This window comes from Arthrobacter sp. SIMBA_036 (assembly GCF_046535135.1).
GTDB lineage: Bacteria > Actinomycetota > Actinomycetes > Actinomycetales > Micrococcaceae > Arthrobacter.
The window spans coordinates 1-177,342 of record NZ_JAWRXG010000011.1; the positions used below are offsets into that span (position 1 = coordinate 1).

Consider the following 177,342-nt stretch of genomic DNA (forward strand, 5'->3'; position numbering starts at 1 on the left):
ACTTGAACCCCCACCCCCTTTCGAGGACTAGCACCTCAAGCTAGCGCGTCTGCCATTCCGCCACCCGCGCAGGTGGTCAGGAGAAGCGTGTTTCATTTTCTCCTCGACAGCAGCAAAGACACTAACACGAAGAGCGGCAATCCACAGATTCGGGAGTTCGGTACCCTGGGACGGGCATGGTGCGGGCAGCGCGGGGCGCGCGTATCTACCACCCCGAAATGGTTAGGGTGAATAAATGAACAACGTCAGAGAGAGACGCAGCCGGTTGCGGTTGGTCATTATGTTGGTGGCCGGAGCGGCAGCCTTCGTTGCCGCCGGAGTGTTGTGGGGCTGGGTGGACGCCCCCGCGGTGGGTTGGGCGGTGGCCGCGCTGATCTACGTAGTGTGGGTGTGGCTCGTCATCGCGCGCATGGACCCTGACGAAACCCGCCTCCACGCGACCTCCGAGGATCCGTCCCGCGCAGCTACGGACCTCCTGATACTGATAGCTAACCTTGCCAGCATTGCCGCGGCCGCCGCCGTGATCGTCAACTCACATATCGACGGCTCGAACAGCCGCGTGTACGCGGCCGTTCTGGCTTTGGTGTGTGTAGCCCTTTCCTGGATGCTCGTCCAGACGCTTTTCACCCTCCGGTACGCCGAGCTTTACTACAGTTCGAATAAAAGCGCCGGCGGGAAGCCAGGCGGCATCAGCTTCAACCAGGACAGGCCACCGCAGTACACCGATTTCGCCTACTTGGCCACCAGCCTTGGCATGACTTACCAGGTGTCGGACACCAACTTGGAAAATCATCGGATCCGAGCCGAAGCCATGAAGCATGGCTTGCTGTCCTACCTCTTCGGCACGGTAATCCTCGCCGTCACCATCAACTTGGTCATCGGACTGGCCCAGTAGCCGTCCGGCAAGTCCGCTGACAACCAAAAACCCGGCAGCCGCCGTCGAACGTTCGACGGCGGCTGCTGGGTTAGGCGGTTGGTGCCAGGGATTACGACGTCGGCCCTGCGCCGACCCCTGCGCGCTCGGTTTCGGTGCTGCCCGCACCGGTGTCCAAGCGGCTGTTCCGGCGGCGGTACCGCACGACGCCGATGACGACCACCACGGCAGCCAGCGCCAGCGAGAGGAACAGGGATTCCCGCGTGGATTCAATAATGATCATCCCGATGATGAGCGCCACGATGCTGCCGATGGAGATCCAGGTGAGGTACGGGAAGAGCCACATCTTGAGTTCAAGTTGCTCGGCAGCGGCTCCCATGCGCCTGCGGAGGATGAGCTGGGAGACGGCGATGACGAGCCACACGAACAGCGCAATGGCACCGGAGGTGTTCACCAGGAACAAGAACACTGTGTCCGGCGCAATGTAGTTCAGGCCCACCGTGATGAACCCAACCACGGTGGAAGCCAACACCGCTGCAGCCGGAACGCCGCGCTTGGAGATCTTCATCCACGACTTGGGCGCGTCACCGCGCTGGGAGAGGGAGAACAGCATGCGGCTGGCAGTGTAGAGACCCGAGTTCAGGCAGGAGAGCACCGAGGTCAGGACAACGATGTCCATGATGGTGCCGGCTCCCGGGATTCCGTAGAGCTCAATGACGGCCACATAGGGGCTCTTGGCCACGGAAGCGCTGTTCCACGGCAGTAGCGTCACCACAATGGCGATCGAACCGATGTAGAAGATCAGGATGCGCCAAACAGTGGACTTCACGGCCTTTTTGACGGCGTCCACGGGGTTCTCGGATTCACCGGCCGCGATGGTGGCGATTTCCGCGCCGAAGAAGGAGAAAACCACCACGAGGATGCCGGCGAGCACCGCTCCCGGACCGCTGGGCATGAAGCCGCCCTTATCCAGGAGGTTGCTGACGCCGGGCGCCGGAACGCCTGGGATGAGGCCGAGGATGGCCGCGATCCCGGCGAGGAGGAAGATGACGATTGCCGTGACCTTGATGGAGGCGAACCAGAACTCGAACTCGCCGTAGGATTTCACGGATCCAAGGTTGGTCAGTGTCAGGAGGACCATCAGCAGCAGCGCCCAAACCCACTGATCCACGCCGGGAACCCAGCGGTGCATGATGGCCGCACCCGCAGTGGCCTCGATGCCAAGAACAATGATCCAGAACCAGGCATAGAGCCAGCCGATACTAAAACCTGCCCAGCCGCCCAAGGCTTTGTCTGCGTAGGTGGAGAATGAGCCGGTTTCCGGGTTGGCTGCAGCCATCTCGCCCAGCATGCGCATCACGAGGATGACAACCAGGCCGGCAGCGAGGTAGGCAACGAGGATCCCCGGGCCGGCTTGCTGGATGGCAGCGCCGGAGCCGACGAAAAGCCCTGCACCGATCACGCCGGCGATGGCGATCATGGAGAGGTGCCGCGGCTTCAGGGACTTGGAAAGCTGTTGGTCAGCGTGCATGGATTGGCGCCGTCCTTTAGGTTTGAGGTAGGCCACAGTGGTGTGCCACGGGCCACATGACTAGATCACGCTAACGTGCCGGGACCGAGCGGGTACTGTGCGACCAAACATTTTGCCTGTGCTCGAATTGGCACGCCCGCACAAAAAGTATGATTTTAGGAAACAGGTGTTTCATCAGGGGAATCGACATCCCCGCCCTGAAGCGAGTGCTTGATGCTTTGCCTCAGGCGCCTGCGCGGAAGAACACCTCAAGGACGTCGGTCAGGAACCGTGGATCCCGAACTCCGCAAAGTTCGCGCGCCGAATGCATCGACAGGAGCGGAACGCCGACGTCGACTGTTCGAATACCCAAACGGGTGGCGGTCAGCGGCCCGATCGTAGAGCCGCAGGGCAGATCGTTATTGGAGACGAACTCTTGGTACGGCACGCCGGCCGCTTCGCAAAGCTTGGCCCAGACAGCCGCGCCCGGGGCATCAGTGGCGTAGCGCTGGTTGGCGTTGATCTTCAGCAACGGCCCGCCGTTGAGAACCGGGCGGTTCACGGGATCGTGCCTCTCGGGATAGTTCGGATGGACAGCATGACCGGCATCCGCTGACACGCAGAACGACGCCGCAAGGGCCCGCCGCCGCTCGCTCACGGATGCACCAAGGCCGTCCGAGACGCGCGTCAAAATGTCCTCGAGAATAGGCCCGCAGGCGCCGGAGCGGGAATTCGAGCCGAGCTCCTCGTGGTCGAAAGCTGCCAGTACTGCGATGGGCCCGCTGGTTGGTTCGGTTGCGGCATGCGCGATCAAGGCGACCAGCCCGGCATGGGTCGAGGAGAGGTTGTCCAGGCGCCCGGACGCAAAGAACTCGCTGTTGGCCCCGAAAACCGCGGGGGCCTGCGTGTCTGCCACTACGACGTCGTACCCGGCGATCCGGGCCGGATCCACAGTGGCGCCTTGAACGCGATCGGCGAGCACCGCCAGCAGATCCGCCCCATCGGCACCTTCATCCCCGGCCTGGCCGAAGATGGGGTTCATGTGTTGCTGCTTTGACAGCAGCAATCCGTTGTCATTGACTCCCCGGTCCAAGTGGATGGCCAGTTGCGGGAAGCGGAGGAGCGGTCCAGTGGCGGTGAGGTGCTCGGTGCCGTCAAGTAGGACCAGGCGGCCGGCAAGCTGGAGCTCCCGGTCCAGCCACGAGTTCAGGAGTGGGCCGCCATAGACGTCGACGCCGGCCTGAAGCCAGCCGAACTTGGCAGTGGTGGGTTTGGGCTTGAGTTTGAAGGAGGGCGAATCGGTGTGGGCACCCAAAATGTTGAAACCGGTGGTTGGTCCTGCGCCTTCGGGGGTCAGCCACGCTACCAGCGCACCGTCCCGGACAATGTAGAACTTGCCGGCCCCGCCGGCCCACGGTTCCAACTCGTCCAAGCGTGTGAATCCGGCGGCATCCAGCCTGCGGGCAGCTTCGTGGACAGCGTGGAAGCTCGACGGCGACGCCGCCACATACGCGCCGAGGTCCTGGATGTGGGCATCTGCTGCGGAGGCATTCGAAGACATTCACCGAGTCTAGCCGCGCATGGTCTAAGGCACCTCAATCGTCACGTATGTGCAGTATGAACATTTCCATATGCTTGTAATGCCCATCACAATGTGCCACGATAGCGCCAGCAGCTCATCTCGGAAGGCTCCTCATGAACATTGAACTAAAACAAGTCCGCAAGCTCCGCATCCATTGGCCCATCGAGGTTGGAACGATGACGCAGCTGGCCGGTGGCAACCTCACGGCGTTGGAAGCCGACGCCGGGATTGCTTTGCTGCTGCAAACTCTCGCGGACATCCCTGAGTTGGGCGGTTTCGGCAACTACCACCATGTTTTTGAGTCCTCCGCCGGGTTCGAAGGCTTCACCGTTGCCGAAGGCGCCAACCCCACCTTGGGGTTGGTGGGGCAACGAACCATTTCCCCAACGTTCGTTTTCACAACGTACTTTGACTACGCCATGAGCGAGGCAGAGGTCCAGGACATGATCCAACAGATTGTCCGCATTCATCCATGGGAAGTTCCGGTTATCGAAATTTCCGGACCCATCAGCGTCTCCACCGGCGTTGAGGCACCGGCTGTCGACATGCCGGCTGTCGAAAGCCGGGTGGCCTGATGCAGGGCACGTCTCCCCGGTTGTGGGCTGACTTGGCGGCGCTATTGAAGGGCCGGACGTACACAGACCTCACCCATGCGTTCCACCCGGGCCAGCCACGGTTCGCGGCATTCCCCGACGAAACCCGAGAAGCCCTCTTCGACATGGAGAAGGGTGACGGCTTCACAGCCCATCGGTACTCGATCGTGGGGCAGTGGGGCACCCACGTCGATCCGCCGTCGCACTTCATCCGGGGCGGCTTGACCCTGGACAACATTCCGGTCGAACAGATGCTGCTGCCCTTGGTAGTCATCGATATCAGCCAACGCGTGGACGCTGATCCTGATGCGACGCCCACCCTTGCGGACGTGCAGGGTTGGGAAGCCCGGAACGGGGACATCCCCGAGGGTTCGTTCGTGGCACTTCGCACAGGATGGAGCCGGCGGTGGCCGGACCCCGAGGCGATGGCAAACAAGGATGCAGCGGGTATCAGCCATACTCCTGGCTGGTCGCACGAGGTTCTCAAGTACTTGATCGAAACCCGGCACGTGTCCGCCGTGGGTCATGAGCAGACCGATACCGATCCCGGCATCGCGACCTCCCGGCAGGACTTCAGCCTGGAAACCTACGTGCTCGCCCAAGGAAAGTGGCAGATCGAACTCCTGGCTAATCTGGACGGTGTTCCAGAGGCAGGCGCGATCATCATCGCCACGTGGGCCAAACCGTTGGGAGGCAGCGGCTTTCCGGCCAGGGTCTTCGCGATCCACTGACGCGGGATGGGTGTGGCTAGAATCGAGCCATGTCAAAGACCTCCAGCATGGGCCGCGGGATGATGGCCATCCTCGCCCTCGGGGCCCGTCATGCCCAAGGGTACGACGGCGGTTCGGTCGCCGACATCGCGGCCCAGCTGGATAAAGACCGCAGCCAAGTGTCAAGGAGCCTCAAGGGTGCCCAGCTGGAGGGCTTCCTGGCCCGTAATGACCAGCGGAACTACAGCTTGGATTGGTCCATCCTGACGGACGCCCAGCTCGTTACGGAGCAACGGCTCCGGACCGACGGCCTCACCGCGCTGGAGGGCTTGGCCACCGAAACCAACGAGGCCTGCTTTTTGGGAGTGCTCAGCGGAAACAGCACCGTGACCATCGCCGAGCATGTTCCCGCGAGTGCCAACCTCGTGGGTTCCTGGCTGGGACGCCCCTACCCTGCCTACTGCAGCGACGCCGGCCAGGCCCTGCTATGGGATACGCCCGACCACGAGGTCCGCAAAGTCTTCGAATCCGTGGAGTTCCTGAAGCATGGACCCAACACCCCCCGCTCCGTGGATGACTTCCTGGACCGCCTCAGGACCTCCCGCGCCCGTGGCTACTCCATAGTTGACGAGGAAGCCGAACCCGGCCTGTATTCCCTCGCCGCTCCCATCCGGGATTTCAAGGGCGAGGTTGCCGCCGCGATACAGATCGTCGGCCCTAAGTCCCGCATGGAGCCACTTAGGGAGAGCCACGCCGTCGTACTGAACTCCTGGCGGGATTGGCTCGAATCAACTGTTGGGGGACCAGCAGATACCAGTCCGGTTATTTTCGGGAGTTGAGCAGCGCTAGGAAGCCGGGTGCGTGAACGGAACGCGATCGAACGAAATGACGTTTGATGAGTCACCGGGATTCACGGTGACTTTCAGCCAGTCCTTGGCATTGTTGGAGCCGTCCACCGTGACCCGGGTCAGGTTCTTCGCTGCCGTGGCTTGGCCATAAAAGGACAACCACGACGAGCCGGCCGCCAAAGGGTGGTCCTGGTTATAGACGTGGCTGTCTCCATTGATTAGGTAGACCGGCCCTCCGAAGGAGTTCGATTCCTCGATCAGGGTCTGCACCAGGGGCTTGAAAGCGCCAAAGTCCGCCTGGCTCGGGGCAGCGACCGTAGGGTCGAACATATCCGCCTGAGTCATCACGACGACGGCACGGTCACCGTTGTTTCGTGCGGTGCGGAAGGTGTCCCTCAACTCCTCGATGTCGGCCCGGGTCCGCGTCTGAACCTCACTCACTTGGGCGGCGGTGGGCTGGGTTTGACCAAGGCCCGTCCAAGGCAACATCGAGTTGTCGCTGCCGGGGATATTGACGGCTGTGAAGGCAACCTCGTGCTTGCGGAAGCTGACGTTCTCGGGGAAGCCCTCCTTGGCTTGCGACTTCACCTGCATCGGTGCGCCAAGCGTGACGCCGGGCTTGGGAAAGAAGGTTTCCCGGACCTTGGCCAGCCTTTCTAGGGGGTTGTAGGCTCCGTTGTTCGGGCGATGGCAATCTGTCCATTCGTTGTCCCCCGGAGTGTAGACAAGCGGGGCCGTGAAGCTGTCAAAGTTGCTTTTGATGGCGTCGAAGTACTGGTCTGTGCACTGGGAAGACCCGTTCTTGATGTCACCTACGTGGGCGACGAAGCTCAGTTCCTTGTGCGCGTTGAGATCCTGGATGTAGGAAGGGAACGCTTGGATTTCGGCGGCACCATACGGCACGTCCCCGATCACTCCGAAGCTGAACCCATCCGTGTTGCCTTGGTGTCCGTTCCCGTTCGGCTGTCCCGACGGGCCGCCGTCGTTGGCTGCAAGGGCGGGCGGGGCCAGCAGCGTCGCGGACAGTAGCGCGGCCCCGACCGTTGCTATGGCGACTCTAGTCATTGAACGCATGAAACTCTCCTCATCGTTGTCCGATACCGGGACGAGACTATTGGGATGAGCTGAATGACAGGAGTCGCCCACGTGAATCTTTGCCCTTTGCCATGAAGCAAGATGTCATAACCTACGGTAGGGAAAGAGGGATTTGTGGTGATGACTGACGGAAAGGGTGCCACCTTGGAGAGCAACCGCTTGTTGCGTCGCGGGTTGGCCCTTGAATATGCCACCCTTGGCTGGAACGTGATCGGGTTGGGCATCCTGGCCGTGGCCGCCGTCGGTGCCTCCTCGCCGGCCCTCGCCGGATTCGGCCTGGATTCCCTGATTGAGGTCTTCGCCTCCGTAGTAGTGGTGTGGCAGCTTAACGGTGTCCATGCTGACCGTGAGGCGCGGGCGATGCGCTTGATCGGAGTAGCGTTCGCGGTGCTTGCCGCATACTTAGTGGTCCAGTTGGTCATTGTGATCGCCAGTGGTGTCCGGCCTTCCGGCTCGGCCTTGGGCATTGGATGGACGGCACTGACACTCGTAGTGATGCTGGGCTTGGCTTGGGGAAAGATCCGCACGGGCCGTGTCATGGGCAACCCGGTGCTGAGAGCGGAAGGCAAGATCACCCTGATCGATGCCTGCCTATCCGGCGCGGTCCTCATCGGGTTGGTCCTCAACGCATGGTTCGGGTGGTGGTGGGCGGACCCGCTGGCTGGGTTGGTCATCGTGTACTACGCCGTTCGCGAGGCTATGCACGCTTTGAAGCCCGAACCCGGGGCGCCCGGGGAAGCGACGGCATGAACTGGTGGGAACCGGTGATCGCTATCATCGGTGGCGTTGCGCTGATCTACGCCGTCCTACTGGTCCTGCTGGCCATTTACGCCCGGCGGCACCCGGAGACAGTAGGCATGAGGGAAGCACTCCGGTTGCTTCCCGACCTCCTCATCCTGTTGCGCCGGTTGACTGCTGATAGGACACTGCCACACGGCATCCGCATCCGCCTGATCCTCCTGCTGGTCTATCTCGCCTCACCGATTGACCTGGTTCCGGATTTCCTGCCCGTACTCGGATACGCCGACGACGTCGTCATCGTGGCCCTCGTGCTGCGCTCGGTCATCCGCAAAGCGGGTGCCGGACCATTGGAGAAGCACTGGCCCGGCACCCCGGCGGGTCTCGCAATGATCGAACGCGTGGCCGGAATGTCGGCGACGCCTTCTGCTGGGCCCGGGACGGATGATTCCGGGAGGCAGTAGGTTCCCGAACGCTACCCAGCACCCAGCCGTAGGGCAGCGGCGTGCAGGGCACCGGCGATGTCCACTTCGGCTTTCTCAATACTGGTCCGCCCACCCAAAACGCTGATGGCAGCCACGACGCTGCCGGCGGGATTCCGAATCGGGACGGCGGCTTCCCATACGTCATGCTCGAATTCTTCCGCCGCCAGAACGAGTCCCCTCGGCCGATCCCGGTCCATAAGGTCACTGACCTCAGTGACTGAGTGGGCCGCCGCAGGGCCGCCGACGCCGATGAAGTTGACGTCCCTGAGGAGGGAGTCGAGCTGGGCCCGGGAGTGGTCCCACAAGAGCGCACGCCCCGAGCCGGTGCACCAAACCGGCGTGACCATGCCCGGTTTGGCGAACCCGCCCAGTACTGAATTGTTGGTGGAAGAGCGCAGCAGGAGGACCCGGACACCCTCGCGAACAGAGAGCCGGGATCTCAGGCCAAAGGTAGATACCAGCGCCTCCATCTCAGCCGCTGATTCCCGGACCCAGCCGACATTGAGCGAGGCGGCCAAACTGAAGAACCGGGGGCCTGTCCGGAAAGGACCTCGCTCCACCCGTTCCAGCAGTCCCAGATCGCAAAGCTCCTGTGCCAACCGCGAAACGCGGCTCTGCTCCATGTCCAGCTCCGCCGCCAGCTGGGAAACACCTAAAAGCTGGCGTCCCTGCTTTTCGCGGTCCGTTACCATCCGAACGAGGCGAAGGCCCTGAGCCAACGAGGACGCCTCGGGTGATCCCTCCAAGAAACGGCTCCTTCCGAAAAGCGCTTCGGCCATTCTGACATGCCGCCAAACCTACGGGTGCCCAGCCAACCTACGAATGTTCAGCCAACCTGCGCCCTGCGGCCATAGCGGAAGTGGAAGAACGCATAGCACGCGCCAACGAACGGTACCCCAAAGTACAAAGCAGCTACCTGGTTTGGGTCCATGGCAATGCCTATGAGGGAGATGAAGCACAAGGCGAATGCAAGAATCGGTACCAGCGGAAAGAGTGGGGCCTTGTAGGCAAGGTCGCTGACTCGACCGCCGTTGCGGACGAACTGACGGCGATGGAAGAAGTGCGATGCGGTGATCGACATCCAAACCCCCACCACTGCGAAACCTGCAACGGAGACGAGGGCGAGGTACACGGTTTCCGGGGCAACAATGCTGCTGATCAAGGAAGCCAACCCGCCGAGCATGCTCACGGAGAGCGCAGCCAGGGGTATTCCGCGGCGTGTCAGCTTTTTGAGGGCTTTGGGCGCTTGGCCCTCATCCGCCAAGGAGTAGAGCATGCGCGCACAGGAGAACAGCCCGCTATTGCCGGCGGACAGAAGCGCGGTGATGATGACGAAGTTCATGATGTCCCCTGCGAAAGGTATCCCCACCGAGGAGAAGACCGTCACGAAGGGACTCTCGTCCAGACCCACCTGGTCGAAAGGCACCGTAGCTGCGATCACTGCAATTGCGCCGACGAAGAAGATGAGAAGCCGAACAACGGTGCTGCGCATGGCTTTGGGAATGTTCCGTGCAGGGTCTGCCGTTTCGCCGGCCGCGACACCGATGAGTTCTGATCCGGAGAAGGCATAGAAGACAGCGAGGGTTGTTACAAGGACGCCGCCAAGGCCGTTGGGGAACAAACCGCCCGACGTGTTGAAGTTTTCGAAAAGGAACGGGTGATGGGCCGATTCCGAGAGCGGGTGGAAGCCCAGGACAGCCGCTCCGCCGAACACGATGAGGGCAATAATTGCACCGACCTTGACAATCGAGAACCAGAACTCCGACTCACCGAAAAACCGTGACGACACCGCGTTGAGGCCGAAGAGAACCACGGCAAACACGGCACACCAAACCCAGACGTCCACGCCCGGAAACCAGCGTTGCATGAGCAATCCGGAGGCTGTGAATTCGGAGCCGATTGCAACGGCCCAGCACAGCCAGTAGAGCCATGCAGTGGCGAAACCGGTTGCGGGTCCAATGGAACGTGACGCGTAGATATGGAATGCTCCGGACACTGGGTAGGCAATGGCCAGCTCCCCAAGGCATGCCATCACCAGATAGACCACGAACGCCCCGATAAGGTAGGCGATGACCGCACCCAGGGGGCCGGCCTGGGAAATGGTGTATCCGGAGCTCAGGAACAATCCGGAGCCGATCACCCCGCCCATCGCGATCATCACGAGGTGGCGGGCACCCATTGACCGGCGAAGGCCGGTTTCGGGCGCCGGCGCCGCGTTGGTCGCTAGGGTGTCAGGTTCATGTTGCAGTTCCAAAGGGGCTGAAGAGGTTGAAGAATCCATGTGATGTCTCCGTTGTGTGACAGATGCTGACGGTACGCCTGGGACATCCGGGGTGTGGCTGCCTAAAAGGGCGTCTGTAGTGACGAAGGTAACACAAAGTTCTCAGCCGTGGTCATTAAAGACATTTATTAATGCATATGTTGCACACGATTACACCGAGTACGTATCCGAGCCGGATCTATCGTCAGTAGTCCGGATTGCTGGGCACCACAAGGCCTGTTTCGTAGGCGTACACCACGACCTGGACCCTATCGCGCAGTTGCAATTTGCTCAGAATCCGGCGGACATGGGTCTTCACAGTCGCCTCGGAGAGGAAGAACTTGTGCGCGATTTCCGCATTGGACAGGCCTTCAGCGATGGTCGTAAGGATCTCCGTTTCCCTCGGCGTCAGGCCATCAAGAAGGGGATCCCTGGGCGGCGTCTGCGGGTTACCCGGCACCGAACCTCCCCGGACATACGTCTCCAAGAGCCGTTGGGTCACGCGAGGGGCCACGACGGCGTCGCCACTGGCCACCACCCGCACCGCCTGCACGAGTTCGGCGGGCGCGACGTCCTTGAGCAGGAAGGCGGACGCGCCAGCCTGCAGGCCGCTGAACGCGTATTCGTCAAGGTCGAACGTGGTGAGGATGATGACCCGTGCTTCCGAGGATAAATCCGCAATTCGGCGCGTGGCCTCAATGCCGTCCATCGTTGGCATCCGGACGTCCATCAGTACGACGTCGGGCTGAAGCGACTCTACTTGGCGGACAGCTTCGGCTCCATCCGAGGCTTCCCCGACCACGGTGAGGTCTTCCTCGCCCTCAAGAATGAGGCGAAACCCCATGCGTAGCAGCGGTTGGTCATCCACCAACAACACCTTGATCCTGCTTTCGATCACGATTCCCCCTTTTCACCATTCCAGAGCAGCTCAGCGTGGACCGCCCAGCCTCCCCGTTTGCCCGGCCCGGCAGTAACCGTTCCGGCATAGATTCCAGCGCGTTCCCGCATCCCCGCGATCCCCTGCCCCGAGCCCAGGCCGCCGAGGCTAGCCATCCCGCCTGCGGGATCGGCGGACGCATCCCGGGTGCCGCGGCCGTCGTCGAGCACGTCTATGGTGACCAAATCGCCGTCGCGGGTAACGTGTACATCCACTCGGCCCAGGGACCGGCCGTACCGCAGCACGTTGGTCAGGGACTCCTGCACGATCCTGTAAACGGTCAGCTCCAATGCGGGATCCGCTGGGAGGGCCGGGCCCATGTGTGCGTAGTGCAGCGGAAGGCCTGCAGTACGGAATCCCTCCAGGAGCTTGGCCAGGTCCAGCCCCGAAGCGAGCGGGGTCAGGGGCGCGGGCTTGCCGGTATCGTCGCGCAACACCCCGAGGACCCGGCGCATGTCCGCCAAGGCTGCCCTGCCTGTCCGGGACAACTCGCCCAGAACCAGTCCGGCACGGTCCGGGTCTTTCTTGACCACAACCGCGGCGCCGTCGGAAAGACTGATCATCACGGTGAGCGAGTGGGCCACGACGTCGTGCATTTCCCGCGCTATCCGGTTCCGTTCGGTGACCTTGCCGAGTTGCGTGGTCCTGGCGGCCCAGGCGGCGATTTCGGCTTCATGCTCCCTGCGCTGCCGGACAGAGATCCCGATGCCCGTTGCCAGTAGGTTCGAGAGCATGATGGTCACCGCGGTGGCGATGTTGTTGATCAGGTGAAAATTTTCCGGGACGTCCTGGAGTGTCCCGGCGTTGGACGGACTCGTCCACATGAACAGGTAAAGAAGGCTTAGCGGCAAGCTCGCACCGACAAAAATTGCCAATGCCGAGGCCCTTGGCTTCGTGGCCGCCATCGCATAAAGCGCGAACCACAGTCCTGCCGAAACGTTGGAGCCCCACGGGTTGAGGATCGTCGCGGCCACTTCCAAAAGCGCGACGGCCAGCACCACCTGGACGGGGAGCTCGCGCCGGAAGACCAACGCTGTAGCAATCAGCAGGAGCAACGCAACCACCAACCACTTGCCTTCGCCAATCGAAGCGATGATGGTGGGCAAGGCCAAAAGCAGGTAGCAAAGGACCACGACGGCGTTCATGGCGCGGGGGTGCTGGTAGAAGTACCGCCGGATCCGGCCCCTGCGGCGTTGGGTAATTTCAGCGAAGGACGCGTCGACCGTCATGGCCGCCGCGTCCTTCTGCAGTGGAGCTTCACTCATGGAACGAGCCTAGACGGGCTGCCCTGCCTAGACGTCCCGCTTCTTGATAACCAGCAGAGCCGGAATCAGGAACAGGAGGACGTAGCCGAGGAAGATGAGGCCTCCCTGCCAGGGGTCAATGACGCCGTCCACGTGTCCAATGGCCAGGAACCGGCCGCCGGCCTCGCTGGGGATGTACTGGGGAACGTACTTCCAGAAATCCCCCGGGACCAATGAAAGGAATCCGGAAGCGATCGAGAGAACAAAGAACAGCGCGACCAGCACTGTGACCCCACCCGCGCTGTTGCGCAGCAAAGCCCCGAGCGAGAGCCCGATCAGGGCAACTCCGGCAACGTAGAGGCCACCGGTGAAAATGCTGTACATCACGCCGTCGGTGGACCATGTCAGGTCCAGGTTGTAGCCACGGAAGACCGGCATGGCAATGAGGAAAGTCAGGAATGCCGCAATGGTGGTGATAACGTAGGAAACCACCACCAGGAGGAGTGCCTTCGCCAAAAATGCGGGAATTCTTTTGGGAACCGCATTCATGGTGGAACGGATCATGCCGGTGGCGTACTCCGAGGAGATAAACAGCACGGCGAGGGATCCCAACACCAAGGTGCCGATCTGCAGGCCCGCGTTAGGCAGGTTGTAGAGCTCAAACCCCGAGCCCTTGGGGAATGCACTCGTCAACAGCTCCGGAGTGACGGTCTGGCCCGCCTCCTTGGCACGTTGCGCTATCTGGTTGATGAAGGAGTAACGGATCAGGACGGCCAGCGCCCCGATTCCCACGGTGGCCACGAGCGTCAGAATAAGGAGGATCTGCGTCGATGTCAGCGAGCGGAGCTTGATCCACTCGGACTTTACGACGCCGCCAAAGGTCACCCCGCCGGTGCCTGCGGAGGAGCGTGTTGGCACGCCTGCACGGTTCTCAGTAGTGGTGCTCATGGTGCTTACTTTCCTTCCGGTGCAGCGGCGAGTGCGGGTTCACCGGACACATGCGAGTGGTACTCGACTTCGTCCTTGGTGAGATTGAAGTAGGCGTCCTCAAGGGACGACACCTGAGGCGTCAGTTCATAGACCAGGACCTGGTTGTCGAGCGCAATCTGCGCAATCTGGCGCGCCTGCAACCCGGTAACCTCGAGGGTTTCAGTCTCGCTTTGGTCCACCCGGACGCCGTCGCCTACCAGCAGCGACGACAGGTGGCTCGTCGCGGACGTCCGCACCAGGACCTTCGCCTGCTGCGCACCGGCGATGATGTCCTTGACCGGCGCGTCCGCGATGATTTTGCCACGACCGATGACAATCAGGTGATCCGCGGTTTGCGACATTTCACTCATCAGGTGCGACGACAGGAAAACGGTCTTACCTTGGCTGGCGAGGTAGCGGACCAAGTTGCGGACCCAGAGGACGCCTTCGGGATCCAGCCCGTTGACAGGCTCATCCAGGATCAACGTCTGGGGGTCGCCCAGCAACGCTGCTGCGATGCCGAGCCGTTGTCCCATACCGAGTGAAAACCCGCCGGCTTTCTTCTTTGCGACGGCGCCGAGGCCGGTCATTTCGATGACCTCATGCACCCGTGAGGTAGGTATGTTGTGCGTCGCAGCCATGGCGAGCAGGTGGTTGTAGGCACTGCGGCCCGTGTGAACTGCCTTGGCATCGAGCAGGGCACCTACCTGGTGCAGGGGATCCCTGTGCTCGGAATAGTGCCGACCGTTGACCTTCACATCCCCCGAGGTGGGCCGGTCCAAGCCCATGATCATGCGCATCGTAGTGGATTTACCTGCGCCGTTCGGGCCAAGGAAGCCTGTCACCCGGCCGGCTTGGACGGTGAAACTGACACCGTCGACGGCGGTCTTCGCGCCATAGACCTTTGATAGGCCTCTTGCTTCGATCATGGAAGCGTTCCCTCCTCGGAGCACAGTGCGTGCAGATGAGTTTTTACTGTACTCACCACGCTAGTCACGAGGAGCCCGGAAATCGCCTGTCCCAGGGATGATTCATGGGCCACCCAGGGTAGTCCTCATGGATGACCCTGAGTGGCGGTTCTACTCCGTGACAGGAAGGGGCGAGTACACCGTGAGCTGCCGTGGCCTGACGATGAACTCCGCGCTCCGCACGCCGGGCTTGGGTTCGCCGTCGACCGCCAAGACCAGTGGTTCGCCGATCGCTTCCACAACCACCCTGGTTGCTTCGGTGAGGTGCGTGACCTTCGACGAGGCGACGGTGCCCGTCAGTACGGACCACAGGAGCCGTGCACGGGCAAACGGTTCATCCGCGTAATCATGCGCAGGTCAAAGACGCCGTCGTCGAGTACCGGACGCCGCAGGGGAGCGTGGTCGCTGGGGTAGAACCGGCCACGGCCCATGTAAAGAATCCAGAGCGTGTGCTTCACACCGTCAACCAGGAGGGTCGTGGGCGAACTCGTGGCGAAGGTCCGCAGTGACGCAAGGACTCCGGCGAGCGGTTTACCCAGGGCCAGTTCAAGCTTCTCCCGACGGCGCACAAGGTTGGGATACAAACCGATGCTGGCCGTGTTCAGCATGGCCAACTCAAGCGTCTCGGGCGAATCGGGGAGCCCGCGTTGCACCACTACATGTCCCAGGTCGACGGACGCGGCATGGCCATTGGTGACGGCCTCGATAGCGTCATCGATGGAACTGGTGCCAAGGTCGCGGGCGAAATGGTTGAGGGTTCCCCCCGGGAGGACAAGGAGCGGGAGTGAATGCTCGACGGCGGCAGCGGCGGCAGCGCCCACCGTTCCGTCACCGCCCCACACGCCAAGCGCCACAATCCCGGTCCGGGTAGCCGCGGCATCTATTTCCGCAGCGACATCCTTATCTTCACCGATCTCATGAATATACGCCTTGGGGAATACTTTGAGGAGCAGCTCACTGGTTTCGGGCGTGTAGGAGCCGCCAAGCACGTTGACGGCGATGGCCAGCCCCTCGCCGTCGGCAATGGCTGGTGCTTCGGCAGGAGTACGCCGCGGACTGGGTTCAGCAGGCCGGGCCGGCCACCAGTTGCGTGTTAGGAGCGCCGCGCCCACCCCGATCGCCGACCCCAGGACAACGTCAGTGGGCCAGTGCGCGCCAGTATGCACTCGCGAGTACGCAACTCCCGCGGCCACGGGCACTAGGGCCGCTCCTAACGCTGGAGAGACCATGCCAGCACCAACGGCGAACGCCACAGCTGATGCCGAGTGGCCGGAGGGCATGGAGGAGCTCGAGGGCTGTGGATTGACGAAACGAAAGGTCGGAAGAATGTCCGGATGGGGACGCCGACGGGGCAACAGCGTCTTGAACACGAGGTTGGTCACCCCGGAAGCAACAGCCAAGGAAAGCAGGCCATGCACGGCAGCCCTCCTCGGCGTGCCAGGGATGGTTGCCATGGCGCCTGCTATGCCGAACCACAGCTTGCTCTTGGTCGCGGACGAGGAAAGCCTGCGGAAGAAAACATCGTGGCTGCCCTGGGGCTGGCGGGACACCGCCCGGACCAGGAACCGGTCAAAAGCTGAAACCTGTTGTGGGCCCATGCCCAAGAAGCCTCGCATGCCCTTACCCTAACGCTTGGACATCACCCGCAACGGTTTGGCAGCACCGGCCAATGCGAGGGCAACCAGCATGGGTGCCACGATCACGATCAGTGCCAAGTGGATTCCGGTGTGGTCGCCGAGGTAGCCCAGCAACGGCGGACCCGCCAGGAAGGCGACGTAGCCGATAGTGGACACTACTGAAACGCGTGCAGCAGCATGGTCGGGATCATCCGCGGCAGCTGACATCCCCACCGGAAAGGCCAATGCCGCGCCGATACCCCACAGCGCCGCGCCTGCACTGCCCAACACCACGTTGTCGGCAAATACAAACAAGGACAGACCCAAAGCGGCCGCGGCCATACTGGCACGAAGGACAGCCACCCGGCCAAACCTATCGATTGCCCTACCGCCAAAGAACCTCATTCCCGTCATCGCGGCGACAAAGAGCGCAAACATCAGCGCGCCCGTGGATTCCGAGACGTTCAGGCCATCCACAGCGGCCTTGGCGATCCAGTCGTTGCCTGCACCTTCGGTGAGTGTCGCACCGAGGACCACGACGCCGATAAGCAGCGTTCTGGAGTCCCGCCAAGCAGAAGGTCCCCGCCTTACGGGGGCACCGGCGTCGTGCGTTTCCACGGGGGTAGGCAGCCACGGGAGGAAGTACTTCGGTGCTGTCAGGGCCAGGACAACTGCGACTGCCGCAATAACGATCAGGTGCTCGGGCAGGCCGATGCCTGCCTGCGAGAGGCCGGCTCCGATCAGGGCGCCAAGAAAGGCGCCTCCGCTGAACGCGGCATGGAACTGCGGCATGACGGTGCGCTTCAGGCCGTGCTCAACATCGGTGCCTTCGATATTCTGGGCCACGTCCCAGAGGCCTATGCCAATGCCGAAGAAAAACAGGGCCACTGCCGTGCCGGGAATCGATACCGTCATCAGTGAGACGGCGATGGACGCCCCGGCGACGCCGGCCACAACCCCAGCCAAGCGAACGGTGTTGGCAGGGCCCAGCTTGCCCACCACCCATCCGGCGGAAGGCAACGCCACGAGCGAACCAACAGCGGTACAGAGCAGCAAGGTTCCCATCTGTCCGGACGTGAGGCTGAGCGCGTCCGCGACAGCGGGAATCCGGGCAGCCCAACTCGCGAAGACGAGGCCGTTGAGGCCAAAGATCAGGAATGTCGCTACCGCAGCGGCGTTCAGGCTGGCGGTGCTTCTTGAACTGATGGTCATCAGCGGGCACGCTCCACGCGCTTCTCGTCCCACACTGGTTCTTCGGACTCGTAGACCTTGCCATCGGAACCGAAGATCAGGAAGCGGTCAAAGGACCTCGCAAACCAGCGGTCGTGGGTCACTGCGAGGACCGTCCCCTCGAAAGCGTCGATCGCCCGCTCCAAGGCTTCGCCGGAGTGCAGGTCCAGGTTGTCAGTGGGTTCGTCCAGCAGCAGGAGAGTGGCACCGGAGAGCTGGAGCAAAAGGATCTGGAAACGTGCCTGCTGGCCACCGGACAGGGAGTCGTACTTCTGCTCGGACTGCCCGGCGAGGCCGTAGGAGTCAAGGGCGCCGGCAGCAGACTCGCGGGGGAGGCCGGAACGGTGCTCGTCGCCCCGGTGCAGGATTTCCAACAAGGTACGTCCCAACAAGTCCGGCCGGACATGTGTCTGGGCAAAGAAACCTGGCCGGATGCGGGCGCCGAGCTTAACGGTGCCTTCGTGCGGCACCTCAGCGATGACGACGTCGGATACCGGTAGGTGCTCGCGCTCCGGATCGGTGCCTCCGGTGGCCAGCAGCCGGAGGAAGTGGCTCTTCCCGGAACCGTTGGAGCCCAGTACCCCTACACGGTCTCCGAACCAAATCTCCGTGGAGAACGGCTTCATCAGGCCGGTCAGTTCCAGTTTCTCCGCCACGACAGCACGCTTTGCCGTTCTGCCGCCCTTGAGGCGCATCTTGACGTTTTGTTCTATGGGTAAGGCCTCTGGCGGCCCCGCTTCGAGGAACTTGGCCAGGCGCGTCTGCGCCGCCTGGTACCTGTTGGCCATGTCCGAGCGGAACGCAGCCTTGTTCTTGTACATGTTGACGAGTTCCTTGAGCTTGACATGTTCCTCGTCCCAACGCTTCCGGAGTTCCTCGAAGCGCGCGTTGCGATCCGCCCGGGCCTCGACATAGGAACCAAACCCGCCGCCGTGGATCCACGCGCCGGCGCCATTGATGCCCGGCTCAAGGGTCACGATGCGACCGGCAGCATTGTTGAGCAGCTCCCGGTCGTGGCTAATGAACAACACGGTCTTTTTTGACTCATTAAGCTTGGACTCGAGCCAGCGCTTGCCGGGAACGTCCAGGTAGTTGTCCGGCTCGTCAAGGAGCAGAAGCTCATCGGGGCCGGCGAACAGGGCTTCGAGAACCAGCCTCTTTTGCTCTCCGCCCGACAACGTCGAGGCACGCCGGAACTGGGCTTTATCGAATGGGATGCCGAGTGCGGCCATGCAGACCTCGTCCCACACCGTCTCGACGTCGTACCCCCCAGCGTCTCCCCAGTCCACGATCGCTTGGGCGTATTTCATCTGGGTGGGTTCGTCGTCGTGCTCCATCATGGCCAGCTCAGCGTCCTCCACCGCCTTGGCAGCGGCCGCCAGCCCCGCTTGGGCAGTAGAGACCAGAAGGTCACGCACCGTCGATTCGTCGCGAACCTGACCAACGAACTGCCTCATGATGCCCATGTTGCCTGACCTGCCCACGGCCCCCTCGTCGGGAGTGAGGTCACCGGAAATGATTTTGAACAGCGTGGTCTTCCCTGTTCCGTTGGGCCCGATCAGCGCGGTTTTAGTACCGTCGGGGACCTTGAATGTCACACCGTTGAGCAGCTGGGTGCCGTCGGAGAGGAAGTAGTCGATGCCGGAAACGTCTATATGGGCCACTGCCCCATCCTCCCACGGCGACGTATTTGGTACCCGCTTTGATACCCGCCGAACAGCTGAATCAGCCAGCGGCAGTTAGGAACGACTTCAGCAACGGGCCGCTGGTGGTGGCACCCAAGCCACCGTCTTCCACAAAGACCGCAACCGCCAAGTCACCATGCGTGGCAACAATCCAAGCATGTGTCTTGGGTGGGTTGTCATTGCCGAATTCCGCAGTTCCGGTCTTCGCACCTACTGGCAGGCCCGGCACCTTGGCTAGGAACCCTGCATGGCCGGAGGTAACAACCGCCCGCATCATGTCAGCCAAGCCGGCGGCCTCCGCCTTGGTGATCGGTTGGGTGGATGCTGGCGAGGGTGTTGCAGTGGGCGGGGCTGTTGCAGTGGGCGAAGCCGTGGAAGAGGCGGAGGCACCGGGGCTTTGTGTATTTTGCGCCTGGGTGGCCAAAGCGTCGGCATTCACCACGAGTTGCGGCGAGACGGGAGCGCCGTTGGCCACGGAGGCAGCCATGACAGCACCGGCGAGCGGGGACAAGAGCACCTTGCCCTGCCCGATCATCGATGCCGCGTGTTCCGTGCCTTCGGCGGCCGCCGGTACCGATCCCAAGAATGCATCGGCGCCCAGCTTTGGAGCGTCCACGGCCACGCCCAAAGCCTGTGCCGCAGACGCCAACTGCTCCTGGCTCACGGTGTCGCGTTCACTGATGAAAGCCGTGTTGCACGAGTGTGCGAAGGCATCGCGAAGCTCTATGGATCCAAGGGAGGTTTCGGGGTACCCCTCGGAGTTCTTGAATGTACGGCCATCCACCGTCAGTGTCGGAGTGCACTGCACCTTGGTGTCCGGGGTGGCCCCTTTACGGAACAACGCGAGGGAGTCGACAATCTTGAAAGTGGATCCGGGAGCGTACTGGCCCAACATTGCCGTGTTGTAGCCGTTACTGCCCGGACCGGAAGCTGCCGCCAGGACTGCGCCCGTGGACGGCCTTATGGCAACAATGGCCGACGCCGGCCCGACCCCTGCCAAAGTGTCCTCCGCCAGCTGCTGCAGCTTAAGATCCAGGGTGGTCTTGACGGCGGTTCCGGCAGTGGGAGGTACCGAGAAGAACACCTTGGCCGCCGGAGCCTGCCCCGCGGTCGTAGTCGCGGGCTTGCCCACCACCTCCACGCCGTCCTTCCCGCGCAGGGCGGAATCGTACTTCTGCTCCAGCCCGCCGGTGCCCGTGGTCTCCCCGGCGCGGAGGGCACCGTTTGACTTCTGGATTTGCTCGGCGCTGGCCTGGCCCACACTACCCAGAACAGCACGCGCGAAAGTGCGTGTCGGCGCCAAGGACAAGGAATCGAGGATGCTCACGCCACCCGGTATTGCAACGATCTTGGCTTCGTTGATGTCGGCGGTGTAGGCACGGAGAACCAAGCCCTCAACGAAGGCCTGGGGACCGGCCGCTGCCACTTGTTTGGCGTATTCTTCAACGTCGAGTCCCAGAAGTGCAGCCATGGCACGCGCCGAGGAATCGACTTGGTCTGCGCCCACCTTGGTCTTGTCGATCCCTACCCGGAAAACCGGGCGGTCCTGCACGATTGGAGCGTCACCGGCACCCAGGATCTGGCCGCGCGGTGCGGGCACCGTGGTGACAGACAACGTCTCCCCATCGGCCAATTGCGGCGCCAGCATGGCCGGGTTCCACTGCACAGCCCACTTGCCGCCCGATTTCTTGAGGCTGGCCTGGGAACTGTACTCCCATGCGGCTGAGCCGATGGTCCACGTGTACTTCAGCGGGAAGGTGGCGTTGTCGCCGTCGAGCTTTACATCACCGGACGTCACGGACGGCTTGGTTCCCAAACCTTGGAACACGGCCTTAAGTTGATCATTGGCGGCGGACGCTTCCTTGCCATCCACAGCCAACTGCCCGACGTCGAGCGCTGCCAAAGAGGAAGCGAGCTGTTTGGCCGCCGCGTCCGCGCCAGCACGCGCGTCATCGCAAGCGGAGAGCGACCCTGCCACCACAAGGGCTACAAAGCCAAGGACCAGCTTCTTCTGCATTTTGCCGATATGCGACGTTTTCCCCATTTGCGACATTATGCCCCGTTACCACGACAGCTTTATGCCAAATACGCCTTCAACCATGAAGATGACCAGACTTGCGAGCTAGCTGGGGGAACCGATGAGGGATTGGTCCTGCGCGTCGTCATAAGCGTCGCGGGCCTCCAAAATGGCAGGGACGTGGCTTTCCGCCCATTCGCGCAGCATGGACAAGGGCTCCAGAAGGGACTTACCTACGGCCGTCAGCTCGTAATCCACCCGCGGCGGCACTTGGGCATGGACGGTACGCGTGATCAGCCCGTCCCGCTCCAACGTCCGCAACGTTTGAGTCAAGACCTTCGGTGTCACTACGTTGACCATCTTGCGGAGTTCGGAGAACCGCACCGGCCCGTCGCCGAGAACTTGGATCACCAAGGACGCCCACTTATCGCCAATGCGCTGGAAGATCACGCGCGACGGGCAGTTCGGGTCCATCACGTTGGCAGGAAGGGTGCTGGTATCCATAAGGTAACTCAGTTTCTTTGAAGCTATCAGTATCTCTTCGATACCTTTGTCTTATGGAAAGCATACCAACCGCTAGGAGAGCAATGAAAATCGCAGTTTATGGCGCAACGGGCATGGTCGGCAGCCAGATCGTCAACGAGTCCATCACTCGCGGCCACGAGGTCACCGCCATCTCCCGCAAAGGTTCGGAGGTTCCTGGCGCTACAGCGCAGGCCGCGGACCAAGCCAACGGGGAGGTCTTCGCCTCCATAGCAAAGGACCACGACGTCGTCGTGCTTGCCACGGGCCCCAGCCGCACCGGCGGGGACCATGGAGAATGGCTCGACGCGATGGCTACTGCCTTCAGCAATGCTGAAGGCACCCGCCTCGTGATCGTCGGCGGTGCTGGCACGCTGGAAATCGACGGCGTCCGCTTGCTCGACTCTCCCGATTTCCCGGAGGCTTACAAAGCAGAGGCCACAACCGCCGCCAAGGCCCTTGAAGCAGTGAAGCAGAGCCCCGAGACGCTCGATTGGACTGTCCTTGCTCCGGCGCCGGTCATCCAGCCCGGTGAGCGCACCGGCTCCTACAACATCGACAAAGACTCTCCAGCGGGGAGCAGCATCTCCACTCAGGACTACGCCGTAGCCATGCTTGATGAGATCGAGAGCCCCGCGCACCGGCGTGCCCGCTTCACCGCGGCAAACTAGAGCCTGAGGCCTAGCCCGGGTACTTGCTTCTGGAATATGTCTTTGAGGGCATGTTTCGCGGCATGGTACCCGGGCATCCCCGTGACGCCGGGGCCGGGTGGCGTCGACGACGAACACAAGTACACGCCCTTGACCGGAGTGCGCCAGGGAACGGTGGACACAACTGGCCGCTTGAGCAAACCGCGCACGTCGACCAGCCCGGCACTGAAGTCTCCACCCACGTAGTTCTCGTTGTACGCGGACAGGTCCGCCGCCGTCGTGGTTTTCGATGCAACAACAACGTCGCGGAAGCCGGGAGCGTAGTTCTCTATGCGGGCGGTGACTGCCTCAGCCATGTCGACGTCGGACCCCGCCGGTACGTGGCAATAGGTCCAGAGAATCTGGTGTCCCGCAGGGGCGCGGGTCGGATCAACCACGGACGGCTGGGAGACCAAGACGTAAGGATTGGCAGGGTGCTTGCCAGAGGCCACCTGGTTTTCCGCCTCGGCGATGGAAGCGCGGGAACCCCCCACGTGCACGGTGCCCGCCTTGGCAAGCCCGGCTGCTTTCCAGGGAACCGGTCCGGACAGGATGAAGTCCACCTTGCATGCTGCATTCCCGAAACGGAATGTTTCGAGTGCCTTCCTGTACCTGTCAGGGATTTCCGCTCCGCCCAAGCGGGCAAGCGTTGGCGGGGCCACGTCCAAGAGGATTGCCCGCGCCGGACGGACTTGGTCGAGGGAGTCCACGCGCTGGTCCGTGTGGATGGTGCCGCCGTGGGCCATGAGGTCCTCCGCCATCGCATTCGTGATGGACGCCGAGCCGCCAACAGGAACTGCCCAGCCACCTGAGTGCGCGAGGACTCCCAGTAGGAGACCTGCCCCGGTTGCGCTAAGGGAAGGCAGTGCTGAGACGGCGTGGGCCATGACTCCAGTGATCAGTGCAGGTGCTGCCTCTTCGCGAAAACGCCGGTTCCAGAGTGGTGTGCCTTGATCGAACGTGGCAAGCCCGAATCGGATAGCACCCAAGGGATCCCGAGGCACTCGGAGCAGTTGGTTGGACGTCAGGTCCACCACGCCCTCCACATGCTCCAGGATCGGGCCCATCAACCGCTTGTACGCCGGACCGTCTGCGCCAAGTTCCGCCGCCGTCCGCTCCAGCGATTGAAATGCCAGGGCCGCCCCACCCACATCCAAAGGCGCGCCGTGCTGAACCACGGGCACGCGCAGCTCGACGCGATCGACAAGGTCGAAAGAGCGGAAGAACGGCGATGCCAAGGCCATCGGGTGGACGGCCGAACAAATGTCATGGAGATGCCCGGGCTCGATCAATTCCGTGGTCCGGGTGCCTCCTCCGATGGTTGCTCCGGCCTCGTAGACATGCACGTCCAACCCTGCGCGTGCCATGACGAGCGCTGCGGCAAGCCCATTGGGACCGGAACCGACGACGGCGACATCAACCATTGCTGCTAACCTCCGTTGCTGGGGTGCTTGAGCGGCGGCCGCGGATCACGAACCGACCGATCACGAACCGGTCGTCAGCGCCGTCGAAAGGACCGCCGTGCGGGTCATCCTGGCCGCCGACCCTGATCGGGTCGTTGGATGGGTTCCAGATTTCCAACGCCACGCGCGCCATGAGATAAGCGGTGGCAACCATGTGCAGAACCACGGCCAACACGTAGTAGGACATGTCGATATTGTGCTGCGCCGCACCGCCGCTCGTGGCTTGGCCGAGATACATCCAGATGGCCGCCCAGTGGAGTCCCTCGGCCGCCTGCCAGATCAGGAAGTCACGCCAGCGCGGCCGGGCCAGAGCGAGAAGCGGAATCAGCCAGATAACGAACTGCGGCGAATAGACCTTATTGGTCAGGATCAAGGCGGCCACAATCAGGAAAGCCAGTTGGGCCAACCGGGGACGGCGCGGCGCGGCCAAGGCCAGGGCTCCAATGAAGGCGCACGCCAGCAGGAACAAGGACAGCGCCAACACGTTGATGGTCCCCGCATCGATCTGTCCGCCATGAAGCCGATCCGCAACGAGGTTGTAAGCGAACCACGGTGAGCTGTAACCGGCCGGGCGGTCGCGCGTAAACGCGAAGAAATAACCCCACCCGGAGGGATTTATGGCTGCAATGGGGAGGTTCACGGCCAGCCACGCGGCCAGCGTTGCACCGGCGGTGACCAGGAACGTCCGCAGCTTGCCGGTCCGCAGCGCTAGAACGAGAATGGCGCCAAGGATCAAGAGCGGGTACAGCTTGGTGGCAGCCCCAAGGCCAAAACAAACGCCGGCCAAAAGGACTTTGTCCCGTGCGAAAAAGTACATCCCCAGAGCCAGGAGCCCCACGGCCCACATGTCCCAGTTGATGAAACCAGCCAAGACTATTCCGGGTGCCAGAGCTACCATCGCAGCATCCCACGGGCGGTGCCTATTGATCCGGGCAGTGAGAAGTACCGTGACAATCCACACCGCGACGATCAGCGTTGCGTTGACATCGAAGTAGCCAAGGACTCGGTCATCGCCGGTACCGTGGCCGGGAACCAGGAGCGCCGTCACCCCGGCAACAATTCCCATCAGGACCGGGTATTCGAACTGACTACCCTGGGTGAAGAAGGGAAAAGCGCCGTCGCCGAGGCCACGGTTACGGAAGAGCTCAGGGAAGTCCGAATAGCAGGTGGCGTAGAACTGATCCGGGGTGTGCCAGCCGTTTACCCGGCAATAGTCCTTGGTCAATACCGCCACGAGGGCGGCGACCACCGTCAGGATAATAAGGACCAACTCGATGCGGAACAGGCCGGGGGAGATCCTGCCAGGCGACGCGTGCCTCCCCAGGGGACCACCCACAAGCTCCGTGAAATTACGGAGCAGGGGGTCGCTGCGACTGGGAACCACAAAGCGGGCACGTTGAGGTTGGCTGCGCGGCTTGGTCTCCTGCATGGGTCCGAGCTTACCGTCACGTAACCCGGCATCAGCGGATGAGTCCCAACTGGTGCAAGGCAACGTAGACGTCTTCACGGCGCTGGTCGAGTAATTTGTCATTGAATAGGGTGCGTTCCTTACGAGCTGTGACGGTCTTGAAGAAACGCATGTCTTCGGGGCGTTTTCGCATAGTTCACCTCCTTTTCGGGGGAATAGCCTGCATTTGGGCGCAATAATTTGAGGCATTGATCTGAAGAGAAAATGCCAAAAGGGAATAGTTCAGGACGATAATGACGGGTATTCCGCATGCCGAAATCGGCCAATATTGATCCGTGACGCAATCTGCGTGCGCTTACAACCCACTACTCAGGACGCCAGCCATTCAAGATGGCGAACACAAACACCAGGGGCAAGGGCCGGCTTAGCGGGCCAGGAGCCTTAGTGAACCAGGAGTGTGTCAGAGAGAAAAACGGCGCCGATCAGCAGCAGAGGCGGGAGCAGCATTGACGGTCAACTTCCGTCCGCTAGTCAAAGTAATCATTTTCCCAACCTCCTTCCGGCCGTAACAGCCTGCTGTGGCATTCAATCGATCGACGAATCCGAAGAATGCGCGCCTTGTTCCCGGCGAGTCGCTCTGGGAACAAGATATAAGCTACCTCATCCCAAAGGACTTTGACCAGCACAATTCGCTAATTTGCCACAAGTTTTTCTGAATTGTTTTCTAGAGGCCCCAACGGACAATCGCAGGTGTTCTCTTATCCCATCCCAAAGTGCACACCTTCGCGGTTCCCAGGACAAAGTGCCGCCCCTCGCGGGCGTCCATTTCGAGCCATCGGGCCGTCAGGATCCTGGAGAAATGCCCATGGGCAACCACCAGCACGTTATCCATTCCGGACTCCAGCACCCGTCCGATGATTTTGTCGGCCCGGGCAGCAACCTCGTCGAGCGTCTCACCATTGGGTACTCCATCAGTCCAGATGAGGTACTCGGGGTTGTCCTTGCGGATGAGGTCCGAGCTGATGCCTTCGTAGTCGCCATAGTTCCATTCCACCGCGAGCGGCTCGTGGACGGCGTCGGGATATCCGGCGAGCTCCGCGGTGCGGCGGGCGCGGCGCAGCGGTGAGGTCAGGACGAGATCGAAGTCAATGCCTTCCAGCACTTTCCGGGCCTCTACGGCCTGCTGCTCGCCCTCCACTGTGAGGGGAAGATCGGTCAGGCCCGTGTATTGGCCGCTCTTGGACCATTCCGTCTCACCGTGGCGGAGGATCCAGAGCTGGGGGCGTGGTGAGGTCGAAGGGTTCATGAGGGCTCCTCTGTTTCTTCGCGGTCCGCCACTGTGGATGCTGTGGACAGTTCAGTTTCGGCCAAAGGCTCGACGACGGCAGACTCGGGTTGCGCTTCCCACCAGGACATCAGCTTCCGCTCGGCTTCGTCCGGGGCGAGCGGACCGTGTTCCATGCGTTGCTCCAGGAGGAACTTGTAGGCCCGTCCCACCACCGGACCGGGTTTGAGTCCCAGAAGCGCCATGATCTGTGCGCCGTCGAGGTCGGGCCGAACGGCCGCCAATGATTCCTGCTCCAGAAGTGCCGTGATCCGGTGCTCCAAGTCGTCATAGGCGAACGACAATCGATCGGCCTTGCGCTGGTTCCGTGTGGTTACGTCCGATCGCGTGAGCCGGTGCAGGCGTTCCAGCAGGGGACCGGCGTCGGTAACGTATCGGCGCACGGCTGAATCCGTCCACCCGGCGTCGCCGTAGCCGTAAAACCTCATGTGCAATTCAACAAGGCGGGCAACAGCCTTGATGGATTCGTTGTCGAAGCGCAGTGCTTTCATCCGCTTGGCGGTCAGCTTCGCACCCACGGCGTCATGGTGCCGGAAGCTCACCGCACCGCCTGGTTCGAAGCGACGCGTGGCGGGCTTGCCGACGTCGTGCATGAGCGCGGCGAACCTCAGCACAAAGTCGGGCCCGGGAACCAGCCCATCCGGTCCCGTTTCCAGTGCTGCCGCCTGTTCGAGGACCTGGAGCGAGTGCTGGTAGACGTCCTTATGCCGGTGGTGCTCGTCGGCTTCCAAGCGCAGGGCTGAGACCTCAGGAAGAACGAAATCAGCCAAACCAGTGTCCACTAGGAGGTCAATGCCTTCCCTGGGGTGGGCTCCGTTGATGAGCTTGACCAGTTCTTCCCGAATACGTTCTGCCGAGATGATCTTGATCCGGTCCGCCATCTGGGACATGGCGAGGCGGACGTCGTCGTGAACTGAAACGCCAAGCTGTGACGCGAAACGTGCCGCGCGCATCATCCGGAGGGGATCATCGGAGAAGGAAGCCTCAGGTGCGCCGGGTGTGGCGAGCTCGGAAGAGTGAAGGTCGCGGACGCCACCAAAGGGATCAACCAGTTCCAGTCCGGGCAAGCGCAACGCCATGGCATTGATGGTGAAGTCCCGGCGCAGCAGGTCATCGGTCAGGGAGTCACCGAAGGCCACCACGGGCTTCCGGGAATCGGGATCGTATGCCTCAGCGCGGTACGTGGTGATTTCGATCTGGAAGCCGCTCTTCTTCATGCCGATCGTGCCGAAAGCGCGGCCGATCTCCCAGAAGTTGTCTGCCCATTTCCTGATGACTGCAATGGTCTGGTCCGGCGTCGCGTCCGTGGTGAAATCCAGGTCCGGGGACGTGCGCCCGAGGAAGAGGTCGCGCACTGGGCCGCCCACCAGTGACAGCTCGAATCCGGCGTCGACGAACCGCTGCCCGAGGTCGAGCACCACCGGGTCAATGGTGAAGTTAACAGAAGAGCTGTGCAGTACGTGCGCCATAGTTCCTTAAGCTTGGCAGATTTTTGCGCCGCGTTGGGCCACTGTTCAATGTGAAATCCGGATCCGGCGCGGCGGCGGTCTCCTGCAGTCCACCCCGTGGCCATGTCCCGGTCATCACAGGAGGGCAAGAGTCGTTAGAGTGGACTTCATGGCCAACCCGATTCCGAGCGCTCCCGGCAGGAGGACAAACGCACCGTTGCCGTCGGCAATTGGAGCGCATGTCGCCCCTGTCCCACAGCACCCGGCACAGGCCTCCCTCCCGACTGTCGAGGAGGTTTCGGCCGGTGGCGTTGTTGTTGACACGTCCGACGACGACCTCCGGGTTGCGATCATTGCCCGCGTTAATAGGGGTGGCCGGCTTGAGTGGTGCCTTCCCAAGGGCCACCCGGAAGGCCGCGAGAACAACGAGCAGGCCGCCGTCCGCGAGATCGCGGAGGAGACGGGCATTGAGGGCAACATCCTGGCACCGCTGGGCAGCATCGACTACTGGTTTACCGTCAGCGGCCACCGGGTCCACAAAACGGTCCACCATTTCCTGTTGCAGGCAACAGGCGGAGAGCTAACCATCGAGAACGATCCCGACCACGAAGCCGTGGACGCTGCCTGGGTTCCCCTTCAGGAATTGGCCCGAAAACTGTCCTTCCCGAACGAACGCCGCATCGCCGATTTGGCGCGGGAAGTGCTGCCAGAACACCTCTGAGCCGGACACATGGGACGATATAGACGATGTCTGTAGTCAAACAAACCCCCTCGGTTCAGTCCGGAGAAGCACGTTCCAGCGCCATCATGGCTGCAGGGACGCTCGTTTCCCGGTTCCTTGGCTTCGCCAAAACATGGATGCTCGGTGCAGCCTTGGGCTTGGGCTCAACGGTCAATGACACGTTCATTAATGCGAACAACCTGCCGAATCTGATCTTCCTCCTGGTGGCCGGTGGCGTCTTCAATGCCGTCCTCGTCCCGCAAATCATTAAGGCCAGCAACGCCCCGGACCGCGGCGCGGACTACATCAGCCGCCTGCTGACCCTGGCTGTTTTGGTACTTCTGGGGCTGACAACGCTGGTGACCATCGCCGCTCCCGGCGTCATCGACCTGACCACGCAGGGGTATTCAGAGCAGCAAAAGGCGTTGGCTGTCACGTTCGCTTTCTGGTGCCTGCCGCAAATCTTCTTCTACGGGCTGTACGCGCTGCTCACCCAGATCTTGAACGCACACGGAGCATTCGGACCCGCCATGTGGGCACCGATCCTCAATAACGTCGTGGCCATCGCCGGCCTCGGAATGTTCATTTGGATCTTGGGTGCCAACGTCACCAATCCGCACACACTGGATAACTGGGGGCCAACCCAAACCCTCCTGGTGGCCGGGTTCTCTACGTTCGGCGTCCTCGCCCAAACGGCTATCCTGCTGGTTCCTGTATTCCGGCTGCGGCTGGGTTTGCGTCCCCGGTTCGGTTGGCGCGGCGTGGGACTGGGCCAGGCGGCCAAGCTCAGCGCGTGGACGTTGGCGACTGCCGCCGTCGGGCAGTTGGCATTTCTGTACGTCATGAAAATCGCCACGATTCCTGGAGCTGAGCGGCTGCGCCTCAATGATGCGGGGGAGACCACCGCCGCATCGACGTTGCCCGGCAACGCGGTCCTGGAAGTTGCCAGCCAGCTGTACCTGCTGCCGCATTCGATTATTGCGTTGTCGCTGGCAACGGTCCTCTTTAACCGCATGACCAGGGCCTCGCAGGACGGAAACAAAGCCGAACTGCGTGACGCCTTGTCCCATGGTCTGCGCACCATGGCGGTAGCGACGGTTTTCGGGGCCTTGGCCCTCTTCGCGCTGGCCGGCCCGTTGGGCATGTTCTTCTCCGGCGGCAAACCGCAGGACGGCGTCATGCTGGCCCAGACCTTGACCATCCTGGCCTTGAGCACGCCGTTCATGAGCGCCAACTTCATGATGTCCCGTGTGTTCTACGCCAACGAGGACGCCCGGACACCCCTTTACGTCCAGCTGCTTCTCGCTGTGGTGTACGTAGTGGGCGCTTTCATCATTCAATTCCTGCCGGTGGGCCAGATCATCTACGCGATCGCCATCCTCTACACGCTCGGCAACATCCTTTCCGTGGTGATCAGCGTGGTGTTCCTGCGGCGGATGCTGGGCCACCTTGACGGTCCCCGGATCGCGAATGCGTACATCAGGATGGGCTATGCCGGCTTGGGATCGGCCGTCTCTGGTGCGCTGGCACTGTGGCTTTTGGGTAGTTACCGTGCCGACGGTTTCGCATGGAGCAGCCGCCCGGCCGCCCTGGTGACCGTGGTCGTCGTCGGGCCCGTCATGCTGCTTGCCTACCTCGCCTTGCTCCGGGTTTTCCACGTCACTGAACTCCGTGACCTCCTGCGGCCTTTGCTGGGACGTTTGGGCCGCGGCGTCCCGGTCCCCGCCGGGACCTCTGCTGAACCCACGACGGCGACACGCGCCACCGTCTCCGATGACACCGGGTTGATCCCGCGCATATCGGGCGAGTTCGACGCCGCCTCTTTCAGGGCAGGACCCGCAGTGCAGCCGCAACGCCCCGACCACCAACCGCGCACTTCCCCTCATGAAAGTGTCGAGGTTCCCACCGAGTACCTTCCCGAGGAGAACGAACCCAGCACGGCGCGGGCCAGTAGGTTCCGTCCCGAGGTTCCGCTCCCGGGCCGGCGCACGTACCAAGGTCATGCCGGACAGAATCCCTATTTTCCTTCGCGCAACGACTCCGGTGAATGAGCCGTGCCGCCAACATGGGCCGCGGGCCGCAATCGGCTAGGCTAGAAACGAATATAGGTAGTTGCAAAAACGGTTGAACCGGCCCGGCCGGCCCAGCCGTGTGCAGGACCCGCAGCTCCCGGACAGCCTAGGAGGAACACGTGTCCCACCCGATCGACGTCGGATCAGTACTTGGCGGCCGCTACAAGGTCACAGCCAATGTGTTGACCTCGCATGACCAAGATCAGGTGCTCGACGGCGTGGACCAGGTCCTCAACCGTCCCGTGAGCATCCTCGTAGCAGGCCCCGGAAATGCCGAGCAAGTTGCTCAGAGTGCCCGCGAGGTAGCCACGGGGGAGCGCCCGGGCCACGTCCAGATCCTGGACCTCGGTATCAGTGAGAACACCACATACCTGATCACAAACCACAGCAGCGCTCCTGACCTGTTGGACTTGGTGGTTGCCACCAACCCGCCGTACATCGAACCGTTCTTCACCGAGACACTCGGCAGCGAAATCTTCGGCGAGCCGCGCACGTATGAACCCGAGACGTACGACGGCCTCTACGAGGACGACGAGCACGAGGCCGAGTACATCCAGTACGACGAAAACGGTTACCCCATCCAGACGCAGCTTGATCGGCAGCCCACATCTGAAGGTGCACCGTCGGGTCCTTCGGGCAACGTGCCACCCATGCCCGCCGCCAACCCGGCCCCCAAGGGCGGGTTCGCCGGCAAGCTGGCCGCAGCCGCTGCCGGTGCCGGTGCTGCGGGTGCCGCTGCCGCCGCTGTACTGAAGAACGCCGGTTCCAAGAATCACGACGCCGGTACTGCCGCGGAAACTACGGCCGCGGCATCAAGTGCCAATGACCTTTCACCTGTGGCTGCCGCGCCGTCCGCCACCGCAGAACCTCAAGTCCAGAATCCGGCACCTCCGACGCCGGTACAGCCTCCCACCGAGGCGGCTCCGATTCAGGCGCCCGCTCAAGCAGCGCCCACCGAGGCTGTTGCCCCTGTGGCTCCGCCCACCGAGACCGCCCCTCCAGTGCGGCCCCAACCTGTCGCCAAGCCTGCCACGCAGCCCAAGGTCTCACTGTGGTCCGAGGAGGACTACGGTTTCGCTGGTGAGGACTCTGCTGCTGCGCCAGCAGGGGGTACCAGTGCCGCAGGTGTCGCCGGCGCCGCAGGTGCATCCGCCGCGCTTGGCTCCGCCCCGGGCAACGGCCCCGCAGATTCCGGGTACGACCGGAAAGCAAGCAACTTTCCGGCGTCGGCTGCGGTGCAGACCGACTACCAAGAAGACGAGACCTACGAGGATGACCGTCCGCAGAAGGAACCTCGTTCCATGCGCTGGTTGGTCGGGGGCCTCCTGGCGGCTGTTTTGATCGTTGGTCTCATTCTCGCGGTTACCAATCTTGGAAGCCTGATGCCCCACGCGGCTGCGCCGGCGGCGACGCAAACGGTGGCACCGCAACCCACAGGAGCAGGTACGGCGAGTCAACCGCCGTCACCGGCACCAACCGCTCCGCCAGCGCCGCCTGCGATAGACGGAATCACCCGGCTTGGCGATTTCCCCTTCGCAGCCACTTTCGACAAGGACCTTGTGAAGGCCTTTGACGGCAATGCCGCCAGCTACTGGTCGGACATGGAGTTCGCCACCGCTGACTGGGGTGGGCTTTCCGGAGAAATGCCGCTCGTTATCAAGCTCAAGGAACCTACTACCGTCAGCTCCGTGGTCTTGGACCAGCTGGGGGGTTCTGGTGGAAGCATCAGTGTCTTCACCAACGATCGCCCAGCGATGGATGGGGCGAAGCTCGTCGGTACCAATAGCTTCACGTCCCCGGAACTGACGATGCCTCTTCCGGCGCCGGTTCAAACCCAGTACGTGATCGTGGACATCAAGACCCTTCCCAAATTGGCTGTGCCCAAGACCCGTTACGGTTATGGCTTGCGCCTGGCTGAGGTACAAGTCCACTAACTGCTTTACTCGGCTCCACCTCGGTCATAGGGGGTCGCGCTGCGGGGCGGTCAGCCCGCAGACGGTACCCTGAATGGTGGTGGCTTTTTGGGTCCCCAAAGCAAATCGGAATATTTGGGGCCCATCAGGGGTTGAGTCAGGTGGCTGCCCCGAAAGCCGCAGCATCGACTAAGGAAGAGGTTCACGCCAAGTGAGCAGTGCAGAAAACAACGCCTCGCAGGTGCGCGACGTCATCATCGTAGGTTCAGGCCCTGCCGGTTACACAGCCGCCGTTTACACCGCCCGTGCCAACATGAAGCCTCTGCTCATTGCCGGTTCCGTCACTGCTGGTGGCGAATTGATGAATACCACCGACGTCGAAAATTACCCTGGTTTCCCTGAAGGAATCATGGGCCCGGACCTGATGGAGAACTTCGAGAAGCAGGCTGCCCGTTTCGGCACTGAGATCTTGTTCGAAGACGTCACCAACTTGGAGGTCGACGGCGACATCAAGACAGTCACCATCGGCACGGGGGAGACCTTCCAAGCTCGCGCAATTATTCTCTCCACGGGTTCTGCCTACCGTGAGCTTGGGCTGGCCAACGAAAAGCGCCTCTCTGGCCACGGTGTTAGTTGGTGCGCAACCTGCGACGGTTTCTTCTTCAAGGACCAGGACATCGCGGTGGTTGGTGGCGGTGACTCGGCCATGGAAGAAGCCCTCTTCCTGACCAAGTTTGCCAAGTCAGTCACGGTGGTCCACCGGCGCGACACCCTCAAGGCTTCCAAAATCATGGCCGACCGAGCCAAGGCGCACGAGAAGATCACGTTCGCTTGGAACTCCGCCGTCGAAGACGTTCTGGGTGGCGACAAGGTCACGGGCCTGAAATTGAAGAACCTCGTTGACGGCACCGAGACCGAGCTCCCGGTAACGGGTGTGTTTGTTGCTATCGGCAACGATCCCCGCACTGATCTGGTCCGGGGGAAGGTGGCGCTGACTCCTGAAGGAACCATCGCTGTTGACGGCCGAAGCTCACGAACAAACATCCCTGGTGTCTTCGCAGCGGGGGATGTCATTGACCCCACCTACCGGCAAGCGATCACAGCTTCGGGTTCTGGCTGCGTTGCCGCGCTCGACGTCGAACACTTCCTCGCCAACCTGAACTCCTAAGCTGCCCACACCACCGTTCGAAAGGAAAAGTTATGAGCAACGCAAAAGACGTAACTGACGCTAGCTTCAGCACCGATGTCCTGGCTTCTGAAAAGCCGGTGATCGTGGACTTCTGGGCAGAGTGGTGCGGGCCGTGCCGCAAACTCGGTCCCATCCTCGATGAGATTTCCGTTGAATACAGCGAGAAGATCGAAGTCGTCAAGGTCAATGTCGATGACAACCCGGCCATCGCAGCCGAATACGGCATCACGTCCATCCCGGCCGTGTACCTGTTCAGCGGTGGCGAAGTTAAGAACACCGTCATTGGAGCTCGGCCTAAGCAGTACTTCGAAAAGGAATTTGCGGACGTACTGTCGTAATAACGCATCTCGTTCTAACCGCAGGAATCCCTGCTAGGTAAGAGCCGATGGCTAGGGACCCCTGCGGATGTCTCCAGCCATCGGCTCTTCTACATTTCTACGTGAATGAAACCGATGGGGTGTTCTTTCCGGCTGCGGATGCTTCAGGAAGCGTTGGTTTACCCTCGTTCTGCTATATCCCGCTTTCCTTGGTGTGTGGGGTAGAGGAGCCTAGCGTCTGCTGCAGCGCAGCCGATCCTGCGTCAAGTCTTCCCCATTCGTGCGTCTTCCCCGTTCGTGCGGCGCGGGGCATGGGGCGGGGTCGTAGGAGGCGCCGACCCCGGGCCAGGTCGGGGAGGCCACCTCTTCCTTTGTCCGCTGAGCAGCCTGGGCGACCGCCCTCCGGTAATCCCTCGGCGCGTGGCGGGATCGTAGCCGGGCAGGAGGACAATTGCTCCGGCTGATGTACACCCGGAGCAGGGAAGTGGTTCATCTCCGGCGACCTTGTGTTTCACGTGAAACACAACCCGATCGCTTAATCGGGCCGCCACCGACTCGAACCCTATGCTTCACACTCTCTTCACGGCATTTCTGTGTCTTCAACACTTCTTCCTGAACTAGAGAGTCAGGCCCTAGCCGGGCCCTTGCCCACCGGCGGGGAGGGCTCCGCCTTGGCCCAATATGGATGCGCCGCCATGTCCAGGCAGGCGACCTGCTTGGTACGGCACATCTATTCAGTTAGCCGCCGCGTACACTGGGGCGACCTGGGACGAGGCAATCGCGACGCTTTACAGCTAGCACAACTTCGATACGTTACCCACGGCATTCCCGGGTTCTCGGTAAGAACAGGCGCCCGCAGTATGGCTGGTCCGCCCTGAGTGCCGCTAGTCGACACCATCCCTTAAGAACGTAATTGGCGGGACGGCAACGTCCGAGTCCTCGCTATTCACCCATCCAGCAACAGAATCACGGTGCACCGCGGCCGGTTCCTCCGTCGGTTCAGTGCTTTGGTGGGTTCAAACTGGCGCATTCTCCCAGGCAGCTCACATCGGCATCGGCTCCTATCTGGCGTTCTCCCGTGGGTGCGAACGCCTGATACGAACCGCTGAACGGGGTGCGTCGGGACTGTATGCCTGCGTAATTGTACCTCAATGCCCCATAATTGGGCTCGTCGCACGCTGCGAGGGACGTTCAGGCGCCAGCGGTGCAACGATGATCGCTGTATGGGGATGACCACACTGCCCCAGACACGAAACGACACCTGTTGCAACTGGCGCCGTCGCATGCTCAATGCGGATTTAGGCACACAAGCGCGGCGTTTCACGTGAAACATCTTGGGTGCACTCTCTGGCGCGGTGGCCCCCGGAGGTTAACGGCATCATGGGTTGACTCCAGGCTTAGACCATATCGCCCCGCCCGGTGCGTGGAGGTGTCCTCGATGCTCTGTCATTCCGATTCATTAGTCGGTCACGTAAAAGGCGCCGTCCCCGGTCCACAGAGTCGCACGACATGGCGTAGATGGAACCGCGGGAAGGCGCCATCGACCAGAGGCGACATTCGAATGCACTGTGCGCATGCGTTAGCCGCCAATGACGTTCGAAGCGGTGGAGGGGCCACCAAACATTCTTCCAGCTGCTCTTCACACGGAGTGGGCCTTCAGCCGGGGGTAGTCGTTAACCCGCCCCCACCGAGCACGTACGGTGAGTGAAGGGCAGCGTACTTCGCGGCTGAATGCAAGCACGGTCATGTTCTGTGGGATCACCTACCTACCGCTGTTTCACGTGAAACTGTGCCCAAATGTACGCCGGGTTAGGCGGAAGTAGGGAACCACCAACGGGACCGCTACCGTGGCCTGCCTCGGACACAAACCACTGTGCTCGCAAAAGAGCATTCAAATCAAAGTCTCCAGCCACACGAACGGCTAGGCCCTCCGTGCCCCGGCATTCGTTACGGAACGGCACCGAGGCTGAGAGCCGGTGCCGTGTCTGAGTGGTCGAAGACAACTTGCCCTCCGGTAGAACCTGCCCCGGCTGGCCACATGTATGTTTCACGTGAAACATACTCAAACCTGAACACCGGTCCAACCGTTTCACGTGAAACATACGCAGGCCCGGAGGTAGCGACCCGCACGAGGACACTCTGCCCAACCCAGCCGTGGGAGAGAGCCCGTGGGAACCTGGTCCTATGGGGCAGCGTCCGGGTGACCAATGGATGTAGACCTGAGAGAGTCGTGCCTGACCACCGACCGGTGGTCGTGCCGCGCACTCAACCTCAAGATGAGCTGTCTCTACTCCACGGACACTCGCCGTCCGACCGGTCGGGCCAAACAACGAAGAATGAGTCACTCCCACCGAACACGGCGCGAGCCGGCCCCTCCGACGGTCTGAAGCGACCACATGAACTCCAGAGACCGCGTACCTAAATCCTGGCTTAGGTACGGATGCATAGTCCCGGTTCTTGGCAAACTCACGAAGCCCACAATGTCCCACCAACCCCCCGCATCCCAGGCATCCTCCGGCCGGAGGTGATGACCGGGCTGCACGGCCACAATGGTCCACAGCCGCCAACCGCGACATCCCCAACGCGGGGCCAGCTCCGACGGGCCAGAAACTTGCTGCAGAAGTGGCTTCGGATTGCGACGATCATCTCCCACGAAACAGACCAGTCTGTTCAGCGGTGCGGGTACGAAACAATCTGTGCCGCCTCAAGACATCCGATCAATGCGCGCGGACGGACGTAGTTTGTACTGATCCTTTTCAGGGGAACAGTCGACTAGGGAGTTCCGGGGGGTTCCATTCACAAGGCGCCTTGGTCGCCGCCGCCGTCCAAAGCTTTGGGCTCACGACGAGATACAACATCCGAGACGAAACCGGGTACCGCCAAACGCGCCTACTAGATACAGATCAGTGTGCGAATCAGATGGCAGTCTCACCGCAACCATGAAATTGTGCACAGACTTATCCACAAGCGTTTCCACAGCCTTCGTGAGGGCATAGTGAATACCGGCTTGTCCGGTCCTTCAGCCCCGCGCGGCAACGCCACTGGAGCGCCGGTCAGAGCGTCAATCCTCATCCTCAAGGGCGGCGGCGGCGCTGCGTTTTGGATGCAAAAGTACGGAAACCTGCGTCTAAATGGCGCAAACTGAGCTATTTTGACCGAAACTCGGCGCGCTTGTCGGGAGACGCCAGCATGGCTAGTCGGAGGCGCGTGAAGAACACGGCGATCTCGTCGACGGCTGGTATAGCGGCTCTCCGTTGGCAACGGACGGGGCAGTTCGTCACCAATGGACCAGTCAGTATGCACAGGGTTTTCCCCAAAGTTATCCACAGGGTTGTCCACAGGGCCCGAGGTGGACAACAAGGCTCTTGACCGGCCTACCCTAGAGCTATTCGGAGGCACCACGTGCATCGTTTCACGTGAAACACTCAACCCTGTCGAGGGCTCCCGAATCCGGCGAGTTCCCGTGGCATGTGCTTCCGGGCTGCTGACCGTCTTTTGCCATTGGCTGGACTGCACCAAGGGTACACAGTCCATGCCGGACAACATCAGATGATTCATGCGACCCTACGCCTTGTACGTGCTTTCAGGTTCACTCCAGGATGCGGCTAGTTAGGCCTGCGCGAACGGGGCGCAGGACAGACGAACCCGACGACCACGGATCCGTAAGCCACCGCATATGGAGCTCCAAAGAACCCTAAGTCTGAGCTTGGGCTGAGACCAACACTCATCCGGCACAAATTGCGGAGTAGCAGCGCACGGTCTAGTGGGACATCGAGAGCCCTTTCCATGGCTCAGAGAGAGGGTGCTGCTGCTCGTAGCTGCAGAACGCGCAGTCTCTGAGTCCACGAATCTGCCCTTGCTGAAGTGTGCCCTGGCAGATCTCATCCACGCGCTCGACCGCATCACCCGACGAGCCTGCCATGGGGGCGGCCAGCCGTGTTCCACCACAAGCTCGCTGTGGGCGTCGGTAGATAGATCTGACAGCGGCTGCGAGGTAGTCCGGCCATATCCGCACACCAGTACCTCCGGATTTGATCCCACATACGAGGGAGCCGGGAAACCGGGGAGTGATGGGTAATCCAGGGGGTACACGGCGACCATCGCGGCAACTCGTTGCTGGCGCCGATGGCCTCGCTTATGGCAAGACGGGCCGCCTCGACAGCAGCGTCCTGCTTCCCCATGGCGTTGGACGATTCCCCGTGTGCAGCGTTGAAGTGGCTGTCCACGGCTCATGATCCAGTGGGCCATGGCGAGGACACCTGGTGGGACCTCCACGGGCGCCTGCATAGCTCCTCTGCATGGGCGCGGCAGAGATCCTGCAGCCGCGACCAAGGGTTCAAGGTCATAGACGAACTCGGGGGAGCTGCGAGCTACAGGACCGTGCACGTACCAAGACCCAACGGTGCCGGCGCCGCTTCCTTTGAAAGCCGAGATTCAACTCAGACACCGTAGATCGGCTCTGAATAACCAGACGGGCTGCTCGTCCTCGTCATCTGCAAAGCCTCACCCGCACCGTTACTGATATTGAACTCTCAGTAAGACCATCGCCCGATGTTTCACGTGAAACGCCATTGATACCTTGGTCATCCCGGGAATAGCGGGCTTGCCTGAGGGCCAGCAAAACACCATCTTGGTGAACGCGGACGTCGAGGTGCCGATGACTCGTCCATCGTGTTGTCAGCTCAGACGCCGTCGCAGTCCCGCGACACCCCGTGTTGGCGTGGGTTGTCGCGCCCTGACGGACCCGAACCATCGAGAAAGTGCCCGGCAGTCGAGCATCACGGGGCTGTTAAGGGACCAACGACTGAGGGGCCAACGACAGGGCGCAGAAAATGCCCATCGTTCCAGCCCTGTTGCGGGCGGAGCGGCCCAGTGTTTCACGTGAAACATGCAGCCTCCCGATCCTTCTTTCACGTAATCAATCACCGCGTCCTGGAATGATCAACCTTCTGGTACCCGATACCAAGATCTGAGGCACCCCTGACACCTGGAGGCAGGGCTTAATCCACGCCGTTTCCATCAGGGGGAGCACGGGGCTAGCCGCAGAACACCGCCCGTCGCTTGTACAAGCTCTCACTGAAGCCGGCCAATTGAATAGCCCGCATTTGGCAAAACGGCCGCGCCGTCGATACGAATGCCGGGTAGTACCCCACTCCCGCAGCAACTCATCAATGTTTCGCGTGAAACGGCCACCGCTGCTACGAGACCTAGGGCGCGCAGCATGACCGCCCTTCCTGGCCAACACCCAAAGAAAAAGAAGGGCTGCCTGCAACAGACAGCCCCTCTCAAATCAAATAATCTTAGGCTTCGGCGCCAGGCCCGAGCACATCCATGATCCGGTTGAGATCTTCGACGCTGGCAAATTCGATACTAACCCTGCCCTTTCGAGCACCAAGGGTAATTTTTACGTTCGTGTCCAAGCGGTCAGACAACGATGAGGCCAGATAATCCAACCGCTCATGACGCGCGTTCGGCCTAGGAATCTTGCTCTTTTCAGGAGCTGTCGGATCTTGGTAGAGCGAGACGGCCTCTTCCGTTGCCCTAACGGACATACCCTCAGCAACGATCTTCTGAGCTAGGCGCTCCATGGCGGCCGCGTCGGGAAGTGCAAGCAGTGCCCGCGCATGGCCCGCCGAGATTACGTTCGCGGCGACCCTGCGCTGGACCAGCGGCGGCAGCTTCAGCAAACGGAGAGTGTTTGAAACTTGGGGTCTCGACCGACCAATGCGGTCAGCCAACTCCTCGTGAGTAGTTCCAAAGTCCTCTAACAATTGCTGATATGCCGCAGCCTCCTCCAATGGATTGAGCTGGCTCCGGTGGAGGTTCTCGAGAAGGGCATCACGAAGTAAGTCGTCATCTGTGGTATCCCGAACGATCGCGGGGATTGTTTCCAGGCCCGCGGCCTGAACCGCACGCCATCGACGCTCGCCCATGACTAGCTCGTACGGTTCTCCACCCTTTTCGGTTGAAGTACGCACAACAATTGGCTGGAGGACGCCTATTTCCTTGACCGAGTGAACAAGCTCAGCCATGTCGTCTTCATCGAAGACGGAGCGAGGCTGCTTTCGATTGGGGTGTATATCCCCAACCGGTATTTCCGCGAAGCGAGCTCCGGGGACTTCCACTAATTCCACGCCCGCGTCAGTGCTGGCAGAAGACCGTGGCTCGGCGTCCTTTACGGTTGCGGGGCGGCTTGAGTCCTTTGGGGCTCGTTTTGCCGGCGCGCCCTTAGCTGCAGACGGCACCTTAGCAGCTGTAGCGGCAAGGGGCCTCGTCACGGACTCAGCCTTGGAGTCGTCGGCGGCCGGCGAGCCAGGTGAAACTTCCTCAGGCGATTCAACACTCTTGCGGGCTTCAGGAAAAAATAGATCCACCGGTCGGGAGGTCGTGACACCGCCGCTTTGGGCACCGGCCGGCGAGCTAGGAATGAGAGCCCCAAGACCCCTGCCGAGGCCCCTTCGCTTTTCGCTCATGTAGTCATCCCTCCGATGGAAGCGTCGAGCACGGATCGGCCCAGACTGTTGCGGTGTTTCAAGAATTCTATCGTTCGGCGATTTCAGCGGCGGCTTCCATGTAGGAGAGGGCACCGCTGGATGATGGGTCATAGGTCATGACCGTCTGCTGGTAGCTTGGTGCCTCGGAGATTCGAACGGAGCGGGGCACCACCGCGCTCAATACCTGATCTGGGAAGTGCTGCCTGACCTCAGACGCCACCTGTGCTGCCAGATTGGTTCGGCCGTCATACATCGTCAAAAGAATCGTAGATACTTCGAGATCAGCGTTGAGATGCTTCTGAATCATCTCGATGTTCTTGAGAAGCTGGCTCAGGCCTTCCAGCGCGTAATACTCGCACTGTATAGGAATGAGGACTTCGCTGGCAGCGCAGAACGCGTTGACGGTGAGCAGACCCAGGCTCGGCGGGCAATCGATAAAGATGAAGTCCAACCGGTCCTCGCCGTTCTTCGCCCGTTCCTTGGCGTAGACGTCAATGGCCCGGCGGAGTCGCTGCTCACGAGCAACCAGCGAGACGAGTTCAATCTCGGCACCGGCCAAGTGGATCGTGGCCGGCGCACAGATCAGGTTAGGAATGTCGGGGCACTGAGCGACGACGTCCTTCAGTGGAAGATCATTAATGAGGACGTCGTAAATGCTGTCGACGTCGGCGTGGTGCTCGATGCCAAGAGCGGTCGATGCGTTGCCTTGGGGATCGATGTCGATAACAAGAACGTTAAGGCCGGCAGACGCCAAGGCCGCTGCGATGTTTACCGTTGTGGTGGTCTTACCCACCCCACCTTTTTGGTTGGAAACGGTGAAAATCCGCGTGCCATCGGGTTTGGGCAATTCCCGCCCGATCAGCCTCTCACGACGACGGGTCTCATTGGCCAACTGCCGCGCGATGGGGCTGGAGTCATCAATGGAATCCATGACGTTTTGCGCTCCGTTTGAGGCGGTTTCACGTGAAACGGCAGCGTTCTCAACTGACTTGGTTTGCACTATTGCGGACTGAAGGGACGAAGAGGGCGTAGCCATGGCGCGAGCCGACCCTAAAGACATAAAGGGGGGGATTCGCTGCGTGGAGGTTTCACTACTGCCCACTGGTCGCACTCTCACTCTCATTCGGCGCTTGCTGCCGATCTCTAGCCTAACCGCTCAATCGCCGACACGCGGGAACTCGAACGGGACCTACGGAGTCTTTCGGGGCTTGTTGACGATGATCCTCACCACGGTGGTGGGTTCCTCCAAAAGCTCCTGTCCGCAAACCACAACTGACGTCTGCACGCCCCCGAGTTTCCGGATGACCTTCTTGGCTTTCTCAATCTCTTCTGCGGCGCTCCGCCCCTTGATGGCCACCACTTCTCCATGGCCATCCAATAACGGAATAGTCAGGCCAGCCAGATTCGCCAAGGCGGAAACTGCCCGCGCGGTGACTACGTCCGCCGTCACCATTCCGACGGCGAGCTCAGCTCTGGTCCGCATGACGGTGACGTTATCCAGACCGAGGTCATCGACTACCTCCTGCAACCAGATGACGCGCCGCTCAAGCGGTTCGATCAGGGTCAGCTCCAAGTCGGGCCGGGCGATGGCAAGGCACAGCCCAGGCAGGCCAGCACCGGATCCGACGTCGGCAACGTGACTGCCCGAAGGTATGGCAGATTCAATAACCGCGCAATTCAAAACGTGGCGGCTCCACAATCTCGGCACCTCACGCGGACCTATAAGCCCACGCTCAGTACCGGAGGTGGCCAAGTGCTCCACATAGCGCTTGGCGAGATCCAAGCGTTCTCCGAAAATCTTCTGTGCTGCTTCCAGCTCAGCTGCGGTGATATCAACCATGGGCCGTCAGTCGGCCGAGACGACGATGTGGCGGCCTGCCCCTTCGCCCTCCGACTCGGAAACAAACCCAAGCTCGGCCACAGCGTCGTGAACGATCTTGCGCTCGTACGCGCTCATCGGTTCCAGGGCTACCGTCCCCCCGGCCTCCTTGACCTTGGCTACTGCGTCTTCGGCAATTTCCTGCAGAACGCCGGCGCGCTCCTTACGGTAACCGTTGATGTCCAACACCAAACGGGAACGATTCTCTGTTGCCGACAGAACAGCCAGGCGTGCCAGCTCTTGAAGCGCTTCGAGGACCTCCCCGTCGGGGCCCACGAGGCTATCCAGGGCATCGGACTCGTCGTCTGTGCCAATGGAGATGTATGTGCGCCCGTTGCGAACCTCGATGTCGATATCGCCGTCGATATCAGCGATATCAAGAAGTTCCTCGAGGTAGTCCGCTGCGATATCGCCTTCCTCTTCCAGTCGGCTTGCAGTCTTGGACTGGCTTTCCTCCTGCGAATCCTCGTCGGTCACAGCGGTAACAACTTCTTCAGTGCTCTCGGCAGACATTACTTCTTCTTCCTGTTCTTGCGTTGTGGCTGGACGCGCTGAGCTCGAATGTCAGCTGCGGCAGTCGCAGCAGCAGCAGCCGCCTCGGCCTCGTCGTCGCGCTTCTTCCCGCCCAGCAGCGGCGGCAGTCCCTTGGCAGCGCGGCGCTGTTCAAGAGCCTTAGCGGCCGGTGAACCGGGGGTCGGCATGCGTCGGATAACGAAGAATTGCTGGCCCATGGTCCACAGGTTGGTGGTGGTCCAGTAGATGAGCACGCCGATGGGGAAGTTGATGCCACCAATGCCGAAGACGAGCGGCAGGATGTAAAGCATCATCTTCTGCTGCCGCATGAAGGGGCTGGCCATGGCGTCCTCGGACATGTTCTTGGCCATGATCTGCTTCTGCGTGATGAACTGCGAAGCCGTCATGGCAACGATCATCACGAGGCTGAGGATCACAACGGAGACGTTGCCGCCATGCAACAACGCGGACGACAGCGGTGCTCCAAAGATGCTTGATTCGTCGAACTCAACTACCTGCTGGGCGCTCATCGCTCCAATGCCGGTACCTGCGTTCTTGGCGCTTGAGATCCCTGAAAGTACCTGGAACAAGGCGAAGAAGAACGGCATCTGGATGAGCATGGGCAAGCAGGCCGAGAACGGGTTGGTGCCGTGGTGCTTGTAAAGCGCCATCTGCTCCTGCGCCATGGCCTGGCGGGAGAGCTGGTCCGTTTTGCCCTTGTACTTCGCCTGGAGTTTCTTCAGGTCCGGCTGCAAAAGCTGCATGCCGCGCTGGGCCTTGATCTGCTTGACGAAGACAGGAATGAGGGCTGCTCGGATCACCAACACCAAGCCGATGATGGAAAGAGTCCACGTCCAGCCGTTACCTGACGGCAAGCCGATGGTGCTCAACCCCTCATGGAAACCCACCATGATGATCGACACCAGCCATTTGAACGGGAACAAGATTGTCCCAATGAAGTCCATACGATTTCCCTATTCCTCAGGCCGCCGAGCGGCCTTCTTCATCAGCCTGAGCAGCCAAGAACTGGTCCGGATTGTTCAGTACAACAATTGTGGGCGTCCGGCCTTCAGGCCAATGACGATGACCAGCGGGGACATGGTCCACTCCGCCGGCGTTCCAGGGGTGGCACTTGGCGAGCCGCTTGGCTGCGAGCCAACTGCCCTTCACAGCACCGTGCACGGTTACTGCCTCGAGCGCATAGGCCGAGCATGAAGGAAAGAAACGGCAAACCTGGCCGTACAGGGGCGAGATGACCTTGCGGTACGCCTTCAGTAAAAAAATGATGATGTTTCGGGGCAGGTTCCAGAAAAATCCGGCCACCGCTGGCCAGCGGCTTGGTCCCGAACGCTTGGCCGTGGGCACGCTTGAGGAAGGAACGACGGCGGTGCTGTTGTTACGCACGCGGTGTCCCTTCCGTTGTGGTGCCGTTGTGGTTCGACGAAGCATTAAGCGGAACCGATCCGCCCAAACGCTTCGTCGTCGCTGCCAATGCGGCGTTGTAGTCGGAGAGAAGCTGCTCCCAGCCGGCTGATGCTGCTGCTGGCAGTGCCCTCACGACCACCGCCAGGCCCGTTCCGTGCTGACACAGGGAAAGGGCAGCCGCTTCCCTTAGTCTCCTCTTAACGAGGTTTCTAGTCACGGCGTTCCCGACGGCTTTGGAGACAATGAAACCGATACGACTCGGCTCCCCGACCCCCAAGGGGGCCGCATATAACACTAAGTTCCGGCGTCCATTGCGGACGCCGGAACGTACAGTTGTTGAAAAATCGGCAGAAGTCCTGAGACGGTTAGGGGTGGCTAGCACCGGAGAACCTTCAAAAAGACTCTGACCGACAAGTCAGTTGTATTTATGCCGACAGTTCGACGCGGCCCTTGCCGCGACGGGCAGCCAGGATGGCGCGGCCTGCACGGGTACGCATACGAAGGCGGAAGCCGTGCTTCTTGGCCCGACGGCGGTTATTCGGCTGAAAAGTCCGCTTGCTCACGTTAGTTACTCCAGTGGATCAAAGGTGCGCCCACCCGATCAGAAAAGGGGAAGAACTGGCCGACGCTAAGTTTTGTATGTGCCTGCCGCCGTTGCCATCCATACGTTGAACGTACGGACCTGCAACTCATCTCAAAAGCGGACACAAAGGACTTCACAACGTTAGGGCAAAAAGACCGCCACAGTCAAACCGGGAGCCTGCCGCAGGACTATCCACAGCTGTGTCCGGTGGTAGCTCACAGCCTGTGGATGAAGTGGCTCACAGAGGCATATGGCGAACCACAGCCGTGTAATTATCCACAAGCAACTTCCCAGCTATCTTCTACGGTTTTCATCCCCTAGAGTGGCTCAGTAGCCCAATCTCCACCCGCTGTGTATAACTCTGTGGATTATCACTGGAACAGCGCAGGACGGAGACACTCTGGCTGCCAGCATCGCCGGCAAGCAAGTATTTAGGAACAGATTGATGACAGTAGACGAAGCCAACCACGCCAACACTGTCGGAAGTTCCTGGCGCAGGGTGCTGAACCTGTTGGAACAAGACGATAGGGTCACCCCCCGCCAGCGCGGTTTCGTCATCCTCGCCCAGGCGCAGGGCCTGATCGGATCCACCCTCCTGGTTGCCGTTCCCAATGAGCTCACCCGCGAGGTTCTGCAGACCCAAGTCAAGGACGCCCTGGACGAGGCTCTCCGCAATGTCTTTTCGGATGACATCCGCTGCGCGATCGACGTCGACACGGACTTGGTGCCGGTCCACGTGGAGCCGGAGCCCGTCGTCGAACTGTCCGCTGTGTCGGACTTTGCCGACCCGAAACCGCAGCCGACGCCGCCCAGCACCTCCCACGAGTTTGGTCGCCTGAACCCGAAATACATCTTCGACACTTTCGTTATCGGCTCCTCCAACCGCTTCGCGCACGCAGCCGCCGTCGCAGTGGCCGAGGCACCAGCCAAGGCGTACAACCCGTTGTTCATCTACGGTGACTCGGGTCTTGGCAAGACTCACCTGCTCCACGCAATCGGACATTATGCCCGGCGCCTCTACAGCGGGATCCGCGTCCGTTACGTGAACTCAGAAGAATTCACCAATGACTTCATCAACTCAATTCGTGATGACGAAGGCACCAGCTTCAAGACCACATACCGGAACGTCGACGTCCTGCTGATCGACGACATCCAGTTCCTGGCCGGCAAGGACCGGACGCAGGAAGAGTTCTTCCACACGTTCAACGCCCTGCACAATGCCAACAAGCAGGTTGTTATCACCTCCGACCAGCCACCGAAGATGCTCGCTGGATTCGAGGACCGCATGACGTCCCGCTTCGAATGGGGCCTGCTGACGGATATCCAGCCGCCCGAGCTGGAAACGCGCATCGCCATCCTCCGCAAGAAAGGCCTCAGCGAAGGCCTCTCGGCACCCGACGATGCTTTGGAATACATCGCTTCGAAGATCTCGAGCAACATCCGTGAACTTGAGGGCGCGCTGATCCGTGTCACAGCTTTTGCAAGCCTCAACCGCCAGCCCGTTGACGTAGCCCTGGCAGAAATGGTCCTCAAGGACCTGATCACCGATGATGGCGCCCAGGAAATCACAGCCAAGCAGATCCTCGACCAGACTGCGGACTACTTCAAACTCAGCATGGAAGAACTCTGCAGTAAGTCCCGTACCCGGACGCTGGTGACCGCGCGGCAGATCGCCATGTACCTCTGCCGTGAGCTCACGGATATGTCCCTCCCCAAGATTGGCCAGGAACTCGGTGGCCGGGACCACACCACCGTCATTCACGCCGACCGGAAAATTCGCGAGCTCATGGCTGAGCGCCGTGTGATTTACAACCAGGTTACGGAGCTCACCAACCGCATCAAGCAGCAACAGCGCGACTCCTAGCCTCACACCTTCCCCGCCTCCACATACCTTATTAACAGGCACATGTGGATAAGCCTGTGGATAGTTAAGGGGACAAGCGCGGTTAATGGGCTTAAAACCCTTAAGCCGTCTGTGGATCGTCAAAATAGGCGTTGGGAGTTGTCCCCATCCACACCCTGTTTAAAACCCAGTTAACGCACAGTTCGTGAACAGGGCTTAACCGCGGAGGGTCGCGGCCAGAGCGGGTTATCCACAGTTTCCACAGCAGTTATTAACACTACGAATCCCAAAAAATTGAAATCCCTCAAATAACAATCTCGTTCTGCCGACCCAACCCAGTCCCGGAAACATCCCAAGAACCAGGGTGACGTGAACCCGGACTGTCCCCATGGGGTGTCCCGTCACGGCTGGAGATGGGTTAATCCCGGATCTTCCGGCTAAGCTGTCAGCAGCGCTCCCATCCCTGGGTCTGTTTGTGATTCGCTGAGTGGGAACCATGCAGGTTCCAGCCCAGGCGAATGCAGATTTGGCGGGCTCGATCACGAGTTCCGCAGCGATGTTTTGGTACCAGCAATGAAAGGCGGCACCCCTCCGTGAAGTTCAGAGTCGACCGTGACGTCTTGGCAGAAGCCGTTACCTGGACCGCACGGTCACTGTCTCCGCGGCCGCCCGTACCCGTGCTTTCGGGTCTGCTCCTCAAGGCTGAGGCGGGAACGGTCAGCCTCTCAAGCTTTGACTACGAAACCTCGGCCCGCCTCGAGATTCCGGCGGACATCGCCACCGAGGGAACCATCTTGGCTTCCGGACGCCTGCTGGCTGACATTTGCCGCAGCCTTCCTTCAGCTCCCGTGGATGTGGAGACCGACGGCAACAAGGTCACGCTGACCTGCCGCCGGAGCAGCTTCCACCTGGCAACGATGCCCGAATCCGAGTATCCCGCCCTCCCGTCGCTGCCCGCGGTCAGTGGCACCTTGCCCGGAGACGCGTTCGCTCAAGCGGTGTCCCAAGTCATCATTGCCGCGAGCAAAGATGACACCCTTCCGATTTTGACCGGGGTCCGCATGGAGATCGAGGACGATCTCATCACCCTGTTGGCGACCGATCGGTACCGGCTGGCCATGCGGGAAGTTCCTTGGAAACCAGTAACACCGGGCATCTCCACAAGCGCGTTGGTGAAATCCAAAACGCTCAATGAGGTAGCCAAAACCTTGGGCGGTAGCGGGGACATCAACCTTGCACTTGCCGATGATGACAGCCGTCTTATCGGCTTTGAAAGCGGTGGAAGGACCACCACGTCGCTTCTTGTCGACGGTGATTACCCCAAGATCCGTTCGCTGTTTCCCGATTCGACTCCGATCCATGCCACGGTGGCAACACAGGACCTGGTTGAGGCCGTTCGCCGCGTCTCACTTGTGGCTGAGCGCAATACTCCGGTCCGCTTGGCCTTCACCCAGGGCCTACTGAACCTCGACGCCGGAACCGGAGAGGACGCCCAAGCGTCCGAAGAACTCGAAGCCCAACTTTCCGGTGAAGACATCACCGTAGCTTTCAACCCGCACTACCTCGTTGAAGGCCTGGGTGTCATCGAAACCAAGTACGTTCGGTTCTCATTCACCACGGCTCCCAAGCCGGCCATGATTACGGCGCAAGCCGAAGCCGACGGCGAGGACCAGGACGATTACCGTTACCTCGTGATGCCGGTCCGCCTGCCTAACTAACCTCTTCATAACGCGCGGCATCCATCAGTTTCCTCCGTCCCATCGCAGAAAAGAGTCACCCCCTATGCACATCGGACTTATCGGCCTTGGAAAAATGGGTTTCAACATGCGCGAGCGTTTGAGGCAAGGCGGTGTTGAAGTCACGGGCTTGGACCGCAACCCGGACGTGACAGACGTTGCCTCGGTGGACGAACTGATCGCAGCACTGCCCACCCCGCGCATCATTTGGGTCATGGTTCCCTCCGGCGATATCACGGATTCCGTCATTTCCGAGCTCGGCGAGAAGCTTAACCAGGGTGATTTTATTATCGACGGCGGCAACTCACGCTTCACCGAAGACCAAAAGCATGCAGCCGCCCTCGCCGAAAAAGGCATTCGGTTCGCTGACTGCGGCGTTTCCGGCGGCGTTTGGGGCCTCCAGAATGGCTACGGGCTCATGGCCGGTGGAGCTGCCGAGGACATCGAACTGGCCTTGCCGATTTTCGATGCCTTGCGTCCTGAAGGTGACCGGGCGGACAGCTTTGTCCACGTCGGTGGAGTCGGAGCGGGCCACTACGCGAAGATGGTCCACAACGGCATCGAGTACGGCCTCATGCAGGCCTACGCCGAAGGCTACGAGTTGCTCGCGGCCAAGGATATCGTGACAGACCTCCCGGGAACTTTCCGTGCGTGGCAAAAGGGGACCGTTGTCCGGTCTTGGCTCCTGGACCTCATGGTCAAGGCACTCGACGAGGATCCGGGCTTGGCCTCCATAGATGACTACGTGGAAGACTCGGGCGAGGGCCGCTGGACTGTTGAAGAGGCCATAGCGAATGCGGTTCCTGCGCCGGCCATCACGGCAGCACTCTTTGCGCGGTTCGCTTCCCGCGAAGACACATCGCCGGCCATGAAAATGGTTTCGGCCTTGCGTCACCAGTTCGGCGGACACGCCACGCGTCCGGCCAGCTAGGACGCGGGAGTCCAACAAACGGCGTGTACCTCGAACATCTATCGCTGACGGATTTCCGCAGCTACGCCCAGGTTGATCTCAAGCTGGGGCCCGGAGTGACAATACTGGTCGGCTCGAATGGGATTGGCAAAACCAATCTCATGGAAGCCATTGGATACCTGGCAACTTTGAGCTCACATCGAGTGAGCACGGATGGCCCTTTGGTCCGGTTTGGTGCCGACCGTGCCTTGATCCGGGCCCGGCTCGTCCGGGGCGAGCAATCGACAGTCATTGAGGTCGAGATCAACGCCGGCCGTGCAAATCGAGGGCGGATCAACCGAGGGAACCCGGTGCGCGCCAGGGATATCCTGGGGATTTGCCAGACCGTCCTTTTTGCACCGGAGGACCTGGCATTGGTCAAGGGTGACCCTTCGAACAGGCGGCGCTTCCTGGACGAGCTGTTGGTGAGCCTCGTACCGCGGCATGCTGCCACACGTACGGATTATGATCGGGTGCTCAAACAGCGGAACGCACTCCTCAAATCGGCTCGAGCCGGCAAGTTCACCGCTGGCCACGAAGCCACGCTCGATGTCTGGGATCAGCACATGGCACGCGCCGGTGCTGAGTTGCTGCATGCCCGCTTGGAACTCGTGGAGCGTCTGGGCCCGCACCTCAATAACGCTTATGCCCAACTCACTGATGGTTCCAAGCCCGCTGCCGCCGTCTACCGATCCACTATCCAGGACATCCTGGACGACGACGGCGGTTCGGCCACTTCCGGGACTGAAGAGTCGCCGTCGGGCGAAGACCTCCGGCAACTGTCCGTCGACGAACTCACGGACCGGTACGTGCAGGCGTTTACAGCATCGAGAAAAAAGGAACTTGAACGGGGCATATCCTTGGTTGGGCCCCACCGCGACGAATTGGAACTGGTGCTGGGGCAAGCCCCCGCCAAGGGGTATGCCTCCCACGGCGAAACGTGGTCGATGTGCCTGTCCCTGCGCCTGGCGTCCTACTACGTCATGCTGGATGATGCCCGGACGGGTGGTACGGCGCCGATCCTCATCTTGGATGATGTCTTTGCCGAACTTGATGTCCAGCGGCGACGTAAACTTGCTGCAATAGTTGCCGGTGCCGAGCAGGTGCTGGTGACAGCCGCCGTCGAGGCCGACATCCCAGAAGATTTGTCCGGACGGCGCGTAACCGTTGTTCCGGGAGGCATCGATGGCGAAGGATAGCCGCGAGGGACTTCAACCTGGTCGAGACCCTGACGAAATCGACGCAGCCCAGGCGGCGCTTAATCGCATGCGCGAAGCGGCGGCTGCGCGTGGAGAGGTCCGGCAGCGGGCGCCGCGGCCAGGTTCAGTTCCCAAACGAAAAGGCCTGCGCGACACCAAAGGATTTTCCCAGTTCCACGGGACGGGGCGTGACCCGTTGGGGCTGGGAAAAGTAGTGGGCCGACTGGTTGCAGAGCGTGGTTGGACCTCCCCGGTGGCTGTCGGTTCGGTCATGGCCGAGTGGGAAACACTGGTAGGAGCGGACATCTCCGCTCATTGCACGCCGGAGAGTTTTACCGATACCACGCTGCACGTACGCTGTGATTCCACGGCTTGGGCAACCCAGCTCCGCCTATTGAGTACGAGTCTTCTTGAGTTATTTCGCAACGAGCTGGGAGAAGGAGTCGTGACCAGCATCCAGGTGCTCGGTCCATCAGCTCCGAGCTGGCGAAAAGGTGGGCGCAGCGTCAACGGCCGCGGTCCGAGGGATACCTACGGCTGAGGGGCGTACAGGGAGTATCAACGGCCCGGAGCCGTATAGGCACCCATCGGGACCACCGCGCGGCCGCTGAAGATGGGGCCAGCGGCCTCTCGTGGCCATATTCAGCTGTGGGCTGCCCCTGTATTTGCAAAGATTCCCGCGTTTCCACGATAGAATTGGCGTAGATCACTGAGCGCCGGTGGAACGTCGCCGGGAACCTGAATCCATCCTGTGGCATGAGGGCAACCTGGCGGCTGAGTAGCCGGCGCAATCAGTCACGTGCCCGTTGACGGCCGCACTCGTTGCGAACGTTGCCGGGAGCGGCCGTCATCGAATACAGAGGAGTCGAAAGCGCCTGTGGCTAACGACAATGCAGAGACCTTGGCAGTAGAACCCGAAGAGGAGACTGCTCCCAAGCCTGATACGCCCGCAGCGACACCGAGGGAGTATGGCGCCAGCGACATCACGGTGCTGGAGGGTCTCGAAGCGGTACGCAAACGCCCTGGCATGTACATCGGCTCCACTGGTCCCCGCGGCTTGCACCACTTGGTTTATGAAGTGGTGGACAACTCAGTTGATGAGGCCCTCGCCGGGTACTGCACCCACATCGAAGTCACCCTCCGCGCCGATGGCGGCGTCCAAGTGGTGGACAATGGCCGTGGCATTCCGGTTGATATCCACCCCACCGAGGGTAAACCGACCGTTGAAGTGGTCATGACCATCCTGCACGCAGGTGGAAAGTTCGGCGGTGGCGGGTATGCCGTTTCAGGCGGCCTTCACGGCGTGGGCATCTCCGTGGTTAACGCGCTGTCACGCCGGGTTGAGACTGTAGTGCGTCGCCAGGGTCACGTGTGGAGCATGACATTCGCCGACGGCGGGAAGCCGCAAGGCGGCCTCGTGAAGGGCGAAGCCACGGATGAGACCGGAGTCTCCCAGACGTTCTACCCGGACGGGACCATCTTTGAAAGCACCGAGTTCGATTTCGAAACGCTGCGCGCGCGATTCCAACAGATGGCATTCCTTAACAAGGGCTTGCGAATCACCTTGACCGACGAGCGGCCTGCTGCTCGTGGCGGCGAACCGGATCTGGACCTTGACGCCGTCGCAACCGAGGGCGAAGTTGCAGCCGAGCACCGGACAGTGGTGTATCAGTACGACGACGGGCTCCTGGACTACGTCAAGCACCTGAACTCAAGCAAGAAGGTGGAGATCGTCCACGAAGACGTCATTGCTTTCGAAACTGAAGACACCGAACGGCACATGGCCCTTGAGGTGGCGATGCAGTGGACCACCGCATATTCGGAGAGCGTCCACACATACGCCAACACCATCAACACCCATGAAGGTGGAACCCACGAAGAAGGGTTCCGCGCGGCGATGACGTCACTCATCAACCGCTACGCCCGCGAGAAGAGCATCATCAAGGAAAAGGACGACAACCTTACCGGCGATGACATCCGGGAAGGGTTGACGGCCGTCATTTCGGTCAAGCTTTCCGAACCCCAGTTCGAGGGCCAGACCAAGACCAAGTTGGGAAATTCCGAGGTCAAGGGGTTCGTGCAGCGGGTCGTCACCGATCAACTTGGTGACTGGCTTGAACGAAACCCGGGCCCGGCCCGCGACGTGATCCGCAAGGCCATATCCGCGGCCCAGGCCCGCATGGCTGCCCGGAAGGCGCGCGACAATGCACGGCGGAAGAGTCCCCTCGAATCCTTCGGCATGCCAGGCAAGTTGTCTGACTGCTCCTCCAAGGATCCTTCGCGCTGTGAGGTCTACCTGGTGGAGGGTGACTCGGCCGGCGGCTCGGCCAAGCGCGGGCGGAACCCTGAAACACAAGCCATCCTTCCGCTGCGAGGCAAGATCCTGAACGTCGAACGCGCGCGCCTGGACAAAGCATTGGGTAACACGGAAGTCCAGTCCATGATCACGGCTTTCGGAACCGGTATCGGTGAGGACTTCGACATTTCGAAGCTGCGGTACCACAAGATCGTGCTGATGGCGGATGCCGACGTCGATGGCCAGCACATCACCACTCTGTTGATGACCTTGCTGTTCCGTTACATGCGCCCTCTCATCGAGAACGGCTACGTCTACTTGGCCCAGCCGCCGCTGTACAGGATCAAGTGGTCCAATGCTGCCCATGACTATGTCTACAGCGACCGCGAACGCGACGACACCATCCGTAAGGGTGCGGCCATGAACAAGCGCCTGCCCAAGGATAACGGCATCCAGCGTTACAAGGGCCTGGGCGAAATGGACTACACCGAACTGTGGGACACCACCATGGACCCGGATCGCAGGACGCTGTTGCAGGTCACCATGGACGACGCGCTGGCCGCCGATCAAACCTTCTCCGTGCTGATGGGTGAGGACGTGGAATCACGCCGCAACTTCATCCAACAAAACGCCAAGGACGTCAGGTTCCTCGATATCTAGGGCACAAAACGCCAGATATTCCTGAACCGACATATACCTGAAACGGAAACTTAAATTATGAGTGACGAAACTCCTGAAGTCCCGGCGGAACCCAACGCAGACGACGTCGTCATCGAGGGCGATCTCCTGACTGACCGCATCGAACAGGTGGACCTGCAGACGGAAATGCAGCGTTCCTACTTGGACTACGCCATGGCGGTGATCGTCGGTCGCGCCCTGCCGGACGTCCGTGATGGCCTCAAGCCGGTACACCGTCGCGTCTTGTATGCCATGTTCGACGGCGGCTACCGCCCCGATCGCTCCTTCAACAAGTGCGCCCGCGTGGTCGGTGACGTCATGGGTACGTACCACCCCCACGGCGACATGGCGATCTACGATGCCTTGGTGCGCTTGATCCAAGACTGGACCATGCGCTATCCGTTGGCGCTTGGCCAAGGCAACTTCGGTTCTCCGGGAAATGACGGCGCTGCGGCACCGCGTTATACGGAAACCAAGATGGCCCAGCTCGCCATGGAAATGGTCCGGGACATCGACGAGGAAACCGTCGATTTCCAAGACAACTACGATGGCAAAAACCAGGAACCCACCATTTTGCCGGCGCGGTTCCCCAACCTGCTGGTCAATGGTTCCTCAGGCATCGCCGTCGGTATGGCCACCAACATTCCTCCGCATAACCTTCGTGAAGTGGCCGAGGGCGTGCAGTGGGCGTTGGAGAACCCCACGGCCACCCGCGAGGAACTCCTCGAAGCCCTGTTGCTGCGCATCAAGGGCCCTGATTTCCCCACGGGTGCCACGATTTTGGGTCATAAGGGCATCGAAGACGCTTACCGGACGGGCCGCGGCTCCATCACCATGCGCGCAGTGGTCAACGTCGAGGAACTGCAGGGGCGCACCTGCCTTGTAGTCACCGAGCTTCCGTACCAGGCCAACCCGGACAACCTGGCCATCAAGATCGCTGAACTGGTCAAGGACGGCAAAATCCAGGGCATCGCAGATCTCCGCGATGAGACTTCGGGCCGTACCGGCCAGCGCTTGGTTATTGTCCTCAAGCGCGACGCAGTTGCCAAGGTTGTCCTCAACAACCTCTACAAGCACACGCAGCTGCAGGACAACTTCTCGGCGAACATGCTGGCAATCGTCGACGGCGTGCCACGCACCTTGAGCCTTGACGCGTTCATCAGGCACTGGGTGACGCACCAGATGGACGTCATCGCCCGTCGCACCCGGTACCGCCTCCGCAAGGCTGAAGAAGAAGCGCACATCCTGCGTGCTCTCCTCAAGGCGTTGGACATGCTGGATGAGGTCATTGCCCTCATCCGGGCGTCCAACACGACAGAAGCCGCCCGCGAGGGACTTATGGAGCTCCTTGAGATCGATGAGCTCCAGGCCCGCGCCATCCTGGATATGCAGCTACGCCGTTTGGCGGCCTTGGAACGCCAAAAGATTCAGGATCGCCATTCTGAACTCGAGGCGATGATCGAAGAATTCAACGCGATCCTTGCTTCAGAGGAACGCCAGCGCCAGATCATCAGCGAAGAACTCGCCGAGATTGTTGCCAAGCACGGTGACGATCGCCGCACGCACATCCTGATGGGTTTCGACGGCGACATGTCCATGGAGGACTTGATCCCGGAAGAGGAAATGGTGGTCACCATAACCCGCGGCGGTTATGTGAAGCGGACCCGCAGCGATAACTACCGTTCACAGCAGCGCGGCGGTAAGGGCATCAAGGGCGCCCAACTGCGCGGTGACGACGTCGTGGAGCACTTCTTCGTCACTACTACGCACCACTGGCTGCTTTTCTTCACCAACCTCGGCCGCGTGTACCGGGCCAAGGCTTATGAGTTGGCGGAGGCCGGCCGCGACGCAAAGGGCCAGCACGTTGCCAACTTGTTGGCCTTCCAGCCGGATGAGCATATTGCACAGGTCCTGGACCTTCGCGACTACCAGCAAGCTCCATACCTCGTGCTCGCCACGAAGAACGGCCTGGTGAAGAAAACCCGGCTGGAGGACTACGACACCAACCGCACCGCTGGCGTTATTGCCATCAACCTGCGCGATGAGGACGAGCTGGTCTCGGCCCAGTTGGTCAGTGAGACGGACGATCTCCTGTTGGTTTCCCGTAAGGGCCAGTCGATCCGCTTCACTGCAACCGACGACGCGCTCCGCCCGATGGGCCGGGCGACCTCCGGAGTAACAGGCATGAAATTCCGGGAAGACGACGAGCTCTTGGCCGCTGACGTGGTTCAGGACGGTTCATTTGTCTTCATCGTGACCGAAGGTGGTTACGCCAAGCGGACCGCCGTCGAGGAGTACCGCTTGCAAGGCCGCGGTGGTCTGGGGATCAAGGTCGCGAAGCTTGCTGAAGAGCGTGGCGACCTTGTAGGTGCTTTGATCGTTCAGGAAGAAGACGAAGTACTGGTTGTCATGGAAGGCGGAAAGGTTGTCCGCTCCGCTGTGACAGGTGTTCCTGCCAAGGGTCGGGACACCATGGGCGTTATCTTTGCCAAGCCTGACAAGAATGACCGCATTATCGAGGTGGCACGCAACGGCGAACGCGGACTGGAAACGGATGAATCCGATGACGGTGGCGCGGATGACGTAACGTTGGCTGCAGACGAAGTTGCCTCAGAGGTGACCAGCATGGCCGAAACGGATAACGACGCAGACCCGGACAACGGAACGGGCGCGGAGCTGAACGAAGAAAACACCGGAGGTAACGAGTGAGTAATTCCGACTCATATCCCAAGCCGAGCACAGGTGTCCCCGGCGGACTCCGGCAGCCCTCGGGCAACGCCCAGCCAGGAACACCGGCACGGCCGCAACAGAGTCCGGGAACCGGCACCTCCGGTGCGGGAGTCGCAGGCGCGCGCCCGGCTGGCGCACCCACCCAGCGTCCCACCGGCGCACCCGGCCAGCGTCCTGCTGGTGCGCCTGGTCAGCGACCTGTCCAAGGTGGTCAGCGTCCCGCTGGTGCGCCTGGCCAGCGCCCCGTTCAGGTTGGCCAGCGTCCTGCTGGTGCTCCGGCCCAGCAGCGCCCCGCTCAAGGGTCCCCCGGCTTGGTAAAGCCGGCTCCCAAGGCCAAGGTCCGGCGCGCACGGCTTCTGGTCAGCAAGGTCGACCCGTGGTCCGTGCTGAAAATGGCGTTCTTGCTGTCCGTCGCACTGGGCATCGTGACCGTTGTCGCTGCAGTTGTGCTCTGGACTGTGTTGGATCTCACTGGAATCTTCAACCAGGTGGACAGCCTGTTGGGTACCCTTGCCGGATCCGAAAGCGGCGGCTTTGAACTCAAGAAGGTGGCTTCACTCGGTCAGGTGGCGTCCTTCGCAACGATTATCGCCGTCGTGAATGTTGTTCTGCTCACGGCGCTGTCGATGCTCTCGGCCGTGCTTTATAACATTTCCGCAACGTTGGTTGGCGGCATTGGCGTCACTCTGACGGACGACTAGTAAAAAAATCGCGGAAATACGCCGAAATTGGTGGAATATCCGCGCGGATTTGCCTCGATTTGAGATCGGTCCGGGATGTGCTGTACAGTCATATCTCGGCCCGATGAGGCATCGGGGCGTATAGCTCAGGCGGTTAGAGCGCTTCGCTGATAACGAAGAGGTCCCAGGTTCAAGTCCTGGTACGCCCACGGAACCTAGCAGGTTCAGGTAACACTGAACCGGAATGAGGTACTTGTGAAGAAGTTGCTCGTAGTTGTAGCAGCAGCGATCGCAGGTGTCCTGGTTTATAAAAAGAACCAGGAATCCGAAGCCCGAAAAGAAGTATGGAGCAAGTCGACCGATACGGTGGATTAGCCCCTGGCCGCAGATTCGACCGGTAATTGCCAGGGTTGAATTGGGGTATGATTGACGGGTTGCTTCTTATGGGGGCATGGCGCAATTGGTAGCGCACCTGCTTTGCAAGCAGGGGGTTCGGGGTTCGAGTCCCCGTGCCTCCACCATAAGAAAAGTCCCGGCCAGTATTGGCCGGGACTTTTTGCTTTAACATCCGAGGCTAGCCGGCAGGGACCTTTTGGAGAGCTTGATCCAAGAAGGCTTTGAGTTCTCCCTTTCCCAACACCGGCGTAACGACGCCGAGGTCCAAGGTGGGCTGTGTGGCGGCAGCGGCTGCTGTCTCGGCGCTTTGAACGTCCTTGCGGGCTTGGGTAACTGCCTGGGCATCGCCCTTCTTGGCCGCGTCCAACATCGCGATGGCCTGCTGCACACCTCGGCCGTACTGTGCTGCTGCTGCGGTCCAATTCACGGCGTCATTGGCGAAGCCCGGCTCCGCCATTCGGGGCAGCAGGTCGGGGAGCCGCTGGAGCAGCTCCGCGCGCGCCAGCAATGCCCCGGACGGTGACTGGCCGGCGTCGTACGCTGACCAGAACTGGTTTATATCCGCCGTCAGCGCGGGTGCCGACGGCGTCAGCGCATCACCTTGCCAGTCCTGGTTCAGGTCCGCGAAAGCCCTGACTCCGGCTTGGACATCGGGGGCAGGACCTGCCACCGCGGTCAATGCCGCATCCATGGACTTGGCGGGATCGTAGGCGGGCCCGTTCCACGACAGGTCCGCGTAATTGAAGATGGCGGGCAGCGATAAATAGGCCTCGATCATCGGGTTGGTAACAATACCCCTGATCGCTTGGTTGAGATCGGAGTCGCGTCCCTTTACCGGTCCCAGGAAGATGTGGTCCTGCGAATAGTCATTGACGGGGTAGTTGTCCCAGATCACGATGTTCCGCTTCGTTCCGGGGCTTCCATAGCTCTGCTGGGCTGTCTCGGCAGAACCACGGGTGATCCGGTGGGACACCACGTCCTCGCCCGTCCACTGAACCACGATGTCGGGATTGAGGGCACGGCCCAGTGCCTTCTTGTAGGGGGTGCTGCCCGAACCGTTGTAGAAAGTGGGGACCATTTGAAGAGGCTGGATGTCCGGCTTCTTGGATATGAACCGAGCATTGACGTCGTTCAGGAACGAAGCTTCCGCTTTCCCGAGGCCAGCCTCGTTGGAACCAAATTCCTTCACGTCCTCATCGCACTGGACCTTGGTGTCTATGTCGTCAAGGGGAATCACAAATGAGCGCACGCCCAAGCTGTAGAGGGATTCAAGCTTGGCTACCGCGGCATTCAGGTCCGCGACACTTGAGTAGCAAATATCCAGGCCCGGGGACAGCGAATAGGTGAACCGGATGTGGTTCGCCGTTGCAGTGTCAATAAGCTCTTGCAGTTCCCTGAGTTGCTGATTCGAATACAGGGTCCGCCACTGATCCCGGAGAAGCGGATCGTTCTTCGGGGAGTAGATGAAGGTGTTCATCTTTTGTTGAGCGGCGAACTTGATGACGTCCAAACGGGCTTGATGGGACCAGGGGATTCCGTAGAAGCCTTCGATAACTCCACGGGTCTGCATCAACGGCCAGTCGCTGATGAGGGCGGCGGACACTGTTCCACCTGTGAGGAGTTGCCTGAGGGTTTGTATACCGTGAAAGATCCCATCGCCGTCGCGTCCCACCAAGACCGCGGTGGGTATCCCGGCCGATGTGCCAGTAGCGATTGCATAGCCCTCCGCGTGTCCAAGAGCTTCCTGGTTAGCGGCTGCGCTGTCCCGTCCAAGAGTCGCGAGAACTGTGGAAACTTGGGGGTCGCTGGCAGCGCCGAGGTACACGGCGGAGGAGCCCGACGTCGGATTGGCCAAGGAGGTTACGGTCTCCGCAGTCCCGCCGGCGCCCACCACAAGTGCTTGGACTGCCGAGACGGAGGCTGGGTCCGTTCCAGCCGTTGCCACTACATAGACATGCCCGTTCAGGGGAACGGGTTTCCCCGACGCCGCTGTGGCGTGCTGCGGCACAGGGTAGATGGCAGGCAAACCCGGTTCACCCGGACTCGTTGCGCTTCCAGGAGAGGAACCGGCGTTTGATTGGTTGTACCTCATCAGAACGAACCAACCCGCGAGCAGGAGGACCGCCGCCACGATACCGGCCGTGATGAGCATGAAAACCGACCGTCTGCGCTGCGGGCCCCGATCTCCCGGTGATGTGTCCACTAGATGCCCCCTGAGTGTGCGATCGGCAGCCCTGTGACCTGCGGCGACGGGATCCACCTGTAGTGATAAGACAACCACACAGACCCCGACGCAGATAGGGTGGTCGGCTTCGGGACACTAGGGTGGACCCGTGAACCTTCTTATCGCCACCCTCGGGGTCCTCGGCGTGGCTTCCTCCGGGCCGTTGATCGCAGGAACCCTCGGGGCTACCTCGGTGACGGCCTTGGCGATCGCATTCTGGCGTAATGCCATCGGCGCAGTTGTGATGGCAGCACCCGTCGCCCTACGCAGGCCGGCCGAATTCGCCAGGGTCACGCGGCGCGAATTTGGGTGGTCAGCTGTTGCGGCAGTTGCTTTGGCACTGCATTTTGCATGCTTTATCACAGCCCTGCAGCTCACCTCTGTAGCAGCTGCAACGGCCTTGGTCTGCCTGCAGTCCGGATGGATTGCCGTTTTCCAGTCGCTACGGGGCACAAGGCACCGCTGGCCCGTGCTTGTGGGTTTAGGGATAGCATTCGGGGGCGTTGTCGCGATCACGGGTTTCGACACCGGATCTTCTCCTACCGCACTTCCGGGCGACGTCCTGGCCTTGGCGGGGGGCGCACTGGCAGGGTTGTATACCTTGGCTGGCGGGAAAGCGCGCCAATCGATGGGAACAGGAACCTACACCACCCTTTGCTACGGGATGTGCGCGGCTATCGTGGCCGTGTTGGCCCTGGCGAGCCACCAGCCGCTTGCAGGGTTCGACGCCGAAGGCTGGCTCGGAATTATCGCCGTCACCGTCTGTGCGCAGCTGGTGGGCCACACGGCGTTCAACCATTTGTTGGCGACCATGAGTCCCCTTTTGGTGTCGATGATCATCTTGCTGGAAATTCCGGGAGCCGCGCTGCTGGCCGCTATCTTCTTGCATGAGACCTTGCCAGCCGGGACATATGCGGGCCTGGCCATGATTCTGGCCGGCCTGGTGGTGGTTGTCACCGGACAGCGCCACAACCGCGCGTCAGCGGAGCGGCGTGAGGCCGAACTGGGCACTGACTGAAGTCAGGGCCCGCGCCGTCCTGCGGGAACGGCGTTCATCGTGTGGATGGCGCGCAGCACCTTGGCAGGAAAATACACCGAGAAGAAAACGACCATGGGTGCCTTCAACGCGATTTTGTTGACGTTATGGGCCTTATACGTGCGATCAAACCGCGTGACGTAGTAGCGGTAATCCTTTGGCGAATCCTCCAGCCGCCGGGCGGACATGCCCGAGACCATGTGGGGTACGTATTGGATCTTGAGGTCGTGGTCGAAGAGGTGCAATGACAGGTCTATGTCCTCGTGCATCTCGTCTTTTTCGTCCAAGCAGGTTTCGTTGCGGATGATCTCCCAAGCTGTTCGACGAATGGCCATATTGGAGCCGAACAGGAAATGGTACTGATGCTTGGCTAAGCGCAGCATGAGCTGGCGCATCTTGTCGTCCGCTTTCAACCCAAAGCGCCGCATAGGCATGTCGTAATAGACCACGGGGCCCGTGATTGCTTGTACCGAACGGTCGGCGAAGGCCTTCTGGACTTGTTCGACCCAGTCGGGCTCCACCACCGAGTCGGCATCGATTCGTCCCAGGATGTCACCGCGGGCGCTATCCAGCCCAAAGTTCCGTGTGGGAATCAGACCCTGTGCCTTGTCCTGCTGGAGCAGGATGATGGGGCTTTCCGGATATTCGTCCTGCATTTGGCGCACGAAGGCCGCGGTGCGGTCTGTGGAACGGTTATCCACCACAATGATCTCGTCAGCCGGGACGGATTGGTAGACGGCCGCAAGGAGACACTGGCGTATAACACTTTCCTCGTTATACGCCGGGATGACAATGGAAACCCGAGGGGCGCCAAGGGCATCCGGGGGCGCGTCCGCGAAGGGACTATCAGCTGGCATCCCCATCAATCTAACACCCGGGCCGCGCGCTTGGTCGGTCGACTTGGTTAAGTGTGGACAAACACTGAAGGGGACCCTGGCTGTGCCAGGATCCCCTTCAAAGGACTGCTCGGTGCCTCTTCCCGCCGTCGACGGTTTGATTCACCGACTAGTTATCAATAACCAGTCGAGGCGCTTGATTAGCTGTGGGCGCCGTTGGATTCCGAGGTGGAGTCCTGGTTCTCATCGGACTCTTTGTTGAGGCTGGCCGCGATGTTCTTGACCGCAGTCTTCGCGTCCGTGGCTACCTTCGCCGAGTGCTCTCCCGAATCCTGCGTGGTGCCTTCACCTGCATCCTCCGCTGTGCCCTCCGACGTCTCATCCTCGGTGGCCACTGATGCGGGTTCAGCCTCAACATCGGTGGTTGTGGGCGCGACATCCGTTGCGGCAGGCTGGCTGGCTGCTGCTTCGGCAGCTTCGGCAACCGGCGCCGGCGTCGGCTTGGGAGAAACCGGAGAAGGCGTCTTCCACGGATCCTCCACGGGCTTGGAGGCCTTCCACGCGGCTACACCCGCGGCGGCAGCCGCAGCGATGACTGTCAGGATCAACCATCCGCGCTTCCTGGGCTGCTGTTCCTTGCCCAACTTAGCCGTCCTCCGCTGAGCCTTATCCAGCTGCGCGGTTGCGGCCTTGGCAGCCTCCTCGGCCGCGGCTTGCAGTTGCTTGCTGGTGGCCTGCGCTTGCTGCTGGACGCTGTGCACAACGCCGGAGTCCACCAGTTTCTGCGCTACGGCATCCACTTGCGCGGGAGCGTTTTCCAGGACCTGGTGCACCACCACGGAGGCCTGGCCCAGCTGTTCGGACAATTTCGGCAAGTATTCAACAACTACCTTGTCCCGGGCCTGGCCGAGCACCGGAGTGGCCTTGTTCAAAGCCTCTTGGATCTTGGGTGTCGCGTCTTCGACTGCATCATGGATCTTTGGCGCAAGCTGCGCCAGCCCGTCCTGGATCCGCGGCGTAACTACCGCCACGCCGTCGGCGAGGTTGTGCGCAGCGGACTTCAGCCCCTCTTGGATCTTGGGGGAAGCGCTGTCGATACCGTGCTGGATACGCGGAACAGCCCAATTCACGGCTGCTTCCACACGGGGCGCAGCCCAGTCGCGGGCGTTGTCAACGCTGGCCGCCACGGATTGTTCGAGGTCGCGGGCAATACGGTCTGATTTCTTCACAACTACCTCCCGATACACATGCTCGTTTGTTGCTAGCCTACGTCGCTTAGTGAACACGGGCTATTCATCTGCCCGTTTCGTCCCGGATTTCACCCAGCGCGGAACCGGCTTCACGGCAACCTTGGCGTTGACCCTGCATGGAAGAATGGATTCATGACCATCGCAACTGCAAAAGCAACGATCCACACGACCCTCGGCGATATCAAGGTTGACCTCTTCGGCAACCACGCGCCCAAGACGGTCGCCAACTTCATTGGCTTGGCCACCGGCGAAAAGGCTTGGAACCACCCCGAAACCGGTGAGGACAAGACGGGTACGCCGCTTTATGACGGCACCATCTTCCACCGCATCATCAAGGACTTCATGATCCAGGGCGGCGATCCCCTGGGCCGCGGCGTCGGCGGACCGGGCTACCAGTTCGACGACGAGATTCACCCGGAACTGACCTTCAACGCTCCCTACAAGCTGGCCATGGCCAACGCGGGTGTGCAGATGGGCAAGGGAACCAACGGTTCACAGTTCTTCATCACCACGGTCAACACCGACTGGCTGTTCGGCAAGCACAGCATCTTCGGCGAGGTTACCGACGAGGATTCCCGCAAGGTAGTAGACGCCATCGAGGGTGTCCGCACGGGCATGGGCGACCGTCCTGTGGAGGACGTCGTCATCAAGAGCATCGACATCGAGCAGCTCTAAGCCACGCGCTGAACCAGTCAGATGAGCTACGGAATTCCGTCGGCTGAGCCGTCCGCCGCCATCCCGGTGTGCCCACGGCACCCGGACCGGCCCTCCTACGTGAGGTGCCAGCGATGTGGGCGTCCAGCGTGCCCCGAATGCCAGCGGGCGGCCGCCGTCGGATTCCAATGCATTGACTGCGTCAACGAACAAAAACGTTCGACGCCGACATACCGTGCGCCCTATGGCGGTGCCCTGGCGGCGGGCAGGCCGCTGATGACGTATTTGATCATCGCCCTGTGCGTGGTGGTGTACATCCTCCAGTGGGTACTCCCCGGCGACCTCGTTTTCCAGGATTTCGCTTACGCGAACATCTTTGCCGGCAGTGAACCGTGGAGGATGCTTACCTCCGCGTTCCTGCATTCGCAGGGTTTCCTCCTGCACATTGTCCTCAACATGTACTCGCTATGGATATTCGGGCAAGTCCTTGAGCCGTTGCTCGGACGCCTTCGATTCCTGGCCGTGTACCTGCTGGCCGCGGTGGGTGGCTCGGTGGGCTTCCTGCTTCTGACCCCCACCGTTCCCCCTGTTGGACTGGTTGGCGCGTCCGGAGCGATCTTCGGTCTCTTTGGAGCCCTGCTGGTGGTGCAGCGCCAACGTGGTGGCCAAACGAGGCAGCTCTGGGTCCTGATCGTGCTTAACGGCGTCATTGGCTTCCTGGTGCCGGGCATTGCATGGCAAGCCCACCTTGGCGGCCTGATTACCGGTGCGATCGCTGCAGCCGCGATTACATACGCGCCCCGCGGTAAGAGCCAAGCCCTGATTCAGGCGGCCAGCCTGGTGCTGGTTCTCGGCGTCCTGGCTGCTATCACGTGGTTCCACGTCTCTGCTTCCTAGCTTGCTCGTGCCCAGCCGCTTATCCACAAGCGTTATCCACACTGTGAGTAACTTACATTCGTGTAGTTAGAACGGCTGTCCATGCTGTGACTGGCCGGGCCGGAAGATATCCCCCAAAAGGTATGAATTTTTCCACATCTGTGGATAACTTTGTCCCATCGTCCTTGCATTCTGTGGACAACTTCAGGGCTCACAGGGGCTTGTGGGGAAAAGTCATCCAAGCGGCCGCGGTACGGCTTTAATCAACAGGCTTATCAACAGTGTTAATAACTTACACACGTGTAGTTTCCTTGCCGCGTGGGCGCTCATGACGCCGTGATTGCCGGATATTGACCTAGAGCCGGGTGCGTTTTCCCCAGCTGTGGATAAGTTGTGGGAATGGGATTGTTGTTAAGTGGATAACCTCGGCGGCCGTGGCAAGCTCTGGGCGATAGTTTGGCGGCCAAGCACGGAAGCATTGCCTGGTCGCGGCAGCGCCACATCGCCTCCGGCCTGAACATCGAGTGAAGCTTAGTTCAATATCCACAGCCTGATGCACAGTGGGCATAATCCAACCAAGGCGCGGAGGACGTCGAATAGGCCTAACCGCACCGTTTCCGGCTTCGAATCCAAGGATGTCCACAGAAGTTATCCACGGCTGTGGATAAAGTTACACACTTCTGTGGACAGGTGCGGTGGGCTCGGTGGCGTGGGAAGGCAATGACCAAACCCCGGACGAACCGCGACGATGACTGTGTAGCAGGTGGGTATCCACGATTCCGACGGCTTCCATCAGCGCGTACATAGTTGTTGGACCGACGAAAGCGAAGCCCTTCTTGCGCAATGCCTTGGACAATGCGATGGATTCGACGGAGGTGGTGGGGATATCGGCTATCGTGCGCGGTTCTGGCGTTGAGGTCGGCTGGAACGACCAAACAAAGTCCACTAGACCGCCCTCTTCTCGCAGCGCAATGGTGGCCTTGGCATTGGTGATGGCCGCTTGGATCTTAAGGCGGTTGCGGACAATGCCGGCGTCCAACATCAGGCGCTGTACATCGGCGTCGGTAAACGCGGCGACGGATTCCGGGTGGAAGTCCAGGAACGCCTTCCGGAAAGCCTCCCGCTTGCGCAGGATGGTGACCCAGGAAAGGCCGGCTTGGAAGGCTTCCAAGCTGATGCGTTCATACAGGCCCTGTTCGTCCCGGACCGGCATTCCCCATTCGTGATCGTAGTACGCACGAAGGAGGGGGTCACTGGCCGCCCAAGCGGGGCGGGCCAGTCCGTCGTCGCCGATGACAGTGCCGTTTTCCAAGGGGCTCATACGCACTTCTCCAAGAGCGGCCGACCGCGGTTCGGTGGCCAGTAGTCGTTTCAGGGATAGTCTGCCCCATGGCTATGACAATCCGGTGACCCTCATGGTGATATTGATTCGACCATGCTCCAGCCCGCAATCCTGGGGGGCGGTCCCGGCGAAGACTTTGGGAATGCCATGAAACGCAAATCTGGAGGGGCCACCGAAGACAAACAGGTCTCCTGATCGCAGCAGGACGTCAGTGTATGGCTTGGTTCGTGTATTCGTGTTGCCGAATCGGAAGCGGCAGGTATCTCCGATACTCAGGGACACCACCGGCGCATGAGAAGCCTCGTCCTTGTCTTGATGCATGCCCATTGCCGCGCCGTCTTGGTACCAATTGACCAGCGCAGCGTCAGGTGTGTATTCGTCGGCCAGTGCGGCCAGCGAGGGGTCGGCCCCTACTTCAGCGGTGTACGCGGCAGTGAGGGCTTTCCGTCCCAGCCGGATCATCCAATCGGGCAGGTCGAGCACGGGCTGTCCGTTGACGTCGGAGGCAGTCCGCGTGTACTTGTACGGCTGCCAGTGCCACCCCAGGCAAACGGTGCGAACAGACATTTGGTGGCCGCCGGGAAGCGTGGCCGCCCGTAGGGGAACGGGTCCTCGCGTCCATTCACCGAAACGTTCCACGATCCATCTCTGCTGCACTGGCGTGAGCCAGCCGGGGACATGCACAGCCCCCGGCCCCACCAAGCGGGGACCGGCGTCGTCGGCTGCAGGCTGGACCAGCTCCAGCCCAAACAGCCCATCCTCGCTCATGCTGCCGCTTCAAGGGCCAGCAGGGTGTGCTTGGCTTCAGTACCGCCCAGGTAGCCCCCGTAGCTGCCGTCGGACTTGACCACTCGGTGGCATGGCACGATGACGGGTAACGGGTTGGTGGCACAGGCAGTTCCCACAGCGCGGACCGCGTTGGGGCTCCCCGCGGCCTGTGCCACCTGGGCGTAGCTCTCGGTATGTCCGTAAGCGATTTTGGGTAGGTGGCGAAGGACGCTGAGCCGGAAACCGCGCGTCAGCCGTAGGTCCAACGTGAGGTCGAATTCCTTCCGAGTGCCACTGAAGTACTCGTCCAACTCACGCGCGGCCACGTCCAAGCGCGCCGGGGCGTGCAGGATGCGCGGGCTCACGGAATCGGCCAACCCTTGCAGGACGTCCTGGTGGTTCTCACGTTCGAAGGCTACCCGCATGATTCCGCGATCAGTGGCGGCCAGAAGAAGGCTGCCGAGCGGAGAGTCCACCACCCGGTAGGCGATGTCCAACGTGTGCATCAGTTGGGCGTCCCGGGCCAACCTGGCTTGGAGGCTGGAGAGGGCAAGTTCAATGCCCACGTCCAACGGCTCCAACACGGAAGCAACCTGGGCGTCGTCCGGAAGGGACTCAGGGGTCTCGTCCACAAATTCAGAGGTCATGGCATGTCAACTTTCACGGAGGAGCGGGCCATTGCCGAAGCGGGTGCCAGGAGGGCGCGGAGGGATTTCACGCCGTCCGCGCCGGCCCGGCGCGCGGCCTCGGGGGTTCCGCCCACAAGTGCCGCGATATCGGTGTACGGAAAACCGGCCAGGTAATGGAAGGCGACGACTTGTCGCTGCTTGGGCGGAAGCTTTCCGACGGCGTCGAGCAGTTCTGCCTGTCGGTCACCGGGAATCCCAAGGAGTGAAACCTGCTCTGGTGGTTGGTCCACGGGCACTGCGCGCCGGCCTCGGGCGCGCAGGTGGTCGATGCATTTGCGGTGGGCGATGGTGACTAGCCACGCTTCCAGATTCGCTTCCGGCGCCAGGGCAGGGTAAGCCTGCAAGGCGGCCAGGAAGGTTTCAGACCAAGCGTCATCGGCGTCATGCAATCCGAGGATGGCCCGGCACACTCGAAGGACGGTTGCCCCTTGTGCCTGGACCACCGCCTCAAAGGGCTCTTTAGTCTCGCCTTGATGCCCGGAGCGCATCAGAAGAGCTTGCTCTCTTTGGCTGCGGCAGGTTCTTCCAACTCCAAGAGGAAGCGCTTGTTGGAAAGGCCACCTGCGTAGCCGGTGAGCTGGCCTTTTCGGCCGACAACACGGTGGCACGGGATGATGATGCTCAGTGGGTTGCGGCCCACCGCCGAGCCCACCGCCTGGGCGAGATGGGAATCGCCGAGTTCCAGGGCCAGCTCCCCGTAACTTATGGTTTGCCCAAAGGGGATGTGTTGCAGCCGCTCCCAGACTTTCTCTTGGAAGGTGTTTCCCCTTACGGAGAAGGGCACATTGAAGTCCACGCGGCCGCCGCTGAAGTACTCGCCGAGCTCATCGCGTGTTTGCGCGAAAACGGGGTCTTCGATGTGCACAGGCTGTCCGAAGTAGTCTGGCGCAGGCATGTGCCAGTGACCTTCATAGAAGATTCCCGTCAGATACTCTCCGCGGGCAGTTAGGGTTAACGTCCCGAGCGGCGAATCCAAGGTGGTGTGCCTGCTGTTCATATCCTGTAGACGCCCTAGGCCGTTCAGAAGTGAGGTGCGGATTCCTACGAACGCCACCGGGTGGTCATGAGGAACCCGACGATTGCGATTCCGAAGCCGGCGACGATGTTCCATGAGGACCAGTCCGGTACAGGAAGTCGGCCCTCGGAAATGTAAAAGGTGATGATCCAGAGCAGGCCGATGATCATCAGGCCAAACATCACAGGTTTGTACCAGACGGGATTCGGCTTGTACTGCTGGGCGGTGGAAGTCTGGGCCTGACGGGCAGGCCGCTTGCGGGGCTTGGACTCGGGCACGGATCCTCCTTGGCTGTTGGAAAAATACCCGTTGCGTCAAGCCTTGATATCCTGCAGGAAAGGAATTTCCAGCGGACATCGGGCATACGACGTTCCGGGTGGCTCTAGCTGTCAAGTCTAGCGCCAACCAGATACGCACCTGCGCCGACCGCGCCCGTTCTGAGGAGACCCCGTGGCGCATCAGCAGACGACGCCATCTGCTGCGCCTTACGAGGCAGCAGAGCCCCATGAACCACGGCAGATTTCACCGAAGCGGCGGGGTCCGGGCGACGTATTCCGGTTGATTTGCCGGATCCTGGGTGAGCTCCTGATCACCGCGGGGATTGTCCTGCTTCTTTTTGTGGCGTGGGAGCTATGGTGGACCAACGTTGAAGCGGACGCCAAACAGACCGAGGCCGTCCAAAGCTTCGCGCAGCACTTCACGGGTCCTACCGCGCCGGCAGCTACCGGCCACATCGACTACGGCACCCCTGTAGTCGGCAAGGCCCCAGCCCACGGCCAGACCATCGGCATCATGTACATCCCACGGTTCGGCGCCGACTACACTCGCCCGATCATCGAAGGAACCAGCGCCGACGTGCTGGACACCTTGGGCCTAGGGCACTACGGAAGCACCAGCATGCCAGGTGCCATTGGCAACTTTGCGGTGGCCGGACACCGGCAAACCCACGGCGCAGTCCTGGACAACATCCACACACTGGTTCCCGGGGACAAGATCTATGTGCAAACAGCCGACGGCTACTACACGTATGTTTTCCGCAACAACCAGATCGTCCTCCCGAACCGGACCGACGTCCTGATGCCCGTTCCTACGCAAGCAGGAGCTACAGCCAAGGAGAGCATCCTGACCATGACCAGTTGCAACCCGCGCTTTGGGTCCCAGGAACGCATTATTGCCTTCTCGGTGCTGGAAAGTTGGCAACCGGCCTCAGCCGGGCCGCCGTCGGCAATTGCAGCCCAAGTAGCCCAAGCCCGAGGAAAGGGATAAGGATGTACGCCTGGATTTTCCGGAACCTTCCGGGACCGCTATGGGTTCGGATTCTGACGTGCTTGGCGTTGGTCGCCGTAGCCTTGGTGCTCATGGCGCAGTACCTGTTCCCTTGGTTATCCCAATTCACTACCTTGACCGACTCAACGATTGGTTCAGCGCAACAGCCATGAGCACAACAAAAATTCTCGTAGTGGATAACTACGACAGCTTCGTTTACACCCTGGTGGGTTACTTGCAGGAGCTCGGGGCGGAGACCACCGTGGTCCGCAACGACGACGTCACGCTTGCCGAAGCCATCGAACTGGCAGCCGCCCGCGACGGTGTCCTCATCTCCCCGGGCCCTGGCACTCCTGCCGAGGCGGGGGTATGCATCGAGCTCATCAAATGGTGCGGTGAAAAGGGCAAACCGATGCTCGGCGTCTGCCTCGGCCACCAGGCACTAGCTGAGGCCTACGGCGGCGTGGTCACCCACGCACCGGAGCTGATGCACGGAAAGACGTCTCCGGTGCAGCATGCAGGCAACAGCGTGTTTGCCGGACTCCCGTCGCCGATCACCGCAACCCGGTACCACTCGCTCGCGGCCGTTCGTGACTCGATCCCCGATGTCCTTGAGGTCACCGCGGAGACTACCAATGGGGTGGTCATGGGTTTGCAGCACAAGACCGCCCCTTTGTGCGGTGTTCAGTTCCACCCGGAGTCCGTACTTACCGAGGGTGGATACCAGATGCTGGGCAACTGGCTTGAGTCACTCGGCATGGCCGGGGCGGCCAAGCGGGCATCCACGCTGAGCCCCCTCATAAAGCAGTGATGCCTGTAAAGCAGTAATGCCTGCATAAAGCATTGACGCCTGCCGCGGCTACTTCTTTGGTCCGGGCACCTTAGTAGGCGTGGGGGTGGGCGTATCCGTGGCCGTCTCCGTTGGGGTCGGCGTAGGAGTCGGCGTCGGGACCGGGGGCGGCGCAGGAGCCTTTGCCACGGTGACGGTCACAGCTTTGCCTTGATCAACCTTGGTGTTGAATGCATCGCTTTGGGCTGTCACCTTACCGGGGTCCACCTGCGAGTTCTCTTGTTCCACGGCCACCATGGCCAGGCCGTTGGACTTGAGCAACGCCTCGGCCTCCGCGACAGGCAGGCCAATCAGCTGCGGGACCACGACCTTGCCCGTGGAGACCTGGAGTTCCACCTTGCTTGAGGTCGCGATCGGCACACCCGGCGCCGGGCTGGTATTGATCACGACGCCTGCCGGGACAGTGGGGCTGTCAACCATGGTGGTGGTGACGTCCCCTGTCATACCCAGCCTGCGCAGGGCATCCCGAGCGTCCAGTTCGGTGCGGCCCACAATATCCGCGGGAATCGTCACGGCACTGGGGCCGCTGGAAATCGTGAGGACAATCTCCGCGTTCGGCTCCACCATGGTGCCCGCTGCCGGCGTCGTTCCTACTGCCTTGTCTTTGGGCACGGTATCGCTGGAAGCGCGCACTGATTTGGGTACCAGTTTGGCGGTATAGAGGTCTTGGATGGCTTGGGACTCGGTCAAGTTGGCCACGGTGGGCACCGCAACTTTCTGAGGCTTTTGCGGGGTGCTCATGATGCTAAAGAGCCAGAACCCCACGCCACCGAGGACGATCAGCGTGAAAATCACCAGGGTGGCCATCCAAGCCCGACGCCGGGACTTCTGGCCAGCGGGCAGCTCCCTTTCGGGAGGCAGGCCCAAGGGAAGTGGTTCTTCCACAGGCTCGTGGAGCGGCTCGGCGTAGGCGTCTTCCTTGAACTGGCCAACGTCCAGGAACCCTACGGCAGTGGTGCTAAGAAGGTGCGTTGCCGGATCTTCGGGTTCAACGAGATCGTTCGGATCGGTGGGAGCCTCGGAGGCTGGAAGTGTTGGGACTGCAATGCCGTTGCTTGCAGCCCGGAGGGCCCGGCGGAAGGCGGCGGCATCCTGGAAGCGGTCGGATCGGCTCTTCTGCAACGCTTTGACCAAAACCGAGTCCAGGGCCTCGGAAACGTCCGTGTTGTAGGAGCTGGCCAACTCCGGCGTCTCCCGAACGTGCTGATAAGCAACAGAGACCGGGCTGTCCCCGATGAAGGGAGGCCGGCTGGTCAAGAGTTCGTAGAGGAGGCAACCGGCTGAGTACAGGTCACTGCGTGCGTCCACGGTTTCACCGCGGGCTTGCTCGGGCGAAAGATACTGGGCGGTGCCAACAACCGCCTGGGTTTGCGTCATTGTCGCCGCCGAATCGGCCATGGCCCGGGCAATGCCGAAGTCCATGACTTTGACCTCACCGCTATCGGCGCACACCATCACGTTGGCGGGTTTGATATCCCGGTGGACGATGCCCGCCCTGTGGCTGTATTCCAAGGCCGAAAGAACACCCAGGGTGTATCCCACCGAGTCCGCAACACTCAACTCGCGAGCCTTGATCATGTCCCGCAAGGTCCGGCCGGAAACGTACTCCATGACGATGTAGGGGACGCGCACATCCTCCCCCGGACCGCCAGGAACCGAATATTCGCCGGTATCGAAGATGGCCACGATGGACGGGTGGTTCAGTGCGGCCACAGCCTGGGCTTCGCGCTTGAACCGGGCCTGGAATTGCGGATCGCGGGCCAAGTCAGCCCGGAGGACCTTGACGGCGATTGTCCGTCCCAGGAGCGTGTCCGTACCACGGTAAACGTCGGCCATCCCGCCACGACCGATCAGCTCGCCGAGCTCGTATCGCCCATTGAGGATGCGCTGGGGACTCACAGGGCTGCTCCCCTCTCTATGCGCTGGACCGGGACGTGGCGTGGACATGGACGTTACTTACTTGCCCGGGCTGGGAGAGCTTGAGGCCTTGGGGCCCGTCTTCGGAGCGCTCGAGGGAGCCGCTGCTTTGGACAGGTGGTAGGTCACCACAGAACCTGTTTGAACCTTGGTTCCTGCAGGTGGGTCGGAGCTGACAAAGGTACCTGCTGCTTGGCCGGGGTTTCCGTTGACCGGATCGCCGGCCACCCAACGCAAGTTCGCGCCGTCGATAAGGCCTTGAACCTGTGCCTCGGACAAGCCGACACCGATGCTCGGCACGGCAACCATCTCGGGACCCTTTGAGTACTGCACCGTGATCATCTGTCCGGGGTCCACCAATCCCGTGGGGTCAAGGTTCGTCACCGTTCCTACGGGCGCCGGGTTGAAGACCTCCACGCCTGTGACTCCCAAGCCCATGCCCCGCAGCGCCGCACTCACGGCCGGGAACTGCTGGCCCTCGAATTGCTCGGGGATGACGTTGATCTTCTGCGGGGTGGACTGTGAAGGTGTCGGTGAGGGCGCCTCCGATGTCTCACTTGGGGTAGCGGACGGGCTCGGGGCGGTTGAGCTTTGGCTGGGCGTTGATGCAGGGAGGGACGCGCTAGGCGCGCTGCTGGGTGAGAAGAAGCCCGACTGGGAAATCAGGAAACCAACCAAGGCAAACAGGACCAGGAGGATCAAAGCCACCAAAGGCCAGGTCCAAGGACTCCGCTTCCGCCGCTCCGGCTCCGGCTCGTCAAAGTTCTCCTCGGTGTAGAGGACTTCCTCATCGTTCAGCTGGCGTTCAGCCTCAAGGGCGTTGGCGCGGCCGAGCGGGTTATCGGCCGCAGCCGCTCCAAGTGCCGCACCGGCTGCGCCGGCGCCCAGTACTGGAAGCGCGGAGGTCGCCGTCGTCGAGTGTTCACGTCCGAAAGGGGAACTCACGACGCCGGTGGGGGCCGTGGCGGTGTCGATCGGGGCTGTGAGGTCCCCGGCGCCTTCGTACAGCAGCATTCCCGGAACTGCGGCATGGGCCGTTGCAATGTCGCCGTTCCGAATGGCTTCGGCGGCTTCGGCCAACTTGATGGCATTGGCCGGACGGTTCTTGGGGTCCTTGGCAAGCATCGACATCAACAGAGCCCTGACCGGCAGGGGCAACGTCTCCGGGAGCGGCGGCGGGGCATCGTTCACCTGGGCCAGCGCGATGGCGATTTGCGATTCACCCGAGAACGGCCGATGTCCCGAGAGGCATTCGTACCCGATGACGCCAAGTGAATAGATGTCCGAGGACCCCGTGGCGGTTTGGCCGGTGGCCTGCTCGGGAGCGAGATACTGTGCAGTGCCCATGACCTGGCCGGTCTGGGTCAAGGGAACCTGGTCCGCCAGGCGAGCAATACCGAAGTCCGTGACTTTGACGCGGTTGTCCGGAGTGATCAGGAGGTTGCCCGGCTTGATGTCCCGGTGGACGAGACCCTGTGCATGGGCCACGGCCAAAGCGCGGGCGGTCTGCCCAATGATCGAGAGCGTCATATCCGGAGAAAGGACTTGCTCGCGTTCGAGGATGGCGCTCAGCGGGTGGCCAGGCACGAGTTCCATGACCAAGTAGGCGGATCCTGCCTCTTCGCCATAGTCGAAGACGTTAGCGATGCCCACGTGGTTGAGCAGGGCGGTGTGGCGCGCCTCGGCCCGGAAGCGCTGCAGGAACCCGGGGTCTCCGGTGTATTCCTCCTTGAGTACCTTAATGGCCACGATCCGGCCAAGGATTTGGTCCTTGGCTTTCCAGACCTCCCCCATGCCGCCAATCGCAATACGACTGGTCAGCTGGAATCTGCCGCCGAGTGTGATTCCTGAAGTAGGCCTCACTTGTTCAACACCGCCTCAAAAATCTTCTTTGCGTTCGGACTGGTTAGCTTGGCGCCGGTGAGCACATCCACACCCTCCATGACGATGGTGACGGCCACTTGCGGGTCGTTTGCCGGGGCAAATCCGGTAAACCATGAGTTGTTCAAGCCGGAGGTACCCAACTCCGCCGTGCCGGTTTTGCCGGCCACTTTGATTCCTTGCACAGCCGCACCTTTGGCGATGCCGTTGTCCACATCGCCGGTCATCCATTCGGTGATCTGGCTCGCGATGGCCTGGGTGGTACTGGTCCGGAGGGACTCGGGCTTGAACTCGCTGATAACGCGGAGATCGGGTGCCCGGACGGTTTTGACCAGATTGGGCTTCATCTGGACCCCTCCGTTGGCGATTGCCGCCGTCATGAGGTTGATCTGCAGCGGGGTCGCCTTGACGTCACGCTGGCCCACGGCCGACTGCGCGAGTTGGGCCTGGTCCAAGCCCTTGGGGAACACGCTGACGGCCTGCTGTAGTTTCAGCTGGTCCCCGAATGTTTCTCCGAAGCCGTACTTGGTGGCCTGCTCCCGGATGGCGTCTTGGCCCAAATCAAGGGCAACGCTGGCAAACGGGGTGTTGCACGACTGTTCCAAGGCGAAGGCAAACGTTGCGGTCTCGCGCGTGTCGCAATTACCGCCGGCGTAGTTGGGCAGGCTGGCCGTCGATCCTGGCAGAGGCAGGCTGCTGGGGTTGGGAAGCACACTGTCCTTGTTGTACTTGCCCGAATTAAGTGCCGCCGTTGCATCCACGAGCTTGAACACCGAACCGGGGGACAAGAGGTTGCCGGTGGGACCGCTGACATTTTGGTTCAGGTTGATTCCGGGAACCTGGTTCAGCTTGCTGTAGTTGGCTTGGGCCGCGGCAGCGTCGTGCGTCGCGATCAGGTTCGGGTCATAGGAGGGCTTGGACACCATGGCCAGGATGGCACCCGTCCGGGGGTTGGTAACCACGATGGAGCCGCGCTGCCCGTCCGGGATGAGGTCATAGGCCAGCTGCTGGATCGCCGGATCCAGGGTCAGTTCCACGGAAGCGCCGTTGGGTTCATTGCCGAGGAACATCTGGCTGACACGATCCAGGAAAAGCTGATCCGAATTGCCGGCCAAGGTGTCTCCCATGGACTGCTCCAGGCCGGTTGACCCGAAACCCTTGGAGAAGTATCCGGTGACGCCGGCATACAGCTCAGGCTGGTTGTACTTGCGCTGGAAAGCGCAGGTCTCGGTCCCGGCTACGGATTCCGCAATGGGCTTTCCGCCAACGATGATCGCACCGCGATTGTTGCAAAACGATGCCAGGATGGCGCGTTGATTCCACGGATTGGCGTTGAGATCGTCTGCGCCGATCACCTGGACGTAGCTGATGGCACCGAAAATCAACGCGAACATTGCGACGGCGGCTATCCAGGAACTGCGAATCGCCTGGTTCATTGGTGCCTCACCGCCTCTGTTGGTGTGTTGGGTGTTTGTCCCGTGACCGGTTTACGCACAGTCGGGCTGCTGCTGGTCGCCGGTGGTTTGTTCACCATGGGGGTGGTGTCCACGGGACCGCGGGCAGTATGGGAAATCATGAGCAGCAAGCCGACGATGATCCAGTTGGCAAGCAGTGACGACCCGCCGGCCGCGAGGAACGGAGTGGTCAGGCCCGTCAAGGGAATCAGCCTGGTGACGCCGCCGATGACGACGAAGCACTGCAGGGCGATGGCGAAGGAGAGCCCACAGGCCAAGAGCTTCCCGAACGCATCCCGCGTTCCCAAGGCGGCGCGGAAGCCGCGGGTGAAGAGCAAGAGATAGAGCATGACGACGGCGAACAGCCCTATGAGGCCCAGTTCCTCGCCGATCAGGGCCACGATCATGTCGCTGTTGGCAAAAGGAACCAGGTCCGGCCTGCCTTGGCCGAGGCCGGTGCCGACCAGTCCGCCGTCGGCCATTCCGAAGAGGCCCTGCACGATCTGTCCGCTACCGCCCGGCGAACGGCCAAAGACCTCGGGAGTGAAGGCATTGATCCAGCTGTCGATTCGGTACGCCACGTGCGAGAAGATTTTCGCCGCGAGGAAGCCTCCGCCAACCAGCAAGGCCACACCGATCACAACCCAGGAGATACGGCTGGTGGCTACGTAGATCATGACGATGAAAAGCCCGAAAAAGAGGACCGAGGAGCCGAGGTCGCGCTGAAACACCAGAACACCGATGCTCACCAGCCACGCGGTGATCATGGGACCAAGATCCTTGAACCGAGGAAACTGCATGGGCCCGATCTTCCTGCCGGCAAGCAGGATGAGATCCCGGTTTGAAGAAAGATACCCGGCAAAGAATATAGCGAGAGTTATCTTGGCGACCTCACCGGGCTGGAAGGTCATCGGGCCAAGGCGGATCCACACGCTGGCACCCAGAACGTCTCCGGCAGAGATGCCGGGAACGAGGGGAAGAATCAGCAACAGGGCGCTGGCAGCCAAGGAAATATAGGTGAAACGCCTAAGTACGCGGTGGTCCTTGAGGAACCAGATGACGGCGACAGATACGGCCATGGCGAGCAGCGTCCACCGAAGCTGGTTATTGCCGGTGTCCTCTCCGGGAGCGTCCATGCGGTGGATAAGTGCGAGGCCAAGCCCGTTCAAGGCGATCACAATAGGAAGTATTACTGGATCGGCATATTTTGCCCGCAGGCGAAGCACCAAGTGGAAAGCGAACGCCGCCGCCGCCAGCAGGCTCGACTGGAACCAGAAGTCGCCGTTCAGGCCGTTGGTGGAGTTGATGCTGACCAAAGCGCTCGCTCCAATGCCAACCGATAGCGCAAGCACCAAAAGGGCCAGCTCCACGTTTCGCCGGGGCTTGGGAGCCGTCTCATCGTGGATCATTTTGACGCCTCACAGTGTGTCGGGACCGGCGAAGGTGTAGGGCTGGCCACGGCAGCGGTACTGGGTATGGCGGGGGCGGTTGAACGGGACGGCGTAGGCGAGGGGGTGGGCTTGGCGGAGATGCTGGGGCAATCCGCCGACGCGCTGCCTGTGTTCTTAAGGTTTTCCACGATGCGCTGAGCGTCGCGAAGGTCACCGGCCGGGACGGTTTGCTGGACGCTCTGCTGCCCGTATTCCGGCAAGGAATCCACTTTAACATCCGTCACTGACTCCAGCCGCGAGAGCTGAAGGGGACCCAAGCGTTGGGAAATGCCATTGAAAATGGCAACCCGCTGGTCGTATTCGCCCACGTAGTAACGGGTCTGCGTCCACGCGTAGCCAAGCCAAAGACCAACCACGACGCCGAGAACAACAACCGCCGCGACAGCTGGCATCAGCCAGCGAATCCGGCGGCGGGGCGGTTCTTCGACTTCCTCGCGGTCCTGTTCGGCTTTATGGGTGAGGACCATGGCGGCGCGACGCGCCACTGTGCGGCCAGCCACCGTGGGAATGGACCCGGTCTCGGCTGCGGTTGCAGCGGCACCTACAAGCTCGTGCGGGCGGCTTGCCAATTCCTCCCGGAGGACCTCGGCCGACAGATGTTCACCGAGGTGCGGATCTGTGGTGACAGGTGGTTCGGCGGATTCTTCCGGAGACTCGGAGTCCGAGTCCGTGTCCGAGTCCATGTCCGTGTCGGCATCCGCGTCTTCGTCCTGGGAAGAGTCGGACTTGGCCGTTTCGGCACTTGGTGACTGCTCAGCCTTCGCAGTCGTGGCGGGTCCGACGTCGGGTTTGGGCTCTGGTTTCAGGTCAGGTTTAGGTTCGATGACCGCGGCGACTGCCGGGGCCGGAACGACGTCGACGGCGGCCGTGTTGGCGTCGTCGTCGGTCTCCTCAACGATCTCCAGCATGACGACGGTGACGTTGTCCGGGGCGCCCGCCTCAAGGGTGAGGTTGACCAGGAGCTCAGCACATTCACGCAAGTCAGGCGTTTCCCGAACGGTTCGCTCAACAACATGGCCGGCCACGTAGTTGAGGCCGTCCGAGCAGAGCAACCAACGTTCTCCCGGCTCGACGTCCAGGACGTCCAGGTCCAATTCCGGGCTGGCGTCCACGTCGCCGAGGACGCGCATCAAAACGTTCTTGTGCGGGTGTGTCTCGGCTTCTTCCGGGCGGAGCCTGCCTTCGTCAATGAGGCGCTGCACAAACGTGTGATCCACGCTGACTTGCTCGAATGTCTTGTTGCGCAAGCGGTAGGCGCGGGAATCCCCAATATGGGCAAAGTGGAGCTTGCGGTCTTCAAGGAGCAGTGCCGTGACCGTGGTCCCCATCCCGGAAAGTTTCGGATTCTGGTGGACGAGCTCGGACAGGAGGGAATTGGCTGTCTGGATCTCGTCGGCGAGGACTGTGTCCGCGCCCTCGGGATAATCGTCATGATCGAGGTGGATCATGTCCAGAACGGTGGACGCGGAGGCTACGTCGCCACCGGCGTGACCGCCCATGCCGTCGGCGACCACGGCGAGGTGGCGTCCCACGTAGGCGGAGTCGTCATTCTTCGAGCGGATGCGTCCGACGTCGGAACGCGCCGCGTAGCGCATGATCAGCGGGCGCTCCGCGGGTGTGTCCTTGGCTCGGCTAGTCTCGGGCGAGGCCATGGATCACGGCCTCAATTCAATGACCGTCTTGCCGATTCTCACGGGGACACCGAGCTCAACGGGCAGGGCCCGGGTGAGCTGTTGATCGGCCAGATAGGTGCCGTTGGTAGAACCGAGGTCTTCGATGAACCAGCGGCTTCCTTGCGGGAAGAGTCGTGCATGGCGGCCTGATGCGTAGTCGTCCTCAAGGACGAGCGTCGCTTCCTGGGCGCGGCCCAACAGGATAGGACTCGCGGCCAGGGGCAGCGTGGTTCCCTTGAGCGGCCCTTCGGTTACTACCAGGTTGCGGGCATGTTGGATGGCCGGCTGCGCAGGAGCCGCAAGCTCGGGGTGCTTGCGCACCTCGCGGGCCGTGGGTGCGCCTGTAGCTGCCTTGCGTCCGATCTGGAAATCGCGCCGCATGGTGGAGACGATGCTGAAGATCAACACCCAGAGCAATAGGAGGAATCCGAAGCGGAGGGCAGTAATGGTCAGTTCGCTGATGCCGTTCACGCGTGGCCCCCCGGCGTTTGGGGAAGTAGGCGGAAGATGATCCTGGTCCGTCCCATGGTGATGGTGGATCCGTCGGTGAGCTCCACGCTGCCGTTTACCTTATGTCCGTTGACGTAGCTTCCGTTAGTGGAGCCAAGGTCAACAGCCCAGGTGCCGCCATTCTCGGCCCTGACTTCGAGGTGCTTCCGGGACACTCCCGTGTCGTCCACCAAAATGTCAGCCTCGGACGAGCGGCCAAGGACCACAGAGGGGGCGTTCAGGGAATAGCGTTGTCCGTTGATATCCAGGACGGGCTGCAGGCGCACTGGCTGCCGGGCAGGGGCTGCCGGAACGTGGGCGGCGTGGGGCTGTGCAGGGGCGGCCGCATCCGACGTCGACTTCTCAGTCTTGGACGTAATCTCAAAATGTCCGGCCCGTTCCTGCTCATTGCGCCGGAAGGAGATTCGGACAGGTCCCTGAAGAATGTAGCCCTGGCTGCGCACGTGTTCGATGACTACGTCGCACAGTTCCTCCGCAAGGGGCGTTCCCCATTCCTGGGCCCTGGTGAAGTCGTCGTCGCTGAGGAGTACATCAAAAACGTTGGGGGCAAGCGTGCGCCCTGCAGAAATAGTGAGGGCTTGGTTGTCCAATTCCCTACGTAAACGACTGGCAATCTCCACCGGCTCGACACGTGCCCGCGACCCCGTGGAGAAGACATTACGGACGGCCTTTTCAATACCGCGCTCGACTTTGTCCAGCAAACCCATGGTCGTTCTCCTTTCCTTGCCGCGGCACCCACCGTGCCTGGTCCGATAGTCCGTACGTGGCCCGTCGACGCACACAGCAAAGTACGCGCCCAACGGCCCTTCCACTCCCCGATACTACTGGGACTGACTGTGATTGGCCTTAATCCACAACGCCCTCGCGCCCGGAAAAGTTCGATTACGAGGCCAGCCCAGCCCGTGCCGCTCGCGGCAGACCGCGGCCGCATGGTGATGGGGAGGCGCAACGATTGGTGTTTTGCCGGAGGTGTCCGTTATGCTTGATCTCGCTGCTTTTGAAGGAATCGAAGCCGGGAAACCGCTGAAAGCCTACAAAAGAAGTTGCGCGCGAGTGGCGGAACGGCAGACGCGCTGGCTTCAGGTGCCAGTATCCGAAAGGGTGTGGGGGTTCAAATCCCCCCTCGCGCACGCAATGTTAAAGAGCCCCGGTCTTAGGATCGGGGCTCTTTTGTGTTCGAAGTGGACACCCACGCGCCTATCTGCTCCACCTTCGCCTGCATCTTCAGGATATCGGTGGGCGGGGGCCTTGCCGCAAGGGCGGGTGGACGCCATACGCTGCTCGGTGTGCTCATAAACGGAGCACATTACCGGTAGGGGGATGGCGTGACGGATGTAATCGTGGTGGGAAGTGGACCAGCCGGCATGATGTTGGCCGGTGAGTTGGCTCTGTGGGGCGTGGACGTCGCGATTTTGGAGCGGCGCGATGCCGGTCACTTACCGGAGTCCCGCGCAGGCGGTTTCCACTCACGCACCATCGAAGTGCTCGATCAGCGGGGTATCGCTGAGCCTTTCCTTGCCGCGGGTAAGACAGGACAAACGGCACGGTTCGGCAACTCCGTACTGGATATCAGCGACTTCCCCACCCGGCATCCTTACGGGCTTGGCCTGTGGCAAAGGCAAATGCAGCCAATCCTTGAGGGCTGGATCCATGACCTCGGAGTCCCGGCTCATCGCGGAACTGAGGTGGTTGGCTTCGTCCAGGACCAGGCCGGGGTCGACGTCGAACTCGCCGAGGGTGCCAGCCTTAGGGCCAGGTTCCTTATTGGCGCCGACGGCGGCAGGAGCGTGGTCCGGAAGGCTGCGGGCATTGATTTCCCGGGCTGGGAGGCCACGCGAAGCAACCTGATCGCCGAGGTGGAAGTGTCCGAAGAACCACCATCCGGCATGCGTCAAGATGAAACAGGGGTGCACGGCTTCGCCCTGCTGGAGGACGGGCACACTTACCGAGTGGTCACAACCGAGCGGCACTTGGGCTCGGGCGATGCGCCCTCGCTGCTTGATCTCAGCGATGCCCTCAAAGCTGTTTACGGTAGCGACTTCGGTGTGCATTCACCGACGTCGATTTCTCGCTTCACCGACGCGACCCGTCAGGCCGCCACTTACAGGAGCGGCAAAGTTTTGCTCGTCGGCGACGCCGCGCATATCCACTACCCGGCTGGGGGCCAGGGAATCGGATTAGGGCTCCAAGATGCGGTCAATCTTGGGTGGAAGCTCGCTCAAGTGGTCAAGGGCATGTCAGCCGATTCGCTCCTGGACACGTACCATGCAGAGCGGCATCCCGTGGCTGCACGTGCGCTGCAACACTCGATGGCCCAAACTGTGCTCCAGCGCCAGGACCCGCGGAGTGCAGCGCTCGGCCAAACCATCGCCGATTTGATGGTGATGGATGAGCCTCGCAAGCACGTCGCCGCGCTGATCCATGGTTTGGACATTACTTACGATCTTGGTGCTGGCCACCCTCTCCTGGGCCGCCGCATGCCAGATCTGGACCTCTCCATTGCAGGCGTTGAGGGCGTATCGAGGGTTTACGCGCATCTCCGTGATGCGAGGGCCGTGCTACTGAATCTCGCCGAACCCGGCAGGTTCGACGTCGGCCGTTCAGGGTTCGACGTCGGGGCTTGGGCCCAGCAGGTCCGGCTGGTTGATGCACGGTGCACCGCTACGTGGGAGCTACCCCTGATTGGGAAGGTTGAGCCCCCAACCGCCGTGCTGATCCGGCCTGACGGGTATGTGTGTTGGGTCGGCGAAGGAACTGACCAAGGGTTGGTGGAAGCGCTCACCCGATGGTTCGGCCGGCCCTAACCCCGGAGGCCGTATTCCGTCATGGCAGAGAAGCCGGCAATCAACGCCTCGAGCCCCAGGCTGAAGGCAACATCTGTGGGCCGGGGGTGGCGTTCCGCGGCAAGCCGATCCACGGCAGCCGTGAAATTGGGTACCTGCTCGGCGAGGTTGCCGGCGTCGAAAATGTCCTCCGGGGCGGTGACATCGTAAGCTGCGCCGAACACGAAGGCTTCCAAGGCGACGATGGCCGAAATGATCTTCTCTTCGGGAAACCCGGCCTCGCGGAAGCCCGCGGTGACCGCCTCATACATGGCAAGGGTTTTGGGTGCGTTCGCGACCGGGAGCACAGCGATCACCGGAATGAGGGGCGTGTGCGCAGAGAAGACGTCACGGTAGGACCAAGCCCACTGGCGCACAGCGGCAGCCCACGGTTCAACTCCAAACGCGGAAACATCCACCATGGCCGCCAGGTGGTCTTCCAGAAGCAGCAACACGTCGTCCTTTGACGCCACGTGGTTATAGAGGGCGGATGGCGCTACGCCCAGGGTTTTTGCCAGCGCGGCCATGGTGAGTCCGTTGTAACCTTTGGCGCTGATCAGCTGCAGTGCCGCCGTCGTAATCCCCGCTTGGTCCAGGACGCGCGCCATGGGTCGGCCGGCCCGGCGTCGGGACTTGCCGACGGCGGCGCCGGATGCGGGCTCGGGTGCGGGGGAGGGTGCGGGCATCGGAGGCCTTTCTGCTGCCGTGTCCCCAGCATTATTCCATCGGGTCTTCACAGAGGTGGAGTTGGACGCTATTATCGGTATAAATGAATGGCATTCATTTATTGGTCAGCCACCACGGACGGCCACTGAGAGGACATCATGCAGAATCTTGATCGCGACGTTGTGATCGTCGGTGCCGGACCGTCAGGGTTGACGGCGGCACGCGAATTGAAGAAGGCCGGACTCAGCGTCGCAGTGCTGGAAGCACGCGACCGCGTGGGTGGGCGCACCTGGACGGACACCATCGACGGTGCCATGCTCGAAATTGGCGGCCAGTGGGTCTCTCCTGACCAGACAGCACTCATTGCTTTGCTGGACGAGCTCGGCCTGGAGATGTACTCGCGCTACCGCGACGGCGAGTCGGTGTACATCGCCGCCGACGGAACGCGGACTAAGTACACGGGAGACACTTTCCCGGTCAACCCGACCACCAAGGCCGAGATGGACAAGCTGACGGCCATCCTGGATGGGCTTGCCGCAGAAATCGGCGCCACCGAACCGTGGGCACACCCCAAAGCCCGCGAGCTGGACACCATCTCTTTCCACCACTGGCTCCGCCAGAACTCCAGCGATGAGGAAGCCTGCAACAACATCGGCCTCTTCATTGCAGGTGGCATGCTCACCAAGCCCGCACACGCGTTTTCCGCGCTGCAGGCCGTGCTCATGGCTGCGTCAGCCGGTTCATTCACCCACCTGACCGATGAAGATTTCATCCTGGATAAGCGCGTCATCGGTGGCATGCAGCAGGTTTCGCTGCTCCAGGCAGCCGAGTTGGGTTCCGACGTCGTACTCAACAGCCCGGTTCGCAGCATCACGTGGGACGAGAACAGCGCAACGGTTGTATCTGAAGAAGCAATTGTCAACGCGCGCTACGTGATCATGGCCGTGCCCCCGAACCTGTACTCCCGCGTTTCGTTTGATCCGCCCCTTCCGCGTCGCCAGCACCAGATGCACCAGCACCAGTCGCTCGGCCTGGTCATCAAGGTCCACGCCGTGTACCGCACGCCGTTCTGGCGCGAAGACGGCCTGTCCGGGACCGGCTTCGGCGCAGGTGCTTTGGTCCAAGAGGTTTACGACAACACGAACCACGGCGACTCCCGCGGAACCTTGGTGGGCTTCATCTCCGACGAAAAGGCCGACGCCGTGTTCGAGCTCAGCGCCGAAGACCGCAAGAAGGCCGTCCTGGAATCCATCGCCGGTTTCCTAGGCGAGAAGGCGCTCACCCCCGAGGTCTACTACGAGTCCGACTGGGGCTCGGAAGAATGGACCCGCGGGGCGTACGCCTCCAGCTACGACCTCGGCGGCCTCCACCGCTACGGCAAGGACCAGCACGCAAACGTCGGACCGATCTACTGGTCCTCGTCCGACCTCGCCGCAGAGGGTTATCAGCACGTTGACGGCGCCGTGCGGATGGGTCAAGCAACGGCTGCCCGCATCGTCGAGGCACACAAGCTGTCCGCGCTGCCGGTCGCCTAAGCGCCCGTGTTCGCTCAACCTGCAGGTCGGGGAGATTCACTCCCCGGCCTGTCGGTTGCCCGTTTTAAGTCAGCCCGGGCGCTGGGAGTGCCGGGGCAGGAACACCGGCTGCCCGTTCGGCTCTGATCAGTGCCTGTGCAAGATGTTCGACGGCGCCCCCGTAGTCAGTGCCGGCTGTGACCTTGCAGCGCTCGGCCTCGCGCATCGCCTGCGTGAATGCGGCCGTTTCCGCAGCCCTCACGTCCGTCATGGCAGGGAAGTCGATGGTTTGGGCGGGGTCCAGTTCGTACTGCTGCCAGTGCCGCAGGACCTCCGCGTGGCGTGCAGCGTCCTGGGTAAAACCAGTACGACGCCGGGGCTCGGCTGCGTGAATACGTTCCACTTTCCGGGTGGCTGCCAAGGTTCCTGCCGCCGTCGCCATAACCGTCACCAGCATGATCAGGGCAGCGGGCGGCCATAGCAGCGCAGGAACGATGACGCCGGGAAGGACCACCACCGAGCCGGCGAACAGGTCCCAAAATATTGCGTCCGGCTCGGGCCCAGGCCCGTGGGTCCGTTTCCTATGAAGAATCAGCGTTGTTGCTGCTGTTGCCAGAATCAGGGCAACACCCCACAGGAATATCATCGCGGGCATCGGGCACCTCCAAGCGAACTCGCTGCTTTGCATTCAGTATGCGGCCCCACCGGTGGTTTTGGTACTGAAATTTTGGTCGGTCATGCGGCCGCCGCACGCACCGTGATTCGCAATCTTTTTTCTCCGACGCAACCTTCGTAGCCGGGCACTCACCAGCGTCCCTGGCCCGCGACACACCCCGCGGTTCCATCGCGAATCACACGCTTGTGGTTATGTTACTGATGTGACTGCTGTTGCTAATGTGCCAGAGCTCACGTAACCTCAGGACTGCCGGGAGCAGCTGAGGGGCGCGGTCGCGCCACTTCCAGGACCTCGCTCCCACCCTTACCGTTTCGAGGTTTCTGTACATGGCTTTATACCGATCCGCCCGCACGACGGCGGTGCTGTGCGCCGCCGTCGTACTTTTTGGCGCGGCGGCAACTCCGGCAACCGCCGCATCCGCTTTGACCTCCCCCTTCGCTGTGCGCGCGTCTTCGGACGTGCCCTCGCCTGCGGAGATTGCGGCGGCCAAGGCCAGCGAGACGGCGACGGCGGATGAGGTCACCGCGATTGAGCGGATCCTCGCGGACGCGGCCGGTGCCCAGCAGGCCGCATCTGCGACCGCCATGCAGGCCAATAACGCGTACAGCGATGCCCTGGTGGAGCTGCAGGAAAGGACAAAAGCCGCGTCGGTGGCCGCGGCCCGGGCCTCTGCGGCGCGGGAAGAGCAGGACAAGACACGAAAACAGGTAGGGCAGCTCGCCGCGGACCTGTACCGCAATGGCGGAATGGATCCGGCCCTCGTAACGCTGACCGGTGGCGGCGAAAGCATGCAGCAGGCCGCCACGCTGGAGGCCCTTTCAGCCAAGCGAAGCCGCGATTTTGACGCGGCGGTTAGTGCCGCTACCGCATCCCGGTCCCTGTCGGCAGCTGCCGATGAGGCCACCAAAGCCGCGGATGACGCGGCAAAGACTGCCGAGCAGCGCAAGACGCAGGCGGAAAAGGCCAACGCGGCGCAGGTCAAAGCTGTGGCCGACGCGAAAGCGCAACGAGCCACTCTGGTGGACCAGCTGGCCCAGCTCCGCAACACCACTGTGGCCCTTGAGGCGGCCCGCGTGGATGCGCTGGACCGGCAGCGTGAAGAGGCCCGGTTGGCAGCCCTGACCGCCTCCGCTAACCAGGCACCACAGGATCAGGCGGCCCAAAACACCCCTGCTTCACCGGGGACTCCTGCGAAGGCAGGGACGCCCGCAGCCCCTGCTCCGGCAGCGCCTGCTCCGGCAGCGCCTGCTCCGGCAGCGCCCCCGGTTCCCGCTGCGCCGGCAGTTCCCGAACCGGCCGCGCCCGCACCCGCTCCGGCACCCGAACCGGCTGCACCCGCACCGGCGCCTGCCCCAGCCGCCCCCGCTCCGGCACCTGCGCCCGCCCCCTTGCCGCCATCTGCGGGTTCGGGATCGTACGAAACAGCCGTTTCCGCTGCCTTGGGTAAGGTCGGTGCACCGTTCTATTACCAGTGGGGCGGTACCGGGCCCTATGGCTTTGACTGCTCCGGACTCGTGCAGAGTGCATTTGCCGCAGCCGGGATGTACCTGCCCCGTACCGCCTCGCAGCAGTATGCCGCTGCGCCGGTCCACGTGCCCCTCTCGCAGGCCCGCCGCGGCGACCTGCTGGTATGGGGTTCAGCGCCCAACTTCTACCATGTGGCCATCTACCTGGGGAACGGACAGGTGGTGCAAGCCTTGAACCCCCAAGAAGGCATCACGGTCTCGTCCCTCAGTTCAATGGTGGGCATGGACCTCTACCCGTACGCCGCCAGGTACTAGTCGTCGGCTGGCGGCTGCCCGAGCCAGTGGCCGCCCCAAGCTGGTTGGTGCTCTAGCCCGCCCGCCCGCGTTCGCTGCGAGATGATGAAGACATGAACGACCAGGATCCGGATCTCTGGGAGGAATTCGACGAGGACAACAACGCCCACCCGGACCGCGTGCCCGGCCGTCCAGGTGGCGAACCAGTGGGATTCGGTTTCAGCACCGGTGTGCGCAGTGCGAGAGTCGCCCTCGGCTTCGCCGTTTATGCGCTGATTCTCGGGACCACGCTGGTGGTCACCGGCGCCGTTGTCTTCATCGCCCAGCGCCAATGGCTGCTGTTGGTATTGATGGTGCTTGTCGAGGCAGTGTTCGTCTATGGGTTCATTCGGTTGGCCCGCCAGGCGCGTAATCGGCGTTCCTCCCGCTAGGATCGAAGGCGCGGCGTCACAACCGTTCGACGCCCGACCTCGAGCCGCCATTGCAACTAGCCTTGGCATCATGAGACTGAAAATGTGCAGCATCCACGTCAAGGACCCGGCCGCGGCCCACAAGTTCTACACGGAGACCCTGGGTTTCGACACGTTAATGGCCATGCCCGAGTACAACCTCTTCATCATCAAGGATCCGGGCGCCGGGGCCTGCTCCACGGGCCTGTTGCTGGAACCGAGCGACAACCCGATTGGTGCGAACTACATGAACGCCGTGTACGACGCCGGAATGCCGGCTGTGGTGCTGGGCGTACCCGACGTCGAGGCCGAGTATCAGCGGTTGCTCGCTGCAGGGGTGTCTTTCAAGGGCGCACCTGCCGAGGACCCATCGGGTATCAGTGCCGTCTTCGATGACGGCTGCGGCAATTTCGTTCAACTCCACCAGGACTAGTCCGGGTTAAACAGCCGTGGCCGGGACTGGTGTCCCGGCCACAACGTGTGAAAGGTCCTACGCGTGGTTGCGCTTGGTCCCCTTGGGGGCTTCGCGTTTGGCTGCTGCGTTCTCCCTGGCTTCCTTGGTGGCGGCCTTCTTGTGTGCCTCGTCCTTGACGCGCTGCGCCTCAGCGCGGACAGCAGCGTGCGTTGCGCGCTCGATGACCAGCCACTGCGGCGGAGACTCCAGCAGTTCGGTGATTTCCGCCGTCGTGAGTGCTTCCTCAATGCCGCCGCGTGCCAGGCCGCTGATGGAGACGTTCAGCTTGTGCGCCACGACTGGGCGCGGGTGCGGCCCGTTGCGGCGCAGTTCAGCCAACCATTCCGGGGGGTTGGCCTGGAGTTCGGCGAATTCGTCGCGGGAGATGGATGAATCCTGGAACTCCTGGGGTGTAGCCGGCAGGTAGATGCCGAGTTTCTTGGCAACGGTGGCCGGCTTCATGGACTGGGAGTCTTTGGGAGTCATGCTTCAAGGGTATCTGGCCGGTACTGTGAGTGTGTGCCAGACGCTGAAGAATCACCCGAGTCACCCGAGCCCCAACCAGGGCTGCGCTTCGCATACGTTGCTGGAGTGACACCCGGGAAGTGGATCCGGCGTTGGGAGCAGCGTATGCCCGATGTGCCGCTGGAGGCGTTCATGTCCGACGACGACGCGCAGCTTTCGGTGCTCCGGGACGGTTCGGCGGATCTTAGCTTTGTCCGATTGCCTGTGGACCGCGAGGGCTTGAACGTTATTCCTTTGTATGAAGAGCAGCCGGTGGTGGTTGCTCCCAAGGGGCACGAGATCTCGGTGTTCGAGGAAGTGGCACTAGCGGATCTCGCCGAAGAAAATTTCCTGGATGTGGACGAGATGGGTGGGCCGGACATGGCCCTCCAGGTGGTGGCCTCGGGTGCGGGCTTGGCGATCTTGCCGATGTCCGTGGCACGCCACCTGAACAACAAAGAAACCGTCATGCGGCCGCTGACCGGAGCTCCGGGCTCCCAGATTGCCCTCGCATGGCTCGTGGGCACGGAGGGCCCGGTGGTCGAGGAGTTCATCGGGATCGTCCGCGGCCGCACAGCCCAGAGCTCACGGCAACCCTCGTCGCAGCAAGAGAAGCCCAAGAAGGCGCCCAAGCCGGACCGTCGCGGAGGCGGCCCCAAGAAGCCCGCCGTCGCCCAGCGCTACGCCCCGAATCCGGACAAGGGCCGCGGCAAGGGTTCGCGGAAGAAGGGCAAGCGCTAACGTCCCGCGGAAGGCTGGAGGGGAGTTGGAAGTCGAAACACGAGGCAGCAAGCCCAGGAGAATTCGCGCCCTGCGGCCAGTGGGCACCCGCGCCGTGCTGGCCGAGTTGGATGGCCTGAAAGACGTACTCGCCTTGCAGGACATGCTCACCCGGGCACCGTTGCCGGGGCAAGTGGACGTGGTGGCCGCGGCAGAAACGGTCATGGTGGTGGGCGAATCGGCGTCGGCAATCCGCGCAATACGGGCCCGTTTGCTTGAGCTGGACATCACTACGCCCGAGGTCACCGGGTCCGGCTTGGTGGTCATCGATACCGTGTACGACGGCGAGGACCTCACCGACGTCGCCGGCATCACTGGGCTGAGCCCGGACGCCGTCGTAGCCGCGCACACCGGGCAGGTGTGGACCGTGGCTTTCGCCGGTTTCGCGCCTGGATTCGGCTATATGGTGGGCCAGAATGATGTCCTGACCGTTCCCCGCCGCCCTTCGCCCCGGACCGCTGTGCCGGCTGGATCCGTGGCGCTCGGTGGCCCATACTCGGCCGTGTACCCCCGCAGTTCACCGGGAGGCTGGCACCTGATCGGCCGCACTGGAGCTCGGATGTGGGACTTGGAGCGAACGCAACCGGCCTTGGTGAGGCCCGGCGACCGCGTCCAGTACCGGGCGGTCCGCGAGGTAGTGAACGTCGCCGCTGTTTCCACGCGCCCGCCCGAATCCGAGCAGCATCTTGGGTCTGGGCTGTCCGGCCTGCGGATCCTCAAACCCGGTGCGCAGAGCCTCGTGGAGGACCTCGGCCGCCGCGGCTACGGTCCCCTCGGTGTTTCCGCTGCCGGAGCCTTGGATCGGGCATCCCTGCGCCGGGCCAACCGGCTCGTAGGGAACGCCGCTTCAGCTGCTGCCATCGAGTCCGTCAACGGTGGCTTGGTGGTGGAGGCTGTGGGGGACCAAGCCGTGGCGGTGACTGGCGCCCCGAGCACCCTGACTGTCCGCTCGTCGTCGAACCGGACGGTTCCGATGGCGACCCCTTTTGTGTTGCTCGACGGCGAAGTGCTGACCGTAGGTCCTCCCGAATGCGGTTTCCGGAGCTACTTGGCCGTCCGTGGAGGAGTGGATGTTGCGGAGGTGCTGGGCAGCCGCTCGGCAGACACGATGTCCGGCGTCGGGCCTGCGCCTCTGGTTCCCGGCCAGGTGCTGCCGGCCGGTGGCAACACGGTATCGGCTGCTGTGGGAAGCCCTGAGCTTCAACCTGATTTTCCGAGCACTGGAGTTACGGTCCTTGAGGTAGTGCCAGGACCGCGGGATGACTGGTTCGACTCGTCCGCCATTGAATCGTTGACGAGCCAGGAATGGGTGGTGACCCCACAATCCAACCGGGTGGGTATGCGCCTGGATGGCACGCCCCTCCAGCGAACCCGGAAGGGCGAGCTGCCCAGCGAAGGAACTGTGGCAGGCGCACTCCAAATACCTCCCGCTGGTTTGCCCGTCCTCTTTCTGGCGGACCATCCCATCACCGGCGGCTATCCCGTGATCGGCGTGGTTCGCGAGGAACATCTGGATCTGGCCGCCCAAGTGCCCATCGGGGGCCGGATTCGGTTTGGCCTGACCACGTTCACTCCGTAGGCACGTAGCCCAACCACTGATCTTTCGTTGCGTCTTTCGTTGCGCGCAACGACTGTATTGCGGTGCAGCGACGAGTGCGCCAAGTTTATGTAGGGATGGCAGGGACGACAGCCGCGCGAAAGGAATTGCCATGGACGGAACCGGGAAGGGTGGAGCGTTGGGCGGGGCGCATGCGAGCGTGCCGGACCAGGGCGGAGTTGCGATGGTCCTTGCCGGCCAAGAAGGCATGACCGGCTGGCAAGAGGAGCTGTACAAGGACCTTCATCAGCATCCTGAACTGGGCAACCAGGAGAGCAGAACGGCAGCCATAGCTTCCGGGCTCCTGCAGGAATTCGGCCACGAGGTGCACTCCGAGATCGGGTCCACCGGCGTGGTGGGCATCCTCAAGAACGGCGAAGGCCCCACCGTGCTGGTGCGGGCGGACATGGACGCGCTGCCTGTTGCCGAGGACACCGGCCTTCCGTACGCGAGTAAGGAGTCTGCGACCGACGACGACGGCGGGCAGGTCCCTGTTGCTCATGCCTGCGGGCACGATGTGCATGTGGCCTGCCTTCTCGGTGCGGCACGGTTGCTGGCGGAGCGACCGTCCGGATGGTCCGGAACGTTCATCGCGTTGTTCCAACCGGCGGAGGAACTGGCTAATGGTGCACGGAAGATGCTCGACGGCGGTTTGGCCGCCTTGATCCCGAAGCCGGACGTCGCCATGGCGCAGCACGTCCTTGCATTTCCTTCCGGCCACCTGGGGACCCGGCCCGGCGCCTTTCTCTCCAGCGCTGACAGCATGCGGATCACGGTTTATGGTCGGGGCAGCCACGGCTCCATGCCGCAGCTCAGTATTGACCCCGTGGTCCTGGCTGCTTCGATTGTCCTGCGCCTGCAGACCGTGGTCTCCCGCGAGGTTGCCCCCGGGGAATTTGCGGTCCTGACCATCGGCCGGTTGAGCGCCGGGACCAAGAGCAATATCATCTCCGACCGTGCCGTGCTGGAGCTGAACATCCGTACCTTCGACGACCGAACGCGGACCCTGCTTTTGGATGCAATCAGGCGGATTGTGGTCGGAGAATGCAGCGCCGCCGGTTCGCCGAAGGATCCGGAGTTCGAGCTTTACGACCACTACCCGCTGACCCAGAACGATCCGGAAGTCACAGCCCGGGTCGACGCAGCCTTCCGCAACCACTTCGGGGAAAGGGCCTCCACCCTTGACCGGCAACCTGCCAGTGAGGATTTCAGCGAGCTACCGGACTCGTTCGGCATTCCTTACATCTACTGGGGACTCGGCGGGACCGACCCCACGCTGTACGCGAAAGCCGAGGCCGCCGGAGCTGTCTCCAGCGAAATCCCGGCCAACCATTCGCCGCACTTCGCGCCGGTCATCAGCCCAACGCTGGAGACCGGCACCGCCGCCGTCGTCGTTGCCGCCTTGGCGTGGCTGGGACGCCCGACGAGTTCGCGGTAGCGCCGGACTTCAGGAGTCGCGGTGCAGAATGCCGTTCAGCAAAGCGTTGCTGAACTTGCCCGAAGGATCGTGGGCGAGCACCAGCTTCCGGAAGTCCTCGAACCGTGGGTAGAGGGCGGCGAAATCGTACTGGTCCGGCGTGAAGAGCTTGCCCCAGTGCGGGCGGGTCCCGAAGGGTCGGAGCGCCTCCTCAAGTTCGGGGAGGATCTCCTCAACCTCGGACTGCAGCGGCTTCCAGGTGAAGTGGAGTGCCACGCTCTGTTGCTCATAGAACGGGCTCAACCAGAAGTCGTCGGCAGCAATGGTGCGGATTTCGGAGATGAAGAGCAGGGGCGCTAGTTTGCCCGCGAGGTTCCGGACGGCGCGGAGCGCTGCCGGGGCATGGTCCAGGGGGAGCAGGAATTCGCTCTGCAGTTCTTCGCCGTTGCTGGGAGTGAACTCATGGCGGAAATGGGGCAACCGGTCCAGCCAAGGGCCGGCCACGTCCAACTGTTCCGTGCAGTTCTCCGCTGACATGTCCGGGAGGGGATGCATCGCCACTGTGGCCGGGATGGCTCCAAACATGTCAGCAAGGGGCGCATCGGTTTCCAGCGCTTTGATCCACACCTGGGGGATGGTGTCGCCTGTGAAGTTGGTGAAGAAGCTGACGCTGTATGCGCTCGAGGCGATCTCTTGGAAATTGGCCAGCGCCTCGTTCCAGGACAAGCCTGTCAGTACCCGTTGCCGGGCTTGGAAGGTCGGCTGTATGGCCAACTCAAGCCCAGTGACGATACCGAGGGCACCGATTCCCACCACGCTGGCGCGGAACTCGTCGTCGTCGGCGGTGAGCGTGACCAACTCGCCTGAGGCGCGCACCAGATCAATACTGACGACGGCGCCGGCCAAGGACGGGTTGTTGACCCCGCTGCCGTGGGTGCCGGTTTGGATGGCGCCCGCGACGGAGATGTGCGGAAGCGAGGCAAGGTTATGGATGGCATAACCCTGGTCTTCAAGTGCTTGTCCAAGGGCACCGTAGCTGATGCCCCCACTTACCTTGACCGTGCCCTTTTCCTTGTCGAGGACTATTTCCTGCGGCAGCGCATCAAGGAGCAGGTGGGTGCCGTCCGTGTCGGCAACAGTGTTGAAGGAGTGTCGCGAACCGAGGGCCTTGACCTTCGCGGCGTTGGCCACGAGCTCCTGCAGCGCGCCCACCGAGGTGGGCCGGTGGACCTCTGCCGAGGAGTACTCAAGGTTGCCTGCCCAGTTCTTCATTCAAGATCTCCCCGCGATGTAAACGTCTGTCCCAGAAATTGTGAACGCTCACAAGACCTGCGTCAAGGAAGCTATCCACAGGAGAGCTAGCCTCGGGTGGCCTGGTCCCTCAACGGACGCCGAGCCAGGAACGCAGCCACGATCGCGCCGGAGACGTTGTGCCACAGGGAAAACACCGCTGAGGGCAATGCGGCGAGTGGGCTGAAGTGTGCAGTGGCCAGCGTGGCGGCGAGGCCGGAATTTTGCATACCCACTTCGAATGCGAGGGCACGGCGTGCTTTGTCGTCCAGGCGGCCGAGCTTGCCCGCCAAGTAGCCCAGGCCGAGCCCGAAGCCGTTGTGGAGCACAACTGCCAAGAACACGATGCCACCTGCGGCGACGATTTTGCTCGCGCTCCCGGCCACCACTATCGCCACAATCAGGGAAATCACGACGGCGGATGCCCAAGGAAGTGCCGGAAGAACCTTAGCGACGAGCTTCGAGAGGAAAAGCCGTGCGAGCACACCCGCCACTACGGGAACCAAGACGGTCTTGACGATGTCCAGGAACATGCCACCGGCGTCGATATGGAGGAACGACCCGGCCAGGAAGAGCGTCAACGCAGGGGTGACCAAAGGCGCGATCAGCGTTGATACGGAGGCGACGGCCACGGATAAAGCCACATCACCCTTGGCAAGGAAGGCCATGACATTGGATGCAGTGCCCGAGGGTGCGCAACCAACCAAAATGACTCCCACCGCAAGTTCGGGAGGGAGCTGAAGAAGGACCGCGATCAGCCATCCCGCACCGGGCATGATGACGTAATGCGCAATGATGCCCAAGGCAACGGCCCACGGTCGGCGGGCAACCGACGCGAAATCCGGTGGGGTCAACGTCAGGCCCATGCAGAACATGATGATGCCGAGCAAATACGGAACTGACGTCCCCATGGGTTTGAACAGATCCGGAATAAGGAATCCGAGAATGCCCGCAAGGACCACCAGAAGCGGAAAGACCGTGACAGCGATGCGGGCAATGCGTGCCTCGGCGGCGAGAGCGGCATTCAGCGGTTCCGCGGAGTTTCCAGTAGTGGACGGTGTGTTGGTTGCCTCAAGCATCCATCCATGCTCACATCCGGCCCGCGCAAGGGTCGACTTCGTTACATGCGCAGCGGTGTATATGTCAGTTGCCTTACCGCCGCGTCGTGTCACATCAGCGTCTGGCGGTAGCGCTCAATCTGTTTGAGGCGCCGTTGGAGGCTGTCGCGCCGCGGGTGCGGGACGACGTCGGGCCCCTCAGCGGTGAGGTCGATGTGCTCGGTTCCGTACTGCCACAACAGGAGGTCATCAAGCAGGCGGTCCGGGCCGGGGGAGTAGCGGTGGTCCAAGGCCTTGCGCACCTCGGTGATGCGGTTGGCGCTGAGTAGTCCCGCAAGCTCCACTGTTTTGGTCAGTCCGTGGGCGGCGAGCAGTTCAGCGGCCCATCCCCAGTCATCGTCAACTTTGCGGTCCACGTGGGGCAGTAGGGTACGCCAGACGTCACGAACCCGGTTGGGCGTGAGCGGCATGCTTCCGTCACCCTCAAGGTCCCAATAGGCGCGGACTTCCTCGTAGCGTTCGTGAAGATCGGAAAAGGCACTCTCCACCGTCTCCAACATTGCTGCAGTAGCGGTGAACTGGCGATCGAAGTGGGGGGTCCAGGCGCGCGGGTCTTCGGCTTTGAAGCGGATGTCGTGCTCGATCTCGCTCCAAGCATGCGCAAACACGGTCCGGATCTGGCACTCGAAGAAATAACTGCCGTTGGCAGGCATGTCCGGATTGAAGACGTGCTGGTATTCCTTCACGGTCTCATTCTGGATGGTCCTTAGGATGAGGTGCCGGCTGGAGTATCCGTACGTTCCCGACTCGATGGAACCAATGTCCTTCTCGCGGTCTCCCCGGCAATCAAAGAGCTGCCGTTGGCGTTTGATGATGTTGGCAACCGCCGCATTCTCGGCAGGCAGCTTGGTGATCACACGGATACCCACCATGTCATTCAAGGTGCGGAAAGGGTCCGGGAACTTCAGGAGCCGGGGTCCGCCCGGTTCCAAGGGTTCATCCGTGCGGGAAATCTTCTCCCTGAAAGACTCAACAGTCTTGGTCCGGCCGGTGACGAACAACGGGGTTACCTCGGCGTCATTCAGCATGTCCCTCAAGGTCAGCAGGACATCGCGTGTGACCTGCTTTAGGGCAGGGCGAACACGCTCATACAGCGCCACGTTCGCGTCCACTGCCTCGCGCTGGTCCTGGTCCAGGCTGTCCCGATTGCTTGCCATGCCCCCAGCTTACGGTGCGCCCCCGACACTGAACCGGGCCGCGCGCCGTCGGGGTGCCTCTAGCCAAATCTGCAGACCGTCACGATAGGCTCGGTACAAAGGAGGGCCCAATGTTGCGGCATAAGTACAGCTACGGCGAACACCCCAGCCAGTGGGGCGAACTCTTTACGCCCGAACCGAACAACGGAAACCACCGCGGTGCCTCGGCCGTCGCGGGCGGAGTAGCGGTGGTTATCCATGGCGGCTACTGGCGCTCACAGTACGGAGCCGAGCTCGGTGAGCCTTTGGCCCGCGACCTCGCCGCCCATGGCATCACAGCATGGAACCTGGAGTATCGGCGTGCCGGCAACGGTGGTGGTTGGCCGCATACGTTCGAGGACATCCTGGCCGGCATCGACCACCTTTCCCAGATCGCCGGAGACCACGATCTGCAGCTTGGCAAAGTGGTGGCGCTCGGCCACTCCGCTGGCGGCCACCTGGCGGTATGGGCTGCCGGCCGCCAGCGCCTTTCAGCGATCGGAACGCCCGACGCCGATCGCCAACTCGTGCGCACCCCGGAGGCTAACGCCGTGCACCTCACCGGCGTCGTCAGTCAGTCCGGCCTCCTCAACCTGGCTGCGGCGGAGAAACTCAACCTCAGCAACGGCGCTGTGTGCAACCTGATGGGCGGAGATTCAGCCAGGTTCCCCAAGAGGCATAAATACGCTGACCCCATGAGCTTGCTGCCGATCGACGTGCCGGTGTACGCCGTGCATGCCAGCAACGACGAGGACGTTCCGGCCAGTCAGTCGGAGGCGTACGTCGCCGCTGCCACAGCCGCGGGAACTCCGGCCCAGTTGTTGCGAGTCCCGGGCGACCATTTTGACCTGATCGATCCCAGGGCCGTGGCATACAAAAAGTGCCGTGAGTTGGTGCAGCGACTCCTCTCGTAATTGTTGGTCCGTGGCGCCTGTCCTCTGGCAGAGTGTTCCCATGCTGACAGTTATTGGTGAGGCCCTGGTTGACGTGGTTCAAAGTTCCTCCGGGATTGAGGCACATGTCGGCGGGAGCCCGCTCAATGTGGCCGTTGGGCTTGCCCGGTTGGATCATCCGGTGCAGTTCATTGGCCGCTACGGCAATGATCCCTACGGGGACTCGGTGGCCGCGCACCTGCGTTCAAGTTCGGTGATGGTCCCGCTTCCCCCGGACGACAAGCCCACCAGCATTGCCACTGCCCGGATCGACGACGAAGGCGCGGCCACCTACAACTTCGACCTCACTTGGGAACTGCCTGGCCTTGGGGCCCGCCTGCCGCTCATGTTGCAGGGCGCCACTTTGCTGCACACGGGTTCGATTGCCACAGCTTTGGAGCCGGGCGCCGCGGAGGTCCTTGCCGCCGTCGAGCGTGCACACCCGAGCAGCACCATCAGTTTCGATCCCAACTGCCGTCCCAGCATCATCACCGACGTTGAGTACGCACGGAACCAGGCCGAACGCTTTGTGGTGCTTGCCGACGTCGTGAAGGCCTCCGATGAGGACCTTCAGTGGCTCTATCCCGGCGCGGACCCGCTGGAATCGGCACGGCGTTGGCTCACGTTAGGTGGCTCGGCAGGACCGGCGCTGGTGGTGGTTACGCGCGGCGCAGAAGGACCGTGGGGGGTTACCAGGGCTGGTGAAGCCCGGATCACCGCACCCTCCGTGGACGTTGTGGACACCGTGGGCGCGGGCGATTCGTTCATGGCAGGGCTGCTGTCCGCTCTTGTGGACCGTGGGCTTGACGGTGCGCAGAACCGCGAAACGCTGCGCGGGATGCCTGCCGAAACCCTGTCCGCAATCATGGAGCACGCCGCCCGCGCAGCTGCCATCACCGTGTCCCGCGCCGGAGCGAACCCGCCCACTCGCGCCGAATTGAACGACTGGATGAGCTGAATGACGGAGTAGCTGAGGGTCAGGCGGCGCCGTGCCCGGCGGCCACTTCCTCGCCGGCTCTTACCGGCCCGGGCGGGGTTCCCTGTCCGAAGGGGCTGCCGCCGAGTGAGTCCCGCCCGTGTTCGGTCAACCAGCCCGACAGGTCCGGTCCCATCGGAACGATCTGTGTGGGATTGATGTCCTCATGGACGATGTAATAGTGCTGTTTGATCTGCACAAAATCGATGGTGTCCCCGAAGCCGGGCGTCTGGAAGAGATCCCGGGCATAGCCCCACAATGCCGGCATCTCGCTGAGTTTGTTGCGGTTGCACTTGAAATGCCCGTGATAGACGGCGTCGAAGCGCGCGAGGGTGGTGAACAGCCGGACATCCGCCTCAGTGATGGAGTCTCCCACCAGGTAGCGCTGCCGTGAAAGCCGTTCCTCCAGCCAGTCCATGGCATTCCACAGCCGGGTGTAGGCGGCGTCGTAGGCTTCTTGGGACCCGGCGAATCCGCACCTGTAGACGCCGTTGTTAACCTCAGTGAAAACCCGCTTATTCACCTGGTCGATCTCTTCGCGCAGCTGCTCGGGATAGAGGCTTGGGGCACCGGGGCGGTGGAACTCCGTCCACTCCGTAGAGAAATCCAGCGTGATTTGGGGGAAGTTGTTGGTCACAACTCCGCCCGTGGGGATGTCCACGATGGCCGGGACGGTGATCCCGCGCGGGTATTCGGGGAAACGGCGGAAGAACGCCTCCTGCAAGCGCTCGATCCCCAGCACAGGATCCTTGCCATCGGGATCAAGATCGAAGGTCCAGGACCGGGCATCGTGGGTGGGCCCGGGCTGGCCGAGGCTGATGACGTCCTCCAGGCCAAGGAGCCTCCGGACGATGACGGTGCGATTGGCCCACGGGCATGCCCGCGCCGCTATGAGCCGGTACCGTCCCGGTTCCACCGGCCAGCCGGGTTCACCGTTGGCACCGGGTCTACCGTCGCGGGTGATCCGATCCTCGATGTAGTTCGTGTCCCGGTTGAACTCGGCACCAGTGACGTACGCGCCGCGGGTGCTGTGTTGTTCGGCTGTGCTGGTGATGTCAGTCATCACCTCAGACTATGCTCTCGATTTGCCCGTGTGCGGGGTCGCGAGGGCAAATTCTCAAATGTGCACCAAAGTAGACTGGCAAGATGCGGCTCGTAGCAAGTGATATTGACGGCACCATCCTCGGCCATGATGGCAAAATCAGTGACCGGACCATCAAGGCGTTTCGTGCATGCCGCGAGGCAGGGGTGGAGCTGGTTTTCGTCACGGGCCGTCCGCCGCGATGGTTGTTCCCCCTCCAGGAACAACTCGGCCACAGCGGCATCGTTATCTGTTCAAACGGTGCCGTGGTGTGGGATCTTCAAACAGGGACGGCCCTGTCCTCATCCGCACTGGATGTCCCGTCCGTTCTCGAAGCCCGCCGCATCATCAAATCCCTTCGGCCGGACGCGCTCTTCGCCGTGGAAACGCTGACCGGCTTCCAGCTGGAGCCCGGCTTTATCGAGAACGGGACCAGCGAACTCCTTGCCGAGTTCACACCAGCCCCCCTCGCCGAGACGCTCGCTGCGGATGACGCCGTCGTGAAGTTCTTGGCGGTTACGCGCAAAGGCACGCCCGACGCGTTCCTGGCCGAAGTGCAGCCAGCCGTCGCCCACTTGGTGAGTACCACGCATTCCGCCCCCCGCACAGCGTTGCTGGAGATGTCCGTTCCCGGTATCAACAAGGCCGTCACCCTGGCTCAGTACGCAGAGTCGCTGGGGATCGACGCTGCGGATGTGGTGGCATTTGGTGACATGCCCAACGATATCGAGATGCTCCGCTGGGCCGGTCACGGGTACGCGATGGCCAGTGGGCACCCGGACGCCATCACCGCCGCGGGGCAGCAGGCTCCGCACTTCGACGACGACGGCGTGGCCCAGATTCTCGAGGCAAAGTTGACGGAGCAGCGGGTCTAGCAAGCATCTAATGCGCGGCGGTGGATGTTGGAGCGTTGACCAAGCTGCCTAGTGCAGGAGTACCTGGTACAGCTTGTGGTCTTGCCATTTTCCCGCAATGTGGAGGTACCGTGGCGCCATCCCGATTTGCTGGAAGCCCGCCTTCAGCAGTACCCGCTGCGAGCTGATGTTATGCAAGAGGGTGCCCGCCTCGATGCGGTGTAGCCCGAGTTCCTCGCGGGCCGCCTCTACTATGACCCTGACCGCAGCTGACGCCAGTCCGCGCCCCGCGTAAGCGCTATCCATCCAGTAGCCAAGACTCGCGCTTTGGAAGGGACCGCGCACTATTCCCACTAGGTTGAATCGGCCCACCAGGGCGTCGCCCGCGAACAAGCCCAATGAATAACCCGCTCCGGCTTCTCCCGCAGCCAGTCGGGCGGCAATGTCGGCAGCCTGCCAGGCTTCTGAGTAGAACTCTTCCGGGCGAACCGGTTCCCAGTGGGCAAGGTACTCCCTGTTCCGCAGATAGGCGGCGGCAAGCGCTGCCGCATCGCTTGGGCGCAATAGGCGCATGGAGACATCTTCAGAAAGCTGACACGGCTCGAACACCAGTCAACAGTAATGCTTACGATCCTCATTTTCCGTCCGAACAACTCCTGAGGCGGACTGGTCAGCACTATTCTGAGCTGAAGTGAGCGACTGGATTTCCTAAGGAGCTAGCGTGCCAAAGAAAAAAGACCGTGCCGATATCTTTACCCGTTTCACCACCAAGGTGGCCTCGGTTCTTGGACATGCGTGGGTTTTTGCGATCGCCGTCGCCGTCCTGATTCTCTGGGGCTTTTCCGGACCGCTGCTTGGATTCTCTGATACCTGGCAACTCATCATCAATACCAGTACCACGATCATCACGTTCTTGATGGTGTTCATCATTCAGAACACCCAGAACCGCGACAGCGAAGCGTTGCACGTCAAACTGGACGCGATCATGTTAGAGCTGCAGGTCAGTAACACCAAGCTTTACAACGCTGAGCACGAGGGCGAGAAGGAGTTGGAACGTCAACGCCAGCGCGTGAAAGAAGAAGGCGAATCGCGTTCCGGTTCCGGGCGGTCGTAGTACCGGCCTGACGTTGATCCCTCCCAGAGGCACGGGTCACGGATGCCGGACACCCTCCCCGGCCAGCAGGGCTCGGTACCCCTCAACGTAGGTGGGGTAGGTGAACTCGAAGCCGGTCGAGCGGACGCGTTTGTTCGAGCAGCGTTTGTCGCCCGGGCCAACACCCGGGCCGCCGTCGGACGCGCCGTCCGCGGACGCCGTCGGGGGTTCGGGGCATCCCATCTCCGCGGCAAGGAATCGCAGCACCTCGCCCATTTCTGCCGCATGATCGTCCACCCCCACGTACACCGTTTCAGGCACCGCTTCCATAGTGGTGAGGTGCACGATCAGGGCCGCGGCATCGTCCCTGTGGATGCGGTTGGTGTGCCGGGGCTGGGCCGGGATGACGGCTTGGCCGCTGCGAACCTGGTCTATGAGGCGGGTGCGGCCGGGTCCGTAAATACCCCCGAGCCTGAGGGAGATCGGCTGCGTTCCGGTGCCCTGCGTCCGGGCGAACAGCAGGTCCTCGGCTTCCACGAGAACCTGTCCGCTGAATCGTGTTGGCTCCGTGGGCGTCGATTCGTCCACCACCGCGCCACCGGAGTCCTTGTACACGGCAGTAGAGGAGACGAACAAAATGCTCCGGGGTTCCACGCCGGCCTGTTCGATGGCGTCCATAACGTTCCTCACGCCGTCGAGGTATGCCGCCCGGTAGGCCGCCTCGGTTGAGGCGTCGGCGGCGACGGACACTACAACAATGTCCACATCCGCGGGAAGGTCCGGCACGCTCACCGAGAGGTCCGCGTAAACGCCACGAATTTCCGGGGGTAGCTTCTCCGGTGACCGTCGCAAGCCAACTACGTCATGGCCGGCAGCAGCGAATCGCAGCCCGGCTTCGGTTCCAAGGTCGCCGCATCCGGCGATCAACACAGTCATGACCCCAGTGTGTCAGGACCGGGCTGTCACCGTGTTCCCAGCCTCCATACAACCGCCGTTCATGTGGCACCCGTAGGCTTCCAGCCACACCCGTTTGATTGTTGAATGTGTAGGGGAAATCATGGCCAAGCGCAGGATTAACGACTTCACGACGACGCCGGTGCGGCGCATCGAACCGGATCACCACTGGCTTTCGTTACGGCAGGGGGACCGTGTCAGCGTGACCCTCACTCCCGGTTACGAATCAGCTGGCGTTGTGGACGCCATCACGGGTGACGCCACGGCGGTCTGGGTAGAGCTCGACGGCGGTCGCGGCCGAACGTTGGTGCACATCAGCGACGGCGTGGAGATCGTACCGCAGGAGTCCTGACGGTCCGGGATGTGGGCTGGTCGGCTACGCTACGGGTGTGACGCTGCCCTATTTCCTCCGCAAAGACGGCTCGGTGGGCCCACTGGCCTTGGCACACCGGGGCTTCTCCCAGGACGGCCTCGAGAATTCAATGTCGGCTTTCCGGGCAGCAAAAGACCTCGGAACAGTCCACCTGGAAACTGACGTGCACGCCACCGCGGACGGCATCTTGGTGGTATTCCACGATCCATCCCTGGACCGCGTCACGGATTCGGCCGGGCGGATCGCGGAGTTGACCGCAGCTGACGTGGCAAAGGCGAGAATCGGCGGCGTCGAACATGTCCCCACATTCGATGAACTGGTGACCAGGCTGCCGGATGCCAGGCTGAACCTGGACGTCAAAGCCTGGAACGCAGTTGGCCCCATGGCTGCGGCCATTGAAAAACACGGGATCCATGAGCGTGTCTTGGTCACGAGTTTCTCGGATCGGCGACGCCGGGCAGTCCTCAGGCGGCTGTCCCGTCGGGTGGCGTCGTCGGCTGGGAGCACTTCGACCGCGCTCTTCGTCCTCCTTGGTTCCGTACTTCCGCCACCTTTGATGACCAAGTTGCTTGCCGGCGTCGACGCTTTTCAGGTGCCTGTCCGGTACGGACGGTTTCGGGTGGTCACGCCGGGGTTCATTCGGCGAGCCCACCGGGCGGGATTGCAGGTGCATGTGTGGACCGTCAATGACCCTGCCGAGATGGAGCGACTTCTGGATCTTGGCGTGGATGGCATCGTGTCCGACAGGCTGGACCTGCTCAAGGAGGTCCTCGTACGCCGCCATGCGTGGGCCTGATTGCCCCCACCCGGCGGGGGTGTGGCTAGCCTGTCCGTCGTGGCTGGCAAGATGGGTCCATGCGTATCCTCATCGCCCCGGACAAGTTCAAGGGATCCCTGACCGCGGCTGAGGCCGCCTCAGCCATGGCCGAAGGCGCCCTCCGCGTCTACCCCGATGCTGTGACCACCCAATTTCCCGTGGCCGACGGCGGTGAAGGTACGCTCGACGCCGCCATCGCCGCAGGGTACGAGGAGCGGAACAACGCCGTGGTGGGACCGATCCTCAAACCGGTGGGTGCATCTTGGGCCATTCGCAAGGACGCCTTCGGCGGAGCGACGGCTGTGATCGAAACGGCGCAGGCGTCCGGCCTGGCGCACATGGAGCCAACCGCGGAGAACTCGCTCCGGGCACATAGTTACGGTTGCGGCCAGCTCATTGCAGCCGCGTTGGACGCGGGAGCCACGGAGATCGTGTTGGGTCTGGGCGGGTCCGCGATGTCCGACGCCGGCAGCGGCGCCCTCCGCGCGCTGGGGCTCAAACCCCTTGACGCAGCCGGGAATGTGGTGCCCTTGGGCGGAGGCTCCCTTGCCGACGTCGTCACCTTGGATGTTTCCGCGCTGGACCCGCGGCTGTCCAGCGTGAAGTTCCGCATCGCCGTGGACGTGCAAAACCCGCTGTACGGCGTGGACGGTGCCGCGCATGTGTTCGGCCCCCAAAAGGGTGCGGATACGGACGCCGTGGAGAAGCTCGACGCCGGCCTCCGCAACTGGGCATCACTCCTTCGGGAAGCGACTGGCCGTGACGTGAATGTTCCCGGAGCCGGAGCGGCAGGTGGTTTCCCGGCGTCGTTCCTGGCATTCACTGACGCAGCGCTGGAAGGCGGCTTCGCGCTGGTGGCGGGCTTGACCGGACTGGCGCAGCACTTGGGCGATGCCGACCTGGTAATCACCGGCGAGGGTTCCATGGACGAGCAATCGCTCACGGGCAAGGCCCCCATCGCGCTCGCCGATGCTGCAAGCCTGCATGGGATCCCCGTGGTGGCCGTCGCTGGCCGCATTACCGTGACCCCCGAGGACCTGGCCCGGCACGGCATCGTGGCCGCGGCCCAGTTGCTTGACGTCGCTCAGCGGAAAGACGGCGTTCCGGACGTGTCCGACGCCGTGGCTAACGCCGCCAAATACTTGGCGTGGGCCACGAGCCAGGTACTGGAGGGGGCTTAGCGGCTACTGCCGGTAGCCCTCAACTTCGCTGACGGGCCGTGGCTCTGCTTCATCGGGATTTTCGCCGGCGTCCCTCTTTGCCCGGCGTTGGCGGAGCAGGTCCCAGCACTGGTCGAGCTGGGCTTCCAGCTGGGCGAGGCGGGAGCTGTTGTCACCGCCGTCGTCGTCGGAACCTGCCGTGTCGCGAAGGCGGTGCTCCTCTTCGACGAGTGACTGGATGCGCTCCAGAAGGTCTTGGTTGTCCATGATCTGTCTCCTTGCTGGGTGGGGCGTTATGTTCGAAGGTAGCCCAGCAGTAGAGGTGCGTCTACTGGCCAGCGGCGGCATACTAGGGTCATGAAATTCACCACCACCATCGTTGGCGATGGCAACAAGGCAGGCATCGAGATCCCTTCCCACGTGGTTGATGGGCTGGGGGCGGGAAAGCGGCCGCCGGTGGTGGTGACTATCAACGGACAGAGCTATCGCAGCAGCATCGCCGTGATGGGCGGCAAGTACATGGTGGGCGTGAGTTCCGCCAACCGCGAGCTGACCGGCGCCGAAGCGGGCCACACAGTGGAGGTCGGGCTTGAGGTGGATACAGAGCCGAGGGTGATTGAGGTGCCGGACGATCTCGCTGCTGCGCTGGATGCAGAACCGGACGCGAAGGCTTTCTATGGAACGCTCAATTACAGCAGCCAGCGCCGGTACGTCGAACCGATCGGTGACGCCAAGACCGAGGAGACCCGCGCGCGGCGGATCGCCAAAGTTGTCGCAGACCTCAAAGCGGGCAAAAAGTAGCGCGATTATGCGGGGCCGTTGGCCTTCGCGATGGCAACGGCCTCCTCAATGCCCCTGGCCCAAGGCTCGCCATGCCCCGGTAGCACCAAGCCTGCTTTCGTGGCGGCGAGTTGCTTCAGGGATGCGAGGTTCAAGGCGCTATCGGCCGTGGCGGCCCCAGCCACGATTCGGGGACCGGTCCGCATGGTGTACGGGTCCATCGTCACCAAAGCGTCCCCGCTGAAAAGTATGCTGCGCTCACGGAGGAACAACCCGCAGTGTCCGCTGGTGTGACCAGGGGAGAAGACGACTTCGGGACTTCCCGGGACCGGCAGTTCGCCGGTGCCTGGGAAATAACTCAGATCGTCAACGCCCTTGACGTTCAGTGCGCCGGCCCTGGTCATGCTGGCCATGACAGGAAGGCCTTTGGGGTGGGTGAGGGCAAAGACGAAGCGCGAGCGTTCGTGCCGGTAGCGGTACGGGTGCTTGGCGATGAAGGAGTCCTCGGTGTGAACCCACACCGGAACGTTCAGTGATTCGTGCAGTCTCCGGGCGAGGCCAAGGTGATCGAAGTGTGCGTGCGTAAGGACCAGTGCCCGGATGTCACGGAGGGTGTGGCCTACGGCCCGGAGCGATTTCTCCAGGGGAAGCCACATGGAGGGAAGGCCCGAATCGATGAGGGTGAGGCCGTCGTCGCCCTCAATGATGTAGAAGTTCACGTAGGCATCGGAAAAGCGGTAAACACCATCGGCGACCTCGGTCATTGCCATGGCTGCTCAGTCCTTCCGCACGCTGTACGTGGTGACCACGTTGCCTTTGCTCGTTGCGAGCTGGTCCTCCAGGACCAGCCGGTTCAGGGGATCGCCGTCCTCGAAAAGGCGCCGTCCGCTGCCGGCAATCACTGGATGTGTCATCAGCGTCAATTCGTCAAGGACGCCGGCGAACAGGAGTTGGCGTACCAGGGAGATGCTGCCGCACACTGCGATCTCGCCGCCGTCGCGGGTTTTCAGCTCGCTGACGAACTGTTCGACGTCGCCTTTGATCAGGTGCGAGTTTTCCCATTCGAGGGGCTCGGTGAGCGTCCGGGAGGCGACGAACTTTTCCACCGGATTGATGAAGGCCGCGAAGCCTTCGTCTTGGGACGCGGTGGGCCAGTATCCTGCCCATTCCTCGTAGCTGACCCGGCCCAGGACCACCGTGTCCACGGTGTTGATCATCTTGGTCAGGCCTTTGCCCAACTCTTCGTCGAAGCTGTCGAACTGGAAGTTGAATGGGTCCTGCACCACGCCATCAACGGAGTGGAACAATCCGGCGGTCACTTTGCGCATCAATGCCTCCTGTTTATGCGGCTTGGCTTGTTACCTGGAGTCTACGTGCCGGCAGTGCGGTGACCGTCTGGTGCTCCGGGGTGAACCGGACCGGGACCTCGTGGAGCTCAGCATAGATCGTCAGTTGGTCCAGGGCATCCGGGTCCACTGTCGCTTCGGAAAGATCCATCTCCACTCCGAGGCCGCCGCCCAGGCTCTTGGTGCGCTGAACTACCGGGTAGAGCCCCTGCAGGCTCGACGCCGTGACGCGTCCTGTTGCTGCGATCTGGATCTGTTCGCCGTCAACGTCGACACGAACAACTACGGAGAGTTTGTCGCTGGCCAATTTAGTGCCTTTCATCGGTGCTGCCACGCTGCAGCTTCCCCAGCCTAGGGATGGAATGTGACCTGCGCAACATGCGTGGCGAGTGCCGCCGTAGTACCTCTTGTGAAAGTACGACGGCGGCACTCGCCGGGGGTTAGGGTGTGGGCTGAGACCGCTATGCGGTCTGGCCAGCGTGCTGGCCTTCAGAGATTTCCTCGACCAGCTTGGCGTTGAAGGCCGGAAGGTCGTCCGGGTTCCGGCTGGTGACCAGTCCCTGGTCGACGACGACTTCCTCATCCGTCCAGTTGGCGCCAGCGTTCTTTAGGTCCGTCTGGAGCGTGTGGTACGAGGTGACGTTGCGGCCTTTGATCACGCCGGTCTCGATCAAGAGCCACGGTCCGTGGCAGATCGACGCGACAGGCTTGTGCTGCTCGAAGAAAGTCCGTGCGAAGGTCTGGGCATCCTTGTCCACGCGGAGGTGGTCGGAGTTGACCACGCCGCCTGGGATGACCAGTGCGTCGAAGTCTGAGGCGTTGGCGTCCGCTACTGCGAGGGTTGCGTCGAAGGTGTCACCCGGTTCTGTGCCGTTATAACCCTGGACCTTGCCTGTGGACGGGGCTACGAGGGTGGGCTCTCCGCCGGCATCCTTCACGGCTTGCCATGGACTGGTGAGCTCCACTTGCTCTACGCCGTCCGTCAGTAGGAATGCGACCTTCTTTCCCGCGATATTGCCGGTGATGTTGTGCTCTGACATAGTTCCTCCTCGTTGCGGTGACCTTTTTGGGGGCGTACCGCTGCTGTGAGAGTTGTTTGTCTGACCTGTTCCAGCGTAGGGAAGTCCGCTTTAGTAAGCAAGCTGACCAATTTCCGGTAAGAGCGGAAGGTAGGACTCCCAAACCTAGGAAAAACAGGGATACGTAAGGCCGCTGACAATGCCGAGCAACCTGTGTAGCGTCCCATAGGTACCCAGACCTAAGGAGCAACATGCACTTCCGCACATTGGGCAACAGTGGCGCAGTAGTTTCAACGTACGCGCTGGGAACCATGACGTTTGGAGCCGAGGCAACCGAGGAAACGTCCCACGCCATCCTGGACGCCTACGTTGCCAGCGGTGGTAACTTCATCGACACAGCGGACGTCTATTCCGCTGGCGTATCGGAGGAAATCATCGGGCGTTGGCTCGCCCGTCGGCCAGATGCGAAAGACCGTTTGGTGCTGGCCACCAAAGGCCGTTTCCCGATGGGTGAAACGCCCAACGACGTCGGCACATCGCGCAAGCACCTGACGCGGGCGCTGGATGATTCCCTTCGCCGCCTGGGTGTGGAGCAGATCGATCTGTACCAAATGCACGCTTGGGACCCCATCACGCCGTTGGAAGAAACACTCCGTTTCCTGCACGACGCCGTCAGTGCCGGCAAGATCGCTTACTACGGATTCTCCAACTTCCTGGGCTGGCAGTTGACCAAGGCGGTTCACGTTGCCAAGGCTCACGGCTGGAGTGCCCCGGTCACCCTGCAACCCCAGTACAACCTGCTGGTCCGTGAGATTGAGTCCGAGATTGTCCCTGCTTCCTTGGACGCGAACATTGGGCTGCTGCCCTGGTCGCCCTTGGGCGGAGGGTGGCTCTCCGGCAAGTACAAGCGCGACGAGGCTCCCGTGGGCGCCACCCGGCTCGGTGAGAATCCGAGCCGAGGCATGGAAGCATGGCAGGCGCGCAACGAGGATCCCCGCACATGGGACGTCATCGAAACCGTGGAGAAAATTGCCGAGGACCACGGTGTCAGCGCATCGCAGGTGTCACTGGCTTGGCTGGCGGACCGGCCAGCAGTCACCTCGGTCATCCTGGGTGCCCGGAACCTTGAGCAACTGGCTGACAACCTCGCTGCTGCCGACCTGGAACTGACCCCGGAGGAAACCGAGCGGCTAACCGTTGCTAGCGAACCGCGCGTCGGCGTTTACCCGTACGGCCCCATGGCCATTCAGCAGCGGAGCCGCAAGATGGAAGGCGGCCGGTAAGCGCCTGAGGGGTTATCTCCCCGTTTTTCCGCCCCGCCGTGCCGCAGCGTTCATTGCCGACTTCACCGCAGGCGACAGCCCCGCCGTCTCGGTTTCGGGTTCAGCGACGGTCCCGCGCCAGCGGGCCAGGCCTTTCATGCCGTGGTAGATCACCAGGGCGGCGGCTGAGCCAAGTGCGATCCCGGTGAACTTCAGATCGCCAATGGTCCACGTGTAATCAGCGATGCCGATGATGAGGGCAACAGCGGCGGTGGTCAGGTTGATGGGGTTGGAGAAGTTGACCTTGTTCTGCACCCAGATCTTCACGCCGAGCACACCGATCATGCCGTACAGCATGGTGGCGGCGCCGCCAAGGACGCCCGCCGGGACCGTCGCGATCAGTTCACCGAATTTCGGCGAGAAGCTCAGCAAAATGGCGAAGATACCCGCCACCCAGTAGGCCGCCGTCGAATAGACCTTGGTGGCGGCCATGACCCCGATGTTCTCGGCGTACGTCGTGGTGCCGGAACCGCCGCCCAACCCGGCAAGGACCGTGGCGGCGCCGTCGGCCATCAGCGCGCGGCCGGAGACGGCGTCGAGGTTCTGGCCCGTCATGGCAGCTACCGACTTCACGTGCCCCACGTTTTCAGCCACCAGTACCAGCACGACGGGCACGAACAGGCCGACGACGCCGATGTGGAACTCGGGCGTCTGGAAGTGCGGCAGCCCGATCCATGCGGCGGCGTCCATCTTGCCGTAGGAGACTTCGCCGCGCATCATCGCCACGAAATACCCCACCACAACGCCCACCAGGATGCTCAGCCGTCCCAGGATTCCGCGGAACAAAACAGAAACCAGGATGATCGTGACCAGCGTGGCTAGCGCGGTCACGGGCGCGAGGTCGAAGTTGTTCTTGGCGGCCGGGGCCAGGTTGAGGCCGATCAGCGCCACGATCGCGCCGGTAACGATCGGCGGCATGAGCCGGTTGATCCATTCGGCGCCAAATTTCTGGACGATCGCACCAATGAGCGCCAGTACGACGCCTGCGAGCACCACGCCGCCCAGGGCGCCGGCAACGCCGTACTGCTGCTGGGACGCCATGATCGGGGCGATGAACGCGAAGCTCGAACCCAAGTAGCTGGGAATGCGGCCCTTGGTGATCACCAGGAACAGCAGCGTGCCGATGCCTGAGAAAAACAGCGTGGTGGCCGGTGGCATGCCTGTGATGATGGGGACCAGGAACGTCGCGCCGAACATTGCGACCACGTGCTGCATGCCGATGCCGATGGTCAGTGGCCATGCCAGCCGCTCGTCGGGAGCCACCACCTGTCCGGGGCGGATGGACTTGCCGTTGCCGTGGAGCTTCCATTTGGTGCCGAGCATGCTCATGGCAGGCCTTCCTCAGAAGAGTGTTGGGATTCGGTGCAACAATACCGGCAATGCGGGGCCCGCTCTACACGCCTCGAGGGTTGGTGAGCCTGCAGAACGGGCCTCACAACGAGAATGGGGACTGTGCCCAACATCACTGGCCGCCACGGGAAGAGGACAGCGCGCCGTCAGGTTGCAACCATGGAAAGCAGACGTGCCCGGCTGATTCAGGGTCAGGGCCCATGGAAAGGTTCACGCATGACGATCGCCCACGAAGAAGCAGTCATTGACGCCGCAGCAGTCGACGCCATTTTCGCCGAAGCCCGCACCGCCAACAGTTTCGCCGGTGAGGTCACCGACGAGCAGGCCCGCGCCATCTACGAGCTCACCAAGTTCGGCCCCACCGCCTTCAACTCCCAGCCGCTCCGCGTGACCTACGTCCGCTCTGCGGAGGCCCGCGCCAAGCTGGTTGACGCGCTCGCCCGCGGAAACCAGGCCAAGACCGCCTCAGCTCCGCTGGTCGCGATCTTGTCTTACGACACCAACTGGCACGGACAGTGGGACAAGTTCCTCCCCGGATACGGCGCACCCAAGGCCATGTACGACGCCGATCCCGCCGTTGCTGCCTCCACCGGCAACAACAACGCCCACCTGCAGGCAGGGTATTTCATCCTGGCCGTCCGCTCGCTCGGTTTTGCGGCCGGCCCGATGACCGGCGCTGATTTCGCCGCGATCGACGCCGAATTCTTCCCCGCCGGTGACCAGAAGAGCTTCCTCGTGGTCAACATCGGCCAGCCCGGCCCAGACGCGTGGGGCGAGGCCAAGCCCAAGTTCGCTTACGACGACGTGGTCCGCACTGTCTAAGCTTCGACACCGAAAACGCCCGCCCGGAAAATCCGGGCGGGCGTTTTTTGCGTCCTTGGACATGCACTGGACATGCGCTGGCCGTGGCCTTGGCCGGTAGCTCAGCGCTTGGCGTGTTCCAGTTCGTCGAAGTCATCCACTCCAGCGGCTTCCGCGTCCCGTCGGCGTTGCCGCCGGGATGGAACCACCAGCGCTGCCACCAGCGCCACGACGCCGACGCCGGCACACGCCCAGAATCCTACGGTGAACGCATGGTCGGTTGGCGCGCCCTGGGCTGCGACATTGGACGAGATGAGGGCTGCGATCACAGCCGTGCCAATGCTGCTGCCGATGGTACGCAGCACCGTGTTGGCGCTGATCGCTTCTCCGGTTTGCGTGGCGGGTACGCTTTCCACGATCGCGTTCGACGTCGCCGCCAAGGCCATTCCGATGCCTATGCCGGTGAGGATTCCGGACAGCACGATCTGCCATTCTTCCCCGTGCCCGAGGGCCGGGATGACGAACGCGACGGTGACTGACACCGCGCCAAGAATCATAGGAATCTTGGGCCCCACTTTACGGATCAAAGCACCGGCGATCACCCCGGAAATGACCATGGCGATGACGGTGGGCAGCAGGTAGAGTCCGGCCTCGCTGACGCTCTTGCCAAAGCCGTAACCCAGGACTGTAGGCAACTGAAGGATGGTGGGGACCAGCACGAACGTGCCGAACATCGCGAAGCCGAATGCCAGGGCCACAATATGAGCGGTCCACACGCCCCGGTGGCGGAAGAGCCGTACATCGATCAGCGGTTCAGCGACGCGCAGTTCCACCACTACGAACCCAATGAGCGCAACGCCGCCCCCGATGAGCAGGCTGACGGTCTTGCCGTCGCCCCATCCCCATGCCTGGCCCTCGCTGATGGCGAGTAACACCGCAACCAAACCCACGGAGACGATCGCTGTGCCGAGCCAGTCAAGCTTCCCAGGCGTCCTGACGGGTGACTCGGGCATGCCGAAGATCGCGCCTAGCAGCGCGATGACAACAAGGCCCGCTGGGAGCCAAAACAGCCAATGCCAGGACAGGGATTCAACGATCGGACCCGCTGCGACGATTCCGACGCCGGCTCCGATGCCGAAGATGGCGGACAGCAGCCCGATGGTCACACTGACGCGTTCCTTCGGGAGTTCATCGCGGACGATCCCGATGGAGAGCGGCATCACGGCACCGGCTGCGCCTTGAAGAACGCGCCCGACGATCAGTACGGTCAGGTTCGGAGCGAGGGCTGCGATGACTGCGCCTGCCAAGAGTAGGACGAGGACAACGATCAGGACCTTGCGCTTGCCCACCATGTCACCCAGGCGCCCCAGGATCGGCGTCAGCACAGAAGCGGATAGCAGGTAGGCAGTGAGCACCCAGCTTGCATCGCTGGTGGCAACACCCAGGTCTTTCCCGATGGTGCCGAGTGCGGGCGCCACCAGCGACTGGAGCACTGCGAAGGACAGGCCGCCAAGGGAGAGGTAGGTGATGATGCCAGCACCGCGCGGGCGTTGCCCTTCTCGGCCGGGCAGGGGACCGGGCACGGGGCCTTCAGCTGTGATGGACATGGCGCTCCTCGGCATGTAAACGATTGATTACTTAGAGGATATGATGTGTCATCACGCTAAGTCAACACACGTTTACTACTGCGGGCGGGATTGGGGATCTGGGCGTTCGGAGTGGGGAATGCCGGTTTGCGCGTCCAGCTGCTGCTGCGCCTAGCGCGGATTTGTGGTGAGGTACTCCTCGAGGTTCATCGGTGCGTTACCGGTGATGGTTTCGATGTCTTGGCTGACGGGGGCCATGATGTTGCTGGCGATAGCTGTGTAGGTGCTGACCCAGGCTTCGAGTTGCCAGTCCGGTGCCCCGTAGCCGGCACGGGAGCCGTAGGCCTCATCGAGGGTTTCGTTGTGGAAGGTGATGTGGCGGCCGCGGATGCGGCTGATGGTGGCGGCCACCTCATCCAGCGTGAGGGCTTCAGGGCCGGTGAGGTTGTATGTTTGGGCGGCATGGTCCCCGGGGTTTGCAAGGATTGCAGCTGCTGTGCGGGCCACGTCGGCGCGGGCGACAAAGGAGGCGCGTCCGTCCTTTGCCGGGCCGCGGATAACGCCGTCTTCGCCGACCAGGGCTTCCATGAAGTCCAGGTAAAAGCCGTCACGAAGGAACGTCCATTTCATTCCTGAGGCTTTGATGTATTCCTCGGTGACGTAGTGGTCCCGTGCGAGGGTAAAGGTGGCGTCCGGGGCTGCGGCTGCGAAGGATGTGTAAAAGACGTGCTTGACACCCGCAGACGCGGCGGCGTCAACGAAGGTGCGGTGCTGGTCCAGGCGTTCCGGGCTTTCGTGCGCGGAAACCATAAAAAGGGTTTCAACGCCGCGCAATGCCGTAATCGCGGCGTCCTGGTCTGAGTAGCTGAACCGGTGGATTGTGCTTTCGGATAAGGACGGTGCTTTCGCTGGGGTGCGGACGAGCAACCGCTGGGCGATCCCGCGCTCGGCCGAGTAATGGGCGACAAAGGCGCCGAGCACGCCTGTGGCACCTGTAACGGCGAGGGTAGGAGTGACTTTCATGCGAGTTCTCTGTCGAGGTTAGATGTGAAGAAAAGGGCGATGATGCTAATGCTTCACCGCCCCTTGGCTGCCGTGCAACTATCCGAGGGTGGTGCCTTTCATCTCCGGAGTCTTGGCCATGTTCTTGAAGACGAAGATCAGCAGGAGCGCTCCCAGCAAGAGCAGGAGGCCAACGATCAACATAGCGATCTGGGAGGATCCCGTCGCATCAAGCAGCCATCCGGTCAGGTATGGTCCGACGAGGCCGGAAGTGGCGCCGATGGTGTTGACCCCCGCACGAGCGAGTGGTCCGACCACATGCCAGAGGCGCTCACCTGAGCGGTCGTCATGACGAGCCCAGAAGAACTTTGCAACAGCACCGACTGCGAAGGGGGTCCCGGAGACCAGGCCTGTTTGGAAGTCATTGCGGGGCGAGCCTGATGGCAACCAAGTCAACACACGTTTACTAGTGCCAGCCGCGGCTACAGTAGGGGAGTGACAAACGAGCCAACGCTGCCCCCGGCCGCCTCACTGGATGAAGAACTTGTCCGTTCAGGGCGGGACGCGGACATAACGCGCAGGGCGCTGGTGCGTGCTGCTCGACGACGGTTTGCCACCGAGGGTTACCGGGCCACCACGGTGCGGCACATCGCAGCGGACGTCGGTGTCAACGTAGCCCTGATCAGCCGCTACTTTGGCTCGAAAGAGGGCCTCTTTGAGGCCTGCATGAACCGCACCTTTGATGAGTTGGATCCGCGGACCCGGCCTGCCGGCGTCGACGAGGTCATTGCCAGGCTCATCAGCCACGTTGCAGAAGCCCCCAACCCGGACGACCCGCTGCAGCTCCTGCTCCTGCTGCGCTCGTCCGGCGATGAGAGCGCTGATGCGATCCGCCGCAAGACCTTGGAGGCTTACACGGAGAAGCTCGCCGAGGCGGCAGGATGGAGTGCGGACGATCCCGCCTCGCAACCGCTGCTTCTCCGTGCCCAAATGGCGATCGCCACGATGCTTGGACTCGTGATGCTTCGCACGTCCACGGAGGTGCAACCGCTCACCACCGCGTCGGCAGCGGAGCTTGCCGAACCCCTCGAGCAAGTCCTACGGGCGCTGCTGGACGGCGTTGCTAAGCAATAACCCCATCCACCAGCGCCTTGGCCTCCTGCTGGACCTGGGCGAGGTGCTCGGCGCCCTTGAAGGACTCGGCGTAAATCTTGTACACGTCCTCGGTGCCGGAGGGGCGGGCTGCGAACCAGGCATTTTCGGTGACAACCTTCAGGCCGCCAATTGACGCGCCGTTGCCAGGGGCCTCAGTGAGCTTGGCTGTGATTTCCTCGCCAGCCAGCGACGTGGCGGATACATCCGATGCCGAGAGCTTGCCCAGCTTGGATTTCTGCTCCCGGGTGGCGGCGGCGTCGATCCGGGCGTAAACGGGTGCACCGAACTTATCCGTGAGCCCCTTGTACAACTGGGATGGAGACGAGCCGGTGACTGCGGTGATCTCCGAGGCCAGCAGGGCCAGCAAGATGCCGTCCTTGTCCGTGGTCCACACAGAGCCGTCCAGCTTGTTGAAGGATGCGCCGGCCGATTCCTCGCCGCCGAATGCGCCTTCACCGGAGAGCAGACCGGGGACGAACCACTTGAAGCCAACCGGAACCTCAACCAGTTTCCGGCCCAAGCCGCCTGCAACGCGGTCGATGATCGAGGACGAAACCAACGTCTTGCCCACTACTGATTCCGGGTTCCAACCGCTGCGGTTCCGGTACAGGTAATCGATGGCGACGGCGAGGTAGTGGTTCGGGTTCATGAGCCCGCCCACTCCATCAACAAGAGGCGTGACGATGCCGTGCCGGTCGGCGTCGGCGTCGTTACCTGTCGCGATGTCATAGGGCGCCGTACCGTCGGCGCCGGGCGTCATGCGCTGGATCAGGGACGCCATGGCCGACGGCGACGAGCAGTCCATGCGGATTTTCTCGTCCCAGTCGAGTGTCATGAACGCCCACTGGGGATCGACGGTGGGGTTCACAACCGTCAGGTTGAGCTGGTGGCGCTCGCCGATCTCGCCCCAGTAGTCCACCGAAGCGCCGCCCATGGGGTCGGCGCCGATGCGGACACCGGCGTTGCGAATGGCGTTGAGGTTCAGCACGGAAGGCAGATCGTCAACGTAGCTGCTGAGGAAGTCGAACTTCCCGGTCGTCTCCGCTGCCAAAGCATCATTTAGGGGCATGCGCTTGACGCCGCGAAGCCCGTTCTCGAGTAGCTGGTTGGCGCGATCGGCAATCCAGCCCGTGGCGTCAGTGTCTGCCGGGCCGCCGTGCGGAGGGTTGTACTTGAAACCTCCGTCGCCGGGCGGGTTGTGGCTGGGGGTGACCACAATGCCGTCGGCCTGGGGGCTGCCGGGTGCGGCTTCGCGGTTGTACTTGAGGATCGCGTGGCTCAGTGCTGGCGTGGGCGTGTAGGCGTGCCGGGCATCAACGAGCACGTTCACACCGTTGGCCGCCAGCACTTCCAAGGCGGAGTTCTGGGCCGGCTCGCTAAGGGCGTGCGTATCGCGGCCAATGAAGAGTGGTCCCGTAATGCCCTGGCGCCCACGATACTCAACGATCGCCTGAGTAATGGCGAGGATATGGGCCTCATTGAACGAGGACTTCAAGCTGGATCCACGGTGGCCCGAGGTTCCAAATGCCACACGCTGCGCGGGATCGTCCAAGTCCGGAGCAACGTCGAAGTACGCGTCCAGCAGGGCTGTGATGTCAACAAGGTCCTGGGGAAGGGCAACTGTGCCCGCTCGGCTAGCCATGGGGTCCAGCATGCCAGACCATCACGCCCGCATACAGGAAATGACCCTGAAACGCGCCCTGTGACGCATAATTGCGGCCACAGGGCGAGGTTCCGGTCAGGCTAGACAGCCGTGTAGCCGCCGTCGACCAACACGTAGGAGCCGGTCATGAAGCTGGCTTTGTCCGAGAGCAGGAACGTGGTGAGGTTGGCAACTTCCTCCGGGCGTCCCAGGCGGCCCAGCGGGTGCTTGGCCTCGAGGCCGGAAACGACCTCCTTGGGCGCGCTCGCCAGCAAGGGGGTGTCAATGTAGCCGGGGCCTACAGCGTTGATGCGGAGGCCCTGCGCGCCGTATTCGGCCGCGGCGTTCTTGGTCATGCCAACCACGCCGTGCTTGGCAGCTGTGTACGCGGCGTTTCCGGGAGCAGCAACGGTGCCGTGAATGGAGGCCATGTTCACGATGGCGCCTTCGGAGGCGCCTGCGTCAAGGATGGCAGGGATTTGGTAGCGCATGCCATAAAGGACGCCACTCAAATTGATGGCGATAACCCTGTCCCAGTCGGCGATGTCGAGTTCGCCAACAGGAGCGTTGGCGCCGCCGATGCCGGCATTGTTGACGGCGTAGTTGAGGCCGCCGTAGGTCTCGACGGCGAAGTCGACGGCACGCTTACTGTCATCGGCAACGGCTGTGTTGCCCTGGAATGGAACCGCGGTACCGCCGTCGGCCTTGATCTCATCGGCAACGCGCGTTGCGGCGTCGAGGTTCAGGTCGACGACGACGACGTTGACGCCGTTCTTCGCGAGGTCCTTGCTGATGGCTTCCCCGAGGCCGGAGCCTCCGCCGGTCACGAGTGCGGTTTTTCCTTGGAAGTTAGCCATGATTTCTCCTCCGCGGGACGGGTCCCGCTAATTCTCGTAGTGGGCGCTGCTTAAGTCGCCGGTAAGTACAACCGGTCCCGGCCACTGGATATTCCATGCATATGCATTTATTTACGCATTCTGGACAAGCGTGACGCGGCCAGATCGCCCGTCGTCTTATGCGCGGGACCACGCGGCGGTAGTGTTGGCAACAAAGACCACAACAGGGGGACACTCATGTCAGACCAACCGTTCAAAGGCAACGAAGACAAACCCGAGGGTAACCAGCCGCCGCGCTATGTTCCGCCGGCCCAGCCCGGCGCCCCGGAACAAGGCGCAACGGGCCACGGCGCAACGGAACAGGGGGCAACCGGACCGCAGTTCAACCAAGCGCCCCACTCCCAGCCCCAGCAGCCTGCTGGCCAAGGCACCTACACGCCCGGCGATTACAGCCAGCAGCCACCGTCCCCGTACGGCCAGCCGCCCAGCCCGTACCAGCAGCCGTTCGGACAGAACAGCCCGTATGGACAGCCAAACCAATATGGCCAAAACACCCCTTATGGCGAGGTGAGCCAGGCAAGTCCGTACGGCCAGCCGTCGTACTACGGCATGCCTTCACAGCCTAAGGTGTTGAGCATTGCCAGCATGTGCTGCGGCATCGCCATCTTTGTTGGCTTCGGATTCTTCATCCTGCCGCAGATCGCCGCCGTCGTCCTTGGCCACTTGGCGCTCAAGCGCGAGCCGGCCGGCAGGGGCATGGCGATAGCGGGCCTGGTGATGGGCTACCTCGGGCTGGCGCTGACGGTGATCCTCGGCATCGTCTTCTTCGCCGCAATCGCCTCGTCGACCAGCCGGTACAACTACTAACCAATAACTCAACAAAACGGACGACGGCGGCCCTCGCCTCCGGTGGGATTCCCACCGGCCACGAGGGCCGCCGTCGTCGTTAAAAGTGCTGTCCGCGGTTGGCGGCAGGAACTACCGGACCCCGCCCATGAGCTTTTTGATCGCCGGCGAAGCAGCGGCCAAAGCGATAGCCAGGACCACGGCCACGCCACCGATTCCGAGGAAGTACGGGAGCTCATCCTTGGGGTTGTAGAGGCCCGCGAGAATGCCCGCCAGCGTGGTCCCGAGCGAGACCGAAAGGAAGAACAGCGCCACCATCTGGGTGTGGAACGCCGCCGGGGCGAGCTTGGTGCTCACGGACAATCCGATGGGGGAGAGGAAGAGCTCGGCCAAGGTGAAGAGGAACAGGATCCCAACCAGCGCAAGCAGGGGTGTCTTGCCGTCGCCGGCCAGCGGGATAAAGGCCAGGAATGCCAGGCCCATAATGAGCAGGCCGGCCGAGAACTTCAGCGGGGAACTCGGTTGCCGTGAACCCAACTTTGTCCACAAGGCTGCCATCACGCCGGCAAAAATGATGATGAAGACAGGGTTGATGGACTGGACCCAGGCCGCCGGCATCTCCCAACCGAACAGGTTCCGGTCCAGCTTCTCCTCCGAATACACGGCAATGAACGTGAACTGCTGCTGGAACAGGGCCCAAAACGCGGCAGAAGCCACATACAGCGGAATGAAGGCCAGCACGCGCTTGCGCTCCACGGCGTTGACCAAGGGGCTGCGGAAGATCAGGACCAGGTAGATGACTGAGGCCCCAATGGCGGCGTAGGCCATGCTCCGTGCGAGGTTGTTGGCGTTGACCACGCCTGTACCGAGCAGCACGCCGATGACGATCAGGATGCCAAGGAAGATCAGGCCATACTTGGTGCGGTCAGCGGCGGGGAGCGGGTTGGGGACGCGGTGCGCTTCGGCAGGGAGGCGCTTGCGTCCCAACGAGTAGATGACCAAGCCGATGGCCATGCCCACGGCCGCGGCGCCGAAGCCGAGGTGGAAACCGTAGCTTGCCTGCAGCCAGCCGGTCACCAGCGGGCCAATGAGCCCGCCGATGTTGATGCCCATGTAGAAGATGGAGAAACCTGCATCGCGGCGCTCATCCTTCTCGCCGTACAGGCTGCCCACCAGCGCCGTCGCGTTGGCTTTCAGCCCACCCGAGCCGATGCCGACCAGCACCAGGCCGGCCACCAGGCCCGGAATGCCCGGAATGAGGGCCAAAGCGATGTGGCCGCACATGATCATGATCGCCGCGCCGAAAAGGACCTTCTCGGAACCGAAGAGCCTATCGGCCAACCACGCGCCAAGGATGGTGGAGAGGTAGACGCCCCCGCCGTATGCACCGACCAATCCGGCCGCGAGACCCTTGTCGATGGACAGGCCGCCTTGCTCGGCGGTGAAGTACATGTAATAGAGCAGGATTCCCTGCATGCCGTAGAAGGAGAAGCGCTCCCACATTTCCACGGAGAAGAGGCTGGCCAGCATCTTTGGGTGGCCGAAGAATGACGTATCGCTCGATGGCTCCGCGGACGTGGCCGTGGTTAGACGTGTGCTCATTTCTTCAATGCTGGCATCGACTGCGGGCATTGTCACATCGATGAATGCTTGGGGCAAGCACTTTCCACATGTTAGACGTGTGTTTAGGCTCAGGCGCTCAGTGGGCCCCCGACGTCCCCAGAACGGCCGCCAACTGGAGAAGCTGCAGCTCAGAGCCAGTTCTGCCGATCAGCTGGATCCCCATGGGCAACCCATCAGCTGTCACGTGCACGGGTACGCTGATGGCAGGCAAACCGCACACGTTCACCATGGAAGACCAGGGGGCATACTCGCATTGCCGTTTGTAGTCCTCGTCAGCGTCACCGGCCCACTCGTGCGGCCATGATTCACCGCTATGGCCACCACCGGTGAACCAGCCGATCGGGCGCGGCGTCTGTGCCAACGTCGGGGTAGCTATGACATCCCACTGTGAATACTGCGAAATCGTGTCATGCTCAAACTGCCGCAGGAGGCTTAGTGCCTCGTTGACCTTGGACGCGCTGCGTTGTTGCGCGCGACGCCGGAAAGTGCGGGTCAGCGGTGTCAGCAGCGCCTCGCGTTGAGGTGCTATCCGGGCGCTGCCGACACCGGCAGTCCACGCTGCGGTGAAGGCGTCCGGATACCGGTTGTCATAGCGGATTTGAGCCTCACTCACCGCATGCCCGGCGGCGCAGAGCAACTCCGTCCCCTTGGCAAGGGCGTCCATGGCGTCCTGCTCGATGTCGAACGGGTAGAGGCCGGCCCAAGGACTGTCCAGGCTCAGGCCTATGCGCAATGGTCCCGGCGCCCGCCCCACGTTGGCGAGATATCCGCCGTCGGGGGCTTGGTCCCGCGGAACCAGCGCATCCATGAGCAATGCAGCGTCCTCGGCGGTGCGCGCCAGCGGCCCCGCAACCACCAGTCTGGCGGCGTCTCCCGAACTGCTTCCGGACGGCACTACACCCCGCCCTGGTTTCAGCCCGACGAGGCCGCAAGCACCGGCGGGAATGCGGATGGAGCCGCCGCCGTCGGTTCCCGGAGCGAACGGGACGAGGCCCGCGGCCACCGCGGCAGCGCTGCCGCCCGAGGAGCCACCGGAGCTCCGCCCCAAGGAATGCGGATTGCGCGACGGCGGTGCCACCCGGTTTTCGCTGTAGGCGGTCAGCCCGAATTCCGGCACCTGCGTCTTGCCCAGCGAAAGGGCACCGTGCGCTTTCAAGGCCGCTGCCAACGCGCCGTCCTCGGGGGCACGCTTATGCTCAAGGGCCGAGCTGCCGTGTGTGGTGGGGACTCCGGCAACGTCGGTGAGGTCCTTGAAAGCGATCGGCATGCCGTGCAGCATGGGCAGCTGCTCCACGTTATGCCCACGGGCGTGTTTGGCATGAAGGTTGTCAGCGGCGCGGGCATCATCCATGGCTTGTTCGGCGGTGACGGTGATAAAGGCGCCCAGCTGCTTGTTCTTCGCCTCGATGGTGGAGAGGAAGTGGGCTGTCACCTCCCGGCTGGAGAGCGCTCCTGACATCAGGGCCCCACGCAGCTCCACGGCAGTCAGCCGTGAAATCTCCCCCTCGGGTTGCCCGGCGGCCATGGGTACTCCTAACGGGGCTCGTGAGCTTGGGTGCAAGTCTTGGCGTTCCGAGTCTTGGCGTCCTGCAGCAGCGAAGCAAATGCCGGGAGCGCCATCAGGGCCGGGTCACCCAAGCAGTAGGCTGGATGCTGACCTGATTCAACGGGAGGGATGACTGTGAGCGACTTTGAGACGGTGCCTGTCGGCGGTATTCCTGCCGAGGCGAGCATACTGGATGTCCGGGAGGACTACGAATGGGTGGCAGGACATGCCGAGGGCGCCCGCCACATTCCCCTGGACCAGCTGCCCGCGCGCTTGGACGAGTTGGATCCGGATGACGATCTCTTCGTGATTTGCCGCACCGGTGGCCGCTCGTTCCGCGCTGTGCAATGGCTTGTGGGGCTCGGCTACTCCGCCGTCAACGTCGCCGGTGGCATGGATATGTGGTTCGAGGCAGGCAAGCCGATGGTCTCGGATAACGGCCTCAAGCCCGTGGTCCTCTAATTTCAGGCCACTTCAGGTATATAACCCATAAGGACTATTGAATGTCGCCAGCCACCTACGCTTTCCTTGGCCCGGAAGGGACCTTCACGGAGGCGGCCCTCCTCCAGGTGCCGGGTGCCGCTGAGGCGACCAGGATTCCCTGCACCAACGTCAATGCGGCGCTGGACCTGGTGCGGTCGGGCCAAGCGGACGCGGCCATGGTTCCCATCGAAAACTCTGTTGAGGGCGGTGTGACGGCCACGTTGGACGCGATTGCCACGGGCACGGAACTCCGGATTATTCGCGAGGCATTGGTTCCCATCACGTTCGTGCTGGTGGCAAGGCCCGGCGTCGAACTTTCCGACGTCAAACGCATCTCGACGCACGGCCACGCGTGGGCGCAGTGCAGGCGTTGGCTGGATGCGCACCTTCCGGACGTGGATTACGTCCCGGGGTCCTCGACGGCGGCGGCCGCGATGGGCCTGCTTGCCGCCGATGCGCCCTATGACGCGGCCATCTGTGCGCCGCTGGTCGCCGCTGAACAGCCAGGGCTGACGGTCCTCGCGGAGAACATTGGGGACAATTTCGACGCCGTCACCCGGTTTATCCTGGTTGGCCGCCCCGACGTCCTTCCGGAGCGAACCGGAGCGGACAAGACAACGGTGGTGGTTCCACTGCCGCAGGACCGCCCCGGTGCCCTCATGGACATCCTGGACCAGTTCGCCTCGCGGGGAGTGAACTTGAGCCGCATCGAATCACGCCCCACGGGACAGTACCTTGGGCACTATTTCTTCAGCATCGACGCGGACGGCCATGTCGCGGACGCGCGCGTGGCCGATGCCTTGGCCGCCCTCCACAGGATCAGCCCGGCAACCCGTTTCCTGGGCTCCTACCCCCGGGTGGACAAGGACATCGCGGAGGTTGCCCCGCATACTTCCGATGCTGCTTTTGCTTCAGCGCACGCGTGGGTCGAGGCGATTCTGCACGGCGAATAGCGGCTCCAAAACGTTGTCCACAACGGGAGTTTGAAGCTCTTTCGCGGGGGTACAAGTGTGCGTATGCTTGCTTGATCCATAAACGATGGATGAATTTCGATGAAAGGAGCGGTCATGTCTGTACACAGCGACGACAAAGACGGCCAAGGCATGATCGTCAACCCCAAGCCCTCCAGTGACAGCAACGCGGATGACTGGGACGGGGACGAGGCGGACCGGGCGGATCGCCTGCGTTTCGAAGAAGAACAGGCCATGATCAAGGAGCAGTCCGAGGCCCGCGCGGCGGCCAAGGCAGCGGCGGAGCAAGCCGACGAAAACGCGGCGCAGCCGGACATTGGCGCCATCTGACCTGCGGCTTCGTTAGTGGGGACCGCGGCTAGGCGGTCGCGGCCCTCGGCACCCGCACCAGCAGTGACCCCGGTTCTACCTGAACGGTGACCTCCGTGGCCTCGCCTGAGGGATCGCCGTCGAGCTGGGTGGCCATGGGTTCCTGGCTTCGGATGGTGACTTTGCCGGAACGGTAGAAGCTCATCATGGGCAGGTTGGCGTTGTGTTTGAACAGAATTTTGGCGTACATGGCGAGCCATCCGAACGCACTGCGCGGGCTCATGACCACGATGTCCAGCATGCCGTCGTCGATCATTGCCTGGGGGATGAAGTCGATCCCGCCCGGGATCAGTCCGCAATTGGCAAACAGGACGCTGCGGATCTTCCGTGACTGCTCAGTTTCGTCATCCATGGTGATGGTGACCCGCTTGCGCCGGCCGGGGAGGTGGCGGACGCCGGCCTCGGTGTAAGCCAGCCAGCCCACGGACTTTTTGAGGTCCTCTTTGGTGTCGCCCAGCACTTCGGCGTCCAAGCCCATACCCGCGATGACCAAGAAGGTGTGGCTGGAGGATTTGCCGGTGATGTTGTTGCTGATACCCATGGTCGCGGTGTCGATGAACCGTTGATGCCCGAACAAAGCGGTTTGGATGCAGCCTGAAAGATCGGTGACATCCAGGTCAAGGTTGCGGGCCAACAAGTTTCCGGTGCCTACCGGCACCAAGCCCATGGCCACGTTCTTATGCGCCAGCGACTCGGCCACTACGCGGACTGTTCCGTCGCCACCGCACGCCACGACGACGTCGGCCCCGAACGCCAGTGCCTGGCGGGACTGTCCGTAGCCGGGGTCCTCAAGGGTGGTTTCGAAAAAGCGGGGTGGGTCCCAGCCAGCCAAGTCGCATGCCTCGGTAATCGAGTGCCGGGCAAGGTGGGCGTTGTTCTTGACCGGGTTCAGAATCACGGCCACCCGTTGGCCCCCAGGGTTGGGCTTGTGGGAGTCCTCCCGTACGGCGCTCCTGACATGGCGGGCCCGCAATCGGCGCACGCCCCACCAACTGGAGACGGCAAAGGCCACGCCCCCAGCGAGAATCACGTACAGGATCCAGTCGCTCATGGTGCTCCAACACTATCGCCCTGCACGCCTGCCTTTTGCCGGGGCAAGCGGTGCCGCGGGTTGGCGACCGGTTAAGCCAATGGGCCGGAGATGCGCGAGCGATTCGATACTCTTATCTGGTGATCGACGTAAAAGACCTCAGCGAAAACCCGGACAAGTTCCGTGCCAGCCAGCGTGCCCGCGGCGCCGACGAGTCCGTGGTGGACGCGATCATCTCTGCCGACTCCGATCGCCGGGCGGCCTTGATCCGCTACGAAAGCCTCCGCGCCGAGCAAAACGTCTACGGCAAGAAGGTCGCGAAGGCCAAGGGTGAGGAGAAGCAAGCCCTGCTGGCAGAGGTCAAGGAACTGGCCAACTCGGTGAAGGCAGCCTCGGTGGAGGCCGATGCCGCGCAGGCCAAGCAGGATGAACTCCTGCGCGTTGTCCCAAACCTCATCGTGGATGGGGTGCCTGAGGGCGGCGAGGATGACTACGTAGTGGTCAAGACGGTCGGTAGCCCTCGCGAATTCACGGATTTCGAGCCCAAGGACCACCTGGAGATCGGTGAACTCATCGGTGCCATCGACATGGAACGGGGCGCCAAGGTTTCCGGCTCGCGCTTCTACTTCCTACGCGGGGTTGGTGCACGTCTGGAAATGGCGCTGCTGCAGATGGCCATGGACCAGGCCATCGAGGCTGGCTTCGTGCCGATGATCACCCCCACTTTGGTGCGCCCCGAGACCATGCAGGGTACCGGTTTCGATGTAAAGCACGACGCCGAGATCTACCGTCTCGCTGAGGACGACCTTTATCTTGTGGGAACCTCGGAGGTTGCCCTCGCGGGTTACCACGCCGACGAGATCCTGGACCTTTCCGCCGGACCAATCCGCTATGCGGGCCAAAGCTCCTGCTACCGCCGCGAGGCCGGTTCGCACGGCAAGGACACCCGTGGAATCATCCGGGTACACCAATTCAACAAGGTGGAAATGTTCATCTACACCACCGTTGAGGAAGCCGCCGCCGAACACGAACGCCTGCTGGCTTGGGAAGAGGAAATGCTGGCCAAGTGCGAGCTGCCCTACCGCGTCATCGACACGGCCGCGGGCGACCTGGGAATGTCCGCGGCCCGGAAGTTCGACTGCGAAGCCTGGGTCCCCACGCAGAACGCCTACCGCGAGCTCACCTCGACATCCAACTGCACTACCTTCCAGGCACGCCGCCTTAACATCCGCGAACGCGTGATCAATGATGAAGGTGTTGCCAAGGGAACCCGGGCGGTGGCTACGCTCAATGGCACCTTGGCCACCACTCGTTGGATCGTGGCTATCCTCGAGCACCACCAGAACCCTGATGGTTCGGTCAACGTCCCCAAGGCGCTCCAGAACTACCTCGGCGGCCTTGAGGTCCTGCCCGTCCTTTAGCTGGGGCCGGCTGGTCCCGCTGGGGCTGGCTGGTCCTGCTGGGGCGAGCGGCAGTTACAGGAGGCCGCGCAAAACCAAGGCGGCGCCGTCGTCGAGCACTGACGCAGTGACCTCATCCGCAGCGGCGATGACTTCATCAGCGGCTTGGCCCATGGCCACACCACGGGCCGCCCACGTGAGCATCTCGATGTCGTTCCGGCCATCACCCACGGCTACCGTGTTGGCCGGATCCGTCCCTAGCTTCCGGCGCAAGGCCTCCAAAGCGCTGGCTTTGGTGACGCCCTCGGCTGCGATGTCCAGCCACGCCGTCCAACCCACCGAGTAGGTCACGCCGGACAGCCCGATGTGCCGGATGGCTTCATTGAATTCGTCCGAGGTGTTGTCGCTGCTGAAGACCACCACACGGACTGCGGTGGAGTCCAGCATGGTCTGGAAATCGACGCCGATGGACTCCACTCCGAAACTTGCGTCCTGGAAACGTTCGGTGGAGAGGAAGACTCCGTCTTCGTCCTCCAGCGCATACTTGGCGTTGGGCAGCCGCTCCCGCAGAGCCTTCAAGGCAGGGGCGGGGTCAAACGTGGCTTTATGGATGATCTCGTATCCGGCCTCGAGCGTCGGATCGAGGCGGAGCGTCACGCCGCCGTTGCAGCACACTGCGTAGCCACGTTCGAGTCCGATTTGTTCAATGATCGGCAGGGTCGCGTTGAGTGAGCGGCCTGTGGCGATCATGACGTCGTGCCCGCTGGCGACCACGGCTTGGGCGGCGGAGCGGACCTCCGGTGACATGTGCCCGTCGTGATCGACCAAAGTGCCGTCCACGTCCAGTGCGATCATGAGTGCGTTGTTGGTGTTGTTGTCGTTGTTCGGCTGGTCCTCGATGCCAGCAACTGCAATATCAGTCAAAGTAGTCATGTTTCAAGTAGAACAGACACCTCCGACGCTGAACTAGGACGGGCGCCACAGCGCTTCGTTAACTGTGGGTGAACACTCATTCCCAGCCCCTCGATGCACCAGCCGATGTGGTCAGAGCGTCTCTTTCTGGGCGGCCACCAGCTCCCGTGCCTCATCAATGGTGTCCACGCTTGGCATGGAGCCAGGGAGCGCACGGCGGGCAGACTCGGGCAGGAAGTAGATCGCGATTGCGCCTATCACCGAGGTGCCGATCAAATGATAGGCCGGTGCCATATCATCGCGGGTTGCATTGATAAGTCCCTGCACAATGAAGGGTGTTGTCCCGCCGAAGATCGCCACGGAGAAGTTATAGGCAATACCCATGCAGCTGTAGCGGCCCGCGGTGGGGAAGAGCGCAGGGAGCGCCGAAGCGAGGTTGGCCACGTAAAAGGTCACGGGGAAGGCGACCAGTGCCAGACCACCCAAGGTAGACCAGGTGTCCCCCAGACCAATCAAGAGGAATGCCGGGACGGCGAAGAGGATGGTACTGCCGGCACCGATCCAGAGGACCGGCCTGCGGCCGATGCGGTCGGACAGCTTGCCGGTCAAGGGAATGCAGAGGGACATCACCACAAGCACCGGAATGGTCAGAAGGGTCCCGTGGACGGCATCGTAGCCTTTGGAATCGGTCAGGTACGTCGGCATGTAGGACGTCAGTGCATAACCCACCGTGTTGGCAGCAGCGGCAAGGATCATAGCCAGGACGATATGGCGCCAGTAGGCCTTGAGAGTCGCCAAGGGGCCCTTGGCGACGGCGTTGTCCGTGGCACTTGCGTCGGCGGTTACGGCTGCTTGGGCATCCAGGGTTGCCTGGAACTGCGGCGACTCCTCGATTTTGTTCCGGAAGTAGACAGCAATCGCCCCGAGCGGTCCAGCGATCAGGAAGGGCAAACGCCAGCCCCATTCCTCCATGGCTCCCTGCCCCAGGGTCAGTTGGAGCACGGACACTACCGCTGCTCCCAGCGCGAAGCCGAGGTATGAGCCCATATCCAGGAAGCTCGCGAAGAAGCCACGCCGCTTATCCGGTGCGTATTCGCAAACGAAGGTGGTAGCACCTGCGTATTCACCGCCGGTGGAAAAGCCTTGGATGAGCTTCAGCACCACAAGTAGTGCCGCCGACCATATACCAATTTGGGCGTACCCCGGCAGGAGCCCGACGACGAAAGTACTAGCCGCCATCAGCATCAGTGTTGCTGCGAGAACCTTCTGGCGGCCCACCTTATCGCCGAGCCAACCGAAGACGACGCCACCCAGCGGCCGGGCAACGAAGGTTGCAGCAAACGTGCCCAGCAGGAAGAGCGTCTGCACCGACTTGTCAGCTTCCGGAAGGAAGACCGGGCCCATGGTGGTGATCAGGTAGCCGAACACCCCGACGTCGTACCATTCCATGGTGTTGCCCACGATCGTCCCCCCGAGGGCTTTCTTGAGCATCGGCCGGTTGACGATGTTGATGTCGGAAACTTTGAGGAGACGACGCAGTGGGTTTGGTTTGTCCGCATGCTTGGGAGCGGCGGACCTTGCTAAGGCACTGCTTTCGCCTGCCGGGGAGCTGGTCAGGCTTCTGTGCATAGACATTGTGGCCCTCTCGGGGTAGGTTTGGTGGCCTCTATTTTGCCGGGGGGACGCTGCAGCGGGATAGGCAATAGCCCACACAGCCGCTGTTCCGCAGTGATCAACGCACTGCACTCTATGCAACAGAGTGCGCTGGACCACATTGGGTTGTCAAGGTTTTTTTGCTCGTTACGTGACGGCAGTCGTTACCTGGGGCCCCTACCTGGGGCGGTAGCCCATCTTGGCGCTAATGGTCAGCCCGGCCTCCCGGAGGCCGTCTATGAGCCCCGGATGGTCTTCAGGCACGAAGCGAAAGGCTGGACCGGAAATGCTTATTGCCGCGATAACCGTGCCTGCGTGGTTGAAGATGGGAGCTGCGACGGCCGTGAGACCAATTTCAAACTCGCCATGAACTATCGCAAAACCGTTTTTGGCAACTTCCAGCAACTCCTTTTCCAGTTCCCCCCGATTGGTTACGGTACGGGGTGTCCGGGCAGGCAGACCCACGGCTTTGAAGACCTGGCTTCTTTCATCGGTCGTCAAGGCAGCCAGCAGCACCTTGCCGCTGGAGGTGGCATGCAGGGGCGTTAAACTGCCCACCCAGTCGTACGTGGCAAGGGTGGAGGGTCCCATGGCCTGGTCCACGTTCACGGCGTAGTTGGACCGCAGCACAGCAAGGTTGACAGTCTCTTTGTACTCGGCCGCCAGGGCTTCCAATACGGCCCGCGCCTCGTGAACCACACTGAGCCGGCCGGGGATGGACGATGCCAAGCGCAGGATTCCGAAGCCCAGTTGGTACTTGCCTCTTTCGCTGTTCTGCCGGACCAGATCCCGGTTTACCAGGGAGCCAACCAGTCTTGACGCAGTGGACTTGTGCACGCCCATTTCCTCGGCGATCTCACTCACGCCGGCATCGCCCTCCCGGGCCAGGATTTCCAGGATTTGGAGGGCGCGGTCCACTGACTGGACGCCACCACCGTGGGCGTCGGCGTCGGCGTCGTTGTCGATGTCCGGGTTGTTGCGTGCGGCCATGATGCCTCGTGTCGTTGTCCTGGTGGGCACCCGGCTAAAAGCGACGCCCACCTGCTCCCTCGTCTTTTCCTCATCCTAGACCGAGTTCTCCACGGACCCTTTCACACTTGACCACCGGCTCAATAAGTTGTCACAACGGCAAACGAAGGGGCATGATGCCCCACTTCATTGGTGTGGTGGAGCTGGGAAGTGCGGATACCGGCCCGACAGGGCCTTCCCGTCGTGCTTGCCGTGCCGGCCCGGTATCCGCTGTTGCGCGCTAAGCCTTGACGTAACCGTTGGGGTTCAGCACGAACTTTGTTGCCGCTCCGGCGTCGAACTCTGCGTAGCCCCGGGGAGCGTCTTCGAGCGGGATGGCCTTGGCATTGACGGCCTTGGCGATCTGGACCTTGTCATGGAGGATCGCCATCATCAGCTGGCGGTTGTACTTCATGACGGGGCATTGTCCGGTGGTAAACGACAGCGACTTCGCCCACCCCGTACCCAGCGAGAGGGAGAGGGAGCCGTGCTTGGCGGCCTCGTCGATTCCGCCCGGGTCGCCCGTGACGTACAGGCCGGGGATGCCCAAGGAGCCGCCGGCTGCGGTGATGTCCATGAGGGAGTTCAGCACGGTGGCCGGCGCTTCGTGGGAGGCATCCTTGCCGTGTCCGCGTGCTTCAAAGCCCACAGCATCAACGCCGCAGTCCACTTCAGGCACTCCAAGGAGTTGTTCGATCTGGTCTTTGGGATCGCCCTTGGACACGTTGACGGTCTCGCAACCAAAGGAGCGGGCTTGGGCCAGGCGGTCTTCGTTCATGTCGCCCACAATCACGACGGCGGCACCCAGCAGTTGGGCGCCGACGGCAGCGGCGATGCCAACAGGTCCGGCACCTGCAACGTACACGGTGGACCCCACGCCGACTCCGGCCGTGACTGCGCCGTGGAAGCCGGTCGGGAAGATGTCCGAGAGCATGGTCAGGTCCATGATCTTTTCCAAGGCCTGGTCCCGGTCCGGAAAGCGAAGCAGGTTCCAGTCCGCGTAAGGGACCAGGACGTACTCGGCTTGTCCGCCCACCCAGCCTCCCATGTCCACGTAGCCGTAAGCGCTGCCTGGACGGTCCGGGTTGACGTTGAGGCAGATTCCGGTTTTTTGCTCTTTGCAGTTCCGGCAGCGGCCACAGGAGATATTGAACGGAACGGAGACGATGTCTCCCACCTTGATGAATTCGACGTCGGGCCCTACCTCGATCACTTCCCCTGTGATTTCGTGGCCGAGCACCAGGTCCTTGGGTGCGGTAGTGCGTCCCCGGACCATGTGCTGGTCCGAACCACAGATGTTGGTGGTCACAGTGCGCAAGATGGCGCCGTGGGGCACCTTCCTGCCGACGTTGGCCGGGTTGACTCCGGGCCCGTCCTTAAGCTCAAACGTGGGGTATTCGGTATCGATGATTTCGACGACACCGGGTTCCTTGTAGGCGACTGCTCTGTTTCCTGACATGACACTCCTTAGGGTGTTTGGTGGTGCGGACATGAGGGTGGATAACGTTGGGCTTTAGGCAGCGTCCTTGCGGTTGAGGGTCGCAGGTTCGAGCCGGACGATGACGGACTTGGATGTCGGAGTCCCACTGGTGTCGGCAACCGAGTCCAGGGGTACCAGGACGTTGGTTTCCGGGTAGTACGCAGCTGCGCAGCCCTTGGGTGTGGAGTATGTGACGATCCGGAAGTCTTCTGCCCTGCGCTCGGTTCCCTGGAATTCGGAGATGAGATGGACCATGTCGCCGTCAGCGAAACCCAGCTCCGAAACGTCGTCGGCATTGATAAGGACTACCCGGCGTCCACCGTGGATCCCGCGGTACCTGTCGTCCTTGCCGTAGATGGTGGTGTTGTACTGGTCGTGGGAGCGCAGGGTTTGCAGTACTAACCGGCCCGACGGGACCTTGATGTATTCCAACTGATTTCCCGTGAAGTGGGCTTTTCCCGAGGCAGTATCGAACTTCCGCGCATCGCGTGGCGGGTGCGGAAGTACGAAGCCGCCGGGGTGCTGAATGCGTTCTTCGAAGTTCTCGAAGCCGTCAAACACTGCTTCGATGTGTTTGCGGATCAGGGAATAGTCGTCCCGCATGGACAGCCACGCCGCCTTGGGGGCGTTGGGCAGTCGTACGCGGCCATCTGTGAAGATCCTGTGGGCGAGATTGCACACGATAGCCACTTCCGAGTGCAGGTGTTCGCTTGCGGGTTTGAGGCGTCCCCGGGACGCGTGCACTGCACTCATGGAGTCCTCCACAGTGACGCGTTGGTCGCCTGTCACCTGGGTGTCTTTCTCGGTGCGGCCCAAAGTAGGCAGAATCAGTGCGCGCTGCCCCGTTGCCAGGTGCGAGTGGTTCAGCTTGGTGGAGATCTGGACGCTCAGCCGCGTGTTCGCCAGAGCTTGTTCCGTCACCTCAGAGTCGGGGGCGGCGCGAACGAAGTTTCCACCCATCCCCATGAAGAACCGGACCTTGCCGTCCCGCATGGCCCGGATCGCCGCGACAGTGTCATAGCCGTGGTCCCGGGGAGAGAGGAATTCGAACTCGTGATCCAACCGGTCATGGAACTTCTCCGGCATTTTCTCGAAGATGCCCATAGTGCGGTCACCTTGGACATTGGAATGGCCCCGTACCGGGCAAACACCAGCGCCTGGCTTGCCGATGTTCCCTTGCAAAAGCAGGACGTTGACTACGTCGCGAAGGGTAGGGACAGAGTGCTTATGCTGGGTCAATCCCATGGCCCAGCACACAATGGTGGAGCTGGATCCGAGCAGCCGTTCACCGGTCGCGTGGATCTGCTCCAGGGACAGGCCTGTGGCCGCCACGATCTGGTCCCACTGAACTTCTTCCAGGTACTGAAGGTAGTCCTGGATGCCTACGGTGTGGTTATTGATGAAGTCGTGGTCCAGGACGGTCTGGAGCCCTGGAGTCTTACGTCCGGAGGATTCAGCTTCAAGCAGGTACTTGCCCAGGCCCTGGAAGAGGGCTTGGTCGCCGCCGGCACGGATTTGCAGGAAATCGTCCGTCAACCGGGTGCCCGTAACCATGCCGCCAAGGTGCTGTGGGTTTTCAAAATGCAGGAGGCCCGCCTCCGGCAAAGGATTCACCGAGACAATGACTGCGCCGTTTTTCTTGGCTTTCTCCAAGGCGCTGAGCATGCGGGGGTGGTTGGTACCCGGATTTTGGCCGGCAACGAAAATCAGTGACGCTGTTTCCAAGTCCGTGAGGCTCACCGAGCCTTTGCCGATGCCGATGGTTTCCACCAGAGCGGACCCCGAGGATTCGTGGCACATGTTTGAGCAGTCAGGAAGGTTGTTGGTTCCGAGCCCCCGCACCAGAAGTTGGTAGACGAACGCTGCCTCGTTGGAGGTGCGCCCGGAGGTGTAGAAGACGGCCTGGTCGGGATGGTCCATGGCCCGGAGTTCCTCAGCCATCAGGTCATACGCTTGGTCCCACCCGATGGGTTCGTAGTGGGTTGCACCCTCATCGAGGAACATCGGGTGGGTCAGCCTGCCTTGCTGGCCCAGCCAGTAATCATCGCGCGTCTTCAGCTCGGCCACCGAGTGTTGGGCGAAAAATGCGGGTGTGACCCGGCGTCGGGTAGCTTCCTCGGCAACGGCTTTGGCGCCATTCTCACAAAACTCCGCGGCGTTGCGCTTTTCATGCTCAGGCCAGGCGCAGCCCATACAGTCGAATCCATCGAGCTGGTTCACCGCCAACAGAGTCTGGACGCTGCGTACCGGCCCCATCTGTTCCAAGGAGATCTTCAGGGCGTTGGCGACCGCCGGGATGCCCACAGCCTTGGTCTTGGGTTTGGTGACCGTCAGCTGCGACTCGTCAATGTTGTTGCGGGGGGCTTTGGAAGCCATATGGTGCATCCCTTCAGTTCCGGACAGAAGAAGCCGCCATCAGCGGTATGCGTGCTTGCAGTCCTGCGGCCTCAGCGGTGTGCAGCAGCAGCAAGGCTGTAGTGACGGAGCCGACGCCCCCGGGAACCGGCGACAGGGCAGCGGCTACGCCGATTACGCTGGCTTCATCCACGTCCCCCACAAGGGAACCATCCGCCAAGACGTTTGTGCCGACGTCGACCACTACTGAACCGGGCGAGACATGGGAACCTGTCAAAAGTCCGGTCCGCCCCGCGGCGACGACCACGACGTCGGCAGCCCGCGTATAGCGCGCCAGGTCACCCGATTTGGAATGGCAGATGGTCACAGTGGCGTCCTTTTCAAGGAGCAGCAAGGACAGCGGCTTGCCCACTACGGCTGAACGCCCGACGACGGCCACGTTCTTACCCGCGACCGGGACCTCGTAGTGGTCCAGCAGTTCAACAACGGCTCGCGCCGTAGCGGGAGCGAAGGCAGGCTGGCCCACAGCCAAGCGGCCCAGGCTGAGCGGATTGGCGCCGTCGATGTCCTTCTCGGGAGCTATAAGGCCAACCAAGTCCTCGGCCCGGACGGCGCCCGGCAGGGGAGTCTGCAGGATGATGCCACTGACGGAAGGCTCTACGCTGAGATCCCGCAAAACGCTTACCAGCGACTCTTGGGTGGCTTCCTGCCCGAGATCGAGGATTCGGCAATCAATCCCAACACGTTCTGCCGCACGTTCGATGGAGCGGACGTACCAGTGCGTTGACTGATCCGAGGTTGCCACCACGACGGCGAGCACAGGGCGCACGCCGTCCGCTCCGAGTGCCCGGATCCTGTCCCGGACCTGTTCCTGGACGAGTCCTGCCAGTCCCTTGCCGGAGAGCACCCTGGCCTGCGGGCGTGTGGTGTTCACGCGAGGATCCTTTCGCGGACCCTCGCGGCCAGCGAATCGGCAGCCAGGACCACTTTGTCCTCAAGGCCGTTGGTTTGTTCAGCCAAGCGGGACCGGGCGTCGCCATCTTTGATGGCCACGAGGTTGATATCGATGTTGACCCGCGCGGTGGTGGCGGCTGCCCGGGCGGCGTCTGCTGCTGCCGCGACGTCGCTGATGACGTTGGGGTTGGCGACGTCGAAGAGCTCAGTGGCAAGTTCCACCACCTCACCGGCGAGCTGGATCAGCTGCGCAGGTGTCCGGGCTGCGTTGACGAGGGCGCCTTGGATCCCCGCAGCACGGGCCGCTTTGAGTTCCTCGGTTCCTGACGGGAGTTTGTACGAATCAATGACACCCTGGAAGGCTTGCTCGTCAGCATCGGCAAGGCGCAGTGCTTCGGTGATCAAATGATCGGCCGTGCCGGTGATGCGCGTGATGAGCTCCTCGTGCTGGGCATACTTTTCGCCCGTGGTGTACCTGGCCACCATGGCCACCAGCGCTGCGCCTTGGGCAGCGTGAAGTGCTGCTGCGGCGCCACCTCCAGGGGTGGGTTGTCGGGAAGCGAGCCGGGCAAGGTAATCGTTGAGGGTTTCTGAACTGATCATGTGACTTCCTGGACTGGCAAAGAAAGGCTGGACTGGCAAAGAAAGGCTGGACTGGCAAAGAAAGGCTGGACTGGCAAAGAAGGGCTGGGCTGGAAATGCGTTAGGCAGCGGCCCGGATCCGGTTGCGAGGAGATGGGTCCGGGCCGCTGGCCTAACCGAGGGCGCCGTGCTTAGCCGCGGAGCCTGCTCATGGTGGGGTCGTACAGGGGATCTTCAGTAACGGTGGCCTGGATACGCCGCCCGAAGTACTCAATTTCCACGGAATCACCCAGGGAAACAGCGGCGGGCAGGTATGCGTAGGCGATCGGTTTCTTGACCGTGTAACCGTAAGCGGCGCTGGTGACGTAACCAACGGCTTGGTCCTTGTAGAAGACCGGTTCCTTGCCGAGCACCAGGCTCCTGCCGTCGTCGACCGTCAAGCAGCGCAAGCGGCGCGCCGAGCTTTCCTCGCTCCGCCCTTCAAGGGCTGCCTTGCCGACGAAGTTTTCCTTCGCCATCTTCACGGCGAATCCCAGACCAGCTTCGAACGGGTCGTGCTCGGTGGTCATATCAGTGCCCCAGGAGCGGTATCCCTTTTCCAGCCGCAGCGAGCTGAAGGCGGCCCGTCCGGCGGCGATCACTCCGAACGGCTGGCCGGCCTTCCACAGTGCATCCCAGAGACGCTGTCCGTTGTCTGCGCTGGTGTACAGCTCCCAGCCGAGTTCGCCCACGTAGGACAGGCGCATGGCCGTCACGGTGACGCCACCGATGGTGACCTTCTTGGATCGGAAATACTTCAGCCCGTCATTGGTGAAATCATCACTGCTGGCATTGCCCATAAGATCGCGGGCCAGCGGGCCCCACAGGCCAATGCAGCACGTACCGCCGGTTGTGTCGCGAACCTGGACCCAATCACTGGCTGTTCCGTTTTCGGTCTGGTGCCGGGCCGCCCGCTCGAAGTACGCGGTGTCAATGTTGCCGTTGGCGCCCAGCTGGAACGTGTCTTCGCTCAAGCGGGCCACAGTGATGTCACTTCGGATTCCTCCGGAGTGGTCCAACAGCAGGGTGTAAGTGACGGCTCCGGGCTTCTTGGCCAGGTCTCCGGTGGTCAGTTCCTGCAGCAACTTCAAGGCGCCCGGACCCGAGACCTCAAGGCGCTTCAGCGGAGTCATGTCGTACATCGCCACCGCCGTGCGGGTCTTCCAGGCTTCGGCCGCCGCGATGGGAGAGCTGAACATCCCGGACCAGGCGTCGCGGGCCGGAGGCTGCCATTCGTCGGGCATCTCCTTGAGGAGTTCAGCGTTGGCCTCGAACCAGTACGGACGCTCCCAGCCCGCGCCCTCGAGGAAGTAGCCGCCCAGCTGCTTGTGCCGGGCATGGAAAGGACTGACGCGGAGGTTGCGCGGGGAGAGCTTGGGCTGGAGCGGGTGCATCACATCGTAGATTTCCACGAAGTTCTGCTGGGACGTTTCGCTCACGTACTCGGGCGTCAGCTGGACCTCTTCAAAGCGGTGGATATCGCAATCGCCAAGATCGATGCTGGACTTTCCGGTGGTCAGCAGTTCGGCGACGGCCCGTGCAATGCCGGCGGAGTGAGTCACCCACACGGCCTCGGCCACAAAGAAGCCATCCAGTTCCTTGGACTCACCGACCAGGGAGCCACCGTCCGGGGTGAAGGAGAAGATGCCGTTGAAGCCATCCTCGATATCACTCTCGCGGAGGGCCGGCAGCAACTGCTTGGTGGCTTCCCAAGCCGGGAGGAAGTCTTCCAGCGTGAAGTCCAAGCGGGAGGGCATGTTGTGTTCGCTGATGCTGCTGGGCTCGTAGCTCCCAAGTTCATCCAGGTCCACCGGCATGGGGCGGTGGGCGTAGGAGCCAATGCCGTAGCGCTCGCCGTGCTCGCGGTAGTAGAGGTCCTGGTCCTGGTGACGGAGGATGGGCAGCGAAGCGCCGTTGGGCAGTTCGTTCTTGCCCTTCTGCGCGGGCACCGGGGTGGTTTTGACGTACTGGTGCGCCAACGGGAGGAGCGGGACGGACATCCCGATCATCTCTCCGATTTTTGCGCCCCAGAAACCGGCGCAGGAAACGACGATATCCGCAGGGATGACGCCGTCGGTCGTCTGGACGCCGGTGACGCGGCGGTCCGCCTGCTCGATCCCGGTGACGGTGGTGTTGCCCAGGTACGTAACGCCCGCGGCTTCAGTGCGCTTGATCAGCAACTGGACTGCGCGTGCTGCCAAGGCCAGGCCATCGGTTGGGACGTGGAGGCCACCAAGGATGTCCTCCTCATTAATGAGGGGATAGAGCTCCTTGCATTCCTCGCGGGAGAGGATCTTGCCCTCGATGCCCCAGGAAGCTGCGTAACCCAGCTTGCGCTTCAGGTCAGCCAGGCGGGTCTCAGTGGTGGCGACCTCAAGGCCACCCACCTGGTTGAAGCAGCTCTGGCCATCTTCAGTGAGCGAAAGGAGCTTCTCCACGGTGTATTTGGCAAAGAGCGCCATGGTCTTTGAAGGGTTGGTCTGGAACACGAGGCCCGGGGCGTGGGACGTCGAGCCCCCGGGCATGTTCAACGGTCCTTGGTCCAGTACGGTGATGTTGTTCCAACCGCGGGTGACCAGTTCGTCGGCGAGGTTGGTGCCAACGATCCCGGCTCCAATAATGACGATGCGGGGCGTCGATGCCATGTGGATTCTCCTGCTGAAGTTCGAGTGGGGCGTGCTGTTGGGGGTTGGATTAGCGGAACACAACGGTGCTGGTGCGGTCCAGCAATACGCGGTGTTCGCAGTGCCAGCGCACGGCGCGGGACAAGGCCAGCGCTTCTGCGTCCTGGCCGATGGTGGAAAGGGTTGCAGGACCGTAGCTGTGATCCACGCGGATGACTTCCTGCTCGATGATCGGGCCTTCGTCCAGGTCGGCCGTCACGTAGTGGGCGGTAGCACCCACCAGCTTCACGCCTCGGTTGTAGGCCTGGTGGTAGGGGCGGGCCCCCTTGAAACTCGGCAGGAACGAGTGGTGGATGTTGATGGCGCGTCCCTCCAACGCGCGGCACAGGTCATCGGAGAGAACTTGCATGTAGCGGGCGAGGACCACCAAGTCCACGTTGTACTCATCCACCAGATCCAGCAATTTCTGCTCCGCCTCGGCCTTGGTGTCAGGGGTGACCGGGATGTAGACGAAAGGCAGTCCCGCAGCCTCAGCCATGGCCCTGTGGGTTTCGTGGTTGGAGGCGACTACTACGAGGTCTCCGCCGAGGCTTCCTCCGCGCCACCGGAAAATGAGGTCGTTGAGGCAATGACCAAACTTGGACACCATGACCAGTACGCGCTTTTTGGTCTGGTCATGGAACTCGAATTTCATCTCGAAGCGATCAGCAATGGAGCTGAATTCCTCTTCGAGCCGTTCGGCGGTGTAGTCCGGAGAGCCGGAGAACGCGGTGCGCAGGTGCAGTGTCTGGCGGATGCCGTCGTCGAACTGCTGGTGCTCGTCGATGTTGAAACCGCGGTCAAACAGGAAGGTAGTAACCGCTTGAACGATTCCGGCGCGCTCGACACACGACAAGGTGAGGACGAACTTCTGGGACTGTGCGCCAAGGTTGCTTTGCTCTTCATTGAGCTCTGCTGGCTGCGACGGGGTAAGGATTGGTGAGTCTGTCGCCACTAGGGTCATGGCTCCTCCTTTAGATATATTCCTGAGTCCTGTACTGATATATTAGGATTGGGATTCAGCGTATACTGGTCACTGGGAGAGGTCAATAGATCTTAGGGACCTGCGGAAAGGGTCGGCACCATGGCACTCGAAACTCTGGCAATCGCGGACGGCACCAGCAGGAAATCGCTGGCTGATACGGCTTACGAGCGCCTCCGTGACCGGCTCTTGATGCTGGAGATCAAACCGGGCGACCTCCTCAATGACGACCAGTTGGCCAAGGATCTGGGGATCGGCCGCACCCCTGTGCGGGAGGCCCTGAAGCGACTCGAGCTGGACCGCTTGGTGGTGGCCTACCCGCGCCGTGGCACCTTTGCCACGAGGGTCGAGGTGACGGACCTAGCCTATATCTCGGAGATACGGACTCAGTTGGAGCCACTGGCGGCCGGGCGTGCGGCCCGTTTGGCTTCACCGGCAACCAAGGAACATCTGAAGGACATCATGCGGGCCGTAGAGGCCTTTGATGTTGCCGGCGCCTCGGTGGTGGAGACTCTCCGCCTGGACGCACGCGTCCACCAAGGGATCTACGCGGCGGCCGGCAATCCGCATCTCGAGGACGTCCTGATCCGCTATGACAACCTGGCCACCCGCATATGGTGCATGGTTCTGGATCGCCTTCCTGACTTGGAGCACCACGTCCGTGAGCACGTGGACCTTCTCCGGGCGGTTCTCGACGGCGATGAAGAGAAAGCAACTGCATTGGCCCGGGACCACGTCACCGGCTTTGAGCACGCGGTGCGTCAGGCGCTGTTCGCGGCCTGAGTTTCGAGGCGCTTGCGACGGGCTGTTGACTCCCTGCCCCGACGCTTGCATAATGGATACTCCAACTAATATATCACCCGGATATCAGCCGTTACTCCTCGACGCAGGGAACAGATTCCGGGCGGGCTTGTGATGCAATCGCAGGCTTCAGTCCTTTGGAGTACCACGTGACCGCAAGACTTCACACTTTTGAACACATAGCACTCACGGGCAGCAGCCGTGTGAAGCGCGGTATGGCGGAGATGCTCAAGGGCGGCGTCATCATGGACGTCGTTAACGTCGAGCAGGCCCGTATCGCTGAGGACGCCGGTGCTGTGGCGGTCATGGCGCTTGAGCGTGTCCCTGCCGATATCCGTGCCCAGGGTGGCGTGTCCCGCATGTCCGATCCGGACATGATCGATGCGATCATCGCTGCTGTGTCCATTCCGGTCATGGCGAAGGCCCGCATTGGTCACTTCGTCGAAGCGCAGGTTTTGCAGTCCCTCGGCGTCGATTACATCGACGAGTCCGAGGTCCTGACCCCGGCTGACTACGTGAACCACATCGACAAGTGGAACTTCACCGTTCCTTTCGTCTGTGGTGCCACGAACCTTGGTGAGGCGTTGCGCCGCATCAACGAGGGTGCGGCGATGATCCGTTCCAAGGGTGAGGCCGGGACCGGGGATGTTTCCAACGCGACCGGGCACATGCGGAAGATCCGGGCGGAGATCGCGAAGCTTTCCTCCCTTCCCGAGGACGAGCTGTACGTTGCGGCCAAGGAACTCCAGGCCCCGTACGAGCTGGTGAAGGAAATCGCTGCCACGGGTAAGCTCCCGGTGGTTTTGTTCACCGCCGGTGGGATCGCGACCCCGGCTGATGCTGCGATGATGATGCAGCTCGGCGCTGATGGTGTGTTTGTTGGTTCGGGCATCTTCAAGTCCGGGAACCCGGCAGAGCGCGCCGCCGCCGTCGTCAAGGCCACCACGTTCTACGACGCCCCCGATGTCATTGCCAAGGTCTCCCGCGGCCTGGGCGAAGCGATGGTCGGCATCAACGTCGACGAGATCCCCCAGCCCCACCGCCTCGCAGAGCGCGGCTGGTAACAGGGCTCGGGGGAGAGCCCAACCGGCAACGACGGCTACCCGGCCACGGGAGGGCACGTCAGAGATCGTCTTTAGGCCGATCGTTGAGGATTCGAGCGGCACTGACCTGCAGGATGCCGAGCGACTCCTGGATCAGGGGCGATGTGATGCTCCCTCGCCGCACGGCGGCCACGATGCGCCGGGCGGGCTTCCCTTTCCCGGCAATGTGCAGCCGGACCACGTTTTCGGCGTTGTGCAACGGCGCCAGGCGTGGCAGCAGGCCCACGCCAAGTCCCGCGCCTACGAACGCGATCTGGGTTTCCCATTCAACGGCCTCATGGGCTATCCGTGGTGTCACTCCAACGGCCGTGAAGGCTGCGGTGAAAAGGGAGTGGTAGGTGGAACCCGCGGCCTCGGTAATCCAGGGCTCCGTGGCCAGCTCTTCCAGCGTCACCGTTTTCCGGGACGCCAAGGGATGGCTTGCAGGAAGAATCACGTCCAGTGGATCGTCAAGCAGAACGGTCTGCTCAAAACGTGGGTCATCCTCGCCGTAGCTGTCCGATTGCATCGCGACGATGACCGCCAGGTCGATTCGCTCGGCGACCAATAAATCGAAGCAGCGTGCCGGATTGGCCTCGAGTACCTGCACTTGCAGCAGGGGGTGTGTTGAGCGCAACGAGGCTGCCAGCGGAGCGAGCAATTGCGCCGCAGCCGTCGAGAATCCGCCAAGGCCGAAGCGGGACTGCACCTGGTCGCCGGCTTCCATGGCCGCTGCGCGCAGGCTCTCCCACTCGGAAATGAGGGTGTCCGAACCCTCCACGAGGAAGCGGCCGGTGGCGGTCAACCGCACACCCCGGCCGTCCTTGGTCAGGAGTTGCATTCCCAGTACACGTTGGAGCTCACGCAACTGCGCGGAAACAGCGGAAGGGGAATATCCTGTCAGCTCGGCTGTGGCACCAACCGTGCCACAGCGGGCAAAAACCCGGAGCGTAATCAGACGTGGATCAATCATGCACCTATTGTGCATGGATATCTCCTGAATGTTGCGCTTTTGTTGCAGGTCGATCGACTCTAATCTCGTGATTACGCGGATTTCGACAACGCAGGGTGGACCCCCGGCCCGTTGTCCCCACGAATCGCATACTTACCCAGCCCCCGGGAGGAACCACATGTCTGCTCCAGCGAACTTACCCCTCAACACACGCGGAAAACTCGCGTCATCTTTGCCCGCAGAGCAGCTGGCCGAGATCAGCGAGTTGTTCGACTTTCGGCGCGCGGGATATTCCCTCGACGCCCCGTTCTACACGGACCCGACGATTTTCGGCGTCGACATGCAAGCCATTTTTGGCCAGCACTGGATCTTTGCCGCCAGCATCGCGGAACTGCCCGAACCGGGCGACTATGTGACGGTCGACTATGGGCCTTACTCCTTGATCGTGCTGCGCAATGACGACGGCGGCGTGAACGTACTGCACAACGTCTGCCGGCACCGCGGTGCCCGGGTGCTGACCGAACCCGCAGGTTCCACGGGAAACCTCGTATGTGGCTACCACTCCTGGACGTATAACCCGAACGGTGATCTGATCCATGCCTCTGCGCCGGGAGAGGCGAAGTTCGACAAAGGATGCTTTGGCCTCAAGCGCGCGCACAGCCGTGTGTTCGCCGGACTGATCTTTGTCTGCATCGCCGACGAACCGCCGGCTGATTTCGATGAAACCGGAAAAATCTTCGAGCCCTACCTCGCGCCGCACGATCTGTCCAAGACGAAAGTTGCCTACCAGCAGAACATCGTCGAGGAAGGTAACTGGAAGCTCGTCATGGAGAACAACCGTGAGTGCTACCACTGCGACGGGCACCCGGAACTCGCATGCTCACTCTTCCCCACTTGGGGCCTAACGGAAGGCCTGATCCCAGCACACCTCGAGGAGGTGTGGGACCGCAACAAGGAAGCCCAGTCCTCACTCGAGGAACGCTGCCGCCGCTATGGCCTTCCCTATGAGGTGGTCGAGGAGCTCGACACACGCGTAGCGGGAATCCGCATCTCACGGGAATCGCTCGACGGAGAAGGCGAATCGTTCTCGACCGATGGGCGCAGGCTCTCCAAGAAGCTGCTGGGCGACCTGCGCGACTTCCGCCTGGGCCGCTGCTCAATGCACCTGCAGCCGAACAGCTGGTTCCACTTCCTCGGGGACCACGTGATTACTTTCGGCGTTTTCCCCATCAACGAACACCAGACACTCGTACGCACCACATGGCTGGTGGCTGACGACGCCGAGGAAGGCGTCGATTACGACCTGGAAAAGCTCACCTACACCTGGAAGCAAACAAATCTCCAGGACAAGGCGTTCGTGGAGTTGTGCCAGAAGGGCGCTGGAAGCCCTGCGTACGAACCGGGTCCATACATGAAGAGCGAATACCAGGTGGAGGCATTCATCAACTGGTACGTACAGCGCGTGCAGGAGCACTTGGCATGATCGAAATCCGCACTGAGGCTGCCATCCAAGAACCACGGCGCATTCGCGGTCTTGAGATGCCTTGGAACCGGGTCATGGGCAGCACCGAGGCGCCTGCCCGGGCGGCCCGCGCCCTCGGACCTTGGCATCCGCAGGAGTTCATGGCCGAATGTGTCGAGATCGTTCCGGAGGTGGGCGGGATGATGACTTTCGTGTTCCGTCGCACTGACGGTGCACCGTTGGCCTTCCGTGCGGGGCAGTACGTTAACGTCGCCTTCCCAGTGAACGGCGAGGACCGGGATCCGGTGGACCGCAGCTATTCGCTCTCCAGTTCGCCCACGAAGCCGTGGACCTTCGACATCACCGTCAAGCGCGACCCTAGCGGAGTGGTCTCGCCGTGGGTCCACGAGAACGTCAAACCTGGTACGGTCCTGGAGATGCTCGGCCCAGTCGGGGCATTCCACCTGCCCGACGCCGACCGGCGGGCACGGTACCTCTTGCTGGCCGCCGGAGCGGGGATCACCCCCATCATGTCCATGGTGCGGACCATCCACTCGCTGCCGGGGCAGGCCGACGTCGTGGTGCTTTACCACGGAGCCGCTGCCGGCGGCTTCGCCTTCCACCGGGAGTTGGCCTACATCGCCTCCGTGGACTCGCGCGTGAAAGTGTTCTACTCCTTAGGTGACCGCGCCAGGCCCGATGGGTGGGAAGGGCTAAGCGGGAGGCTCACGGCCGCCATGCTTGAGGAGGTGGCGCCCGATGCCAATGGCCGCCAAGTCTATGCCTGTGGGCCCGAGGGGTACCTGAATACGGCCACCGAGCTCCTGAGGAAGGTTGGGGTGGACGACACCTCGATTTACATGGAGTTCTTCTCGGGGGATCGCCAAACTCTCCTTGAATACCAAGCCGAACTCGCGCTTGCCGTGGACATTGCGGAGGAAATTGCAGAGGAACTCGCCGATTCCGCCGAAGACTACTACGAAAGCCAACCCGCCGCGTTCGGCCTTTACGAGCCAGGCTACGACACCGAAGGCACCTTGGAAGCTACGGGGTTGCCGCTGGAATCCGTAGAGCATGATGTGCCGGGTCCGGCAGCGTCCGGGGGCAACCCGGAGGAGGCGCCGAAGGCTGCTGCACCCGATGCCTCCAGCTTCGACACGGTGGGGACGGGAAGTCTCACGATGTCCTTTATGCGCACCGGCATTAATGTGCGGATCGACTCCAAGGAGCACATCCTGGGGGCGGCCCAACGTGCAGGAGTCAGGATCGGCGCGAATTGCAAGGAAGGCATGTGCGGCTCCTGCAAAGTGGTCAAGCTGTCAGGGGAGGTCGACATGAACCACCAGGGCGGAATCCGGACACGGGAAATCGACGCCGGTAAATTCTTGCCGTGCTGCTCCACCGCACGGACCGACTTGGTGATTGACGCCTAGCTGGAGCCCGGGCCTATTTGAAGTACGTCTGGACCTGTCCACCGCCGGCTGACTCAACGATGGCCTGGGCTACGGCCCGCAGTTTGATGTTGCGGTTGCTGGAGGCTTTCTTGATGAGCTCCATGGCTTCCACTTGTGTGCACCTGTTCTGGGCAATGATGATGCCCGTGGCGACGTCGATGACCGTTCGCGACTCCATTGCCGCCCGCAAGTTGGCGGCCGTTTCACTGTGTTGCGCCAGCTTAATGGCCAAGCGAAGGCCATTGGAGGCTTGGTCAACGTAATCGTTGGCCCGCTGCACGGCACCTTGGTCGAACGCATGGGGCCGGTCCGAGTACAGATTCAAGCCCGCCCTGGCGGTATCGTCCGGGAGGTTGAACGGTACGGCCAGCACGGAACGCAGACCGTGGTCGGTGATGGCCGCGTTATAGTCCGGCCAAGTGTTGTCCTTTTCGAAGTCCGGAATGTGGACTTGCGTGCCTTCGCGGCAGGCGTGCAAGCACGGACCGTCAGCGAACGCGTACTGGACTTCATCCAGTTGCCGTGCCCGTTCCCCGCTGCTGGCAACGGTGGCTGCGGTGCGTTGCCGCATCAGCGTGATGCCGCAATATATTTCCCCTGCCGAGCCGCTGAAGATGGCCGCGGAGTGCCTTGCGAGTTCTTCAAGGAACTCGGTGACGTCGTCGGTGTCCAAGAGCAGGCTTTGGATATCGGCCACCATTGATGCCGGTTCGGCGAGCTGTGGTTCTTCCATCTCGATCTCCGCTCCTGGATACGGTGCCTTTTGAGCCTCACCCCGCATCCCCGTTGAAGGTTAATAGTAAGCGTACTTCGCTTTTTACTCCCATACCCGTTGAAAGCTAATAGTAAGTGTGCTTCTCTTTTTAAAGAGTCTTGCCGTGGGCTCACCCTTTACATCCCCTAAGGATTGAAGCCCCATGCACCAAACCCGACCCTACGAGGTCCGAACAAGAACTCCTGGGCCCGCGCCCGAGGGCAGTATTCGGCAGAGCTTCCAAGACAGCTTGGTCTTGGACCACCTCAATCTGGCCAAAGCCATCGCGGCGAGGTACTCGGCCCACACCCACGACATCGACGACGTGCGGCAAGTCGCGTACATGGGCCTGATCAAAGCCTCCCGTGGCTACGACGAGTCCAAGGGTGTCAGCTTCCCGGCCTACGCCGCTCCAACCATCGCCGGGGAAGTCAAGCGCTACCTCCGGGATCACTGCTGGGTTGTCCGCCCGCCTCGGACCATCCAGGATGTGCGTCGGCAGGTGCTGGCGCGGACTGAAGAGATGACACAGACCCTGCAGCGCACCCCCTCGCCTGAGGAAGTCGCCCAGGATCTCCAGTTGGAGCCCTGTCAGGTGCGGGAAGCCCTCATGGCCGGGACCAGCAAGCGTCCGGACTCGTTGGACGCCCCGGCCTCGGAGGGCCGCGACGGACTCCAGGGCTCCCTTTCAGCTTTTGGTTGCCCAACGGACCGGCTCGAGGACGTGCTGGCCCTGCGGAACGCAATCCGCGACCTCAGTGCCGAAGACCGGCACCTGCTCTACCGCCGCTACTACCGTGAGGAAACTCAGTCCACCATCGCTGAGGCCTTGGGCATTTCACAGATGCAGGTTTCGCGGAAGCTCTCGAAGATCCTTGTCTCGCTCCAAGCCCAGTTGCTGGACGAGCAGGACCACCTCCAGAACGGAACAGCACCCTAGAACGGAATTGGGCCTTAGAACGGAATTGGGCCTTAGCCTCCGTCAGCACCCCAGCCTTGCCACGGCGTCGAGTACGTCCTTGACGCTGACGGCCAGCAGCGCGGGGTCGGGGTCCGGCGAGAAGACGTCACCGCGGCGGAGCTCGACGGCGGTCAGCACCACGTGCGGGCCGGGCGGCGGACCCCATTCCTCGGCGGGCGCCGGCCCGAAGAGGACCACCGATGGACGTTCGTAGGCCGAGGCCAGATGCGCGGCGCCTGTGTCCGCGGACACGACGAGCCGGGCTGCGGCTATGGTGGCCGCAAACTCTGCCAGGCCCTGCCGCCCGGCCAGCAGGCCGTCGTCGAGGTTTGCTCCTTTGAGCTTGGCCAGGGCGGCGGTCTCTTCGGCGCGCCCGCGCTCGGACGCGCCGCCCGTCAGCACAATCTCATGCCCGGCGGCGGCCAGCTCGACGGCGACATCCGCGAACCGCTCCACCGGCCAGAGCCTGCTGCCGTAGGCCGCGCCCACGTGGATTACCGTGGCGCCCGGGCGTGGCGATGGGACCGCCGGAGTGTTCAAACGATAGTCCAGGGGATCGGCGTCAATACCGTGCCAGTTCAGCAGCCTGGTCCAGCGTTCCCGCTCGGGGCGGCCGGTAATCCACGATGGCCCGTCGATTCCGGGGGACTCATGAGCCACCACCCGGTTCGCTTGCAATTCCTCTATCCGGAGTCGGCTTTCGGCGCCGTTTCCGTGCAGGTTGACCGCGATATCGACGGCGCCACGAGGCACCGTCAAGGGGTCGTCCAAACCCGGCGTCGGCAAATGGTGGATGCCGCCCACCAGCTCCAAGGCCTCCGCTATCCAGGCAGGGGCGGCATACAGAATCCGGTGTTCCGGGAACGCCCGGCGCAGGCCGCGCAGGGCCGGAACGGCCACTAAGAGGTCCCCAAGTTTCAAGGCCCGCAAGGCAAGCAGTAACGGTTGTTCGGTGCTTTCAACAGTGTCCATAGTGACCTCCCGGTAGGAGTCTAGCGGCAGGAAACTTCTCGTGACCGCACTGTTTAGCGCTTGGAGAACTGGGGAACGTTGCGAGTATGGGAGGAACCGGAACGTTGAAGGCGGTCCTGTTTGACCGCGATGGAACGCTCGTCGTTGATGTGCCTTACAACGGCGATCCGCAACTGGTGCGGCCCATGGAAAGTGCCGGTCCTGCGCTCGACAGAGTTCGCCGTGCAGGACTTGCGACGGGAGTGGTCAGCAACCAATCGGGCGTGGCCCGTGGGCTGCTGACGCTCCACCAAGTGGACGCAGTCAATCAGCGGGTGGATCAGTTGTTGGGCCCGTTCGACGTGTGGCAAGTGTGCCCGCACGGTCCCGAGGACGGTTGTGATTGCCGCAAGCCCGCGCCGGGAATGATTCTTGGCGCGTGCCGGGCTTTGGGAATCGACCCGTCCGAGGCTGCGTTCGTGGGTGATATCGGGGCGGATATGGGAGCGGCGACGGCAGCCGGAACCCGTGCCGTCCTTGTACCAACCCCCGTGACGCGGCAAGAGGAAATTGATGCTGCGGAGCTGGTGGCTGAGGACTTGGAGCAGGCGATTGAGCTCCTGCTGGGTGACACGAAAACCAAGGAAGACCAAGCACGCCAAGGCGCGCCCGTATGAGCCGGGTCCTGGTAGCCCGGCTGGACAGCATGGGCGATGTCCTCCTCTCAGGCCCGGCCCTGCGCGCGGTGGCCAACGGAAGCCGCCGCGACGGAAGCCGGCCCAACGACGTCGTCCTCCTGTGTGGTCCTGAAGGCGCCGGTGCCGCCGAGATGCTCCCGGGCGTAACGCAGGTCCACACGTGGGCCTGCCCGTGGATCGTCAACCCGGCACCTCCGGCAACCGAAGAGATGATCAACAGCCTGATCGAGTTTGTCCGCAATTCCAGGATCGAAGAAGCCGTGATCCTCACGTCATTCCATCAATCCCCTCTACCCTTGGCTCTCCTGCTGCGGCTTGCTGGCGTCAGGAAGATCACGGGTGCCTCCACGGATTACGCGGGCTCCCTGTTGGATGTCCGGCTCAAACCCGGCGAGGACTTCCCGGAAGACCAGCCTGAAGTGATCCGCGCGCTGACCATTGCGGAGGCAGGCGGCTATGTGCTGCGGGATGGCGACGACGGGAAGCTGCACATCACCTCTGGCCCGGACCCGGAGCCCGAAGGAGCCACCTCACTGGCCCGCGAGCTGGCGGAGGAGGGCCCGTACATTGTGGTTCACCCCGGAGCCGCTGCACCGGCAAGGGCGTGGCCAGCGCTCCACCATGCTGCAACCGTCGAGTTGCTTCAGGCCTATGGACACAAGGTGGTGGTCACCGGTGGGCCCGGGGAAACTTCCCTGACGGCGACCGTGGCCGGTCCCTCAGCCAGGAACCTGGGCGGCGAAACGAACCTCAGGACCCTCGCAGCGGTTCTCGAGGGCGCCGCCGTCGTGGTCACCGGCAATACTGGCCCCGCCCATTTGGCGGCGGCCGTTGGCACTCCGGTGGTTTGCTTGTTCGCGCCCGTCGTCCCCGCGATCCGCTGGGCACCGTACGGGGTGCCGATGGAACTGCTCGGCGACCAGGAAGCGGCCTGCAAAAACAGCCGGGCCCGCACATGCCCGGTCCCCGGGCACCCGTGCCTGAGCTCCGTGGCCCCCGAGCAGGTTGTCGAGGCGGTCGAACGGCTCCTCGGGGGCGTCTCATCCCTGTCCACCCGGCGAAAGGTCTGGAAACCATGAGGATCCTCGTGTGGCACGTCCACGGCGGGTGGATGGAAGCTTTCGTCCGTGGCCGTCACGAATACTTGTTGCCCACACTGCCCGACGGCGGCCCCTGGGGTTTGGGGCGGGGTGGCCGTGACTGGCCCGCCAACGCGCAAGAGGTGGATCTGGACACACTTGACCCGGGAGGCGTGGACGCCGTGGTCCTGCAGCGCCCCGAGGAGATTGCGGCAGTAGCACGCGCCTTGGGGCGGCGACCCGGAATGGACCTGCCCGCCGTGTACCTGGAGCACAACACCCCCAAAGGTGATGTCCCTTTCACCCTGCACCCCCTCGCTGACCAGAGCACGATCCCCGTGGTCCACGTGACCCACTTCAACCAGCTCTTCTGGGACACCGGGTCGGCCCTGACCACGGTGATCGAACACGGCATTCCGGACCCCGGGCACCTGTACACGGGCGAGCGGGAAGAGATGGGTGTGGTGGTCAACGAGCCCGTCCGGCGTGGACGGGTCACAGGAACCGACCTCCTGCCCGGCTTCGCGGCTGTAGGTCCGTTGCGAGTGTTTGGAATGGGAACTGAAGCCTTGCCAGAGGCACTGAACCTGCAAGCGCACGGCCTCGGCGCGGAGCGGCTCCGGATCTCCGGGGATGTGTCGGCGGCGAAACTTCACGAGGAGCTCGCCCGCTGCAGGCTCTACCTCCACCCCCTGCGTTGGACTTCCTTGGGCTTGGCCCTGCTCGAAGCCATGCACTTGGGCATGCCGGTCCTGGCGCTCTCCACCACCGAAGCTGCCCGGGCGGTCCCGCACGGCGCCGGCCTGGTCTCCAACGACGTCGAGGACCTTCAACGGTTCGCGCGGCGCCTCCTGGAAGACCCCGACGATGCCTACGCCATTGGCATGGTGGCCCGCGAAGCTGCGCTGGAGCGCTACGGCTTGGGCAAGTTCCTCCGGGCCTGGGACACGCTCCTCGCTGAACTGTCCACCCACCGGCCGGGCACCCACCGGCCAGCCACCCAACGCCACGACACCGAGAGGATGCATCCATGAAAATCTCCATGGTCTCCGAACACGCCAGCCCGTTGGCGGCGTTGGGCGGCGTCGACGCCGGCGGACAGAACGTCCACGTGGCAGCACTGTCCTCCAGTTTGGCCGAGCGCGGCCACAACGTCACCGTCTACACGCGCCGTGACGATCCGGATCTTCCTGCAAAGGTGCAGGTGGGAACTGGGCTCACCGTGGTCCATGTCGACGCCGGACCTGCCCGCCGCATCCCCAAGGATGACTTGCTGCCGTTCATGGGCCAATTGGCGGACGGCATCTGCGCAGACTGGGGCGATCAGCTTCCGGACGTTGTTCACGCACACTTCTGGATGTCCGGACTGGCAGCCATCCAAGCGTCCAAACGCGCCGGAGCCCCGCATCCCGTCCCTGTGGTGCAAACATTCCACGCGCTCGGATCGGTCAAGCGCAGGCATCAAGGATCTGCCGACACCAGCCCCCCGGCACGGGCCTGGCTCGAGCCCTGGGTAGGCCGCACCGCCGACTGGGTGATCGCCACCTGCCCGGACGAAGTGTTCGAACTCAAAGTCCTCGGCATCAGCCGTTCCAAGATCTCCATCGCCCCCTGCGGCGTGGACCTTGCGTTGTTCCAAGGAACCGCCGACGCCGAACCCAGGGAACGCACACACCGGATCCTGAGCGTGGGCCGCCTGGTGCAACGCAAGGGGGTGGACCTGATTATCCAAGCACTTCCGCTCCTCGCCGAGGCGGGCTTTGACGACGTCGAACTCTTGATCGTTGGCGGCTCCGGGGACGCTTTGAACCTTGAGGAAGATCCGGAAGCCCAACGGTTGCGGTCCTTGGCCAAAGAATTGGGGGTTGAGGACAAAGTCACCATGCGCGGGCAGGTACCCAGGGATGCCATGCCGGGCATCTTCCGCAGCGCCGACGCGGTGGTATGCACGCCGTGGTACGAGCCGTTCGGCATCGTGCCGCTGGAGGCCATGGCTTGCGGAGTGCCGGTGGTTGCGGCCGCAGTGGGCGGACTCCGGGAGACCGTCGTCGACCAGAAAACAGGACTCCAGGTCCCGCCCAGGGATCCCGAGGCTATCGCTGCGGCGCTGGTAAGGCTCCTGGGCGACCCCGCCTTGCGGGCGGAGATGGGCCGCGCCGGAGCCCGTCGCGCCCGTTCCAGCTACTCCTGGGACAGGATCGCCGCGGACACCGAGAAAGCCTACCGATCCGTCCTGGCTGCCGGGCTTGCCGCCGGGCTGGCCCAGCAGGCCGATGAGGGCCTGGAACCGTTGGAAGGGAGGGCGTTGTGAGCATCAAGTCAACCGTCCCGGAAACGCTGCCCGCAGGCTGGACGCCCAGCTTCAGTGCCGCCACCATCCACAACGCGGAGGTCACCCGCCATCTGGATAACGTCCTGCCCGCACTGGAATCCCTGCGCTCGCAGTCCGGACGCCTGTCTGAATGGGGGACCGAACTTGCCCATCGGCTCCTCGCCGGGCACCGCCTGCTCGCTGCCGGCAACGGTGGTTCGGCAGCAGAAGCCCAGCACCTCACGGCCGAGCTCGTTGGCAGGTTCGACGACGAGCGGGCACCGTTCTCCGCGATCTCCCTGCACGCGGAGTCGTCCGCTGTCACGGCATTGTCCAATGACTACGGCTACGAGGAAGTCTTCGCCCGGCAGGTCCGTGCCCACGGCCGCGCCGGTGATGTCCTGGTCCTCCTGTCCACCAGTGGCCGCAGCCCCAACCTGCTCAACGCAGTCCGCGCGGCAAGGGAACGCGGGATCACGACGTGGGCGCTGACCGGCAGCGGCCCGAACCCGCTCTCAGAGGCGTGCGACCAAGCCATCACCGTGGACGCCATCGCCGCCAATGCACAAGAAGGCCACCTCATCGCGGTGCACGCCGTGTGCAGGGCCTTCGACGCCGAGGTTGCCCGGCGAACCGGTCCCTACTCCGGCGGTCAGCCATGAGGATCACAGTGGTTGGCGACCTCCTGCTCGACGTCGACATCAACGGTGCCGCCACACGGCTCAGCCCCGACGCGCCGGTGCCCGTGGTGGACGTCGCCGATGTCCGGCGTCGTGCAGGCGGCGCGGGCTTGGTAGCCACCGTCCTCGCCCGGGACGGTCACGACGTCGCGCTGGTCACCGCGGTATCGGACGACGACGGCGCCAGCCACCTCAAGCGGGCGCTTGAAGGCGTGCAGGTGCTCGCCGGAGCCCCACTCGCCCCGACGCCTACTAAGACGCGGGTGCGGATCGGAACGCATCCGATGGTTCGGTTCGATGAAGGATGCTCCCCGGCAGCGGTCCCTGACAGCACGCCCGCGATGCTGGCGGCGATTGCTTCGGCAGAGGCCATTGTGGTGGCCGATTACGGCCGTGGAATCACGGCAAACGCGGAGATCCGTGCTGCCCTGGCCCAAGTGTCCGGCAGGGTACCGGTGGTTTGGGACCCGCACCCGGCAGGGTCCGAACCCGTGCCGGGGGTCGCGGTGGTCACGCCGAATCTGTCCGAAGCCTTGGCTGTTGCGAAGGCCGGCGGCCTGGATCCGTCCTGCACCGGCGCCGCGGAAGCTGGCCGCCACCTGATGCGGAAGTGGCAAAGCAATGCTGTCCTGGTGACCCGGGGCGAAGACGGGGCAGTGCTGCTGTCCGGGGGAGACCCTTCAGCTCACGCCATCACCGCACCCCAAACCAACGTCAGCGATCCCTGCGGTGCCGGTGACCGCCTGGCCGGAAGCCTGGCGGTGTACTTGGGCCTTGGGCTGGCCCTCCCTGAGGCCGCAGCCCGGGCAGTGGAAGACGCATCCGGATTCCTGGCCCGGGGAGGAGCGGCAGCTTTGGGCTCTGCAGCTTTGGCATCGGCAGCTTTGGCCTCGGCAACGGTGGAAGAGGCACCCAAGCCGGGTCCCGTCGTCGAACATCAGGGCCTTGAGCTGCTCCGCGGAGGCAACCCCGACGGGCTCCGGCTCGCCGAGTCCATCCGCGCCAAGGGCGGAACGGTGGTGGCCACCGGCGGTTGTTTCGATCTCCTGCATGCCGGCCACGCCCGGACCTTGGCAGCAGCGCGCGCCATGGGCGACTGCCTGGTTGTTTGCCTGAATTCCGACGACTCCGTGAGGCGGCTCAAAGGCATGCACCGGCCCATTGTGAGCGTCGAAGACAGGGCAGAGTTGTTGCTCGCGCTCGAATGCGTCGATGCCGTGGTCGTTTTCGAGGAGGACACCCCCGAGGCGTGCCTGACCGACATCCGGCCCGATATTTGGGTCAAGGGTGGCGACTATGTCCCTGATGAACTGCCGGAAGCCCGGCTTGTTGCGGGCTGGGGAGGGCGCTGCGTCACCGTGCCTTTCCATCCGGCCCGCTCCACCAGCGGTTTGGCTGCAGCACTGGCCAAAGTCAGCTGACTCCCTACGTTCGACCCAAGGAACGCCTTGTTCGACCCAACGAAAGGAACCGCATGAACACGCAAACACCTGGACGCGTCATTGTGACCGGAGGCGGGTCTGGTCTTGGAGCTGCCATTGTTGAGGCAATCCGCGACGCCGGCGGCACGCCGTTCGTCTTCGACCGCGACATCAGCAACGTCTCGGGCGCAAAGGCACTCGAAGTGGACGTATCCAACCGCGAAGCGGTGGAAGCTGCAGTGAAAGAGGCCGCAGACAGCTTGGGCGGCTTGGATGGCGTTGTGACCGCTGCGGGCATTGATCGCTGCGGCAAGCTCGGCGACGTCCCGGCCGAGGAATGGGAAAAGGTGATCGGAGTGAACCTCCTTGGCACCGTTTCCACAGTCCGGGCCGCCCTGCCTTATCTGAAGGGTTCTCGCGGCCGCGCCATCACCATCGCATCGACCTTGGGCTTGCGGGCCCTCCCCGATGCCACGGCCTACTGCGCCTCCAAGTTTGGCGTCATAGGCTTCAGCCGTGCGCTCGCGGCGGAGACCGGGGGAGTTATCGGCGTCACCACGATCATCCCCGGCGGCATGAAGACGCACTTCTTCGACGACCGCGATGAGCAGTACAAACCGCAGGACGATTCAAAGCTCAACGACCCCGCCAACGTTGCGCAGGCTGTGCTGTTCGCCCTCTCACAGCCCTTCGGCAGTGAGGTCCGCGAACTCCTGATCACCCCCGCAGAAGAAGGCTCGTGGCCGTAAGGTCCAGCACGTCCTGAACAACGTCGGCCACGGCGATGCCCTCAATGAGGGTCTCGTCGTGGCCGCAGTGCGGAGCCGTCCAACCCACCTGGGTGACGTCGGCGCCGCAGCGAGGGCACCTGGTGACCCAGGACATGTGGACGCGGTGCAGGGCCCGCCCCCGAGGCGCCGCGTTGAACGCGTTGCCCACCCAGTAGATCCCCACCGTTGGCGTGCCGAGGGCCTGGGCCAAGTGCCGGGGGCCGCTGTCACTGGCCAGCATCACCGTGGCCGATTCCAAGAGTGCGGCCAGCTCGCCGATTTCCAGTTCACCTGCGACCGAGCGAACGGCGTCCGGGGCGACGGCAACCGGGGCGACGGCGCTTTCCCCGACCAACTGCCGTGCGGCCACCTCGGCAACCTCCTGGGCCAGTGCCTTCTCGGAGTGGTCGCCCACGATGAGTACCTGGGCACCTGCCCGGGCGACGCCCGCCGCGGCGTCCGCAAAGTACGACGCCGGCCAGCGCCTCCGCGGATCGGTGGCGCCCGGATGGACCACCACCAAGGAGCCGTACCGGTGATCACGCAAGCCCGCTATGGACTCCCTATGTTCCTTCCGGGCGCGCAGGGGCGGTGCAATCATCGCGGGTGCTCCGGCCAGGCCCGCCACTTCCAGCCAGCGGTCCGGCTCGTTCTGGTAATAGATGTAATCCAGGTTCCGCTCCAGCCGCTCCGCATCGGGGGTCCGCGTGCCCACGGTGTGCCGCGCACCGATCTGCCGCAGGAACGGGTTGGAGAAACGGCCGCCGCCGTGCATTTGGAGGGCTATGTCGAACTCCCTGGCGCGCATGGCCGCGAAGAACGCCGCCAGCGCGGCGAGATCCTCGGCGTCGTCGTCGAACCGTTCACCGTTCCGGGGGCCGTCGTGGACGCCGCGCGCCGCTGGCAACAGTTCGACGTCGTCAACGGGACCCTCCGTCGCGGCCACCACAGCCGCGTGGATGGGTGTGCCGAGGAGCGTCACGGTGGCGTCCGGGTAGGCATCCCTTAAGGCGTACAGCGCTGGATAGGTGAAGATGAGATCCCCTAGGCCACCACCGCGCAGCACGGCAATCCGTTTCACATCGGCGAACTTTTCCAAGACAGGACCGATGCCCAAGGCCTGCTTTTCCTGCCCGTTGCCCATAGGTGCTCCTTTTCGCTGTCGGTGGTGGCGCGGACGGCGGAAAGTCCCCGGCCCGGCGTGTGAAGCGCGTGCCGTTGGGTACCTGACGGGAACAGGAACATGCCGCCAAACGGAAGGTACCCCATGGCACGCCTCTCCAATCAAGAAGGCTTGGCCGACTGGTTGCCAGGTCGCTTGGCCGAGGAACGGCCCATCGTCACGGTGATCGGTGACTCCATCCTTGACGGGTGGTGGGACGGGACCATCGAACGGTTCTGCCGGGAAGCCCCGGCTCCCGTGGTGCAGGTCCAACGCCGTGACTTCGCGCCCGGCGGTGCGGCCAACACGGCCATGAACCTCGCGGCGATGGGAGCCGATGTCAGGTTCGTGTCGCTCGTCGGTGAGGATTCTGCGGGCCTGCAGCTGCTCGAAAGGCTTGAAGCGGCGGGCATCGACGTCTCCCACGTGGTCTCCCATCCGGACATGACAACCACCACCAAATTCCGGGTCAGCAGCGGCGGCCAAGTGATGTTGCGCCTTGATGATGCTGCCAACGGGCTTCCCGGCGACGGTCTTGAGGTGTTGGCGGCCTTCATCCCGGAAGCCGTTGATGGAGCCACAGCAGTGGTGCTGTGCGACTACGGAGCCGGTGCTTTGGACGGGCCGGTGCGGGACGCGCTTCTTGAACACCTTGGACCGGAAACCGGATCCGATTCGCCTGCTTCGAGGAACATGCTGGTGGTCGTGGACGCGCACAACCCTGGGCAGTGGGCTGAGTTGCAACCGGACATCGCCACACCCAACGCCCAGGAAGCGTCCCGGCTGCTCGGCGTCGAACTGCCAGGCGGTGCAGCCCGGTGCCCCTTCATTGAAGCCCACACGGACCAGCTCCTTCGAGCGTCGGGCGCGGACGCCGTCGTCGTTACCCTGGACCGTGAGGGGACGCTGACGATGCGCACGCCTACCGGCCCGAGCCACGGAACAACCGGGCGAGGAACAACCGGGCAAGGAACAGCCGGGACGCCCGTCGACTGGACGCCCGTGCACAGGACATGGGCCCGGCCGCAGGCGGAGAAGCAGGCATCAGGTGCGGGAGATACGTTCGTGGCGGCGCTGACATTGGCGCGGGCCGCCGGCCTGCCGCTGACCACCAGCGTGGACTTCGCCCAGGCGGCCGCGGATGTGGTGGTCCACCGGCCCGGTACCTCGGTCTGCACCACCGATGAACTGACACGCCACCTCAGCGGATTCGCGGACACGGCGTTGTCTGCCGCCGAGTTGGCGCAGCAGGTGGACGAGCACCGCCGCCAGGGCAAACGCATTGTGCTGACCAACGGCTGCTTCGATGTGCTGCACCGCGGACACACCCGGTACCTCAACCAGGCCAAGCAGTTGGGTGACGTCCTGGTGGTTGCCTTGAACAGTGATTCATCGGTCCGGCAACTCAAAGGCCCGGACCGTCCGGTCAACCACGAGGCCGATCGCGCCGCAGTGATTGCCGCCCTGAGTTGCGTGGACCACGTCACCGTCTTTGACACGCCCACGCCCATACCGCTGATCGAGTTGCTTCGACCCGATGTCTACGCCAAGGGCGGCGACTACACGCCCGAGATGCTTGCCGAGTCCGCTGCCGTGGAAAGTTATGGCGGCACCGTGAGCATCCTGGATTACGTGCCCGAGCACTCCACCACAGCGGTGCTTGAACGTATCCGCTCTACCGGAGACGGCGGAGACAGCCCGCGCAATTGAGGAAGGACGCCATGCGTATTGTCATCACCGGTGCCACCGGACATGTGGGGACAGAGTTGTTGAAGCGGCTGCATCGGGCCCGCACCGAGGAAGGCGCGGATCTGGACCTCGTTGGAGTGGTCCGGCGCCACCCCGACCAGGACTCGGAACCGTACAACGACGTCGACTGGCGGACGCTGGATGTCGGATCGCGCGAGGATCAACCCGCGTTGGCCTCGGCTATGGCCAACGCCGACGCCGTGGTGCACCTTGCCTGGCTCATCCAGCCGAACCATGACCGCCAGGCACTCCGTCAAACCAACGTAGCCGGGACGGCACACGTGCTGGCTGCAGCCCGGAGGGCCGGAGTAGGGCACGTGGTTTGCGCGTCCTCCGTGGGCGCATATTCGCCGGCTCCCAAAGACCAGCGGACCAGTGAGGACTGGCCCGCAGCAGGCATCCCGGGATCACATTACAGCGCGGATAAGGCTGCGCAGGAGAAGCTCTTGGACACCTTCGCCGAGGACAATCCGGACGTTGTGGTGTCCCGCCTCCGGCCCGCCCTGACATTCAGCGCCGGAGCCGGCAGCGAGGTTGGCCGCTACTTCCTGGGCCGGCACTTGCCCCAGTTCTTCCCGCGCAAGCCCTGGCTCCCGTTGCTGCCGGTGCCCAAGGAGCTGGTGTTCCAAACGGTGCATGCGGCCGACGTCGCCGATGCCTACTGGCGCGTACTCGATCGACGTGCCGGAGGTGCGTTCAATATCGCGGCGGAGCCGGTCATTGATCCCAACGCGTTGGGTTGGCTCCTCGGGGCAGGACGGGTGGTGCGTTTACCGCTTTCGCTGCTTCGCGGCGTCGTCCACGTCAGTTGGCGGCTGCATGCCCAAGCGACAGACGCCGGCTGGGTGGACATGGCAGCGAACGCGCCGGTTATGGACACCTCACGGGCCAACAGTGTCTTGGGCTGGTCGCCAAGGCATTCATCACTGGAGTCCTTTGCCGAGATGATGGATGGGCTGGGCGCAGGGAAGGGCAGGCAGGCCTCGCCTCCGCTCCAACCCCGCTAGGCCAACCCCGCTGGTTCACTCAGACGAGAGGACCACGGTGAGGATCCGGCGGAGGCTCATGGCTACGGACGCCGCGGCAACCACCGGTGCTTGTCCGGCGGCGGCGTCAGCAACGGCGTCGTTCAATGCCGCGATGCTTTCCTTTGCCTCCGCCAACCGATCCTCAAGTTGGCCGGGGTCACCTTCGCGCCAGTGGTCGATGACGGCAGCCGCCGCCTCCAAGGCCTGGGAAAGATGGGCCAGCACAGCGTTCGGAATGGCGGTGCCGGCATCCTTTTCCCAAATGGCGCTGGCCAAGACGTCGGTAGTGTCCTGGACGTGGAAGGTGAGCCGTTCCAACGTCTGCAGGCCTGCCAGGTCGCCGGGAAGGCGTGTTGCCCGACGTCGGGATCTGGGGTTCGCTTTGGTGCTTAACTCAGCTTGGTGCACCGCAGTCCGCACGGCGGCGGCTGTACGTGAAAGTTCGTCGCTGCGGCTGGCCCAGGCTTCATGGTTGGGTGGCCACGATTCTTCCATGGCCCGGGCCATGTCCTTGAGCTGCCGCGACAGGGCAGCTTTGTGGCCGGCGATGGCGGGGTCGATGGCGTCCAAATGCAGCGGAGGAAATAGCAGCCAGTTCACCGCGAAGCCGCAAGCGACCCCCATCGCCATCTGGAGGACGTAGGCGTAGGAGAAGCCTTCAGCGTTGGAACCACCCAAAACCAGCACGAAAAGCGCCGCCATGGGAATCCAATCGGAAGCCGATCCCAACCGGGGCAGGCCGCCGATAAGGACCCCCAGTCCCACCACCAAGGCCACCGAAAAGGTCGAGGGTCCCGTGAGTGAGGTGACCAGGAAGGCCATGCCGATGCCCAGGCTCAGCCCAAGAAGGCTCTGCAGCCCATGCCGGGCAGAATCTGCCACCGTGTGGTGCATGCTGACCAGCGCGCCTAATGGCGCGTAATAGGGGTAGGCAGCCGCGGGTCCTGGCATGAAGGGCGCAAGCCACCACGCCAAGCCGGCAGCGAGTGCCGTCTTGACTGCGAAGAGTAACCGGTGGCGGGTGATGCTTTTTCGAAGCGCGGGGATCAGCCGACGCCTGGCGGGCAAGAGGCTCATCAATTCAACGTTCGCAGGTATGGGCCACAGTGTCGAGCCGGAGCCGCGATACGTGGCGGACGCCATCCGCCAATAGCTCGATTTAGGCAGTTAGGAATTTGGTGCGATTAGAACTGCGACAACCGGGTACACACCCATTGATAGTAACGATCCTTACTATCCCGGCTGCTGTCCGCAGCCTGCCAACTGTGGAAAGAGAGCGACAATGACTGAGAGCCAATCGCCGCAGGACGGAAGCTTCGCGGCGCCATCAACCGGTGCCCATGCAGGCACCGAGCCTTTCACCGGAAGCTACCTGGACTCGCCGGACGTCGAATTTGAGACTGCTGGAACCGCTGATACCGGTTCTGCAAGTTCCGGTACCGTCGACGCTGCCAAGCAAGAAGCCGCAGGAGTGGCTGGGGCCGTGGGCGACGCCGCGAGCGGAGTTGTCGGCACCGCAAAGTCGGAAGCCGGCAACGTGGCCCACGAGGTCAAGGTAAACGCCCGTCAGCTGCTGACGCAGACCAAGGGTGAACTGGCCGACCAAGCCCAGGCCCAGCAGCAGCGTGTTGCTGAGGGTCTTCGGTCCATCTCCGATGAACTGAAGAACATGGCCAATTCCAGCGAGAACGGTGGCGTTGCCACGGACCTCGTCCAGCAGGCGGCCCAGCGTTCCTCCTCCGTTGCCCAGTGGCTTGAAGGCCGGGACCCGGGTTCATTGGTGGAAGAACTCAAGGGATTCGCACGCCGCAAGCCCGGCGCGTTCCTCATGATAGCTGCAGGCGCGGGCATCCTTGCCGGCCGACTCGGCAGGGGCATGGCTGACAACTCACCGATGGGTGGAGGGTCTGCAAGCGGCACGGCAGATGTGACCGCAGAGACTCCCCGCGCTGTCTACTACCCGGCAGCAGGCGGAGCCGTGACTCCTCCCGCCGTGGACTTGCCCGGCCCGGCCACCACCACTGCCGGATACGGTTCGGCCACCACCACCGGATACGACGCCGGAACCACCGGCGGTTACGAGGGTGCTACCACGCCACTTGATCCGGACGATCCCCAGTACGGAGGTCTTCGATGAGCAGTCCCGCCGATCTGCCCCCCACTACTGCCGCCCACGTGAAGGCAGAAACCGTACCTCTTGGTGAGCTGCTCAGCGACGTGACGCGCGATATCTCCACCTTGATGCGCCAGGAAGTGGAACTGGCCAAGGTGGAAATCAAGGATTCGGCCACCAAGGCCGGCAAGGGCGCAGGAATGCTGGCCGGAGCAGCATGGGCCGGCCACCTCGCCGTCGTTTTCCTGTCCATCGCCCTTTGGTGGGCACTTGGCCAGCTCATTGGCCTCGGATGGTCCGCAGTTGTTGTGGCGGTCATCTGGGCAATCGTTGCTGCAGTTCTGGCCTCCAAGGGCCGCAAGGAACTGAACGCCATCAAGGGCTTGCCCCGCACGGCAGAGACAGTCAAGGAAATACCTCCAACCTTCAACCCGAATACTGAGGAGACACGATGACGCAGAACCCCGAAGCACTGCGCGCCGATATCGAAGAAACGCGCCGGCGGCTCAGTACAAATGTTGACGCCGTGGCCGATAAGGTCACCCCGTCCCACATCGTCAACCGCAGGGTGGACAAGATCAAGACGGCCGTATTCGGCGCCCGGGACGATGTCCAGGATGCTGCCGGGAACGCTGCAGGCCGGGCCGGCGACGTTGTTTCCGGCGTCGCGAGCAACGTGTCCGGTGCTGTTTCGGATCTTGGTGACGCACCGCAGGTGATCACCCGCAAAGCGCAGGGCAGCCCGATCGCTGCAGGCCTCATTGCTTTCGGCGCAGGCCTCCTTGTCTCGGCGCTCTTCCCGCCGTCGGAGAAGGAGCGCGAGGCAGCCCAGGCACTGAAGGATGCGGCCCAGCCGTTGACTGAGGAAATCAGCCACGCCGCGCAGGAAGTGGCCGAACACCTGAAGGAACCTGCCCAGGACGCCATGCAGAACGTCAAGGACAGTGCCACCGAGGCAGCCTCCAACGTCAAGGACGAGGGGCAGTCCGCAGCAGCTGACGTCCAGGGCCGCGCCTACGAGGCCAAGGACAACATCAGCAACCAGTAGCCTGATCGCTCACCCAGTTGAGTCGCAGCAGAGGCCGTTATGAGCACTCATAACGGCCTCTGCTGCGTCTTGGTCGGGTTTTCAAGCGAACTGGGTTTTGTCAGCGAACTGGGTTTCTGCACCGCGCGGCGTGGTGTCAGCGCACTTCGAGGATCTGGTGCAGCAGCCGGGCGGCTGCCGGCCTGGCCGCGTGTTCCTCGGCCCATTGCGCCCGGGCCACCGCTTTGCTGACAGCCTGGGTGGTGATCCCCAGTTCCTGGGCCACGGCTTTTTGCTGGCCGCGGACACCGGGGGTCAGCAGGTCCAACACGCGCCATTCGGCCGGGCTGCGGTGCAGGACGATGTGTCCAAGGAGGCGCAACACGGCTTCTGCCTCCGCGGCCAATGTGGTGAGCGGGCCCTCAACGGCAACGGGAATCCGGTCCTTGCCGTAGCGCAGCCGGTCCACCGCCCGCCTGGCGTAGACCAGCCCATGGCCGGAGGCGTCCGTCACCACATTGGGCAACGGTTCGTTGACCGGGCCCACTCCGATCCCCACGTACCAGCGTCCGGACCTCAAGGCGATGAGGGCAGCCTCCACGGCCTCATGCGCGGACTCAACAATCCCTTGGACTTCATCGTGCACCGAACGGTCAAAGTCGAGCCGCGCAGGAATGTGCCGCAGGTCCTTAAGGAGCCGCGGCACCAAGTCGCCATCGTGGCGGCTATCCCGTTGGTTGATGGTCAAAGTGAACATATGGATCCCCATGCTACCGGCTGGTAGCCGCACGGCAAGGGGTCAATAAAAAAGTACGACGACGGCCGGTAAAGTTCCCAAGGAACCGCACCGGCCGTCGTCGTACTGTTACGCCACAGACCTGTTGGTTACAGCGTTAGTGGGCTGTGTTAGTGGCCTTCGCTAGTGGCTGTATTAGTGGCCTTCGGTCGAGAATCGCTTTATGGATGCCTCGAGCTCGGCTTCGGCAGCGGCGCGATCGCCCCAGCCCTCGGCCTTGACCCACTTGCCCGGCTCCAGGTCCTTGTAGCGCGTAAAGAAGTGCTCGATTTCCTTGATCAGGAATTCGCTGACGTCGCTGATTTCCTGGATGTGGTCAAAACGGGCATCCACGGGAACGCACAGGACCTTGGCATCTCCGCCGCCGTCGTCCGTCATGTTGAAGACGCCGATCGGGCGGGACTCAACGATCACGCCCGGGTGCAGGTCGAAGTCCTGCAGGAGCACCAGTGCGTCCAGCGGATCGCCGTCCTCGCCCAACGTGTTCTCGAAGAAACCGTAGTGCGTGGGGTACTGCATGGAGGTGAACAGGACGCGGTCCAGGCGGACACGGCCGGTTTCGTGGTCAACTTCGTACTTGACGCGCGATCCCTTGGGGATCTCGATGGTCACGTCGTGCTTCATGGAATGCTCCTTGACGGGGGTGGTGGGGCGTTACTCCCCCCAAGTGGCCGCCACAGGTGACGGTGCTCGGGTAGGCTGCTCAGCCCCAGGGCTGGCGGCAGGCGAAAATGGAGCCGGGGCCGCCGACTACTATTGAGGATATAGGGAGAGGCCCGGTTTCTTGAACCGGCGGGGAAATTCAGGACTGACAGGACCACACAACTGCATGGACGGGGTCAAAGACCGGGCTGCCCGGAACAGGGTTTCGGTGGCCTTGGAGCACCTGAAATGGCCGTTCCTCCTGGCTGCCGTTCTCGTTGTGGTCAGCGCTATGGTGGTCGCCGGAATGGTGCCCTCCCTCCTCACCGCACCAAAGCCCGCCCTCGCCGCGCCCTCGTGGCAGGTCCCGCCAGCGCAGCTATCGCAGCCAAGCGGTGTACTGCCTTTGGACAAGAATGCGCCCCTACCCGTCCCGGCCCAGGTGTCCAGGCTCCTGGACGGCCCGCTGAAGCCTGACGGTGCCGGATCAATGACCGGTGTGGTCCTCGATGCCTCCACCGGCCAGGTCCTCTTCGACCGGGACGCAAATTCCAACCGGATTCCCGCGTCGAACATGAAACTGCTGACCGCCGTCTCAGCGCTGAAGGCCCTGGGCCCAGAGACGCGGTTCACCACCCGGGTAGTCGCCGGGTCCACCCCCTCAACGGTTGTCCTCACGGGAGGAGGGGATGTGCTTCTCGGTGCAGGAGCATCCGTCCCCGCCGCTGTGATGGGGCATGCGGGCCTGTCTTCGCTGGCGTCGGACACGGCCGCGGCGTTGGCCAAGGCCGGGGTCAAGGGCCCCATCACCGTGCAAGTGGACGATTCCCTATTCACCGGGGCCCCGCTCAATCCCGCATGGAGCATGGACGACGTTGCCGCCGGGGAGACCGCCCCGCTGTTTCCGCTCGCCATGAACTCCGGACGCTACGCACCGGACAGCACCACCGGTCCGCGGCCCCAGGATTCCGCCCTCACTACCGCGCAGGCGTTCGCCACACAGTTGGCGGCCGCAGGCGTGGCCGTGAACCCCGGCGTCGTGCGTGGGAAAGGCGTCCCCGCCAAAGTGCTGGCCACTGTCCAGTCAGCCACCGTGGGCGAACAGGTGGACCTCATGCTGGAGACCTCCGATAACTTCCTCGCGGAGGACATGGGCCGGATGACGGCGCTGGCATCGGGCAAGAAAGCAACGTACGACGACGCCACTGCGGCCGTGCGGCAGAGGCTGGGGGAGTTGGGCATCGCCACGGATTCGATGCGGTTGGCCGACGTGTCCGGCCTCGCGTTGGATAACCAAGTCAGCACCCGCCAGTTCGCCGAAGTAGTCCGGGCCATCACCAGCGGGCCCGAAACCGCTTTGCGGGCGGCGCTCGACGGGTTCCCCGTGGCTGGCCTGACGGGCACCCTCGATAACAGGTACGCGGCGGACGGTACCGCTGCCGGCGCCGGCTTGGTACGGGCTAAAACGGGCACACTGAATACAGTGATCGCCCTGAGCGGCTATGTGGTGGATGCTGACGGCCGGCTCCTCGTTTTCTCCTTTATCGGCAACGGCCTCGATCCGGGTGCGGCAGGAAACAAGGTCGCAATGGACCGAGCCGCCACTGTCCTGGCTTCCTGTGGTTGCCGCGGCTAAAAGCTGCGCGCGGAGCGAACATTGGGCCGCCTGCCAGCCTCGTGTGTTCTGATGGACCCATGGTGTCTTCTGCCCGCGATTCGTCAGCAGGGGCCCCGTCCCTGATCAATTGGGACCTGGCCGCCTCCACGGCTGCGCGCCTTGCCCCCTCCGGCCCGGAGCTGAGTGCCTCGGACATTGGCAAGGCGGTGGAAAATCTGCGCTTCAACGCAGATATTTCCGTCCCGCACGTCCATGACATCACCGGGCTCGAGGCCGCACGGGACCTCCGTGATTCGCACGTTCTGGTGGTGGACAGGGCTTCCTGGTCCAAGGCGAACACCCAGAGTTTTGCCGTCATGCTGCAGCCCGTGCTCGAGAAGATGCGGACCAGCCGCAGCGGCGTCGCCATGACTCCGGCCGCCGCCAGTGCCAGCGGTGCCATTACCGGCACCCAACTGGGGGCTGTCCTTGCCTTCCTTTCCAGCAAGGTACTGGGCCAATATGACCCCTTCGCGGCTCTTGCCCCCGAATCCAAGGTGCCCGCCGGCGGCAGGCTCTTGCTTGTTGCGCCGAACATCATCTCCGTGGAGCGGGAACTCAACGTGGACCCGGACGATTTCCGGCTCTGGGTTTGCCTCCACGAGCAAACCCACCGAGTGCAGTTCGCGGCCGCGCCGTGGCTCCGCCACCACATGCTGGAGCAGATCGAGCAGCTCAGCGGCAACTTGCTGGGCAACATGGATTCCTTGGTGGAGCGCGCCGGCGCCGTGGCCAGGTCCCTCCGCGAACGCACCCCGGGGGGCAGCGGCCCGGGAGAGAACGCAAGCGGCCGCGGAGGCATTTTGGAGTTCCTGCAGAGCCCGGAAGAAAAGGCCTCGCTGTCCCACATCACGGCCGTGATGAGCCTTCTGGAAGGCCACGCCAACGTTGTCATGGACGCAGTGGATTCCAGCATCATTCCCTCGGTAAGGACCATCCGCCAGCGCTTCAACGAACGTGGCAAGGACCGGGGCGTGGTGGAGAAGTTCATCCGCAACGTCCTCGGCCTCGATGCCAAGATGCGCCAGTACACGGACGGCGCCAAGTTTGTTCGCGGGGTTGTGTCAGTGGCCGGTATGGACGGATTCAACAGGGTCTGGGAAGGCGCCCAAAACCTACCCACTGAAGAAGAGATCCACGACTCCAAGCTCTGGCTCGAGCGGATGGGGCTTTGAGCGTTCCTTTCGAGGACTCCGCCGCGAGGTCGGGAACGCTCGGGTCACCGGGAACGCTGGGGTCACCGGGGAAAGGTCGACGGCGCCCCGGCCGTTTGGCTCCTGTGCTCGGGAAAGCCCGCAAACAGCTGCAAAACGCCCTCGCGTCGGCCGGCTACCCCGAGCATGTGCTTGTCGCCTGCAGCGGCGGCCCTGATTCCTTGGCGCTCGCAGCGGTCGCCGCCTACTTCGCCCGGCGGGGCCATGTGGACGGCCACCCGGTGACCGTGGCCGGCGTCGTGGTTGATCACCAGCTGCAAGCGGGATCGGCGGAGGTCGCTGCACATACCGCGGCCGTTCTGCGCGAACTCGGTCTTGCGCCCGTGGAAGTACGAACCGTGCACGTAGCTGCCACGGGATTCGGGCCCGAGGCCGCAGCGCGGGACGCCCGTCACGCGGCATTGGAAGCAGCTGCTGATGAGCTCGGCTGCGAGGCGATCCTGTTAGGCCACACCCTCGATGACCAAGCGGAACAAGTGTTGCTCGGCCTGGCACGGGGTTCGGGAACACGTTCGCTGGCCGGCATGCGGCCGGCGCGTGGCCGCCTGATCCGCCCGTTCCTCGGACTGCGCCGCAACGAAACGCTTGAAATCTGCGCGGTGGAGGACCTGGACCCGTGGCATGACCCGAGCAATTCCGATCCTGCGTACGCCAGGTCCCGCACCCGCGTGGAGGTGATGCCTGTCCTTGAGGAGAAGCTCGGCCCAGGTGTGGCGGAGTCCTTGGCCCGCACGGCGTCAATCCTCCAGCAGGATGCTGATTTCCTCGAGGCACTGGCCAAGGAGACCTATCTCTCACTGGTGCATCGGGCGGCCGGGGAAGTGTGGCTGCCTGAGGACGCCGTCCGTGAACTCGCCCCAGCGTTGCGGTTCCGCGTGATCGCCCAAGCGGCGTCCGACGTCGGCGGTCAGCAACCCGGGTACGGGCGCCTCCAAGCGGCCGAAGCGCTACTCCGCCGGCAAGGATCCGCCGGGCCCGTGGAGCTGCCGGGCCACGTCAGGGTCTATCGACTGTCCCTGAGCGATCTGGAACAGGAACCCCCGCCCTCCCAGGGTGCTTCGGCCCAAGCCGGTCCCCGCGAAGCCGCGCGCTGTGGGAAGCTAGTATTCCGGCATCAGAAACCGTCCCAACAGTAGTCGCACCCGAGCATCAAAACAGGAGCCATTGGTGGATTCAAACGACGTCCAGGCAGATCTCAAGCACGTTCTTTACACCAAAGAGCAGATCCAAACCCGCATCGCGGAGCTGGCAGCGCAAATCGACAAAGACTACGAAGGCCGTGACATCCTCCTCGTCGGCGTGCTCAAGGGTGCAGTCATGGTCATGGCTGACTTGGCACGCGCGCTGCACAGCCACGTCAGCATGGACTGGATGGCGGTCTCCTCCTACGGATCGGGCACCCAGTCTTCGGGTGTCGTCCGGATCCTGAAGGACCTCGATACGGACCTCATGGGCAAGGACGTCCTGATCGTTGAGGACATCATCGATTCCGGGCTGACGCTCTCATGGCTCAAGTCCAACCTTGAATCCCGCGGTACGGCCAGTGTGGAAATCTGCACTGCTTTCCGTAAGCCGACGGCCGCCAAAGTTGAGATAGACGTGAAGTACGTCGGTTATGACATCCCCAACGAATTCGTGGTGGGTTACGGCCTCGACTATGCCGAGAAGTACCGCAACTTGGACTTCGTGGGCACCCTGGCACCGCACGTTTACGAGTAGAAACCCACTTCAGCCGCCGCGCCTCTCGCCCCACGTCTATCCGTAATATCGGATGCGCGGGACGATGTAGGTGCGGCTTTGCTGTTCCGGCGGTGGCCCCGTAGTTGCCGGTGTACGCCCAGAGGGAACTTTTGCACTATCCGGTGCGTGAGTCACTGGGAACGGTGTATAGCTTGAAACAAGCAGCACCACTCGTGCGCAGAAGTTGCGCCTAGCAGCACTACCAGGAGGGACGGGGCATGCCCCCGATCAGATGAAAGCTAAGAGTTTCTTCAAGGGCCCGGGCATCTGGATCGTCGTCGTCGTTGGCTTGCTCCTGGTGGCATTCGCGACGCTCGCGCCGGGCGGATCCACCCGGATCGATACCAAGGACGGCCTGGACCTCCTCGCCCAAAACGGCAAGGTGGAGCAGGCAAAGATTTACGACGCCGAGAACCGCGTTGATCTGGTCCTCAAGGACAACTTGAACCTGGACGGTCAGGACAAGGGTAAGAACGTCCAGTTCTTCTACGTCACCGACCGTGGTACGGATGTGGTCAAGGCTGTAACCAACGCCAACCCGTCCAAGGGTTTCACTGACCAGCCCGTGGAGAACAACTGGTTCTCCGGGTTGTTCTCGCTGCTTATCCCGGTGCTGCTGCTTGGAGTTCTGTTCTGGTTCCTGCTGTCCCGTATGCAGGGCGGTGGTTCCAAGGTGATGCAGTTCGGCAAGTCCAAGGCCAAGATGGTCAACAAGGACATGCCGCAGGTGACGTTCGCTGACGTTGCCGGTGCTGAAGAGGCCGTGGAGGAGCTCCAGGAAATCAAGGAATTCCTCGCTGAGCCGGCGAAGTTCCAGGCCGTCGGCGCCAAGATCCCCAAAGGCGTGCTGTTGTACGGGCCGCCAGGTACCGGTAAAACGCTGCTGGCCCGCGCTGTTGCCGGCGAGGCCGGCGTTCCCTTCTTCTCCATCTCCGGCTCGGACTTCGTGGAAATGTTCGTCGGTGTTGGTGCTTCCCGCGTCCGCGACCTCTTCGAACAGGCCAAGGCCAATTCCCCGGCCATCATCTTCGTGGATGAGATCGACGCCGTCGGCCGTCACCGTGGTGCCGGTATCGGCGGTGGCAATGACGAGCGTGAGCAGACGCTGAACCAGCTCCTGGTGGAGATGGACGGGTTCGACGTCAAGACCAATGTCATCCTCATCGCGGCCACAAACCGTCCGGATGTCCTTGACCCGGCCTTGCTGCGCCCTGGCCGTTTCGACCGCCAGATCACGGTGGAAGCGCCCGACATGATCGGCCGCGAGCAGATCCTCAACGTGCACGCTAAGGGCAAGCCGATGGCTCCCGGCATCGACCTGCGCGCTGTTGCCAAGAAGACCCCCGGCTACACCGGTGCGGACCTGGCCAACGTCCTCAACGAGGCTGCGCTTCTGACGGCCCGTTCCAACGCCAACCTGATTGACGACCGCGCATTGGATGAGGCAATCGACCGCGTTATGGCCGGCCCGCAAAAGCGCAGCCGCGTCATGAAGGAACTTGAGCGCAAAATTACCGCGTACCACGAAGGTGGCCACGCATTGGTTGCTGCGGCACTGCGTAATTCCGCTCCGGTTACAAAGATCACCATCCTGCCGCGTGGGCGTGCCCTTGGCTACACCATGGTGATTCCTGAGGACGACAAGTACTCGGTGACCCGCAACGAACTTCTCGACCAGATGGCGTACGCCATGGGCGGGCGCGTAGCGGAGGAAATCGTGTTCCACGATCCTTCCACGGGTGCCTCGAATGACATTGAAAAGGCCACCTCCACCGCCCGGAAGATGGTCACACAGTACGGTATGAGCGAGCGCGTCGGTGCCGTGAAACTCGGCCAGGGCGGGGGCGAGCCGTTCCTCGGCCGCGATGCCGCCCAGGAGCGGAATTTCTCGGACCAGATCGCCTACGTGGTGGATGAGGAAGTGCGGCGCCTGATCGATCAGGCCCACGATGAGGCTTACGCCATCCTGACGGAAAACCGCGATGTCCTTGACCGCCTCGCTCTTGAACTGCTGGAACGCGAAACACTCAACCAGGCCGAGATCGCGGAGATTTTCCACGACATCCGGAAGCGCGATTTCCGCGAGATCTGGTTGTCCAAGGAGTCGCGTCCCGTTCAGTCCATTCCCCCTGTGGAGAGCCGTGCCGAGCGCGCTGCCCGCGAAGCCCAGGAGGAAGCCAAGAAGGCCCGCTTGGACGAGCCGTTGGATGTTGTTGCTCCGCACGCGCAGGGCGTCAGCAGCCAGGACTCCTTCGAGGCACCGCAGCCCGACGCCGGCAACGACTCCCCGCTTCACGGCTAAGCTTCTGCTGTGACTCATTTCGACGACGACGACCTCGCCGCCGCCCACGGTTCCGCCGTGGGCTCCCATTCGGGGTACAAGGTGGACCGCCCGCGCATTGAAGCGGCTGTCCGCGAAATTTTGCTGGCCATAGGTGAGGACCCTGATCGCGGCGGCCTCCAGGACACGCCAAAGCGGGTCGCCAAAGCGTACGCCGAGGTTTTCGCAGGGCTGCATCAGCACCCTGCGGATGTCCTTTCCACCACGTTCGACCTCGACCACGAAGAGCTTGTCCTCGTGAAGGACATCCCCTTCTATTCCACGTGCGAGCACCACTTGGTGCCGTTCCACGGAGTGGCACATGTCGGTTATATTCCGTCACATGACGGCAAAGTGACCGGACTGAGCAAGCTTGCACGGCTGGTGGATATTTATGCCCGCCGCCCGCAGGTGCAGGAACGGCTCACCACGCAGATCGTCGAGGCGCTGGTAAAGCACCTCAATCCGCGGGGAGCCATTGTCGTCGTCGAATGCGAACACATGTGCATGTCCATGCGCGGGATCCGCAAGCCTGGCGCCAAGACCGTCACCAGCGCGGTGCGCGGTCAACTCCATGACCCGGCCACCCGCGCCGAGGCCATGAGCCTCATACTCGGAAGGTAAGCAAATGGATTCCCTCGCTGCAGCACCCGGAACCGGCCCGGCCACAAACCCCCTGCCGATTCTTCGCAAGCCGCGCCCGGCGGCCAGGTTCCAGGACCTGCCGAAGGACCGCACGCTCGTCATGGGAATCCTGAACGTCACCCCCGATTCATTCAGTGATGGCGGCAGCCACAGGACCCCGGACTCAGCCATCGCGCTGGGTTTGCGGATGTTCTACGCGGGAGCCGACATCATCGACGTCGGAGGTGAGTCCACCCGATCCGGCGCTGAGCCGGTTTCGCCCGAGGAAGAGCAGCGGCGCGTCCTGCCCGTCATTGCTGCCCTGGTGAAGGCCGGTGCCTTGGTTTCCATTGACACCATGCACACAGCCACTGCGGCTGCTGCCGTTGAGGCCGGTGCGGCAATCATCAATGACGTGTCCGGCCTGACCATGGAACCGGATATGCCGGAACTTGTGGCACGCACCAAGGTCCCTTACATCCTGACCCATCGTCGTGGCGATGCCGTGACCATGGATGGCTTGGCCGAGTACGGAAACGTGGCTGACGACGTCGTGGCGGAACTGCGTGGTGTCCGGGACAAGCTGTACGCCGCTGGCGTCGCTCCCGAACAGATCATCGTTGATCCCGGCCTGGGCTTCGCCAAGAACGAGGACCACAACTGGGAAATCCTCGCCAACCTTGACCGGTTCTTCACGCTGGGCCACCCGGTTGTTGTGGCAGCATCCCGCAAGCGCTTCCTAGGCTCACTCCTCACAGTCGCCGGCAAGTCCGCGGCGCCCCTTGAGCGCGATGCAGCGACGGCCGCAATCACGGCATTGAGCGCCGCCAAGGGCGTGTGGGCCGTCCGGGTTCACGACGTCGGCCCAAGCCTTGACGCCGTCAAAGTCGCCGCTCGCGTAGCCCGCTGATTGGGAGGCTGCTGTGGACAGGATCACCCTGACCGGGGTCACCGCCGTGGGACACCATGGAGTGTTTGATTTCGAGCGACGCGACGGACAGCCGTTCGTCGTCGACGCCGTACTGTCCATGGACTTCGCCAAGGCTGCTGAAACCGACGATCTTCAGTACACGGCGCATTACGGCGAAGTCGCTGAGTTGATCACCAAGCACATTGAGGGCGAACCCCTGAACCTCATCGAGGGGTTGGCTGTGCGGATCGCTGACGGGATTCTGGCTAACTACCCGATGGTGGCGGCCGTGGACGTGACGGTCCACAAACCCAAGGCTCCTATCGAAGTGCCATTTGGTGATGTCACAGTCAGTGTCCATCGGGGGCGCTCATGACCTCTCCCTACACCAAAGCCATCCTGGCCCTCGGCAGCAACCTGGGGGAACGCAACGACACTTTGTCCACGGCCGTCGCCGATCTTGTGGACCCGCCAGAGGTCCGTCTCCTGGGAGTTTCCCCGGTGGTGCAGACGAAGCCCGTGGGCGGTCCCGAGGGACAGCCGGACTTCCTGAACATGGTCATGGCCATTGAAACCTTGTTAACGCCGCATGAGTTGCTGAAGCACTGCCACGCAGTTGAACAGAAGCATCACCGGACCCGTGAGGTTCGCTGGGGACCCAGGACCCTGGACGTTGACATCATCGTTTTTGGTGACGTGGTGAGCGAGGACCCTGTGCTCACGCTGCCGCATCCACGCGCCGCTGTGCGGGCTTTCGTCCTGTACCCGTGGTCCCTGTTGGAACCCCATGCGGAATTGAACGGCCGCAGCGTTGCCGAACTGGCCGCCGTCGCCGATGACATGCCGGATATCCGCCGCTTCGATGGCTTCGGTGACATCGCCGGCATCCCAGCAGCGGGGGCGGTGGAGTAACGATGAAAGCTATGCGCCCTGTGGTGTTGGTGGTCATGGTCGTCATCGCCGCCGTCATTGGTTGGTTGGCCAGCACCAGCACCGTCCGTTTCAGCATGCCCACTCCCGTGCTCCCAGTCTCCGCCTTGGTCACCATGGGTGTGATCGCCGGGCTCACGCTGGTCATGGGCATCCGCGTCCTGCGTTGGCGGAACGGGAAGAAGAAGCACATGCTGAACCCGATCCTTGCTGCGCGTACGTTGATTTTGGCCCAAGCCTGTGCTTACGCGGGCACCCTGCTGTTTGGTTGGCATGCCGGCATTTCCCTGGACCTCTTGGGAGTGGGGAGCCTGCGCAGCGACCAGGGCATTCTTGCCAACGCCCTCCTGACGGGCGGTGGCGGTGTGGTGATGATCATTGTTGGCGTGGTGGTTGAACGTTTCTGCCGCATCCCTCCGGAGGACTTTGAGGGCGGTACGCCGGGGCCGGACACCCGAAGGGGCGAAGCCAAGGGTGAAGGCGAGTATGCGTACCGCGGCGATTGACCCGCCCGGCGTCCAGTGGCTGAAGGTCTCACCTAAGTACGTCACAGTGCGCTTGGTTGAATGGGCCATCGGCACCCTGTTGCTGGTTGCCGTCCTGGCCCTCCCCTTGGTCTTTGTGCAGTTTGCCGGGTGGCAGTGGCCGCCGTTGTGGCTTGCCATCGCCGTACCCGGGTTGGTGCTCATCGTGGCCTTGTGGCGGTTGGTGCTGATTCCGCGGCAAGTCCGAGCCATCGGCTATGCCGAGCGTGACGATGACCTCCTCATCCGTCGCGGCATCTTCTTCCAGCGCACCTTGGTGGTCCCGTATGGCCGGATGCAATACGTGGACGTTGCCGTAGGCCCGGTTGAACGCGCCTTGGGGCTTTGCACTGTGAAACTCCATACCGCTGCTGCCGGTACCCACGCGCATCTACCTGGGCTCCCGACGGCGGAGGGCGCCCGGCTGCGCGAGCAGTTATCGGCCCGTGGAGAAGCCAGGCTGGCCGGACTGTGAGTTTGAAGGGTAGCCAGGCTGCGGGTTCGGCAGTGCACACGGTCGACGCCGGTTGGCACCGCGTCCATCCCGCGTCGCCGTTCGTTCGTGGTTGGGTGGGGCTGGTCGCCGTCGTATATTTCTTTGGCCGCGACGCTTTCGAGCGGATGCTGCAGGGCCGGAGTCTCGTGGACCCGCATTTCAACGCCCGGGTGCCGTGGCTCCTGGCCGGTGGCGGCGCGGTGCTGCTACTCGCAGTCGGCGGGTTCCTCCTGAGTTGGTATTTTTACCGCTATCAGGTGGCCGAGGGGTACGTTCGGGTCAATACCGGCTTCCTCTTCAAACAACAGCGGCAGGCCCGCCTGGACCGGGTCCAGGCGATAGATATCGTGCAGCCGCTCTTGCCGCGCATCCTGGGTCTCGCCGAACTCAAGTTCGATGTTGCCGACGCCGGACGGTCGGCGGTGCGCCTTTCCTACCTACCCCTGGAGCAGGCCAAGCAACTGCGCGCAACCATTCTTGCCCGCGCGGCCGGAGTTGCGGGTGTGGATGGCGTCGCTCCCGTGGCACCTGAACAGCTTGTGGTGTCAGTACCGCCGTCGCGCCTTTTGGGTTCCCTGCTGCTCAGTGAGCACACTGTGGCTATCGTCCTCGGGGCGGCAGCGTCCGTGGCATTGTCCGTGTACACGGATAATGACGCGATCCTGCTGGCCGTGATCCCGGCTTTCTTGGGCATCGGCGCTGCGTATTGGGGTTCGTTCAATAAGGGATACAACTTCAGTGCAGCGATCTCCCCGGACGGCATCCGCTTCCGGTACGGGTTGTTGGATACCCGGGTCCAGACGTTGCCACCCGGAAGGATCCAAGCCGTCAAGGTGACGCAGCCGCCCATCTGGAGGATCTTCGGATGGTATCGGATCCATGTCAACGTAGCCGGTTACGGGGGAGGCGAACGGCACGAGCATGCGGCCCGCACCACGCTGTTGCCTGTGGGGAGGAAGGCTGAGGTCATGCGCATGCTGTCGCTCGTGTTGCCCGACCCCGGGGTTGATCAGCCCGAACGGGTGTTTTCCGCGGGCCTTGAGGGGTTGGCTCCGCGCGGCCAGACAGGACCTCTGGACGGCTTTGTCACCACTCCTCGGCGAGCCTGGTTGTTGGCTCCGTTGGGTTGGCGACGCAACGGGTTCCTGTCCACCAGGACCGCGTTACTGCTCAGGTCCGGCCGTTGGTGGCATGCCCTCGTCATCGTCCCGCACCAGCGGACCCAATCCATGACCCTGCAGCAAGGACCCTTGGCCCGCTTGTTTGGCGTCGCCGATCTTGTCCTGCACACCACTGCGGGCCCTGTTTCGCCGCGACTATTCCAGGCCGGCGTCGAGCAGGCCGTGGAACTCTTCGACCAGCAGGCTGCCAGCGCGCGTGAGGCCCGGCAGCACGAATCCAGGGAGCAGTTGCCGGCGCAACCCCCAATAAGCATCCAGCAGAAATCAATCCAAGAGGAGGCACACCACCATGGCTAGGCCTGGTCGACTCGGAGTAGGCATCATTGGCGCGGGCAAGGTAGGTGCCGTCCTCGGTGCTGCCCTGCGCGCGGCCGAACACGCCGTCGTCGGAGTTTCCGCAGTATCCGAGGCCAGCCGGGAGCGTGCCGAAACCCTCCTGCCAGGTGTTCCCATCCTGGAGATCCAGGAAATCGTGGAACGTTCGGAACTGGTGTTGTTGGCTGTCCCCGATGATTCCTTAGGCGAGCTGGTCAGCGGGTTGGCCGCTCTGGGCGCTTGGCAACCGGGGCGGCTGGTGGCGCACACGTCGGGGCGCTTCGGCGTGGGAATCCTCAATCCCGTGCGCGGGGCCGGTGCGATTCCGTTGGCGCTGCACCCCGCAATGACGTTCACGGGGATGAGCCTTGACCTGACCCGGCTGATGGACTGCACGTTCGGCGTCACGGCCGATGCAGCTATGTTGCCGATCGCCCAAGCCCTGGTTGTGGAAATGGGAGCGGAACCGGTAGCGATCGCGGAGGCCGACCGAACCCTTTACCATGCAGCCTTGGCGCACAGCTCAAACCACATGGTCACCCTGGTTGCGCAAGCATCGCAGCTGCTGCGGGAGATCGGCGTCGACGCCCCTGAGTCCATGTTGGGTCCACTGCTGCGCGCCACGCTGGAGAACGCCCTCGCCTCGGGCGAAGCGGCCTTGACGGGACCCGTCGCGCGCGGCGATGTGGGTACCGTTTCAGCGCACGCCCAGGCGCTGAGGGAGTACGACGGCGGTGCCGGCGGCGATATCTTGGCCGCTTACCAAGCCATGGCGCGCGCGACTGCCCGCAGGGCTGGAAACCGTGGGCTCCTGCGCCCGGAACAACTCACCGAGATAGGCGAGGCGTTGGAGGCCGAACCCGACGCCCCGAAAGGAAACTGAACGATGCCCATCAAACTCGTCACTACTGCCGCTGAATTGCGTTCCGAGAGTGCGCGGCTACTGGGAGCCAAGCGGGGCAGCTCACAAGGGTTGATTCCCACCATGGGCGCCCTGCATTCAGGTCACGCCGCCCTTGCCCGTACGGCCGTGGCCCAGAACGACGTCGTGGTGGCCACCATCTTTGTGAACCCCTTGCAGTTCGGGGATGCCGTCGACCTTGACCGGTATCCGCGGACCCTCGAGGCAGATATGGCTTTGCTGGACGCCGAAGGCGTGGATCTGGTCTTTGCGCCGTCCGTTGATGAGATGTACCCAGGTGGCCAGCCGTTGGTCCGGGTCACCTCCGGCTCCCTCGGCGAGAAATGGGAAGGCGCCTCCCGGCCCGGCCACTTTGACGGTGCACTGACCGTCGTCGCCAAGCTGCTGCATCTCGGGCTTCCAGGCGGTGCGGCTTTTGACGGTTCGACGCCGGCCTACCGCGCCTACTTCGGCCAGAAGGACGCCCAGCAATTGGCCCTCGTGAAACGCATGGTTGCCGACCTCAATTTCCCTGTCGAGGTTGTCCCTGTCCCGACTGTCCGCAGTGAAGACGGCCTGGCCCTTTCCAGTCGCAACCGTTTCCTGTCCGACGTCGAGCGTGACGCCGCACTGGTGTTGTCGCGGGCTTTGCGCCTGCTCGAAGCGCGGGCAAATGCACACGAACCGCTCGACGTCGAGTCCGCCGTCGAGCTTGTCCGCTCCCAGCCGCTGGTGGAACTGGACTATTTCGACGTCGTCGATCCCCTGACGCTGGAACCTCTCGCCGAGAACTGCCGGGAGACGCCGTTCCGCGGCGAAGGGCTCGCCATCATTGCCGCCAAGGTGGGTCCTGTGCGCCTGATAGACAACGCACCACTGGATTCCTAACGTTTGGGTTTCCTACTGACGGGAATGTAGCTGACGTTTAGACTGTTCCTGTCTTTACCGGCAACGATCGCCGGACACCCACATCAACTTCAGGGACCCTCATGTCTACCGACGTCACTTCCGACGCCAACGGCGATGCCGTTTCCGGCGCTGCCAGTTCAACAACGGCAGCCGTTCCATCCAGGCCCGAGACTTCCGCTGACGCAGCGCGGCAGGCTCCCGCGTCAGGAACGACGTCGGACAAGATGTCACGTGAGTCCGTGACGGTCATTGTCACGTTGTTGGTGGCCACGTTCGTGGTGATCCTGAACGAGACCATCATGAACGTCGCGCTCCAGCGGCTGATGACCGATCTGCAAGTGACTCCGTCTACGGTGCAGTGGTTGGCAACCGGCTTCATGTTGACCATGGCCGTGGTCATTCCCACCACGGGTTTCATCCTGCAGCGAATGACCACCCGCGGTGCTTTCATGCTTGCGATGGGCCTCTTCAGCGGTGGAACGCTGCTGGCTGCCCTGGCTCCGGGCTTCCTGGTGCTGCTCCTTGCCCGAATCGTCCAAGCCGGTGGCACCGCCATTATGCTGCCGTTGTTGATGACCACCATCCTGACCTTGGTTCCTATGTCCAAGCGGGGTGCAGTCATGGGTAACGTGAGTATCGCTATCTCTGTGGCTCCCGCCATGGGGCCCACAGTCTCCGGCATCATCCTGGACCACTTTTCTTGGCGTTTCATGTTCGTCTTCGTGTTGCCGGTAGCGTTGGCCGCTTTCGCCATTGGTGCCAAGTACCTCACCAACGTGGGGGAGCGCGGCAAGACCACCTTGGACGTTACCTCTGTGATACTCACCGTTCCGGCCTTTGGTGGGCTGGTCTACGGCCTGAGCCAGATTGGTGGCGCCAACGCCGGAACCGTTCCGGTTGTAGCCTTGGTAGTCGGGGTCCTTTGTTTGGCGTTGTTTGTTTTCCGGCAGCTGCGGCTCCAGAAGTCGGACGCGCCGCTGTTGGATCTTCGCGCCTTTAAGTTCCGCATGTTCACAGTGTCAACGCTGCTGATGGTGGTTGCCATGATGGCCCTCTTCGGAGGCGTCATCCTGCTGCCCCTCTACCTGCAAAACACCCTGCACTTGCAGCCGATGGAGACCGGATTGGCGCTGTTGCCGGGCGGCCTGGCCATGGGGTTGCTGGGCCCGGTCATCGGACGGATTTTCGACAAGGTGGGTCCGTTGCCCCTGACCGTGTCCGGATCCGTGTTGATGGCGCTGACGCTGTGGCAGTTCTCCCGGCTGAATGAGTCGAGCGCCCTTGCTTGGGTCATCGTGCTGCACGTTGCGCTGAGCTTCGGCTTGGCTCTGCTCTTCACCCCAGCCTTCACCACCGGGCTCAACCCCCTCCCGCCGCACCTGTACTCACATGGTTCGGCGATCATCAGCACCGCCCAGCAGGTTTCGGGTGCAGCGGGAACCGCGCTCCTGGTGTCCATCTACGCTGCGGTGTCCGCAAGCTCCGGTTTGGTGGCCGGCATGCAAGCAGCCTTCCTGGCTGCAACCATCGTTGCCCTTGCAGCCGTGGTGCTTGGGGCCATGATGCGCAAGACCGAAGGAACCGGCGGTCACTGACGCTCCCTGGTGCTTGCCCTCCCACCTGCGGTGGAGCTTTCGGCATGTGATGGGCTTCACTGGAAAACGTCACGGGGTATTTGGCCGCTTTGAACCTCGTATTTGGCCTGTTTGGCGCGTACTTACGGGGGTTTCCAAGGTGTTCACGTGGATTTGGTTTGGCGGTGGGGCGCGTGTAAAGTAATTCGAGTCGCCGCCGCTGATGCGGAAATATGGCGGCCAAACTCCCTTCAAATTATCAATTTAGTTAGCGCCTTTTGTGTGCTTCTGATTGGTAGGGGAGGCCCGGGATCTGGTTTGCTTCGTGCGGCAGATTCGGGTAAGTTTGAAAAGTTGCTCCGGAGCGATCCTGGACCCTGTGGGGTGTGGGTGGTGCCGGTTAGTGTCTGTTGTTT

General features: G+C 62.5%; 163 protein-coding genes, 3 tRNA genes and 1 pseudogene. 85 read left to right on the top strand and 82 right to left on the bottom strand.

Annotated features, from left to right (window positions below; translation table 11 throughout):
* The first annotated feature begins 235 nt into the window (after positions 1 to 235).
* On the top strand, positions 236 to 895 hold the full coding sequence (locus SB659_RS15005; RefSeq protein WP_410550926.1) for a DUF1345 domain-containing protein: 660 nt from the start codon (positions 236 to 238) through the stop codon (positions 893 to 895).
* Positions 896 to 986: 91 nt separating this feature from the next.
* Here SB659_RS15005 and SB659_RS15010 read toward each other — a convergent pair whose 3' ends face one another.
* Positions 987 to 2,405: an amino acid permease gene (locus tag SB659_RS15010; protein WP_410550927.1), complete on the bottom strand. Its 1,419-nt coding sequence runs from the start codon at positions 2,403 to 2,405 to the stop codon at positions 987 to 989.
* A gap of 223 nt (positions 2,406 to 2,628) precedes the next feature.
* Positions 2,629 to 3,945, bottom strand: a complete 1,317-nt coding sequence (locus tag SB659_RS15015; protein ID WP_410550928.1) for a M18 family aminopeptidase — start codon at positions 3,943 to 3,945, stop codon at positions 2,629 to 2,631.
* A gap of 134 nt (positions 3,946 to 4,079) precedes the next feature.
* Here SB659_RS15015 and SB659_RS15020 point away from each other — a divergent pair, with 134 nt between their 5' ends.
* The 3 genes from SB659_RS15020 to SB659_RS15030 are packed head-to-tail and all read left to right on the top strand — an operon-like array spanning position 4,080 to position 6,108.
* The gene (locus SB659_RS15020; protein WP_410550929.1) at positions 4,080 to 4,541 is read left to right on the top strand and encodes a hypothetical protein; all 462 of its coding nucleotides are present in this window, start codon (positions 4,080 to 4,082) and stop codon (positions 4,539 to 4,541) included.
* Positions 4,541 to 5,290 (top strand): cyclase family protein, encoded by a 750-nt coding sequence (locus SB659_RS15025; RefSeq protein WP_410550930.1) that lies wholly within the window; start codon positions 4,541 to 4,543, stop codon positions 5,288 to 5,290. Before SB659_RS15020 ends, SB659_RS15025 begins: the two co-directional genes overlap by 1 nt.
* Before the next feature lie 29 nt (positions 5,291 to 5,319).
* Positions 5,320 to 6,108 carry an IclR family transcriptional regulator gene (locus SB659_RS15030; RefSeq protein ID WP_410550931.1) on the top strand — a complete coding sequence of 263 codons (789 nt, stop codon included), beginning with the start codon at positions 5,320 to 5,322 and terminating at the stop codon, positions 6,106 to 6,108.
* Between the two features lie 6 nt (positions 6,109 to 6,114).
* Here SB659_RS15030 and SB659_RS15035 read toward each other — a convergent pair whose 3' ends face one another.
* Complete coding sequence (locus SB659_RS15035; protein ID WP_410550932.1) at positions 6,115 to 7,191, bottom strand: hypothetical protein; 1,077 nt, start codon at positions 7,189 to 7,191, stop codon at positions 6,115 to 6,117.
* Positions 7,192 to 7,332: 141 nt separating this feature from the next.
* Here SB659_RS15035 and SB659_RS15040 point away from each other — a divergent pair, with 141 nt between their 5' ends.
* Positions 7,333 to 7,962, top strand: coding sequence for a cation transporter (locus SB659_RS15040; protein WP_410550933.1), 630 nt, complete (start codon positions 7,333 to 7,335; stop codon positions 7,960 to 7,962).
* Positions 7,959 to 8,414: a YkvA family protein gene (locus SB659_RS15045; protein WP_410550934.1), complete on the top strand. Its 456-nt coding sequence runs from the start codon at positions 7,959 to 7,961 to the stop codon at positions 8,412 to 8,414. Before SB659_RS15040 ends, SB659_RS15045 begins: the two co-directional genes overlap by 4 nt.
* Before the next feature lie 11 nt (positions 8,415 to 8,425).
* On the opposite strand, the gene SB659_RS15050 is transcribed toward SB659_RS15045, so the two are convergent.
* The 11 genes and pseudogenes from SB659_RS15050 to SB659_RS15100 form a co-directional block, all read right to left on the bottom strand.
* Entirely contained in the window at positions 8,426 to 9,181 is a 756-nt protein-coding gene (locus tag SB659_RS15050) for an IclR family transcriptional regulator (protein ID WP_284978595.1), read from the bottom strand.
* Positions 9,182 to 9,261: 80 nt separating this feature from the next.
* Entirely contained in the window at positions 9,262 to 10,716 is a 1,455-nt protein-coding gene (locus SB659_RS15055) for an amino acid permease (protein ID WP_410550935.1), read from the bottom strand.
* A gap of 184 nt (positions 10,717 to 10,900) precedes the next feature.
* On the bottom strand, positions 10,901 to 11,593 hold the full coding sequence (locus SB659_RS15060; protein WP_284978597.1) for a response regulator: 693 nt from the start codon (positions 11,591 to 11,593) through the stop codon (positions 10,901 to 10,903).
* Entirely contained in the window at positions 11,590 to 12,897 is a 1,308-nt protein-coding gene (locus SB659_RS15065) for a sensor histidine kinase (RefSeq protein ID WP_284978598.1), read from the bottom strand. The genes SB659_RS15060 and SB659_RS15065 overlap by 4 nt, the downstream gene beginning before the upstream one ends.
* A 27-nt stretch (positions 12,898 to 12,924) precedes the next feature.
* Complete coding sequence (locus SB659_RS15070; RefSeq protein ID WP_284976964.1) at positions 12,925 to 13,824, bottom strand: ABC transporter permease; 900 nt, start codon at positions 13,822 to 13,824, stop codon at positions 12,925 to 12,927.
* 5 nt (positions 13,825 to 13,829) lie between these two features.
* Positions 13,830 to 14,774: an ABC transporter ATP-binding protein gene (locus tag SB659_RS15075; protein WP_284978599.1), complete on the bottom strand. Its 945-nt coding sequence runs from the start codon at positions 14,772 to 14,774 to the stop codon at positions 13,830 to 13,832.
* A 150-nt stretch (positions 14,775 to 14,924) separates the two neighbouring features.
* A pseudogene (locus SB659_RS15080) lies at positions 14,925 to 16,429 on the bottom strand (bifunctional phosphatase PAP2/diacylglycerol kinase family protein).
* 9 nt (positions 16,430 to 16,438) lie between these two features.
* Positions 16,439 to 17,641, bottom strand: a complete 1,203-nt coding sequence (locus tag SB659_RS15085) for an MFS transporter (protein ID WP_284978601.1) — start codon at positions 17,639 to 17,641, stop codon at positions 16,439 to 16,441.
* A complete protein-coding gene (locus SB659_RS15090) occupies positions 17,641 to 19,323 on the bottom strand; it encodes an ABC-F family ATP-binding cassette domain-containing protein (protein WP_284978602.1) in 1,683 nt (560 codons plus the stop codon). The genes SB659_RS15085 and SB659_RS15090 overlap by 1 nt, the downstream gene beginning before the upstream one ends.
* A gap of 61 nt (positions 19,324 to 19,384) precedes the next feature.
* On the bottom strand, positions 19,385 to 21,388 hold the full coding sequence (locus SB659_RS15095; protein ID WP_410550936.1) for a penicillin-binding transpeptidase domain-containing protein: 2,004 nt from the start codon (positions 21,386 to 21,388) through the stop codon (positions 19,385 to 19,387).
* 78 nt (positions 21,389 to 21,466) lie between these two features.
* On the bottom strand, positions 21,467 to 21,865 hold the full coding sequence (locus SB659_RS15100; protein ID WP_410550937.1) for a winged helix-turn-helix transcriptional regulator: 399 nt from the start codon (positions 21,863 to 21,865) through the stop codon (positions 21,467 to 21,469).
* Between the two features lie 83 nt (positions 21,866 to 21,948).
* Between SB659_RS15100 and SB659_RS15105 the strand changes: the two genes are divergently transcribed.
* Positions 21,949 to 22,554, top strand: coding sequence for an NAD(P)-dependent oxidoreductase (locus SB659_RS15105; protein ID WP_410550938.1), 606 nt, complete (start codon positions 21,949 to 21,951; stop codon positions 22,552 to 22,554).
* Here the strand turns inward: SB659_RS15105 and SB659_RS15110 are convergent.
* The 5 genes from SB659_RS15110 to SB659_RS15130 all read right to left on the bottom strand — a co-directional run bounded on the left by SB659_RS15110 (position 22,551) and on the right by SB659_RS15130 (position 28,257).
* Complete coding sequence (locus SB659_RS15110; protein WP_410550939.1) at positions 22,551 to 23,996, bottom strand: phytoene desaturase family protein; 1,446 nt, start codon at positions 23,994 to 23,996, stop codon at positions 22,551 to 22,553. The two genes, SB659_RS15105 and SB659_RS15110, sit on opposite strands and share 4 nt — an antisense overlap.
* On the bottom strand, positions 23,989 to 25,464 hold the full coding sequence (locus SB659_RS15115; protein ID WP_410550940.1) for a glycosyltransferase family 87 protein: 1,476 nt from the start codon (positions 25,462 to 25,464) through the stop codon (positions 23,989 to 23,991). The genes SB659_RS15110 and SB659_RS15115 overlap by 8 nt, the downstream gene beginning before the upstream one ends.
* 31 nt (positions 25,465 to 25,495) lie before the next feature.
* Entirely contained in the window at positions 25,496 to 25,636 is a 141-nt protein-coding gene (locus SB659_RS15120; RefSeq protein ID WP_284976950.1) for a hypothetical protein, read from the bottom strand.
* A 531-nt stretch (positions 25,637 to 26,167) separates the two neighbouring features.
* Entirely contained in the window at positions 26,168 to 26,749 is a 582-nt protein-coding gene (locus SB659_RS15125; protein WP_284976949.1) for a histidine phosphatase family protein, read from the bottom strand.
* Positions 26,746 to 28,257, bottom strand: a complete 1,512-nt coding sequence (locus SB659_RS15130) for a CCA tRNA nucleotidyltransferase (RefSeq protein WP_410550941.1) — start codon at positions 28,255 to 28,257, stop codon at positions 26,746 to 26,748. Before SB659_RS15130 ends, SB659_RS15125 begins: the two co-directional genes overlap by 4 nt.
* Before the next feature lie 196 nt (positions 28,258 to 28,453).
* Between SB659_RS15130 and SB659_RS15135 the strand changes: the two genes are divergently transcribed.
* The 5 genes from SB659_RS15135 to trxA all read left to right on the top strand — a co-directional run bounded on the left by SB659_RS15135 (position 28,454) and on the right by trxA (position 34,469).
* Positions 28,454 to 28,957, top strand: a complete 504-nt coding sequence (locus SB659_RS15135) for an NUDIX hydrolase (RefSeq protein ID WP_284977018.1) — start codon at positions 28,454 to 28,456, stop codon at positions 28,955 to 28,957.
* Positions 28,958 to 28,983: 26 nt separating this feature from the next.
* Positions 28,984 to 31,008 (top strand): murein biosynthesis integral membrane protein MurJ, encoded by a 2,025-nt coding sequence (gene murJ, locus SB659_RS15140; protein WP_410550942.1) that lies wholly within the window; start codon positions 28,984 to 28,986, stop codon positions 31,006 to 31,008.
* A 140-nt stretch (positions 31,009 to 31,148) separates the two neighbouring features.
* A complete protein-coding gene (locus SB659_RS15145; RefSeq protein WP_410550943.1) occupies positions 31,149 to 32,963 on the top strand; it encodes an ABC transporter substrate-binding protein in 1,815 nt (604 codons plus the stop codon).
* 190 nt (positions 32,964 to 33,153) lie between these two features.
* Positions 33,154 to 34,110 carry a thioredoxin-disulfide reductase gene (gene trxB / locus SB659_RS15150; RefSeq protein WP_410550944.1) on the top strand — a complete coding sequence of 319 codons (957 nt, stop codon included), beginning with the start codon at positions 33,154 to 33,156 and terminating at the stop codon, positions 34,108 to 34,110.
* 32 nt (positions 34,111 to 34,142) lie between these two features.
* Positions 34,143 to 34,469, top strand: coding sequence for a thioredoxin (trxA, locus tag SB659_RS15155; RefSeq protein WP_284978612.1), 327 nt, complete (start codon positions 34,143 to 34,145; stop codon positions 34,467 to 34,469).
* A 5,279-nt stretch (positions 34,470 to 39,748) separates the two neighbouring features.
* Here the strand turns inward: trxA and SB659_RS15160 are convergent.
* The 8 genes from SB659_RS15160 to rpmH all read right to left on the bottom strand — a co-directional run bounded on the left by SB659_RS15160 (position 39,749) and on the right by rpmH (position 45,322).
* Complete coding sequence (locus SB659_RS15160) at positions 39,749 to 40,921, bottom strand: ParB/RepB/Spo0J family partition protein (protein WP_284978613.1); 1,173 nt, start codon at positions 40,919 to 40,921, stop codon at positions 39,749 to 39,751.
* Positions 40,922 to 40,988: 67 nt separating this feature from the next.
* Positions 40,989 to 42,002 (bottom strand): ParA family protein, encoded by a 1,014-nt coding sequence (locus tag SB659_RS15165; protein ID WP_410550945.1) that lies wholly within the window; start codon positions 42,000 to 42,002, stop codon positions 40,989 to 40,991.
* Between the two features lie 129 nt (positions 42,003 to 42,131).
* Positions 42,132 to 42,782, bottom strand: a complete 651-nt coding sequence (gene rsmG / locus SB659_RS15170) for a 16S rRNA (guanine(527)-N(7))-methyltransferase RsmG (RefSeq protein ID WP_284978615.1) — start codon at positions 42,780 to 42,782, stop codon at positions 42,132 to 42,134.
* A 6-nt stretch (positions 42,783 to 42,788) separates the two neighbouring features.
* Positions 42,789 to 43,334 (bottom strand): protein jag, encoded by a 546-nt coding sequence (locus SB659_RS15175; RefSeq protein ID WP_284978616.1) that lies wholly within the window; start codon positions 43,332 to 43,334, stop codon positions 42,789 to 42,791.
* Positions 43,334 to 44,299, bottom strand: a complete 966-nt coding sequence (gene yidC, locus SB659_RS15180; RefSeq protein ID WP_284978617.1) for a membrane protein insertase YidC — start codon at positions 44,297 to 44,299, stop codon at positions 43,334 to 43,336. Before yidC ends, SB659_RS15175 begins: the two co-directional genes overlap by 1 nt.
* A 16-nt stretch (positions 44,300 to 44,315) precedes the next feature.
* Complete coding sequence (gene yidD / locus SB659_RS15185; RefSeq protein ID WP_284978618.1) at positions 44,316 to 44,783, bottom strand: membrane protein insertion efficiency factor YidD; 468 nt, start codon at positions 44,781 to 44,783, stop codon at positions 44,316 to 44,318.
* Positions 44,731 to 45,141, bottom strand: coding sequence for a ribonuclease P protein component (rnpA, locus tag SB659_RS15190; RefSeq protein ID WP_284978619.1), 411 nt, complete (start codon positions 45,139 to 45,141; stop codon positions 44,731 to 44,733). Before rnpA ends, yidD begins: the two co-directional genes overlap by 53 nt.
* Positions 45,142 to 45,184: 43 nt before the next feature.
* Complete coding sequence (rpmH, locus tag SB659_RS15195) at positions 45,185 to 45,322, bottom strand: 50S ribosomal protein L34 (protein WP_011776797.1); 138 nt, start codon at positions 45,320 to 45,322, stop codon at positions 45,185 to 45,187.
* A gap of 465 nt (positions 45,323 to 45,787) precedes the next feature.
* On the opposite strand from rpmH, the gene dnaA reads away from it, so the two are divergent.
* The 11 genes from dnaA to SB659_RS15250 all read left to right on the top strand — a co-directional run bounded on the left by dnaA (position 45,788) and on the right by SB659_RS15250 (position 57,974).
* Positions 45,788 to 47,206, top strand: a complete 1,419-nt coding sequence (gene dnaA / locus SB659_RS15200; protein ID WP_284978620.1) for a chromosomal replication initiator protein DnaA — start codon at positions 45,788 to 45,790, stop codon at positions 47,204 to 47,206.
* A 572-nt stretch (positions 47,207 to 47,778) separates the two neighbouring features.
* Positions 47,779 to 48,903 carry a DNA polymerase III subunit beta gene (gene dnaN, locus SB659_RS15205; RefSeq protein WP_410550946.1) on the top strand — a complete coding sequence of 375 codons (1,125 nt, stop codon included), beginning with the start codon at positions 47,779 to 47,781 and terminating at the stop codon, positions 48,901 to 48,903.
* Between the two features lie 19 nt (positions 48,904 to 48,922).
* Positions 48,923 to 49,852, top strand: coding sequence for a phosphogluconate dehydrogenase (NAD(+)-dependent, decarboxylating) (gene gnd, locus SB659_RS15210; RefSeq protein ID WP_410551019.1), 930 nt, complete (start codon positions 48,923 to 48,925; stop codon positions 49,850 to 49,852).
* Between the two features lie 23 nt (positions 49,853 to 49,875).
* A complete protein-coding gene (gene recF, locus SB659_RS15215) occupies positions 49,876 to 51,069 on the top strand; it encodes a DNA replication/repair protein RecF (protein ID WP_410550947.1) in 1,194 nt (397 codons plus the stop codon).
* The gene (locus SB659_RS15220; RefSeq protein ID WP_284978623.1) at positions 51,056 to 51,610 is read left to right on the top strand and encodes a DUF721 domain-containing protein; all 555 of its coding nucleotides are present in this window, start codon (positions 51,056 to 51,058) and stop codon (positions 51,608 to 51,610) included. Before recF ends, SB659_RS15220 begins: the two co-directional genes overlap by 14 nt.
* Positions 51,611 to 51,946: 336 nt before the next feature.
* A complete protein-coding gene (gyrB, locus tag SB659_RS15225; protein WP_284976932.1) occupies positions 51,947 to 54,025 on the top strand; it encodes a DNA topoisomerase (ATP-hydrolyzing) subunit B in 2,079 nt (692 codons plus the stop codon).
* A 57-nt stretch (positions 54,026 to 54,082) separates the two neighbouring features.
* Positions 54,083 to 56,752, top strand: a complete 2,670-nt coding sequence (gyrA, locus tag SB659_RS15230) for a DNA gyrase subunit A (RefSeq protein ID WP_284978625.1) — start codon at positions 54,083 to 54,085, stop codon at positions 56,750 to 56,752.
* The gene (locus SB659_RS15235; RefSeq protein WP_284978626.1) at positions 56,749 to 57,474 is read left to right on the top strand and encodes a DUF3566 domain-containing protein; all 726 of its coding nucleotides are present in this window, start codon (positions 56,749 to 56,751) and stop codon (positions 57,472 to 57,474) included. Before gyrA ends, SB659_RS15235 begins: the two co-directional genes overlap by 4 nt.
* 114 nt (positions 57,475 to 57,588) lie before the next feature.
* A tRNA-Ile gene (locus SB659_RS15240) sits at positions 57,589 to 57,662 on the top strand.
* A gap of 46 nt (positions 57,663 to 57,708) precedes the next feature.
* Positions 57,709 to 57,828 (top strand): DLW-39 family protein, encoded by a 120-nt coding sequence (locus tag SB659_RS15245; protein WP_284976929.1) that lies wholly within the window; start codon positions 57,709 to 57,711, stop codon positions 57,826 to 57,828.
* A gap of 70 nt (positions 57,829 to 57,898) precedes the next feature.
* Positions 57,899 to 57,974, top strand: a tRNA-Ala gene (locus SB659_RS15250).
* Between the two features lie 53 nt (positions 57,975 to 58,027).
* On the opposite strand, the gene SB659_RS15255 is transcribed toward SB659_RS15250, so the two are convergent.
* Positions 58,028 to 60,001: a beta-N-acetylhexosaminidase family protein gene (locus SB659_RS15255; RefSeq protein WP_410550948.1), complete on the bottom strand. Its 1,974-nt coding sequence runs from the start codon at positions 59,999 to 60,001 to the stop codon at positions 58,028 to 58,030.
* A 181-nt stretch (positions 60,002 to 60,182) separates the two neighbouring features.
* Between SB659_RS15255 and SB659_RS15260 the strand changes: the two genes are divergently transcribed.
* Positions 60,183 to 61,091 (top strand): DMT family transporter, encoded by a 909-nt coding sequence (locus SB659_RS15260; RefSeq protein ID WP_410550949.1) that lies wholly within the window; start codon positions 60,183 to 60,185, stop codon positions 61,089 to 61,091.
* 2 nt (positions 61,092 to 61,093) lie between these two features.
* On the opposite strand, the gene SB659_RS15265 is transcribed toward SB659_RS15260, so the two are convergent.
* Both SB659_RS15265 and SB659_RS15270 read right to left on the bottom strand, forming a co-directional pair.
* A complete protein-coding gene (locus tag SB659_RS15265; protein WP_410550950.1) occupies positions 61,094 to 61,966 on the bottom strand; it encodes a glycosyltransferase in 873 nt (290 codons plus the stop codon).
* Between the two features lie 179 nt (positions 61,967 to 62,145).
* Positions 62,146 to 63,174, bottom strand: a complete 1,029-nt coding sequence (locus tag SB659_RS15270) for a hypothetical protein (protein ID WP_410550951.1) — start codon at positions 63,172 to 63,174, stop codon at positions 62,146 to 62,148.
* A gap of 153 nt (positions 63,175 to 63,327) precedes the next feature.
* On the opposite strand from SB659_RS15270, the gene SB659_RS15275 reads away from it, so the two are divergent.
* Both SB659_RS15275 and SB659_RS15280 read left to right on the top strand, forming a co-directional pair.
* The gene (locus tag SB659_RS15275; RefSeq protein WP_284976924.1) at positions 63,328 to 63,870 is read left to right on the top strand and encodes a peptidylprolyl isomerase; all 543 of its coding nucleotides are present in this window, start codon (positions 63,328 to 63,330) and stop codon (positions 63,868 to 63,870) included.
* 21 nt (positions 63,871 to 63,891) lie between these two features.
* Entirely contained in the window at positions 63,892 to 64,746 is an 855-nt protein-coding gene (locus SB659_RS15280) for a rhomboid family intramembrane serine protease (protein ID WP_284978631.1), read from the top strand.
* Between the two features lie 649 nt (positions 64,747 to 65,395).
* Here SB659_RS15280 and SB659_RS15285 read toward each other — a convergent pair.
* The 6 genes from SB659_RS15285 to SB659_RS15310 form a co-directional block, all read right to left on the bottom strand.
* A complete protein-coding gene (locus tag SB659_RS15285; RefSeq protein ID WP_410550952.1) occupies positions 65,396 to 66,046 on the bottom strand; it encodes a DNA-3-methyladenine glycosylase I in 651 nt (216 codons plus the stop codon).
* Positions 66,047 to 66,118: 72 nt separating this feature from the next.
* A complete protein-coding gene (locus SB659_RS15290; protein ID WP_410550953.1) occupies positions 66,119 to 66,835 on the bottom strand; it encodes an alpha-ketoglutarate-dependent dioxygenase AlkB family protein in 717 nt (238 codons plus the stop codon).
* Positions 66,832 to 67,482, bottom strand: a complete 651-nt coding sequence (locus tag SB659_RS15295) for a methylated-DNA--[protein]-cysteine S-methyltransferase (RefSeq protein ID WP_410550954.1) — start codon at positions 67,480 to 67,482, stop codon at positions 66,832 to 66,834. Before SB659_RS15295 ends, SB659_RS15290 begins: the two co-directional genes overlap by 4 nt.
* Entirely contained in the window at positions 67,479 to 68,012 is a 534-nt protein-coding gene (locus SB659_RS15300) for an RNA polymerase sigma factor (RefSeq protein ID WP_410550955.1), read from the bottom strand. The genes SB659_RS15295 and SB659_RS15300 overlap by 4 nt, the downstream gene beginning before the upstream one ends.
* Positions 68,012 to 68,521 (bottom strand): methylated-DNA--[protein]-cysteine S-methyltransferase, encoded by a 510-nt coding sequence (locus tag SB659_RS15305; protein WP_410550956.1) that lies wholly within the window; start codon positions 68,519 to 68,521, stop codon positions 68,012 to 68,014. The genes SB659_RS15300 and SB659_RS15305 overlap by 1 nt, the downstream gene beginning before the upstream one ends.
* Before the next feature lie 44 nt (positions 68,522 to 68,565).
* Positions 68,566 to 68,817, bottom strand: a complete 252-nt coding sequence (locus SB659_RS15310; RefSeq protein ID WP_284976917.1) for a cell division protein CrgA — start codon at positions 68,815 to 68,817, stop codon at positions 68,566 to 68,568.
* 241 nt (positions 68,818 to 69,058) lie between these two features.
* On the opposite strand from SB659_RS15310, the gene SB659_RS15315 reads away from it, so the two are divergent.
* On the top strand, positions 69,059 to 69,805 hold the full coding sequence (locus tag SB659_RS15315) for a class E sortase (RefSeq protein ID WP_410551020.1): 747 nt from the start codon (positions 69,059 to 69,061) through the stop codon (positions 69,803 to 69,805).
* A 169-nt stretch (positions 69,806 to 69,974) separates the two neighbouring features.
* Complete coding sequence (locus SB659_RS15320; protein WP_410550957.1) at positions 69,975 to 70,616, top strand: aminodeoxychorismate/anthranilate synthase component II; 642 nt, start codon at positions 69,975 to 69,977, stop codon at positions 70,614 to 70,616.
* A gap of 48 nt (positions 70,617 to 70,664) precedes the next feature.
* Here SB659_RS15320 and pknB read toward each other — a convergent pair whose 3' ends face one another.
* From pknB to SB659_RS15355, 7 genes are read right to left on the bottom strand one after another with little or no spacing between them, the layout of a single operon-like run.
* The gene (gene pknB / locus SB659_RS15325; RefSeq protein ID WP_410550958.1) at positions 70,665 to 72,602 is read right to left on the bottom strand and encodes a Stk1 family PASTA domain-containing Ser/Thr kinase; all 1,938 of its coding nucleotides are present in this window, start codon (positions 72,600 to 72,602) and stop codon (positions 70,665 to 70,667) included.
* 9 nt (positions 72,603 to 72,611) lie between these two features.
* Complete coding sequence (locus SB659_RS15330; protein WP_410550959.1) at positions 72,612 to 74,435, bottom strand: protein kinase domain-containing protein; 1,824 nt, start codon at positions 74,433 to 74,435, stop codon at positions 72,612 to 72,614.
* Positions 74,432 to 75,889: a penicillin-binding transpeptidase domain-containing protein gene (locus SB659_RS15335; RefSeq protein WP_410550960.1), complete on the bottom strand. Its 1,458-nt coding sequence runs from the start codon at positions 75,887 to 75,889 to the stop codon at positions 74,432 to 74,434. Before SB659_RS15335 ends, SB659_RS15330 begins: the two co-directional genes overlap by 4 nt.
* Positions 75,886 to 77,316, bottom strand: a complete 1,431-nt coding sequence (locus SB659_RS15340) for an FtsW/RodA/SpoVE family cell cycle protein (protein ID WP_284978640.1) — start codon at positions 77,314 to 77,316, stop codon at positions 75,886 to 75,888. Before SB659_RS15340 ends, SB659_RS15335 begins: the two co-directional genes overlap by 4 nt.
* Positions 77,313 to 79,010 carry a PP2C family protein-serine/threonine phosphatase gene (locus SB659_RS15345; RefSeq protein WP_284978641.1) on the bottom strand — a complete coding sequence of 566 codons (1,698 nt, stop codon included), beginning with the start codon at positions 79,008 to 79,010 and terminating at the stop codon, positions 77,313 to 77,315. The genes SB659_RS15340 and SB659_RS15345 overlap by 4 nt, the downstream gene beginning before the upstream one ends.
* Before the next feature lie 3 nt (positions 79,011 to 79,013).
* Positions 79,014 to 79,493: an FHA domain-containing protein gene (locus SB659_RS15350; protein WP_284977016.1), complete on the bottom strand. Its 480-nt coding sequence runs from the start codon at positions 79,491 to 79,493 to the stop codon at positions 79,014 to 79,016.
* Between the two features lie 5 nt (positions 79,494 to 79,498).
* On the bottom strand, positions 79,499 to 80,248 hold the full coding sequence (locus SB659_RS15355) for an FhaA domain-containing protein (protein ID WP_410550961.1): 750 nt from the start codon (positions 80,246 to 80,248) through the stop codon (positions 79,499 to 79,501).
* A gap of 340 nt (positions 80,249 to 80,588) precedes the next feature.
* On the opposite strand from SB659_RS15355, the gene SB659_RS15360 reads away from it, so the two are divergent.
* Positions 80,589 to 80,671 (top strand) — tRNA-Leu (locus SB659_RS15360).
* A 195-nt stretch (positions 80,672 to 80,866) separates the two neighbouring features.
* Positions 80,867 to 82,345, top strand: coding sequence for an FAD-dependent monooxygenase (locus SB659_RS15365; protein ID WP_410550962.1), 1,479 nt, complete (start codon positions 80,867 to 80,869; stop codon positions 82,343 to 82,345).
* On the opposite strand, the gene SB659_RS15370 is transcribed toward SB659_RS15365, so the two are convergent.
* On the bottom strand, positions 82,342 to 83,049 hold the full coding sequence (locus SB659_RS15370) for a TetR/AcrR family transcriptional regulator (protein WP_284976907.1): 708 nt from the start codon (positions 83,047 to 83,049) through the stop codon (positions 82,342 to 82,344). The genes SB659_RS15365 and SB659_RS15370 overlap by 4 nt on opposite strands.
* A 138-nt stretch (positions 83,050 to 83,187) precedes the next feature.
* Here SB659_RS15370 and SB659_RS15375 point away from each other — a divergent pair, with 138 nt between their 5' ends.
* Positions 83,188 to 84,564, top strand: a complete 1,377-nt coding sequence (locus SB659_RS15375; RefSeq protein WP_410550963.1) for a flavin monoamine oxidase family protein — start codon at positions 83,188 to 83,190, stop codon at positions 84,562 to 84,564.
* Between the two features lie 64 nt (positions 84,565 to 84,628).
* Here SB659_RS15375 and SB659_RS15380 read toward each other — a convergent pair whose 3' ends face one another.
* Entirely contained in the window at positions 84,629 to 85,198 is a 570-nt protein-coding gene (locus SB659_RS15380; RefSeq protein ID WP_410550964.1) for a hypothetical protein, read from the bottom strand.
* A 347-nt stretch (positions 85,199 to 85,545) separates the two neighbouring features.
* On the opposite strand from SB659_RS15380, the gene SB659_RS15385 reads away from it, so the two are divergent.
* From SB659_RS15385 to SB659_RS15395, 3 genes are all read left to right on the top strand, one after another.
* Positions 85,546 to 87,000 carry an NlpC/P60 family protein gene (locus SB659_RS15385; RefSeq protein ID WP_410550965.1) on the top strand — a complete coding sequence of 485 codons (1,455 nt, stop codon included), beginning with the start codon at positions 85,546 to 85,548 and terminating at the stop codon, positions 86,998 to 87,000.
* Between the two features lie 92 nt (positions 87,001 to 87,092).
* Positions 87,093 to 87,410, top strand: a complete 318-nt coding sequence (locus tag SB659_RS15390; protein ID WP_410550966.1) for a hypothetical protein — start codon at positions 87,093 to 87,095, stop codon at positions 87,408 to 87,410.
* Positions 87,411 to 87,480: 70 nt separating this feature from the next.
* Positions 87,481 to 87,861 carry a VOC family protein gene (locus SB659_RS15395; protein WP_410550967.1) on the top strand — a complete coding sequence of 127 codons (381 nt, stop codon included), beginning with the start codon at positions 87,481 to 87,483 and terminating at the stop codon, positions 87,859 to 87,861.
* A gap of 57 nt (positions 87,862 to 87,918) precedes the next feature.
* Here SB659_RS15395 and SB659_RS15400 read toward each other — a convergent pair whose 3' ends face one another.
* On the bottom strand, positions 87,919 to 88,368 hold the full coding sequence (locus SB659_RS15400) for a DUF5997 family protein (RefSeq protein ID WP_284979883.1): 450 nt from the start codon (positions 88,366 to 88,368) through the stop codon (positions 87,919 to 87,921).
* Positions 88,369 to 88,401: 33 nt separating this feature from the next.
* Between SB659_RS15400 and SB659_RS15405 the strand changes: the two genes are divergently transcribed.
* The 3 genes from SB659_RS15405 (at position 88,402) to SB659_RS15415 (ending at position 92,201) form a co-directional block, all read left to right on the top strand.
* The gene (locus SB659_RS15405; RefSeq protein ID WP_410550968.1) at positions 88,402 to 89,127 is read left to right on the top strand and encodes a LysR family transcriptional regulator substrate-binding protein; all 726 of its coding nucleotides are present in this window, start codon (positions 88,402 to 88,404) and stop codon (positions 89,125 to 89,127) included.
* Between the two features lie 25 nt (positions 89,128 to 89,152).
* Positions 89,153 to 90,745, top strand: coding sequence for a 5-oxoprolinase/urea amidolyase family protein (locus SB659_RS15410; RefSeq protein ID WP_410550969.1), 1,593 nt, complete (start codon positions 89,153 to 89,155; stop codon positions 90,743 to 90,745).
* Positions 90,746 to 90,947: 202 nt separating this feature from the next.
* Positions 90,948 to 92,201, top strand: a complete 1,254-nt coding sequence (locus tag SB659_RS15415) for an amidohydrolase (RefSeq protein WP_410551021.1) — start codon at positions 90,948 to 90,950, stop codon at positions 92,199 to 92,201.
* 9 nt (positions 92,202 to 92,210) lie between these two features.
* On the opposite strand, the gene SB659_RS15420 is transcribed toward SB659_RS15415, so the two are convergent.
* The 3 genes from SB659_RS15420 to SB659_RS15430 all read right to left on the bottom strand — a co-directional run bounded on the left by SB659_RS15420 (position 92,211) and on the right by SB659_RS15430 (position 95,745).
* Entirely contained in the window at positions 92,211 to 93,452 is a 1,242-nt protein-coding gene (locus SB659_RS15420) for a D-arabinono-1,4-lactone oxidase (protein ID WP_410550970.1), read from the bottom strand.
* Positions 93,453 to 93,538: 86 nt separating this feature from the next.
* On the bottom strand, positions 93,539 to 94,549 hold the full coding sequence (locus SB659_RS15425; RefSeq protein WP_284979879.1) for a bile acid:sodium symporter family protein: 1,011 nt from the start codon (positions 94,547 to 94,549) through the stop codon (positions 93,539 to 93,541).
* 89 nt (positions 94,550 to 94,638) lie between these two features.
* Positions 94,639 to 95,745 (bottom strand): GTP pyrophosphokinase family protein, encoded by a 1,107-nt coding sequence (locus tag SB659_RS15430; protein WP_284976896.1) that lies wholly within the window; start codon positions 95,743 to 95,745, stop codon positions 94,639 to 94,641.
* Positions 95,746 to 95,855: 110 nt separating this feature from the next.
* Between SB659_RS15430 and SB659_RS15435 the strand changes: the two genes are divergently transcribed.
* Together SB659_RS15435 and SB659_RS15440 are read left to right on the top strand one after the other, a co-directional pair.
* Entirely contained in the window at positions 95,856 to 96,677 is an 822-nt protein-coding gene (locus SB659_RS15435) for an alpha/beta hydrolase (RefSeq protein ID WP_410550971.1), read from the top strand.
* A gap of 40 nt (positions 96,678 to 96,717) precedes the next feature.
* Positions 96,718 to 97,653, top strand: a complete 936-nt coding sequence (locus SB659_RS15440; protein WP_410550972.1) for a carbohydrate kinase family protein — start codon at positions 96,718 to 96,720, stop codon at positions 97,651 to 97,653.
* A 19-nt stretch (positions 97,654 to 97,672) separates the two neighbouring features.
* On the opposite strand, the gene SB659_RS15445 is transcribed toward SB659_RS15440, so the two are convergent.
* Positions 97,673 to 98,734 (bottom strand): glutathione S-transferase family protein, encoded by a 1,062-nt coding sequence (locus SB659_RS15445; RefSeq protein WP_410550973.1) that lies wholly within the window; start codon positions 98,732 to 98,734, stop codon positions 97,673 to 97,675.
* Positions 98,735 to 98,817: 83 nt separating this feature from the next.
* On the opposite strand from SB659_RS15445, the gene SB659_RS15450 reads away from it, so the two are divergent.
* Entirely contained in the window at positions 98,818 to 99,627 is an 810-nt protein-coding gene (locus SB659_RS15450; protein WP_410550974.1) for an HAD family hydrolase, read from the top strand.
* Between the two features lie 48 nt (positions 99,628 to 99,675).
* Here the strand turns inward: SB659_RS15450 and SB659_RS15455 are convergent, their stop codons facing one another.
* Complete coding sequence (locus tag SB659_RS15455) at positions 99,676 to 100,179, bottom strand: GNAT family N-acetyltransferase (RefSeq protein WP_284979871.1); 504 nt, start codon at positions 100,177 to 100,179, stop codon at positions 99,676 to 99,678.
* A 148-nt stretch (positions 100,180 to 100,327) separates the two neighbouring features.
* On the opposite strand from SB659_RS15455, the gene SB659_RS15460 reads away from it, so the two are divergent.
* The gene (locus SB659_RS15460) at positions 100,328 to 100,720 is read left to right on the top strand and encodes a low affinity iron permease family protein (RefSeq protein WP_284979870.1); all 393 of its coding nucleotides are present in this window, start codon (positions 100,328 to 100,330) and stop codon (positions 100,718 to 100,720) included.
* Between the two features lie 36 nt (positions 100,721 to 100,756).
* Here SB659_RS15460 and SB659_RS15465 read toward each other — a convergent pair whose 3' ends face one another.
* Positions 100,757 to 101,635, bottom strand: coding sequence for an SDR family oxidoreductase (locus tag SB659_RS15465; protein ID WP_410550975.1), 879 nt, complete (start codon positions 101,633 to 101,635; stop codon positions 100,757 to 100,759).
* A gap of 121 nt (positions 101,636 to 101,756) precedes the next feature.
* Here SB659_RS15465 and SB659_RS15470 point away from each other — a divergent pair, with 121 nt between their 5' ends.
* Genes SB659_RS15470 through SB659_RS15480 form a run of 3 tightly spaced genes read left to right on the top strand, consistent with a single transcriptional unit; the run spans position 101,757 to position 104,024 of the window.
* A complete protein-coding gene (locus SB659_RS15470) occupies positions 101,757 to 102,005 on the top strand; it encodes a hypothetical protein (protein ID WP_284979868.1) in 249 nt (82 codons plus the stop codon).
* 37 nt (positions 102,006 to 102,042) lie between these two features.
* A complete protein-coding gene (locus SB659_RS15475; protein WP_284979867.1) occupies positions 102,043 to 102,822 on the top strand; it encodes a glycerophosphodiester phosphodiesterase in 780 nt (259 codons plus the stop codon).
* A gap of 59 nt (positions 102,823 to 102,881) precedes the next feature.
* Positions 102,882 to 104,024 carry a glycerate kinase gene (locus SB659_RS15480; protein ID WP_410550976.1) on the top strand — a complete coding sequence of 381 codons (1,143 nt, stop codon included), beginning with the start codon at positions 102,882 to 102,884 and terminating at the stop codon, positions 104,022 to 104,024.
* Between the two features lie 3 nt (positions 104,025 to 104,027).
* On the opposite strand, the gene SB659_RS15485 is transcribed toward SB659_RS15480, so the two are convergent.
* Positions 104,028 to 104,270 (bottom strand): DUF2630 family protein, encoded by a 243-nt coding sequence (locus SB659_RS15485; RefSeq protein WP_284979865.1) that lies wholly within the window; start codon positions 104,268 to 104,270, stop codon positions 104,028 to 104,030.
* A gap of 90 nt (positions 104,271 to 104,360) precedes the next feature.
* Here SB659_RS15485 and SB659_RS15490 point away from each other — a divergent pair, with 90 nt between their 5' ends.
* Positions 104,361 to 104,804: a YdeI/OmpD-associated family protein gene (locus tag SB659_RS15490; RefSeq protein WP_410550977.1), complete on the top strand. Its 444-nt coding sequence runs from the start codon at positions 104,361 to 104,363 to the stop codon at positions 104,802 to 104,804.
* 5 nt (positions 104,805 to 104,809) lie between these two features.
* On the opposite strand, the gene SB659_RS15495 is transcribed toward SB659_RS15490, so the two are convergent.
* The 4 genes from SB659_RS15495 to SB659_RS15510 form a co-directional block, all read right to left on the bottom strand.
* Positions 104,810 to 105,553: an MBL fold metallo-hydrolase gene (locus SB659_RS15495; RefSeq protein ID WP_410550978.1), complete on the bottom strand. Its 744-nt coding sequence runs from the start codon at positions 105,551 to 105,553 to the stop codon at positions 104,810 to 104,812.
* Positions 105,554 to 105,559: 6 nt separating this feature from the next.
* Positions 105,560 to 106,111 carry a dihydrofolate reductase family protein gene (locus tag SB659_RS15500; RefSeq protein ID WP_284979862.1) on the bottom strand — a complete coding sequence of 184 codons (552 nt, stop codon included), beginning with the start codon at positions 106,109 to 106,111 and terminating at the stop codon, positions 105,560 to 105,562.
* Positions 106,112 to 106,124: 13 nt separating this feature from the next.
* Positions 106,125 to 106,451 (bottom strand): hypothetical protein, encoded by a 327-nt coding sequence (locus SB659_RS15505; RefSeq protein ID WP_410550979.1) that lies wholly within the window; start codon positions 106,449 to 106,451, stop codon positions 106,125 to 106,127.
* Between the two features lie 139 nt (positions 106,452 to 106,590).
* Complete coding sequence (locus tag SB659_RS15510) at positions 106,591 to 107,169, bottom strand: type 1 glutamine amidotransferase domain-containing protein (RefSeq protein ID WP_410550980.1); 579 nt, start codon at positions 107,167 to 107,169, stop codon at positions 106,591 to 106,593.
* A 230-nt stretch (positions 107,170 to 107,399) separates the two neighbouring features.
* Between SB659_RS15510 and SB659_RS15515 the strand changes: the two genes are divergently transcribed.
* Positions 107,400 to 108,431 carry an aldo/keto reductase gene (locus SB659_RS15515; protein ID WP_284976876.1) on the top strand — a complete coding sequence of 344 codons (1,032 nt, stop codon included), beginning with the start codon at positions 107,400 to 107,402 and terminating at the stop codon, positions 108,429 to 108,431.
* 12 nt (positions 108,432 to 108,443) lie between these two features.
* Here the strand turns inward: SB659_RS15515 and SB659_RS15520 are convergent, their stop codons facing one another.
* Positions 108,444 to 109,799 carry a uracil-xanthine permease family protein gene (locus tag SB659_RS15520; RefSeq protein ID WP_410550981.1) on the bottom strand — a complete coding sequence of 452 codons (1,356 nt, stop codon included), beginning with the start codon at positions 109,797 to 109,799 and terminating at the stop codon, positions 108,444 to 108,446.
* A gap of 237 nt (positions 109,800 to 110,036) precedes the next feature.
* Between SB659_RS15520 and SB659_RS15525 the strand changes: the two genes are divergently transcribed.
* Positions 110,037 to 110,642, top strand: a complete 606-nt coding sequence (locus tag SB659_RS15525; RefSeq protein WP_410550982.1) for a malonic semialdehyde reductase — start codon at positions 110,037 to 110,039, stop codon at positions 110,640 to 110,642.
* Between the two features lie 101 nt (positions 110,643 to 110,743).
* Here the strand turns inward: SB659_RS15525 and SB659_RS15530 are convergent, their stop codons facing one another.
* The 3 genes from SB659_RS15530 to SB659_RS15540 form a co-directional block, all read right to left on the bottom strand.
* A complete protein-coding gene (locus SB659_RS15530) occupies positions 110,744 to 112,228 on the bottom strand; it encodes an MFS transporter (protein ID WP_284976873.1) in 1,485 nt (494 codons plus the stop codon).
* A 150-nt stretch (positions 112,229 to 112,378) separates the two neighbouring features.
* Positions 112,379 to 113,230 (bottom strand): SDR family oxidoreductase, encoded by an 852-nt coding sequence (locus SB659_RS15535; RefSeq protein ID WP_410550983.1) that lies wholly within the window; start codon positions 113,228 to 113,230, stop codon positions 112,379 to 112,381.
* Between the two features lie 78 nt (positions 113,231 to 113,308).
* Positions 113,309 to 113,665 carry an LPXTG cell wall anchor domain-containing protein gene (locus SB659_RS15540; RefSeq protein WP_410550984.1) on the bottom strand — a complete coding sequence of 119 codons (357 nt, stop codon included), beginning with the start codon at positions 113,663 to 113,665 and terminating at the stop codon, positions 113,309 to 113,311.
* Positions 113,666 to 113,704: 39 nt separating this feature from the next.
* Here SB659_RS15540 and SB659_RS15545 point away from each other — a divergent pair, with 39 nt between their 5' ends.
* The gene (locus SB659_RS15545; RefSeq protein WP_410550985.1) at positions 113,705 to 114,343 is read left to right on the top strand and encodes a TetR family transcriptional regulator; all 639 of its coding nucleotides are present in this window, start codon (positions 113,705 to 113,707) and stop codon (positions 114,341 to 114,343) included.
* Here the strand turns inward: SB659_RS15545 and pgm are convergent.
* Both pgm and SB659_RS15555 read right to left on the bottom strand, forming a co-directional pair.
* On the bottom strand, positions 114,333 to 116,006 hold the full coding sequence (gene pgm, locus SB659_RS15550) for a phosphoglucomutase (alpha-D-glucose-1,6-bisphosphate-dependent) (RefSeq protein WP_410550986.1): 1,674 nt from the start codon (positions 116,004 to 116,006) through the stop codon (positions 114,333 to 114,335). The genes SB659_RS15545 and pgm overlap by 11 nt on opposite strands.
* Positions 116,007 to 116,107: 101 nt before the next feature.
* Positions 116,108 to 116,863, bottom strand: a complete 756-nt coding sequence (locus SB659_RS15555; protein WP_410550987.1) for an SDR family NAD(P)-dependent oxidoreductase — start codon at positions 116,861 to 116,863, stop codon at positions 116,108 to 116,110.
* A gap of 216 nt (positions 116,864 to 117,079) precedes the next feature.
* On the opposite strand from SB659_RS15555, the gene SB659_RS15560 reads away from it, so the two are divergent.
* Positions 117,080 to 117,709, top strand: coding sequence for a DUF4190 domain-containing protein (locus tag SB659_RS15560; RefSeq protein ID WP_410550988.1), 630 nt, complete (start codon positions 117,080 to 117,082; stop codon positions 117,707 to 117,709).
* A gap of 111 nt (positions 117,710 to 117,820) precedes the next feature.
* Here SB659_RS15560 and SB659_RS15565 read toward each other — a convergent pair whose 3' ends face one another.
* Positions 117,821 to 119,320: a peptide MFS transporter gene (locus SB659_RS15565; RefSeq protein ID WP_410551022.1), complete on the bottom strand. Its 1,500-nt coding sequence runs from the start codon at positions 119,318 to 119,320 to the stop codon at positions 117,821 to 117,823.
* A gap of 67 nt (positions 119,321 to 119,387) precedes the next feature.
* On the bottom strand, positions 119,388 to 120,836 hold the full coding sequence (locus SB659_RS15570) for an amidase (protein WP_410550989.1): 1,449 nt from the start codon (positions 120,834 to 120,836) through the stop codon (positions 119,388 to 119,390).
* A 156-nt stretch (positions 120,837 to 120,992) separates the two neighbouring features.
* Between SB659_RS15570 and SB659_RS15575 the strand changes: the two genes are divergently transcribed.
* From SB659_RS15575 to SB659_RS15585, 3 genes are all read left to right on the top strand, one after another.
* Positions 120,993 to 121,319, top strand: a complete 327-nt coding sequence (locus SB659_RS15575) for a rhodanese-like domain-containing protein (protein ID WP_284976865.1) — start codon at positions 120,993 to 120,995, stop codon at positions 121,317 to 121,319.
* A gap of 41 nt (positions 121,320 to 121,360) precedes the next feature.
* The gene (gene pheA, locus SB659_RS15580; RefSeq protein WP_410550990.1) at positions 121,361 to 122,293 is read left to right on the top strand and encodes a prephenate dehydratase; all 933 of its coding nucleotides are present in this window, start codon (positions 121,361 to 121,363) and stop codon (positions 122,291 to 122,293) included.
* A gap of 114 nt (positions 122,294 to 122,407) precedes the next feature.
* On the top strand, positions 122,408 to 122,641 hold the full coding sequence (locus tag SB659_RS15585; RefSeq protein WP_410550991.1) for a hypothetical protein: 234 nt from the start codon (positions 122,408 to 122,410) through the stop codon (positions 122,639 to 122,641).
* Positions 122,642 to 122,669: 28 nt separating this feature from the next.
* On the opposite strand, the gene SB659_RS15590 is transcribed toward SB659_RS15585, so the two are convergent.
* Positions 122,670 to 123,731, bottom strand: coding sequence for a diacylglycerol/lipid kinase family protein (locus SB659_RS15590; RefSeq protein ID WP_410550992.1), 1,062 nt, complete (start codon positions 123,729 to 123,731; stop codon positions 122,670 to 122,672).
* Positions 123,732 to 123,850: 119 nt separating this feature from the next.
* Between SB659_RS15590 and serS the strand changes: the two genes are divergently transcribed.
* Positions 123,851 to 125,131, top strand: coding sequence for a serine--tRNA ligase (serS, locus tag SB659_RS15595; RefSeq protein ID WP_410550993.1), 1,281 nt, complete (start codon positions 123,851 to 123,853; stop codon positions 125,129 to 125,131).
* Between the two features lie 54 nt (positions 125,132 to 125,185).
* Here the strand turns inward: serS and SB659_RS15600 are convergent, their stop codons facing one another.
* The 9 genes from SB659_RS15600 to purU form a co-directional block, all read right to left on the bottom strand.
* A complete protein-coding gene (locus tag SB659_RS15600) occupies positions 125,186 to 126,043 on the bottom strand; it encodes an HAD family hydrolase (protein ID WP_410550994.1) in 858 nt (285 codons plus the stop codon).
* Between the two features lie 111 nt (positions 126,044 to 126,154).
* On the bottom strand, positions 126,155 to 127,657 hold the full coding sequence (locus SB659_RS15605) for an MFS transporter (RefSeq protein ID WP_410550995.1): 1,503 nt from the start codon (positions 127,655 to 127,657) through the stop codon (positions 126,155 to 126,157).
* 195 nt (positions 127,658 to 127,852) lie between these two features.
* A complete protein-coding gene (locus tag SB659_RS15610; protein ID WP_284979841.1) occupies positions 127,853 to 128,665 on the bottom strand; it encodes an IclR family transcriptional regulator in 813 nt (270 codons plus the stop codon).
* Between the two features lie 259 nt (positions 128,666 to 128,924).
* Positions 128,925 to 130,142 carry a formaldehyde dehydrogenase, glutathione-independent gene (fdhA, locus tag SB659_RS15615; protein WP_284979840.1) on the bottom strand — a complete coding sequence of 406 codons (1,218 nt, stop codon included), beginning with the start codon at positions 130,140 to 130,142 and terminating at the stop codon, positions 128,925 to 128,927.
* A gap of 54 nt (positions 130,143 to 130,196) precedes the next feature.
* Positions 130,197 to 132,539: an FdhF/YdeP family oxidoreductase gene (locus SB659_RS15620; protein ID WP_410550996.1), complete on the bottom strand. Its 2,343-nt coding sequence runs from the start codon at positions 132,537 to 132,539 to the stop codon at positions 130,197 to 130,199.
* 13 nt (positions 132,540 to 132,552) lie between these two features.
* Complete coding sequence (locus tag SB659_RS15625; protein ID WP_410550997.1) at positions 132,553 to 133,452, bottom strand: bifunctional 5,10-methylenetetrahydrofolate dehydrogenase/5,10-methenyltetrahydrofolate cyclohydrolase; 900 nt, start codon at positions 133,450 to 133,452, stop codon at positions 132,553 to 132,555.
* The gene (locus SB659_RS15630; protein WP_410550998.1) at positions 133,449 to 134,075 is read right to left on the bottom strand and encodes a cyclodeaminase/cyclohydrolase family protein; all 627 of its coding nucleotides are present in this window, start codon (positions 134,073 to 134,075) and stop codon (positions 133,449 to 133,451) included. The genes SB659_RS15625 and SB659_RS15630 overlap by 4 nt, the downstream gene beginning before the upstream one ends.
* 170 nt (positions 134,076 to 134,245) lie before the next feature.
* A complete protein-coding gene (locus tag SB659_RS15635; protein ID WP_410550999.1) occupies positions 134,246 to 136,738 on the bottom strand; it encodes a GcvT family protein in 2,493 nt (830 codons plus the stop codon).
* 49 nt (positions 136,739 to 136,787) lie between these two features.
* Positions 136,788 to 137,720 carry a formyltetrahydrofolate deformylase gene (gene purU / locus SB659_RS15640; RefSeq protein WP_410551000.1) on the bottom strand — a complete coding sequence of 311 codons (933 nt, stop codon included), beginning with the start codon at positions 137,718 to 137,720 and terminating at the stop codon, positions 136,788 to 136,790.
* A gap of 120 nt (positions 137,721 to 137,840) precedes the next feature.
* Here purU and SB659_RS15645 point away from each other — a divergent pair, with 120 nt between their 5' ends.
* Positions 137,841 to 138,521 carry a GntR family transcriptional regulator gene (locus SB659_RS15645; protein WP_284979834.1) on the top strand — a complete coding sequence of 227 codons (681 nt, stop codon included), beginning with the start codon at positions 137,841 to 137,843 and terminating at the stop codon, positions 138,519 to 138,521.
* Positions 138,522 to 138,688: 167 nt separating this feature from the next.
* Complete coding sequence (gene pdxS / locus SB659_RS15650) at positions 138,689 to 139,603, top strand: pyridoxal 5'-phosphate synthase lyase subunit PdxS (RefSeq protein ID WP_410551001.1); 915 nt, start codon at positions 138,689 to 138,691, stop codon at positions 139,601 to 139,603.
* Positions 139,604 to 139,661: 58 nt separating this feature from the next.
* On the opposite strand, the gene SB659_RS15655 is transcribed toward pdxS, so the two are convergent.
* Positions 139,662 to 140,594 carry a LysR family transcriptional regulator gene (locus SB659_RS15655; RefSeq protein WP_284979832.1) on the bottom strand — a complete coding sequence of 311 codons (933 nt, stop codon included), beginning with the start codon at positions 140,592 to 140,594 and terminating at the stop codon, positions 139,662 to 139,664.
* Positions 140,595 to 140,751: 157 nt separating this feature from the next.
* On the opposite strand from SB659_RS15655, the gene SB659_RS15660 reads away from it, so the two are divergent.
* Together SB659_RS15660 and SB659_RS15665 are read left to right on the top strand one after the other, a co-directional pair.
* Positions 140,752 to 142,056 (top strand): aromatic ring-hydroxylating oxygenase subunit alpha, encoded by a 1,305-nt coding sequence (locus SB659_RS15660; protein ID WP_284976663.1) that lies wholly within the window; start codon positions 140,752 to 140,754, stop codon positions 142,054 to 142,056.
* Positions 142,053 to 143,468, top strand: coding sequence for a ferredoxin reductase (locus tag SB659_RS15665; RefSeq protein ID WP_410551002.1), 1,416 nt, complete (start codon positions 142,053 to 142,055; stop codon positions 143,466 to 143,468). The genes SB659_RS15660 and SB659_RS15665 overlap by 4 nt, the downstream gene beginning before the upstream one ends.
* Positions 143,469 to 143,481: 13 nt before the next feature.
* Here SB659_RS15665 and SB659_RS15670 read toward each other — a convergent pair whose 3' ends face one another.
* Positions 143,482 to 144,222 (bottom strand): GAF and ANTAR domain-containing protein, encoded by a 741-nt coding sequence (locus SB659_RS15670; protein WP_284979830.1) that lies wholly within the window; start codon positions 144,220 to 144,222, stop codon positions 143,482 to 143,484.
* Between the two features lie 184 nt (positions 144,223 to 144,406).
* On the opposite strand from SB659_RS15670, the gene SB659_RS15675 reads away from it, so the two are divergent.
* On the top strand, positions 144,407 to 145,183 hold the full coding sequence (locus SB659_RS15675) for a sigma-70 family RNA polymerase sigma factor (protein ID WP_284976666.1): 777 nt from the start codon (positions 144,407 to 144,409) through the stop codon (positions 145,181 to 145,183).
* Between the two features lie 42 nt (positions 145,184 to 145,225).
* Here SB659_RS15675 and SB659_RS15680 read toward each other — a convergent pair whose 3' ends face one another.
* Positions 145,226 to 146,176: a glycosyltransferase family 9 protein gene (locus SB659_RS15680; RefSeq protein WP_410551003.1), complete on the bottom strand. Its 951-nt coding sequence runs from the start codon at positions 146,174 to 146,176 to the stop codon at positions 145,226 to 145,228.
* Positions 146,177 to 146,262: 86 nt separating this feature from the next.
* On the opposite strand from SB659_RS15680, the gene SB659_RS15685 reads away from it, so the two are divergent.
* Genes SB659_RS15685 through SB659_RS15715 form a run of 7 tightly spaced genes read left to right on the top strand, consistent with a single transcriptional unit; the run spans position 146,263 to position 153,093 of the window.
* Positions 146,263 to 146,832 (top strand): D-glycero-alpha-D-manno-heptose-1,7-bisphosphate 7-phosphatase, encoded by a 570-nt coding sequence (locus SB659_RS15685; protein WP_284976668.1) that lies wholly within the window; start codon positions 146,263 to 146,265, stop codon positions 146,830 to 146,832.
* A complete protein-coding gene (locus tag SB659_RS15690; RefSeq protein ID WP_410551004.1) occupies positions 146,829 to 147,932 on the top strand; it encodes a glycosyltransferase family 9 protein in 1,104 nt (367 codons plus the stop codon). The genes SB659_RS15685 and SB659_RS15690 overlap by 4 nt, the downstream gene beginning before the upstream one ends.
* The gene (locus tag SB659_RS15695) at positions 147,929 to 148,966 is read left to right on the top strand and encodes a glycosyltransferase (RefSeq protein WP_410551005.1); all 1,038 of its coding nucleotides are present in this window, start codon (positions 147,929 to 147,931) and stop codon (positions 148,964 to 148,966) included. The genes SB659_RS15690 and SB659_RS15695 overlap by 4 nt, the downstream gene beginning before the upstream one ends.
* Complete coding sequence (locus SB659_RS15700; protein WP_410551006.1) at positions 148,963 to 150,243, top strand: glycosyltransferase; 1,281 nt, start codon at positions 148,963 to 148,965, stop codon at positions 150,241 to 150,243. Before SB659_RS15695 ends, SB659_RS15700 begins: the two co-directional genes overlap by 4 nt.
* Positions 150,240 to 150,905: an SIS domain-containing protein gene (locus SB659_RS15705; RefSeq protein WP_410551007.1), complete on the top strand. Its 666-nt coding sequence runs from the start codon at positions 150,240 to 150,242 to the stop codon at positions 150,903 to 150,905. Before SB659_RS15700 ends, SB659_RS15705 begins: the two co-directional genes overlap by 4 nt.
* The gene (locus SB659_RS15710) at positions 150,902 to 152,344 is read left to right on the top strand and encodes a PfkB family carbohydrate kinase (protein ID WP_410551008.1); all 1,443 of its coding nucleotides are present in this window, start codon (positions 150,902 to 150,904) and stop codon (positions 152,342 to 152,344) included. The genes SB659_RS15705 and SB659_RS15710 overlap by 4 nt, the downstream gene beginning before the upstream one ends.
* 53 nt (positions 152,345 to 152,397) lie before the next feature.
* Positions 152,398 to 153,093: an SDR family oxidoreductase gene (locus SB659_RS15715; RefSeq protein ID WP_284979822.1), complete on the top strand. Its 696-nt coding sequence runs from the start codon at positions 152,398 to 152,400 to the stop codon at positions 153,091 to 153,093.
* On the opposite strand, the gene SB659_RS15720 is transcribed toward SB659_RS15715, so the two are convergent.
* Positions 153,062 to 154,258 carry a glycosyltransferase family 9 protein gene (locus SB659_RS15720; protein ID WP_410551009.1) on the bottom strand — a complete coding sequence of 399 codons (1,197 nt, stop codon included), beginning with the start codon at positions 154,256 to 154,258 and terminating at the stop codon, positions 153,062 to 153,064. The genes SB659_RS15715 and SB659_RS15720 overlap by 32 nt on opposite strands.
* Positions 154,259 to 154,381: 123 nt before the next feature.
* Between SB659_RS15720 and rfaE2 the strand changes: the two genes are divergently transcribed.
* Both rfaE2 and SB659_RS15730 read left to right on the top strand, forming a co-directional pair.
* Positions 154,382 to 155,986 carry a D-glycero-beta-D-manno-heptose 1-phosphate adenylyltransferase gene (rfaE2, locus tag SB659_RS15725; protein WP_410551010.1) on the top strand — a complete coding sequence of 535 codons (1,605 nt, stop codon included), beginning with the start codon at positions 154,382 to 154,384 and terminating at the stop codon, positions 155,984 to 155,986.
* A gap of 11 nt (positions 155,987 to 155,997) precedes the next feature.
* On the top strand, positions 155,998 to 157,032 hold the full coding sequence (locus SB659_RS15730) for an NAD-dependent epimerase/dehydratase family protein (RefSeq protein ID WP_410551011.1): 1,035 nt from the start codon (positions 155,998 to 156,000) through the stop codon (positions 157,030 to 157,032).
* A gap of 15 nt (positions 157,033 to 157,047) precedes the next feature.
* Here the strand turns inward: SB659_RS15730 and SB659_RS15735 are convergent, their stop codons facing one another.
* Positions 157,048 to 158,130 (bottom strand): FUSC family protein, encoded by a 1,083-nt coding sequence (locus tag SB659_RS15735; RefSeq protein WP_350224885.1) that lies wholly within the window; start codon positions 158,128 to 158,130, stop codon positions 157,048 to 157,050.
* A 205-nt stretch (positions 158,131 to 158,335) separates the two neighbouring features.
* Between SB659_RS15735 and SB659_RS15740 the strand changes: the two genes are divergently transcribed.
* The 3 genes from SB659_RS15740 to SB659_RS15750 are packed head-to-tail and all read left to right on the top strand — an operon-like array spanning position 158,336 to position 160,214.
* Positions 158,336 to 159,190, top strand: coding sequence for a hypothetical protein (locus SB659_RS15740; RefSeq protein WP_284979818.1), 855 nt, complete (start codon positions 158,336 to 158,338; stop codon positions 159,188 to 159,190).
* Positions 159,187 to 159,621 (top strand): phage holin family protein, encoded by a 435-nt coding sequence (locus SB659_RS15745; RefSeq protein WP_410551012.1) that lies wholly within the window; start codon positions 159,187 to 159,189, stop codon positions 159,619 to 159,621. The genes SB659_RS15740 and SB659_RS15745 overlap by 4 nt, the downstream gene beginning before the upstream one ends.
* Complete coding sequence (locus SB659_RS15750; protein ID WP_284979816.1) at positions 159,618 to 160,214, top strand: DUF3618 domain-containing protein; 597 nt, start codon at positions 159,618 to 159,620, stop codon at positions 160,212 to 160,214. Before SB659_RS15745 ends, SB659_RS15750 begins: the two co-directional genes overlap by 4 nt.
* 136 nt (positions 160,215 to 160,350) lie before the next feature.
* Here the strand turns inward: SB659_RS15750 and SB659_RS15755 are convergent, their stop codons facing one another.
* Together SB659_RS15755 and SB659_RS15760 are read right to left on the bottom strand one after the other, a co-directional pair.
* On the bottom strand, positions 160,351 to 160,950 hold the full coding sequence (locus SB659_RS15755; protein WP_284976681.1) for a hypothetical protein: 600 nt from the start codon (positions 160,948 to 160,950) through the stop codon (positions 160,351 to 160,353).
* 174 nt (positions 160,951 to 161,124) lie between these two features.
* Positions 161,125 to 161,613, bottom strand: a complete 489-nt coding sequence (locus SB659_RS15760; protein ID WP_284976682.1) for an inorganic diphosphatase — start codon at positions 161,611 to 161,613, stop codon at positions 161,125 to 161,127.
* Between the two features lie 205 nt (positions 161,614 to 161,818).
* Between SB659_RS15760 and dacB the strand changes: the two genes are divergently transcribed.
* The 15 genes from dacB to SB659_RS15835 all read left to right on the top strand — a co-directional run bounded on the left by dacB (position 161,819) and on the right by SB659_RS15835 (position 176,947).
* Positions 161,819 to 163,267 (top strand): D-alanyl-D-alanine carboxypeptidase/D-alanyl-D-alanine-endopeptidase, encoded by a 1,449-nt coding sequence (gene dacB / locus SB659_RS15765; RefSeq protein ID WP_410551013.1) that lies wholly within the window; start codon positions 161,819 to 161,821, stop codon positions 163,265 to 163,267.
* A 59-nt stretch (positions 163,268 to 163,326) separates the two neighbouring features.
* Complete coding sequence (locus SB659_RS15770) at positions 163,327 to 164,463, top strand: zinc-dependent metalloprotease (RefSeq protein ID WP_410551014.1); 1,137 nt, start codon at positions 163,327 to 163,329, stop codon at positions 164,461 to 164,463.
* 128 nt (positions 164,464 to 164,591) lie between these two features.
* The gene (gene tilS, locus SB659_RS15775) at positions 164,592 to 165,638 is read left to right on the top strand and encodes a tRNA lysidine(34) synthetase TilS (protein ID WP_410551023.1); all 1,047 of its coding nucleotides are present in this window, start codon (positions 164,592 to 164,594) and stop codon (positions 165,636 to 165,638) included.
* A 31-nt stretch (positions 165,639 to 165,669) separates the two neighbouring features.
* A complete protein-coding gene (gene hpt / locus SB659_RS15780; protein ID WP_284976685.1) occupies positions 165,670 to 166,221 on the top strand; it encodes a hypoxanthine phosphoribosyltransferase in 552 nt (183 codons plus the stop codon).
* Positions 166,222 to 166,474: 253 nt separating this feature from the next.
* The gene (ftsH, locus tag SB659_RS15785) at positions 166,475 to 168,544 is read left to right on the top strand and encodes an ATP-dependent zinc metalloprotease FtsH (RefSeq protein ID WP_284979811.1); all 2,070 of its coding nucleotides are present in this window, start codon (positions 166,475 to 166,477) and stop codon (positions 168,542 to 168,544) included.
* 9 nt (positions 168,545 to 168,553) lie between these two features.
* A complete protein-coding gene (folE, locus tag SB659_RS15790) occupies positions 168,554 to 169,186 on the top strand; it encodes a GTP cyclohydrolase I FolE (protein WP_284979809.1) in 633 nt (210 codons plus the stop codon).
* A gap of 4 nt (positions 169,187 to 169,190) precedes the next feature.
* A complete protein-coding gene (folP, locus tag SB659_RS15795) occupies positions 169,191 to 170,096 on the top strand; it encodes a dihydropteroate synthase (RefSeq protein WP_284979808.1) in 906 nt (301 codons plus the stop codon).
* A gap of 13 nt (positions 170,097 to 170,109) precedes the next feature.
* Positions 170,110 to 170,472, top strand: a complete 363-nt coding sequence (gene folB, locus SB659_RS15800) for a dihydroneopterin aldolase (protein WP_410551015.1) — start codon at positions 170,110 to 170,112, stop codon at positions 170,470 to 170,472.
* Complete coding sequence (gene folK / locus SB659_RS15805; RefSeq protein WP_284979804.1) at positions 170,469 to 171,008, top strand: 2-amino-4-hydroxy-6-hydroxymethyldihydropteridine diphosphokinase; 540 nt, start codon at positions 170,469 to 170,471, stop codon at positions 171,006 to 171,008. The genes folB and folK overlap by 4 nt, the downstream gene beginning before the upstream one ends.
* A 2-nt stretch (positions 171,009 to 171,010) precedes the next feature.
* Positions 171,011 to 171,532, top strand: a complete 522-nt coding sequence (locus SB659_RS15810; RefSeq protein ID WP_284979803.1) for a DUF3180 domain-containing protein — start codon at positions 171,011 to 171,013, stop codon at positions 171,530 to 171,532.
* On the top strand, positions 171,513 to 172,025 hold the full coding sequence (locus SB659_RS15815; protein WP_410551016.1) for a PH domain-containing protein: 513 nt from the start codon (positions 171,513 to 171,515) through the stop codon (positions 172,023 to 172,025). Before SB659_RS15810 ends, SB659_RS15815 begins: the two co-directional genes overlap by 20 nt.
* Positions 172,022 to 173,524, top strand: a complete 1,503-nt coding sequence (locus SB659_RS15820) for a PH domain-containing protein (RefSeq protein WP_284979801.1) — start codon at positions 172,022 to 172,024, stop codon at positions 173,522 to 173,524. The genes SB659_RS15815 and SB659_RS15820 overlap by 4 nt, the downstream gene beginning before the upstream one ends.
* Positions 173,517 to 174,425 carry a Rossmann-like and DUF2520 domain-containing protein gene (locus SB659_RS15825; protein ID WP_410551017.1) on the top strand — a complete coding sequence of 303 codons (909 nt, stop codon included), beginning with the start codon at positions 173,517 to 173,519 and terminating at the stop codon, positions 174,423 to 174,425. The genes SB659_RS15820 and SB659_RS15825 overlap by 8 nt, the downstream gene beginning before the upstream one ends.
* 3 nt (positions 174,426 to 174,428) lie before the next feature.
* Positions 174,429 to 175,331 (top strand): pantoate--beta-alanine ligase, encoded by a 903-nt coding sequence (gene panC / locus SB659_RS15830; protein ID WP_410551018.1) that lies wholly within the window; start codon positions 174,429 to 174,431, stop codon positions 175,329 to 175,331.
* A 101-nt stretch (positions 175,332 to 175,432) separates the two neighbouring features.
* Positions 175,433 to 176,947 (top strand): MDR family MFS transporter, encoded by a 1,515-nt coding sequence (locus SB659_RS15835; protein WP_284979798.1) that lies wholly within the window; start codon positions 175,433 to 175,435, stop codon positions 176,945 to 176,947.
* The last annotated feature ends 395 nt before the right edge of the window (positions 176,948 to 177,342 follow it).

Bases quoted from the DNA above. Each gene is read 5' to 3' on its own strand.
- SB659_RS15010 (WP_410550927.1), bottom strand. From the start codon at position 2,405: ATGCACGCTGACCAACAGCTTTCCAAGTCCCTGAAGCCGCGGCACCTC.
- SB659_RS15420 (WP_410550970.1), bottom strand. From the start codon at position 93,452: ATGAAGAACTGGGCAGGCAACCTTGAGTACTCCTCGGCAGAGGTCCAC.
- SB659_RS15375 (WP_410550963.1), top strand. From the start codon at position 83,188: ATGCAGAATCTTGATCGCGACGTTGTGATCGTCGGTGCCGGACCGTCA.
- SB659_RS15835 (WP_284979798.1), top strand. From the start codon at position 175,433: ATGTCTACCGACGTCACTTCCGACGCCAACGGCGATGCCGTTTCCGGC.
- SB659_RS15175 (WP_284978616.1), bottom strand. From the start codon at position 43,334: ATGTCTGCCGAGAGCACTGAAGAAGTTGTTACCGCTGTGACCGACGAG.
- SB659_RS15110 (WP_410550939.1), bottom strand. From the start codon at position 23,996: ATGGTTGATGTCGCCGTCGTCGGTTCCGGTCCCAATGGGCTTGCCGCA.
- murJ (WP_410550942.1), top strand. From the start codon at position 28,984: ATGTCTGTAGTCAAACAAACCCCCTCGGTTCAGTCCGGAGAAGCACGT.
- SB659_RS15065 (WP_284978598.1), bottom strand. From the start codon at position 12,897: ATGAGTGAAGCTCCACTGCAGAAGGACGCGGCGGCCATGACGGTCGAC.
- SB659_RS15070 (WP_284976964.1), bottom strand. From the start codon at position 13,824: ATGAGCACCACTACTGAGAACCGTGCAGGCGTGCCAACACGCTCCTCC.
- SB659_RS15750 (WP_284979816.1), top strand. From the start codon at position 159,618: ATGACGCAGAACCCCGAAGCACTGCGCGCCGATATCGAAGAAACGCGC.
- SB659_RS15630 (WP_410550998.1), bottom strand. From the start codon at position 134,075: ATGATCAGTTCAGAAACCCTCAACGATTACCTTGCCCGGCTCGCTTCC.
- SB659_RS15075 (WP_284978599.1), bottom strand. From the start codon at position 14,774: ATGATCGAAGCAAGAGGCCTATCAAAGGTCTATGGCGCGAAGACCGCC.
- SB659_RS15755 (WP_284976681.1), bottom strand. From the start codon at position 160,950: ATGTTCACTTTGACCATCAACCAACGGGATAGCCGCCACGATGGCGAC.
- SB659_RS15390 (WP_410550966.1), top strand. From the start codon at position 87,093: ATGAACGACCAGGATCCGGATCTCTGGGAGGAATTCGACGAGGACAAC.
- yidC (WP_284978617.1), bottom strand. From the start codon at position 44,299: ATGGACTTCATTGGGACAATCTTGTTCCCGTTCAAATGGCTGGTGTCG.
- purU (WP_410551000.1), bottom strand. From the start codon at position 137,720: ATGACCCTAGTGGCGACAGACTCACCAATCCTTACCCCGTCGCAGCCA.
- SB659_RS15760 (WP_284976682.1), bottom strand. From the start codon at position 161,613: ATGAAGCACGACGTGACCATCGAGATCCCCAAGGGATCGCGCGTCAAG.
- SB659_RS15535 (WP_410550983.1), bottom strand. From the start codon at position 113,230: ATGAAAGTCACTCCTACCCTCGCCGTTACAGGTGCCACAGGCGTGCTC.
- SB659_RS15120 (WP_284976950.1), bottom strand. From the start codon at position 25,636: ATGCGAAAACGCCCCGAAGACATGCGTTTCTTCAAGACCGTCACAGCT.
- SB659_RS15455 (WP_284979871.1), bottom strand. From the start codon at position 100,179: ATGCGCCTATTGCGCCCAAGCGATGCGGCAGCGCTTGCCGCCGCCTAT.
- SB659_RS15320 (WP_410550957.1), top strand. From the start codon at position 69,975: ATGAGCACAACAAAAATTCTCGTAGTGGATAACTACGACAGCTTCGTT.
- SB659_RS15645 (WP_284979834.1), top strand. From the start codon at position 137,841: ATGGCACTCGAAACTCTGGCAATCGCGGACGGCACCAGCAGGAAATCG.
- SB659_RS15735 (WP_350224885.1), bottom strand. From the start codon at position 158,130: ATGAGCCTCTTGCCCGCCAGGCGTCGGCTGATCCCCGCGCTTCGAAAA.
- SB659_RS15715 (WP_284979822.1), top strand. From the start codon at position 152,398: ATGAACACGCAAACACCTGGACGCGTCATTGTGACCGGAGGCGGGTCT.
- SB659_RS15710 (WP_410551008.1), top strand. From the start codon at position 150,902: ATGAGGATCACAGTGGTTGGCGACCTCCTGCTCGACGTCGACATCAAC.
- pknB (WP_410550958.1), bottom strand. From the start codon at position 72,602: ATGTCCACGCCACGTCCCGGTCCAGCGCATAGAGAGGGGAGCAGCCCT.
- SB659_RS15425 (WP_284979879.1), bottom strand. From the start codon at position 94,549: ATGCTTGAGGCAACCAACACACCGTCCACTACTGGAAACTCCGCGGAA.
- SB659_RS15825 (WP_410551017.1), top strand. From the start codon at position 173,517: ATGGCTAGGCCTGGTCGACTCGGAGTAGGCATCATTGGCGCGGGCAAG.
- pheA (WP_410550990.1), top strand. From the start codon at position 121,361: ATGTCGCCAGCCACCTACGCTTTCCTTGGCCCGGAAGGGACCTTCACG.
- SB659_RS15305 (WP_410550956.1), bottom strand. From the start codon at position 68,521: ATGAACAGCAGGCACACCACCTTGGATTCGCCGCTCGGGACGTTAACC.
- dnaA (WP_284978620.1), top strand. From the start codon at position 45,788: ATGACAGTAGACGAAGCCAACCACGCCAACACTGTCGGAAGTTCCTGG.
- SB659_RS15620 (WP_410550996.1), bottom strand. From the start codon at position 132,539: ATGGCTTCCAAAGCCCCCCGCAACAACATTGACGAGTCGCAGCTGACG.
- SB659_RS15555 (WP_410550987.1), bottom strand. From the start codon at position 116,863: ATGGCTAACTTCCAAGGAAAAACCGCACTCGTGACCGGCGGAGGCTCC.
- SB659_RS15165 (WP_410550945.1), bottom strand. From the start codon at position 42,002: ATGTCTTTAGGGTCGGCTCGCGCCATGGCTACGCCCTCTTCGTCCCTT.
- SB659_RS15095 (WP_410550936.1), bottom strand. From the start codon at position 21,388: ATGGGGAAAACGTCGCATATCGGCAAAATGCAGAAGAAGCTGGTCCTT.
- trxA (WP_284978612.1), top strand. From the start codon at position 34,143: ATGAGCAACGCAAAAGACGTAACTGACGCTAGCTTCAGCACCGATGTC.
- SB659_RS15730 (WP_410551011.1), top strand. From the start codon at position 155,998: ATGCGTATTGTCATCACCGGTGCCACCGGACATGTGGGGACAGAGTTG.
- SB659_RS15810 (WP_284979803.1), top strand. From the start codon at position 171,011: ATGAAAGCTATGCGCCCTGTGGTGTTGGTGGTCATGGTCGTCATCGCC.
- SB659_RS15525 (WP_410550982.1), top strand. From the start codon at position 110,037: ATGACGATCGCCCACGAAGAAGCAGTCATTGACGCCGCAGCAGTCGAC.
- SB659_RS15035 (WP_410550932.1), bottom strand. From the start codon at position 7,191: ATGCGTTCAATGACTAGAGTCGCCATAGCAACGGTCGGGGCCGCGCTA.
- folP (WP_284979808.1), top strand. From the start codon at position 169,191: ATGGATTCCCTCGCTGCAGCACCCGGAACCGGCCCGGCCACAAACCCC.
- SB659_RS15465 (WP_410550975.1), bottom strand. From the start codon at position 101,635: ATGACTGTGTTGATCGCCGGATGCGGCGACCTTGGAACCGAAGCCGGG.
- SB659_RS15160 (WP_284978613.1), bottom strand. From the start codon at position 40,921: ATGAGCGAAAAGCGAAGGGGCCTCGGCAGGGGTCTTGGGGCTCTCATT.
- SB659_RS15565 (WP_410551022.1), bottom strand. From the start codon at position 119,320: ATGCCCGCAGTCGATGCCAGCATTGAAGAAATGAGCACACGTCTAACC.
- SB659_RS15105 (WP_410550938.1), top strand. From the start codon at position 21,949: ATGAAAATCGCAGTTTATGGCGCAACGGGCATGGTCGGCAGCCAGATC.
- gyrA (WP_284978625.1), top strand. From the start codon at position 54,083: ATGAGTGACGAAACTCCTGAAGTCCCGGCGGAACCCAACGCAGACGAC.
- SB659_RS15740 (WP_284979818.1), top strand. From the start codon at position 158,336: ATGACTGAGAGCCAATCGCCGCAGGACGGAAGCTTCGCGGCGCCATCA.
- SB659_RS15470 (WP_284979868.1), top strand. From the start codon at position 101,757: ATGGCCAAGCGCAGGATTAACGACTTCACGACGACGCCGGTGCGGCGC.
- SB659_RS15635 (WP_410550999.1), bottom strand. From the start codon at position 136,738: ATGGCATCGACGCCCCGCATCGTCATTATTGGAGCCGGGATCGTTGGC.
- folK (WP_284979804.1), top strand. From the start codon at position 170,469: ATGACCTCTCCCTACACCAAAGCCATCCTGGCCCTCGGCAGCAACCTG.
- SB659_RS15500 (WP_284979862.1), bottom strand. From the start codon at position 106,111: ATGCGCAAAGTGACCGCCGGATTGTTCCACTCCGTTGATGGCGTGGTG.
- SB659_RS15560 (WP_410550988.1), top strand. From the start codon at position 117,080: ATGTCAGACCAACCGTTCAAAGGCAACGAAGACAAACCCGAGGGTAAC.
- yidD (WP_284978618.1), bottom strand. From the start codon at position 44,783: ATGCTTCGTCGAACCACAACGGCACCACAACGGAAGGGACACCGCGTG.
- SB659_RS15005 (WP_410550926.1), top strand. From the start codon at position 236: ATGAACAACGTCAGAGAGAGACGCAGCCGGTTGCGGTTGGTCATTATG.
- SB659_RS15655 (WP_284979832.1), bottom strand. From the start codon at position 140,594: ATGATTGATCCACGTCTGATTACGCTCCGGGTTTTTGCCCGCTGTGGC.
- SB659_RS15685 (WP_284976668.1), top strand. From the start codon at position 146,263: ATGGGAGGAACCGGAACGTTGAAGGCGGTCCTGTTTGACCGCGATGGA.
- SB659_RS15335 (WP_410550960.1), bottom strand. From the start codon at position 75,889: ATGAACCAGGCGATTCGCAGTTCCTGGATAGCCGCCGTCGCAATGTTC.
- SB659_RS15025 (WP_410550930.1), top strand. From the start codon at position 4,541: ATGCAGGGCACGTCTCCCCGGTTGTGGGCTGACTTGGCGGCGCTATTG.
- SB659_RS15395 (WP_410550967.1), top strand. From the start codon at position 87,481: ATGAGACTGAAAATGTGCAGCATCCACGTCAAGGACCCGGCCGCGGCC.
- SB659_RS15770 (WP_410551014.1), top strand. From the start codon at position 163,327: ATGGTGTCTTCTGCCCGCGATTCGTCAGCAGGGGCCCCGTCCCTGATC.
- SB659_RS15605 (WP_410550995.1), bottom strand. From the start codon at position 127,657: ATGTCTATGCACAGAAGCCTGACCAGCTCCCCGGCAGGCGAAAGCAGT.
- SB659_RS15720 (WP_410551009.1), bottom strand. From the start codon at position 154,258: ATGGGCAACGGGCAGGAAAAGCAGGCCTTGGGCATCGGTCCTGTCTTG.
- SB659_RS15345 (WP_284978641.1), bottom strand. From the start codon at position 79,010: ATGGCCTCGCCCGAGACTAGCCGAGCCAAGGACACACCCGCGGAGCGC.
- SB659_RS15700 (WP_410551006.1), top strand. From the start codon at position 148,963: ATGAAAATCTCCATGGTCTCCGAACACGCCAGCCCGTTGGCGGCGTTG.
- SB659_RS15495 (WP_410550978.1), bottom strand. From the start codon at position 105,553: ATGGCAATGACCGAGGTCGCCGATGGTGTTTACCGCTTTTCCGATGCC.
- SB659_RS15430 (WP_284976896.1), bottom strand. From the start codon at position 95,745: ATGGCAAGCAATCGGGACAGCCTGGACCAGGACCAGCGCGAGGCAGTG.
- pgm (WP_410550986.1), bottom strand. From the start codon at position 116,006: ATGGCTAGCCGAGCGGGCACAGTTGCCCTTCCCCAGGACCTTGTTGAC.
- SB659_RS15290 (WP_410550953.1), bottom strand. From the start codon at position 66,835: ATGAGCGAGGATGGGCTGTTTGGGCTGGAGCTGGTCCAGCCTGCAGCC.
- SB659_RS15020 (WP_410550929.1), top strand. From the start codon at position 4,080: ATGAACATTGAACTAAAACAAGTCCGCAAGCTCCGCATCCATTGGCCC.
- SB659_RS15295 (WP_410550954.1), bottom strand. From the start codon at position 67,482: ATGACCTCTGAATTTGTGGACGAGACCCCTGAGTCCCTTCCGGACGAC.
- SB659_RS15340 (WP_284978640.1), bottom strand. From the start codon at position 77,316: ATGATCCACGATGAGACGGCTCCCAAGCCCCGGCGAAACGTGGAGCTG.
- SB659_RS15115 (WP_410550940.1), bottom strand. From the start codon at position 25,464: ATGCAGGAGACCAAGCCGCGCAGCCAACCTCAACGTGCCCGCTTTGTG.
- SB659_RS15380 (WP_410550964.1), bottom strand. From the start codon at position 85,198: ATGCCCGCGATGATATTCCTGTGGGGTGTTGCCCTGATTCTGGCAACA.
- SB659_RS15520 (WP_410550981.1), bottom strand. From the start codon at position 109,799: ATGAGCATGCTCGGCACCAAATGGAAGCTCCACGGCAACGGCAAGTCC.
- SB659_RS15570 (WP_410550989.1), bottom strand. From the start codon at position 120,836: ATGGCCGCCGGGCAACCCGAGGGGGAGATTTCACGGCTGACTGCCGTG.
- SB659_RS15440 (WP_410550972.1), top strand. From the start codon at position 96,718: ATGCTGACAGTTATTGGTGAGGCCCTGGTTGACGTGGTTCAAAGTTCC.
- SB659_RS15100 (WP_410550937.1), bottom strand. From the start codon at position 21,865: ATGGATACCAGCACCCTTCCTGCCAACGTGATGGACCCGAACTGCCCG.
- SB659_RS15445 (WP_410550973.1), bottom strand. From the start codon at position 98,734: ATGACTGACATCACCAGCACAGCCGAACAACACAGCACCCGCGGCGCG.
- SB659_RS15355 (WP_410550961.1), bottom strand. From the start codon at position 80,248: ATGGGTTTGCTGGACAAAGTCGAGCGCGGTATTGAAAAGGCCGTCCGT.
- SB659_RS15505 (WP_410550979.1), bottom strand. From the start codon at position 106,451: ATGAAAGGCACTAAATTGGCCAGCGACAAACTCTCCGTAGTTGTTCGT.
- fdhA (WP_284979840.1), bottom strand. From the start codon at position 130,142: ATGTCAGGAAACAGAGCAGTCGCCTACAAGGAACCCGGTGTCGTCGAA.
- panC (WP_410551018.1), top strand. From the start codon at position 174,429: ATGCCCATCAAACTCGTCACTACTGCCGCTGAATTGCGTTCCGAGAGT.
- SB659_RS15665 (WP_410551002.1), top strand. From the start codon at position 142,053: ATGATCGAAATCCGCACTGAGGCTGCCATCCAAGAACCACGGCGCATT.
- SB659_RS15220 (WP_284978623.1), top strand. From the start codon at position 51,056: ATGGCGAAGGATAGCCGCGAGGGACTTCAACCTGGTCGAGACCCTGAC.
- SB659_RS15745 (WP_410551012.1), top strand. From the start codon at position 159,187: ATGAGCAGTCCCGCCGATCTGCCCCCCACTACTGCCGCCCACGTGAAG.
- SB659_RS15400 (WP_284979883.1), bottom strand. From the start codon at position 88,368: ATGACTCCCAAAGACTCCCAGTCCATGAAGCCGGCCACCGTTGCCAAG.
- SB659_RS15680 (WP_410551003.1), bottom strand. From the start codon at position 146,176: ATGGACACTGTTGAAAGCACCGAACAACCGTTACTGCTTGCCTTGCGG.
- SB659_RS15055 (WP_410550935.1), bottom strand. From the start codon at position 10,716: ATGGATTCTTCAACCTCTTCAGCCCCTTTGGAACTGCAACATGAACCT.
- SB659_RS15015 (WP_410550928.1), bottom strand. From the start codon at position 3,945: ATGTCTTCGAATGCCTCCGCAGCAGATGCCCACATCCAGGACCTCGGC.
- SB659_RS15265 (WP_410550950.1), bottom strand. From the start codon at position 61,966: ATGCCAGCTGATAGTCCCTTCGCGGACGCGCCCCCGGATGCCCTTGGC.
- SB659_RS15490 (WP_410550977.1), top strand. From the start codon at position 104,361: ATGAAATTCACCACCACCATCGTTGGCGATGGCAACAAGGCAGGCATC.
- SB659_RS15590 (WP_410550992.1), bottom strand. From the start codon at position 123,731: ATGAGCGACTGGATCCTGTACGTGATTCTCGCTGGGGGCGTGGCCTTT.
- SB659_RS15085 (WP_284978601.1), bottom strand. From the start codon at position 17,641: ATGACCATCAGTTCAAGAAGCACCGCCAGCCTGAACGCCGCTGCGGTA.
- SB659_RS15510 (WP_410550980.1), bottom strand. From the start codon at position 107,169: ATGTCAGAGCACAACATCACCGGCAATATCGCGGGAAAGAAGGTCGCA.
- SB659_RS15275 (WP_284976924.1), top strand. From the start codon at position 63,328: ATGACCATCGCAACTGCAAAAGCAACGATCCACACGACCCTCGGCGAT.
- SB659_RS15040 (WP_410550933.1), top strand. From the start codon at position 7,333: ATGACTGACGGAAAGGGTGCCACCTTGGAGAGCAACCGCTTGTTGCGT.
- SB659_RS15660 (WP_284976663.1), top strand. From the start codon at position 140,752: ATGTCTGCTCCAGCGAACTTACCCCTCAACACACGCGGAAAACTCGCG.
- rfaE2 (WP_410551010.1), top strand. From the start codon at position 154,382: ATGGCACGCCTCTCCAATCAAGAAGGCTTGGCCGACTGGTTGCCAGGT.
- SB659_RS15695 (WP_410551005.1), top strand. From the start codon at position 147,929: ATGAGGATCCTCGTGTGGCACGTCCACGGCGGGTGGATGGAAGCTTTC.
- SB659_RS15300 (WP_410550955.1), bottom strand. From the start codon at position 68,012: ATGCGCTCCGGGCATCAAGGCGAGACTAAAGAGCCCTTTGAGGCGGTG.
- SB659_RS15285 (WP_410550952.1), bottom strand. From the start codon at position 66,046: ATGAGCCCCTTGGAAAACGGCACTGTCATCGGCGACGACGGACTGGCC.
- SB659_RS15130 (WP_410550941.1), bottom strand. From the start codon at position 28,257: ATGGCGCACGTACTGCACAGCTCTTCTGTTAACTTCACCATTGACCCG.
- SB659_RS15610 (WP_284979841.1), bottom strand. From the start codon at position 128,665: ATGGCCGCACGCAACAACCCGGACATCGACAACGACGCCGACGCCGAC.
- SB659_RS15690 (WP_410551004.1), top strand. From the start codon at position 146,829: ATGAGCCGGGTCCTGGTAGCCCGGCTGGACAGCATGGGCGATGTCCTC.
- SB659_RS15045 (WP_410550934.1), top strand. From the start codon at position 7,959: ATGAACTGGTGGGAACCGGTGATCGCTATCATCGGTGGCGTTGCGCTG.
- SB659_RS15385 (WP_410550965.1), top strand. From the start codon at position 85,546: ATGGCTTTATACCGATCCGCCCGCACGACGGCGGTGCTGTGCGCCGCC.
- SB659_RS15600 (WP_410550994.1), bottom strand. From the start codon at position 126,043: ATGACTACTTTGACTGATATTGCAGTTGCTGGCATCGAGGACCAGCCG.
- SB659_RS15530 (WP_284976873.1), bottom strand. From the start codon at position 112,228: ATGTCCATCACAGCTGAAGGCCCCGTGCCCGGTCCCCTGCCCGGCCGA.
- SB659_RS15125 (WP_284976949.1), bottom strand. From the start codon at position 26,749: ATGAACCCTTCGACCTCACCACGCCCCCAGCTCTGGATCCTCCGCCAC.
- SB659_RS15415 (WP_410551021.1), top strand. From the start codon at position 90,948: ATGGTCCTTGCCGGCCAAGAAGGCATGACCGGCTGGCAAGAGGAGCTG.
- ftsH (WP_284979811.1), top strand. From the start codon at position 166,475: ATGAAAGCTAAGAGTTTCTTCAAGGGCCCGGGCATCTGGATCGTCGTC.
- dacB (WP_410551013.1), top strand. From the start codon at position 161,819: ATGGACGGGGTCAAAGACCGGGCTGCCCGGAACAGGGTTTCGGTGGCC.
- SB659_RS15255 (WP_410550948.1), bottom strand. From the start codon at position 60,001: ATGCTCATCACGGCCGGTATCGTGGCGGCGGTCCTCCTGCTCGCGGGT.
- SB659_RS15280 (WP_284978631.1), top strand. From the start codon at position 63,892: ATGAGCTACGGAATTCCGTCGGCTGAGCCGTCCGCCGCCATCCCGGTG.
- SB659_RS15030 (WP_410550931.1), top strand. From the start codon at position 5,320: ATGTCAAAGACCTCCAGCATGGGCCGCGGGATGATGGCCATCCTCGCC.
- SB659_RS15670 (WP_284979830.1), bottom strand. From the start codon at position 144,222: ATGGAAGAACCACAGCTCGCCGAACCGGCATCAATGGTGGCCGATATC.
- SB659_RS15515 (WP_284976876.1), top strand. From the start codon at position 107,400: ATGCACTTCCGCACATTGGGCAACAGTGGCGCAGTAGTTTCAACGTAC.
- SB659_RS15585 (WP_410550991.1), top strand. From the start codon at position 122,408: ATGTCTGTACACAGCGACGACAAAGACGGCCAAGGCATGATCGTCAAC.
- SB659_RS15435 (WP_410550971.1), top strand. From the start codon at position 95,856: ATGTTGCGGCATAAGTACAGCTACGGCGAACACCCCAGCCAGTGGGGC.
- rsmG (WP_284978615.1), bottom strand. From the start codon at position 42,782: ATGGTTGATATCACCGCAGCTGAGCTGGAAGCAGCACAGAAGATTTTC.
- SB659_RS15815 (WP_410551016.1), top strand. From the start codon at position 171,513: ATGCGTACCGCGGCGATTGACCCGCCCGGCGTCCAGTGGCTGAAGGTC.
- SB659_RS15675 (WP_284976666.1), top strand. From the start codon at position 144,407: ATGCACCAAACCCGACCCTACGAGGTCCGAACAAGAACTCCTGGGCCC.
- SB659_RS15485 (WP_284979865.1), bottom strand. From the start codon at position 104,270: ATGGACAACCAAGACCTTCTGGAGCGCATCCAGTCACTCGTCGAAGAG.
- SB659_RS15450 (WP_410550974.1), top strand. From the start codon at position 98,818: ATGCGGCTCGTAGCAAGTGATATTGACGGCACCATCCTCGGCCATGAT.
- SB659_RS15480 (WP_410550976.1), top strand. From the start codon at position 102,882: ATGCGTATCCTCATCGCCCCGGACAAGTTCAAGGGATCCCTGACCGCG.
- SB659_RS15370 (WP_284976907.1), bottom strand. From the start codon at position 83,049: ATGCCCGCACCCTCCCCCGCACCCGAGCCCGCATCCGGCGCCGCCGTC.